This is a genomic window from Paraburkholderia sp. MPAMCS5 (genome assembly GCF_036016995.1).
In the GTDB taxonomy this organism is placed as follows: Bacteria; Pseudomonadota; Gammaproteobacteria; order Burkholderiales; family Burkholderiaceae; genus Paraburkholderia.
Genome location: NZ_JAYXBK010000007.1, coordinates 1 through 230,686, shown reverse-complemented (window position 1 = coordinate 230,686; position 230,686 = coordinate 1). Strand labels below are relative to the sequence as shown.

General features: G+C 61.9%; 200 protein-coding genes, 1 tRNA gene and 3 riboswitches (1 of these 204 cut by a window edge). Of the genes, 81 read left to right on the top strand and 120 right to left on the bottom strand.

Annotated elements, in window-relative coordinates; genetic code table 11:
• The 9 genes in view from flgJ to flgB are tightly spaced (at most 42 nt apart) and all read right to left on the bottom strand, a layout consistent with a single transcriptional unit that may run on beyond the window.
• Positions 1 to 653, bottom strand: the 5' portion of a protein-coding gene (gene flgJ, locus VOM14_RS18300) for a flagellar assembly peptidoglycan hydrolase FlgJ (protein WP_327630143.1). It extends 358 nt beyond the left edge of the window; the window shows 653 of its 1,011 coding nt (coding positions 1-653); its start codon is at positions 651 to 653; its stop codon lies off the left edge, out of view.
• A 12-nt stretch (positions 654 to 665) separates the two neighbouring features.
• Positions 666 to 1,847: a flagellar basal body P-ring protein FlgI gene (locus VOM14_RS18295; RefSeq protein WP_327630142.1), complete on the bottom strand. Its 1,182-nt coding sequence runs from the start codon at positions 1,845 to 1,847 to the stop codon at positions 666 to 668.
• A gap of 2 nt (positions 1,848 to 1,849) precedes the next feature.
• Positions 1,850 to 2,548 (bottom strand): flagellar basal body L-ring protein FlgH, encoded by a 699-nt coding sequence (gene flgH, locus VOM14_RS18290; protein WP_327630141.1) that lies wholly within the window; start codon positions 2,546 to 2,548, stop codon positions 1,850 to 1,852.
• 36 nt (positions 2,549 to 2,584) lie between these two features.
• On the bottom strand, positions 2,585 to 3,373 hold the full coding sequence (gene flgG / locus VOM14_RS18285; protein ID WP_327630140.1) for a flagellar basal-body rod protein FlgG: 789 nt from the start codon (positions 3,371 to 3,373) through the stop codon (positions 2,585 to 2,587).
• Between the two features lie 29 nt (positions 3,374 to 3,402).
• Positions 3,403 to 4,161: a flagellar basal-body rod protein FlgF gene (flgF, locus tag VOM14_RS18280; RefSeq protein WP_327630139.1), complete on the bottom strand. Its 759-nt coding sequence runs from the start codon at positions 4,159 to 4,161 to the stop codon at positions 3,403 to 3,405.
• A gap of 20 nt (positions 4,162 to 4,181) precedes the next feature.
• Entirely contained in the window at positions 4,182 to 5,690 is a 1,509-nt protein-coding gene (locus tag VOM14_RS18275) for a flagellar hook-basal body complex protein (protein ID WP_327630138.1), read from the bottom strand.
• A gap of 42 nt (positions 5,691 to 5,732) precedes the next feature.
• Positions 5,733 to 6,464 carry a flagellar hook assembly protein FlgD gene (locus tag VOM14_RS18270; RefSeq protein ID WP_327630137.1) on the bottom strand — a complete coding sequence of 244 codons (732 nt, stop codon included), beginning with the start codon at positions 6,462 to 6,464 and terminating at the stop codon, positions 5,733 to 5,735.
• A gap of 10 nt (positions 6,465 to 6,474) precedes the next feature.
• Positions 6,475 to 6,900, bottom strand: coding sequence for a flagellar basal body rod protein FlgC (gene flgC / locus VOM14_RS18265; RefSeq protein ID WP_327630136.1), 426 nt, complete (start codon positions 6,898 to 6,900; stop codon positions 6,475 to 6,477).
• Positions 6,901 to 6,924: 24 nt separating this feature from the next.
• A complete protein-coding gene (gene flgB, locus VOM14_RS18260; RefSeq protein ID WP_327630135.1) occupies positions 6,925 to 7,419 on the bottom strand; it encodes a flagellar basal body rod protein FlgB in 495 nt (164 codons plus the stop codon).
• 216 nt (positions 7,420 to 7,635) lie between these two features.
• On the opposite strand from flgB, the gene flgA reads away from it, so the two are divergent.
• The 5 genes from flgA to VOM14_RS18235 all read left to right on the top strand — a co-directional run bounded on the left by flgA (position 7,636) and on the right by VOM14_RS18235 (position 11,123).
• A complete protein-coding gene (gene flgA / locus VOM14_RS18255) occupies positions 7,636 to 9,147 on the top strand; it encodes a flagellar basal body P-ring formation chaperone FlgA (protein ID WP_327630134.1) in 1,512 nt (503 codons plus the stop codon).
• Positions 9,148 to 9,300: 153 nt separating this feature from the next.
• Complete coding sequence (gene flgM, locus VOM14_RS18250) at positions 9,301 to 9,654, top strand: flagellar biosynthesis anti-sigma factor FlgM (RefSeq protein ID WP_327630133.1); 354 nt, start codon at positions 9,301 to 9,303, stop codon at positions 9,652 to 9,654.
• A gap of 94 nt (positions 9,655 to 9,748) precedes the next feature.
• Positions 9,749 to 10,195 (top strand): flagella synthesis protein FlgN, encoded by a 447-nt coding sequence (locus VOM14_RS18245; protein ID WP_327630132.1) that lies wholly within the window; start codon positions 9,749 to 9,751, stop codon positions 10,193 to 10,195.
• A 338-nt stretch (positions 10,196 to 10,533) separates the two neighbouring features.
• A complete protein-coding gene (locus VOM14_RS18240; protein WP_327630131.1) occupies positions 10,534 to 10,716 on the top strand; it encodes a type II toxin-antitoxin system HicA family toxin in 183 nt (60 codons plus the stop codon).
• Complete coding sequence (locus tag VOM14_RS18235; RefSeq protein ID WP_327630130.1) at positions 10,713 to 11,123, top strand: type II toxin-antitoxin system HicB family antitoxin; 411 nt, start codon at positions 10,713 to 10,715, stop codon at positions 11,121 to 11,123. The genes VOM14_RS18240 and VOM14_RS18235 overlap by 4 nt, the downstream gene beginning before the upstream one ends.
• Positions 11,124 to 11,198: 75 nt before the next feature.
• On the opposite strand, the gene VOM14_RS18230 is transcribed toward VOM14_RS18235, so the two are convergent.
• The 20 genes from VOM14_RS18230 to flhD form a co-directional block, all read right to left on the bottom strand.
• Positions 11,199 to 11,933, bottom strand: a complete 735-nt coding sequence (locus VOM14_RS18230) for an RNA polymerase sigma factor FliA (protein ID WP_327630129.1) — start codon at positions 11,931 to 11,933, stop codon at positions 11,199 to 11,201.
• A 28-nt stretch (positions 11,934 to 11,961) separates the two neighbouring features.
• Positions 11,962 to 12,831, bottom strand: a complete 870-nt coding sequence (locus VOM14_RS18225; RefSeq protein WP_327630128.1) for a nucleotide-binding protein — start codon at positions 12,829 to 12,831, stop codon at positions 11,962 to 11,964.
• Positions 12,824 to 14,803 carry a flagellar biosynthesis protein FlhF gene (gene flhF, locus VOM14_RS18220; protein ID WP_327630127.1) on the bottom strand — a complete coding sequence of 660 codons (1,980 nt, stop codon included), beginning with the start codon at positions 14,801 to 14,803 and terminating at the stop codon, positions 12,824 to 12,826. Before flhF ends, VOM14_RS18225 begins: the two co-directional genes overlap by 8 nt.
• A gap of 327 nt (positions 14,804 to 15,130) precedes the next feature.
• Positions 15,131 to 17,233, bottom strand: coding sequence for a flagellar biosynthesis protein FlhA (flhA, locus tag VOM14_RS18215; protein ID WP_327630126.1), 2,103 nt, complete (start codon positions 17,231 to 17,233; stop codon positions 15,131 to 15,133).
• Complete coding sequence (gene flhB, locus VOM14_RS18210; RefSeq protein WP_327630125.1) at positions 17,230 to 18,435, bottom strand: flagellar biosynthesis protein FlhB; 1,206 nt, start codon at positions 18,433 to 18,435, stop codon at positions 17,230 to 17,232. The genes flhA and flhB overlap by 4 nt, the downstream gene beginning before the upstream one ends.
• A gap of 226 nt (positions 18,436 to 18,661) precedes the next feature.
• Complete coding sequence (locus tag VOM14_RS18205) at positions 18,662 to 19,981, bottom strand: DUF3443 domain-containing protein (protein ID WP_327630124.1); 1,320 nt, start codon at positions 19,979 to 19,981, stop codon at positions 18,662 to 18,664.
• A gap of 15 nt (positions 19,982 to 19,996) precedes the next feature.
• The gene (locus VOM14_RS18200; protein ID WP_327630123.1) at positions 19,997 to 20,533 is read right to left on the bottom strand and encodes a DUF2844 domain-containing protein; all 537 of its coding nucleotides are present in this window, start codon (positions 20,531 to 20,533) and stop codon (positions 19,997 to 19,999) included.
• Positions 20,534 to 20,798: 265 nt separating this feature from the next.
• On the bottom strand, positions 20,799 to 21,509 hold the full coding sequence (gene cheZ, locus VOM14_RS18195; RefSeq protein ID WP_327630122.1) for a protein phosphatase CheZ: 711 nt from the start codon (positions 21,507 to 21,509) through the stop codon (positions 20,799 to 20,801).
• A 1-nt stretch (position 21,510) separates the two neighbouring features.
• The gene (cheY, locus tag VOM14_RS18190; RefSeq protein ID WP_327630121.1) at positions 21,511 to 21,906 is read right to left on the bottom strand and encodes a chemotaxis response regulator CheY; all 396 of its coding nucleotides are present in this window, start codon (positions 21,904 to 21,906) and stop codon (positions 21,511 to 21,513) included.
• A 59-nt stretch (positions 21,907 to 21,965) separates the two neighbouring features.
• Positions 21,966 to 23,057 (bottom strand): protein-glutamate methylesterase/protein-glutamine glutaminase, encoded by a 1,092-nt coding sequence (locus VOM14_RS18185; RefSeq protein WP_327630120.1) that lies wholly within the window; start codon positions 23,055 to 23,057, stop codon positions 21,966 to 21,968.
• A 5-nt stretch (positions 23,058 to 23,062) separates the two neighbouring features.
• On the bottom strand, positions 23,063 to 23,878 hold the full coding sequence (gene cheD, locus VOM14_RS18180) for a chemoreceptor glutamine deamidase CheD (protein ID WP_327630119.1): 816 nt from the start codon (positions 23,876 to 23,878) through the stop codon (positions 23,063 to 23,065).
• Positions 23,875 to 24,840 (bottom strand): CheR family methyltransferase, encoded by a 966-nt coding sequence (locus VOM14_RS18175; RefSeq protein ID WP_327630118.1) that lies wholly within the window; start codon positions 24,838 to 24,840, stop codon positions 23,875 to 23,877. Before VOM14_RS18175 ends, cheD begins: the two co-directional genes overlap by 4 nt.
• A 201-nt stretch (positions 24,841 to 25,041) precedes the next feature.
• Positions 25,042 to 26,889, bottom strand: a complete 1,848-nt coding sequence (locus VOM14_RS18170; protein WP_327630117.1) for a methyl-accepting chemotaxis protein — start codon at positions 26,887 to 26,889, stop codon at positions 25,042 to 25,044.
• 42 nt (positions 26,890 to 26,931) lie between these two features.
• Entirely contained in the window at positions 26,932 to 27,462 is a 531-nt protein-coding gene (locus VOM14_RS18165; RefSeq protein ID WP_327630116.1) for a chemotaxis protein CheW, read from the bottom strand.
• A gap of 63 nt (positions 27,463 to 27,525) precedes the next feature.
• On the bottom strand, positions 27,526 to 29,823 hold the full coding sequence (gene cheA / locus VOM14_RS18160) for a chemotaxis protein CheA (RefSeq protein WP_327630115.1): 2,298 nt from the start codon (positions 29,821 to 29,823) through the stop codon (positions 27,526 to 27,528).
• Between the two features lie 87 nt (positions 29,824 to 29,910).
• The gene (locus tag VOM14_RS18155; RefSeq protein ID WP_327630114.1) at positions 29,911 to 30,288 is read right to left on the bottom strand and encodes a response regulator; all 378 of its coding nucleotides are present in this window, start codon (positions 30,286 to 30,288) and stop codon (positions 29,911 to 29,913) included.
• 84 nt (positions 30,289 to 30,372) lie between these two features.
• Entirely contained in the window at positions 30,373 to 31,380 is a 1,008-nt protein-coding gene (gene motB / locus VOM14_RS18150; RefSeq protein ID WP_327630113.1) for a flagellar motor protein MotB, read from the bottom strand.
• 19 nt (positions 31,381 to 31,399) lie between these two features.
• Positions 31,400 to 32,260 carry a flagellar motor stator protein MotA gene (motA, locus tag VOM14_RS18145; RefSeq protein ID WP_327630112.1) on the bottom strand — a complete coding sequence of 287 codons (861 nt, stop codon included), beginning with the start codon at positions 32,258 to 32,260 and terminating at the stop codon, positions 31,400 to 31,402.
• 237 nt (positions 32,261 to 32,497) lie between these two features.
• A complete protein-coding gene (gene flhC / locus VOM14_RS18140) occupies positions 32,498 to 33,049 on the bottom strand; it encodes a flagellar transcriptional regulator FlhC (protein WP_327630111.1) in 552 nt (183 codons plus the stop codon).
• 48 nt (positions 33,050 to 33,097) lie between these two features.
• Positions 33,098 to 33,418: a flagellar transcriptional regulator FlhD gene (flhD, locus tag VOM14_RS18135; protein ID WP_327630110.1), complete on the bottom strand. Its 321-nt coding sequence runs from the start codon at positions 33,416 to 33,418 to the stop codon at positions 33,098 to 33,100.
• Between the two features lie 698 nt (positions 33,419 to 34,116).
• Between flhD and VOM14_RS18130 the strand changes: the two genes are divergently transcribed.
• The gene (locus VOM14_RS18130) at positions 34,117 to 35,181 is read left to right on the top strand and encodes a glycosyltransferase family 4 protein (protein WP_327630109.1); all 1,065 of its coding nucleotides are present in this window, start codon (positions 34,117 to 34,119) and stop codon (positions 35,179 to 35,181) included.
• A 305-nt stretch (positions 35,182 to 35,486) separates the two neighbouring features.
• Here VOM14_RS18130 and VOM14_RS18125 read toward each other — a convergent pair whose 3' ends face one another.
• Entirely contained in the window at positions 35,487 to 35,789 is a 303-nt protein-coding gene (locus VOM14_RS18125; RefSeq protein WP_327630108.1) for an H-NS histone family protein, read from the bottom strand.
• 296 nt (positions 35,790 to 36,085) lie between these two features.
• Here VOM14_RS18125 and aqpZ point away from each other — a divergent pair, with 296 nt between their 5' ends.
• The gene (aqpZ, locus tag VOM14_RS18120) at positions 36,086 to 36,826 is read left to right on the top strand and encodes an aquaporin Z (RefSeq protein ID WP_327630107.1); all 741 of its coding nucleotides are present in this window, start codon (positions 36,086 to 36,088) and stop codon (positions 36,824 to 36,826) included.
• 391 nt (positions 36,827 to 37,217) lie between these two features.
• Positions 37,218 to 37,529 carry a PXPV repeat protein gene (locus tag VOM14_RS18115; protein WP_327630106.1) on the top strand — a complete coding sequence of 104 codons (312 nt, stop codon included), beginning with the start codon at positions 37,218 to 37,220 and terminating at the stop codon, positions 37,527 to 37,529.
• Positions 37,530 to 37,630: 101 nt separating this feature from the next.
• Here VOM14_RS18115 and VOM14_RS18110 read toward each other — a convergent pair whose 3' ends face one another.
• Together VOM14_RS18110 and VOM14_RS18105 are read right to left on the bottom strand one after the other, a co-directional pair.
• Entirely contained in the window at positions 37,631 to 38,452 is an 822-nt protein-coding gene (locus tag VOM14_RS18110; RefSeq protein ID WP_327630105.1) for a Cof-type HAD-IIB family hydrolase, read from the bottom strand.
• Positions 38,453 to 38,577: 125 nt separating this feature from the next.
• The gene (locus tag VOM14_RS18105) at positions 38,578 to 39,468 is read right to left on the bottom strand and encodes a BadF/BadG/BcrA/BcrD ATPase family protein (RefSeq protein ID WP_327630104.1); all 891 of its coding nucleotides are present in this window, start codon (positions 39,466 to 39,468) and stop codon (positions 38,578 to 38,580) included.
• Positions 39,469 to 39,604: 136 nt separating this feature from the next.
• Between VOM14_RS18105 and VOM14_RS18100 the strand changes: the two genes are divergently transcribed.
• Both VOM14_RS18100 and VOM14_RS18095 read left to right on the top strand, forming a co-directional pair.
• Positions 39,605 to 40,201 carry a DNA-3-methyladenine glycosylase I gene (locus VOM14_RS18100; RefSeq protein WP_327630103.1) on the top strand — a complete coding sequence of 199 codons (597 nt, stop codon included), beginning with the start codon at positions 39,605 to 39,607 and terminating at the stop codon, positions 40,199 to 40,201.
• Between the two features lie 314 nt (positions 40,202 to 40,515).
• Positions 40,516 to 40,941, top strand: a complete 426-nt coding sequence (locus tag VOM14_RS18095; RefSeq protein ID WP_327630102.1) for a hypothetical protein — start codon at positions 40,516 to 40,518, stop codon at positions 40,939 to 40,941.
• A gap of 106 nt (positions 40,942 to 41,047) precedes the next feature.
• Here the strand turns inward: VOM14_RS18095 and rpsU are convergent, their stop codons facing one another.
• Both rpsU and VOM14_RS18085 read right to left on the bottom strand, forming a co-directional pair.
• Positions 41,048 to 41,260, bottom strand: a complete 213-nt coding sequence (rpsU, locus tag VOM14_RS18090; protein WP_006050883.1) for a 30S ribosomal protein S21 — start codon at positions 41,258 to 41,260, stop codon at positions 41,048 to 41,050.
• Positions 41,261 to 41,621: 361 nt separating this feature from the next.
• Positions 41,622 to 42,563, bottom strand: a complete 942-nt coding sequence (locus VOM14_RS18085) for an aldo/keto reductase (protein ID WP_327630101.1) — start codon at positions 42,561 to 42,563, stop codon at positions 41,622 to 41,624.
• A gap of 266 nt (positions 42,564 to 42,829) precedes the next feature.
• On the opposite strand from VOM14_RS18085, the gene VOM14_RS18080 reads away from it, so the two are divergent.
• From VOM14_RS18080 to VOM14_RS18060, 5 genes are all read left to right on the top strand, one after another.
• Positions 42,830 to 44,002 carry a flagellin gene (locus VOM14_RS18080; protein WP_327630100.1) on the top strand — a complete coding sequence of 391 codons (1,173 nt, stop codon included), beginning with the start codon at positions 42,830 to 42,832 and terminating at the stop codon, positions 44,000 to 44,002.
• A gap of 137 nt (positions 44,003 to 44,139) precedes the next feature.
• Positions 44,140 to 45,663 (top strand): flagellar filament capping protein FliD, encoded by a 1,524-nt coding sequence (fliD, locus tag VOM14_RS18075; protein ID WP_327630098.1) that lies wholly within the window; start codon positions 44,140 to 44,142, stop codon positions 45,661 to 45,663.
• Positions 45,664 to 45,681: 18 nt separating this feature from the next.
• A complete protein-coding gene (locus VOM14_RS18070) occupies positions 45,682 to 45,981 on the top strand; it encodes a flagellar protein FliT (protein ID WP_327630097.1) in 300 nt (99 codons plus the stop codon).
• A 306-nt stretch (positions 45,982 to 46,287) separates the two neighbouring features.
• Positions 46,288 to 48,684 (top strand): tetratricopeptide repeat protein, encoded by a 2,397-nt coding sequence (locus tag VOM14_RS18065; protein ID WP_327630096.1) that lies wholly within the window; start codon positions 46,288 to 46,290, stop codon positions 48,682 to 48,684.
• A 42-nt stretch (positions 48,685 to 48,726) separates the two neighbouring features.
• On the top strand, positions 48,727 to 49,872 hold the full coding sequence (locus VOM14_RS18060) for a DegT/DnrJ/EryC1/StrS family aminotransferase (protein ID WP_327630095.1): 1,146 nt from the start codon (positions 48,727 to 48,729) through the stop codon (positions 49,870 to 49,872).
• 98 nt (positions 49,873 to 49,970) lie between these two features.
• On the opposite strand, the gene VOM14_RS18055 is transcribed toward VOM14_RS18060, so the two are convergent.
• From VOM14_RS18055 to VOM14_RS18025, 7 genes are all read right to left on the bottom strand, one after another.
• Positions 49,971 to 50,708 (bottom strand): acetyltransferase, encoded by a 738-nt coding sequence (locus VOM14_RS18055; RefSeq protein WP_327630094.1) that lies wholly within the window; start codon positions 50,706 to 50,708, stop codon positions 49,971 to 49,973.
• Between the two features lie 216 nt (positions 50,709 to 50,924).
• Complete coding sequence (locus tag VOM14_RS18050; RefSeq protein ID WP_327630093.1) at positions 50,925 to 51,587, bottom strand: acetyltransferase; 663 nt, start codon at positions 51,585 to 51,587, stop codon at positions 50,925 to 50,927.
• A gap of 295 nt (positions 51,588 to 51,882) precedes the next feature.
• Positions 51,883 to 52,893 (bottom strand): sodium:calcium antiporter, encoded by a 1,011-nt coding sequence (locus VOM14_RS18045; RefSeq protein WP_327630092.1) that lies wholly within the window; start codon positions 52,891 to 52,893, stop codon positions 51,883 to 51,885.
• 74 nt (positions 52,894 to 52,967) lie between these two features.
• A riboswitch (yybP-ykoY riboswitch) is annotated at positions 52,968 to 53,151 on the bottom strand.
• A 178-nt stretch (positions 53,152 to 53,329) separates the two neighbouring features.
• Positions 53,330 to 54,430, bottom strand: a complete 1,101-nt coding sequence (locus VOM14_RS18040; protein WP_442955559.1) for a porin — start codon at positions 54,428 to 54,430, stop codon at positions 53,330 to 53,332.
• 136 nt (positions 54,431 to 54,566) lie between these two features.
• Positions 54,567 to 55,682 carry a branched-chain amino acid ABC transporter substrate-binding protein gene (locus tag VOM14_RS18035; RefSeq protein ID WP_327630090.1) on the bottom strand — a complete coding sequence of 372 codons (1,116 nt, stop codon included), beginning with the start codon at positions 55,680 to 55,682 and terminating at the stop codon, positions 54,567 to 54,569.
• A gap of 281 nt (positions 55,683 to 55,963) precedes the next feature.
• Entirely contained in the window at positions 55,964 to 57,061 is a 1,098-nt protein-coding gene (gene hisC, locus VOM14_RS18030; RefSeq protein WP_327630089.1) for a histidinol-phosphate transaminase, read from the bottom strand.
• 379 nt (positions 57,062 to 57,440) lie between these two features.
• Positions 57,441 to 58,367: a LysR family transcriptional regulator gene (locus tag VOM14_RS18025; RefSeq protein ID WP_327630088.1), complete on the bottom strand. Its 927-nt coding sequence runs from the start codon at positions 58,365 to 58,367 to the stop codon at positions 57,441 to 57,443.
• Between the two features lie 29 nt (positions 58,368 to 58,396).
• Here VOM14_RS18025 and VOM14_RS18020 point away from each other — a divergent pair, with 29 nt between their 5' ends.
• From VOM14_RS18020 to VOM14_RS18010, 3 genes are all read left to right on the top strand, one after another.
• The gene (locus VOM14_RS18020; protein ID WP_327630087.1) at positions 58,397 to 59,485 is read left to right on the top strand and encodes an aromatic ring-hydroxylating dioxygenase subunit alpha; all 1,089 of its coding nucleotides are present in this window, start codon (positions 58,397 to 58,399) and stop codon (positions 59,483 to 59,485) included.
• Positions 59,482 to 60,465: a PDR/VanB family oxidoreductase gene (locus tag VOM14_RS18015; protein WP_327630086.1), complete on the top strand. Its 984-nt coding sequence runs from the start codon at positions 59,482 to 59,484 to the stop codon at positions 60,463 to 60,465. Before VOM14_RS18020 ends, VOM14_RS18015 begins: the two co-directional genes overlap by 4 nt.
• A 274-nt stretch (positions 60,466 to 60,739) precedes the next feature.
• Complete coding sequence (locus tag VOM14_RS18010) at positions 60,740 to 61,879, top strand: tyrosine-type recombinase/integrase (RefSeq protein WP_327630085.1); 1,140 nt, start codon at positions 60,740 to 60,742, stop codon at positions 61,877 to 61,879.
• A 111-nt stretch (positions 61,880 to 61,990) separates the two neighbouring features.
• Here the strand turns inward: VOM14_RS18010 and VOM14_RS18005 are convergent, their stop codons facing one another.
• Together VOM14_RS18005 and VOM14_RS31440 are read right to left on the bottom strand one after the other, a co-directional pair.
• Positions 61,991 to 64,117 carry a helix-turn-helix transcriptional regulator gene (locus VOM14_RS18005; protein WP_327630084.1) on the bottom strand — a complete coding sequence of 709 codons (2,127 nt, stop codon included), beginning with the start codon at positions 64,115 to 64,117 and terminating at the stop codon, positions 61,991 to 61,993.
• Between the two features lie 39 nt (positions 64,118 to 64,156).
• Positions 64,157 to 64,339 carry a hypothetical protein gene (locus tag VOM14_RS31440; RefSeq protein WP_442955558.1) on the bottom strand — a complete coding sequence of 61 codons (183 nt, stop codon included), beginning with the start codon at positions 64,337 to 64,339 and terminating at the stop codon, positions 64,157 to 64,159.
• 364 nt (positions 64,340 to 64,703) lie between these two features.
• Between VOM14_RS31440 and VOM14_RS17995 the strand changes: the two genes are divergently transcribed.
• The 3 genes from VOM14_RS17995 to VOM14_RS17985 all read left to right on the top strand — a co-directional run bounded on the left by VOM14_RS17995 (position 64,704) and on the right by VOM14_RS17985 (position 68,854).
• On the top strand, positions 64,704 to 65,033 hold the full coding sequence (locus tag VOM14_RS17995) for a transcriptional regulator (RefSeq protein WP_327630083.1): 330 nt from the start codon (positions 64,704 to 64,706) through the stop codon (positions 65,031 to 65,033).
• Positions 65,034 to 65,173: 140 nt separating this feature from the next.
• Positions 65,174 to 66,178, top strand: a complete 1,005-nt coding sequence (locus tag VOM14_RS17990) for an AAA family ATPase (protein WP_327630082.1) — start codon at positions 65,174 to 65,176, stop codon at positions 66,176 to 66,178.
• 3 nt (positions 66,179 to 66,181) lie between these two features.
• Positions 66,182 to 68,854 (top strand): S8 family peptidase, encoded by a 2,673-nt coding sequence (locus tag VOM14_RS17985; RefSeq protein WP_327630081.1) that lies wholly within the window; start codon positions 66,182 to 66,184, stop codon positions 68,852 to 68,854.
• 46 nt (positions 68,855 to 68,900) lie between these two features.
• Here VOM14_RS17985 and VOM14_RS17980 read toward each other — a convergent pair whose 3' ends face one another.
• The 3 genes from VOM14_RS17980 to VOM14_RS17970 all read right to left on the bottom strand — a co-directional run bounded on the left by VOM14_RS17980 (position 68,901) and on the right by VOM14_RS17970 (position 72,127).
• A complete protein-coding gene (locus tag VOM14_RS17980; protein WP_327630080.1) occupies positions 68,901 to 69,824 on the bottom strand; it encodes a hypothetical protein in 924 nt (307 codons plus the stop codon).
• Between the two features lie 82 nt (positions 69,825 to 69,906).
• Positions 69,907 to 71,025 carry an SMEK domain-containing protein gene (locus tag VOM14_RS17975; RefSeq protein WP_327630079.1) on the bottom strand — a complete coding sequence of 373 codons (1,119 nt, stop codon included), beginning with the start codon at positions 71,023 to 71,025 and terminating at the stop codon, positions 69,907 to 69,909.
• Positions 70,955 to 72,127, bottom strand: coding sequence for a hypothetical protein (locus VOM14_RS17970; protein ID WP_327630078.1), 1,173 nt, complete (start codon positions 72,125 to 72,127; stop codon positions 70,955 to 70,957). The genes VOM14_RS17975 and VOM14_RS17970 overlap by 71 nt, the downstream gene beginning before the upstream one ends.
• 683 nt (positions 72,128 to 72,810) lie before the next feature.
• On the opposite strand from VOM14_RS17970, the gene VOM14_RS17965 reads away from it, so the two are divergent.
• The 6 genes from VOM14_RS17965 (at position 72,811) to VOM14_RS17940 (ending at position 77,659) form a co-directional block, all read left to right on the top strand.
• The gene (locus tag VOM14_RS17965; RefSeq protein ID WP_327630077.1) at positions 72,811 to 73,779 is read left to right on the top strand and encodes a DUF932 domain-containing protein; all 969 of its coding nucleotides are present in this window, start codon (positions 72,811 to 72,813) and stop codon (positions 73,777 to 73,779) included.
• Positions 73,780 to 73,850: 71 nt separating this feature from the next.
• Positions 73,851 to 74,846: a YqaJ viral recombinase family nuclease gene (locus VOM14_RS17960; protein WP_327630076.1), complete on the top strand. Its 996-nt coding sequence runs from the start codon at positions 73,851 to 73,853 to the stop codon at positions 74,844 to 74,846.
• Between the two features lie 42 nt (positions 74,847 to 74,888).
• The gene (locus tag VOM14_RS17955) at positions 74,889 to 75,818 is read left to right on the top strand and encodes a recombination directionality factor (protein ID WP_327630075.1); all 930 of its coding nucleotides are present in this window, start codon (positions 74,889 to 74,891) and stop codon (positions 75,816 to 75,818) included.
• Entirely contained in the window at positions 75,815 to 76,891 is a 1,077-nt protein-coding gene (locus VOM14_RS17950) for a hypothetical protein (protein WP_327630074.1), read from the top strand. The genes VOM14_RS17955 and VOM14_RS17950 overlap by 4 nt, the downstream gene beginning before the upstream one ends.
• Before the next feature lie 97 nt (positions 76,892 to 76,988).
• Entirely contained in the window at positions 76,989 to 77,372 is a 384-nt protein-coding gene (locus tag VOM14_RS17945; RefSeq protein ID WP_327630073.1) for a hypothetical protein, read from the top strand.
• Positions 77,369 to 77,659 (top strand): hypothetical protein, encoded by a 291-nt coding sequence (locus VOM14_RS17940; RefSeq protein WP_327630072.1) that lies wholly within the window; start codon positions 77,369 to 77,371, stop codon positions 77,657 to 77,659. Before VOM14_RS17945 ends, VOM14_RS17940 begins: the two co-directional genes overlap by 4 nt.
• A 6-nt stretch (positions 77,660 to 77,665) precedes the next feature.
• On the opposite strand, the gene VOM14_RS17935 is transcribed toward VOM14_RS17940, so the two are convergent.
• Positions 77,666 to 78,013, bottom strand: a complete 348-nt coding sequence (locus tag VOM14_RS17935) for a helix-turn-helix domain-containing protein (RefSeq protein WP_327630071.1) — start codon at positions 78,011 to 78,013, stop codon at positions 77,666 to 77,668.
• A gap of 143 nt (positions 78,014 to 78,156) precedes the next feature.
• Between VOM14_RS17935 and VOM14_RS17930 the strand changes: the two genes are divergently transcribed.
• The 3 genes from VOM14_RS17930 to VOM14_RS17920 all read left to right on the top strand — a co-directional run bounded on the left by VOM14_RS17930 (position 78,157) and on the right by VOM14_RS17920 (position 81,561).
• Positions 78,157 to 79,479, top strand: coding sequence for a hypothetical protein (locus tag VOM14_RS17930; protein ID WP_327630070.1), 1,323 nt, complete (start codon positions 78,157 to 78,159; stop codon positions 79,477 to 79,479).
• Between the two features lie 260 nt (positions 79,480 to 79,739).
• Entirely contained in the window at positions 79,740 to 80,012 is a 273-nt protein-coding gene (locus tag VOM14_RS17925) for a hypothetical protein (RefSeq protein ID WP_327630069.1), read from the top strand.
• A gap of 283 nt (positions 80,013 to 80,295) precedes the next feature.
• Positions 80,296 to 81,561 carry a hypothetical protein gene (locus VOM14_RS17920; RefSeq protein ID WP_327630068.1) on the top strand — a complete coding sequence of 422 codons (1,266 nt, stop codon included), beginning with the start codon at positions 80,296 to 80,298 and terminating at the stop codon, positions 81,559 to 81,561.
• A 342-nt stretch (positions 81,562 to 81,903) separates the two neighbouring features.
• Here the strand turns inward: VOM14_RS17920 and VOM14_RS17915 are convergent, their stop codons facing one another.
• The 4 genes from VOM14_RS17915 to VOM14_RS17900 all read right to left on the bottom strand — a co-directional run bounded on the left by VOM14_RS17915 (position 81,904) and on the right by VOM14_RS17900 (position 85,646).
• Complete coding sequence (locus tag VOM14_RS17915) at positions 81,904 to 82,251, bottom strand: hypothetical protein (RefSeq protein WP_327630067.1); 348 nt, start codon at positions 82,249 to 82,251, stop codon at positions 81,904 to 81,906.
• A 195-nt stretch (positions 82,252 to 82,446) separates the two neighbouring features.
• Positions 82,447 to 83,706, bottom strand: a complete 1,260-nt coding sequence (locus VOM14_RS17910) for a hypothetical protein (protein ID WP_327630066.1) — start codon at positions 83,704 to 83,706, stop codon at positions 82,447 to 82,449.
• A 192-nt stretch (positions 83,707 to 83,898) separates the two neighbouring features.
• Complete coding sequence (locus tag VOM14_RS17905; protein ID WP_327630065.1) at positions 83,899 to 85,329, bottom strand: DUF3987 domain-containing protein; 1,431 nt, start codon at positions 85,327 to 85,329, stop codon at positions 83,899 to 83,901.
• Positions 85,329 to 85,646, bottom strand: a complete 318-nt coding sequence (locus VOM14_RS17900; RefSeq protein WP_327630064.1) for a helix-turn-helix transcriptional regulator — start codon at positions 85,644 to 85,646, stop codon at positions 85,329 to 85,331. Before VOM14_RS17900 ends, VOM14_RS17905 begins: the two co-directional genes overlap by 1 nt.
• 755 nt (positions 85,647 to 86,401) lie before the next feature.
• Between VOM14_RS17900 and dcm the strand changes: the two genes are divergently transcribed.
• The 4 genes from dcm (at position 86,402) to VOM14_RS17880 (ending at position 93,592) form a co-directional block, all read left to right on the top strand.
• Positions 86,402 to 87,787 (top strand): DNA (cytosine-5-)-methyltransferase, encoded by a 1,386-nt coding sequence (gene dcm / locus VOM14_RS17895; RefSeq protein ID WP_327630063.1) that lies wholly within the window; start codon positions 86,402 to 86,404, stop codon positions 87,785 to 87,787.
• Positions 87,784 to 89,718, top strand: a complete 1,935-nt coding sequence (locus VOM14_RS17890) for a DUF262 domain-containing protein (RefSeq protein WP_327630062.1) — start codon at positions 87,784 to 87,786, stop codon at positions 89,716 to 89,718. Before dcm ends, VOM14_RS17890 begins: the two co-directional genes overlap by 4 nt.
• 170 nt (positions 89,719 to 89,888) lie before the next feature.
• Positions 89,889 to 92,534 (top strand): Z1 domain-containing protein, encoded by a 2,646-nt coding sequence (locus VOM14_RS17885; RefSeq protein WP_327630060.1) that lies wholly within the window; start codon positions 89,889 to 89,891, stop codon positions 92,532 to 92,534.
• Positions 92,531 to 93,592 carry a PD-(D/E)XK motif protein gene (locus VOM14_RS17880; RefSeq protein ID WP_327630059.1) on the top strand — a complete coding sequence of 354 codons (1,062 nt, stop codon included), beginning with the start codon at positions 92,531 to 92,533 and terminating at the stop codon, positions 93,590 to 93,592. Before VOM14_RS17885 ends, VOM14_RS17880 begins: the two co-directional genes overlap by 4 nt.
• 511 nt (positions 93,593 to 94,103) lie before the next feature.
• Here the strand turns inward: VOM14_RS17880 and VOM14_RS17875 are convergent.
• Positions 94,104 to 94,179, bottom strand: a tRNA-Arg gene (locus VOM14_RS17875).
• A gap of 284 nt (positions 94,180 to 94,463) precedes the next feature.
• Between VOM14_RS17875 and VOM14_RS17870 the strand changes: the two genes are divergently transcribed.
• A complete protein-coding gene (locus VOM14_RS17870) occupies positions 94,464 to 95,387 on the top strand; it encodes a c-type cytochrome (RefSeq protein WP_327630058.1) in 924 nt (307 codons plus the stop codon).
• Positions 95,388 to 95,567: 180 nt separating this feature from the next.
• Here VOM14_RS17870 and VOM14_RS17865 read toward each other — a convergent pair whose 3' ends face one another.
• Positions 95,568 to 97,658, bottom strand: coding sequence for a UvrD-helicase domain-containing protein (locus tag VOM14_RS17865; RefSeq protein ID WP_327630057.1), 2,091 nt, complete (start codon positions 97,656 to 97,658; stop codon positions 95,568 to 95,570).
• A 388-nt stretch (positions 97,659 to 98,046) separates the two neighbouring features.
• On the opposite strand from VOM14_RS17865, the gene VOM14_RS17860 reads away from it, so the two are divergent.
• From VOM14_RS17860 to VOM14_RS17825, 8 genes are all read left to right on the top strand, one after another.
• On the top strand, positions 98,047 to 99,096 hold the full coding sequence (locus tag VOM14_RS17860) for an oxidoreductase (protein ID WP_327630056.1): 1,050 nt from the start codon (positions 98,047 to 98,049) through the stop codon (positions 99,094 to 99,096).
• A gap of 192 nt (positions 99,097 to 99,288) precedes the next feature.
• Positions 99,289 to 99,633, top strand: a complete 345-nt coding sequence (locus VOM14_RS17855; RefSeq protein WP_327630055.1) for a hypothetical protein — start codon at positions 99,289 to 99,291, stop codon at positions 99,631 to 99,633.
• Positions 99,634 to 99,784: 151 nt separating this feature from the next.
• Positions 99,785 to 99,885: riboswitch (glycine riboswitch) on the top strand.
• 33 nt (positions 99,886 to 99,918) lie between these two features.
• A riboswitch (glycine riboswitch) is annotated at positions 99,919 to 100,072 on the top strand.
• Positions 100,073 to 100,152: 80 nt separating this feature from the next.
• Positions 100,153 to 101,271: a glycine cleavage system aminomethyltransferase GcvT gene (gcvT, locus tag VOM14_RS17850; protein WP_327630054.1), complete on the top strand. Its 1,119-nt coding sequence runs from the start codon at positions 100,153 to 100,155 to the stop codon at positions 101,269 to 101,271.
• A 71-nt stretch (positions 101,272 to 101,342) separates the two neighbouring features.
• Positions 101,343 to 101,723, top strand: a complete 381-nt coding sequence (gene gcvH / locus VOM14_RS17845) for a glycine cleavage system protein GcvH (RefSeq protein WP_327630053.1) — start codon at positions 101,343 to 101,345, stop codon at positions 101,721 to 101,723.
• Between the two features lie 70 nt (positions 101,724 to 101,793).
• The gene (gene gcvP, locus VOM14_RS17840; protein WP_327630052.1) at positions 101,794 to 104,730 is read left to right on the top strand and encodes an aminomethyl-transferring glycine dehydrogenase; all 2,937 of its coding nucleotides are present in this window, start codon (positions 101,794 to 101,796) and stop codon (positions 104,728 to 104,730) included.
• 114 nt (positions 104,731 to 104,844) lie between these two features.
• Complete coding sequence (locus VOM14_RS17835) at positions 104,845 to 105,975, top strand: alginate lyase family protein (RefSeq protein WP_327630051.1); 1,131 nt, start codon at positions 104,845 to 104,847, stop codon at positions 105,973 to 105,975.
• Positions 105,976 to 106,003: 28 nt separating this feature from the next.
• Complete coding sequence (locus VOM14_RS17830; protein WP_327630050.1) at positions 106,004 to 107,392, top strand: L-serine ammonia-lyase; 1,389 nt, start codon at positions 106,004 to 106,006, stop codon at positions 107,390 to 107,392.
• A 229-nt stretch (positions 107,393 to 107,621) separates the two neighbouring features.
• Positions 107,622 to 109,340 (top strand): thiamine pyrophosphate-binding protein, encoded by a 1,719-nt coding sequence (locus VOM14_RS17825; protein WP_327630049.1) that lies wholly within the window; start codon positions 107,622 to 107,624, stop codon positions 109,338 to 109,340.
• Positions 109,341 to 109,438: 98 nt separating this feature from the next.
• Here the strand turns inward: VOM14_RS17825 and VOM14_RS17820 are convergent, their stop codons facing one another.
• The 5 genes from VOM14_RS17820 to hemE all read right to left on the bottom strand — a co-directional run bounded on the left by VOM14_RS17820 (position 109,439) and on the right by hemE (position 119,303).
• Positions 109,439 to 110,587 (bottom strand): branched-chain amino acid ABC transporter substrate-binding protein, encoded by a 1,149-nt coding sequence (locus tag VOM14_RS17820; protein WP_327630048.1) that lies wholly within the window; start codon positions 110,585 to 110,587, stop codon positions 109,439 to 109,441.
• Positions 110,588 to 110,753: 166 nt separating this feature from the next.
• Positions 110,754 to 114,683, bottom strand: coding sequence for a trifunctional transcriptional regulator/proline dehydrogenase/L-glutamate gamma-semialdehyde dehydrogenase (gene putA, locus VOM14_RS17815; RefSeq protein WP_327630047.1), 3,930 nt, complete (start codon positions 114,681 to 114,683; stop codon positions 110,754 to 110,756).
• Between the two features lie 39 nt (positions 114,684 to 114,722).
• Positions 114,723 to 115,208, bottom strand: coding sequence for a hypothetical protein (locus tag VOM14_RS17810; RefSeq protein ID WP_327630310.1), 486 nt, complete (start codon positions 115,206 to 115,208; stop codon positions 114,723 to 114,725).
• A 272-nt stretch (positions 115,209 to 115,480) separates the two neighbouring features.
• Complete coding sequence (locus tag VOM14_RS17805; RefSeq protein ID WP_327630046.1) at positions 115,481 to 117,727, bottom strand: primosomal protein N'; 2,247 nt, start codon at positions 117,725 to 117,727, stop codon at positions 115,481 to 115,483.
• A 475-nt stretch (positions 117,728 to 118,202) separates the two neighbouring features.
• Entirely contained in the window at positions 118,203 to 119,303 is a 1,101-nt protein-coding gene (gene hemE / locus VOM14_RS17800; protein ID WP_327630045.1) for a uroporphyrinogen decarboxylase, read from the bottom strand.
• A 206-nt stretch (positions 119,304 to 119,509) separates the two neighbouring features.
• Here hemE and VOM14_RS17795 point away from each other — a divergent pair, with 206 nt between their 5' ends.
• Entirely contained in the window at positions 119,510 to 120,313 is an 804-nt protein-coding gene (locus VOM14_RS17795) for a transporter substrate-binding domain-containing protein (RefSeq protein WP_327630044.1), read from the top strand.
• Positions 120,314 to 121,207: 894 nt separating this feature from the next.
• Here the strand turns inward: VOM14_RS17795 and VOM14_RS17790 are convergent.
• The 26 genes from VOM14_RS17790 to VOM14_RS17665 form a co-directional block, all read right to left on the bottom strand.
• The gene (locus VOM14_RS17790) at positions 121,208 to 122,938 is read right to left on the bottom strand and encodes an AMP-binding protein (protein ID WP_327630043.1); all 1,731 of its coding nucleotides are present in this window, start codon (positions 122,936 to 122,938) and stop codon (positions 121,208 to 121,210) included.
• Between the two features lie 232 nt (positions 122,939 to 123,170).
• Complete coding sequence (locus tag VOM14_RS17785) at positions 123,171 to 123,596, bottom strand: F0F1 ATP synthase subunit epsilon (RefSeq protein WP_327630042.1); 426 nt, start codon at positions 123,594 to 123,596, stop codon at positions 123,171 to 123,173.
• 159 nt (positions 123,597 to 123,755) lie between these two features.
• Complete coding sequence (atpD, locus tag VOM14_RS17780) at positions 123,756 to 125,150, bottom strand: F0F1 ATP synthase subunit beta (RefSeq protein ID WP_327630041.1); 1,395 nt, start codon at positions 125,148 to 125,150, stop codon at positions 123,756 to 123,758.
• 116 nt (positions 125,151 to 125,266) lie between these two features.
• Positions 125,267 to 126,151: a F0F1 ATP synthase subunit gamma gene (gene atpG / locus VOM14_RS17775; RefSeq protein WP_327630040.1), complete on the bottom strand. Its 885-nt coding sequence runs from the start codon at positions 126,149 to 126,151 to the stop codon at positions 125,267 to 125,269.
• 140 nt (positions 126,152 to 126,291) lie between these two features.
• Positions 126,292 to 127,833, bottom strand: coding sequence for a F0F1 ATP synthase subunit alpha (atpA, locus tag VOM14_RS17770; RefSeq protein WP_327630039.1), 1,542 nt, complete (start codon positions 127,831 to 127,833; stop codon positions 126,292 to 126,294).
• A 58-nt stretch (positions 127,834 to 127,891) separates the two neighbouring features.
• Positions 127,892 to 128,431: a F0F1 ATP synthase subunit delta gene (locus VOM14_RS17765; protein ID WP_327630038.1), complete on the bottom strand. Its 540-nt coding sequence runs from the start codon at positions 128,429 to 128,431 to the stop codon at positions 127,892 to 127,894.
• Positions 128,432 to 128,433: 2 nt separating this feature from the next.
• Positions 128,434 to 128,904: a F0F1 ATP synthase subunit B gene (locus VOM14_RS17760; RefSeq protein ID WP_106284870.1), complete on the bottom strand. Its 471-nt coding sequence runs from the start codon at positions 128,902 to 128,904 to the stop codon at positions 128,434 to 128,436.
• Between the two features lie 135 nt (positions 128,905 to 129,039).
• Positions 129,040 to 129,309, bottom strand: coding sequence for a F0F1 ATP synthase subunit C (atpE, locus tag VOM14_RS17755; RefSeq protein ID WP_007180033.1), 270 nt, complete (start codon positions 129,307 to 129,309; stop codon positions 129,040 to 129,042).
• Between the two features lie 82 nt (positions 129,310 to 129,391).
• Complete coding sequence (atpB, locus tag VOM14_RS17750; protein WP_327630036.1) at positions 129,392 to 130,243, bottom strand: F0F1 ATP synthase subunit A; 852 nt, start codon at positions 130,241 to 130,243, stop codon at positions 129,392 to 129,394.
• A gap of 159 nt (positions 130,244 to 130,402) precedes the next feature.
• Complete coding sequence (locus VOM14_RS17745; RefSeq protein WP_327630035.1) at positions 130,403 to 130,945, bottom strand: ATP synthase subunit I; 543 nt, start codon at positions 130,943 to 130,945, stop codon at positions 130,403 to 130,405.
• A 495-nt stretch (positions 130,946 to 131,440) separates the two neighbouring features.
• Positions 131,441 to 132,328 carry a ParB/RepB/Spo0J family partition protein gene (locus VOM14_RS17740; protein WP_327630034.1) on the bottom strand — a complete coding sequence of 296 codons (888 nt, stop codon included), beginning with the start codon at positions 132,326 to 132,328 and terminating at the stop codon, positions 131,441 to 131,443.
• Positions 132,329 to 132,346: 18 nt separating this feature from the next.
• Positions 132,347 to 133,138: a ParA family protein gene (locus VOM14_RS17735; RefSeq protein ID WP_327630033.1), complete on the bottom strand. Its 792-nt coding sequence runs from the start codon at positions 133,136 to 133,138 to the stop codon at positions 132,347 to 132,349.
• A gap of 77 nt (positions 133,139 to 133,215) precedes the next feature.
• Positions 133,216 to 133,899 carry a 16S rRNA (guanine(527)-N(7))-methyltransferase RsmG gene (rsmG, locus tag VOM14_RS17730; protein ID WP_327630032.1) on the bottom strand — a complete coding sequence of 228 codons (684 nt, stop codon included), beginning with the start codon at positions 133,897 to 133,899 and terminating at the stop codon, positions 133,216 to 133,218.
• Complete coding sequence (gene mnmG, locus VOM14_RS17725) at positions 133,896 to 135,854, bottom strand: tRNA uridine-5-carboxymethylaminomethyl(34) synthesis enzyme MnmG (RefSeq protein WP_327630030.1); 1,959 nt, start codon at positions 135,852 to 135,854, stop codon at positions 133,896 to 133,898. The genes rsmG and mnmG overlap by 4 nt, the downstream gene beginning before the upstream one ends.
• A 164-nt stretch (positions 135,855 to 136,018) precedes the next feature.
• Positions 136,019 to 136,771, bottom strand: coding sequence for an ABC transporter ATP-binding protein (locus VOM14_RS17720; protein ID WP_327630029.1), 753 nt, complete (start codon positions 136,769 to 136,771; stop codon positions 136,019 to 136,021).
• Between the two features lie 11 nt (positions 136,772 to 136,782).
• Positions 136,783 to 138,567: a branched-chain amino acid ABC transporter ATP-binding protein/permease gene (locus tag VOM14_RS17715; protein WP_327630028.1), complete on the bottom strand. Its 1,785-nt coding sequence runs from the start codon at positions 138,565 to 138,567 to the stop codon at positions 136,783 to 136,785.
• 4 nt (positions 138,568 to 138,571) lie between these two features.
• Positions 138,572 to 139,627: a branched-chain amino acid ABC transporter permease gene (locus tag VOM14_RS17710; protein ID WP_327630027.1), complete on the bottom strand. Its 1,056-nt coding sequence runs from the start codon at positions 139,625 to 139,627 to the stop codon at positions 138,572 to 138,574.
• A gap of 202 nt (positions 139,628 to 139,829) precedes the next feature.
• Positions 139,830 to 141,026, bottom strand: coding sequence for an ABC transporter substrate-binding protein (locus VOM14_RS17705; protein ID WP_442955557.1), 1,197 nt, complete (start codon positions 141,024 to 141,026; stop codon positions 139,830 to 139,832).
• A gap of 365 nt (positions 141,027 to 141,391) precedes the next feature.
• Positions 141,392 to 142,558: an ABC transporter substrate-binding protein gene (locus VOM14_RS17700; protein WP_327630026.1), complete on the bottom strand. Its 1,167-nt coding sequence runs from the start codon at positions 142,556 to 142,558 to the stop codon at positions 141,392 to 141,394.
• A 529-nt stretch (positions 142,559 to 143,087) separates the two neighbouring features.
• Positions 143,088 to 144,059 carry a branched-chain amino acid ABC transporter permease gene (locus tag VOM14_RS17695; RefSeq protein ID WP_327630302.1) on the bottom strand — a complete coding sequence of 324 codons (972 nt, stop codon included), beginning with the start codon at positions 144,057 to 144,059 and terminating at the stop codon, positions 143,088 to 143,090.
• Positions 144,059 to 144,943 (bottom strand): branched-chain amino acid ABC transporter permease, encoded by an 885-nt coding sequence (locus tag VOM14_RS17690; protein WP_327630025.1) that lies wholly within the window; start codon positions 144,941 to 144,943, stop codon positions 144,059 to 144,061. Before VOM14_RS17690 ends, VOM14_RS17695 begins: the two co-directional genes overlap by 1 nt.
• 165 nt (positions 144,944 to 145,108) lie before the next feature.
• Positions 145,109 to 146,323: an ABC transporter substrate-binding protein gene (locus tag VOM14_RS17685; protein WP_327630022.1), complete on the bottom strand. Its 1,215-nt coding sequence runs from the start codon at positions 146,321 to 146,323 to the stop codon at positions 145,109 to 145,111.
• Positions 146,324 to 146,377: 54 nt separating this feature from the next.
• A complete protein-coding gene (locus VOM14_RS17680) occupies positions 146,378 to 147,136 on the bottom strand; it encodes an ABC transporter ATP-binding protein (protein WP_327630021.1) in 759 nt (252 codons plus the stop codon).
• Complete coding sequence (locus tag VOM14_RS17675) at positions 147,133 to 147,912, bottom strand: ABC transporter ATP-binding protein (RefSeq protein ID WP_327630020.1); 780 nt, start codon at positions 147,910 to 147,912, stop codon at positions 147,133 to 147,135. Before VOM14_RS17675 ends, VOM14_RS17680 begins: the two co-directional genes overlap by 4 nt.
• A 295-nt stretch (positions 147,913 to 148,207) precedes the next feature.
• Positions 148,208 to 149,920 carry a GMC family oxidoreductase gene (locus VOM14_RS17670; protein WP_327630019.1) on the bottom strand — a complete coding sequence of 571 codons (1,713 nt, stop codon included), beginning with the start codon at positions 149,918 to 149,920 and terminating at the stop codon, positions 148,208 to 148,210.
• Between the two features lie 99 nt (positions 149,921 to 150,019).
• Positions 150,020 to 151,564 carry a CoA-acylating methylmalonate-semialdehyde dehydrogenase gene (locus tag VOM14_RS17665; protein WP_327630018.1) on the bottom strand — a complete coding sequence of 515 codons (1,545 nt, stop codon included), beginning with the start codon at positions 151,562 to 151,564 and terminating at the stop codon, positions 150,020 to 150,022.
• Between the two features lie 161 nt (positions 151,565 to 151,725).
• Between VOM14_RS17665 and VOM14_RS17660 the strand changes: the two genes are divergently transcribed.
• Together VOM14_RS17660 and VOM14_RS17655 are read left to right on the top strand one after the other, a co-directional pair.
• Positions 151,726 to 152,625: a LysR family transcriptional regulator gene (locus VOM14_RS17660; protein WP_327630017.1), complete on the top strand. Its 900-nt coding sequence runs from the start codon at positions 151,726 to 151,728 to the stop codon at positions 152,623 to 152,625.
• Between the two features lie 215 nt (positions 152,626 to 152,840).
• On the top strand, positions 152,841 to 153,377 hold the full coding sequence (locus VOM14_RS17655) for a class IV adenylate cyclase (RefSeq protein ID WP_327630016.1): 537 nt from the start codon (positions 152,841 to 152,843) through the stop codon (positions 153,375 to 153,377).
• Positions 153,378 to 153,406: 29 nt separating this feature from the next.
• Here VOM14_RS17655 and VOM14_RS17650 read toward each other — a convergent pair whose 3' ends face one another.
• Complete coding sequence (locus VOM14_RS17650; protein ID WP_310813480.1) at positions 153,407 to 153,898, bottom strand: Lrp/AsnC family transcriptional regulator; 492 nt, start codon at positions 153,896 to 153,898, stop codon at positions 153,407 to 153,409.
• 146 nt (positions 153,899 to 154,044) lie between these two features.
• On the opposite strand from VOM14_RS17650, the gene phhA reads away from it, so the two are divergent.
• Together phhA and VOM14_RS17640 are read left to right on the top strand one after the other, a co-directional pair.
• The gene (gene phhA / locus VOM14_RS17645) at positions 154,045 to 154,935 is read left to right on the top strand and encodes a phenylalanine 4-monooxygenase (RefSeq protein ID WP_327630015.1); all 891 of its coding nucleotides are present in this window, start codon (positions 154,045 to 154,047) and stop codon (positions 154,933 to 154,935) included.
• A gap of 89 nt (positions 154,936 to 155,024) precedes the next feature.
• Entirely contained in the window at positions 155,025 to 155,339 is a 315-nt protein-coding gene (locus tag VOM14_RS17640; RefSeq protein WP_327630301.1) for a 4a-hydroxytetrahydrobiopterin dehydratase, read from the top strand.
• A 56-nt stretch (positions 155,340 to 155,395) separates the two neighbouring features.
• On the opposite strand, the gene VOM14_RS17635 is transcribed toward VOM14_RS17640, so the two are convergent.
• Positions 155,396 to 155,620, bottom strand: a complete 225-nt coding sequence (locus tag VOM14_RS17635; protein ID WP_327630014.1) for a DUF3717 domain-containing protein — start codon at positions 155,618 to 155,620, stop codon at positions 155,396 to 155,398.
• Between the two features lie 156 nt (positions 155,621 to 155,776).
• On the opposite strand from VOM14_RS17635, the gene VOM14_RS17630 reads away from it, so the two are divergent.
• Both VOM14_RS17630 and VOM14_RS17625 read left to right on the top strand, forming a co-directional pair.
• On the top strand, positions 155,777 to 156,463 hold the full coding sequence (locus VOM14_RS17630; RefSeq protein ID WP_013590077.1) for a response regulator: 687 nt from the start codon (positions 155,777 to 155,779) through the stop codon (positions 156,461 to 156,463).
• 132 nt (positions 156,464 to 156,595) lie between these two features.
• Positions 156,596 to 158,098 carry an ATP-binding protein gene (locus VOM14_RS17625; RefSeq protein WP_327630013.1) on the top strand — a complete coding sequence of 501 codons (1,503 nt, stop codon included), beginning with the start codon at positions 156,596 to 156,598 and terminating at the stop codon, positions 158,096 to 158,098.
• A gap of 63 nt (positions 158,099 to 158,161) precedes the next feature.
• Here VOM14_RS17625 and VOM14_RS17620 read toward each other — a convergent pair whose 3' ends face one another.
• The 7 genes from VOM14_RS17620 to mnmC all read right to left on the bottom strand — a co-directional run bounded on the left by VOM14_RS17620 (position 158,162) and on the right by mnmC (position 167,456).
• Positions 158,162 to 158,692, bottom strand: a complete 531-nt coding sequence (locus tag VOM14_RS17620; RefSeq protein ID WP_327630012.1) for an SET domain-containing protein — start codon at positions 158,690 to 158,692, stop codon at positions 158,162 to 158,164.
• A 220-nt stretch (positions 158,693 to 158,912) separates the two neighbouring features.
• Positions 158,913 to 160,025, bottom strand: a complete 1,113-nt coding sequence (locus VOM14_RS17615) for an NADH:flavin oxidoreductase/NADH oxidase (protein ID WP_327630011.1) — start codon at positions 160,023 to 160,025, stop codon at positions 158,913 to 158,915.
• A 114-nt stretch (positions 160,026 to 160,139) separates the two neighbouring features.
• Positions 160,140 to 160,853 (bottom strand): glutamine amidotransferase, encoded by a 714-nt coding sequence (locus VOM14_RS17610; protein ID WP_327630010.1) that lies wholly within the window; start codon positions 160,851 to 160,853, stop codon positions 160,140 to 160,142.
• Between the two features lie 122 nt (positions 160,854 to 160,975).
• Positions 160,976 to 161,614 (bottom strand): MarR family winged helix-turn-helix transcriptional regulator, encoded by a 639-nt coding sequence (locus tag VOM14_RS17605; RefSeq protein ID WP_327630009.1) that lies wholly within the window; start codon positions 161,612 to 161,614, stop codon positions 160,976 to 160,978.
• A gap of 541 nt (positions 161,615 to 162,155) precedes the next feature.
• Positions 162,156 to 163,271, bottom strand: coding sequence for a YbdK family carboxylate-amine ligase (locus VOM14_RS17600; RefSeq protein ID WP_327630008.1), 1,116 nt, complete (start codon positions 163,269 to 163,271; stop codon positions 162,156 to 162,158).
• A 99-nt stretch (positions 163,272 to 163,370) separates the two neighbouring features.
• The gene (locus VOM14_RS17595) at positions 163,371 to 164,576 is read right to left on the bottom strand and encodes a cation:proton antiporter (protein ID WP_327630007.1); all 1,206 of its coding nucleotides are present in this window, start codon (positions 164,574 to 164,576) and stop codon (positions 163,371 to 163,373) included.
• Positions 164,577 to 165,476: 900 nt separating this feature from the next.
• Positions 165,477 to 167,456, bottom strand: coding sequence for a bifunctional tRNA (5-methylaminomethyl-2-thiouridine)(34)-methyltransferase MnmD/FAD-dependent 5-carboxymethylaminomethyl-2-thiouridine(34) oxidoreductase MnmC (gene mnmC / locus VOM14_RS17590; protein WP_327630006.1), 1,980 nt, complete (start codon positions 167,454 to 167,456; stop codon positions 165,477 to 165,479).
• A gap of 412 nt (positions 167,457 to 167,868) precedes the next feature.
• Here mnmC and VOM14_RS17585 point away from each other — a divergent pair, with 412 nt between their 5' ends.
• The gene (locus VOM14_RS17585) at positions 167,869 to 168,147 is read left to right on the top strand and encodes an HU family DNA-binding protein (RefSeq protein ID WP_006050811.1); all 279 of its coding nucleotides are present in this window, start codon (positions 167,869 to 167,871) and stop codon (positions 168,145 to 168,147) included.
• A gap of 75 nt (positions 168,148 to 168,222) precedes the next feature.
• Here the strand turns inward: VOM14_RS17585 and VOM14_RS17580 are convergent, their stop codons facing one another.
• Complete coding sequence (locus tag VOM14_RS17580; protein WP_327630005.1) at positions 168,223 to 169,428, bottom strand: GTP-binding protein; 1,206 nt, start codon at positions 169,426 to 169,428, stop codon at positions 168,223 to 168,225.
• Positions 169,429 to 169,588: 160 nt separating this feature from the next.
• Positions 169,589 to 170,035 (bottom strand): lytic transglycosylase domain-containing protein, encoded by a 447-nt coding sequence (locus VOM14_RS17575; protein WP_327630004.1) that lies wholly within the window; start codon positions 170,033 to 170,035, stop codon positions 169,589 to 169,591.
• A 518-nt stretch (positions 170,036 to 170,553) separates the two neighbouring features.
• Between VOM14_RS17575 and gspD the strand changes: the two genes are divergently transcribed.
• Genes gspD through gspF form a run of 3 tightly spaced genes read left to right on the top strand, consistent with a single transcriptional unit; the run spans position 170,554 to position 175,698 of the window.
• Positions 170,554 to 172,920, top strand: a complete 2,367-nt coding sequence (gene gspD / locus VOM14_RS17570; RefSeq protein ID WP_327630003.1) for a type II secretion system secretin GspD — start codon at positions 170,554 to 170,556, stop codon at positions 172,918 to 172,920.
• The gene (gspE, locus tag VOM14_RS17565; protein WP_327630002.1) at positions 172,917 to 174,476 is read left to right on the top strand and encodes a type II secretion system ATPase GspE; all 1,560 of its coding nucleotides are present in this window, start codon (positions 172,917 to 172,919) and stop codon (positions 174,474 to 174,476) included. The genes gspD and gspE overlap by 4 nt, the downstream gene beginning before the upstream one ends.
• A 4-nt stretch (positions 174,477 to 174,480) precedes the next feature.
• Positions 174,481 to 175,698 carry a type II secretion system inner membrane protein GspF gene (gspF, locus tag VOM14_RS17560; protein ID WP_327630001.1) on the top strand — a complete coding sequence of 406 codons (1,218 nt, stop codon included), beginning with the start codon at positions 174,481 to 174,483 and terminating at the stop codon, positions 175,696 to 175,698.
• Between the two features lie 75 nt (positions 175,699 to 175,773).
• Here the strand turns inward: gspF and VOM14_RS17555 are convergent, their stop codons facing one another.
• The gene (locus VOM14_RS17555; RefSeq protein ID WP_327630000.1) at positions 175,774 to 176,187 is read right to left on the bottom strand and encodes a type II secretion system protein N; all 414 of its coding nucleotides are present in this window, start codon (positions 176,185 to 176,187) and stop codon (positions 175,774 to 175,776) included.
• A gap of 158 nt (positions 176,188 to 176,345) precedes the next feature.
• Between VOM14_RS17555 and gspG the strand changes: the two genes are divergently transcribed.
• From gspG to VOM14_RS17515, 8 genes are read left to right on the top strand one after another with little or no spacing between them, the layout of a single operon-like run.
• Positions 176,346 to 176,810 (top strand): type II secretion system major pseudopilin GspG, encoded by a 465-nt coding sequence (gene gspG / locus VOM14_RS17550; RefSeq protein ID WP_327629999.1) that lies wholly within the window; start codon positions 176,346 to 176,348, stop codon positions 176,808 to 176,810.
• A 23-nt stretch (positions 176,811 to 176,833) separates the two neighbouring features.
• Complete coding sequence (locus VOM14_RS17545) at positions 176,834 to 177,340, top strand: GspH/FimT family pseudopilin (RefSeq protein ID WP_327630300.1); 507 nt, start codon at positions 176,834 to 176,836, stop codon at positions 177,338 to 177,340.
• A 1-nt stretch (position 177,341) separates the two neighbouring features.
• Positions 177,342 to 177,767, top strand: a complete 426-nt coding sequence (gene gspI / locus VOM14_RS17540) for a type II secretion system minor pseudopilin GspI (RefSeq protein WP_327629998.1) — start codon at positions 177,342 to 177,344, stop codon at positions 177,765 to 177,767.
• Positions 177,745 to 178,422: a PulJ/GspJ family protein gene (locus VOM14_RS17535; protein WP_327629997.1), complete on the top strand. Its 678-nt coding sequence runs from the start codon at positions 177,745 to 177,747 to the stop codon at positions 178,420 to 178,422. The genes gspI and VOM14_RS17535 overlap by 23 nt, the downstream gene beginning before the upstream one ends.
• A 1-nt stretch (position 178,423) precedes the next feature.
• On the top strand, positions 178,424 to 179,527 hold the full coding sequence (gene gspK, locus VOM14_RS17530) for a type II secretion system minor pseudopilin GspK (protein ID WP_327629996.1): 1,104 nt from the start codon (positions 178,424 to 178,426) through the stop codon (positions 179,525 to 179,527).
• 28 nt (positions 179,528 to 179,555) lie between these two features.
• A complete protein-coding gene (gene gspL, locus VOM14_RS17525; protein ID WP_327629995.1) occupies positions 179,556 to 180,977 on the top strand; it encodes a type II secretion system protein GspL in 1,422 nt (473 codons plus the stop codon).
• The gene (locus VOM14_RS17520; protein WP_327629994.1) at positions 180,974 to 181,477 is read left to right on the top strand and encodes a type II secretion system protein M; all 504 of its coding nucleotides are present in this window, start codon (positions 180,974 to 180,976) and stop codon (positions 181,475 to 181,477) included. The genes gspL and VOM14_RS17520 overlap by 4 nt, the downstream gene beginning before the upstream one ends.
• Positions 181,478 to 181,499: 22 nt before the next feature.
• A complete protein-coding gene (locus VOM14_RS17515) occupies positions 181,500 to 182,279 on the top strand; it encodes a type II secretion system protein N (RefSeq protein WP_327629993.1) in 780 nt (259 codons plus the stop codon).
• 112 nt (positions 182,280 to 182,391) lie between these two features.
• Here the strand turns inward: VOM14_RS17515 and VOM14_RS17510 are convergent, their stop codons facing one another.
• Positions 182,392 to 184,017, bottom strand: coding sequence for an efflux transporter outer membrane subunit (locus VOM14_RS17510; protein WP_327629992.1), 1,626 nt, complete (start codon positions 184,015 to 184,017; stop codon positions 182,392 to 182,394).
• Positions 184,018 to 184,227: 210 nt separating this feature from the next.
• Entirely contained in the window at positions 184,228 to 184,596 is a 369-nt protein-coding gene (locus VOM14_RS17505; protein WP_327629991.1) for a hypothetical protein, read from the bottom strand.
• 263 nt (positions 184,597 to 184,859) lie between these two features.
• Between VOM14_RS17505 and VOM14_RS17500 the strand changes: the two genes are divergently transcribed.
• Together VOM14_RS17500 and VOM14_RS17495 are read left to right on the top strand one after the other, a co-directional pair.
• Entirely contained in the window at positions 184,860 to 185,378 is a 519-nt protein-coding gene (locus VOM14_RS17500; RefSeq protein WP_327629990.1) for a MarR family winged helix-turn-helix transcriptional regulator, read from the top strand.
• A 170-nt stretch (positions 185,379 to 185,548) separates the two neighbouring features.
• Entirely contained in the window at positions 185,549 to 187,132 is a 1,584-nt protein-coding gene (locus tag VOM14_RS17495; RefSeq protein ID WP_327629988.1) for a DHA2 family efflux MFS transporter permease subunit, read from the top strand.
• Positions 187,133 to 187,167: 35 nt separating this feature from the next.
• On the opposite strand, the gene VOM14_RS17490 is transcribed toward VOM14_RS17495, so the two are convergent.
• The 4 genes from VOM14_RS17490 to ada form a co-directional block, all read right to left on the bottom strand.
• On the bottom strand, positions 187,168 to 187,635 hold the full coding sequence (locus VOM14_RS17490) for a hypothetical protein (protein WP_327630299.1): 468 nt from the start codon (positions 187,633 to 187,635) through the stop codon (positions 187,168 to 187,170).
• A gap of 219 nt (positions 187,636 to 187,854) precedes the next feature.
• On the bottom strand, positions 187,855 to 189,471 hold the full coding sequence (gene gshA, locus VOM14_RS17485; protein WP_327629987.1) for a glutamate--cysteine ligase: 1,617 nt from the start codon (positions 189,469 to 189,471) through the stop codon (positions 187,855 to 187,857).
• Between the two features lie 244 nt (positions 189,472 to 189,715).
• On the bottom strand, positions 189,716 to 190,633 hold the full coding sequence (locus VOM14_RS17480) for a DNA-3-methyladenine glycosylase family protein (protein WP_327629986.1): 918 nt from the start codon (positions 190,631 to 190,633) through the stop codon (positions 189,716 to 189,718).
• Positions 190,630 to 191,787: a bifunctional DNA-binding transcriptional regulator/O6-methylguanine-DNA methyltransferase Ada gene (gene ada / locus VOM14_RS17475; RefSeq protein WP_327629985.1), complete on the bottom strand. Its 1,158-nt coding sequence runs from the start codon at positions 191,785 to 191,787 to the stop codon at positions 190,630 to 190,632. The genes VOM14_RS17480 and ada overlap by 4 nt, the downstream gene beginning before the upstream one ends.
• 424 nt (positions 191,788 to 192,211) lie before the next feature.
• Here ada and VOM14_RS17470 point away from each other — a divergent pair, with 424 nt between their 5' ends.
• A complete protein-coding gene (locus VOM14_RS17470; RefSeq protein ID WP_327629984.1) occupies positions 192,212 to 192,637 on the top strand; it encodes a VOC family protein in 426 nt (141 codons plus the stop codon).
• 24 nt (positions 192,638 to 192,661) lie between these two features.
• Here the strand turns inward: VOM14_RS17470 and VOM14_RS17465 are convergent, their stop codons facing one another.
• A complete protein-coding gene (locus VOM14_RS17465; RefSeq protein WP_327629983.1) occupies positions 192,662 to 193,216 on the bottom strand; it encodes a YaeQ family protein in 555 nt (184 codons plus the stop codon).
• Between the two features lie 143 nt (positions 193,217 to 193,359).
• Positions 193,360 to 194,337: a LysR family transcriptional regulator gene (locus tag VOM14_RS17460; RefSeq protein ID WP_327629982.1), complete on the bottom strand. Its 978-nt coding sequence runs from the start codon at positions 194,335 to 194,337 to the stop codon at positions 193,360 to 193,362.
• A gap of 148 nt (positions 194,338 to 194,485) precedes the next feature.
• Here VOM14_RS17460 and VOM14_RS17455 point away from each other — a divergent pair, with 148 nt between their 5' ends.
• The 5 genes from VOM14_RS17455 to VOM14_RS17435 all read left to right on the top strand — a co-directional run bounded on the left by VOM14_RS17455 (position 194,486) and on the right by VOM14_RS17435 (position 201,626).
• A complete protein-coding gene (locus VOM14_RS17455) occupies positions 194,486 to 195,934 on the top strand; it encodes an aldehyde dehydrogenase family protein (RefSeq protein ID WP_327629981.1) in 1,449 nt (482 codons plus the stop codon).
• A gap of 132 nt (positions 195,935 to 196,066) precedes the next feature.
• Positions 196,067 to 197,071, top strand: coding sequence for an arabinose ABC transporter substrate-binding protein (locus tag VOM14_RS17450; RefSeq protein ID WP_327629980.1), 1,005 nt, complete (start codon positions 196,067 to 196,069; stop codon positions 197,069 to 197,071).
• 80 nt (positions 197,072 to 197,151) lie between these two features.
• Positions 197,152 to 198,735 carry an L-arabinose ABC transporter ATP-binding protein AraG gene (gene araG / locus VOM14_RS17445; RefSeq protein ID WP_327629979.1) on the top strand — a complete coding sequence of 528 codons (1,584 nt, stop codon included), beginning with the start codon at positions 197,152 to 197,154 and terminating at the stop codon, positions 198,733 to 198,735.
• Positions 198,736 to 198,842: 107 nt separating this feature from the next.
• Positions 198,843 to 199,847 (top strand): L-arabinose ABC transporter permease AraH, encoded by a 1,005-nt coding sequence (gene araH, locus VOM14_RS17440; RefSeq protein ID WP_327629978.1) that lies wholly within the window; start codon positions 198,843 to 198,845, stop codon positions 199,845 to 199,847.
• A 45-nt stretch (positions 199,848 to 199,892) separates the two neighbouring features.
• Positions 199,893 to 201,626: an IlvD/Edd family dehydratase gene (locus VOM14_RS17435; RefSeq protein WP_327629977.1), complete on the top strand. Its 1,734-nt coding sequence runs from the start codon at positions 199,893 to 199,895 to the stop codon at positions 201,624 to 201,626.
• A 244-nt stretch (positions 201,627 to 201,870) separates the two neighbouring features.
• Here the strand turns inward: VOM14_RS17435 and sap1 are convergent, their stop codons facing one another.
• Positions 201,871 to 202,209 (bottom strand): surface attachment protein Sap1, encoded by a 339-nt coding sequence (gene sap1 / locus VOM14_RS17430; protein WP_327629976.1) that lies wholly within the window; start codon positions 202,207 to 202,209, stop codon positions 201,871 to 201,873.
• A gap of 500 nt (positions 202,210 to 202,709) precedes the next feature.
• Here sap1 and VOM14_RS17425 point away from each other — a divergent pair, with 500 nt between their 5' ends.
• Positions 202,710 to 202,889: a hypothetical protein gene (locus tag VOM14_RS17425; RefSeq protein WP_327629975.1), complete on the top strand. Its 180-nt coding sequence runs from the start codon at positions 202,710 to 202,712 to the stop codon at positions 202,887 to 202,889.
• Positions 202,890 to 202,917: 28 nt separating this feature from the next.
• Here VOM14_RS17425 and VOM14_RS17420 read toward each other — a convergent pair whose 3' ends face one another.
• Together VOM14_RS17420 and VOM14_RS17415 are read right to left on the bottom strand one after the other, a co-directional pair.
• Positions 202,918 to 203,343, bottom strand: coding sequence for an HIT family protein (locus VOM14_RS17420; protein WP_327629974.1), 426 nt, complete (start codon positions 203,341 to 203,343; stop codon positions 202,918 to 202,920).
• A 100-nt stretch (positions 203,344 to 203,443) separates the two neighbouring features.
• Positions 203,444 to 203,971 carry an Lrp/AsnC family transcriptional regulator gene (locus VOM14_RS17415; RefSeq protein WP_327629973.1) on the bottom strand — a complete coding sequence of 176 codons (528 nt, stop codon included), beginning with the start codon at positions 203,969 to 203,971 and terminating at the stop codon, positions 203,444 to 203,446.
• Positions 203,972 to 204,123: 152 nt separating this feature from the next.
• On the opposite strand from VOM14_RS17415, the gene mdeB reads away from it, so the two are divergent.
• Positions 204,124 to 206,874, top strand: coding sequence for an alpha-ketoglutarate dehydrogenase (mdeB, locus tag VOM14_RS17410; protein ID WP_327629972.1), 2,751 nt, complete (start codon positions 204,124 to 204,126; stop codon positions 206,872 to 206,874).
• Between the two features lie 124 nt (positions 206,875 to 206,998).
• The gene (locus VOM14_RS17405; protein WP_327629971.1) at positions 206,999 to 207,322 is read left to right on the top strand and encodes an ecotin precursor; all 324 of its coding nucleotides are present in this window, start codon (positions 206,999 to 207,001) and stop codon (positions 207,320 to 207,322) included.
• A 99-nt stretch (positions 207,323 to 207,421) separates the two neighbouring features.
• Here the strand turns inward: VOM14_RS17405 and VOM14_RS17400 are convergent, their stop codons facing one another.
• The 3 genes from VOM14_RS17400 to mnmE all read right to left on the bottom strand — a co-directional run bounded on the left by VOM14_RS17400 (position 207,422) and on the right by mnmE (position 210,586).
• A complete protein-coding gene (locus VOM14_RS17400; protein WP_327629970.1) occupies positions 207,422 to 207,583 on the bottom strand; it encodes a hypothetical protein in 162 nt (53 codons plus the stop codon).
• A gap of 222 nt (positions 207,584 to 207,805) precedes the next feature.
• Positions 207,806 to 209,017: a tyrosine-type recombinase/integrase gene (locus VOM14_RS17395; protein WP_327629969.1), complete on the bottom strand. Its 1,212-nt coding sequence runs from the start codon at positions 209,015 to 209,017 to the stop codon at positions 207,806 to 207,808.
• 174 nt (positions 209,018 to 209,191) lie between these two features.
• On the bottom strand, positions 209,192 to 210,586 hold the full coding sequence (gene mnmE, locus VOM14_RS17390) for a tRNA uridine-5-carboxymethylaminomethyl(34) synthesis GTPase MnmE (protein ID WP_327629968.1): 1,395 nt from the start codon (positions 210,584 to 210,586) through the stop codon (positions 209,192 to 209,194).
• Between the two features lie 372 nt (positions 210,587 to 210,958).
• On the opposite strand from mnmE, the gene VOM14_RS17385 reads away from it, so the two are divergent.
• The gene (locus tag VOM14_RS17385; protein WP_327629967.1) at positions 210,959 to 211,366 is read left to right on the top strand and encodes an XRE family transcriptional regulator; all 408 of its coding nucleotides are present in this window, start codon (positions 210,959 to 210,961) and stop codon (positions 211,364 to 211,366) included.
• 140 nt (positions 211,367 to 211,506) lie between these two features.
• Here the strand turns inward: VOM14_RS17385 and yidC are convergent, their stop codons facing one another.
• The 4 genes from yidC to rpmH all read right to left on the bottom strand — a co-directional run bounded on the left by yidC (position 211,507) and on the right by rpmH (position 214,203).
• Complete coding sequence (yidC, locus tag VOM14_RS17380) at positions 211,507 to 213,165, bottom strand: membrane protein insertase YidC (protein WP_327629966.1); 1,659 nt, start codon at positions 213,163 to 213,165, stop codon at positions 211,507 to 211,509.
• A gap of 30 nt (positions 213,166 to 213,195) precedes the next feature.
• The gene (gene yidD / locus VOM14_RS17375; RefSeq protein WP_327629965.1) at positions 213,196 to 213,426 is read right to left on the bottom strand and encodes a membrane protein insertion efficiency factor YidD; all 231 of its coding nucleotides are present in this window, start codon (positions 213,424 to 213,426) and stop codon (positions 213,196 to 213,198) included.
• A 115-nt stretch (positions 213,427 to 213,541) separates the two neighbouring features.
• Positions 213,542 to 214,054, bottom strand: coding sequence for a ribonuclease P protein component (locus VOM14_RS17370; protein WP_442955556.1), 513 nt, complete (start codon positions 214,052 to 214,054; stop codon positions 213,542 to 213,544).
• Positions 214,055 to 214,068: 14 nt separating this feature from the next.
• On the bottom strand, positions 214,069 to 214,203 hold the full coding sequence (gene rpmH, locus VOM14_RS17365) for a 50S ribosomal protein L34 (protein WP_004198824.1): 135 nt from the start codon (positions 214,201 to 214,203) through the stop codon (positions 214,069 to 214,071).
• A gap of 383 nt (positions 214,204 to 214,586) precedes the next feature.
• Between rpmH and dnaA the strand changes: the two genes are divergently transcribed.
• From dnaA to VOM14_RS17335, 6 genes are all read left to right on the top strand, one after another.
• Positions 214,587 to 216,176 carry a chromosomal replication initiator protein DnaA gene (dnaA, locus tag VOM14_RS17360; RefSeq protein WP_327629963.1) on the top strand — a complete coding sequence of 530 codons (1,590 nt, stop codon included), beginning with the start codon at positions 214,587 to 214,589 and terminating at the stop codon, positions 216,174 to 216,176.
• Between the two features lie 216 nt (positions 216,177 to 216,392).
• Entirely contained in the window at positions 216,393 to 217,496 is a 1,104-nt protein-coding gene (gene dnaN, locus VOM14_RS17355; RefSeq protein ID WP_102634371.1) for a DNA polymerase III subunit beta, read from the top strand.
• A 113-nt stretch (positions 217,497 to 217,609) separates the two neighbouring features.
• Entirely contained in the window at positions 217,610 to 220,081 is a 2,472-nt protein-coding gene (gene gyrB / locus VOM14_RS17350) for a DNA topoisomerase (ATP-hydrolyzing) subunit B (RefSeq protein ID WP_327629962.1), read from the top strand.
• Positions 220,082 to 220,486: 405 nt separating this feature from the next.
• The gene (gene pycTIR, locus VOM14_RS17345; protein ID WP_327629961.1) at positions 220,487 to 221,398 is read left to right on the top strand and encodes a Pycsar phage resistance system effector protein PycTIR; all 912 of its coding nucleotides are present in this window, start codon (positions 220,487 to 220,489) and stop codon (positions 221,396 to 221,398) included.
• A 4-nt stretch (positions 221,399 to 221,402) separates the two neighbouring features.
• The gene (locus VOM14_RS17340) at positions 221,403 to 222,095 is read left to right on the top strand and encodes an adenylate/guanylate cyclase domain-containing protein (protein WP_327629960.1); all 693 of its coding nucleotides are present in this window, start codon (positions 221,403 to 221,405) and stop codon (positions 222,093 to 222,095) included.
• A gap of 109 nt (positions 222,096 to 222,204) precedes the next feature.
• Positions 222,205 to 223,002, top strand: a complete 798-nt coding sequence (locus VOM14_RS17335; protein WP_327629959.1) for an HNH endonuclease — start codon at positions 222,205 to 222,207, stop codon at positions 223,000 to 223,002.
• Positions 223,003 to 223,030: 28 nt separating this feature from the next.
• On the opposite strand, the gene VOM14_RS17330 is transcribed toward VOM14_RS17335, so the two are convergent.
• From VOM14_RS17330 to VOM14_RS17315, 4 genes are read right to left on the bottom strand one after another with little or no spacing between them, the layout of a single operon-like run.
• On the bottom strand, positions 223,031 to 223,597 hold the full coding sequence (locus VOM14_RS17330; RefSeq protein ID WP_327629958.1) for a hypothetical protein: 567 nt from the start codon (positions 223,595 to 223,597) through the stop codon (positions 223,031 to 223,033).
• Positions 223,594 to 224,772, bottom strand: coding sequence for a hypothetical protein (locus tag VOM14_RS17325; protein WP_327629957.1), 1,179 nt, complete (start codon positions 224,770 to 224,772; stop codon positions 223,594 to 223,596). Before VOM14_RS17325 ends, VOM14_RS17330 begins: the two co-directional genes overlap by 4 nt.
• 5 nt (positions 224,773 to 224,777) lie before the next feature.
• Positions 224,778 to 225,134, bottom strand: a complete 357-nt coding sequence (locus VOM14_RS17320) for an ASCH domain-containing protein (protein ID WP_327629956.1) — start codon at positions 225,132 to 225,134, stop codon at positions 224,778 to 224,780.
• The gene (locus VOM14_RS17315) at positions 225,118 to 226,185 is read right to left on the bottom strand and encodes an N-acetyltransferase (RefSeq protein ID WP_327629955.1); all 1,068 of its coding nucleotides are present in this window, start codon (positions 226,183 to 226,185) and stop codon (positions 225,118 to 225,120) included. Before VOM14_RS17315 ends, VOM14_RS17320 begins: the two co-directional genes overlap by 17 nt.
• Positions 226,186 to 226,731: 546 nt before the next feature.
• Between VOM14_RS17315 and VOM14_RS17310 the strand changes: the two genes are divergently transcribed.
• Positions 226,732 to 227,154 carry a helix-turn-helix domain-containing protein gene (locus VOM14_RS17310; RefSeq protein WP_327629954.1) on the top strand — a complete coding sequence of 141 codons (423 nt, stop codon included), beginning with the start codon at positions 226,732 to 226,734 and terminating at the stop codon, positions 227,152 to 227,154.
• Positions 227,155 to 227,918: 764 nt separating this feature from the next.
• Here the strand turns inward: VOM14_RS17310 and VOM14_RS17305 are convergent.
• Entirely contained in the window at positions 227,919 to 229,505 is a 1,587-nt protein-coding gene (locus VOM14_RS17305; RefSeq protein ID WP_327629953.1) for an RNA-directed DNA polymerase, read from the bottom strand.
• Between the two features lie 645 nt (positions 229,506 to 230,150).
• The gene (locus VOM14_RS17300) at positions 230,151 to 230,519 is read right to left on the bottom strand and encodes a hypothetical protein (protein ID WP_327629952.1); all 369 of its coding nucleotides are present in this window, start codon (positions 230,517 to 230,519) and stop codon (positions 230,151 to 230,153) included.
• Positions 230,520 to 230,686: the final 167 nt, after the last annotated feature.

Sequence of the window (230,686 nt, the reverse complement as noted above, 5' to 3'; positions counted from 1 at the left end):
GCCTGGCCGATGATGAAGCGCGCCGGAATGCCTGTCGCGGCGCTCGCGGCCTGCGCGGGCGCGGCAAGCTTGTCGACGAACGCATCGACCTTCGGCGAACTGCCGTCGCCCTTCAACGGCGGCGTGAGCGCGCTGTTGGCCGAGTAGCCCTTGCCCATCGACAACTGTCCGTTGGCTTGCGCATTGCCGTAGGCGCGCGCGAGCGCGTTGAGCGCCGCAGTCTGGCCTTCGTCGCCGCTACCACCGCCGAGCGCGTTGCTCATGCCCGCGAGACCGCCGGCGCCGCGCGCGCCATTCGCGCCATTCGCGCCGCTCACCTGCATGCCCTGGTTGCGCATCAACTGTTTGAGCATTGCGTCGGCCACGCCGATTCCCTTCTGCGACATCTGCTGCGACAGCTGCTGATCCATCATCGACGTGAAGGTGGCGCTGTCATGCGAATCGAACGGGCCGTCCTGCGGCGTCGCATCGCGCATGCTCTTGAGCATCATCTGCGTGAAGACCGCGTCGAACTGCTGAGCGGCCATCTTCATGCCCGCTTGCGGCGACGCCTTGGCCTGCGCGCCCAGTTTCGCGAAACCCTGCACGTCGAGCGCAAAGCGCTGTGTAAGATCGTTCGCCGATGTGGCTGAACTGGTCGTATCCGAATTCATCTGCTGTCGTCCTTAGATGATTTCCAGGTCGGCGCGCAGAGCGCCCGCCGCCTTCATCGCCTGCAGGATCGACATGAGATCCGCGGGCGTCGCCCCCAATGCGTTGAGCGCCTTCACCACTTCGGCGAGGTTCGCTCCGGCGGTCACCATCTTGAGTGCGCCGTTGTCCTGCTTCATCTGAATCTGCGACTGCTTCGCCACGACCGTCTGGCCGTTCGAGAAGGCGCCCGGCTGGCTCACGACCGGCTGCGTGTTGATCACCACCGACAGATTGCCGTGCGCGACCGCGCAGTTTTGCAGCGTGACCATCTGGTTCATCACGATCGAACCGGTGCGCGCGTTCAGGATCACCTTCGCGGCCGCTTGCGCCGGCTTCACGTCGAGGTTCTGCAACTGCGCCATGAAGGCCACTTGTTGCTGCGGATCGCTCGGCGCGCGCAACTGGATCGTGCGGCCGTCGAGCGCGGTGGCCGTGCCGCCGCCAAACGCGTTGTTCACCGCCGCCACCACGCGCTGCGTCGTGTCGTAGTCCATCTCGTTGAGGTCGAGCTGCATGGTGCCCGCTTGCGACACCGACGTCGGCACCGCGCGTTCGACGATCGCGCCGCCGGAAATGCGCCCCGTCGCGAGCGTGTTCACCTGCACCTTGCTGCCGTTGGCGCTCGCGCCGGCGCCGCCGACCGCGAGGTTGCCCTGGCCGAGCGCGTACACCTGGCCGTCGGCGCCCTTCAGCGGCGTGAGCAGCAGCGTGCCGCCGCGCAGGCTCTTCGCGTTGCCGAGCGACGACACCGTGATGTCGATCTGTTCGCCCGGACGCGCGAACGGCGGCAGCACCGCCGTCACCATCACCGCGGCGACGTTCTTCAACTGGATGTTCGACAGCGACGATTGCGAGTTGCTCGAACCGGCCGCCTGGTTGTTGATCGAGATGCCGAGGTTCGCCAGCATGTTGGCGAGCGTCTGCGTGGTGAACGGCGTCTGCGTGGTCTGGTCGCCCGTGCCGTCGAGACCGACGACGAGGCCGTAGCCGATCAGCGGATTGTCGCGCACGCCCTGGATCTGCACGAGGTCCTTCAGACGCTCCGCGTGAGCGGGCGTCGCCACCGGCAGCGCCGCGCAGGCCAGCGCGACGAAGGCGAGCGCCCGGCCGATCCGGCCGGCTTGCGCGAGGAAGCGGAATGAAACAGTACCCATGATCACCACGGCGACACGTTGAGGAAGAAGCGTTGCAGCCAGCCCATGTTCTCCGCTTCGTCGACATAGCCCTTCGCGGAATATTCGATTTTCGCGTCGGCCACCTGCGTGGAGTACACCGCGTTGAGGTTCGAAATGGTGTTCGGATTGACGACACCCGAGAAGCGCACGAATTCGTTGCCCTGGTTGATCAGCATCTGCTTTTCGCCGCTGACCATCAGGTTGCCGTTCGGCAGCACGCCGGTCACCGTCACGGTGATGGTGCCGCTGAACGTGTTCGACGCATTCGCGCCGCCCGTCGCCGCAAACTTGTTGGCGCCGGACGAGCTCAGGTTCGCCTTGCTGAACAGGCCGCCGAGAAAGCCCGCGGTCGGCACGTCGAAGCTCGTGGTGCCGCTGCGGTTCACGCCCGAACCCGAGGACTTCGTCGCGTTGACGTTTTCCTGGATCACGATCGTCAGAATGTCGCCGACATTGCGCGGCCGCTGATCTTCGAACAACGGCCGGCCCGCGTAACCCGGGTTGTAGATCGAGCCGGGCGCCTGCGCTTGCGGCGGCATCGGCGGCATCGCCGTCATCGGCTGCTGCGTGATCGGCTGCTTCGGCACGAGGCCGCAACCGCCGAGCGCGGCGAGCAGCGTGAGCTGCACGAGCGCGACCGCCGTGCGTGAGTGAACCGGATTACGAGTGAAGTACGACATTCTGATTACCGCCTGTCAATTCCCGTGACTTCAGCCTTAAACCTGCATCTGGCTGAGCGTCTGCAGCATCTGGTCGGACGTCGTCACGGCCTTGCTGTTGATTTCATAAGCGCGTTGCGTCTGGATCATGTTCACCAGTTCCTGCACCACGTTCACGTTCGATGCTTCCACATAGCCCTGATTCAGCGTGCCCGCGCCGTTCAGGCCAGGCTGCGCGACGTTCGGCGCGCCCGACGATGCCGTCTCCGCGAACAGGTTTTCGCCCTTCGCGTCGAGGCCGGCCGGGTTGATGAAGGTGGCGATCTGCATCGAGCCGAGCTGCTGGCTGTTGGTCGAACCGGCAACGGTGATCGACACGACGCCGTCGCTGCCGATGGTCAGCGAGGTCGCGTTGCTCGGCACCGTGATGGCCGGGATCACCTGATAGCCGCTCGACGTGACGAGCTGGCCTTGCGCGTTGGTCTGAAACGATCCGTCGCGCGTGTAGGCGGTCGTGCCGTCGGGCATCTGCACCTGGAAGAAGCCCTGGCCGTTAATGGCGACGTCTTTCGAGTTGCCGGTCTGCTGCAGGTTGCCCTGGGTGTACAGGCGCTCGGTGGCGACCTGCTGGACACCCGTGCCGAGCTGGATGCCGGACGGCAATTCGGTGTTCTGCGTCGAGTTCGCGCCCGGCTGACGGACGGTCTGGTACAGCAGATCCTCGAACACCGCGCGCGAGCCCTTGAAGCCATTGGTGCTGACGTTCGCGAGGTTGTTCGAGATCACGTCCATCTGCGCCTGCTGCGCATTCATGCCGGTGGCGGCGATGTAGAGTGAGCGATTCATCAATCTTCTCCGAGGCCCGTCGGGGCCCGTTAGCTAAAACTGAGCAACTGGTTGGCGGACTGATCGTTCTTGTCCGCGCTTTCCAGAAGCTTGGTCTGCATCTGGAACTGGCGCGCGTTGGTGATCATCGAGACCATCGCGCTAACCGGATTCACGTTGCTGCCTTCAAGCGATGCCGGCGCCACCGTCACGGCGGGGTCGGCATCGGCGGGATTGCCGTCGGCGGTGCGAAAAAGGCCGTCGTCGCCACGCGTGAGCGTTTGCGGATCGGGGTTGACCAGCTTCAGCTGATCGACCGTCACCACGGCGGTCGGCGGATCGCCCGGCGTGAGCGCCGACACGGTGCCGTCCTTGCCGATGGTGATCTGCGCGCCCGGCGGCACGGAAACCGGGCCGCCGTTGCCGAGCACCACCTGATTCGTGGCGTTCACCAGCTGGCCGTTCTGGTCGATGTGCAGATTGCCGGCGCGCGTGTAGGCCTCGCCGCCGTCCGCGGTTTGCACCGAGAGCCAGCCCGGACCTTCGATGGCGACATCGAGTGGATTACCCGTCTGCTGGATCGGGCCGGGCGTGTAGTCCGCACCCGGCGTCGACGACAGCACGAAGGTGCGCGTCGTGTCGTCGTTGACGGAACTGCCGTCGCCGAACGACATCGGCACGGCGCGGAAAGTCGCGAGCTGCGCGCGAAAGCCGGTGGTCGACGCGTTCGCCAGATTGTTCGCAACGATGGCCTGCTGTTCGAGCGCTTGCGTGCTGCCCGACATCGCGGTGTAGATCAGCCGATCCATGATGGGTGCGTCCTGCTCGCTTACAGGTTGATGAGCGTCTGGTCGACGGTCTGCTGGGTCTTGATCGTCTGCGCGTTCGCCTGATAGTTGCGCTGCGCGGTGATCAGATTCACCAGCTCGCTCGTCAGATCGACGTTCGAGTTCTCGACCGCGCCGCCTTGCAGCACGCCGTGATTGGTCGAGCCCGGCGCCGAAATCTGCGCGACGCCCGAAGCGGAGGTCTGCTGGAATTCGTTGTTGCCGAGGTTCACGAGACCGTTCTGGTTCGAGAAGTTGGCGAGCACGATCTGGCCGAGCGCCGCCGTTTGCTGGTTCGAATAGTTGCCGGTCAGCGTGCCGTCGGCGCCGATCGTGAAGCTCGTCAGCGTGCCGGCCGCATAGCCGTCGGGCTGCAGCGAGTTCACGCCGTCCTTGCCGCCGTACTGCGTGGTGCCGGAAATGTTCAGCGTCAGGTTCTGCGGCGTCGACGAACCGTCGGTGGTCGGCACCGAAAAGTTGAAGACGTACGGCGTGGCCGTCGCCGTGCCCGCGGCGTTGGTCGTGCCGAGCAGCGTGCCCGACGAATTGAAGTTCGCATGACCGACGAGCGTCGCCGCGCCCGTGGACACGCCCGCGTAGACGTCCCACGTGCCGGCGGACGACTTGGCGAAATACATGTTGACCGTCTGCGAGCCGCCGAGCGAGTCGTACACGGTCGTGCTGGTCGAGTAGTTGTACGTCGACGAGCTGTTCTGGTTGAACGCCACCGGCGTCGGCGCAATCGCGTAGCTGTCGCCGGTCGCCGGCACGCCGTTGAACGTGACCGTCTGGCCGTTGCCGAGCGAGATCGCCGAGCCTGCCGTGTAGGTGCCCGTGGTCGATGTGCCGAGCGTCGTGTCGGTCACCGTGTAGGCGGTCGCGCTGGTGAACTTGACGGTGTAGTTATCGTTGTTCGTGCCCGACGCGGTGTTCGTGATGGTCGCGCCCGGCGTGGTCAGCGTGCCCGTGTTGGTGCCGGCCGCGGTCACCGTCGGCGTGCCGAGCATCAGCGGGTCCTGCGCGTTCAGGTTCAGGCCGGCGGAGATGTTGGTGGTCGCCTTCGGCGCGATGTTCGCGGTCGGCACGCTGAGCGGTACGGTCTGCGCGGTGTTGATGATGCCCGAGCTGTTGGCCGCATAGCCCATCAGTTGCAGGCCTTCCGCGTTCGTGATGTTGCCGTTCTTGTCGAGCTGGAACACGCCGTTGCGCGAGTAGACGAGCGAGCCGTTGTTCGACAGCTGGAAGAAGCCGTTGCCGTTGATCGCGACGTCGAGCGCCTGGTTCGTGCTGGTGATCGTGCCTTGCGAAAACTGCTGCTGCACTTCGGCGAGCTTCGTGCCGATGCCGACCTGGTTGCCGACAGCCGTCGCCACCGAATTCGCGTACATGTCGGCGAATTGCGCCGCGCCGCTCTTGAAGCCAACGGTATTCGCGTTGGCGATGTTGTTGCCGATCACGTCGAGATCGCTCGACGATGCCGACAAACCACTCAAACCTTGTTGGTAACCCATGACGGTCTCCGTATCTGGAAGTCGTAACTGACTGAATCTGTATCAGAGGATCGCGGCGACGCTCGACAGCGCGACCGTCGAACCGTTCGACAGCACGAGACCCGGCGTGCCGCTCGCCTGCGTGACGACGCTCTGCACGGTCGAGCCCGCGAGCGTGGTGGCCGTGGCCTGCTGACCGTTGATCGTGCCGACCGCGCTGATGGTGTAAGTGCCGTCGGGGAGCGTGTTGCCGGCCGAATCGGTCGGCGTCCAGCCCACTGGAATCGTGCCCGCTGACTGCTTGCCGAGGTCGATCGTGTTGACGATCTGGCCGCCCGAATTCTTCACGACGACTTGCAGGTCGTTCACCGAGTTGGCGAGCTGCACGCCGAACGAGCTGGCCTTGCCGCTCGCCACCGAGACGGAGTTGCCCGGCGCGAGCACGGTCGAGCCGATCAGCAGCGCGGCTTGCGACTGCTGGCCTGCCGACATTTGCGTCGCGAGCGAACTCAACGTCGTGTTCAACTGGCTGATGCCCGACACGGTGTTGATCTGGGCGAGCTGCGAGGTCATCTGCGAGCTGTCCATCGGATTGGTGGGGTCCTGGTTCTTCAACTGCGCGACGAGCAGGCTCAGGAAGGTGTTCTGCAGATCGGTCGCCGACGTGCCGGACGTGCCGCTCGTCGAGCTTGTCGAGCTCGTCGAACTGGAGGCGCTCTTCGTGCCGTTCATCGTATCGAGCAACGATTGCGACACAGTCGTGCCGTTGCTGCCGATGGTGGTGCTGGTGGTCAAGGGGCTCTCCTCAGGTTCCGATCGTCAGCGTTTTCAGCATCAGGGTCTTGGCGGTGTTCAGGGTTTCCACGTTGGCCTGGTACGAACGCGACGCTGAAATCATGTTCACCATTTCCTGCACCGGATCGACGTTGGGCAGCGTGACGTAACCGTCCGGATTGGCCGCCGGGTTGCCGGGGTCATAGGCGGTTTTCATCGGCGTCGGGTCGTCTACCACGCCGGTGACCTGCACGCCGCCGACCTGCTGGCCGGAGCCCGTGCGCGCACCGCCGATCGGCGCGACCGCGAACACGACCTGCTTGGCCTTGTACGGCTGGCCGTCCGGGCCGGTCGTGCTGTCCGCGTTGGCGAGGTTCGACGCCGTCACGTTGAGCCGTTGCGACTGCGCGGACATCGCGGAGCCTGCAACACCAAAAATATTCATCAAAGAAGGCATGTTTTCTGATTTCTAGATTCGCTCTTACGAGCCGGACTGGATCGCCGACAGCATCGTTTTGATCTGGCTCGACAAGACCGTCATGCCCGATTCGTAATGCAACGTGTTGTCCGCGAACTGCACGCGTTCCGTATCGATGTCCACCGTGTTGCCGTCGAGCGCGGGCTGCGTCGGCACGCGGTATTGCAGGTTGCCGTAGTCGTCGGGCGAGCCGCCCGACGCGCTCAACGTCGACTTGCCGGACATGTGGCCAGGCGCCGTCGACGCCATCGACATGCCGCTTGTCACGCCGGCCGGCTGCTCCATCGCGAGCGTGGAAGTGTTCGACGCCGTGTTGCCGCCCGCGCCGCCGCCCTTTTTCAGCGCGCCCGCGAGCGACGACGCGAAATCGACGTCGCGCGCCTTGTAGCCAGGCGTATCGGCATTGGCGATATTCGACGACAGCAGCTCCTGGCGGTAAGCGCGCACATCGAGCGCTTCACGGCCAAAGGCGAATTCGGCATCGAGTTTGTCCAGCATATGAATCTCCGGAGAACGGTCCCGAGGCTTCCCGTGCGCCTCGCATGAGGACTGCATCAGACGAGAAGGCCTTTTTGCATGAGGTGCATCTTAGGGGCCGAACGCAAGCGGCAATCGGACGAATAACCGGGAAAGGGGGCTTCTATTCAACGTTTGCGCGAAGGGGTCTCTCAATAGAATGCAAGGCGTACCGAATGCATTCGATGGAGAACCCCGATGGACCAGCCCACTTTCGAGCCGACGCAGCGCGCAAACAGCGCGGCGGCGCATCGCGTGGGTGCGGCTGTCCTGCGCGTGGCGGCTCGGCTCGTGGCGCGCGCGCCGGTTCTGTGCGCCGCGCTGGGCGCATCCGCCGTCATGCTGTTCGCCCACACCGCGCACGCGGAAGAAGCCGGCGGTCCCATCGTGATTGCCGGCCCGAACGAAAACAATCCGGCCGCGCTCGCCGATCTCGCCCAACATATGCAGGCCGCGCCCGTGCCGCGGGCAGGTTCGGCCGCGACGCTCGCCGCCGCCACCGCGCAATCGCTCGCGCGTGAGCCGGCCGCGCGCGACGCCGATGCCTTCACGCGCGCCGCCAATGCCGGCGGCTCGATCGTCATTGCGGGCGCGGGCGAACCGCCTGCCGCGCCGCACATGATCCGCACGAATTTCAAGCCGGACGCGAATGGTGTCATCACCATTCCGGCGCCGGGACGCGCGAATTCCGGCGCGGCCAACACCATGAATGCCGCCGACGGCCTCGCCCGCGTCAATACGATGCCCGCTTCGCGCCAGGTCGTGCCGGTCGTCGTGACGCCCGCGCCGCAAGCCGGCAATGTGCGCCAGAATGCGGGCGCGCAGCCGGTCGCCGCCAACACGCCGATGAGCGTCATGAGCCGCGCGGCAGCAGGCGCATCGGCCGCGAGCGAATTCGACAGCCTCGCCTCTCGCGGCGAACCGCCGCAATTGGGCGCGAACGGCAAGCCGGTCGCGACGCGCGCCAACACGTCTTACGCGACGCCCGCGTCCATCGCGCGGATGCCGGGGGCGCGGCCCGTCGCGCCCGCCGTCGCGCAACAGGATTTGCGCGCGGCCGCGCCGGCCCAGCCCGCGCTGGTGCCCGGCCAGCAAGACCCGGAAGCGATTCGCGCCGCCGCGCTCGCGTTCTTGCAACAGCAATCGACGGGATTGCCGGGCAAAGTCGAGATCACGGTTGCGCCCGCGTTTCCGCGCGGCCTCGCGGCTTGCACGATGCTTGAGCCGTTCATGCCGAGCGGCGCGCGCCTGTGGGGCCGCGTGACCGTCGGCGTGCGCTGCGCGGGTCAGCGTCCGTGGACCATTTATCTGCAAGCGCGCATCTCGCTGCACGCCACTTACTATCTGGCCGGCCGCGCAATGGCGCCGGGCGAAGTGCTCACCGCCGCCGATCTCGTCGCGCGCGACGGCGATCTGACCGGCTTGCCGCAAGCCATCGTCACGGACCCGTCGCAGGCGGTCGGCTCCACCACGCTGACGCGCGTCGCGGCGGGCATGCCGCTGCGACGCGATATGCTGAAGAGCGCGTCGGCGGTCTCGATTGGACAAACGGTGCGCGTGGTCGCAGCCGGTGAAGGCTTTGCGATTTCGTCGGAAGGCAGCGCGATGAACAACGCGTCGCCAGGCCAGCAGGTTCGCGTGAAGACCGCGAACGGCCAGATCATCTCGGGCATCGTCAAGGATGGCTCGACGGTGGAGATTCAACTGTGAACCGGGCCGGCGTCCACGCCGCGCGGGTTACCGATGCGCCGCCCGTTTCAGGGCCGGATCGTCTTGATGGACAAGGGAAAGGCTTCAACGATTGCGCTAAAGTTTTGATCAACGCTTGCCGTTATCAGAATCAAATCGTTCAGGAAGCCAATCGTGAAAGTCGATTCCCAAACCAATTCGAATCTGCCGACGTTGAAAGACAGCCTCTCCCGCGCTCAGCAAAGCGATGCGGCGAGCGCGACCACCGGCGCGCAGACCGCGAGCACCGCCTCGCAACCCACTTCCAGCGGCTCGGGCGACGCCAGCGTCAGCCTGTCGGGGCTGTCGCAGCATCTGCGCAGCCTCGCGGCGTCCGGCTCGGCCGACATCGACACGGCACATGTCGAATCGATCAAGCAGGCCATCAAGAATGGCACGCTGCAGATCGATTCCGGCAAGATCGCCGACGGCGTGCTGAGCACCGCGCGCGATCTGTTGCAAAGCAAAACCTCGTCGACCGGCAATTAATCGACGCATCGAAGTACGGTGACTGGCCGGGCGGCATTCGACAAACCCGGCTCGCGGCAGACGCGCGAGCCGTCGTGTTCAGCGAGTTGTTGACATGAAAGACGCCCTGCTTGCCACCCTCATCGAAGAATATTCCGCCGTCGAGGCATTCGCCTCGATTCTCACGCTCGAGACCAAGGCATTGACCGCCTTGTCGCCGGTCGAGCTGCTGCCGTCGGTTATCGAGAAGAAAACCGAACTGATCGGCGAACTCGCGCAGCTCGAAACCCGCCGCGACGAACTGCTCGCCGGCATGGGTTTTCCGGGCGGCTGGACCGGCATGGAACTCGCCGCCGGCACGGACGAGCGGCTCGCCGGCCAATGGTCGCTGCTGCAAAAAGCCGCCGAACGCGCGCGGCGCGTCAATTCGAGTAACGGCGAATTGATCCGCGTGCGCATGGATTACAACCAGCGCGCGCTGACGGCGTTGCAGGTGGCCGTACCGCAAAAAGCTGGCTTCTACGGGCCGGACGGACGCATTCCGGCGCGCGCCGCCGTGTGAAGTTGTCGATGCCCGGCTCGCGTGCGACCGCGTGAGGCCGGCTGAACAAACAAGGTCGCCGAAGCATTGAACAAAGGGTTCGTCATGTTTGACGAGCCCTTTTTGTTTTTCCGGTTTCCGCGCTCGTCCAGCGCTCGCCAATCCCCGCCCTGCCCCGTCCAGCTTGCGTTAGCCATTCGGCCAGGTGGCGCAAATCCACCGTGCGCGATCAAATCTCCACTTTCCCCAACGAGATTTTCCACTGTCGAAGCCCGCGTTCAACGCGGCGCCGCGTGAGGGCAGCGGGACTTCACTCTAGCGAGGTTGTGTAATCGTGTGTATGATTCGAGGAGTGCAGAATGAACAGTGCCGAAGTCGTCAAACCGATTCACGCGGATGGCTGGCGGCTCATCCGGACAACGGGCAGCCATCATCATTTCCGGCACGCATTCAAAGCCGGGCTCGTGACCACCCTCCATCCCAAAAGGGATCTCCCGCCCGGCACGTTGAACAGCATCTTGAAACAGGCAGGGTTGAAATGAAAAACTTGATCTTCCCGATCGCAATCGAGCCGGGCGACGCGCAGCACGCGTTCGGCGTCGTCGTGCCGGACATTCCGGGTTGCCATTCGGCGGGAGATACGCTGGAAGAGGCTTACGCGAACGCGAAAGAAGCCATCGAGTCGCATCTGGACACGCTGCTCGACGAAGGCTTGCCGATTCCCGAAAGGCGGACGCTCGACGAGCATCGGCGTAATCCTGACTACGCGGGTTTCACGTGGGGAGTCGTCACTACTCGGAACATTCCCGCGCTGAAGAAGGCGGTGCGCATCAACATCTCGTTGCCCGAGGCGCTGGTGCAGGAAATCGACCAATATGCGCAGGCGCGCGGCATGTCGCGCTCTGCTTTTCTCGCGCTCGCGGCGGAGCATGAAATGGCGGGAGCATGACGCGAGGCGCGGGCATCGCCGTCGCTTCGCAGCTCAGGCGCGCGGCTTCGCGCGGGCTCGCGCAAGGTCAGCCGCTCAGGTCGTCTCCGCATTGGCCCAAGCCATTTCGCGCAAGCGCGTGCGCAAACGCGCGACCGCCTGGCTGTGCAACTGGCACACGCGCGACTCGCTGACTTCCATCACCGCGCCGATTTCGCGCAGGTTCATGCCGCGCTCGTAGTACAGCGACATGAGCAGCTTCTCGCGTTCGGGCAAGCGGTCGATCGCCTCGACCAGCGCCGAGCGCAGGCTGTCGTCGAGCAGCGCCGAGAGCGGGTCCGAATTATCCACGCAATAGCGGTCCAGAAACGGCTCGTCGTCAGCGGAACGGTCGAAGTCTTCGTAGTAGATCAACTGGCTGCCATGCAGGTCTTGCAGCATCGACTGATATTCGTCGAGCGGCATTTGCAGGTGCTCGGCAATCTCCGTTTCGCTCGCCGAGCGGCCCAGGTTCTGCTCCACCTTGTGCACCGCCGTTTCGACTTCTCGCGAAGTGCGTCGCAAGCTGCGCGGCAACCAGTCGTTGCTGCGCAATTCGTCGAGCATCGCGCCGCGAATCCGCTGGCTCGCGTAAGTCTCGAACTGTGCGCCCTGATCTTCCTTGTAGCGGCTCGCGGCATCCAGCAAGCCAATCATGCCGGCCTGAATCAGATCATCGAGATCGACGCTGGCCGGCATTTTGGCAACGAGCTGCAAGCCGAGTCGACGCACGAGCGGTGCGTACTTCGTCAAAACGTCGGCTTGGGAAATCTTTCCCTGAGCGTTGTACATCGTGCTCCCCTTGTCCTTGTGCCGCCCCTCAGGCGTGCTGCGCGGACGGTTGGTCGGCGTGTTGCGCCGCTGTAACTGTCGCAGGCGCCATCCAGGGCGCTTGCGACGACATCGCTGGCCGCATCGGCCAGTACTGCAATTCGGCTGCGAGGTGCCGGAAGTCGCGCGCCGCCGGAGTCGACGGAAATGCGTCGACGACACAACGCGACAACTCTTCGGCTCGCGCCATCCGCGCATCGGCGGCAATGCAACCGGCGTCTTCCAGCGCCACCGCGAGGTAGCGTCCGGCCACACCGGCCAGGTTGGCAAAAGTGGTGTGCGCGTCTTCCACGCTCTGCACGTGATTCACCAGCACGCGAAACTGCGCGAGCGCGTGTGCGTAATGCAGACGCTTCATGCAGGCATAGGCGTCGGTGATCGGCTGCGCGGCCATGCGCGTGACGATCATCACGTCGTGCGCCTGCGTCGCGAGCGCGGACAGATGGCCTTGCTGATCCAGTTGCGCGTCGATCAGCACGATGTCGGCCGAGCCGTGCAGCACCACGCCGAACTGCGCCGCGCTGTAGCCTTCGCGATGCGCGCGCGAGGCCGCCAGCACCGAGAAGCCAAGCGGATGGCGCGCCGCGGCGTCGTCGAGCGTCATCTCGCCGCGCATCACGGCGGCAAAGTTGCCCGCGGCGCGCACGCTGCCGAGCATCGCGCTCACCGACTTCGGGCCGAGACACTCGTCGATCACGAGCACGTCCTTGCCTTGCTGCGCGAGCGCGGCGGCGAGGTTCGTCACGGTCGTCGTGCAGCCGGCGCCCGCTGAGCCGCCCGTCACCGCAATCACCCGCGAGCCGCTGCGCGCGAGGAGGCGCCGCAGTCCTTCTGCCTGATCGGAGATGAGCTTATCCAAAGCGGACCTCGTGCAATTCAGCGGTCGAACGAGCGGACAACGCGGAGAGCAGGCCGGGCACGTCGTCGTCGTGCGGCACGAACGGCGAGTGATCGCGCGGAATGCAGAACGCGCTCTTCAGCAGGAAACGTTTGGTCGCGACATACAGGTTTTCCGGCACCTTCTGACCGGTCGATACGTAGTGCACCGGCAACTTGTAGCGGATCACCGTGTCGAGCACGCCGCCCAGATTGGTGGCTTCGTCGAGCTTGGTCAGGATGCAGCCGGCGAGCGGCTGTTGATCCGGCGCGCGCTGATACGCCTGCACGACTTCGTTGAGCGTGTCGCCATGGCTGGTTGCGTTGAGCAGCAGCAGGCGCTGCACCGGCTGACCGGCGCGGCACAGCATCGCGATCTGTTCCTGCACGAGGCGGTCGCGCTGGCTCATGCCGATCGTGTCGATCAGCACAATGTGTTTGTTGCGCAATTCGGAGAGCGCGAGTTGCAGGTCGGCGCTGTCTTTCACCGCGTGAACCGACACGCCGAGAATCTTGCCGAAGATGCGCAGTTGTTCGTGGCCGCCGATCCGGTAGCTGTCGGTGGTGAGCAGCGCGACCTTGCTGGCGCCGAAACGCATCACGCAGCGCGCGGCGAGCTTCGCGGTGGTCGTCGTCTTGCCGACGCCCGTCGGGCCCATCAGCGCGAAGACGCCGCCGCGCTCCATCAGCGCGTCTTCGTCTTCCATGACCGGCAGGTTCGAGGCGAGCACCGAGCGCACCCAGTCCATGCCGTCGTCCATGTTGTCGAGGTCGTCGGGCAGGTTATCGACCATCATCTGCACGAGCTGCGCCGAAAAGCCGGCCGCGAACAGATGCTTGGTGAGCGCGCCGCGCGTCGGATTGCGGCGCTGGCGATCGCCCCACATGAGGCCGGCGAACTGCTCTTCCATCATGCCGCGCAGCGACGACAGCTCGCTCATCACGGTTTCGTTGACGACCTGCTCCATGCGCGCCTTGATCGCTTCGGCGACGGCAGCGGGTGTGCGCGGGTCGTCGGTGGCGGCGGGCAGCGGCGCGCTCTTTTGAGCGGCGCGGCGGGCGGCGACCTGCGCGGCTTCGCGAGCCCAGTCGGGCGTGTTCTCCGATTGCGGCGCGAAGTTCTTGCCGCCCTCGACGGCCGCGCCGAGGCCTTTGGCCATCGCGGCAGACGGCGTCATCGGCAGAGCACGCGCGCTGTATTCGCCCTGCGGCTCCTGCTCGGCGGCGATGCGTCGCGCATGGTCGATCAGCCAGGGATTCGACTCGGCCATCGTGCGCGGCGCGTCGATGCCGGCAGCCGGCGCAGCGGAGGCGGACGGCACGCCGGCGGCCTTCAGCAGGTCGGCGCGAATGTCTTCGCTCAATCGCGAGGCCGCGGCGCGCGCGCTCGGCTGGCCGACGCGGATCGGTTGCGATTGCGGCGCCTGCTCGTGGCTCGCGGCAGCGGACGCCGTGGCCGCCGATGCGGTCTTGCGCGTATCGGTGGAAGCCGTGGAAGCGGCTGCGGGCTTTGCCGTTGCATTCATGGCCGCGCTGGCCGCGACACGCGCAGCCGGCTGATCGTCGTGAGCGCCTGACTGCGCGGAATCGGCGAAGCTGCCCGCCGTCTCGGTCCCGGCTTCGGGGCTCGCGCCGAACACCGACGAGAACACGTCCGGCATGCCGCTCGCATACGGATTGGCCTGCATCGGCTGCGCGGCGGACATGGCGCGCGGTGCCATCGGCGCGGGCTGCGCGGCCCCCGCGTGAGTCGATGCCGATTGGGCTGCGTTCGCGCTGGCGCGCGGCACTTTCGGCGTGATCGCCGCAAGCTCGCTGTCGGCCAGAGCGACGATCTCGACACTGCCGTCGTCCATCGTCCGATTGGAGAGCACGACCGCGTCGGCGCCCAACGCCTCGCGCACGAGACGCAGCGCGTCGCGGCTATTGGCACCGATAAATTTACGAATGTTCAAGCTGGACCCCCGATGAGGTAAACGGACTGACGGACCGGCAACACACCGCTTCCCATTGAGATCATTATTGCGAAACCCGTCGACCGACGATCGGTGGATAAAGGCTGTTAAACGTGGGTAATTCGAACGATGGACGCGCGCGGCGATTCACGCGCGCGGCGGTTTGAAACGGCGCCTGGCCGCGCGACGCCCGCCAACCCCGCGATTCCCCGAACGAAGCATGGACTCACACCGATGCCCGCGGCGCGCAAAGTCAGGCGCGGAAATGAAAACCGGCGCTCGCGTGAATCGCGGCGCCGGTATGAAGGTCGGAGAGGAAGCGGGCGCCTAGGCGCGCGCGCCGATCAGATTCACGACCTTGATGTTGCGCGTGTCGGGCACTTCGGCATATGAGAGCACCTTCAGCTGCGGCAGGCTGCGGCGCAGGAAGCGCGCGAGCATCGGCCGCAGCGCATGCTGGACGAGCAGCACCGGCGCGAGCCCCAGATTCTGCTGACGCGTCATCGCCTTCTGCGTTTCGGTCATCAGCGTATGCGCGAGGCCCGGTTCGAGGCCTGGATTGGAACCGGTAGAAAGTGCCTGCGAGAGCACGCGTTCGAGATTCGAGTCGAGGCCCATCACCTGCATGTCGCCCGTGCCGGGGAACCACTGCTGCGTAATCGCGCGGCCCAGCGCGAGACGCACGGCTGCCGTGAGATCGTGCGCGTCGGTGATCTTCGGCGTGTGTTCGGACAGCGCTTCGAGAATCGTGCGCAGATCGCGGATCGGCACGCCTTCCTCCAGCAGGTTTTGCAGCACTTTTTGCAGCGTGGTGAGCGGCAGCGTCTTCGGCACCAGATCGTCGACGAGCGACGGCGTGTCCTTCTGCATCCGTTCCAGCAGCGCCTGCACTTCGCGGCGGCCGAGCAGCTCCGAGGCATGCGTGACCACGAGGTGATTCAGGTGCGTCGCGACCACCGTGCTCGAATCGACCACCGTGTAGCCGTACACCTGCGCCTGCTCGCGCAAATTGGTATCGATCCAGATGGCCGGCAGACCGAATGCCGGGTCTTGCGTCGGCGTGCCCGGCAACGCGGCGGACACCTGGCCCGGATTGATCGCGAGCCATTGCCCCGGAAACGCCTCGCCGACGCCCACTTCCACGCCCTTGAGCGCGATGCGATAGCCATTCGGCCGCAATTCCAGGTTGTCGCGGATATGAATAACCGGCGGCAAGAAGCCGATTTCCTGCGCGAACTTCTTGCGGATGCTCTTGATCCGCTTGAGCAGCTCGCCGTCCGAATTCTTGTCGACGAGCGGAATCAGCCGGTAGCCGACTTCGAGACCGAGCGTGTCGATCATCGTCACGTCATCCCAGCTTGCTTCGGTGTTCTCGACCGGCGTGATCGCGGTCGGCGCGACATCGACGAGCGCGTTGGTGTTCTTGCGTTCCTCGGCGCGCTTTTTCATCGTGCGGCCGAGCTGGATCAGACCGCCGCCCAGCACCAGAAACGCGAAGTGCGGCATGCCCGGGATCAAGCCCATCAGCACGAGAATGCAGCCGGTGATCATCAGCACGCGCGGGTTCGTGAAAAGCTGGCCCGTGAGCTGGGTGCCGATGTCTTCATTGGTCGCGACGCGCGACACGATCACGCCGGCCGCCGTCGAAATCACGAGCGACGGAATCTGCGCGACGAGGCCGTCGCCGATGGTCAGCAGCGTGTAGTTCTTGCCGGCGGCCGCGAAGCTCATGTCGTGCTGGACAATACCGACAATCAGCCCGCCGATGATGTTGATCACCATGATCAGCAGGCCGGCAATCGCGTCGCCGCGCACGAACTTGCTCGCGCCGTCCATGGAACCGTAGAACTCGGCTTCCTGCGAGACTTCCGAGCGGCGCTTTCTCGCCTGCTCTTCGTTGATGAGGCCGGCGTTCAGATCGGCGTCGATCGCCATCTGCTTGCCGGGCATCGCGTCGAGCGTGAAGCGCGCGGACACTTCCGCGATCCGCCCCGCGCCCTTGGTGATCACCATGAAGTTGATGACCATCAAGATGATAAAGACGACGATACCGACCGCGAAGTTGCCGCCCACGAGGAAGTGGCCGAACGACTCGATCACCTGGCCGGCCGCGTCAGGGCCGGTGTGGCCTTCGAGCAGCACGACCCGCGTGGACGCCACGTTCAGCGACAGGCGCAGCAAGGTCGAGAACAGCAGCACGCTCGGAAAGGCGGCAAAGTCGAGCGGCTTCATCGTGTACATGCTGACGAGCAGCACCATCACGGAAAGCGCGATGTTGAAGGTGAACAGCAGATCCAGCAGGAACGGCGGCAACGGCAGAATCATCATGCCGAGGATCATGCAGATCAGCACCGGCCCGGCGAGGGCGCGCAAATTGGCGGTGCTGAAGGCATCCGGCCGTCGAGCGAGGAAACCGGCGCGAGCGTTCATGCGGAGGCTCCGTCATCGTTAGCGGGGTTAAGCGTGTCGGCGGCTTCCTGATCGGCTTCTTCATCCGATACACCGCCCTTGTCGAGTTCCGCGGGCACGTCGAATTCGGTCGGTGCGACCGGTGCGACGCCGCCTTCGGTTTTGAAGCGCCGCAACTGGTACACCCACGCGAGCACTTCGGCGACCGCGCCATACAGCGGGCCGGGAATCTCGCGGTTCAGTTCGACGTTGTGATACAGCGCACGCGCGAGCGGCGGCGCTTCCAGCAGAGGCACATTGTTTTCGGCGGCGAGTTCGCGAATCCGCGCGGCCACGAGGTTCACGCCCTTCGCGACCACCTTCGGCGCGCGCATCTCGCCGTCCGTGTATTGCAGCGCGACCGCGAAGTGCGTCGGGTTCGTGACCACGACGTCGGCCTTCGGCACCTGCGTCATCATGCGGCGGCGGGCAATCGCGCGCTGCTGCTGGCGAATGCGGCCCTTCACATGCGGATCGCCTTCGCTTTCGCGATGCTCGCGCTTCACTTCTTCCTTGCTCATGCGCAGTTTCTTGTGGAACTGCCAGAGCTGATACGGCACATCCAGCGCGGCCACCACGAACATGCCCGCGACCGTCATGCCGCAGCACACGGCGATCAGATGCACGGCGTTGGCCAGCGCCAGATTGAGCGGCTGCGTGGCCAGCGCCAGTATTTCCTCGCGCCGGTTCCAGATCGCCGTGCCGCCGATAATGCCCACCACCAGCGTCTTCGCGAGCGACATGACGAGCTGGACGGGTCCGTTGATCGAGAAAATCTTGCCGAGGCCGGCGATCGGATTCAAACGGTCGAACTTGGGTTCGAGCCCTTTCGCCGAGAGTTGCCAGCCGCCCAGCGCCATCGGCGCGAGCAGCGCGGCTGCGCCGGTGAAGGCGAGAATCGGCAGCAGCGCGTAGAGACCTTCGAGGCTGGCCGCGCCCGCGCCGATCATCATGCGATGCGTTTCGAATGCGCTCGCGTGATCGAAGGTGAAGGCCGCGCGCAGCATGCCCTGCAAATGCGCGCCGATGCTGCCGGACATCCCCCATACGCCGAAGAAGCCGGCCGCGAGCAACGCGAACGTCGATAGCTCCCGCGAACGCACGATCTGCCCTTCCTCGCGCGCTTTCTGCAAGCGCCGGGGAGTGGCTGATTCGGTTTTTTCGAGGTCGCTTTCCTCTGCCACAAAGCTCTCCAATCGGCCGAGGCACCGTGCCTCTTTCCAGTGAGAGCGATTATTCCCGCTCGGCGCAAGCACCGATCGGCGGATAAAGCAGGGGAAACGGGGGCTTTTCGAGGGATGGGTGGACGCGGCGCAAGCCTGCGCGGCCGCCAGTTAAAACGCCCGCGCGGAGCCGCGCGGGCGTTGTGCTGCTGTCAGGCTGTCTTATCGGGCCGGACGGCTACCCGGCTTAGAACGCGACATACGGCGCCTGGCCGCCGCTCGCGCTCAGATCGTAGCCGTAATAGACGTGACGGCCATAGAAGAACGGCAAGCCGAGGTCGAAGGCGCTCAAGCCGCCGACCTGCCCCGCCAGGTCGTTGAACGCGTAGCTCGTGCCGTTGCCGAACAGCGTCGACGCGCTGACGATGCCCACACCGACCGCCGCCTGCACATTGTTATTGCCGACCAGCGTCACCGTGCGGGTCTGCGCGGTGGACGGGCAGTAAAAGCCCCGGAAGTTGCCGTTGCTGTCGCACAGCGTGATCGAGCTGTCGTTGAAGAAATAGCCGTTCGAGCCCGAGTCGAGAAACGCTGTCAACTTGCTGCCGTTGAACGAGCTGTTGGCCATGTTGCCGTAGCCGTCGGTCGTGAAGCTCTGCGCGGCCGTCAGCGCGTTGTTCGACTGCGTGCCGACGCCGAACACGAGCGTGCCGGTGGCCGACGCCGCGCCGGAGTTCGATATGGGCGGCAATTGCACGATCACGCCGTTGTTGTCGGCCGTGAAGTTCGCGACCGGATTGGCAACCTGCTTCGTGGCCGCGACCGCGGTACGGGCGCACGATCCGCCGTTCGCACACCCGAAGTAGTTGCTGTAGGTCGGTGCCAGCGTTGGGTCCGAGCAGTTCCGGCCGCAGTCGTTGAGCGCGGTCCCGATGCCGATAATGCCGTTCGCGCCGAGATCGCTGACCGTGCTTTCCTGCGAGCCGTTGCTGCAACCCGGCGACGGCACCGGAGTTCCGGTCATATCGCCAATGATCTGCACCGGAACGCCCGACGCCGACGTCGTTTCCCCGCCGACCTTGACGATCGCGTTGCGCACGCTGCCCCACGTGAAGCCATCGGCGAAACCGGCGCATTCAGCGAGGTTCGCGCCGGTCGTCGTGGTGTTTTGCGTCAATGCGGCTTGCATCGACGAATTGAGCGCCGAATTGACGATGCGCAGCCCGAACGAGCCGGTATCCACCTGAACGTTGTCGATGGTCTGACACGTCGAGGGACTGTTGGGCGCGCACACGGTCACGCTGATCGCGGGGATGTTGATCACGCCTGTCGCGCCGTGGGCGACCGTGATCGCCACGGTGTTCGCGGCCGTCGCGGCGATCGGCTGCTGCGTCGGGCTGGACGGCAACGAGCCGCTGATCTGACCGTTCGAACCGCCGCCGCTCGAACCACTGCTGCTGGAACCGCTGTCGCCACCGCCGCCGCCGCCGCACGCGGCGAGCGCCGATACCAGTGCGACAGTCACCACAACCTGCATCCAGTCCTTGAGTTTCATTGCAATAGGCATTGTTCGTCCTCGCCGTTACTGGATGTCGGAGCTGCTGACGCCGGCGGGCAGCGCGGGCGGCAGCCATGCGCGGCCGCTGAACGCGCCCATATGGCCGCCGGATTGCACGGCGAGTGTGCTCTGATCCACCGCAACCGGTCCGCGTCCGCCGCCGCGCGCCGCGCGCGCCGCCTTCACGCCCGCCACATATTGCGGGAAATAATTGCCGAGCAGATCGTTCAGATCCGGCATTTGCGGACCGCTCCAGGCGATGCCGAACACGGTGCCGTCGGCGGCGAGATACTCGCGCACCACGGTGCCGTTGCCGAGCGTGGTCTGGCGCACGGTATAAGACGCGGAAGCCGAAGCGGAAGAAGCCGCGCCCGACGCCGAACGCACGACGGCGCTCGAAGCGTTACTGGCGGGCTGCATGACATGGGACGAAACCGACGCATCCGATGGAGGCGTCATTGGGGCGCCGCCGAGCGCCGCATGAGCGGGCTGCAGGGCAAACAACGAACACGACAAAGCAAGCGCCGTCAGAAAACCGGCGCGGCGTATATGACTCCGCATAACGAAACTCCTCCCTGGCTGCTAGCTCGGCGCACACATCGTGCGAGCCGGCTGCACGTATAGGCCAATCATAGGGCACGGATGGGCTGCGTACTGAGGCAAACCGCACCATGCAGCCCGTCGGCGACAGCGTTTTTTCGACGCGCCGCCGTTCCTTGGCCTTGTAGTATGCCTGCGGTTTGCGTCCATAAACAGAGCACAGGCTCGGGAGCAGTAATTGCTACGCACGCCGAATCGGCCTCGCGCCCCACGAGGCGCGGGCCATTTAGAAGCCGAGGCTTGCCAGCAGATCGTCGACTTGCGACTGGTCCTGCATCACGTCCGCCTTGCCTTCCGGATTGACCTGCGGGCCGTTCAGCAGATGTTCGGGGCTGCCGGTCGACGACACTTCCGCCGCCAGCGCCGCCGCGTTCGCCGCGAACTGCTCGCGCCGTTCGAGCGCGATGTTCTCGACGAGCACGCCGAGCAACTGCTGCTCGATCAGGTACACGACGTCGGTGATTTTCTTGATCACCTGGCCCGTCAGATCCTGGAAATCCTGCGCGAGCATGATCTCCATGAGCTGCGAGTTGGTCGCGGTGGTCGCCGTGGGCACGCCGCGCAGAAATTCGCGCGTGTCGCCCATCAACGTGCGCACTTCCGCGCGTTCGATGGGCGCCGCATACCACTGCTCCCAACGCGCATCGAGTTCGCCGGCGTCTTTTTGCAACTGCTCCTGAATCGGCTTCGCGATGTCGATCGAGGACAGCACGCGCTCGGCGGCCTGCTCGGTCATGTTCGCGATGTACTTCAGCCGGTCGCGTGCATCGGGCACGGCTTCGGCCGCGCGCTCGACGTGCTTGTCGAGCCCGAGTTCGCGCATCGAATCACGCAGCGTACGTGTCAGTTGTCCAATGCGGGCGAGAATGCGGTCTGACGCGAAGTCGCCGTTCTCGTTGACCGCGTCGGCGAGAGGCGCTTGGGTCGGCAGGTTCACATCAGCTCCCGGTCTTGGCCATCTTCTCGAGAATCTTGTTGAGCTTCTCGTCCAGCGTCGCAGCCGTGAACGGCTTCACGACGTAACCGCTCGCGCCCGCCTGAGCCGCCGCGATAATGTTTTCCTTCTTCGACTCGGCCGTCACCATCAGCACCGGCAGATGCTTGAGGTTGGCGTCGGCGCGAATCTCCTTGAGCATGGCGAGACCGTCGAGGTTCGGCATGTTCCAGTCGGAGATCACGAAGTCGTAGGCGCCGCCGCGCAGACGCGTGAGACCGGCCTGGCCGTCTTCCGCTTCGTCGACGTTGCCGTAGCCCAGTTCTTTGAGGAGGTTGCGGACGATTCGTCGCATCGTCGGAAAGTCGTCCACCACCAGAAACTTCATTGCCTTATCCATTTGATTCCCTTTACTTGATTCACGGTGCGGCGCATGACCGCCTTAATACGAACGGCGCATCAAACCCGCTGCACGCGATCGCCCATCGACGCAAGACGCGCCATGACGCGCCGGCTCATGTCCGGCAGCGACGCGATTTCGTCGGCCGCGCCAAGCGCAATGGCTTCGCGCGGCATGCCGAACACGATACAGCTCGCCTCGTCCTGCGCAAGGGTGTAAGCCCCTGCCTTTTTCATATCCAGCAAACCTGCGGCGCCGTCGCGCCCCATTCCGGTCAGAATCACGCCGACCGCATTCTTGCCCGCGTGCTGCGCGGCGGAGCGGAACAACACATCCACCGACGGACGATGCCGGTTCACCGGCGGATCGTCCGACAGATGCGCGATGTAGTTCGCGCCGCTGCGCGCGAGCAACAGATGCGCGTGGCCGGGCGCGATGTACGCATGTCCCGGCAGCACACGTTCGCCGTGCTCTGCCTCTTTAACGGTAATCCGGCACAAACCATTGAGGCGTTGCGCAAAAGATTTTGTGAAACCGGGCGGCATGTGCTGTGCGATCAGCACGGCCGGCGCATCCGGCGGCAGCGGCACGAGCACTTCGCGGATGGCTTCCGTGCCGCCCGTCGACGCCCCGACGATAATCAGCTTCTCGGTACTGACGAGCGGATTGTTGAAGAGCGGCGCGGCGCTGGCCAGCGCGTGTCCGGTCGCAGCAGCGTGCGCATGCTGCGCGGGCGCGGCCTGGCGCACGCGCGCGCGGGCCGCCGCGCGAATCTTGTCGGCGAGCTTTTCCGCGTAGTCGAGCATGCCGTCGCGAATGCCGACCTTCGGCTTCGTCACGAAATCGACTGCGCCCAGTTCCAGCGCGCGCAGCGTGATTTCATTGCCGCGCTCGGTCAGCGAAGACACCATCACGACCGGCATCGGCCGCAGGCGCATCAGCTTTTCGAGGAAGTCGAGGCCGTCCATGCGCGGCATTTCGACGTCGAGCGTCAACACGTCCGGGTTGTGCTGCTTGATCAGCTCGCGCGCGACCAGCGGGTCGGGCGCCGTCGCGACGACGGTCATGTCCGGCTGGCCATTGATGATCTCCGTCATCAGGCTGCGGATCAGCGCCGAATCGTCGACGCACAATACTTTTATCTTTTGCACGGCGCTCACGCCTCCTCTGTCGTTCTGGCGTTGTTTGAGTGACTCGGACGCGCGGCCGAGCCGAACAGTTCGATGCGCGGTCTCGTTGCGCCCACACCGTTCGCCGCCGCTGCCGCTGCCGCTGCTTTACCCGCCGATGTCCCCGCTGCCGCGCCGGTCGAGCCGAACAGCTCGATCTTCGGCTTGGCGGCGGCGGGCGCTGCAAACAGTTCGACGCGCTTTCTCGCGGCGGCGAGACGCTCGGCGCGCGCTTCGGCGCTCTGACGCACGAGCGCCTGTTCGCGCTCCGCCACGCCGGGGTCCTGCTGCAAGCGCAGCTTTTTCACCATCACCTGGCCGGTGCGCGGCATGAATGCCACCTTGCGCGGATGCGAGCCCTGCAAATCCTCGGCGACGATGCGAATCTTTTCGAGCGCGAGATAGCGGCGCACGAATTCGGAATTGCGATCGCCGATATTGATGGTCGTCATGCCCGCAAGCACCGCGCCGCCGCCGAACACCTTCGCTTCGAAGCGCTCGCGCCGGCCGCCCGCCTTGATCAACTCGTTGATCAGCACTTCCATTGCGTACGCGCCATAGCGCATCGAATCGGAGGCGGGCTGGCCGACCTCGGCGCCGTCGTCGGGCAACATGAAGTGATTCATGCCGCCGATGCCGGCCGTGCGGTCCTGAATGCAAGCCGCGACGCACGAGCCGAGCACGGTGACGAGCACCATATCCTCGTGCGTGGTGTAGAACTCGTTCGGCAACAGCTTCACGCCGGGGCGCTGGAAGTGGTTGTCGTAGTAGAGATTGGTGGCGATCGGCAAGGTGCTGCTCATACCGTCACCCCGCTGGCCACGGCGCTCATCGCCGTGCCGCCCGCCGCACTAGCCGCCGCCCGCGTCGGCGTGCGCGCGCCGACGGCATCGCGCGTCAGTTCGTAGACGGTCTGGCCGCGCAGCTTGAACGCCTGCGTCACATACGTGAAGTTTTCGGAGTGGCCGGCAAACAGCAGGCCGCCCGACTTCATCAGCGGTTCGAAGCGCGAGAGCACTTGCGCTTGCGTCGGCTTGTCGAAATAGATCATTACGTTGCGGCAGAAGATCGCGTCGAACTGCGTGCGCAACTGGTAATCGCGGTCGGTGAGATTCAACTGCTCGAAGCGGACCATGGCGCGCACTTGCGGACGCACCTTGACGAGGCCCGCATGCGCGCCCGTGCCCTTCAGGAAAAAGCGCTTGAGCCGCTCGGGCGACAGGTGCTTCACCTGGTCGAACTGATACATGCCGGCTTCGGCCTTGGCGAGCACTTGCGTGTCGATGTCGGTGGCGAGCACCGTGGCCTGCCGCGCGCCGGTTTCGCCGAGCGCCTCGATCAGCGTCATCGCGATCGAATACGGCTCTTCACCGGTCGATGCCGCCGAGCACCACACGGAAACGGGCTGCGCGCGGCGCGGCGCGAAATCGGCGAGGATCGGAAAGTGATGCGCCTCGCGGAAGAACGCGGTCAGGTTCGTGGTGAGCGCATTGGTGAATGCCTCCCACTCGGCCGGGTCGTTTTCCGCTTCGAGCAGATCCAGGTAATGCCTGAACGAGTCGAGGCCGCGCGCGCGCAGCCGGCGCGCGAGACGGCTATACGCCATGTCGCGCTTGTGATCGGAAAGCGAAATGCCGGCGCTGCGGTGAATCAGTTCGCGAATGCGTGTGAAATCCGTGGACGTGAATTCGAAATCACGTCCCTGTTCGCCGGATCTGACCGGTTCTGCCCGGTCGGTGCGTTGCTGTGCGCGCGTTGCCATCATGAAAGTTCCTGCCTGCGATACGAGCCATCACGCTCGCCCGGCGGAATCTCCGACGAGCAGCGGATTGTTTTCGCGGGGTCGCGCCCGCCCGCTAGTTCCATCACCATGCGGCCGGCCCGCGGCACGCCGGTTAGGCGTGCTTCGATGATTCGCGCCACAGGGCGCGAGATACCGAATGACCGCATGTTGTTCCGTCATTGCCTAGAAGGTTTCCCAGTCGGCATCCGAGCCCGCCGAGGCGACGCTTGCCGCAGCCGGACGTGCGGCGAATTCCGGTGTCGCGCGAGACACCTTCGGCTTGAGCGCCGGTTCGACGCGCGCCGCGGACGCTTCGTGGTGAGCCGAAGCCGGCGCGGTGCTGCTGGCCGTCGGTGCGCTTGCCGATGCCGGCTGCGCCGCGCGCGGCGCGGATTTCGCCGCCGGCTTGCTGGTGGCCGCGCCTGCGCGCGGCTTCAGCTGCGGCAAGGCTGTCGCGCTGGCAGCGCGAGCCGGGCTGCCGCCGACCTTCCAGCCGCTCATCACGGCTTGCAACTGGCGCGTCTGCTCTTCGAGCGAGGCCGCCGCTGCCGCCGCCTGTTCGACGAGCGCCGCATTCTGCTGCGTGACTTCGTCCATCTGGACGACTGCGCGATTGACCTGCTCGATGCCGCCCGACTGCTCCTCGGACGCCGCGCTGATCTCGCCCATGATGTCGGTCACGCGGCGCACGGCCTGCACGATCTCGTCCATCGTCGTGCCCGCGCGTCCGACCAGCGTCGAACCGCTTTGCACCTTGTCGGCCGAGTCGCCGATCAGTTCCTTGATTTCCTTCGCGGCACTCGCGCTGCGTTGCGCGAGGCTGCGCACTTCGCCGGCCACGACCGCGAAGCCGCGGCCCTGTTCGCCGGCGCGCGCCGCTTCGACGGCCGCGTTCAGCGCAAGAATATTGGTCTGAAACGCAATGCCTTCGATCACGCCGATGATGTCCACCACCTTGCTCGAACTGCTGGCGATGTCCTGCATCGTCGTGACGACCTGGCTCACCACCTCGCCGCCGCGCGTCGCGATGTCGGACGCGTTGACGGCCAACTGGCTCGCCTGGCGCGCGTTCTCGGCGTTCTGCCGCACGGTGCCCGTCAGTTGCTCCATGCTCGATGTGGTTTCCTGCAACGAGGCGGCCTGCTGTTCGGTGCGCTGCGACAGATCGGTGTTGCCCATCGCGATTTCGCGCGCGCCGGTGTCGATCGATTCGGTGCTGCTGCGAACCGCCGTGACGATCTTCGACATGCTGTCCTGCATCTGCTTGATGCCGGCGAACAGGCGGCCGATTTCATTGCCGCTTCTCAGCTCGATCTTCTCCGACAGATCGCCCAGGGCGATCCGCTCGAAGCATTCGGTGGCGTCCGTGAGCGGCTGCACGATCAGGCCTCGCAGCGCGAAGCGCATGCCGACCACGAGCAGCAGCGAGAGCGCAGAGAACGCGACCATCAGCGTCTTCATCAGCGAAATGTTCGACTGCGAGCTTTCCTGCTGGTCCGCCGCCTGTTGCTGCAAGCTCTTGACCACTGCCGACGCCGCGTTGTCGTAGGAGACGAACATCGGGCTGATCTTCGTGTCCGCGACCGCGTGATACGCGGTGAGATCGTTCGCGCGCAACGCGGCGAATTCGGGTTCCATGCCGTCGCGCACAAGTGTCGTGCGGCGCGCGAGCAGTTCGTCGAGACGCGCCTGATCGACGCCGTTCTTCGGCGCGTCGAGAAAGGCCTGCCAGTTCTTGTTGCTGAAGCCGTAAAGCTCCACCGCGCGATCCAGCACCTTCTTCGCCGTTTCCGTGTCGCCGGCGGCGCTCAGCGCGTTGAAGCGATCGAGGGATACGCGCGAGCGCAGCAGGTACGCCGACGCTTCGTCGAGCGAGTGAATCGCCACCAGATCGCCGCGTGCGATCCGGTCGAGCGACTGGCTTGCGCTGCCCAGCGCCGTCAGCCCAAGCACGCCGACCACCATGGTCAGCGCGACGAGAATGATCCCCACGAGCGTGAGCGATGTGCGAATCGACCACCTGCTTAGCATCTCATTGCTCCCTGTCGCAAACTTCTTTGAACGCCGCAGCCCTTAAACGCCGAGTGCTTCGATGAGCGCCATTTCGCGGCTCGTCATCAGCTTTTCGATATCCATCAGAATCAGCATGCGGCCGTCGACGGTGCCGAGGCCCGTCAGATACTCGGTCGTCAGCGTCGCGCCGAACTCGGGCGCGGGCATGATCTGATCGACGGCGAGCGTCAGCACGTCCGACACGCCGTCCACCACCATGCCGACCACGCGATGCGCGACGTTCAGGATGATCACGACGGTCTGGTGGTCGTACTCTACGCGGCCCAGATGAAACTTGATGCGCATATCGACGATCGGCACGATGATGCCGCGCAGATTGATGACGCCCTTGATGAACTCGGGCGCATTCGCGATGCGCGTCACGTTGTCGTAGCCGCGGATTTCCTGCACCTTGAGAATGTCGATGCCGTATTCTTCGGCGCCGAGCGTGAAGACGAGGAATTCCTGACCGCCTGCGTCGGCCTGCTGCGCGTCGCGGCGGCCATTCGTCGCGTTCGCGACGCTCGAATTGATGGATTGAACTTCTGCCACGTTAGCCCCCAAACGGTTGGGATAAGTTGAGTTGAGTAAGTGTTACGGCGAATGTGATGGACTTCATGCGAGGCTCATCGCGCCATGCGCGTGACGCGACTCGCGATTCAGCGCCGCCACGTCCACGATCAGCGCGACGCGGCCGTCGCCGAGAATGGTCGCGGCGGAAATGCCGCGCACCTTGCGGTAGTTCGTTTCGAGATTCTTCACGACGACCTGTTGCTGTCCCACCAGTTCGTCGATCAGCATCGCAAAGCGGCGCCCTTCGGTTTGCATGATGGTGACGATGCCTTGCGTCGGCTCCTGCTTGGCGTCGTCGACGTTGAACACTTCGTGCAACGCGACAAGCGGCAGGTATTCACCGCGCACGCGCACCACGCGCTCGCCGTTGGCGACCGTGTAGATGTCCTCGGCTTGCGGCTGGAGCGACTCCATCACGAAGTTCAGCGGCAGAATGAAGATCTCGTTGCCGACCTTCACCGACATGCCGTCGAGAATCGCCAGCGTCAACGGCAAGACGATTCGCGTGGTGCTGCCCTTGCCGGCGTGCGACGTGATTTCCACGTGACCGCCCATCGACTGGATGTTGCGTTTCACCACATCCATGCCGACGCCGCGGCCCGACACGTCCGTGACCTGCTCCGCCGTCGAGAAACCCGGCAGGAAGATGAGGTTCCAGACTTCTTCGTCGGTCATGCTTTCGCTGACCTGCATGCCCTGCTTCGCGGCCTTCGCGAGAATCTTGTCGCGGCGCAGGCCGGCGCCGTCGTCGCTCACTTCAATGACGATGTTGCCGCCGTGATGCGCCGCCGACAGCACGAGCTGGCCGGTTGCGTCCTTGCCCGCCGCGCGCCGCGCTTCCACGGTTTCGATACCGTGGTCAAGACTGTTGCGCACGAGGTGGGTCAACGGATCGATGATGCGCTCGATAAGGCTCTTGTCGAGTTCGGTCGCCTGACCGAAGGTGACGAGTTCCACTTCCTTGCCGAGTTTCGCCGCGAGATCGCGCACGAGACGCGGGAAGCGGCTGAAAACGTAATCCATCGGCATCATGCGGATGGACATCACGGCTTCCTGCAAATCGCGCGCGTTGCGCTCGAGTTGCGCCATGCCGTTGAACAGGCGATCGTGCAGCGCGGGGTCGAATGTGCTGGTGGTTTCGGCAAGCATGGCCTGCGTGATCACCAGTTCGCCGACGAGGTTGATCAGCTGATCGACCTTTTCGACGCCGACGCGAATCGAGCTGCCTTCCGCGCCGCCTGCCGCCGCTGCCGGACGCGCGGCCTTGCGGTCCTGCTCGGCGGCAGCGCCGGCGGATGCCGGAGCCGCTGCCGGAGCGCTGGCCGCCGCGGGTTGCGGGGCAGCCGTGGCGTGGGCGGGCGCGGCCGCCTGCTCGGCCGGAGCCTGCGCGGCGGGCTGCTGCGCGGACGCGGCAGCCGCTGCGGAATGGGTGGCGGCTGACGCCGCCGGTACTGCTTGCGCCGGGGACGAGGGCTCAGCGTCGGGCGTTCCAGGTTCGCCTTGCTGAGCACCGTCCGCCGGCGCGGTTCCGCGGCCGATCGAGATCTGACTTTCGTCGATCACGAAACAGCACACGGCAATGATGTCGTCGGACGTGACATCGGTCTGAAGCCACAGCGTGAGATCGCCGCCGCTCTTGACCCGCCCGACGATGGAGCCCAGGTTGCCCAGCTCTTCGGCAAGCAGTTCCTGGTCCTTCTCATCAACGCCCCGTAGCGTAATTTTCAGATGCGGACCGGCGTCGTCTGCCTCGCCGGTTCCTTCGGCTTGACCGGTCTGCGCCGGTTCGCCGTCATTCCATTCGCCCGCCGCCTGCACCGCCTGTTCGATGACGTGCTCCGGCGGGCCGCCGTCTTCCGTTGCTTCCACACTTGCCCATTCCTCGACGGGCGCGGCCGCCGCGACCGGCGCTTCAGCCGGGGCCGGCACGGCCGGCGTGACAACGCCGCGGCTTTCCGCGTGCAACTGTTCGAGCTTCGCGCAGATCGCCTTCGCAACGGCGCCGTCGGGCTCGGCGCTCGCGCGGTAATCGGCGAGCTGGCCCGACAACACGTCCTTGGTTTCGAGGAACGTGTCGATCATGTCCTTGCGCAGCACGAGTTCGTTATTGCGCGCGCGGTCGAGCAGCGATTCGAGGATGTGGGTCGTCTCCGTCAACGCGGTAAAGCCGAACGTCGCCGCGCCGCCCTTGATCGAATGCGCCGCGCGGAAAATTGCCGCGAGGTCTTCGGGGTCCGGGTGCGCGATGTCCAGATTGAGCAGCAACTGCTCCATCTGCGCGAGCAGTTCGTCCGCTTCGTCGAAGAACGTCTGATAGAACTGAGTGATGTCGAGTGTCATGCCTGGGTCACCGCGAGAGTTCCTGTCTAGGCTTGGGCTACCGTGCCGCAGCGTCGAGAGCTTCTTTAACTTGTCAAAGGTTGATGCTTACGCGTGATCTGGCTCGGCCAGCGCCGCCACCAGTTCGGTCAGCATGTCGGGGTCGAGCGGCTTTTCGATCCAGCCGGTCGCGCCTGCTTCGCGCGCCGCGGCTTTGAACGGCTCGCCGGATTCCGTCGTCAGGACGAGGATGGGCGTCGCCGTGTAAGCCGGATTGCCGCGCAGTTCGGCGATCAGATCGAGGCCGGTCTTGCCCGGCATGTGCTGATCGGTCAGCACGAGGTCGAACCGCACGGCGAGCGCGTTTTCGAGCCCTTCCGTGCCGTCCGCCGCGAGCGTCACTTCATAGCCGGCCGCCGTCAGCGTCGCGGAAAGAATCTGCCGCATCGATGCCGAATCGTCGATTGCCAGGATGTGCCTGATCATGAAAACCTCGCTGCGCTTACGCTGTGCGCCGCCTGGCTGTCCGCGCCGCCGGGCGCTGGACACGGCCCGGCGGCCGTCTTCCTGTTACTGAGCCGCCGGCGTTGCCGCCGGCACCTTGGGCGCGACCGTCACGGGCTGCGCCAGTTTTTGCAGCAGCGGCTTCGAGCCGGCTGCGTCGTCCGACAAGGTCGTCGTGGTCGAGTCGTCATGATTGAGCGCCTCCTCCGACTTCCTGTTCAGAACGATGATGCTGATGCGGCGGTTTTCCGGGTCCATCGGGTCCGCCTTGTTCAGGTTCTGCGTCGACGCGAGGCCGAGCACGCGCATCACCTTCGCTTCATCCATGCCGCCGGCGACCAGTTCGCGACGCGATGCGTTGGCGCGGTCCGCGGACAGTTCCCAGTTGCTGTAGCCCTTCTCGCCGCCCGCGTATTGCACGGCGTCGGTGTGTCCCTGCACGATGATCCGGTTCGGCACGTCGTTCAGCGTGTGGCCGATCTCGCGCAGAATGTCGCGCATGTACGGCTCTACGTCGTCTTTCGCGGTCGCGAACATCGGCCGCTTTTGCGAGTCGACGATCTCGATGCGCAAACCCGTCAACGTCGAGTCGATGCGGATCTGCTGCTTGAACTGGCGCAGCACCGGATTCGCCTCGATCGCGGCCATCAGCTTCACCTGCAGATCGTGCAGGCGCATCTGCTCGCGGCGCTCCAGTTCGCCTTGCATCTGCTTCATCGAGTCTTCGCTGCTATGCGAGACCGTGCGCTCGGCGCGGTTGTTGGTGCCGTCCGTGGCGCGCGTCACGCCCTGCGCGTCCGTCGAAATATCGCGGCCGCCGCCCTTCAGAATGCTCGAATCCTCGGCGCTGCGCTCGCCGCCCCACAGCGTGATCTTCAACGGCTGGTTGAAGTAATCGGCGATGCCCTTCAACTGCACCGTCGATGCCGAACTCAGCAGCCACATCAGCAGGAAGAACGCCATCATCGCGGTCATGAAGTCCGCATACGCGAGCTTCCAGGCGCCGCCGTGGTGGCCGGCCTTTTTCGGCGCGGCGCGCTTGACGACAATGGCGCGGTCTTTGTCCTTGCTCATGGATTCGGTTCCGGCGTCCTTACTTGGCCTTCACGCGGCGCACGTGCTCTTCCAGTTCGGCGAACGACGGACGTTCGGTCGAAAAGAGCACCTTGCGGCCGAACTCGACGGCGATCGCCGGCGCATAGCCGTTCAGGCTCGCGAGAATCGTCACCTTGATGCACTGAAACATCTTGGTCGACTCGGTCACACGCTGTTCGGCGACGCTCGCGAGCGGCCCGATCAGCCCATACGAAAGCAGAATGCCGAGGAAGGTGCCGACCAGCGCCTGGGCGATCATTTCGCCGAGCACGGCCGGCGGCTTGTCGGCGGAAGCCATGGTGTGCACCACGCCCATCACCGCGGCCACGATACCGAACGCCGGCATCGCGTCGCCGACCTTGTTCAGCGCGTGCGCGGGCGCTTCGCCTTCCTGGTGATGCGTCTCGATCTCCTCGTCCATCAGGCTTTCGATTTCGAACGCATTCATGTTGCCGCCCACCATCAGCCGCAGGTAGTCGGTCAGAAACTCGATGATGTGATGGTCGGCGAGAATCTTCGGGTACTGCGTGAAGATCGGGCTTTTCGACGGGTCGTCGATGTCGGCTTCCAGCGTCAGCGTGCCTTCCTTGCGCGCCTTGGCGAGCAGGACGTAGAGGAGCGCCATCAGCTCCATGTAGACGTCCTTGTTGTACTTCGCGCCCTTGAACAGGGTCGGAATGACGCGCACCGTGGCCTTGATCGTCTTCATCCCGTTACCGAGGATGAACGCGCCGACGCCGGCGCCGACGATCATCAGCACTTCAACGGGCTGCAACAGCGCGCCGAGATGACCGCCTTCCAGCGCGTAACCGCCGAAAACGGACAACAGCGTCACGAGTGATCCCACGAAAATCAGCACTGCCGAGCCCTCACAAAGAAGCGACGGTGACCGTCGTTAAACTGGTTTACGGCAACGCATCAGAAAACTTTGACGGAAAAGCAGCCTGTCGCGCCGGTGTAAACCAGAGGCGAGGCAGCGGCTCAGGCACGACGTGACGCCGCGATGGACCGGGCGGGAATGCCCGCCGGACGGGGAATGGGAGGCAAGGACGCGCGCGGCGGCGAGCTGCACGCGGTTCGCGCCGCGGCCCGGACGTTACGCGGCGAGGCGCTCGCGGGCGCGGGCGTCGGCGACTTTCTTTGTCTTACCGGCGCGCGACGGCGGCTGGCACAGACCGCAGACGAAACCCTGCTGTGGGTCGTGTGCATGGGCGACGAAACGCCCGCGACAGCGGCAGCACGGGGTGACTTGCAGCATCCCCGAGTCGAAAAAGCGCACGAGGGTCCATGCGCGCGTGAGGCTCAGCACGGGTTCGTCGTCGTGCAACTGGACGTGTTCCAGATAGAGCCGGTAGCTCTTCACAATCGACTGGATCGTCGCACAGCCGCCGTGGTCGGCCATGAAACGATAGATGTTGTAGAACAGCGAAGAGTGAAAGTTCGGCTGCCAGGTCATGAACCAGTCGGTCGAAAACGGCAGCATGCCCTTGGGCGGCGACACCCCTTTCAGTTCCTTGTATAGCTTGATGAGCCGGTCGCGCGACAGGCTGGTTTCCGCTTCAAGCAGTTGCAGACGCGCGCCGAGTTCGATCAGTTCGATGGCAAGGGTGATCTCCTTGACTTCGAGCACTACGCTTTTATAGGCCATCCGCTTACTTTCTCGTCCTGATTGCTGTGCTCGAATCGCGGCTTGCCATCAGCCGAGTTGCTCGACCGGCTGGCTCGCCATCAGGATCGCGGAATGCGCCCGGGCGACGGCGCTGGACTTGCCCTTGTCCGCAAGCGCGGACAGCACGGCGTGATCGTCGAAACGGAAACGGCACAGGACCTGATTGGACGCCGCCAGCTTCACGGTCTGCGCCAACGACAGGTTGGCGAGCACATCGGCTAACTGGTCCGAAATCCCCATGCGAAACATGCCCATCGGCTTGTCTTCGCGCAGCAGGCGCTGCGCGAGCAGAAGATAGGACAGGTTGACTTCTCTGATCTCATTGAGCATGTCGCTGGTCGCGCTCATGATTCCCCCGGGGTATATCCTGGCTGGTCAGGCCGTTGCGAAAACGTTTGCTCGAACGCGCGCGCTTAAACCGCGCGAATCGGCTCGTCTCTGGTCTTGCGAGCATTGTCGCGAAAGGGTGGGAGAAACAAAATCGGACAGACACCCAGCTTGTTTGACGGATTAATCCGTCATTCGTGTAGGAATTTCTCCTACATGACTGTGAAGTGCTGAGGTTTTGGAGTGAATCGCCCGGCGCAATGAAATGGCTCGCTATGCGCCGTGCATAGAGGATCTCGAAGAAGCCGGGCTGGCGGTGAGTGCTGGCCGGAAGGGATTTGCACCGTGTAAGGGTGAGCAGAATTATAAAGGATTTTCACCACCGCGTAATATTTGGAGTGCAGGCGCGGGCACGCGACTTGCTATCGGAAAGCGCGGTATTTTCTGGTGTACCTGCATAGGATGGGACGATGCCACCCTGTCAGAAGACTACGGGACAGACCCCTGTAACGTCCCATGTTTCCCGCTGTAACAACATTAAGCGTTTGAAAAATAACTCGAATTGGCGCGGCTGATCCCGATAATGACGCTAAGGGATTACCCGACGCAATTTCGGAGCACCCCCGGGCGGCGGCTTACCGCGCCCAACCGTCCGTCAGGCATTCGCTCCTCGCTCTCTCCGAGCGCCGCAGTGCGAAGCCGTTGAATAGGAGAAACGCATGCGAATCGCACAAATCGCGCCGTTGTATGAAGCAGTCCCGCCGAAACTTTATGGTGGCACCGAACGTGTCGTGTCCTATCTGACCGAGGCATTGGTCGATGAAGGCCACGACGTCACGCTGTTCGCAAGCGGCGACTCGGTGACTTCCGCGAAGCTCGATGCGTGCTGGCCTCGTGCGCTGCGCCTCGATCCGACGATTCGGGACGCGCTGGCTCCGCACATCCTGATGATGGAAAAGGTGCGCCGCGTCGCACACGAGTTCGACGTGCTGCATTTCCATCTCGACTACATGCCGTTTCCGCTGTTTTCGACCATGGACACGCCGTTCGTGACCACGCTGCACGGCCGCCTCGATTTGCCGGAATTGCAGCCGGTGTTCGACACGTTCGCGGACGCGCCGGTCATCTCCATTTCGGATTCGCAGCGCGTGCCGCTGCCGCAGGCGAACTTCCTGAACACGATCTATCACGGTCTGCCGGAACAATTGCTCACGCCGCAGGCGCACAAGAAGCCGGAGTACCTGGCGTTCCTCGGCCGGATCTGTCCTGAAAAGCGCGTCGATACAGCCATCAAGATCGCTGCTCAAAGCGGTTTGCCGCTGAAGATCGCCGCCAAGGTGGACAAGGTCGACCAGGACTACTTCAAGCGCGAGATCGAACCGTTGCTCTCGATGGCGCACGTGGAATTCGTCGGCGAGATCAACGAGGCGCAGAAGCCGGAGTTTCTGTCGGGCGCAAAAGCGCTGCTGTTCCCGATCGACTGGTCCGAGCCGTTCGGCCTCGTGATGATCGAGTCGATGGCATGCGGCACGCCCGTCATCGCGTTCAATCGCGGTTCGGTGCCGGAAGTGATCGACCATGGCGTGACGGGCTACATCGTCGAGGACGTGCAAGGCGCGGTGGCCGCGCTGCAACGTCTGGACGAGCTGTCGCGCACGGAAATCCGCGCGCAGTTCGAGCGCCGCTTCAGTTCGAAGACGATGGCGCGCAACTATGTGGATGCGTACTCGGCGCTGATCGAAGCAACGCGCCGGCCGATTCTGCGGCAGGTCGCAGTGGGTTGAGTCCGGTGAAGGTGGTAAATGAGTGCGCGCGAGTGAAAAGAATGCATGCCCAGGCGTCAGCCGCGCTCATTACCGTAAGCACTTTCCACATGACGCCAGCGAACGCAGGCATTCCTCTCATGTGAATCGTTTGCGCGCGCACTAACTCCTCCGGGTTATTGTGCTTCGCTTATAGAAAAGCCGCCCTGCAAAGGCGGCTTTTTTAATGGCGGCATAGATGTGCTTCTTTGTCCGATCAGGACACACCAGTAACCCGGAACTCGCAATAAACCTTCAATCTGCTTTCGCGTTACTCGCGAAACGGATCAGTTCGCGCCAATCAAAAAGCGTTCGCGGTTCTTGCCGACGATCCACTTCGGCGGTTTGCCCCGGCCGCTCCATGTATTGCCGCTTTTCGGGTCCTGGTATTTCGCCGGCAGCGGCGCCTTCTTGGGCGGGCGTCCGCGCTTGGCCGCGACCGCGAAACCGAGGTCTTGCGCGGTAAGTCCGTATTCACCGATTTTTTGGCGGATATCGGCGATCACATTGTCGATTTCCGTGCGGCGTGCTTCTTCTGCTTGTGCCTGCAATTTGGCGATCTGTGCCTTGAGGTCTGCATATTGAGACATTCCGGTTTTCCCCTTTTTGAATTCATTCCGCCTCGCAGACTATCCGCAATTATAAAAATTCGCAATGGATACCATTACTGATTTAGGAGGGTATCTTCTGATAATTATTAAAGACCGCTGAATTGCAAAACCGCTTTATCCCGGAATAAAAAAGTAAAATCGGCTTGACGTTGACAATTCTTGACACCTGATTCGGCACTCTTTCCCTAGAATTGGATGCTCAAAGACACGCGCACGCGCCAGCAGCGCTCATGTTCCGTGCTTCCCGAGCATCAACTATTTTAGGATTACCAATCATGCAGTTGTCAAAGCGCCTTGCTGCCGAGTTGTTCGGCACCTTCTGGCTTGTGCTCGGGGGCTGCGGCAGCGCGGTTCTCGCCGCGAACTTCGCCGGCCCGGTGCACGGTCTCGGCATCGGCTTCGTCGGCGTCTCCTTGGCTTTCGGCCTGACCGTCCTCACCATGGCGTATGCGATCGGCCACATTTCCGGCTGCCATCTGAATCCGGCCGTCAGCGTCGGTCTCACCGTGGCCGGTCGTTTCCCGGCTCGCGACCTGCTGCCGTACATCGTCGCGCAGGTCATCGGCGCGGTGCTGGGCGCGGCGGTGCTGGCGCTGATCGCCTCGGGCAAGCCCGGCTTCGAGCTGGTGGCGAGCGGCTTCGCGAGCAACGGTTATGGCGAGCGCTCGCCGGGCCATTATTCGCTCGCCGCGGCATTCGTCTGCGAGGCGGTCATGACGGGCTTCTTCCTCTTCGTGATTCTCGGCGCCACCGACAAGCGCGTGCCGGCCGGATTCGCGCCGATCGCCATTGGCCTGTGTCTCACGCTGATTCACCTCGTCTCCATTCCCGTCACGAACACTTCGGTCAACCCGGCGCGTTCAACCGGCCCGGCGCTGTTCGTCGGCGGCGCTGCGGTGGATCAGTTGTGGCTCTTCTGGATCGCGCCGATCATCGGCGCCGTGGTTGCCGGCGTGCTGTATCCGGTCATCGCGGAAAGCCGCGGCGGCAACGCGCAGAAACTGGCGCTCGACTAATCGCACTCATTGGCCGGATCAAAAGCGGGCGCTACGGCGCCCGTTTTGTTTTGGCGCGCCGTACCGCGAAGTGACGGAGCGGCTTGATTAATCCCGTTATACAGATGTAAGCCGGGATTACGCTCGGCGCTGCTGAAATGCAGGGCCACTTTTCGTCGAGGCGGCCCACCCATCTCCTGCGCGGCCACACTCCCCACTGCGACAAGGCTTTCCGCGAATCCGCTCCAGGTGGCCGAGCCGCCGGAAACCCGCGCGCGCCTTCTCCCACGCTGCGACGATCCTTGCAGTCCGTAACATCTGGTCGCAGTCCTCGCCCGGCGGAATGCGTAGATTGAACCTGTGCGACAAACCTACGTCGCCTCACAGCAAAAAATCTTGCATGGAGAACAACATGAAACGCATCGTCACTCAATTGCTGGTTGCCGCTGGTCTCGCAGCAGGCGCATGCGGTGTCGCGCAAGCGCATACGGACCTGAACATCGGAGTGTCGCTCGGCGCGCCAGTCTATACACGCCCCGCGCCGGTCTACGCCGCGCCGCAGCCGGTGTACTACGACAATGGCGGCTGGGGCCATCGCTATGATCGCGGGGACTACTATCGCGGCGACCACCGTTACGAGCGCGGCTGGGATCGCAACGACCGCCATTGGGGCCACGACGACCGTGGCGATCACGGCGACCGCCGCGGCGGATGGCGCGACTAATCGCCCGCTCGACGGTAGCGCCTCCGCTAAAGATTGCTAAAGCCACGCGGACCGGCGCGCCTCTGCGAACGCAGAGGCGCGCCGGTTTCATTCAGGGCTTGTCAGGCCATCAGCTCGTCGTCGATTGAAAAGAGCTTGCGCAAGTGATGCGCGACGCCCGCTTCGAAGTTGTTACCAATGCGCGGCACATTCGGCAGACGCGTGATCAGATCGGGGTTGGCGTTGTTCATCATGAACGGATGGCCGGCCGTTTCGAGCAGATCGATATCGTTCATGTTGTCGCCGAAAGCCACGCAGTGCGCGGCGTCCACGCCGACGCGCTCGAGCACGATCTGCAACGCACGGCCTTTCGACACATTCGCCGTCATCACTTCCAGGCAGTCCGGCAACGAATAGGTGACGTAAAGCGCGTCGCCGAATTCGCAGGCGAGATTGGCGGCCACGTGCGCGAGATCGGCCGGATCGCCGATATAGAGAACCTTCGCAATGTCGACGCCGTCGTGCTCCAGCAGTTGCGCAACCTCATACGTGAAGCCGGAATCCTGATGGAATTTGAGCAACTCCGGCGCGTCGCGGTCGATCAACCACGCCTGGTCGGCGAACAGATTGACGATCACGCGGCCGTGCGCGCCGACAATTTCCGGCTGCACGAGGCGCCGCACGGCGGCCGGCGGCAGATCGTCGGCATGGATCACCGTGTTGTCCGGCGCATGGATGCGCGCGCCGTTCGACGTAATGAGATACGGCTGGATGCCGAGAATGTCGCGGATGCCAGCGACGTCGCAAAAATGGCGCCCCGTTGCGATCACGAACTGCACGCCGTCGCTTTCGAGCTTGCGCACGGTGGCAATCGTGAACGGATCGACCTGATGGTCGGCATTGAGCAGCGTGCCGTCGAGGTCCGTGGCGATGACTTTATACATAATAAGCAAGCGGGCAGCGTCGAAGGCCGTATTTTACCGTCGATGCCGGAATCGGCCGCGCGGCCCCGGTCCGACGTGCCGCGCCGCGGAATTGCCGTGGCGCTTGCGGCTCGACCCACATTCGCTCAAGCCTCGCCCGCAAGCCGCGCGGCTTCACGTCGGGCCAGTTGCAAGCCGCCCTGCGCCGAGCCGGCCAAAGGTTCATGCAAACGCTCCTGATACGCCGACGGCACGTACTCGCGCAACGGCGCGCCGAGCCCGCCGCACAATGCAACGGGCAAGCTCGCCGAAGGATCGAGCGCGGCGATCATCTTGCCGATTTCAATGCCCGCGTCGCCGAGCAGCCGCGCCGCGAACGGATGCGCGCGGTGCGCCACGACGATCCGCGCGAGGCTCGCGTACGCGGTCTGATTGGCCTCGCAAAGCCATACGACGAGCGAATCGCGGTCGTGTGCACCGACGTGCAGGAGAAGCGCCTGCGCGAAGTCGTCGTTCGGGCCGCGTCCGTCGAGCGCTTGCTGCGCATACCCAATTGCTCGTACGCCGAGCCATGCGCCGCTCGCCTCATCGCCCGACGGAAAACCATAGCCGCCGACGGTGCGCACTCCGACGCCGTCCGGTTCAAGCGCCGCGGCGATGCTGCCTGTGCCGAGCGCGACGATCACGCCGGGCGCGCCGCCGTGGGCGCCGAGCAGTGTCGTATGGGCGTCGCTTTCCACGGCGAGCCCGGCGAGCGCGGGCGCCTGCGCGAGAAACGCCGCGAGCCAGTCGCGGTTGTTCACGCCCGCGAGACCGCAGCCGAGCACGCAGCGCGACCCGTCGAACGCGACGCCGGTCTGTGCGAACGCGTCTGCGCAAGCCGCTTCGATCGCCTGCCACGCGCGTTCCACGCCCAGCCCGAGACCCGACGGCCCGCTCGTCGCCTGCGCGAGTTCACGCCCTTGGGCGTCACCGAGCGCGACGCGCGTGCCGGTGCCGCCGCCGTCGACGCCGATAAGAAATAGGTCTTTGTTCATCGAATGGAATGCGGTTCGTGGGAAATGTGCATAGCCTGGCAGGTCCATTTCCATCCGGCAATTGGCCGAACGGCTAGCTTGCGGCGGTCGCGGGTTCCGCTATGCTGGCGGGCGACATGGCAAGGGGGAGTGCAAATTGACACAGAGATGCAACTGGGCGTCGAGCGAAGCGCTCGCACGTTACCACGACACCGAATGGGGCGTGCCGTCGCGCGACGACCAGCATCTGTTCGAGATGCTGGTGCTCGAAGGCGCGCAAGCCGGCTTGTCGTGGTCGACGATTCTGAACAAGCGAGCCGGCTACCGGCGAGGATTTGCCGGTTTCGATATCGACAAGGTCGCGCGCTTCACGCCGAAGCACGTCGACGCGCTCGTGGTGGACGAGAGCATCGTGCGCCATCGGGGCAAGATCGAAGCTGCCATCGCCAATGCGCGCGCGGTGCAGCAGATTCAGGCGGAGCACGGGTCGTTCGCCAACTTCATCTGGTCTTTCGTTGAGAACACACCCATCCAGAACGAATGGGCGTCGTATCAGCAGGCGCCGGCGTCGACGGAAATTTCAGATGCATTGAGCAAAGCGCTGAAGGGTTACGGCTGCAAGTTCGTCGGCTCGACCATTTGCTATGCATTCATGCAGGCGGTCGGCATGGTCAACGACCACGAGAGGACTTGCATGTGTCGCGCGCAGTGCGCCGCACTGGGCAAGAAAGGGCGAAATCGCAAACCCGGTTGAACTGGCGCGCCGCAAGGATCTCCGGTGCGCGAATGGCGCGCGCGCCGGTCGAAAGCGGCTATCCGGTAAAGCCCTGCTGCGCTTATCGCCGATGCCGGCCGTTATACGGTTATGAGCGCCGCCACATTTGCCGACGCACGCCCGCACGTCTGACGCCAAAGAGCACTTGGCGGCGAGTGGCGAACGGTGGCCGAATCGCGGAATTAGAGCCTTTTCGCCGTGCTAGTCCAGGCTTCCTCAATGAACGCGAGCCGGATACTGCGGATCAGGCGCTCAACAACGAGTAACGACTGTCCGGCATTGCGAGATCAACTATGAAAGCCCTCACCTTCCTCACCCATCAAGACATTTTCGACCAGGCTGTCAGCCACCTTTTCGGCCAGAAGCGCGCCGCCCTGCTGCCGCGCGGAGGCGGCGCCTATCGTGGCTATTGTGGCGGCTGTCCCGTCGGCAACTTCATCAAGCCGCGCGACTACATGACCGCAATGGAAGGGGTGCCGGTGCGCTATGTCGGCAAAACGACGGGCGCGGTGCCCGCTTATATGGATGTCGGCGTGGCCGCGCTGAGAAAGGCGCTCCTGCGCTCGCGCATCAATGTGTACGATCAGGCGACTGTCGATCTGCTTAGCTGCCTGCAAAACGTGCACGACGTGTTCGGCACGTGGGAGTGGAACGAGCGCCTTAACTCCATCGCTCGCCAGTTCGGGCTCTCGGCGCAGATCCTGAAGAACGCGGCCTAGCGCTCCCCCACTCGACCGAAACCCCAAAAAACAAAACGGCGATGTGGCTTCTTTCGAAGCTCACACCGCCGTTCTGACCGTGCTTGATAGTGCTGAAAAAACGTGCTTAGTGCAGCTTCTTCGGCAGCATCTGGCTGCGCAGGCGCTTGTGCAGGCGCTTCACAGCAGCAGCCTTCTTACGCTTACGTGCCGTGGTCGGCTTTTCGTACGATTGGCGCTCACGCAGTTCAGCGATCAGGCCGTTCTTTTCGATTGCGCGACGAAAGCGGCGAATCGCCACTTCGAACGGCTCGTTTTCCTTCAGAAGAATCGTCGTCATGTAATTCCTAACTCAATCACTTGATTTGGGTTGATTGCGTGGCGGGATACCGCTCACGCGCCGGCCCTCCGGTCGTTTCGATTCATGGCCAGTAACAGGCAAACGCGGGCAGAACCCGGCCAAACCACGAATGAAACGAGAGGCAAAGCGGCCACGGAGGCCGGAAAAGAGAGGTGCGGAGCTTACCGCGGAACGCGGACAGACGTGATACGAAGCCGCGCCTGCTGCCGTTTCGCCAACCTTTCACCAACAAAATACCGTTGACGAAACAGGCAAAGATCTCAATTCACTCCCGATCATATCAGGAAACTCTCCATCCTACCAGGGGTTTAGGGATTACGCCAGGCCGTGCCCTTCCCATTCAAGCGCTCGCGTCGTCCAGTTCGCGGATGTCCGCGGTCGTCAGCGTGAGTTGAACGGCGGCTGCAAGACTTCCGAGCTGCTCGAGCGACGTCGCGCTGGCAATCGGCGCCGTCACGCTCGGCCGCGCGATGAGCCATGCCAGCGCGACGCTGGCCGGCGTGCTGGCATGCCGCGCCGCCACGCGATCGAGCGCGCCGAGAATTCGCAAGCCGCGCGCGTTCAGATACTTCTCGACCCGGCTACCCCGCGCCTTATTGGCCAGATCCTCCTTCGAGCGGTATTTGCCCGAGAGAAATCCGCTCGCCAGGCTCCAATACACGACCACACCGAGTTGCTGCGCGAGCGCGACCGGCTCGATGTCGGCCTCATATTCGGCGCGGTCGTAAAGGTTGTACTCCGGCTGGAGCAGTTGATATTCAGGCAAGCCATGCTGCCGCGAGACGGCGAGCGCCTCCTCGACACGCGCGCCGCTGTAGTTCGACGCGCCGATCACCCGCACCTTGCCGGCCTCGATCAGCCGCTGGTACGCGCCCAGCGTCTCGGCGAGCGGCGTTTCGATGTCGTCGTCGTGGGAAAAGTAGATGTCGATGTAATCGGTTTGCAAGCGCCGCAGCGAGTCTTCGACCGCCGCCTGGATGTTCGCGGCCGACAGCCCCTTGCGCTGCGGATGCTTCGACACCTTCGTGGCGAGCACAATGCGCTCGCGCTTGCCGCTCTGCCTGAACCACTTGCCGATGATGGCTTCCGATTCGCCGCCCTGGTTCCCCGGCGCCCAGGCGGAATAGACGTCGGCGGTATCGATGAAGTCGAGCCCGGCGTCGACGAAGGCATCCAGAATCGAAAATGAAGTGGCTTCGTCAATGGTCCAACCAAATACATTGCCACCGAACATAAGCGGCGCGACTTGTAATTCGGAGCGTCCAATGCGGCGCTTTTGCATGATTTCTCCCGGCTTTTGCTCAAGAGAAAAGAGAATACGCCGCCTTTTCAATTCCCGCAGCGCACCTGCCAAGCAAGGCTGAAAGCCGCTCTGGGCGCGCGTTTCCACGGCCCGCCAGGCGAACCGGCGGAGTGCGACGACACAAAGTCCCTCAAGTTTTTTTTAGGTGGGCCGTCAACCTTCACTGAGGCGGCCAGCAATGAACGAGTGCTTCCGCCGATGCCAACGTGGCGTATTGGGCTCAGGCTTATTTAGGAGAATTTTCCATGCTCGGAATCAATAGCAATATCAACTCGCTGGTTGCACAGCAGAACCTCAGCGGCTCGCAAAGCGCCCTGTCGCAAGCCATCACCCGCCTGTCGTCGGGCAAGCGCATCAACAGCGCGGCTGACGATGCAGCAGGTCTCGCCATCTCGACGCGTATGCAAACCCAGATCAACGGTCTGGGCCAAGGCGTGTCGAACGCGAACGACGGCGTGTCGCTGATCCAGACGGCGTCGAGCGCACTGTCCTCGCTGACTTCCAGCCTGCAACGTATCCGTACGCTGGCAGTGCAAGCTTCGACCGGCACGATGTCGTCGTCGGACCAGGCCGCGCTGCAGAAGGAAGTTGCGCAGCAAATCCAGGAAGTGAACCGTATCGCTTCGCAAACGACGTACAACGGCACGAACATTCTGGACGGCTCGGCAGGTATCGTCGGCTTCCAGGTTGGCGCGAACGTCGGCCAGACGATCAACCTCGACCTCTCGAAGAGCATGTCGGCATCGAGCCTGGGTAGCGGTTCCCTGGCAACCGGCCAACTGGCTGGCACGATCAGCGGCCTGAACATTGACAAGGCAACCGGCGCAGCAGCAACGACGACGCCGAGCGCGAACATCATTACGTCGATCAACGTGTTGTCGGACGGCCACGGCGGCTTCAGCTTCACCGACCAGAACGGCTCGTCGATCACCTCGACGGTCGCTGGCACGATCTTCTCGGCAGGCTCGGGGACGACCGCCACGACGGGCGCGCCTGTCACGACCCTGACGATGTCGACGGCTGCATACGACACGACGAACGCAGCACTGACGACGTCGATCAAGAACGCAACGGCGCAGATCGGCGCAGTCAACGCATCGACCACCACTGTTTCGAGCCTCGACATCAGCACGGTGTCGGGCGCGAACGTGGCAATGGTCGCAGTCGACAACGCACTGACCGCCGTGAGCAACCTGCAGGCAAGTCTCGGTGCTGCACAGAACCGCTTCAGCGCGATCGCAACGTCGCAGCAAGCCGAAGCAACCGACCTGTCGTCGGCACAATCGCAGATCAACGACGCGAACTTCGCGCAGGAAACTGCTAACCTCTCGAAGGCTCAAGTGCTGCAACAAGCCGGTATCTCGGTTCTGGCGCAAGCAAACTCGCAGCCGCAGCAAGTTCTGAAGCTCCTCCAGTAATTGCTTTAGAAGTCTGACCGGACCTCGCGCGTCACAGCGCGTGGTCCGGTTTTCGGCTATTCGATGGAAGGTTCGCCTTCCATCCTGCATTTCTGTTACGCCCATTACGCATCACCACGGACGCACGGAGCAATCCCATGTCAACGATTACGAGTTCATCGGCAGCGAGTGCAGCCTCGGCCACTGTCGCAGCCGACAACGCAGCATTGCAACAGGCCATGCAGTCGGTCATCAGCGGCGCGACCGGCAATTCGTCGATGGATGTGAACTCGCTCGTCACGGCGCTCGTGAATTCGAAAACGGCTGGCCAGGTTGCCGCACTGGCGGCCCAGCAAAGCAGCGACAACACCCAGATTTCCGCATACGGCACGCTCTCGGCCGCGCTCGGCGCGCTGGAGTCGGGTCTCACCTCACTGTCGAACGGCGCGCTCCAGTCCACCTTCACCGCCACCATGAGCGGCACGGGCATGACCGCCACGGCGGCCACGGGCGCGGTTGCCGGCAGCTATAGCGTCGCCGTCTCGCAGGTCGCGACGTCGCAGGCGCTTTCGTCGTCGGCGTTCACGGCGAGCCAGGCGTTGGGCAGCGGAACGCTCGCCATTTCGCTCGGCAGCACGTCGTTCAATGTTGCGATCAGCAGCAGCAACAACACCGTGGCCGGCATCGCCGCCGCGATCAACAGCGCGTCCGGCAATCCGGGCGTGACCGCGACGGTCGTCAACGGCAGCGACGGCGCTCACCTCGTGCTCGCCTCCGCTTCGAGCGGCGCGGCCAATACGATCAGCGTCGCGGTCAACAATCTTTCCGGCGATAACGGTCTGTCGAGCCTCGGCGTGACGTCCACCGCCAGCACGACGGGCGGCCAGTCGACCATCACGTCGGCGAATAGCACCAACGCGTGGAAGCAAAGCACGGTCGCTCAGGACGCGGAATTCAGCATCAACGGCATCGCGGCCTCCAGCTCGACGAACACGGTCACGAGCGCGATCTCGGGCGTGTCGTTGAACCTGACCGCGGCTGCGGTCACGAGCCCGGCGACCACGCAAACGCTGACCATCGCCGCCGACACCACGACGCAGGCCAGCACGATCAACAACTTCGTGTCGCTCTACAACACGGTCGTCACGACCATGGGCACGCTCGCGCAGTACACCTCGGGAGCGACGTCGCAAGGCCCGTTGCTCGGCGACTCCACGCTCAACACGATCAAGAACTCGCTCGCGTCGATCGTCGCGAGCGGTGTGAAAAACGGCAGCAGCTCGACGAGCCTCGGCACGATCGGCATCTCGCTGCAAGCCGACGGCACGCTGCAGGTGGACAGCACGACGCTCACCAACGCGTTGAAAACCAATTCGGCGACCGTCGCCTCGCTCTTCAATTCGACCAACGGTATCGGCGCGCAGTTGAGCACGAGCATCACGAATTTCACGCAGACGGGCGGCATGATCGGCGTGCGGACCACCGCGCTCAATGCCGACCTGACCAGCCTGACGTCACAGCAGACAAACCTGAACACGTACATCGCGCAATTGACGAGCCAATACTCGGCGCAGTTCACCGCACTCAACACGCTGATGGCGACGACGACCAACAACTCGCAGTACCTGACGCAGCTTTTCGGCGGCACGAACAGCGCCGGCGCGCTCGCGACCAACAAGTAAGAGCACGGAGAATCGCACGTGGAGCAATCTGTCCTGATCGAGAAAGTGCTGACGCTGACCAGCGAAATCGAGCACGCGGCGGCGCTCGCCGACTGGCCCGAAGCCGCGCGTCTTGCCGAAATCCGTTCGCCGCTGATCATGTCGCTCCGCGCAGAGGAGGTGCAGGGTTCGCTCGACGCGATCCGCACGCTCGTGGCGCGCAACGCCGCGATCATGGCCGAAGCGCAAACCACGCAGGTCGAACTGCAGGCCGAATTCACGGCCGCGATGCGCAGCGTGAACGTCGCCAATCAATATCAGAAGGCTGCGCTGCTTTAAGCGGCGCGAACTTCCGGCCTGTCTAACCAACAATAACCGCGCACTGAAGTCGAAGTGCGAATGCTTGATCCTCGCCCGCTCCATGCGGGCGTTTCTTTTTGCGCGTGCGCGCAACCTGCCGCTTGCCCGCAACCTGCTTGAGGCAGCCTAGGCGTCCTTCCAGCGCGCTTTCCATGGACGCTCCCCGAGCAGCGCGGACAGCGCGTGTAATCAGGTGAATTAGTGGCCATTTTGCCGTCACTTCCACCCTTCAGCCCGCGAATTCCGACTTGATAATCCAACGTACAGCTTCCTCGTGCGAGCATCATGTCCATTCAATTTGACCTCTCGGCCTCCCAGCCTCTTTCCCCTGAACAGCAGCGCGCTCAGGACATCGCTCTCGTCATGCAGAGCGCCATCGAGCAATATCACGCGGGCGAGATCGACGACGCGGCGGCGCTGTTCGGCGCGATTATCGACGCCGTGCCGGATCACGCCGACGCAAACTACAACCTCGGCGTCATCAAGGTGCAGACGGAGCGTGCCGCCGAAGCAGTGCCGCACTTCGAGGTTGCGCTCGGCGTCAAGCCGGCCAATGGGCAATATTGGGTGGCCTATATCAACGCCCTGTTCGAGAGCGACCAGGTGGCGGCAGGCTGGGTCGCCGTCGAAATGGCGCAGCAACAGGGCGTCACCGGTCCCGCGCTGAATGGCCTGATCACGCAGTTGTCCAATCCGGACCGCAAGCTGGGCACGACGCCCAACACCGCTTCGAACGAGGTCACCTTCGTCGTCGGCAAATCTGCCGAAGCACAAGAGCCGCAGCCGGCGACTCAGGAAGACCGACCCGAAACGGCTGCGGTGCCGCTGAAAACGACCAGGCATCGTCTGGCCGACAAGGGCGAAATCAACAAGCACAACGCGTTGGTGCACAAAGGCCAGATTGGGGAATCGGTGACACTGGCGCGCAAGCTGGTGGCCCGTTATCCGCAAGACAGCGAATGCTGGCGCGCGCTTGCGCTTTCGTTGCAAAAGAACGGCCAGTTCAGCGAAGTCATTCCTGCTGCGCGCACGGCCGTCGAACTCGACCCGAACGATGTCATCTCCCGTCTCTTGCTGTCAGACACGCTGCGCCACACCGGCGCATTGGCGGAGGCGGAAGTCCAGGCGCGCGAACTGGTCAAGATCGTTCCCCAACACGCGGAAGCGCACCGGGTTCTCGGCGTCACGCTGATCGCGCTCGGCAAGCGCGCGGAAGCCGTCGCGTCATGTCAGCGCGCGGCTGATCTCGCGCCGCGAGCAGCCGCAGTGCATGCCGCGCTAGGCACGCTGTATCTCGGCATCGGCGCAATGGATCTCGCAGAGAAGGCGTTGCGCCTTTCGCTGGAGTTCGATCCGACCAACAGCAACACTCGCGGCAACCTCCTCTTCTGCCTGACGCACAGCAGCACGATCGACAAGGCAATGCTCTACAAGGAGCACTGCGTGTTCGGCGAAGTCCACAACGTGCCCGCTGCCAAGAACCGGCGCTATAACCACAAACGCCATCCGGATCGCAAGCTGCGCATCGGGTTTGTCTCTGGCGACTTCTGCAATCACGCAGTGGCCTATTATTTCATGCCCATTGCGCAGATCCTCAGCCGAGACCCGAATCTGCAGTTGCATCTCTATTACACGTTCGGGCATGAAGACCATATGACGGCGCAACTGCGCTCGTATGCGCACGCCTGGCACGTGGTAACCGACATGAGCGACACCGCGCTTGTCAAGAAGATCCGTGACGACAGCATCGATATCGTGGTCGATCTCTCCGGACATACGGCGCATTCGCGAATCGTTGCGCTGGCGCAGAAGCCCGCGCCTGTGCAGGCGTCGTGGATCGGCTATCCCGCTACCACTGGGTTGACCGCATTCGATTACTACCTCTCGGATCGCTTCATCACGCCTCTTGAACAATTCGAAGATCAGTTCGTCGAAAAGTTGGCCCTGCTGCCCGCGATTGCTCCGTATATGCCGCCTCCGAACTGTCCGCCCGTGAATGCGCTGCCCGCGCTTCACAAAGGCTACGTTACCTACGGAAGCTTCAACCGGCTCAACAAGCTGAGTCAGGAAGTTATTGCACTCTGGAGCGTCATTCTCCGCGCGGAGCCTAGCTCACGCATGGTGATCGGGGCAATTTCGAGTCCGCTGGATGAGCCTACCTATCTGGAATGGTTCGCGGCCGAAGGCATCACCGCAAACCGACTCACGTTTTGTCCTCGCGGGTCGTTGCCTGTCTACATGCAGCAGCACCACCAAGTCGATCTCTGTCTGGACACCTTCCCGTACACAGGCTCAACCACCACGCTCAACGCGCTATGGATGGGAGTCCCGACGATCACGATGCCCGGCACATCGATGCCGAGCCGGGGGGGCGCCTGCTGGCTCGAACACGTTCAACTCGAACAATTCATTGCGCGGGACAAGGAAGAATTCGTCCGCAAGAGTATTGAGTTGACTCGCGATCTGGATGCGCTCAATGAACTTCGCATCGGGATGCGCGAGCGCTGCCTGAACTCAGTTCCTTTTCAGCCAGAAAAAGTAGCAAGCGGCCTCTCGATTGCACTACGCACCATGTGGAAGCGTTGGTGCGCAGGAGAAACGCCGACGGCCTTCGAGGCGACATTGCCAACTGACTGGTCCCCGTCGCCCGCTGCGCTTGTGGCAGACGCAGCAGTGATCTGATCGTCCACAGCGTACAGTCCTTAACTAGCGAAGACTCAAATCATGAACGCAAGCCTCCCCGCTGCAGCAGTCTCGGCGTTGACAGAGGAAACCATCTTTGTCACGCAGCCTTATCTGTCGCCGCTTGACGACTTTATTCCGTACCTTCGCGAGATATGGGACAGCAAGGTGCTGACCAACGGCGGGCCGTTCCACCAACGGCTCGAGGCGGCGCTCGAAGAGTACCTCGGCGTGGACCACCTCGCCCTTTTCTCGAACGGCACGTTGGGTCTCGTTACTGCATTGCAAGCGCTGCGCATCACGGGCGAAGTGATCACGACGCCCTATTCCTTCGTGGCAACCGCGCACTCGCTGCTCTGGAACGGCATCAAGCCCGTTTTCGTCGACGTCGATCCACACACGCTCAATATGGATCCGCGGAAGATTGAGGCCGCCATCACGCCGCAGACTACGGCAATTCTACCGGTGCATTGCTACGGCTATCCTTGCGAGACCGACGCAATCCAGAAGATCGCCGACAACTACAACCTGAAGATCATCTACGACGCTGCTCACGCATTTGGCGTACGCACCAACGGCGGCAGCATTCTTCGCCATGGTGATCTCTCCGTTCTCAGCTTTCACGCAACGAAGGTCTTCAACACATTCGAGGGTGGCGCAATCATTTGCCCCGATGCAAAGACCAAACAGCGGGTCAACCACCTGAAGAACTTCGGTTTTGTCGACGAAACGACAGTCGTCGCGCCTGGCATCAACGGCAAGATGAGCGAAGTCAATGCCGCGTTCGGGCTTCTGCAGCTTAAGAATATCGACGAAGCATTGGCTCGTCGGCGTGAAATTGCGGCTCAGTACTGTGCACTGCTTTCCGGCGTGTCAGGAATTCGTTGCCTGCCGCCCTGCGACAGCCCCATTGCGAATCGCGCTTACTTTCCGATTCTCGTAGAAGACGATTTTCCGTGCACTCGCGACGCGTTGTTCGAGAGGTTCCGTCAGCACAACATCATCGTGCGCCGCTATTTCTATCCGCTGATCTCAGACTTCTCGATGTATCGCGGCCTTGTCAGCGCCCATCCTTCCAACCTGCCGGTCGCAACCGACGCGGCGAGGAAAGTGCTGTGTCTCCCGATTTACCCGGGTCTTTCCACGGGGAACGTAGAACGGATCGTGGACATCATCAAGGCGTATTAGAAACAGCACGCTTCCTTGCGAACCCCAAAAGCGAAAGAGCACTTAACTCATGAGATGCGTTAGGTGCTCTTTGCATCGGAGAAGAAGTCGGCTAGTGATCAGGATATCTGCGAGGAAAACTTGCGCGCATTTGCGAGTTCAGCCGCTTTCTCCCGCTGAAGCTCCGCGAGTACTTCGAGCGCACGTCCTTCGTCCACAGTGAGATCGACCAGAAAAGCATCGTTGTTCTTCTTGATCCACTGGAGTGACATGTCCCACCACGCCAACTCCAGCAAGCGCTCCCGCACTCTCTCCGAAAAGCGAAAGCGCACCAGCCTCGCCGGCGAGCCGGCATAAATACCGTACGGTTCACTTCGGAAATTCGGCGGTATCAGCGAGCGAGCGCCAATGACGCATCCACTTTCGATAACGCTGCCACCAAGAAACAAAGCCTCATCGCCAATCCATACATCATTGTGAATAACGGTATCCGCGTATTGCGGCATAACTACGTTGGTAAGGCCATTGCCGTAGATGCTAAACATGGTCGTCGATATGGTCTTCATTTCATGCTGGGCGTTCAGAATGAATTTGAGCCCCATACCACCGGCGACGTTCTTTCCAATGACCAGTTTCTGCGCATTGCCGTCGTACCTGGCGACCGAGCCCACGCCTAAAATTGTGCACCGTCCGATGTGAAATGTTCCCTCTGTGGCCTCTTCGTCCAGCCAATTCTTGAAGAAGTTGTTAGGGATAGTCGAGCAAGCCCCGTCCCGGTAGCCAATGACAATGAAATGCTTCGAGAGAGGATGAGTCGGCACAACGCCGACGCTGTCGTCGGACGTAACAACGTTCATATAGGTCCAATGTACATTCAGGTTATTGCACGATGATCTTATTCGTGTCGCTGAGTTCGGATTTCCCCGGCGTGCCTCGAGCGTCATTGGCAGGCAAGGACAAATGGCATTTGCAACTCACGCCGAGCTCAAAATATTGTCTAATGCAACTTCTTGGTAATGGCCGGACAAAGACTGTGGGCAAGTCGTAGATAGGATCGAATGTGCTGCCTGCATTCACAGGTAACATGCCCCGGGAATCCTATCGCGCACCTTTTTGGCGGGGCTCCCATAGGCGACCGAATATGGCTCGATGTCCTTCAAAACGATAGCTCCCGCGCCAATTACGCTGTGCTCGCCAATAGTTATGCCGTGGCGAAGAATGGCGCCGATGCTTATGGCGGCATATCCGCCAATCCGGCAGTTTCCACCGGTTATAGCTCCGGGTGCCAAACTCGAAAACTCGTCCATCACAGAGTCATGATCCAATGACGAGTTCGTGTTCAAAATACAGAACGGACCCACCCGACAGTCAGGATTGACTACCGCTCCGGCCATCAATACGGTACCCAATCCGACCGTTGTGCCGCGGCCAATAGTCGCCCGCGGATGAACGGCATTCACGAACGGCAGTTGTGGACAATACTCTCTGACCTTCGTTGCAAGTTTCGACCGGACCAGGTTGTCGCCGATCGCAATGATCGCCCCTTTCAGATCGCATTCAGCCTCGAGACGCGAGAGATCGACTTCCGAGCCTAGCACTTGATAATCCAACGTCCGCTCACCTACGTTGCGGTATGCGTCAATTAGCCCGGCAATTCTGTACTTCCCTTCCTGCTCGACAATATCGATAACGACTTTTGCATGGCCACGCGATCCGACTATGACAATGTTGTCCATACCGCCTCCTCGGACTTGCTCGACTAGTTCCCTGCCGCTTCATACATCGACAGCGCGTACGAATACAGCGTCGCGCGACAGCGTACTCGCCGGCATCGCCTTTGGAGCCGCCTGTCGCAACATATTGCGAATTATGCCGTCGCTCCCCATCGCGCGATTCCGAGAGTTGGTACGGGAAAAACCTCTAAATCGATGCATTGCGGGGAGTGGGCGCCCAGCGCGCGGGCTGAGATCGCTGGGACTCGCGATTCGCCTGACGGCCTGGTGTGAACGACAGGACACCTGACGTGAGCACCTACCGGCTCAGCGTGACCGCCAGATAAGCGGCGTAAAGCGCGCCGCAGAAAAGCAGCGCCCACACCGGCACGCCGCGTTCGCGCGCATTGATCCGCAGCCAGGCGGCCGCGAGCAGCGTGATGACGATGCCCGTTACGACCTCGATACGCGGCGTCCAAGGCGTCAGCAGAATGCCGATAGCCGGCAGCAGCGTGCCTTGAAACACCATCGCGCCCGTGATGTTGCCGAACGCGAGCGTGTCCTTGCCGCGGCGAATCCACAGGATGCTGTTGACCTTTTCCGGCAGTTCGGTGGCGATCGGAATGATTAGCAACGACAGCAGCAGTGGCGACACGCCGAGCACCTGCGACACACCCCGCACGCCATGAATGAAGCCTTCGGCGCCCCACACCAGCAAGGCAACCGCGATCACGAGCTGGAGCGCGATGGTCGCGAGATGAGTGGGCACGCCGAGCCGCGAAAGCAGCATCTTGCCGGGCGCTTCGGTGCCGTGGCCGGCGCCGACGAGATCGCTCGACGCGCGGAAGGTCATCACGACATAGGTGACATACACGCCGACGAGGCCGAGGCTGAACAGCGCGCGCACGATTCGCTGCTCGTGCGGCACGTACATGGCGGCTGCCGCCAGCACGAATGCGCACAGGAAGTAGTTGAGGTCTCGCGTGAAGCCCGAGCGCTCCGGCGCGACGTGGCCGCCGACGCCGCGCGAACGAAGCACGGCGAGCGTCATCAGAAACGTGGACAGCGTGGAGAGCATCAACGGCGCGCCGAGGATGGCGCCCACGCCGATCTCCTCGTTGACGCCGCGATCCGCCGTTCCGCCGACAATCGCGAGCAGCGGCACGAGCGTCTCCGGCAATGCGGTGCCGACCGCCGCGAAAAGCGAGCCGGTCACACCTTCGGAAATCTTGAGACGCTCGCCGAGATGTTCGAGCGCATTGGTGAAGAGTTCGGCCGACACGAGAATGACGACCAGCATGATGGCCAGTTCGAGGAGGAGACCGGTCATGCGTGGCTCCCGGCATGGACGGGAAGCGCGCGGCGCAAGGGAATTCGAGGTAAGGGACAATGTGGTTTCACAGCGGCTCCGCGGTCGGACGTAAGACGAACCATGACGCACCGCGACCCGTCCGACCAGAACGAAGCAGTGCGCCAATGGTCTCGCCAAACCGAACGGCCGAACGCGCCATGGCCCGCAAGCCAAGTATGTTGACGCGCTCTCCTTCAAGCGATGCGTGAAGGCAGGCTACTCCCCAGTGACCGGAGGATTCTAGCGGGAGTGCGCCCTTGCAACAAGCTTGCATCGATGAAAGGCGAGGAACAGGCGCGAAACAGACTGCTGTCTTCTCGCATGGCAGGACTGCATGATGCCCGCACCCTGCTACCGCCTCCGACGTGGTCAGCAAGGGTGCGTTCGAATCAATGTTCAGCCTGAATCGGGCCCATCAAAAGATGTTCCGGAAACCCACTGCCACGCCAGTCTGGTTGTTACGGCCCGGGAAGTCGGCGGCTGCGGCCCCTGTTCCATGGATGTAATCGACCGTTCCGTACACCTCCGTGCGTTTGGAAAGCGAGTATTCCGCGAGCAGTGCAGCCGAGTATCGAGTGCCACGGCCCGAGGTGAGGCCGTCACTATTGAGCGCATTTCGCGAGCGATCGTAGTAGCCAGCCGCCGTGAGCAACAGCGGCGATGTGACTTGCCAGGTCGCCCCGGCGTAGAAGCCATCGTCGATTCGGTTTGTCTTCGGCTTCGGCGTCCAGGTCGACGCCGGCGAGCCCGCAGCGCCCATGTAAAGATCCACGATGCCGGTGTTGTCCTGCGAATGCAGCCAGCCCGCGTATGTCTTGACCGAATTGAACGAATAGACTGCGCTCACATTGACCACGCGGAACTTGTTGTTGGCGCTATCGCTGTTCTGTTGATAACCGACGTCGATCGAAAGGCCATTCACGGCATACGACGCAGTCAGGCCATACATGCTGCTCGCGCCGAGGCTGCCCGGCACACCGCCTACACCGTACATTGCCTCGACGTTCAGACCGCCAAATTGCCCGTTATATTTGATTGCATTGTTCGAACGCAGACCATAGCCAAGTGCACCGGGAAGCCAGCCATCCTGATCGTAGTTGCCAACCGTGAGCGGGTCATACACGCTGCCGAGCTGGTCGAAAAGCGGCGTGTTCTGGCGACCCGCCGTCACCGTGCCATAGCGGTTGCTCGAAAGACCGACATAGGCCAGTCGATTGAAAAGAGTATTGGCGCTCGCCAACTGACCGTTCCAGACGTTAAACCCATTTTCGAGGCGGAAAACCGTTTGAAGTCCCGCGCCGAGATCTTCACTTCCCTTGAGGCCCCATCGGCTTCCTGTGACAGGACCTATGCCCATCGCCAACTGGCTGTCGTTTTTTGAGTCCGCATTCGTCAGGTAGCGCAGACTGGTATCCACGATTCCATACAGCGTGACGGAGCTTTGTGCGTGAACAGACGGCACCGCGCCAGCCAACATCGTGCCGGCGAGTGCGCTCATGATTGTGGTCCTTTTCATTGCGATTCCTCTTGTCGTTTAGGATTCTCTCTTGCCTGCGGTATCGACGCGCGAGCTTCGCTGCGGTCAGCGTCATGCTCGCCGTCGGAGTCGTGCACTGACGATGAGTCGAGGCCGATCACGGTCCTCACTCGCGCTACATGCTCATCGACTCAAGCAATGTCTTTTTTCCCGAGATGTATCGGTAGAGTGAAATCACGCCGTGCTTCAGATCACCCTTCGAGTCAAAGACCGTCTCCCCCGTGACACCGTGATAGTCCGTTGCGGGCATGGCTGCCAGGATCTTTTCGGAAGCCGTGGAATTCGCACGCTTCATGGCATCGACAATAATGTGGACGGCGTCGTAAGTCTCCGGCGAATAGACCAGCGGCGGATGGCCGAATCGCTTTGCGTACTTCGCCGCGAAGGCGGCGCCCTCAGGCAACCCTTCCAACGCTGCGCCCGCTTCGGAGCACACCACGTTATCGGCGGCATCACCCGCGAGACTCGGCAACGCCGGCGAGCACACGCCGTCGCCGCCAAGAAACTTCGCCTTCACGCCGAGTTGGCGCGCCTGCTTGGCGAACGGCCCGCCCGTGGCGTCCATGCCGCCGTACATGATGGCGTCCGGACTCTCGCCCTTGATCTTCGTCGCGATCGCACGAAAATCGACAGCATGATCATTGGTTGCGTCGTGAGACAGGATCTTGATGCCAAGCGCAGCCGCCCGTTTTTTGAATTCCGCCGCCAGGCCCTGTCCGTACGCAGTCGAGTCGTCAACGATGGCGACTGATTTCACCTGCAGTTTCTTTGCCGCATAATCGGCGAGGGCGGGCCCTTGTTGAGCGTCCGTCGCGACCAATCGGTAGGTTGTTTTAAAGCCCTGCAACGTATATGCGGGATTGGTCGCGGATGGCGAAATCTGGACGATTCCGGCGTCGCTGTACAGCTTCGACGCCGGAATCGTCGTGCCCGAATTCAGGTGTCCAACGACCGCAACGACATTGTCATCGACCAGCTTCTGCGCGACCTGAGTCGCAGTCCTCGGGTCGCCCGCGTCGTCCTGAGAGTCGAGCGCCACCTTGATCTTCTTTCCCCCGATTGTCAGACCTGTCGCGTTGATTTCCTCGATCGCCAGGAGCGCGCCATTTTCGTTGTCCTTGCCGAGATGCGCGATGCCTCCGGTGAGCGGTGCAACGTGGCCAATGTGCACCAGGTCGTCCGCATACGCCGCGCTCCATAACGACAAGGAGCAAATGGCGAGCATCTTCATCTTTGCGCTTGTTTTGCGAATGTCATGCATACCGTCTCCGTTTAGTAGAACTTTCTATTTATATAAGCAAAGACCCCTATTTCATGGACTTCGCATGAACTGCCCACTACGCGCCGCTGCGGCACACATTCACGTCCCGGATCATTCACCCGTTGTAATGACGCGCCATCGGCCGCAGCGACAATCGCAAACGCGAAGGGTGCTGGCGCGGCGAGTGAAAGGACATTCAGTTTCGGCTGCCCGACATCTTCGCGATGAAACGGGCAATTGATAAATTGCGATCACGCCTCGTCAAGCGCGCGTTCGAGTGTCTCAAGAAGAAGCGCGTTCTGATCGGGTAGTCCCACCGAGATGCGCAACCACTCGCCAAGTCCATAACCATCCATTGGCCTCACGATGATTCCATGGCGCAGCAAGTAGGCGTTGACGCGCGAGCTATAGGCGCCAAAGCGGGCAAGAATGAAATTGCCGCAGGAGTCGACGCAGGGAATGGCGAGCTTTCGAAATCCCGTGAAGAGTTGCTCCAGTCCTTGCTTGTTGAGCCGGAAGGTTTGCTCCCGAAAATCCTGATCTTCAAGCGCTCCGATCGCCGCGGCTTGCGCCACATTGCTCACGTTGAACGCAGGGCGAATCCGGTTCAGGAAATCAGCCACCTCCGGCGCACTGATCGAATATCCAACGCGTAGACCAGCTAAACCGTAGGCCTTTGAAAACGTGCGCGTCACGATAAGGTTCCGATATCGCTTAACCCACGCCACGCTGTCGTACTGTTTGTCGTCGGGAAGGTATTCGTTGTATGCCTCATCGAGAACGATAAGGACATCGCTACGCATGCCGGCAATGAACGCCTCGAGCTTCTCCGGCGAAAGATAGGTTCCAGTGGGATTGTTCGGATTGGCCACGAAGACGACCGCAGTATCGTCCCGGACCGCCCGGCTCATCGCGTCGAGATCATGCGCGAAATCCCTTGCGTCCACAACGATGCTGTCAGCGCCAGTGCGAAGCGTTGCTTGCGCGTAGACGGAAAACGCGTACTGCGCAAACACTGCGGACCTGCCCACCGTCAAAAATGCGCTCGCAATGAGTTCCAGGAGTTCGTTCGATCCCGCGCCGAGAGTAATCCATGCTTGGGGAACATCCAATTTCCGGCTGAGCGAAGCCTTCAAGTCGAATCCGTTCGCATCCGGATAGAGCGCTGACATTTCCACGGCCTTCAAGGCATTGAGCCGAGCCTTGGGCGACATCCCCAAAGGATTTTCATTGGATGCCAACTTCACTATCTTCGACGAATCCAGCCCGAACTCGCGGGCCAATTCGTCAATCGGCTTGCCGGCCTGATACGGACGCGCCTTGAGTATCTGCGGTACGACATGAACCATACTTTCCTCGCCTGATGCAAAGTTGCAGCAATGCCATCACGCGTAATTGCGCGCGGACACCGGTTCTTCTGTGATCGTCGGCGGCTGGCATAGAGTCGAACGCTATGCTTGCGACTCGACGAATCGAAGTCGCGACAGCGGTCTATAACCGTGCTCAACGCTGCGGCTCGTCAAAGGTGGCAAAGCTCAGAACAATAAGAGATCTTTGCCATGCCAACGAAGGCAAAGAGGCGGTTTGAAAAGAACTTTCTGGCGCGAACCGCCTCGCTGCTTAGGGGCGCATTTGATCTATACAAAAACTGTTTGGCAACGCGGCTCCGATCATAGACATCATGAGCTTGTTTCATTCTTCGGTCGGACCGCACGTGTGAAGCCACGCTCAGGGCACGTCGGGATAGCGGCCCATTAAATTAAACAACGTCTCGCGCAGCCAGCGATGTCCTGGGTCTTTGTGCCATCTCGGGTGCCAGACAGACTGAAGACCATAAGAATCGATCGGTTCGGGCATATCTAGCTGTCTGACCTTTGCGGCCTGAGTGATGCCCTCGCTCAGGCGCGTGGGAACGGTTGCAAGAAACTCGGTGTCCTGGATGAGCCATGGAACGGAGAGAAATCCGCTGACCGTCAGAAAGACCTTCCGTTTGATCCCGCGCGGCACAAGCGCCTTTTCCTGAAGGTTGAAATCCAGGCCCGACTTCACGACGATGTGCTGCTCACGCGCATAGTCCTTCCATGTCAGATGCGATCTGATACGCGGATGCTGCGTCGACGCCAGCACGACATAGCCATGCTGGAACATGGTCTGGCTGTAGAAGTGGCCGTGCGCCTGCGGCAGATTGCCGAGTGCAAGCTCCGCCTCTCCGTGCTCCAGCGCATTCAGCATTGCCTCGTTGTTATGCATCCTCTGAACGCGCAGCGTGCAGTTCGGCGCATGTGCGCGGAAATGACGTATCAGCGGCGGAAGGAACACGACCTCGGCCATGTCTCCCATCGCCAGCGAGAACTCCCGTTGCGCGGCTCGCGCGTCGAACGTCGATATCGCGAGAACCTGGTCGCTCAACGTTTCCATAATTCGATGCACGGGCTCGAACAATTGCTGGGCACGAATGGTGGCCACCATTCCGGTGCCCGAACGCACGAACAGCTCGTCGTCGAAAAGTTCTCGGAGCTTGCGCAGGCCATGACTGACGGCCGATTGCGTCAGCCCGAGCTGCTCGGCGGCATTGCTGACGTTCTTCTCGATGTAGACAGAATGAAAGACGCGCAGCAGGTTCATGTCCATCGAAGGAAAATGAACTTTATTCATAGTATCCATTCGGAAAATGATCTTGTTGAATGTTCGGGCGCGTTGTCCAATGTTGTCAAGCTCAACAATGGAGACGAAACGTGTTCGTGCGGAACTGCTGGTATGTCGCGGGATGGGATACGGATGTCACTTCCGAAGGATTCTTTAGTAGAACGATCATTAACGTACCGCTTGTGTTTTGGCGCGACGCCGGCGGAAAGGTTATCGCGCTGGAGGACCGTTGCTGCCATCGGGGCGCGAAACTCTCCATGGGACGCAAGGAGAATGGTGGAGACTGCGTTCGATGCATGTATCACGGCCTGGTGTTCGACCGGACCGGGCAATGCATCAGCGCGCCGGCACAGGACAGACTGCCGCCTCAGGCAAAAGTGAAGAGCTTTGCGATCGTCGAATCTCATCGATGGATCTGGATCTGGATGGGCGACCCCGCCGACGCGGACGAGTCGCTGATTCCCGACACTCGCTGGCTCGATCATCCGGAATGGCGTTCGCAAGACGGCTATCTTCACTACGACGTCAACTATTTGCTGATCGCGGATAACCTGCTCGACTTTTCTCATTTGCCGTTCCTGCACCCGACAACAGTGGGAGGTTCGACCGACTATGCTTCCGTGTTGCCCAAGGTCGAGCGCGGCGAACGAGGCGTTCGCCTGACGAAATGGGTGAAAAACACGCAGCCGCCCGCGTATTCGGAAAAGTATGCGAACTACCCGAAAGGCGCGCTGGTGGATCGCTGGATGCACTACGACTTTCTTGCGCCGGGCGTTCTGCTAATGGATTCCGGAATGATGCTCGCAAATACGGGCGGAAATGACGAGCATCGGGAAAATGCTCTCGCGTTTCGCGGTTGTCAGGCGTTGACGCCGGAGACGGAGACGTCGACGCACTACTTCTTCGGACACCCGCACAATTTTCTGATCGATCGCCCCGAAGTCACGGCGGAAATTCACGCGGGCATCGTGCAGGCGTTCGAGGAGGATCGCCAGATGATCACGTCCCAACAGCAAAATATCGAATTGGACCCGTCGTTCAAAATGGTGCCGCTCGGTGTGGACGCCGCGCTTTCGCAGTTTCGATGGGTCATCGATCAGCTCATTCGCAAGGAGCAGCAATCATGAAGGCGAATACCTTGACGCTTATCGTGACCGGCTATCGCGCAGAGGCAATCGATGTCGCATCTTTCGAATTGCAGGCCCCGGATGGCAAGCCGCTGCCCGAGTTTGCTCCGGGGGCTCACCTTGAAATCACGTTGCCTGAATACGATGGCGCCCCGAGTAATCTGATTCGTCACTATTCGTTGTGTAACGACTCGTCGGAAGCCAATCGGTATGTCATTGCGGTCGGACGTGCCTTGAACAGTCGCGGCGGCTCGCTTGCCATGCATGAGCGGGTTCGCGTCGGCTCGATACTGCGGGTGCGCTCACCGCGCAACAATTTTCCGCTGATCGAGGACGCCGGACATTACCGGTTCATCGCAGGCGGAATTGGCATTACGCCAATTCTGTCGATGATCCATTGGTGCCGCGCGCACGGAAAGAGCTGGTCTTTGCTGTACTGCGCCCGTAGCCGGGCACGGGCCGCATTCTATGAGACCGTCGCCGGATTCGGCGACTCAGTGCGGTTTCATTTCGACGACGAGGCGGGCGGCGTGCCCGCGGACCTGACCCGCGAATTCGCCGATGAGGGTGCGTCGGAACATGTGTACTGCTGCGGCCCGGATGGTCTGATGCGCGCCGTACAGGAAGCCTCGGCAGGTCGCGCCGCGGAATCTGTTCATTTTGAATGGTTCTCGGCCAGGCAACTTTCGAGCGCCCAGCCGGAGTCCCAGGAAACCGCGTTTGATATCGAACTGCAATCGACCGGGAAGCGATTTCGCGTCGAACCTGGAACGAGCATTCTGGAGACGCTCGAACAACACGGTGTCAGCGTCCCGTTTGCATGCCGCGAGGGACTTTGTCGAACATGTGAAACGCCGCTATGTGGCGGCGAGGCCGATCATCGCGATTACGTATTGTCGGAAGAAGAGCGGCGTGCGCAATCAATGGTGATGATCTGCGTTTCTCGTGCACTGAGCGGCACGCTGATACTCGGCGTCTAGGGCGGAGCATCTGCCTAGCGCAGATTGTGACAAACGGCCGGAGTTTCCGTACGAGCAGAAATTGGAAGGGAATCGCTGGAAGGCTTGTCAGATATGGCGCGCCCGGCTGGGATCGAACCAGCAACCCCTGCCTTCGGAGGGCGGGAATATGCGTCCACGACGATCCGCGCACATCCACATAACCACCCAATATATTGATTTTATTGAAAAATAAGAACATTGCCGTCCAGCGAGATCCAGCCTAAAATTTCCGTACCATTTCCGTACGAAAATCATGGCTACCTCTATCGTCAGCAAGACCGCACGCGACAAGCTGCCCCCGCGCCGGGAACCCTACTTTGCTCGGGTTCAATCCGGTCTCTACGTCGGGTTCCGTAAACTCGCCGAGGGCGATGGGACCTGGATTGCCCGCAGACGCAACGAGGCGGGCAAGCAAGAATACAAGGCGCTCAGCACCCTCCCAAGCTTCGATGACGCGGTGAAAGCTACCCTCGAATGGGCGAAGGCAGCAGACGCCGGGGTGTCCACCAAGACCACGATGATCAAGGATGCCTGCGAGCACTACGTCAAGCATCTCGGACTGCACAAAGGCGCCTCCAGCAAATCGGACGCTGAGGGCCGTTTCAAACGGCTGGTCTACGACAACAAGATAGGCCGCATTGATCTGTCAAAGCTGCGTACGTCGCACGTGAAGGACTGGCTCGCCGAGCAGATTAGTGAAATCGAAGAATCTGCCGAGGACGAAGACGACCTCCGGCGTGCGAAGGACTCGGCAAATCGCAACCTTGCGTCGCTGAAAGCAGCCCTGAATCTCGCGCTACATGATCGCCTCGTTGCGACCGACGCGGGCTGGAAAACGGTCACGAAGTTCAAGGATGTCGGGCGTCGTAGGCAGTCGTTCCTTCCAGCAGATCAGCGAAGCGCACTAATTGAAGCGTGTGCCGAAGACATCCGGCAACTAGTAAAAGCGATGCTGTTCACCGCAGCTCGTCCTGGCGAACTCGCACGCGCTTGCATTAAACATTTCGATCCGCTTCAAGGCACACTTGTTCTAGACGGGAAGACTGGGCATCGTATCGTTTCCCTGTCGTCGGCGGCGATCCGATTCATGGAGGAGCAAACCAAGAGCAAGATCGCCAACTCCCCCATCTTCTCTACCGAATACGGCCAGCCTTGGAACAAGGACTCGTGGAAGAAGCCGTTCAAAGACGCCGTCAAAGCAGCCCAGCTTCCCGCGTCGGTTGTGATGTATTCGCTTCGCCACACGGCAATCAGCGAAATGATCGCGAGCGGCATCGACAGCTTTGAGGTAGCCAGGATGGCCGGGACGTCGACGGAGATGATCGACAAGCATTACGGGCATTTGCGGCACGACAGAATGAGAACAAAGCTCGATGCGATAGCAATCATCTAGAGCGATGGCGTCCGGCAGGACGCCATCGTTGGTGCAGACGCTAAACGAGCAACCGGTGCTAGCTCGAGCCTTTTCTGGCCCTTCCCGGCAGCCCTTCCGTACCACGCCTTCTTAGTTGTCGACGCGATTTGCCGTGCTGCCGGCAGCCTGGAGAAGGGGTTCGATGACGCTCGTCTCCCATGCACGGGCAACGCGACGCTCAAGCTCGTCTCGCAGTTCAACGTTCTCGTCAAACCATTCCTCAAGCTTGCCCGCGACGCCTTCGCGATAATTGCCTGCGCTAGTGCCGTAGTCTGCCTCACAACTGTCCCAAAGAGCTGCTGCACGAGACAGCGGCCCGCGATACACCGCCTTTGCATGGTGGCGTGCAGCATTGACGAAGTCGGCTTCCCACTTCGCGATATTCGCCGCAATTTGCGCAAGGAAGCCGTGAGCACTCGCAAGCTCCGGATTACCCTGGTCGGACTCGATGATTGCGAGCAGTCCTGCGACCGTGCTGGACGAGCGGACCTTCGCTTCGGCCGCCGCACCGTCCCCCAAGTACTGGAAAACGTCGAAGTTCCAGAATTCACCCGCCCGGCGAGTTGCCGCCCATACCGTACGCGGATGAAGCGTCTTGACTGCCGTAAGCAAGCGTTTATGGGCCGGCCGACGGGCGCCTTTGAGCTGTTGGCTTCGCTCCGCAAACCGCATCAGATTCCCACTTACCGTGTTCATCGCCGCAAGAGCTTGCGCTTGTTCGCGATTCGACAACATCTCATCGACAGCGCGGATCGTGGCCTCGGCGGCGTCGGCTTGCGCCTTTCGGATGGCGCCTACTTTGTCAAGGATGAACGCCGTGAGGTCGGCCGGATCATCGGCGCTGGCGTCGAAGGCGGATGCGTCGATGCCTCGCAATCCAATTTTCTGAAGGGCGTCTTCTATGTGGCCAAGCTTTATGTCGTAGCCTTCTTCAACGTCTTGGGCCCCCTCGCCAGAATCGTGGCGCATCGAGAGGGCATCTCCCCCACGAGCCAAGGCTACGACGGCAACACGGGTCAACAGCAGCGGGTCAGCGTCTGTCTCATTGACGTATGTAAGCAACTCTTGGATGCTTGGATCGGGAGCGCTTCCCCACTTCGAGCAAAGCAAGGTAACAGCTCGGTCATCTTTGAGATGGGCAACGATGTCAGGCCTGACGGCGCTTCCGTCGACGCCCCTCGTATCTACGACCTGTATCGAGAGGCGCGTGTTAGGTACCAACTCGAAGGGCACCGTAACAGTAATATTTGCGGGCAAAGAGAAGTCGTCGTTGCGGCCGTTGTTGATGGCCGTGAACGTTGAGCGCAGCCACTGCCGCCCCTCTTTCGGATCGATGCCGTCGAATTCGGTGACGCGCTTCGTGCGCCGCCACAGACAAAGGCGCGCTGCAAACTCAGCCGCGAACTCCTCGTGAGCGCTAAATCTCTGCGCCAGGTCCGCAGCGGGATCGGATGGCGCTGGCCCTTTACGTGGCCGCGATGGACGCGGCAGACCCGCCATGTTGCGCAACGCTCGCTCCACTTCTTCGGCAGGTTTGAACTCTGCGGAATTCTGGGTACTTTCTCCACCTAGCTTTTCGCGAACGCTCCGGCAGATTTCACCAACGAGTTTGTAGACTTCTTCATCGCTTACTGGCTCCACGATGAGCGCAAACTTTTCCCCGGCTCGGACGCGCACGTCGCAGAGCGTCGTCCGCCCGCCCCCGGTGTCTAGCAACATTCCCTTCAGGTCAGCGGACGTTTCTTCATCGAGAACGAGCCCGGATTGACGGCATCCGGCTGTCGTCTTACCAACACCGATTTCTCCGACGTAGACGATGTCGTGATCGAGCCGCATCAGATAGCGTGCATTTTCCTCAAGCCGCTTTCGAAGCAGTTCAGCCTGGCCCGCCAGCACGGCAGGCAGGCCATCATCCGCCAAAAAGCTCTGCACGCGTACCAGCGCACGTTCAATTTCTACCAGCGTTTTCAAGTCGGGGTGCTTAAGCGAGGGGCGAGCCATATGCGACCACTCAACGCGGAGCAACTCGCGGACGTGTCGTGCCTGCGGCGTATCGATTGCGTCAAGGAACGCGGCGACGTCGCCGTCGTCTGCTTCGCCGGCCTCGAGACGCGACACGCGGGTCTGATTGGCGCTCATGCGCTCAGCCAGCTCGCGCTGCGTTAAGCCTGACTCCGCTCGCACTTCGGCCAAAACGGCTCCAATTTCCGTATTCATGCCACCCCCGATTTTGATTCAACCTTGAATAGAATATATTCAAACAGAAGAAGAATCAAATTTTCTTGAGCTGTTTGTCATCGCGGAGAAGATGGACATCGCCCAGAGCGGTGCGCTCGACAGCACCGCTCCGCTTTTGAACACGAATGTCGCGACGGAAGGCGGGTTGCGCCGGTTCAGCGTACCAACGACCAGATTGACGCTTGGTGGGTCGAACTGCATAAGACACCGATCGTTACAGGCATCAAGCCCGTTATCGCGGAGCACATCAAACGTCTGCGGCAAGCGATGAGGCTTCCACCGGTCGCGTCCACGCCCGGTACGGGTTACGAAAAGCGCGCCGGGCCATTAACACCGGCATTGTCGAAAAAAGCGCCGCATTGCAAGTAATCTGCAAGTTGTCAAAGCAGTACCTGCAGAGAGGTCAATGTGCCGCTGACGCCTCACATTGTCACGATTACGGAAAAGCTTGCTATGTAGAGCTCACCTACATCGCGCCCGGCGTGCTCGGTGGTAACATAAGTGGTACTAGAAAGGTGACGCCCGAAGACGAATGGTTAGGAGGTGCTAACCGGAGAGGGGACTCATGGCGCTGACGCGCAATTTCAGAGAGACAATCCTGGCAAGGGTTCAGACCGATATCAAGTTTCGTGACGAGTTGCTGAAGGACGGGGTTGAAAGCATGTTGTCTGGCGACGTGGACGTCGGCAAAGCGCTCCTGCGCGACTACATCAAGGCGACGATTGGGTTTGAGCGACTCGGCGCCGAAACTAGGTCGTCCCCGAAGAGTTTGATCCGCATGTTCGGACCGAGTGGCAACCCTCAGGCGCGCAACCTGTTCGCCATCGTCGCCCATCTGCAAAGGCAGGCCCAAGTCACACTTCATGTTACCGCGCAGCGAAACGGAAGCGGCTGAGCCTGGAATGATATGCAGATCACATGCTGTCAAAAGCAGATCCGCGTCATCGCATCACAAGACACTGGATTCACAACGGAAACCTTTCTATCGACGTAGCATCTACGTCGCATAGGGCAGTCAGATTAAGGCGATTTCGCATGAACGCTGATATATTAAAGAGGGTGGTGCGGGCGATCGCGGATGGTTCGCATGGTGATCTCGATCGCCTTGCCAGCAAGATCGTGGAGGCCGAGCGCAGGAGCGGACATGTTCGACTCGCGGCCCAACTCGAAGCCATTCTGAAACAGCCGAAGCCAAAGCGGCCCGCCGCGCCGCCAGCGGTAACCGATGTTGATCGGACCCTGAAGGAACTTCCTCTGAGCCGCCGGCACGGCGAGACGTTGGCTACGCTCATCCCGCACGATGAGCTTGAGCACCACATGGTGTTGCCCGACGGTGTTGAGCAGCGCTTCGCGCGTATCGAGGCGGAGTACGCCGCTCGCGATCGTTTGCGGATCTTTGGGTTGAAGCCGCGCAAGACTGTGCTGCTCTATGGACCGCCCGGCTGCGGCAAGTCGCTGGGCGCAAAGCGACTGGCGTGGAACACCGGCCTACCGCTGATGAAGGTGCGGTTCGACGTGCTGATATCCTCATTCTTTGGCGAGTCAGCCCAGAATCTGCGCTCGATCTTCAGCAGCGCTCGAGAGAAGGCTTGCGTGTTGCTGCTCGATGAGTGCGACTTCATAGCCCGGTCGCGCACGGCTTCGAAGGACATCGGCGAGGTCTCCCGGATCGTCAACGCTCTGCTTCAACTGATGGAGGAGTACGACGCGCCGGGCTTGCTCGTGGCGACAACCAATTTGGAGTCCGCCCTCGACCCTGCCTTGTTCCGACGCTTTGACGACGTGTTTTCAATCCCGCTGCCTGGCCCGGCCGAGATTGAGAAGCTGCTGCGCCTGACACTCTCAACGATCCGGTTCGAACAACCGCAGTGGGGCGAGTTGGCTGCCAAACTGAGCGGATCCTCGGCAGCGATGGTCGTGAAGGCTGCGCAGGACGCAGCGAAGGCTGCTGTACTCGCAGGTGGCAAGGTCTTGACGCATGCGATGCTGATTCAGGCAATCGAAGAGCTGCAGCGGCACGACGCGGCCAAGCGGGCTTGACGCATGTCTGAACCGCACAATTTCGAGCATCTGCCACTCCTGCTGCGTTTCGAGGGCCGGGCACGGCTGCGAGGAGGGGGGAAATCCAGCCCACAGACGGTTGCAAACCGCAACGCCCGACAGGCCCATAGCGCCACGCTACGGGGCGCCGCTCAAGCACACTCCGCCATGTGGAAACAGCAGCAAGCCCAACGCCAAAGCGAGGCGCTGCCAGTCATCTCGAGCGGAATTCCGATTTTGCTAAAGGTCGATCCGGGTCTTGACCTCGATGTGCTGCGTGAGCGGTTCGACTTCGAGATCGTGGCCGAGCAGGAAGAAGGCTACGTTATCGTTGCCTCCGAAGACATCGACGCTGCACTGTTCCTCGCAATGCTTGACGGCTTCTCGGTCAGTGTCCGCGGTTCTGCCACGATCGCCAGCGTTCACCAGTTATTCGACGATCCAAACCAAGTCGACCGGCTGAACCGCATCTTATCGGATCGATTGTTCACCGAATGGGGTGCCATTGCCGACGATCAGACGTTCATCATCGATGTTGGCGTCGCCTGCGCTGGTCCGCAAGACATCCCGTCGAAGCCGAACCGCGGTCAGCGGGATACTGACGCCTCGTGGGCAGCGAAGGAACTCGCTTGGTCGCAAGCGCGTAACTCCGCTTACGACGAGTGGGAGATGCTGAAGATCGAGCGCGAGAATGAAATCGAGACCTTCCGCGCTTTCTATCAGGGAGAGATTCTCCACAACATCGATGGTTCAGCCTTCGATGCGGGCGTGTTGCCCGACAGCTTTACGGTTCGGCTGCGGATTTCAGGGAAGGGGCTTAAGGACTTCGTCTTGAACTATCCGTACATCTTCGAGGTGGTGGAACCAGAGGACATCGCTCTGCCACAAGCGATCGCGGGGCCCGCGGGTCAAGCTGGGCAACCCGTTACGCCCGTGCCGCCAAACGCTGCAGCGCCGGCGGTATGTGTGATCGATAGCGGCATTCAAGAAGGACACGTCCTGCTGCAGCCGGCAATCGATCAAGCCGTGTCGCACTGCTTCCTACCTGGTACGCCCGCCACCGCTGTGAGCGACGAGGTTGCCCCCGGCGGGCACGGAACGAGGGTGGCTGGAGCCGTGCTCTACGGCGAGAACGTGCCGGAAGCGGGTGAGCCAGAGCTGCCGTTCTGGATTCAGAACGCTCGCGTCCTCAATGCGCAGAACCTAATGCCGGTCGAACTTTTCCCACCCGAGGTGATACGCCAAGCCGTCGAGCGCTTCAACGACGGGCCCCGGCAAACGCGGATTTTCAACCATTCCATCAATGCTCGCGGCTATAGCCGCACGCGGTACATGTCCTCTTGGGCAGCAGAAATCGACCAGCTTTGTAACGAACGGGATGTGTTAATCGTGCAAAGTGCCGGGAACTTGCCGCTCGAGGGCGATGCTCCTTTTGTCGGCATCCGTGAGCACCTCGGAGCCGGACGGGACTACCCGGCCTACCTCTCCGAGAATTCGTGCCGCATTGCTAATCCGGGCCAAAGTCTCCAGGCCCTAACGGTCGGCTCGATCGCCTACGACGCAGCCGAAGCCGGAGCGTGGCGGACGTTCGCTACTCGACCGAATGGCCCTTCTGCTTTCTCGCGCACGGGCCCTGGCATCTGGAACGTGATCAAGCCCGAGGTCGTAGCGTATGGCGGCGACGCCGTCCGAACGCAGAACGATCCTCCCGACATCCAGGGTGGAGGGCGCATTCCTCAGGCTTGTCCTGAACTGGTCCGGTCAACGCTGCATGCGCCGGGGCCGGCATTCGACAGAGATGAGGCCGGTACTTCCTATGCAGCACCGAAAGTCGCGCGAATCGCCGCGCGCGTGCAACAAGTGCTGCCCGACGAAACCGCACTACTCTATCGCGCTCTCGTAGTGCAATCAGCGCAGTGGCCCGCATGGGCTGAGGCCATCCTCACGCGATTGCGCAATCCGCCCGAGAATCTGTCACCAGCTGAAAGACAAGCGTTGCTGAACTCCGCGTCGCATGCGCTGCGATGTATGGGATACGGTATCCCCGATGAGCAACGTGCGACGGCGAATACAGACCATCGCACAACCCTCATTACCAGCGGCGAAACCGAAATTAAAGCGGCAGGGTGCCACATCTACCAAGTGCCGATCCCTCCCCAACTGCGCCAGCAAGCAGATGATTTCGAAATCCGGATCGATATCACGCTGTCATACGTCGCCCAGCCACGCCGCACCCGTCGAAATCTGCGTCGCTATCTGTCCACTTGGGTGGATTGGAAGACTAGCAATCTCGGCGAGGGCTTGAACGATTTCCGCGTGCGGGCGCTAAAAGACACGGCTAATGGTGACGATCCATTGCCCGGGTCGGCGTTGCCCTGGATGTTGCACGAAAAGCCACAATGGGGGGTCATCCGCGACTACAAGCGCAATAGCGGGACTGTACAGAAGGACTGGGCCATCGTTCGATCCAACACGCTTCCCGATCACTTTTGCATCGCCGTTGTCGGCCATCAGGGTTGGAGCCGTGACCCGGACTCGGTCGCGCGCTATTCTCTGGCCGTGACCTTCGAGATTCTCGGTGGTGAGATTGCAATTTACGAGCCACTACGCGCGGCAATTGTCGAGCTCCAAGCACATACCGAGGGCGTTGAGGTGGAGGTCGAAGTCGAAGAGTAGCGTAGCTACTACCCATCAAACAGGGGGCGGCAGCAAATATTCTCCCTCAGGGGCTGCCGCCGACATCAATCGTCATCGTGATAGCAGCAGCGATGGGTGCCGAACGTCGGTACAGCAAGTCCGACAATCTCTCATCGATCGTTGAATCGAAGCGTCGGCCTTGTCTACAACGCAACACTTCGTCGGCAATGAAATTCTCGATGCGCCACCCCTGTGCGGACGCTGCATCATTGGAGGCAAGCTGCGAAGTCGTAAGCCCGTCAAAAGTAGGCGCACGTCCCGCGTCCAACGAGGCCAGCGTCGCATGGACGATTCTCGAAGTCTGCACCCGCATGCCTATTTCGTTCGGGGCTCCAGGTTGGCTACCATCGGAAGCCGGGTAGTCGGCGTCATATGGAATAGCCAAGGGATTATAGAAGCCGTAGTAAACGGGGATACCACGCGATTCTTCGTATCGGTCAATGCGCTGAACCTGCTCATGTCCAGCTGTCATCGCCGCATAGGTGCATTGGCCGTCAAATCTGAAGCGACGTTGCCGTGTCATGGGCACCTGCGGGTCGGTTCGATCGACCAGCCTGCCGATGCCGATCCGATAGTCGAACGGGTCGATCGGGGCTACTGGAATCTCCTTGGAATACAGGCGCTTTGTCTGGAGCAGCGCCACCTTCCGGGCTATCAGATGCCCCGCGCGGCGCAGGATGACGAAGAAGGCGATGTCCGCGATCTCCCAACGGTCGAACATATGTCGCCCGCCCAGCCAGTGCGACTCCAGAGACACGCCGACTTGTTCACGGGCAAAAAAGGCAGGCGGGGTCGACGACAATTCCATGACCAGAATGTGGTCCAGCGACTCTTCGTGCATTGACGGATGCACGGACATCGTTCGTGTCACCTTGTCGTTTGCTGCTGCGAAGATGCGGCGCACGTAGTCGATGACGACCTCAGGAATCTCTGCAAATGGGTCGATCATGGCGTCCCTTCTCCCGGATCAGCTTCTCATACAGCTTCAGTTCAATTGGTGTCTCGACTAGGTTTTCCCAAGCTGCCGGATACTAGTCGACATCGTACATATCCAGCGACATGGCAATGCCGTGCCTTTCGGCAATGTGCTGCGCCGATGTGACGATCGACTGCTTCCGCTTATCGATGGCCATCATCTCCTGCTGGTTCAAGCAGACGAAGCCGTTGAGGTTCGCACGGTTGACGATCGCGGTGATCCCGCCAATCTCACTTAACACATGCCGCAGAAATCCGCCGATCTCTTGATCTTCGAATTCATGGTGGGCCTTCGATTTCTGCTTGCCGTTGACGGCCCCTTTGCCGATGAGCTCCGAGATCTCTCTGAGGCCCTTCGTCATGTCGTCGACGGTGCCTTCGCAGCGCATGTAGTGTCTAACGGCATTGCGACCCACGTAGCCCAACACGATCTTGAGACACTCGATATCGCCATAAGGGTGGATCGAAGAATAGTCCACATGACGGCGGACCGAGTCGATGATCGTCTGCACCTTTTCTTCATCATCGAGGTCGACGAGCTTGTCGACGAAGAAGTCGGGGCCGACAACCTGGCAGTAGCTGGGAACGGTCGCACTTCTTGACGCTTTGCAGAAGCCGAAGATGTAGAGCGTCGCGTAGCCGTCCTTCAAGCACTTCCCGGCAGCGTCCTTCTTCTCGAAAGTTGTGATCGTTTTGTTGATCTTCCTTGCGTCCGCGACCGAGGTGACCTGCACAGCAATCCCACCATCCTTGTCGTCGTCTGCGGCGTCAATGGCCGGGAAGTTCACCCGAATCTGATTCTTGCTCTTGAGGTTCGCAATATCCACGGCTTTGAAAAACTGGATGGACATCGACTCCAGTAGCCGCGACATGTCATTGAAGCCGACGTCCTTGTCCCTCTCAATACGAAGTTGAAGAAGCGCGACATCCTGATTCAGGTTCTTAATCAGCGATTCAATCAAAATTACCTCGCTATTCCTTTTGCTTGCTAGTGTTCTTTCGAGCCGCCTGCTGACTATGCCACCTTCCGGTAGCGCCGTGAAGCCACCGGCGTAGTGGAAGCCCCGCCTGCCCCGCACCAATAGCCTGACCGGTTTCGAGGCTTCATTGGAACGCCTCGGGGAATCTCGCCCATTCAGTGATTTCCTCGGCGGAAAGCCGTCGCGCAGTTCCATCCCCGATCCACCACTCACTACCGTCGGCGAGCCGTGCGGTAAGCGCGCCATGTTGACCAAGTATCAGAGGACGCCGAATAGCATCCACGACGGCAGCGCCGTCCGGCTGTACGGTGCGAATCGCCGCTTCGGCTTCAGCGATCCATTGCTTGCGTTGCCGGAGCCCGCTTTTTACGCTTGCCTCTTCCCCGCCGTGGGCACCGTCGACGAGATCGAGGATAGAAGGGTTTTGAACTACCGCGTTGAGGACGAGCCGCGTGAGCTGCGTCGCTCCCGCCAAGTCCAGTTCTACCGTGGAGCCTGCGTGCGACAGCCTAGATCGCGCCGCGTACAACCTTCCGGTCGCAGCAGCCTGTAAAGCAGCCTCGTTTTCAGTTCCACCCAGAGACAGCACAGCACGCCTCACAAGAGCCCGTATTGAAGCCGTGTGGGACTCAAACTTCAGGTTGCGTAGAGCGCTCAACAGTCCCGCGTCACGGAATGCTTCAGCTTCGATGAGCTTCTCGTCGATCCAGGCGGTTGTGACCACGTTGCGCTTCTCATGAGCGGCCAGAGCATCGAGGATCGTCAATTTGGCCAGAAAGATAGAGCGCGGCAGAAAGTCATACTGAGAAGCGATGTACAGGTCCAGAGCGGCGAGAACCCTCTCATCGGTCACAGGAGGGCAGCTCTCAAGCGTCGTTTCCAGCACATCCTTTCCGTTCCAGCTACATGCCCCAATAGCATCGAGCCACGTCGGGGCCGGTGTCAGGTGAGCCGGGATCAGCGTTGGGAGAGAACCGTCATAGGTTGCGAGCGAAGATACATGCAACTCGTGGACAGGAATGCGGAAGTTGGCGCCCATGTTCATCGAAAGAACCGGGATCCGCGCGCGCAAGTCGGCGAGAAGACTGCGCGCGTCCAATTCGCACAAGGGATCAAACAGGAGCCATTGCTTGATCACCGTTGCGCTCGCCGAGACGAACGATACGTATGGTTCGCGATCGAGTAGCTGCGCCTTTCGCCCAAGCATGGTTACGCGCCCGTCAGGGGGCGCTTCGAGCAGCATGCCTGGCGTAGTCTCGAGCGGAACGTGCAACCAATATTGGTCGGGTACTGACATATTGTTATCCGAAAAATGCACCGATTGCCCTTTGCTTCGAACGACCGTTTTTCAGTGGGGATCGCGATGCAAGCGTGACCGAGTGAAGTCGCGAACGAAGATCCCCTCTTGGCCGGACCTAGGCGCCACGTTCACAGAAACCCAGAAAATTTCGAACATATATCACTTCGTCGAGCATCCAACCGGAATGCCTGGACAACGTCGGTTGCCCTGAACCCAGATGAGGCTGATCTATGAACCACTCCATTTGCTGTCCCCGCTGTAACTCTCCCCGTATTACCACGCGGGATTACGCCCGCAAGGCTGGTGGTGCTATCGGAGCAACTGCCGGTGCCGCCGGCTCCGCCGCCGCGGCACTTGGCGGCGCCGAAGCTGGTGCTGCCCTCGGTATGGTCGCTGGCCCGGTCGGCTCGATCTTCGGCGGTCTAGCAGGGGCACTTATAGGAGCGTTGGTTGGAGGCGCTGCCGGTTGTGCGGCAGGGTCCTCTATCGGTGAGCAGATCGACAACCATGTACTCGAAAACTACGAATGCCTGGCATGCGGCCGTGTATTCGGCCAGCAGCACACAGCGTGACACCCGACTGCTCTTTCGGTTTCCCCCCTTTCTCGCTTGATGCCTACAGCCCTTCGGGGCTGTAGGCATTTTTGCGTCCCGTTTCTCGTTACCTCTCAGGAGTATTCAATGCATCTTGTTCAATCCATGGCCTATGCGGGCGAAACCCCTTGGCACGGTCTCGGCAACCAGCTCGCCCCCAACCAGCCGCTCGAAGTCTGGGCGCAGCAGTCCGGCATGAACTGGCGCATCGAAGAAGCCGAAGTACGTTTCGTTTCCGGAATGGCGGGCTCATCCCTCGGCTCGATCCACGCGTTTCCCGAGCAGAAGGTGCTCTACCGTTCGGACACGAAGGCTCCGCTGTCCGTCGTCTCTTCCAGGTACAACGTTGTGCAACCGGCTGCGATTTTGGAATTCTATCGGGACCTTGTAGATGTGGGCGGGTTCGAACTGGAAACTGCTGGGGTCCTCAAGGACGGCAAAAAACTCTGGGCACTCGCGAAGACCGGTCAAAGCGCGACGCTCAAGGGTCGTGACCGCGTAAACGGCTATCTGCTGCTTGCGACAGCTTGTGATGGCAGTCTTGCGACGACAGCGCAGTTCACGTCGGTTCGCGTCGTATGCAACAACACGCTGGCAATCGCGCTGGGCGACAGCACCGGTGCGGTGAAGGTGCCACACCGCAGCCAGTTCGACGCGCAGGCCGTCAAGCGCCAACTCGGGATCGCGATTTCTTCCTGGGACGGTTACATGGCGCGTATCAAGGCGTTGAGTGAATGCCCGGTCAACGACACCGCCGCCGAAACCTTCCTGCGTCGTGTGCTGACCTACCCCACCACCAGCGCCAGTACGCCCGTCGCGGCAACCAACGACAGTGCGATCAAGGCCGTTCAGGAACTGTTTGCCGGTCGCGGCAAGGGTGCCGACATGGCATCCGCCGCCGGTACCGCGTGGGGCCTTCTGAATTCGGTGACGGAATTCGTCGATCACCACCGCCGCGCCCGTTCCGACGACAACCGCACCGATTCGGCCTGGTTTGGCGCAGGGGCGGCGCTCAAGCAGAAAGCTTTCGAAGAGGCCATGCGATTGGTCGCCTGAATCCATGCTCCCTTTCCCACTCATGCCTGGCCGGGCCTCCCAGCCAGGCATTTTCATTTGTGGAGGTACCGATGTCATTGCCTGAACCCATGGAGCGTCAACGCAGCCGACCGGCATTGCGGCTCGTGGAGACGAAGGACATGCCGCGCGAGGACTGGCTTGAAATCCGGAAATCCGGGATAGGAGGTTCCGATGCCGCGGCAGCCGTCGGGCTCAGTCCGTATCAGTCGCAACTTGAACTTTGGCTTGTAAAGACGGGCCGGGACGAGAACCTACCGAAACCCGATCCGGACGATACGACCGAGCCAGTATTTTGGGGCCACCTCCTCGAACCCATTGTCGCTGCGGCATACACCAAGCAGACCGGCAACCGTGTACGGCGTGTCAATGCCGTACTCCAGCATCCGACCATCCCGTTCATGCTTGCGAACGTGGATCGCGAAGTTGTCGGCTGTCGCGATGTGCAACTGCTCGAAGCAAAAACTGCAGGCGAGTATGGTTCGCGGCTCTGGCGAGATGGCGTGCCCGAATACGTAACCCTTCAGGTCCAGCATCAGCTCATGGTCACGGGCAAGCAGGCCGCCGATGTCGCTGTATTGCTGTGCGGCCAGAAGCTCGATGTACATCGCATCGAACGCGACGATGCACTGATCGCCCGGCTGGTCGAACTCGAAGCGGCGTTCTGGCGCTACGTCGAAACCGATACGCCACCGCCTGCCGATGGCTCCGACTCAGCGGATCGCGCGTTGCGCTGCCTGTATCCAGGCTCGGGTGGCACGGTCGATTTTACGGATGACCGTCGCCTGTCGTCCGCCTTCGCCGATCTAGTCGCCGTGCGAGCCCAGATTGAAACCCGCCAGACGCTTGAAGCCCAGCTCAAGCAGACCATCGTGCAAAGCATGGGAGAAGCGGACCGGGCGCAGTTCGAGACAGGTTCCGTGTCATTCAAACGCAGCAAGGACGGCTCCGGCGTCGATCTGAAGCGCCTGCTCGCCGATCACCCCGAGTTTGCTACGCAGTACGCCATCACGAAACCGGGTTCGCGCCGGTTTCTCGTATCGACCTGATCCGCTTTTCCATTCCCTCTACTTAATCTCCAGGAGCCAGACATGCTCAAGGGCCTTGCCCTAACGCCGCCAGTTTTGGGCCGCATCAGTATCGGACGCATTGTCGAGAAGAATGGCAGGCGCCTGCCCGCTGCCGACGACCAGTTCACCCTCACGACCCAAGTGCAAAATAGGGGGGAGTGGCTGTTGCATCCGCTAAATGAGGAACTGCGGAAGGCAGTTCCCGGCAAGCTCCGCGCGATTCCCGTCCGGATGTTGTTCAACGATCCCGATCTGAACCTTCGAGCCGACTATTCGTGCTTTCACCGCGAGACAGGACGCCCTGTCTGCGTTGGCAATGGCGAAACCTGCCGTCGTGCCGGTGATTCGGGTATCGAAGAATTGCCGTGCCCGTCGCCAGATGCCTGTGCGTTCGGTCAGGCCGGAGCTTGCAAGCCCTACGGTCGGCTCAATGTGCTGATTGGCGACGAAGACGAACTCGGGTCTTTCGTGTTCAGGACCACGAGCTTTAACTCGATCAGAACCCTAGCCGCGCGACTGCATTATTTCGCTGCGGTGTCTGGCAACCTGCTCGCCTGCCTGCCGCTCGAACTGAAGCTGCGCGGCAAATCCACGGCGCAAAGCTTTAGAAGCGCAATTTTCTACGCAGATCTCGGCGTGCGCACGGGTAGCAAGCTCGAAGCGGCGATCATCGAGGCGCGCGAACTGGATGCCCGTCGCAAGGCTGCCGGCTTTGACCAGCAGGCGCTCGACACCGCCGCACACGCTGGTTTCAGTAACGGGGCGTTCGAGGAAAGTATCGAGGAGAGCGCTGCTGTCGCCGAAGAGTTCTATCCAGCGGAAACCGGTGACGACAGCAGTCATGGTAGCGGTCGCGATGGCGGTCAAGGCGAGACTCCTACGACCACCCGATCCAGCCTGCAAAACCGGCTGGACCGACGCGCCGCGCTGCTCGGCGGGAAGGCTGCATGATCCGTCGCCCCGCTCTCGCCCTGGCCGTCGCCGCGACCAGCACAGCGGCCTGCATATCGGTGCTGGCCGGCTGGCAGCGCGGCGGGTGGTTAGCGGAACGGCTCGTGTGGGTGGCGACCGGGTTGGTGCTCGTCACAAGCGCACATCTGTTACCCGCCCTGCTACGGGGTACGCCCGCCCTCGTCCGTGTCATGGGTAGCGTCCTATGGGCCACGTGCCTGGTAACTGCGTGTATCGGCCATGCGGTTTTCTTCGTGTCGGCCCAGCAGCATGCGGGTGAACTGCGCGCGTCGGCGCTCTCTGGTGCGCCGCCCCCGACAGCGGCCCGCAGTCTTACGACCGTCATGGCGGAGCGCGCAACCGCGACGGCGCAACTTGTCGCCGCGAATGCGCGCCACTGTCCGGGCAACTGCCCAACGCTCGAAGCCCGTCGCACGACGCTCGCTGCCAAGGTCGATGCTCTGAATGCCGAAGCGGACGACATCCGGCGTCAGCAAGTCGCGGATGAGCGGATCACGACCCGACGCGACGCGCTACTCGCCGATCCGGTCGCATCGAGACTCGCTGCGTTACTTGGCGTGCCCGTCGCCCACATCGACCTGCTGTTCGGGTCGCTCTTCGCCACCGTCCTCGAAGGTGTCGCGTGTCTGCTGTGGGTGGTCGCACTCCGGTCGCCCTCGCTCCCAGTCGTAACGGAGCCAGAGCCGCCAGGAATCGCGACAGTCGCGGATACTGCCGACTCGACCGCGCCCGTGACAAGGGGAGTCGCGAACGTGACGAATGCGACTCCACCACCCGTCGCGCCGGTCACGGGAAGTCACGCAGATGGCACCGTTAGTCGCGAAATCTCGATAACCCGTCGCGCTGACACGGTACGCAGTGACGCTCAACGAAACGATGGGCAATCGGCATCGTTCGCATCCGATCCCGTAAGCGACAACCTGACGCAACTCGCCAGCGATGTCGCCGGGGGATTGCTGCGTCCGACCGTTGCCGACATCCGCCGTCATCTGAGTTGCTCCCAGGCGACGGCTGTCAGCCTACGTCGCGCCCTCGTCGATCGTAAAGCCTGACCCGGCGTTTTCCGCGCCGGCATTTCCTCTCATTCCAGCGAACACGCATCCGGTTCATCCGGAGGCCCGTGCGCGCCCGTTTTCTGGAGAATTACCCATGAACCAAACCACGCGGCTCAAACCGCTTTTCCGTCCAGGGCGATTGCTCATCACGCCGGTCGCGCTCACCGCTCTGCGCGCGAATGGCATTCCTGTCATCAGCGTAGTGCTCAGGCACATCGCGGGCGACTGGGGGATCGTGTCCGACGAAGACCGGCAGCAGAACGACCTGTCAATCACGGCTGGCCTGCGGCTGATTTCACTCTATCGCCTGCCGGACCAGACCCGCATTCTGGTGCTCACAGAGTGGGACCGCTCGAATACGACCATCGAAGGTTTTCAGGATGTTGCGTCCGAGAGCGGCGGACGGGAGGAACGGCCTGCGAATCGTCGCTATCCCATGTGGCCTTCCGAAAGCTACGTGCAGGAGGGCTGCGCATGAGCAACTATGCAAAAGGCCCGTGTTTTCCGATGGGACGGCCCGTCATCACCCCGGGCGCACAGGCAATACTCGATAAGGTCGGCATATCGGGAGTCGTACTGCTCGCCCGCCATATTCATGGCGACTGGGGAGATCTACCGGTCGAAGATCAGACAGCGAACGAACTGGCGCTGCTCACAGGCCGACGCCTGCTGTCGAGCTATGACGTGCCCGGCAACGGGAAGATCTGGATCATCACCGAAGCGGATCGCTCCGCCACGACGATTCTGCTGCCCGACGACTACTGACTTGCATCAACGCTTCGCGAGTCGTCCAGCCAGGCGCTCAACGATCTCGACCACCATCGTCCGGTCGTTCCCGCCGAGCTTCGCCAGAAGCTGTGCGACGTACTTCGCCTGATCGCTGCTGCGGCTGCTGACTTCTGTCAGCAGGTCGGCCGCATTGCACTCGAACAGATCGGCCAACTCCACTAGCCTCGCCACGGTCGGCATCACAAGCCCGCGCTCCATGCGCGAGACCGCCTCGTTGCCGATTCCCAGCGCCTCGGCCACCTGTTCCTGCGTGAAGCCACTTGCCACGCGATGTTTCGCGATCGCGCGGCCAATCACCACGGCGAGCTGTTCCTGATCGACTTGAGCCATGAACCCTCCATTCAACCTGAATGGTTGAGCCACGCCTCGGATAAAGTAAGGACTTTTGAAGTTGAAACTAAACTTATTAGGGTGATTGCCGTTATCTTTTCTGGCAGTCTCCAATCGTCAGCCACTTTACAAGGAACCATGCAGTGAAAAAAGAAGAAAGCAATATGAAGATCGCCAGACTCGCGTTTGCTGCGTCCATGTGCGCCGCGCTTGTCGCTTGCGGCGGAGGCGGCGGCAGCAACGCCCCTGCGGCCGCCAACACTCCCACAACTACTGCAGGCGGCACGGCGGCGATTGGCTCACCGATCGTCGGCGGGACGGTCGAACTGAAATGTGCGTCGGGCGCGACCGCGTCGGCCACGACGGGCATGGACGGTAGCTGGAGCGCCGCTCTCAAGAGCGCGGATTATCCGTGTGTGGCGCGTGTGTCGGGCGGACAGGCCAACGGCACAGCCCTGGCGTCGGCGTTGCATTCCGTTGCAGCGGCTCCTGGCACTACCAACATCACGCCGCTAACCGACATCATTGTCGGCGTGCTCGGCAAGCAGGACCCAGGCGCATGGTTCGACAGCGCGAAGAGCAGCGATCTAACCGGTACCATCACGGCCGCCAACCTGAACAGCTCCCTGGCAAAGCTGGCGACAGCACTCGAGACCCTGCCGGGCAAGCCGGCATTGCCCGACGGGTTCAACCCGCTCAATTCGCCCTTCAAGGCGGAAAAGGGCGATGCGGGCGACGGCCTGCTTGAGACTTACGGTGCGGCGCTAACGGCTTCCGGCCTGTCGCAGTCGGACGCGGCCACGAAGACGGCCAATGGCACAGCGCTGACCCAAACGGCATACTCGGCAATTGCCTACACGACGCCCGGCGTCACAACAATCCAGATGGGTTCTTCTGTCAATCTCGACGGTACGTTCGCGATTGCCATCGCCGATCCGAATCGCGGTAAATTCACGGCTAAGGCAACCATCGATGCGGGCGGTAACGTGACATCCTTTACGGATGCGGGCCAGTTCAAAGCGGTCATCAGCCTTCTCGGCAATCGTGTTGGCGAGCTATGCACGGCCAACGGTGTAGGTAGCGTCGTCGCCGGTCAACCCGGCCAGTATGTATACGTATCGAGCGATCTGACCGAGGTTACAGACCTATCGGAGCTCAACAGTGTGTTATTTGAGGAATTCGAGGACTGTATGAAGTCGGGCACCATGGCGTTCGCGAACGGTACCGCGACCTTCACGGACATCAATGGGCATCAAGACACGCCCAACGCTAACGTCGCTCAGGCGCTGACCGCAGGACTCGCCGACCCGGCCAACCATTCGGTCGAGCACGCCAAGATCTACAAGTACACGGCCAACGGCGTCACGAAGTACGCCTACATCACCGTCAACAGCACGACCGGTACCGACGATCCGCTCACGTTCGACGTGGATACGAAGTACGTGACGATCGGACTATCGCAGTAACCGTTCGTTGACTTTGCCGCGCGTCTCGGAGACGGGCGGGCATTCCCTCGGCGCAGGGGCCGGTTATACCGGCCTGCTGCGCCTTTGCTCATCGGGCGACAGGTGTCCGTTCCTCAGCCTATACGCCGGTCCTAACCTACCCATTTTTACCTATGAACGTGAAATCTATGCCCCTTGACGTCGCGCCCGCTTGGTCCGGTGTCGAATTGACGAAGCAAGACGGCAACACTACTCGTCAGGAAAGAAGCTGGAAACAGACGATGTCGGACCTGCTCGTCCATCGGGGGGACGATCACGTTCGCGCCGTGCTCAACCTCCCTGACAACGTCGCCGTCGGGCAGCTGCCGTCGTCCCTCGAATCGGCAGCCGCAACGAGGCAGGCAACGGATGCTCGTAAGGTTTCTAACAGCCAGGGCCAAGCCAGCTATGACGCGAAGCTAAAGGACTTCCACAGCGACATGGGAGACGACGCGCCGGTAACCAACGACACCATGAATGCATGGCGCAGCCAATGTGGCCTTCCTTCAGTCTGAGCCAGTCAATCTGGCTAGATTGAAGCACGATGCCGTCCGCACAGGCGCGGCATCTTTTTTTGCAGAACGCCTCACATCGTCGGTCGGTGATCAACGAGGAGCGCCGGTCGACAGCGATTGCTATCGGGTAGGTTACTTGCCGCCCTTCGCGAGGAGGTGCGTCAGGTCCGGCTGCATGCATTACAGTCCTTTTCAGTTACTTGCCAATTGTTAAACTAGCATCATAATGCGTGAGCGATCGGCCAGAACCCGAGCCATTTCCACACGAATCTACCAGAAGCCAATGTCAAAAAAAACCGAACTCGCTTGGCGTGAAATCTTCAGCGGTCTGCTCCATCTCCCCAAAGAAATTTGCACCCCCGAACTCGCTGACGATGATTTCGACGAAGACTTTCGCCCAGGGTTAATTCATGGCTTGTTCGTCAAGCGCGATCCACGACTCGTGAGTACAATCTTTGAAGCTATCTCGGCACGCCTGGGCTCGCCCGACTTCAAAGATCAAGTGGTGGCTCTCTACAGGTCCAGCCTCGAGCGCGAGGTTCGTGATCTGCGGGCGAGCATGACTCACGACGAGGAGCCCAACGCTATAAGGGTGGCGATCCTTAAAGAAAAAAACGAAAGGATCTCGAGCGCTTCATGGGACAACTTCTTGAAGTGCCGTTCGGATTTTTTTGAAGCCTACTGGCTTACTCAGCGCCCCAGCTCGGCTGGTGACAACTATTGTAGAGATAACTACCTACTGTTCAGCATTGCCGAGCTTCTTTTCAATCACTTGTCGCGCCATGATGGAAGTCGCTTCATCGTTCCGCGAGACAGCTTGCTAGCAAGCGAGTATGCCAACACCAAAATTAACCTGTTCGAATCTGATGCCCAGTTCAACAGCTACGGCCTGCTGACCGTCGTCGACGAGATGGAGTTCTCGGAAATCAAGCCACTTGAACCCTTTGATAGGCGGGTTGGCAAGCACCTGACGTTGGATGCCGATGAGTCGACCGTGCGTGAGCTTGTTGCGCTCAAGAAAATCGGCAGCATTGGCAAGCTGTCCTTCCGTCCGCGCTTCAACATAGGACTTCGTACTGGCACTTCCCTCAATCCGGCCATGGAGGCGCTCGAACGCGGCGCGCTGTTCGAACTGTCAAAGCTGAACAAGCCTGAAATCACCAAGTTGTACTCCACCAACTACGACACGCTTTGGGTGAAAGCCTCGAATCGCGATTTGACCTTTGAAGAGTTGGTCCAAGACTTCGTGATCGAAGGTGACTACATAGTCACTCAAGTCGTTCATCTGGAACATTCGAATAAAAACGGCGTCGATTTCATAAATCACATTGATCACGAGTACATCTACTACACGGTCGATGAGTATGAGGCCAGACAAACGGATCCAGATCAAAAGGGCGAGGCAAGGTCTCGCATCAAGACTTTCAAGGTTGATGACGCAAACATTCCTTTTACCCTCCCGGACGGCCGATGGTTTCTGTACACAGTGCTCGAGAGACATTTCAAGAATACGGCGCTCATTCAAGAGTATTTCCAGAAGGTGCTTTGACTTTCGCACGTAGAACTCGGCCTTTTGAAGCGTCGGCTTGACCAAGAAAGGCAAAACTGCATCATGTTGCGTCTCGAGCTTGTGCCACTGGCAAGGCTAGCAACTCTGCGTGGAAGCTCTATCGGTCGCACCAGGCGGAGCTGCCGGACAAGGAAGTCGAGTAACACAACATGCTCGGTCTGGAATGGCTTGGTTCGACGGGCGCGGCCGGTGCACGACGCCGGTCGCGCCTTGCTCCTGTGGGTTTTCGGCATGCAGGCGATCCGGTCCGTCTCAGGTCACTGTGCCTCGCCTGTGCGACGGTATTTTTTTCTTTGCCTCAAAGGCAATCTGCTGCCCTGGCTATGCTGTACCACGACGCATTGCATCTCGTACTTGCGATACCTCCGCTCCCGGCAAGTTGCCTGCCGCCGCGCCGTCGCGCGCTCGCTGTATTTCGGTGAACCACTTCTTGAACGTTACCGGTGAAATGTTCAGGTCCATGCTTTTGAGCTTCCTGATGATGGCGGCATGAGATACGCCAGCGGCGATCAATACCTGAATGGTGTCGTATAGATTACGAAAACGCTGCCTTCGAGGATCCTCTTGGCTCGCTGACAGCAGCTTGCGAAGCTCTTGAATGTCGGCTTGCAGGTCGTATTGCGCAGGAGCCTGCGACACCCTGGATGTTCGGTTCATGGTGGATTGCATTGAGTCTTCCATCTGTATTCGTACTGGTTCACGAATCGCTCTCGCTTCATTCGCGAGTTACGATTTCCGTAACAAATCAGAAAAAATCGGCCACACGGGCGGGTATCCCAAACAATCCTCCAAGTGCACGCGTACCTTGCGGATTGCTCGGGATATGGCGCGCGCGGACCGCGACATTTTTTTCTCGCTTTTATTTCAATTTTTAGAAGAATCGCGCGCTGCTGGTTCAACGCCCTTGGTGCGAGGCCGACCTCGCTTTGGTCCGGTCCGTTTCTTCATCTTGCCGTGCAGAAACATCTGCTGCTTGCCTGAATGCTTCACACGAACGAGCTGCGTGGCCTTCGCGAAGTAGCTAATTGCAGTCCACAGATACCCGCGCTTGACATGATCGTAGTGGTCAATGAGACCAACGCCGACCTTCCGGTACCCGCCCTGAGCAGCCTTCAGATTGCAGCTGAAAGCATACCCACGCCCCTCCGTGATCTCTTCCTTCCAGTATTGGGCAATCTTTAGTGAATACCCGACATGGTCTTCCAGCGCCGATCCGTTGAAGAAGAAGCATATGTGCAAGTGATGCCCAGCATCGCGTGAGTATTCGATACGACCTACATAGCCGACGAGGTGCTTGAAGATCGAGCGCTTGCCTCTCATGTTCTGTTTCAGGTGTCGCCAGTCTTCCTTCAACTCTACAAGGCTGACCCATCGCGGTTTCTCTTCGTGGTGAACGACACCGTTCATGAAGGCTTCATGCTCACGTTCAGCTCGCCCTTGCAGGGCATCACGACGCTCTATCGCTTCGGCAACATCGGCACATGCCGTCTTGCGATACTCGAATACCATGTCGACGACCATGACTCTCGCCGTCGTGTCGAATATGTACTTCTCGTATTCAACGAGGTAGTCCAGATTGTTCTTGCCATTGCTCATCCAGTCGCTGATACGCTTCTTGAGCTTGACCTGCCGCGCTTCCTCGCGCATCGTCAATACGAGGTCATTCGCCATCTCCGCATAACGAGGTTCGATACCATGCTCACCGTCATCCTCAATCCAATCGACATGGACATAGTTGCTGATCGCATGCTTACGGTATTGCTCGAACAGGAATTCCAGATCCGGTGAGTACGCGAGCGAGGGGTCATGAATGCGAACATACGCTGGCAGTCTCTTGATGTCGTCCGCCATCTTCAACACCGCTACGCTCCCATCTCTCCTCACCCTGTAGGGTAAGGCCTCGCTATTGAGGACCTTCTTCATGAAGTCGATCGCACCATGCAGATTTGCTGCATTGATCGGGACGTGATAGGACTGACCATCTGTACCTTGTACCTGATTGACGACTGTTGCAACAGTCGTCATGGTCAATCTCATGTCACCGTCATACTCCCCTGAACGATTGATTGCTGCATGATGATCCTGTCGATCATCCTCCTCATCATACGGATGATAGTCATTCATATTTAATTATCCTAATTGTTTTATAGATATGTAGAGTTACTTATTAACCCTGTTCATATACCAAAATTATTCCGACGCAATGAAGCAGAGGAATCGCCGACGGCCTATCGACAAATTCCTTGCTTTCATTGTGTTTTCAGGCTGTTTGCGGATATCCCTAAACATGCCGACTTCGCCATAGCAGAAGGAAATTCAGCGAACACCACCTCGCCCGAGAAGATGTCCTACGCTGTCGCGTCGATTCAGATGAACCATGCCGTCCCTCGCGCACACTTCCTCCTGGGCGCAGAGCTTCGCCAATGCCTTCTTGAACTGCCCTTGAGTCGCCATGCCGATATTGAAAGCCCGCTCACGCAGAACATCCTCTGGGATCTTGTCACGCACACGCAGATCACGGAACAGGAGCTCGTGCAGTCGATCTGCATCCTCATCGGTCCGCGAGAGCGCTTGTTCCTCCGAGTTGATCAGCTGGGAGAAATTTTCATAGCTCCACAGGGCAATCTCTTCCGCACACTCGACCCGTTCCGCCGTAATGGGGCCTTCTTCGCCCTCAAACTCGTGGTGCCTCGCCGCGTGGCGGATAATCTGCTCATGCAGCTTGTTGAGGCTGGCCATCTCACTCGAACTCGCTCGCTCCAACCGAATACTTCCGATACGACGATCGGCGCTCTCAAGTGCGCGGCCGGCTCGGGGCGAGAACGTCAGGATCTTTTGCCCCTCCCAGCCCACTTGTTGCAAACGTATCTGCTCGCGGAAGTAGTGTTCACAGCGCCCGAGAAACTCCTGCATTTCGGCAAGCGCGAGGACATCGGGCAGGTCCGTAGGCGCAGGCTCAACTATTGATGGATCCGCGAAATACCAAAGAAAACGGGCAAACAGACCAATTTCGAGTGCATGCCTTCCCTGGGGTGTGCGCAAAAAGGCTAGGAGTCGGTCTGGCTGAATTGGCACGACCATCGTAATCTTCGGATCGACCATCGTTATGCCCGTGCCGCGACGCGAGAAACTGATCGGGATGCCACTCCAGCTCGAGCACAGCAAACCGATCAGATCCTTCCCCAACTCAGGCAAGAAGGCACTGCCCTCATCCGGGGCGATCAAAAACGCGCGGTTCTGATCTGTCTGCTCTTTCACGGCAACAAACGTAAACCGCTCAAGGGTGCGAGGCGGTGACGGCGGGGCTTTAGGACGACTTTGTTCAAGCTCGACCAACCGACTGGCAAAGGCATCGTTAGGGGGAAGCCCCTTGCTCGCTAGCTTGCCAATTGCCCTCTGGGTGCCCGCATACTCGGCGTACCACGCCGTCATGCGGCCTCTGTGTTCCTGCCATGCAGCGAGCGTCTCCGTATCGTGCGCGGCAATGACGGCACGGCGGTGATTCATGAGCGGCTCCGCTGCCGGAGACTTTCCAACACCGGAGGCACCGCCGATTCCAATGTAGGCCGCAAGCCCGATTAGCCGACCGTTCCATTTGACCTTGGCGCATGGAGCAACAGCGTTCGCGGTATGTGTATCAATAACGCCTGCGAACATCGTAGCGAACGTAGCGGTGCGAGCCACAGCATCGACCAAAGCACGTTGCTTCTTCGATAGCGCATGTAGCGGAACAGAATTGCCGGACATCACGCGGCCTCCTGCTCGTGGTCGGTTAGATCCCGCACACGGGGGCGCGATGCGATATAGGCCAATACCTCACTGAGCCGGTAGCGTACCGACTTCCGTCCCAACCGAACGCCAATCGGGTGATCCGCATCATAGGAAGCGGATGCCCGGTTCATTTTCTCGTATGCACCGCTGCGACTATCGCCGGTAAGGTTGATCAGCTCTTTGATGTCGATAAGACGATCGCATGCTAACTCAATAGGGCTACAAATTTCTGTGCCAGCGGCACCTTCTGCTTTTCGTCGGGCAGCAGACAGCCCTGAAGATACTTGATTCACGCCCACTCCCTTCCGCCGTAGCGGAATCGTTGAACACTAGATGTTTGGAAGGTGAAATTCGCGCGGCAAAAAAACGGCGCGGTTAGGCAGAGCGGAACCCTCGATCGTTGATCGAAACAGGTTGCGCCTGAACTGGAAGTCTTTGTGTATTACCCGTGATGGGCTTATATGGAGTGTCCCTCGAGGGGGATACTCACAACGTAGGTGGGCTACGTCTTTTGGAGGGTGCGCCACTACGGGGCACCAAGTCAAACCACCGCAGGAAAGTGGAGTCATACCTACGATGGACGCTATTGGATCATCAGCGAAACGAAAAATCAATCGATTTTTGCCCAACACCGCCTGGAGATTCGGTCCCTGGAGCAGAACAGGCCACAGCGGCTTCCGCTTCCAGGCTAGGTTTTCGCCAAGACAACCGCAGGTCCAGTCGCAACCGCAAATCTTTAGTGGCCGTCACCTAGTGCAAGGCCGGTGCGGGCCTCGCGGACGGCGCCGCCATTGAGGACGTCCATCCGCCTCAAGTCGGCCAAAAGCGGTCATCTGGAAAGTTTGGCTGAGTGCCCGCTAAGGCTGAGAGCAGCCAGTCCCGTGCAGCCGCTCCATAGCCGCTGTCGGTCCTACAGCGGCTGTTCACTAAGGCGACCATCATGACCCTGCCCCGTTTCCGCGTACAGCAAGACGTGACATAATGCGCGCATTTGAACAAACCATGAGAAATCTCGCCCGATCAGACGGGGAGGGACGGGACCGAAGTGATGAAAACTAGCAGCGAGGCCTTCCGTTTCGTCGACCTCTTCGCCGGGCTGGGCGGTTTCCACGTCGCCCTTGATGAGTTGGAGGGACGCGGCGTCTTCGCGGCTGAGTGGGAGCCCACGCTGAAGGCCCTTTACAAGGTCAACTTCGGCATAGACGCTTGGGGCGACCTTAACGATCTCAGCAGCGACCAGCTCATCGCCTGTAACGTACCCGATCACCACGTCCTTACTGCGGGTTTTCCGTGTCAACCGTTCTCGAAAGCAGGAGACCAACTGGGCTTCAAGGACACCAGTCAGGGCAATCTCTTCTTCAAGGTGCACGACATCCTGCGCGTCAAGCGGCCGCGACACTTCATCTTGGAGAACGTGCCCAACATCCTCAAACACGACGGCGGTCGCACCAAGACCAAGATAATCCGCATGTTGGAGAAGCTTGGCTACTCCGTCGACGTAGAGCACTTCTCGCCCCACGAGTTCGGCATTCCACAGGTGCGAGACCGCGCCTACTTCGTAGGTTCACTCGAGGGTCTCGATCATTTCGAGTGGCCGGCGAAGCACAAGGATCCCACGGAAATCCACTGGGTACTCCGCCACGAAGCGCATTCCAGGCGCGCCATCCCGGACCAGACGCTGCGAGCCATTGACATGTGGGGCGACTTCCTGCGCCGCTCGCCGCCTGCGCTGAAGCTGCCTTCCTTCCCGATCTGGGCGATGGAATTTGGGGCAACCTATCCCTACGAGGACGAGACTCCGGCAGGGGTTTGGGTTCGCAGACCTGTGTGGGGTCTTCGCCAGATGGGCTTCAAGGGCAGCTTCGGCCAATCCCTCGAGTGCTCGCTCGACGAACAGTTTGCGAGGATACCGAGCCACGCAAACCGACCAGGCGACTTGAGTTTCCCACAGTGGAAGCGGACTTTTATCAGGCAGAACCGCGAGTTCTACCAAGCCAACCGCTCCTGGATCGACCCCTGGATCGCACAATGGAACCCACAAGGCTTCCACTCTAGCTTCCAGAAGATGGAATGGAACGCGCAAGGTGAAGACCGTGACATCGACAACTTCGTGCTACAGGTGCGTGCGTCTGGACTGCGGGTGAAGCGGCCCACGACCTCCCCAAGTCTCATCGCCTTCACGCAGACCCAAGTGCCTATCCTCGGTGCGAACCTGACCGGCGAACGTCGTTACATGACCCCAGCCGAGTGCGCTGAACTTCAGTGCCTCGGCGGCATCCAGTTGCCCGCGTCCGACCTCGACGCGTATAAAGCTTTGGGTAACGCAGTGAACGCCCGCGTCGTCAAAGCGATCGCCGAACGATTGTTGTGCGGGCTCATCCGGCCCACCTTGAACATTACCTCTGACCTCGAACCGTTGAGAGCTACTGCGTGACTGACCACATCGAACACGAAGACGACTTCGACGAGGAGGACCCGCGGGTCCTGTTGCTGGAGAGCCTCGCCGATGGGTTGGCGACTCTCTCGGAGGCTTCAGACACGCCCGACGGCGTTCCCCCAGTATCTTCAATGTTCAGCAGCGATGACGTCGACTTCGCCTCAGACGCATGGATGAACCAATTGGCTGAGATCCAAGGCTGGCTGAGCCTCAGCGAAGACCTCCCACTCACAGGCGGTGAACCCTTCCTTCAGGCGCTCATCGCTGAACTCAAACTTGAACCCACCGACCTCCTTGCTCCCGGAGACGCCTACCCGCCGCTGAGCCTTCGCGCGCTTGAACGTCTGAACGAGCGCGTAGAAGCCGCCGCTCGGCTCCAGGCTAATTTTCTTGAAGAACTTGAGGCGAAGGGCACTAGCCGTGCGACGACCACCCAGTCCTGGGCTGACGCGTGGGCCGAGATCGACGCGAGCGAGGAAGCGGTGAGCCCGGAACCAGTCACGGCAAAGGCCGCAGTCTGGCCGATCTTCCAACTCACCAAGAAGGCGCCAAACCTAACGCCGTCGTACCAACGAGGTGACGTTTGGGGCAATGGCGACCGGCAGTCCCTGATGGAGTCCATCCTCCGGGGCGTCCCCCTGCCGTCCATCATACTGTTGAGAACCGGATCTTCCACCCCGCATGAGGTCGTCGACGGCAAGCAGCGGCTCACGGCCATCCTCCGGTTCGTGGGAAAGCACCCCGTTGCCAAGCAGAAGGTTGCTGAGGTCACCGCCCGGCACAGTGGAAAAAAGTTCAACGAACAAGGACGCCTCGACGATAGCGGTCGCAGGAACTTGACGGATCTGTTCAATGACGACTACCCGGCCTTCCGCCGTGCGTGGAAAGCGTTGGAGGGTTACGCACTCAATTCCGCACAGGAGAACGACTACTACTTCCCGTTCAAGCTGCGCACGACTGGAGACGGCGGACTTGTTGGTTCCAACCTTGAGCCTCTCCGTGGCAAGTATTACACGCAGATCAAAGCCCGGGAGATCAACGTCGCTGGTCAGCAACTCACCGTCGATGCTTTGTTCGAGGACGTCGTGGAATACACCATTCCCGTCATCGAGTACACACAGGCGAGCCAAGCCCAGATTCATGAGGTCTTTCGCCTCTACAACAAGCAGGGCGTGCACCTGAACGCGGAAGAGATCCGTAACGCGGTCTACCACGAGGTAGAACTCACCCGCGCGACTCTTGCCGCCGCCGGCGACGCCGACCCGAACACTGATGCCGCCAAAATTGCTGAATCGCTGGCCGGTATCCCCGATCTTGGCCGCCTCGGTGAGGCGTTGAAGAACTACGGTTTTGGGGACACACGCTACAAGCGCACCAAGGTTCTCGCTTGGGTCATCTCGGTCCTTGTGCATGACACCGCTGGCAAAGACCTAGCATCGACTAGTCGCAACATCGACCAGTTGCTGATCGCAATTCAGAAGAGCAAGTCACACCCGCTAGCCCATTCCTCGACGTTGACCAAGCTGTTCTCGCTGCTGCGAAACGCTGTCGAGCTCCACTCATCGCACGATGAGTTGTGGTCCGATCAATTCAAGGATGGCGGCAAGGGTGCCAAGTGGCAGGAACTCCAACTCGTAGGTTCCCTCATGGGCATTACAATGGCCTTAGCGGCCTCGCCAGACGACATCGAGGACCGCATCGAGGCTAATGGCGATGCTATCCGAACGGCGAGCGCAGAATCCAAGGACTGGGAACGCCCCAACAAAACGCAGACCAAAACCCAGTGGGACTACATAGCCAGGATCAGCAAAAGTCTACTCGAACTATTGCACATCGACCCTGATCAAGCGGCTGAGGCCGTACGTCGGCAGTTCGGGTCCTCCGGGTACGCGTCGCTGCAACGCATGCTCATCAAACCGAAGGGTTGAGAGCGGTGCCAGGAAGCTCCCCCCTCGTCGAGCACGTCTACTTCAATCCACCCGCTCCCCAGGAGGCGGACTCGTGGTGGGCCCGCTACAAGGCTCAGCTCACCGGCTTGACCGACACAGCGCGTCACTCAGTTGAAGCAGACTCCCGCTACATTCTCCAGCGCGGAATCTTGGCAGCCGACACCGCGAAAACCGAAGAGTGGTCATCCCGCCGATCGCGCACGGGACTCGTCATGGGTTCGGTCCAGTCCGGCAAGACCGCTTCCATGCTGGGTGTCTCAGCCTTGGCCATCGACAACGGCCTCGACATCATCGTCGTACTCGCCGGGACCCGTCTCTCCTTGTGGCGCCAGACCTATGAGAGGCTGGTGCAGCAGTTGGACTCGGGAGAGGAGAACGCACAGAAGATTAAGCGCCGCCTGCTGTGCCCACCGCCTGGCATTGCACTATCAGAGCAGACGCACCCACTGTCAGCCACCTACCGGCTGCCGCCGGCTCAGGTTCGACAACGGTTGAGTCAGGGCAGGCCACTGATCATCGTGGCGATGAAGCAGACTGACCATCTGCATGCCTTGGCAGCAAGCCTCCGCGCCAATGTCTTTAGCGCAGTCAAGGAGCTTGATCGCACCGTCCACATGCTCGTGCTTGACGACGAGGCCGACGATGGCTCGATTCTCGATGCCATCGTTGAGTCCTCGCAGGACCCCATTTACGGCAGATTGAAGCAGATCCCGCGTGCGATCGCCAACCTCTGGGATCCGCCCCAGGGTTCGCCTGAAAATCTGTTCTCGACCTACATCGCCTACACGGCGACACCTCAGGCCAATCTCCTTCAGGAGGACCACAACCCCCTGGCGCCGCGAGACTTCCTGATCTCTCTTCGCACGCCGCTCGACATCGGCCAGCCAGTAGACACAACCGACCCTGGCAATCTCAACGCCCCTCGCTCATCGACCTACCCCGAGGCGGCGGGGATCCGTTCCTACTACACCGGCGGTGAGGTCTTCTACCGCCGCGCGGAGGCAGCCAAACTGTGCGTGCTCACCACCAACTCCGTACAGCAGGACCTCGCCGACGCCGTCCGAGCCTTCTTGGTGGCGGGCGCTATTCGCCTGCACCGCTCTGGCAGACTGGGCCCAGCGTCCGCGATCACACAGCAGTTCGACACAAAGGACGAAGCCCTTGACAGCGCGGCTTCGCCGCACTCGATGCTGTATCACCCTTCTGCGGCAATCCAGGACCACTTCCGGGGTGCTGAGGACGTCCTGATCTGGGCGGGAATTCAGGATCGAGCGACGGCTCGAGATATGCTCGACGCGGGAGATGCCAGGCTTCCCCACGCGTTGGTGGACCAACTGCAGGCGGACCCCGCCCCATGGGCGCAATGGCTCGAAAAGTATCGAGCCTCCGCCAGAGCAATCGAGGACGAGTTCGACGTCCTGCCACTGACGGTTTTTCCGGACTGGCATACCGTCGAAACCCTACTAATTAGGGAAGTGATCCCTGGAACTAGGATCGCCGTGGTCAACAGCGACCCCAACGCTGACGATCGCCCTGCCTACGCACCGAGCCAGGACCCAGACACCGGCAAATGGAGCGCCGCCCGCGACCTCTGCACTATCTTCGTCTCAGGGAATGTCATGGCCCGGGGACTGACGCTGGAAGGGATGACCACGGCGTTGTTCCAGCGTTCATCGGCCAACCCGCTGGCCGACACCCAGATGCAGATGCAGCGCTGGTTCGGCTACCGCGGGTCATATATTGAGTTGTGCCGCATCTTCGCCTCCAGCGACCAACTCTCCCTCTTCCGTGCGTATCACGATGTCGACGAAGCGGTTCGCACTGCCATCACCGAGCGCATGGTGAGCGGCGCGCCTGAACCCACCGTTCTGCAGGGGCTCAATTTCGAGGCCACCGGCAAGATCGCGGGCGTGGGCAACCATCCCCTATCACCAGGGGCTCGCCCCTTCGTTACAGTCATTAATGACAGCCGGCTGGCGGATCCCAATGCAGACATCGTGGCTGGACTCTTCATCCGGCCATCCAGCGACCTCACTGTCGCCAATGTGCTGCGGGGCCGAATCCTAGACGTTCCACTCGAACTTACCGAGGCCGCCGGACTCTTGGATCGCCTCACTTTCGCCGACTATCGGCCCGGGAGCGAGGGGTTCCACGCGGACTTCTGGAACGGTATCGAAGCCCGAGCAAACGCAGTTGCCCCACTGCCGGATTCACCTTTCTATCGCCCGCCGGTGAGGGGTAGGGGAGACCAGACTCGGCGTGCCTGCCCCTATGCCATCGCCGCCTACCTTCGACTCTGGTCGGCCAGTCTCACTCGCCCGATCACGGGCCTTTTTGTCACCGGCCACCCCGGCGATCTATGGTCCTACGCCGACCTAAGGCGCAAGAACGCTGAGCGACCACGGTTCTGGATCGGCATTCGTTACGGAGATGGTGCCACCGTGTCCAAGGGTCCGCTGGCACTGCTCCCATTTAAAATACGCGCCACCACAAAGAGGGTGATCGGAGGCGAACTCAAGACGACTTGGGGTGCGAGCGACCCCAACGCCGGCCCGAGCCAGTATCGCGGCGACGTCTACTTCGACTACTACCACCGTTACGCTGACGTGCCGTCGAGCAACAACACGGGGTGGCGACCCAGCGGCTCCGACGGTCAAATCCTCTTCTACGTAAATCAACATCCGGACGACCAGCACCCCACGGTCGCAGTTGGAGTCTGCCTCCCTGCGGGAGGTCCGGAGCAGTTCTCAGCCACCCGTGCTGGGATGACCATCGTTACGAGGGGACTCCCATGATCAGCTACGAGGCAGTTCTAAACCAGATCAACGTCGTTCCGGCGGGCACCACCGGAGATGACCGAGCCATTACCTGGTTGACCGATGCGATGGTGGTTGGGATCGCTCGGAATAGTCGCGGTCACTTGGAACTGTTCCTTGCAGGCGACGAGTTGAGGCCCCGGACCGGCACAGTGAAGTCTGCGATGCACTACCACTCCTGGCACCGTGACACCCTGCCTCCGCTGAACGCAAACCGCATTTGCTTGCCCGCGCTGGGGCATTTCGACCAGGTCGGTGCATTCATCGCCGCTGAACTGCTGCGCGAGAAAGCTGACGCCGATCTGGAGCGCGCCTTTGCCGTCACCGAGCCGCTGATCGAACTCGCCATTAAGCGCCTAGAGATCTCCGAGAACGCCATCCTCGGACTCGTTGGGGAACTGCTCCTTCTCGAAGCTCTATGCCGCCGCGCGGCCGATCCCCAGGTCGGACCAGTCGTCCAGGCTTGGGATGGCTGGCGCCGCTCTGCAAGGGACTTCACATGGGAGGGTACAGGCGTAGAGATAAAGACCACTACTCGCGCCACCTCAAGTCACGCCATCCATGGCGTCCACCAAATCGAGCCCACCCCTACCAGTGATGACGCCCCCGGTGAAGCGCGCCTGCTCCTCGTAAGCATCGGTCTGCGCCAGGCAGATCCCAATGCGCCTGCTTTGTCGATCCCTTCCTTGGTGGAGAGTATTGTTGAGCGACTCACCGCCACCGGGGCTAGCGGCTTGGTTGACGAGTTCCTCACGCGCGTGTCCTCGTACGGCTCAGAGTCGGGCATCGGATACGAGCATGCCACGATGGTCAACGAGGGACCGTTTACGGCTCCGTTTACCGTGACCTTCGTCCGTGGGTACGACATGGCAGACCCGGCCGTCGAGGTCCTGCGGCGCGATGACGTCATCACCCACCAGCATGTGGATGCCCAGTCGGTCACCTTCCGCGTGGAACTTCCCGCAACGATCCGCTTGGGCAACCCCGTCGCAGGTGCCGGACGCGTCGCGGAGGCGATCCTGGGCCTATACAGTTAGGGACCCTCTGCACAACGCGCTGAAAGGTATCCCAGTGCCCGGTCATGTATCCCAGAGCCCGTTCAGAGCGTGGGGCAATCAGTCGAAAGGACTCGGCTGGCTCTTCGCGACGAGTTGCTTTGCCCTCGCCCGTAATTTGGTTGCGATAGACTGCTCCCGCTACAAAACGGTCATCCAAATTTCCCTGCCTAACTTCCGGTTTGGGTCGGAAAGAGCCGACCGCCGCATGCCATTTTCCAACGCTGGACGCCGTCAGACCAGATCGCTCAGAGCTGCGAAAAAAGGGGAGATTGTCTACGAGCAGCCGCCTTGGCTACGTAACATCGGGCGTCGGCAGTTTAGAGCCGGGAGAATCTCGGCAGGATAAAACGGAGCAGCTTTAGAGAACAGGAGCAAGGCCGAGGGCCTCGACTGACGCGCTTTGGTGCATGGCGCATTTCCGTATGATTTCCGTACGAACTTGCCCGGCGCTAACGGCGCGACGCCAACCCCTTGATTTTTATCATTTTCTTGGTGCGCCCGGCTGGGATCGAACCAGCAACCCCTGCCTTCGGAGGGCAGTACTCTATCCATTGAGCTACGGGCGCTTTAACGCGAGAGCGCGGCAACCAGAGCGGAGGCGGCGCCAAAGCGAGACCGCAAGGATACCCGGTTTCCGTCATACCGTCCACCGGACGGCCTCCGCGGCCATTTCCCGCGCTTACCAGCCGCTTTCGTCCACTTCGCGCGATGCGGGTAAACGCCTGCTGAACACCTCGCCGCGCCTCTCGCCGCCGTCGAAAGCTTGCGTCTATAATCGTCCGTGGCTGATCAAGAAGAAGAAGTTGCCGTCGCGCTGTACCGCTCACACACCCACGGAGACGAGACAAGCATGAGCGAAGCACCACACGGAGCCCCGATCAAAACCCCAGGACAGCTCATCGCCGCAGTCATCGCCGGGTTTGCTGTGCCGATCGTCATCATCGTCCTGCTGGCCTACTACGTCGACAATTCGACGCGCACCGGCGCCGGCACCGACAGTCTCTCCGTAGCCGAGGTCACGGCTCGCATCAAACCCTTCGCCCAAGTCGAGATTCGCGACGCCAACGCGCCGCGCGTCTACAAGACCGGCGAGGAAGTCTACAAGGCTGTCTGCTCGGCCTGTCACGCATCGGGTGCAGCAGGCGCGCCCAAATTCACCAACACAGCCGACTGGGCGCCGCGCATCTCGCAAGGCTTCGACACGCTCCTGCACACGGCACTCACCGGCAAAGGCGCGATGCCGCCGCGCGGCGGCACCAGCCCCGACGACTACAGCGACTTCGAAATCGCCCGCGCCGTCACCTACATGGCGAACAACTCCGGCGCGAGCTTCCCTGAGCCCGCGCAGCCCGCGGCAGGCGCGGCGGCGGCGTCGGGTGCAGCGGCGGCGTCCGGCGCGGCAGCGGCCTCGGCAACGCCAGCCGCCGGCGCTTCGGATGCAGGCGCGGCCCAGGCCGCCGCCGCGATGGCTGCCATGGCCAGCGTGCCGCAAAGCGCCGCGCCCGCATCCGGCGCCGCGCAAAGCGCGGACGCATCGCAGGCGGGCAAGGCCTTGTATCAGCAGGTCTGTCAGGCGTGTCACGCGGCCGGCGTGCTCAACGCGCCCAAGTTCGGCGACAAGGACGCGTGGGCGCCGCGTCTGAAAGATTCCATGGACACGGTCTATAACTACGCGCTGCACGGCAAGGGCGCGATGCCGCCCAAAGGCGGCTCGAACGCCTCGGACGCGGACGTGAAGGCCGCCGTCGATTACATGGTGAGCGCCGCGAAGTAACGCGCTCGCAAGCGCCGGCAAAAGCTTCGCGGCCATAGCCGCATCACGAAAATCCCTGCACCGCGGCCCCGCGGGCAGGGATTTTTTCATGCGCGATGACCACGCCGGCGACCGGTCGCGAGCGAAACGGTGAGCACCGGCGGTCGTCGGGGTCTTGCGCAGACGCCCATCGCGCCAGCTTCAAGGCTTCTGCAACAACGCCTTCAAACTCGCAAGACGGTCCTTTGGCGACATCGGCGCTTCTTCGGGCGTGGGCGGCGGCGCATCGTCGAGCAGCATTTCGGGGATGAACCGCGACGCCTCGCACACCACCGTCTCCCGTGCGCGCTTGCGCTTCTTGCACCAGTTCAGATGCAGGCTGCGCTGCGCGCGCGTGATCGCCACATACATCAGGCGGCGCTCTTCCTCGATGCGCGCGTCGTCGATCGGTTCGTCGTCGGCGCCGCCGCGATGCGGCATGATCCCTTCTTCGACGCCCACCAGAAACACGTGCGGATATTCCAGTCCCTTCGACGCATGCACGGTCGAAAGACGCACCGCGTCGGGATCTTCTTCGCGGCCTTCGAGCATCGACATCAGCGCGACGGTCTGGATCAGGCCGAGCAGATTCTTCCCGGTGTCGGCGAGACCGTCGGCGGTGTCGTAGCCGGTTGCCTCGCTGCTGGCCGCGCCTTCCGGCTCAGCCTTCGTGCCCTTGCGCTTTAACCACTCGATGAACTCCAGCACGTTCTGCCATTTCGCTTGCGCCTGACGTTCGTCGAAGGCGTCGTACAGATACGCTTCGTAATGGATCGCATCCATCAGCTCGTCGAGCAGCGTGCCGGCCGCATCTTTCTCCGCGCGGTCGGTGAGGCGCTGCATGAAGTCGCAGAACACGCGCATGGGCTCGATCTGGCGCGGCGACAAACGCGCCTCGATGCCGCCCATGTACACCGCTTCGAACAGCGACACCTTCGCCTGGCCCGCGAACGAGCCGAGCGCTTCGAGCGTCGTATTGCCGACGCCACGGCGCGGCGTCGTGATCGCGCGGATAAACGCCGGGTCGTCGTTCGCGTTGGCGATCAGACGCAGATACGCGCAAATATCCTTGATTTCGGCTTTGTCGAAAAACGACTGGCCGCCCGACAACACATACGGAATCCGCTCGCGCCGCAGCACCTGTTCGAAGATGCGCGCCTGGAAGTTGCCGCGATACAGGATCGCGTAATCGCGGAAATTCGCGCGCCGCTCGAACTTGTGCGCGGACAGACGAAACACGACCGATTCGGCTTCGTGCTCTTCGTCGTTGCAAGGCGTGACGGTGATCGAGTCGCCCATGCCGTGCTCGGACCACAGCTTCTTTTCGAAGAGCTTCGGGTTGTTGGCGATCACGTTGTTCGCCGCCGTGAGAATGCGCACCGTGGACCGATAGTTCTGCTCGAGCTTGATCACGTGCAGCTTCTTGAAATCCTTGCCGAGCTGCGCGAGGTTTTCGAGCGTCGCGCCGCGCCAGCCGTAAATGGCCTGATCGTCGTCGCCGACCGCCGTGAAGGCCGCGCGCGGACCGGCCAGTTGCTTCAGCAATTCATACTGGCAGGCGTTGGTGTCCTGATACTCGTCGATCAGCAAATAGCGCAGCTTGTTTTGCCAGCGGTCGCGCACTTGCTCGTTCTTCGCGAAGAGTTCGGCGGGCAGGCGAATGAGGTCGTCGAAATCGACCGCCTGGTACGCGTGCAGCGTCGCCACATAGTTGCGATAGACGATCGCCGCCTGATGCTCGTCTTCGTTCGCGGCAATCGCCATCGCCTCTTCGGGCATGATGAGACCGTTTTTCCACAGCGAAATGATCGACTGGATCTTGCGGATGAAACCCTTGTCGGTCGAGCCGACCTGCTCCTGGATCATGCCGAAGCAATCGTCGGAATCCATGATCGAGAACTGCGGCTTGAGGCCGACGTGTTCCGCTTCCTGCCGCAAGATCTGCACGCCAAGTGAGTGGAACGTGCAGACCGTCAACTGATTGACGGGCACTTTGCGGCCTTCCTTGCCGGGCGTGGTCAGCGTCTTGCCTTCGAGCAGCTTGCCCACGCGCTCGCGCATTTCCGCCGCGGCCTTGTTCGTGAACGTGACGGCGGCGATGTGGCGCGGCTCGAAGCCCTTGGCCTCGATCAGATGCGCGATTTTCTGCGTGATCACGCGCGTCTTGCCGCTCCCGGCGCCGGCGAGCACGAGACACGGACCGTCAAGATAACGGACCGCTTCATTTTGAGCGGGATTCAGGCCTGCGGACATCGTCTGGATGGGTCGTGCTGTTGAAAAGCGGCTTCGGAAAGCGGCGGTCGAAAAGCGCCGTTGAAACGCGACGGCGAAGGCGCCGCGACGCGATTCGCGCCGGCCGCGAACCCGGCGGCTGGCCGGGCGCGCTGCCGCGCTGCGAATCCGGCCCGGCGGGCTCCGGTTCGCGCGAGAGGAGCGATGTTAACACGGATGAAATCGGCGGATCGTTTCGCGCGGCGAATCTCGCGTGAGACTGCCGAGCGCGAAACCGCCACGCGTCGCCCGGCGAAAATCGCCGCGCGCGGCCCGCCCGCGGCTCCTGGACGAGACGTGCCACAATGACGAAGTTGCGCGCCGCCGCCGAGGTGGCAAAGCGGCGCGCCGTTTTTGCAGGAAGACACGCATGTCCGCATCGCTGAAGATTGGATTGATGGGTTACGGGTTCGCCGGCGCAACGTTCCATGCGCCGGTCATCGAGCACTGCGGACGCGCGAGCGTCGCGGCCATCGCGACCGGCAAGCCCGACCTCGCGCTCGCCGACTATCCGCACGCGAAGGCCGTGGCCGACCTCGACGCGCTCCTCGCACTCGACGAAATCGACTGCGTGGTGATCGCCACCCCGAACGACACGCATTTCGACCTGGCGCGCCGTACGCTGGAAGCGGGCAAGCACGTCGTGGTCGACAAGCCGGTGACGCTCAGCGCCGCCGACGCCCACACGCTCGCCAACATCGCCCTCGCGCGGCACAAGCTGTTCGTGCCGTTCCACAACCGCCGCTGGGACGGCGACTTCATGACCGTGCGCGATCTGCTCGCGAGCGGCGAACTGGGGCGCATCACGCAATACGAATCGCATTTCGACCGGTTCCGGCCGGAAGTGCGTCAGCGCTGGCGCGAGGAAGCGTCGCGCGGCGGCGGCCTGCTGTTCGATCTCGGGCCGCATCTGATCGACCAGGCGCTCGCGCTGTTCGGCGCGCCGCAGACGGTGTCGGCGACCGTGCGCGCGCATCGCGACGAGGCGAGCGCGCCGGACTACGTGCATATCCAGTTGGGCTACGGCGGATTCGAAGTGGTGCTGCACGCGAGCGCGCTGACGGCGATCGTCGCGCCGAGGTTCGCCATCCACGGCACACGCGGCAGTTATGTGAAGTACGGGCTCGACACGCAGGAAGATCAATTGAAGGCCGGTCTGCGTCCGGGCGACGAAGGCTTCGCCGCCGGCAATGCCGCGGGCGTGCTGCGCGTGCTGGAAGGCGGCCAGGAAGTGGAGCGCGAATTGCCGACTCGCAATGGCGACTACGCGAGCTTCTACATCGCCCTCGCCGATGCCATTCAGCAAGGGGCGAAGTTCCCGGTGAGTCCGCAAGACGCAGTCGACGTGATGACGATCATCGAGCTAGCCGCCCGCAGCTCGGACGAAGGCAGGCGCCTGCCGTTCGAGCGGCTTCGCTGAGCAGCCTCGCCGAGCGGCTGCACTGAGCGGCTTTGCCGGCGCAAGGCGACGCACTGCGCGCCGGCAAAACTGACAAACAGGAAAGCAACATAACGTTACAAATCCGTCGGCCTGCCAGGTCAGCGTTCACGAGCCGTGATCCGTTGCTACGCCTGTAGCACCACACAACGACAATGACCTCACGGAGAGTCCATGCCACATATCATCCGCGCGCTCACCGCATGCGCCTTGCTCAGCTCGCTCGCCGCCTGTGTGACGGCGCCGCCGCCCGCGCCGCGCCCCAATCCGCAGCAGATCGCCGACAGGCGCCTGCATCAGGTCGACGGCCGCATCGACAATCTCGGGCGCCGCATCGACAATCGCGTGAATCAGGGCTATTACGCGCCTCCGCAAGGCGGTGAACTGCATCATCGGCTGGAGGTGGTCCGGCGCGAGGCGCACGACATGGCCGCGCAACACGGCGGCGGTTTGTCGGCCGACGAACAGCGCGTGCTGAACGAGGAACTCGACAGCACCGCCCACGCGATCGGCGAGTAAGCGCGGGCAACGGCGAATGACCGCGACCGAAGGCGACTGAAGCCGACCAAGGGCAACTGAGGGCAACTCGGGGGCAACTGAGGCCAACTACGCACGAGTCCGGACGACCCTGCCCTTTAATTGACAAGCCTTCGGGCCTCGCGTACATTCGCCGCACGCGTCGGGAGAGCGCGCTGGCCGCTGGATTTTGCAGGCCGCGCCGCCGAAGGGGCACACCCACAAACTCTCAGGCAAAAGGACCGACCGCGTCGAAAAACCGGCGTCAATGCAACATCAAGACGCCGTTTTTCGCACTCTGGAGAGAGGCAGTAGCCGGTTGCATCGTCAACGCATGCAGACCTTGGCAGGCTGCCCACCGAAGGGGCGCGCGTTTCGCCGTGACGGAGCAACATCGCCACGGCAGCGCAATCTCTCAGGTATCGAGGACAGAGGGGCCATGCAGCACCACGCTCGCAGCCACACGGCAGCGAGGCGCGGCGCCGCATGGCCTTTTTTGTTACGCGAGACGCCCGAGGCCCCATGACCGAACTCAAACACACTCCGCTCAACGCCACGCATCGCGCGCTCAATGCCCGCATGGTCGACTTCGGCGGCTGGGATATGCCCGTCAACTACGGCTCGCAAATCGACGAACATCGCGCCGTGCGCACCGACGCCGGTATGTTCGACGTGTCCCACATGTGCGTCGTCGATTTCACCGGCGAACGCGTGCGCGCCTTCTTCGAATACGCGCTGGCGAATAACGTCGGCAAGCTGCAAACGCCCGGCCGCGCGCTGTACTCGTGCCTGCTGAATCCCAATGGCGGCGTGATCGACGACCTGATCGTCTATTACTTCGGCGAAGATCACTTCCGCGTGGTCGTGAACGCGGGCACCGCCGACAAAGACATCGCGTGGTTCAAGCAACTGAACGAAGGCGGCTTCGGCCTGACCATCACGCCGCGCCGCGATTTCGCGATCGTCGCGGTGCAAGGTCCGAACGCCCGCGAGAAAGTCTGGCAAACCGTGCCCGCCACCCGCGCCGCCACCGAAGCGCTCAAGCCGTTCAATGCGGCGCGCGTCGAAGGCACGCCGTTCGGTGAATTGACCGTGGCCCGCACCGGCTATACCGGCGAAGACGGCTTCGAGATCATCGTGCCGGCGGATCACGTCACGGCATTGTGGAACGCGCTGCAGGCGCAAGGCGTGCGCCCCGCCGGTCTCGGCGCGCGCGACACGCTGCGTCTCGAAGCCGGCATGAATCTGTACGGCCAGGACATGGACGACACCATCTCGCCGCTCGACGCCGGCCTCGCCTGGACTGTCGATCTCGAATCGCCGCGCGAATTCGTGGGCAAGAGCCAGTTGGAAGTGGACGGCTCGCGCGCGGCGTTCGTCGGTCTCATCTTGCTGAAGGAAAACGGCAAGGCGGCCGGCGTGCTGCGCGCCCATCAGAAAGTCCTCACGCCGCACGGCGAAGGCGAAATCACCAGCGGCACTTTTTCCCCGACGATGCAGGAATCGATCGCCTTCGCGCGCGTGCCGAAGGGCGTGCAACCGGGCGACACTGTTCACGTTCAGATTCGTGACAAATCCGTCCCTGCAAGCGTGGTAAAACTGCCGTTCGTGCGCAACGGCAAAGTGCTCGCGGCGGGCTGAGCCCCCGCAAGCAACTCGCGCGCGCGTCCATTTTTAACTCGATACCGAATCACACCGCATAGGAGCATCCGATGAGCATCCCGGCCGATCTGAAATACACCGAATCGCACGAATGGGTCCGCACCGAGGCAGACGGCACGCTGACGGTCGGCATTACCGACCACGCGCAGGAAGCGCTCGGCGACATCGTCTTCTTCGAAGTCCAGGAACTGGGCAAGACCGTCACCGCCGGCGACACCGTCGCCGTGATCGAATCGGTGAAAGCCGCTTCGGATATTTACGCGCCGGTCTCGGGCGAAGTGATCGAAGCGAATCCGGCCGTGTCCGATTCGCCGGAGTCGGTCAACAGCGCGCCGTACGACAACTGGCTCTTCAAGATCAAGCCGACCGCCGATGCAGCGCTCGACCGCCTGATCGACGCCGATGCCTACACGAAATCGATCGGCGCCTGATTCACCTCTCGTCTAACCGTCAGGTGCGGCGCGCCCTTCGCATAAGGATCGCCGCACTGCCAGGAACACCATGAAGCTCGAACACCCGGATCGTCTGATGAACCGCACTCCTCTCTCGCTCGCCGCGCTCGAAGTGCACGACGCCTTCGCTGAACGGCACATCGGCCCGGACTCGGCCGACCAGCACGCCATGCTCGAAGCCCTCGGCTTCGCGTCGCGCGCCGCACTGATCGACGCCGTGATTCCGAAGACGATCCGCCGCACCGAGCCGCTGCCGCTCGGCCCGTTCGCCCAGCCGAAGAGCGAGGCCGAAGCGCTCGCCGCGTTGCGCGAACTCGCGGACAAGAATCAGGTGTTCCGCTCGTACATCGGACAGGGCTATTACAACGCCCATACGCCGACGGTGATTCTGCGTAACGTGCTGGAAAATCCGGCGTGGTACACCGCGTACACGCCGTATCAGCCGGAAATCTCGCAAGGCCGTCTGGAAGCGCTGCTCAATTTCCAGCAGATGATTGTCGACCTGACCGGTCTCGCGATCTCGAACGCGTCACTGCTCGACGAAGCCACTGCGGCGGCTGAAGCCATGACGCTGCTGCAACGCGTGGGCAAGCCGAAGTCGAACGTGTTCTTCGTCGCCGACGACGTGTTGCCGCAAACCATCGAAGTGATCAAAACGCGCGCCACGCCGGTCGGCATCGAAGTGAAAGTCGGCCCAGCCGCCGAAGCCGCGAACGCGAATGCATTCGGCGTGCTGCTGCAATATCCGGGCGTGAACGGCGACGTGCGCGACTACCGCGCGCTGACCGAAGCCATCCACGCCGCGGGCGGCCACGTGGTGGTCGCCGCCGACCTGCTCGCGCTCACAATGCTCACGCCGCCCGGCGAATGGGGCGCGGACGTGGCCGTCGGCAATACGCAGCGCTTTGGCGTGCCGGTCGGCTTCGGCGGCCCGCATGCCGCGTATCTCGCGGTGCGCGACGAATTCAAGCGCCAGATGCCGGGGCGCCTCGTCGGCGTGACCGTCGACGCGCAAGGCAATCCCGCGCTGCGTCTCGCGCTGCAAACGCGCGAGCAACACATTCGCCGCGAAAAGGCGACCTCGAACGTATGTACCGCGCAAGCGCTGCTCGCGATCATGGCCAGCATGTACGCCGTGTATCACGGCCCGCGCGGGCTGAAAACCATCGCGCTGCGCGTGAACCGCATCGCCTCGCTGCTCGCCGCCGGCGCGAAGCAATTGGGCTACACGCTCGTCAATGACACGTTCTTCGACACCCTCACGTTCGACACCGGCGCGCGCACGCAAGCGCTGCTCGACGCGGCCACCGCGAAGCGCATCAACCTGCGCCGCGTGAGCGCCACGCAAGTGGGCGTATCGATCGACGAAACCACCACGCGCCACGATCTCGCCGATCTGCTCGCCGTGTTCGCGCAAGCCGCCTTCACGGGCGACGTGCCGCAAGTCGACGCGCTCGACGAACAGCTCGCCGCATCGAACACGGCCTCGGTGCCCGCCTCGCTGGAGCGCACGAGCGAGTACCTCACGCACCACGTGTTCAACCGTCATCATTCGGAAACGGAAATGCTGCGCTACTTGCGCAGCCTGTCGGACAAGGACCTCGCGCTCGACCGCTCGATGATCCCGCTCGGCTCGTGCACGATGAAGCTGAACGCGACCTCGGAAATGCTGCCGGTCACGTGGCCGGAATTCGGTCAGATCCATCCGTTCGCGCCGGCTGAGCAAACCGTCGGCTACCGCGAAATGATCGATCAGCTCGAAGCGATGCTGGTCGCCGCAACCGGTTATGCCGCCGTTTCGCTGCAACCGAACGCGGGCTCGCAAGGCGAATACGCGGGCCTGCTGATCATCCACGCTTATCACGCGTCGCGCGGCGAAGCGCATCGCAATGTCTGCCTGATTCCGGCTTCGGCGCACGGCACGAACCCGGCGTCGGCGCAAATGGCCGGCATGCAGGTCGTGGTGGTGGCGTGCGACGCGCAAGGCAACGTCGATATCGAAGATCTGAAGAAAAAAGCCGCGCAGCACGCTGACAAACTCGCGGCGATCATGATCACGTATCCGTCCACGCACGGCGTGTTCGAGCAGAACGTGCGCGAAATCTGCGAGATCGTGCATGCGCACGGCGGCCAGGTTTATGTGGACGGCGCGAACATGAACGCGATGGTCGGCCTGACCGCGCCGGGCCAGTTCGGCGGCGACGTTTCGCACCTGAACCTGCACAAGACGTTCTGCATTCCGCATGGCGGCGGCGGACCGGGTGTCGGTCCGGTCGCGGTCGGCGCGCATCTCGCGCAATTCCTGCCGAACCAGATTTCGTCGGGCTATGAACGCGCGCCGAGTGGCATTGGCGCGGTGTCGGGCGCACCGTACGGCTCGGCGTCGATCCTGCCGATTTCGTGGATGTACATCGCGATGATGGGCGCGAAGAACCTCACCGCCGCAACCGAAACCGCGATCCTCAATGCGAACTACGTCGCGAACAAACTCGCGCCGCATTATCCGGTGCTGTACTCCGGCCCCGGCGGACTCGTCGCGCACGAGTGCATTCTCGATCTGCGTCCGCTCAAGGAAACGAGCGGCATCACGGTCGACGACGTCGCGAAACGCCTCGCCGACTACGGCTTCCACGCGCCGACCATGAGCTTCCCGGTGCCGGGCACGCTGATGGTCGAGCCGACCGAATCGGAATCGAAGGAAGAACTCGACCGCTTCATCGAGGCGATGATCGCGATCCGCGAGGAAATCCGCGCGGTGGAAGAAGGCCGCTCGGACCGCGAAGACAATCCGCTGAAGCACGCGCCGCACACGGCCGCAGTCGTGATCGCCGACGAGTGGAAGCATGCGTACGCGCGCGAAACGGCGGCGTATCCGCTGCCCACGTTGATCGCGAAGAAGTATTGGCCGCCGGTCGGCCGCGCGGACAACGTGTACGGCGATCGCAACCTGTTCTGCTCGTGCGTGCCGGTCGCCGATTACGAATAGAACCTGCCGTTTGCGCATCGCCCGCGCGTGGTAAGCGGGCGGTGCGCGGTTCTGTCGCTTGAGGCCGCAAACGGCTAACATCACACACCGAATCAGCCCAACGAGGAGTTTCGCATGGTGCGAAAGGTGCGATTGATGCAAAGCCCGGCCGAGGCGACGCGAAACCAGACCTGGCGGCAGGCGTGCGCGTTACTGGTCGCCGGCGCCGCCATGCTGCTGCCGCTGCGGCAAGCGTACGCCGCGATGAATTTTTGCGCGGCGCCCGCGTGGCAAACCAGCGAGCGCACGAACGCCGATCCGGGTGTGAAGTCTTTGGTGAGCAATGTGCTGGCGCATCTGAACGACCCGCCGCATGCGCAAGCCAAACTGCATACCGAGGGCACGCTGCCGCACGAGGGCATTTACGACCAGAGTGTCGAAGCGGAAAAAGATCTCGATTTGCTGCGCGACGCCGCGCTCGCCTGGCGCGCCACGAGCGACGACCGCTATCTGAAGCTCGTGGACCGCCTGCTGTATGCGTGGGTCACGACCTATCAACCGAGCTTCAATCCCATCGACGAAACGCATTTTGAAGGGCTGATTCTCGCGTATGACATGACCGCGAGCGCGTTGCCCGTGAAAACGCGCAACGCGTCCATGGCGTTTCTCACGAAGCTCGCGAACGGCTATATCGCGCAGATCGACCAGCAGCCGCGTCCATTGAAAGGCACGTACCGGAACAATTGGCAAAGCCATCGGATCAAACTGATAGCCATGGCCGCCTTCACGCTCGACAACCGCAAGATGATCAACGCGGCGCAGCGTCTTTTTGTCGAGCACGTCGGCGACAACATCGAGCCGGATGGCTCGACCGTGGATTTCAGCGAACGTGACGCGCTGCACTATGTCACGTACGACTTGCAGCCGCTCGTCACGGCCGCGCTCGCCGCGCGCCGCCACAACCGCAACTGGCTACCGGAAAAGGGCGTGAACGGCGCATCGCTGCAAGCCGCGCTCAACTGGCTCGCGCCGTATGCGGCCGGCAGCAGGACGCACGAGGAATTCGTGCATTCGAGCGTCGCATTCGACGCGAAACGTCGCGAAGCCGGCTTGCCCGGCTACACGGGTCAGTGGGACCCGAAAAACGCGGCGGAACTGTTTCATCTGGCGGCGCGCCTCGACGGGCGCTATACGCCGATCGCGCGGCAACTCGCATCCACACCGCCCGCGTGGCTGGCCGTGTGTTTGCCGATGCCGGCGCGATAAACCAACTATTCATCAGCAGGAGCAGTCAATGGCAGTCAGCGTGTTCGATCTCTTCAAAATCGGCATTGGTCCGTCCAGTTCGCATACGGTCGGGCCGATGCGCGCGGCGCTGATGTTCGTTCAAGGGCTCGAACGCGACGGGCTGCTGGCGAACACGGCGTCGGTAAAGGTCGATCTGTACGGCTCGCTCGGCGCGACGGGCAAGGGCCACGGCACGGACCGCGGCGTGATGCTCGGCCTGATGGGCGACGCGCCCGACACCGTGAATCCCGACACGATCGCAGAGCGGCTCGAAGCGGTGCGCGCGACGCGCAAGCTCGCGCTGCTCGGCACGCATGACGTGCCGTTCGTGCAGAAGGAGCACATTTCGTTTTACCGCCAGGCGCTGCCGGAACATCCGAACGGCCTCAAGCTGCGTGCTTTCGATGCGCAAGGCGAGACGTTGCGCGAGTCGACGTATCTGTCGGTGGGCGGCGGTTTCGTGGTGACCGCGGGCGCGCCGAACACCAAGGTGCTCGGCGCTGTCGATCAACTGCCGTATCCGTTCCGCACGGGCAACGAGTTGCTGGCGCTGTGCGCATCCACAGGGAAAAGCATCGCGCAATTGATGTGGGAAAACGAGCGTGCCTGGCACACGGAAGAGGAAACGCGCGCCGGCCTGCTGAAAATCTGGGACGTGATGCAGTCGTGCGTGGCGCGCGGCTGCGGCATCAACAACCCGGATGCGGACGGCCATTTGCCCGGCCCGTTCCAGGTCAAGCGCCGCGCGCCGCAGTTGTATCGCGCGCTGTCGGGCAATCCTGAACTTGCGCTGCGCGATCCGCTTTCCATGGTCGACTGGATCAATCTCTACGCCATTGCCGTCAACGAGGAAAACGCCGCCGGCGGCCGTGTCGTCACCGCGCCGACCAACGGCGCGGCCGGCATCATCCCGGCTGTGCTGCATTACTACACGCGCTTCATGCCCGGCGCCAACGAGCAAGGCGTGATCGACTTCCTGATGACCGCTGCCGCGATCGGCATTCTGTACAAGCTGAATGCGTCGATCTCGGGCGCGGAAGTGGGATGTCAGGGCGAGGTGGGCGTCGCGTGCTCGATGGCCGCGGGCGCGCTCGCGGCGGTCATGGGCGGCACGCCGAAGCAGGTCGAGAACGCGGCGGAAATCGGCATGGAGCACAACCTCGGGCTCACGTGCGATCCGGTCGGCGGGATGGTGCAGATCCCGTGCATCGAGCGCAATGCGATGGCGTCGGTGAAAGCCGTCAACGCGGCGCGCATGGCGTTGCGCGGCGACGGCAGCCACTATGTATCGCTCGATTCGGTCATCAAGACCATGCGCGAAACCGGCGCGGACATGAAGACGAAGTACAAGGAGACGTCGCGCGGCGGGCTGGCGGTGAATATCGTCGAGTGCTGATGGCGGTCTGTTTGGCGGCGCACGGAACGCGGGCTCAGGCCCGCGTTTTTTTTTGGCACATTCGCGAGGCCGCGCATTGCGCTGCGCCGTGACAGTGAGCGCGCTGTCGGCGTAAGCTGTCGAAGCGCCGCATCGGCTGCATGTCCAGCCGATGCGGCCATGTGACTGTACTCACGCATCCTCAAGCAACCTCACGCACACTCATGCACTGCCAGGAGACCTCATCGCAATGTCGCTGCCGAATGCTGCTGTTTCCGATACTTCCGCCACGCAAACCACTGGCGCGCGCCTTGTTGTCGATGCCTTGCTGACGCATGGCGTCGAGCGCGTTTTCTGCGTGCCCGGCGAGAGCTTTCTCGCGGTGCTCGATTCATTGCACGATGAAACCGCGCGCATCCAGACCATTGTCTGCCGCCACGAAGCAGCGGCCGCGAATATGGCGGAAGCAGTCGGCAAACTGACCGGCCGTCCTGGCGTCGCGATCGTGACGCGGGGACCGGGCGCAACGCATGCGTCGATCGGCGTGCACACCGCGTTTCAGGACTCCACGCCGATGATCCTGCTGATCGGCCAATGCGCGCGCGAGCATCTCGAACGCGAGGCTTTTCAGGAGATCGACTACCGGCGCATGTTTGGTCAGATGGCGAAGTGGGTCGCGCAAATCGACGATCCGAAGCGCATTCCCGAATTTCTGAGTCATGCGTTTCACACGGCGACTTCCGGGCGGCCCGGACCGGTGGTGTTGTCCCTGCCCGAAGACGTGTTGAGCGATGCGTGCGACGCCGTGCCGGGCGCGCCCGCTTATCAGCGCGTGGCGGCGTCGCCGTCGGCGGCGCAAATGGAGAAGCTGCGTGAGCTGCTCGAAGGCGCGCAACGGCCCATGGTGATCGCGGGCGGCAGCGGCTGGACCACCGCGGCGTGCGCGGACTTGCAGCGCTTCGTCGAAAACTGGCAATTGCCGGTCGGCCTCGCGTTCCGCTTCCAGGACACGCTCGATAACGAGCATGCGAACTATGCCGGCGACGTCGGCCTCGGCATCAATCCGGCGCTCGCGCAGCGTATCCGCGACGCCGACGTGCTGCTTGCACTCGGCCCGCGCCTTGGTGAAGCCACGACCAACGGCTACACGCTGCTCGACATCCCGAAGACGAAGCAGACGCTGGTTCATGTGCATCAGGGCGCGGAAGAGTTGGGGCGCGTGTATGCCGCCGATCTGCCGATCGTCTCCGGCATGCCCGAACTCGCGGCGGCGCTCGCCGCACTGAAGCCTTCATCGAAGAAACTGGCGTGGGCGGGCGCAGCGGAAGAAGCGCATCGCGCCTATCTCGAATGGCGCAAACCCCGTCCCATTCCCGGCGATGTGCAAATGGGCGAAGTGATCCAGCAGTTACGCGCGCATCTTCCCGACGACGCCATTCTCACGAACGGCGCCGGCAATTACGCGACGTGGCTGCATCGGCATTTTTCGTATCGGCACTATCGCTCGCAGCTTGCACCGACGAGCGGCGCGATGGGCTACGGCGTGCCGGCGGCGATCGCGGCGAAGTCGATGTACCCGCAGCGCGCGGTGGTAGCGCTCGCCGGTGACGGCTGTTTCATGATGGCCGCGCAAGAACTCGCGACGGCGATGCAGTACGACCTGCATGTGCTTTTCATCGTCGTGAACAACAGTCATTTCGGCACGATCCGCATGCATCAGGAACGGCATTATCCGAACCGCGTGCACGGCACCGGACTCACGAATCCGGACTTCGCGGCGTTCGCGCGATCGTTCGGCGCGCATGGCGAAACCGTCGAGCGGACCGAAGATTTTTTGCCCGCGCTGCGGCGTTCGCTGGAGGCAAAACGCGCGGCGGTAATCGAGATCCGCATGCCGCAGGAGGCGAGTACGCCGGGCTTGACGCTCGAACAGATTCGCGAACAGGGGAGAAAGTTGCGAGGCGAGTAGACGGCTGACTTCAACCCGAACTCCGCGACTGCGCCCATAAAAAACCCCGCCGAAGCGGGGTTTTTTGACGACGTCAAAGCAAGCGGCAAAAAACCAGCTTACTTGCCGCCCACGCTTTGCAGCGTCGTCCACTTACCGTCGACAACCTTGTACAGCGTGATGCCGCCGTTCTTCAGGTCGCCCTTCGCGTCGTACGCGAGGTTCGACGACGTCACAGCCGGCATCGACGTCTTCGCGAGCACCGGCAGATACTTCGCCGGATCGGTCGAGTTTGCCTTCTTCATGGCGGCGAACATGGCCATTGCGCCGTCATACGCGTACGGCGAGTACGTTTGCACGTCTTCGTTGAAACGCTTCTTGTACTTCGCGACGTAGTCCTTGCCGCCCGGCATTTCTTCCAGCGGCAGGCCGGCGAGCGATGCCACCGTGCCGTTCGCCGCGTCGCCCGCGATCTGGATGAACGTCGGCGTGTGAACCATTTCGCCGCCCATCAGCGGCGCCTTGATGCCGAGCGCCTTCATCTGCTTGACCATCGGCGCTGCTTGCGAGTCCGCGCCGCCGTAGTAGATCAGATCCGGGTTGACCGACTTCACCTTGGTCAGGATCGACTTGAAGTCCACAGCCTTATCGTTCGTGTATTCACGATCGACGATCGTACCGCCCGCCGCCTTCGCCGCTTTTTCGAACTGATCGGCCAAGCCCTGGCCGTACGCCGTGCGGTCGTCGACGATCACGATCTTCTTCACGCCCAGGCTCTTGACCGCGAACGCGCCGGCGACCGAACCTTGCTGCGTGTCGGACGTCATCATGCGGAACGTGGTCTTGAAGCCTTGTTGCGTGTATTCAGGCGCCGTCGCCATGGCGATTTCCGGAATGCCCGCGTTCGCGTAGATGCGCGAAGCCGGAATCGTGGTGCCCGAGTTGAAGTGGCCGAGCATGCCCTTGATGCCGTCGTCCACCAGCTTCTGCGCGACGGTCGTGCCGGTGCGCGGGTCAGCCTGGTCGTCGGCCGAATCGAGCACGAAGCGAACCTGCTTGCCGCCGATCACCGGCTTCGAGGCGTTCATGTCTTCGACAGCCAGCGTGATGCCGTTCTGGAAGTCCTTGCCGTAGTGCGCCTGCGCGCCCGTCATCGGACCGGCAAAGCCGACTTTCACGTCTTCCGTGGATTGAGCGTTGGCCGTCCCCGCCACCGACATTGCCGCCACCAGTGCTGCGCCGGCCAGCTGTTTCATCTTGTGTTGCATATCTTCTCCTTGGTACCAGGTGTGGATGGAGCGGTTTCGGGATCGCCGTACCGCTTCCGTTTTAATGACCGCCCCCAATCCTGGCGCTTCGCGCCAGGCCCTCCGAAGAGGGCAAGAAAACTTGGGGGCGGCCCAGCGTTTCTTGCGTGGGATCGGTGAGGTTCGCTCAGCCGATCGTCATCAAATTCGCATTGCCGCCTGCAGCCGCTGTATTCACGCTGACCGAGCGCTCCGTGAGGAGACGTTCGAGCGCGTAGTCTTCGTCGCCGCTTTCCAGCGCACGCGACGCAACGCCTTGCACCGACACGATCGGCCCTGGGCGCTTCGCCACTTCCTTCACGAGCGTCAGCAGTTCGTCGCTATCGCCTTCGAACAGCACGGCGTCGAAAGGCGCGTCGGCGTTCTTGCGCACGCTCGCATAAGACTTCAGCGAAGCGGGCAATTGCGCCACCAGTTGTTCACCCGCGGCGCCCTCGAACATCGCCCGATTTCCCGTAGCCAGCGCCGCGGCAAACTGCACGCGCGCGCCGCTTGCGGTCGATGCAATGCACAGCACCGTGCCGCGCGCGCCCAGCGTGTATGTGTTGCGCTCGCCTGTCGGCCCCGACAGCACCGCGGTCGCGCCCGCCGGCATGTGCGACAGATAACCGTCGCAGCGCGCGGCCAGCTGCGGCTCGCGCTCGGCGATCAGCCAGTCGCGCAGCGCCGTCAACGCGGCGGACGGATTGTCGCGCTTTTCCACGCCTTGCGGAACATCCGCGACGAGCGACTGCGCGAGCGACTTCGGCAAACCCGCCGGGCGCGTCGAGAGCAAACGTTGCAGATACAACGCGCCACCCGCCTTCGGACCCGTGCCCGACAACCCTTCGCCGCCGAACGGCTGCACGCCGACCACCGCGCCGATCACGTTGCGGTTCACGTAGATGTTGCCCACGTGCGCGCGGCTGATCACATGCGCGATGGTTTCGTCGATCCGTGTGTGAATGCCGAGCGTCAGACCGTAACCCGTCGTGCGGATCTGTTCGAGCAGCGTGTCGAGCTGGCTGCGGCGATAACGCACCACGTGCAGCACCGGGCCGAACACTTCGCGCGTCAATTCGTCGATGCTGTCGAGTTCGATCAGCGTCGGCGGCACGAACGTGCCTTGCGCGCAGTTTTCCGGCGTCGTCAGCTGCTCGACCTTGCGGCCTTTCTCGCGCATCGCGGCCACGTGCGCGTCGATGCCGCGCTTCGCTTCGACGTCGATCACCGGACCGACGTCGGTCGACAGCCGGTCGGGATTGCCCACGGTCAATTCGCGCATCGCGCCCGTCAGCATTTCGAGCGTGCGGTCCGCGACATCGTCCTGAAGACAAAGAACGCGCAGCGCCGAACACCGTTGACCGGCCGAATCGAATGACGACTGCAACACGTCCGCCACCACCTGCTCCGCGAGCGCCGACGAGTCGACGATCATCGCGTTCTGGCCGCCCGTTTCGGCGATCAGCGGAATCGGCTTGCCTTCCGGATCGAGACGGCTGGACAGCGTCTTGTTGATGAGGCGCGCGACTTCCGTCGAGCCCGTGAACATCACGGCGCGCGTGCGCGCATCGGAGACCAGCGCGGCGCCGACCGTTTCGCCGTCGCCCGGCAGCAGTTGCACCGCGCCGGCCGGCACGCCGGCTTCGCGCAGAATGCGCACGGCTTGCGCGGCGATCAGCGGCGTTTGCTCAGCCGGCTTCGCGAGCACGGTGTTGCCGGCGGCAAGCGCGGCGGCCACCTGGCCCATGAAAATGGCAAGCGGGAAATTCCACGGGCTGATACACACAACCGGTCCGAGCGGACGATGCGTGTCGTTCGAAAACTCGCTGCGAATCTGCGTGGAGTAGTAGCGCAGGAAGTCGATGGCTTCGCGGATTTCCGACACGGCGTTCGCAAGCGACTTGCCCGCTTCCCGCACGACGAGACCCATCAGCGTGTGCATTTGCGCTTCGAGCAGATCGGCGGCGCGCGCGAGGCAATCGGCGCGTGCTTCGACGGGCGTCGCCTGCCAGATCGGCGCGGTGGCGACCGCGTGCGCCAGCGCCGCGCTCACATGTTCCGCGCTCGCTTCGACGACCGTGCCGACCAGATCGCGATGATCGGCCGGATTGCGCACGTCGCGTGGATTGCCCGGCGCGATCTGATCGTCGGCCAGCATCGGCGCAGCGCGCCACGGATGATTCGCGCTCGCGAGCAGCGCCGACGACAGCGACGCGAGACGATGCTCGTTCGACAGATCGAAGCCCATCGAGTTGAAACGCTCCGCGCCGTACAGATTGCGCGGCAGCGGAATCTTCGCGTGCGGCGCGCCGAGCGGCGCGATCTTCGAGGCTTCTTCGACTGGATCGGCGATCAGTTCCTGGATGGCGACGCTTTCATCGGCGATGCGATTCACGAACGACGTGTTCGCGCCGTTCTCCAGCAGACGCCGCACGAGATACGCGAGTAGTGTTTCATGCGTGCCGACGGGCGCATATACGCGGCACGGACGGTTCAGCTTGTCGCGGCCCGTCACTTCCTCGTACAGCGGCTCGCCCATGCCGTGCAGGCACTGGAACTCGTACTGGCCCGGATAGTAGTTGTTGCCCGCGAGGTGATAGATCGCGGAGAGCGTGTGCGCGTTGTGCGTGGCGAACTGCGGATAGACCGCGTCCGGCGCGCCGAGCAGCTTCTTCGCGCACGCGAGATACGACACGTCCGTGTAGATCTTGCGCGTGTAGACCGGATAGCCTTCGAGGCCGTCCACTTGCGCGCGCTTGATTTCGGTGTCCCAGTACGCGCCCTTCACGAGACGCACCATGATGCGGTGACGGCTGCGGCGCGCGAGATCGACGATGTATTCGATCACGAACGGGCAGCGCTTCTGGTACGCCTGCACCACGAAGCCGATGCCGTTCCAGCCTTGCAGTTCGGGATCGAAGCACAGCGCTTCGAGCAGATCGAGCGACAGCTCCAGACGGTCGGCTTCTTCGGCGTCGATGTTCAGGCCGATGTCATAGCGGCGCGCGAGGATCGCGAGCGAGCGCACGCGCGGCAGCAGTTCGCTCATTGTGCGTTCCTGCTGCGAACGCGAGTAACGCGGATGCAGCGCCGAGAGCTTGATCGAAATGCCCGGGCCTTCGTAAATGCCACGGCCGCCGGCGGCCTTGCCGATCGCGTGGATCGCCTGTTCGTACGATGCGTAGTAGCGCTGCGCGTCGGCTTCGGTCGTGGCCGCTTCGCCGAGCATGTCGTACGAGTAGCGGAAACCGCGCGCTTCGTATTTGCGGCTGTTCGCCAGCGCTTCGGAAATATTCTCGCCAGTGACGAACTGCTCGCCCATCAGGCGCATCGCCATGTCCACGCCCTTGCGGATGAGCGGCTCGCCGCCGCGGCCGATCAAACGTGTGAGCGCCGACGAAAGGTTCGTTTCGCTGTTCGTCGTGACGAGCTTGCCGGTGATCATCAAGCCCCAGGTCGCGGCGTTGACAAACAGCGACGGCGCCTGGCCGACGTGCGATTTCCAGTCGCCCTTGCTGATCTTGTCGCGGATCAGCGCGTCGCGTGTCGCCCGGTCGGGAATGCGCAGCAGGGCTTCGGCGAGACACATCAGCGCGACGCCTTCCTGGCTCGACAGCGAGAATTCGTGGATCAACCCTTCGACGCCGCCGCCACGGCTCTTGCCGCGCAGCGTTTCGACGAGCTTGCCGGCGAGCGCCTGCACGTCGCCCGCGAGCCGCGCCGGGACGCGCGCCTGACCGAGCAGGAACGGCAGGCATTCCGGCTCGGGCCGGCGATAGGCGGCCGTGATCGCCGCGCGCAGCACCGATTGCGGTTGCACGTTTTGCGCGAAGTCGAGGAACGGATGCGCCGCGCCGTCCTCGTCCTGTTCAACGGTCGCGCCGTCGGCCATATCGGCTGAGCCTGCCGCGCCCGACAATTCAGGCGGCAGTTGGCCCTGCTCGATCTTTTCGAGGTACGCAAAAATCGCCTGCTTGATCAGCCAGTGCGGAGTGCGTTCGAGGCGGGTAGCGGCATCTTTCAGCCGGGAACGCAGGAGGTCGTCGACCTTGACGCCAAGAGTGGTGCTAGCCATGTTTCCTTCTCGGATACCAGACGAAATGCTGACGAAAGACTAAAAGTTGGCGAATCGTACGCCTCCCAATAAAAAGGTGCAACCAAAGTTGAAACTTGGTTGCACCTCGATGAATCCCTTGCGGGACGGGCGTTTGCGCCGGTCTGCGTCACGCGCGCCGATGGCGCTCAGGATCGGTATTTTCCCTGGCGTGATTCTTTTGCGCCGAGCCCTTATCAAACGCGACGGCGCGCCGTTATAGAAGACATGGTGCGCGCGGCGTCGTGGCGCGAATAAAACAGCACGGGGTGGGACATCGAAATGGAAAAGTGGCTGGTTGTGTTGGGCATCTGGGCAATGTGCGCAACCTGCGCGGTGCTGTTCATCCGCGGCGCGACGGGCGGAGCGGCCAAACGCGCGTCCACCGAAGAACGCGCACGCGCCAAACCGCCCGCATCGGCTGGCGACGCCCCCACGCATTGAACGATCGAGCGCAGTTCGCGCGGCGGCATCGAGCGCAATGAAGTGAACCGTGAGACTCATCATGCATTGTTCCACCGACCACCGATTCTCCGCGCGCTATCGGCAACTTGCGACATGCTGCGCGCACGTTTCGTCGCGGGCATCGGCGGTGTTGGGGACTCGCTCCGCGACGCGCGTCGCGGCTTCTGCCGCAAGCTATTCCAATCTGGTGCGAGCGCGAGCGCGGACCGCGCGCGGCCGGTGCCGCTATTGACGGACTGGGGCTGGTGTCGGCCTGGTGTCGGCCTGATGTCGGCCAAGTCCGCCGCGCGAGTGCAAAGCGGCTTGGGCGCGGCTCAAATGTCGAGCGGATCGACTTCGAGATTCCAGCGCAAGACGCCCTTCAAATTGCGCAGCAAGGGCTGCCATGCACGCAATGTGGCTTGCAGCGCGGCACGCGATGCGCTTTCGATCAGCAGTTGCGCGCGGTGCACATGCATCACCTTGACGATGGTGAGCGGCACGGCGTCATAGACGGTCACGCGCCCGGCGGCGGCAATCCCCGTCAGTTCGGCGGCGGCCTGTTGCAGGAAAGCCAGCGCGGCTTCGAGCGTGCGCCCCTCGGCGCGCAACAGCGCCTGATAGACGAACGGCGGCAGATGCGCGTCGCGCCGTTCAGCCAGCGTCGAATTAGCAAAGCCGACGTAATCATGACGCCCAAGCGCGTGATAAAGCGCATGACGCGGATAGCGCGTCTGCACCAGCACCTCGCCCGGCAAACCGCCACGACCGGCACGACCGCTCACCTGCATCAATTGCGCGAAAAGGCGCTCGCTCGCGCGAAAGTCGTGGGAAAACAGCGCAGTATCGGCATTCAGCACGCCGACCAGCGATACGCGCTGAAAGTCGTGCCCCTTTGCGATCATCTGTGTGCCGACCAGAATGTCGATCTCGCCCGCGTGCACGTCGGAAAAAAGCGCCTGAGCGCTGCCTTTGCGGCGCGTGCTGTCAGCGTCGATCCGTAACACCCGCGCGCCCGGCACGGCGTTCGCGAGCGTCTCTTCCACGCGCTGCGTGCCGCGGCCCATTGGCGCGATGTCCACATTGCCGCATTCCGGGCACGAGCGCGGAATGCGCGACTCCCATCCGCAGTGATGACAGCGCAGCGCCCGCTCGGGCTTGTGCAGCACGACGTAGGCGCTGCAACGCGGACAGCCTGAGACCCAGCCGCAGGCGTCGCAGGCGAGCTGCGGCGCGTAGCCCCTTCGGTTCAGGAACACGAGGCTCTGCTCGCCGCGCTCCAGCCGCGTCTTCAGCGCGGCGATCAACGGGCCGGACAAACCTTCCACCGAGGCCCGTCCGCGGCGCCGCTCGTCTTCGAGATCGATCAGGCGGACGGTGGGCAGCACGGCGTCGGCCACCGCGCGGCGCGACAGCGTGAGCCGCTTGTAGCGCCCCTGATCGGCCTGCCACCAGCTTTCCAGCGACGGCGTGGCGGAACCGAGCACGACGGCCACGCCGAGTTGCTTCGCGCGGTAGATGGCGAGATCGCGCGCCGAGTAGCGCAGACCTTCCTGCTGCTTGTACGCGGGATCGTGCTCCTCATCGACCACGATAATGGCCAGCCGCGGCAGCGACGCGAGCACCGCGAGGCGCGTGCCCAATACGATGCGCGCCCGCGCCGTGTGCGCGGCGAACCAGTTGCGGGCGCGCTCGCCTTCCGCGAGACCGCTGTGCAGCGTGACGATGGCGGTGTCCGCGAGGGCCGCGAAGCGCGCGCGGAAAGCCGCCTCGAACTGCGGCGTCAGGTTGATTTCAGGCACCAGCACGAGCGCTTGCGCGTCGGGGTTCGCGGCGAGAATCTCGGCGAGCGCGCGCAAATACACTTCCGTTTTGCCGCTGCCGGTCACGCCGTGCAGCAGGAATGGCGCGAAGCCGCGCGCGTCGCGGATCGCCTCGACGGCGACGGCCTGCTCGTCGGTGAGTGTAGGCAGCGTCTGCGGCAGCGTTTCCGTGGACGCCGTGGGCGGCAGCAGAGCGGCGGCATCGACGACTTCAAGCTGAACCCAGCCGTCGGCCTCCCATGTGGCGAGCGTCGCGATGGCTTTCGGGTGAAGCGCGCGAGCGTCGGCGGCGGTGAGGAACTCCGTGGCGGCGAGCGCCTGCGCGAGGTTTCGCAGCGCGGTGGCGCGCGCCGGCAACGCTTCGGGCAACGTCGCTCGGCCTTCAGGCGTCAGTCTGTAGCGCTCTTCGGGCGCGAGCAGGCGCGTCCAGCGGGAGGCATCGCGCAGCGCCTGAGGCAGCGCCGGCAACGCCACTTCGCCGAGGCCGCGCTGGTAGTAATCGGCGGCGAAAGTCGCGAGCGCCAGCCATTCGGCCGACAGCGGCGGACATGCGCCACAAAAGCTGTCGACGGTGCGCAGCCGATCGGCGGGAACGTCACTGTGAGCCGTCACTTCGCACACCAGCCCCACCACGTGACGCTTGCCGAATGGCACGCTCACCAGCATGCCGGGAACGGCCGGCTCCGACGCGCCCCAGCGGTAATCGAACAGAGTCGGCAGCGGATGATCCAGCGCGACGCGGACAAACATTTCGCTCATGCGGCGGCGAAGAGATTCGTGCGGACCATGCGCGGCATAGTGGCGCACCGAACAGTCGGCTGCGTGCGGCCATGAGCCGCGTCGTCGAAGTTAAAGTAAAACTTCAATTTCGCCGTTAAGTTTTGGATCCGGCTGAACAATTGATCGCGCCCCGGCTTGCCTGTGGATAACTTTGTTGAGAACTTCGCTCCGACGGCCCGCAAACCGCGTGGCTGCGGCCTTCTGTGGGGTTCCGCACATTTCTCGAAAATGCCGTGAAACCCTTGCCAGACAAGGCTTGGATCAAAGACGGAGGTCCTGTGCAAGGGTCGGGACACGACTAAAGCTTCTACCGCGCCGCAGCGTGATGAATGTGTATAAGTCAAGACTTGACAACCGCAAGACCGCCGCCCAGCGGCCCATTCAGTACAAGATTTCCCTTAGGGGGAGAGCCCACCACGCTGCGCCGCAACATGAAACGGTAAAAAGTACAGTGTCACGAAGGAATGTGGGCGCCGCTACGAATGGCGCGGCTGTGTCGATGCACTTCGTCGACGAGTTCGGCGACGTTTTCCGGCGGCGTGAACTGCGAAATTCCGTGCCCGAGGTTGAAAACGTGGCCCGGATGGTTGCCGAAACTGTCGAGCACGGCTCGCGCTTCCATGCGGATCGACGCCGGCGGCGCGAACAGCACAGACGGATCGATATTGCCTTGCAAAGCCACCTTGCCGCCGACGCGCTCGCGCGCTTTGTGCAGATTGACCGTCCAGTCCAGACCGACCGCGTCCACGCCAATTTCGGCGATTTCGTCGAGCCAGAGTCCGCCGCCCTTGGTGAACGTGATAACCGGCACTTTTTCACCGTCGTGCTCGCGCTTCAACTGGCTCACGACCTGCTGAATGTAGTGCAGCGAGAAACGCTGGTAGGCACCGTCCGCGAGCGCACCGCCCCACGTGTCGAAAATCATCACGGCCTGCGCGCCGGCGTCGATCTGCGCGTTCAGATAAGCCGCCACGGAACTGGCGTTGATCTCCAGAATGCGATGCATGAGATCCGGCCGCGCGTAGAGCATGGACTTGACGGTCCGGAAGTCCGCCGAGCCGCCGCCTTCGACCATGTAGCACGCCAACGTCCACGGGCTGCCCGAAAAGCCGATAAGCGGCACGCGCTGATGGCCCTGCGCGTCGGTCAACGCCTGACGGATTTCGCGCACGGCGTCGGTCACGTAGCGCAGCGTGGCGTCGATGTCGGGCACGGCCAGGCGCGCGACGTCGTCTTCCGTGCGCACCGGGCGCGCAAATGTCGGCCCCTCGCCCGCGACGAACTCCAGCCCCAGGCCCATTGCGTCCGGCACCGTCAGAATGTCGGAAAACAGAATGGCGGCGTCGAGCGGATAGCGCTCGAGTGGTTGCAGCGTGACTTCCGTGGCGAACGCGGGATTTTTCGCCAGCCCAAGGAAGCTGCCGGCGCGTGCGCGCGTGGCGTTGTATTCGGGCAGGTAGCGGCCCGCCTGCCGCATCAGCCAGACAGGCGTGTAGTCGGTCGGCTGGCGCAGCAGCGCGCGCAGGAAAGTGTCGTTCAGGAGTTTATGGGCCACGTTGCAAGCGACTGAAGGCAAAGGGGCATTTTACCGGACCACGCCCACCACATCTCGCTTGATGCGGGCAATAAGTCTGGCGCGGCGCTCGTCGACATTTTCCCCGACGGGAGCAGCGGCGCAACCTGGCCGAACGGCCAATGTTCAACCGCGAATTGCCGGGCTATCATCCGACAGCCTTACAACAACACAATGAAGGAGACTCAATGAAAAAGGCAGCACTCGCACTGCTCGGCGCTCTGGTGGGCGTTCTCATGCACACCGGTTCGGTACAGGCCGAGACCGCGGGCGCGACTGCGGCCCCGGCCGCTCCGCGACTCGACGAAATTCTGGCTCGCGGCACGCTGCGCGCCTGCACGACGGGCGACTACAAGCCTTACTCGTACTACAAGGGCGACGGCCAGTTCGAAGGGATCGACATCGACATGACGGAGTCGCTGGCGAAATCGCTCGGCGTCAAGACGGAGTACGTCAAGACGTCGTGGTCGAACCTGATGAATGACTTCGTGGCCAAATGCGACATCGGCGTGGGCGGTGTGTCGCCGACGCTGGATCGGCAGAAGCGCGCGTTTTTCACGCAGGCGTATATGGTGGACGGCAAGACGCCGATTGTCCGTTGCGACGACGTGAACAAGTACCAGACTGTCGCGCAGATCGATCAGCCGGCGACCCGCGTGATCGTCAATCCAGGCGGCACCAACGAACGTTTCGCGAAGCAGTTTTTTTCGCACGCGAACCTCACCGTCTATCCGGATAACGTGACGATCTTCAAGCAGATTCTCTCTGGCAAGGCGGATGTGATGGTCACGGATGCGTCCGAAACGCTGCTCCAGCAGAAGCTCAACCCGGGTCTGTGCTCGGTGCATCCGGACAAGCCGTTCCAATACGGCGAAAAGGCGTGGCTGCTGCCACGAGGCGATGTGGCGTTCCAGCAATACGTCGATCAGTGGCTGCATCTGGCGCGCGCAACCGGGGAATATCAGGCCGTGTCGGACAAATGGTTGAAGTGACGCACGAGGCTTTCGGTCGCCGTTTTTCGGGCTCGCCTGACAACGCGGCGGTCCGAAACCTGACGGCGTCTGGTTTGTCAGTTCAATCGTGTAACGCTGCCTCGATACGCGGGGCGCGAGTAACAATCACGCGGGCGTGCGGGCTTTGCTGAACCGGCCCTTTGCCGCTCGTGCTTTATGCACTGTTTCACGCACCATTTTGTTGCGGCGCACCGCGATCCGCCAGTGATCGTCTGAAAATTGAGTTGTGAATGCGAACTGATTGTAACCGCAGCGATTTTTTATCGAAAAGATGAGGATGCAACCATTTCATGCGGAATCAACTGAATGGTTTATGCGGCGCTATGCTTCTCGAATATCGTTAAACGAGCGTATTAATTTGCCGTCGAATCACAGGTAAAAACTACGTTTCGAACAGTCGAAAATTCGCAATAAATCCCGCAGCGCCTTATCTGGCGGGCGTTACAACCTGAAACACTTTGTTACGGCCTTCTTGAGTTAATTCGCCCACAATGCCCTCAACGGTTTCAACACGGATGTGGCTGGGTGCGTGGTGTGAGCGGATACGATGCACTTGCCGGTCGGCTCATGCCGAAGCCCTGTGAAGGGGCATCCCTGCTGGGGCCGTAGTCGACGCTGGGTCGTCGTCTCAGTCGGTTCCTACTTTGGTCTCCTCGCGCTAACCCCGTAGCGTGTGGTTTTTAGCGGGCTCCAGGCCCGCTTTTTTTCGTCTGCCCAAACGTTTGCTGTCAGCGCATTGGCGACTATTGTTCGCTTTTGGCCGCCATTTGACCTTCGCTTTTAAGTCACACTTTTGAGTCGCAGCGCGAATGTACGCAAAAACGCCGCCCGAAAGCGGCGTTCAACTCAGCGGCTCAGGTGTCACGCCCCGAATCAAGCCGTCTTACCTTCCTGCAATTTAAGCTCGCTGATCATGCGCTCCCGCATGACGAACTTCTGCACTTTGCCGGTAACGGTCATGGGAAGCTCGTCGACGAAGCGAATGTACTTCGGCACCTTATAGTGCGCGATCTGGCCATGACAAAACTGCTGGATCTCTTCGGCAGTCGCCTGTTCGCCTGAGCGCAGCACGACCCACGCGCACACTTCTTCGCCGTATTTCGCGTCGGGAATGCCGAACACCTGCACGCTCTGAATTTTCGGGTGACGAAAGAGATATTCCTCAATTTCGCGCGGGTAGATGTTTTCGCCGCCGCGAATCAGCATGTCCTTCAGGCGGCCGACAATGTTGCAATAGCCTTGGGCGTCGAGCGTGGCCAGGTCGCCGGTGTGCATCCAGCCATCGACGATACTTTCGCGCGTTTTCGCCTCGTCGCCCCAATAGCCTTGCATGACCGAATAGCCGCGCGTGCAAAGTTCGCCGGTTTCGCCGACCGGCACGATGTTGCCGAGCGGATCGACGATCTTCACCTCCAGATGCGGCTGGATGCGGCCAACCGTGGTGGTGCGCTTGTCGAGTGGATCGGTGGTCGAACTCTGAAACGACACCGGGCTCGTCTCAGTCATGCCGTACGCAATGGTGATCTCGTTGAGATGCATTCGGGAGACGACCTTTTTCATCGTCTCAATCGGGCATGGCGAGCCGGCCATGATGCCGGTGCGCAGACGCGAGAGGTCATACGTGGCGAAGTCCGGATGATCCAGCTCCGCGATGAACATGGTAGGCACACCATGCAGCGCCGTGCACTGCTCTTCCGCGACGGCCGCGAGCGTCGCGGCCGGGTCGAAGGCCTCGCCCGGAAACACCATGTTCGCCCCGACGGAGACGCAGGCCAGCACCGCGAGCACCATCCCGAAGCAGTGATACAGCGGAACGGGAATGCACAGGCCGTCCTGCTCGCTCAGATTCATCGCGATCGCTATGTAGCGCGCGTTGTTGACCACGTTGCTATGCGTGAGGGTCGCGCCCTTAGGATTGCCGGTCGTGCCGCTCGTGAACTGGATGTTGATCGCCTCATGGCACGAAAGGGTCGCGCCGACCTGATCGAGCCTGGCGATGTCGAGCGCGGCGCGGCCCTGCTCGATCACCTCGGAGAAGCTCAGCATGCCCGGCGTTTCCGTGTCGCACATGCGAATGACGTAGCGCAGTTCGGGCAACCTCGCCGCGTGCAGTTGTCCGGGCGCCTGCGTGGCGAGTTCGGGCGCGAGCTGCTGGAGCATTTCCAGGTACATCGACGACTTGAAGCGCTCCGCCGCAACGATCGCCTTGCAGCCGACCTTATTCAGCGCGTATTCGAGTTCGGCGAGCCGATACGCTGGATTGATGTTGACGAGCACCGCGCCGATGCGCGCCGTCGCGAACTGGGTCAGCAACCATTCGACCCGATTCGGCGACCAGATGCCGACGCGATCGCCCTTCGTAATGCCAAGCGCCAGAAAGCCGGCAGCGAGCACATCCACTTCGTCGGCGAACTCCTTCCATGTCCACCGAATTCGCTGCTCGCGGAACACCACGGCTGGCCGGTCGGGAAAGCGCTCGGCGGTGGCGCGCAGAAACTCGCCGATCGTCGCCTCACTCAACGGAATCTCGGTCGATCCGCGAACATACGACAGCCCGTCTTTCGGTTCGATGATTGCGCCTTCGCCTGACACTTGCGTTGCCATGGTGCTGTCTCCGTGAGCGAATTGCCCTATTGAAATGAATTTGAAATCGATTGTGCCACCGGCCTGTGTCCGTCCGGCATCAAGTCTTACCCGCAGCGCGTCGACTTGCACGGCTACTCGCCCGTTGGATCATGGGCTGCGGACACACAATTTCCGTGACCTTTCCGTAAACGTCAAGTGAAGGTCAAAAAAAAGCAGCCACGCGGGCTGCTTTCTCTCTGATACGTGTTGCTTAGCTTTGACCGCGCAGCTTGCGCAGACGCTGGATCGCAGCGAGCTGAGCCGTCGCGTACGCCAGTTCCGCCTGCGCGGTGGCGTATTCGAGGTTCGAGCCCGTGTTCTGCAGCGCTTCTTCCGCACGCTTGCGCGCCTCTTCGGCCTTGGCTTCGTCGAGATCCTTGCCGCGGATTGCGGTGTCGGCGAGAACCGTCACAGCGCCCGGCTGGATTTCGAGAATGCCGCCGGCGACGAACACAAACTCTTCCTCGCCGTTTTCAGCTTCAATGCGCACCGCACCCGGACGAATCCGCGTGATGAGCGGCGTGTGGCCCGGCAGAATGCCGAGTTCACCTGCTTCGCCCGGCAGCGCGACGAACTTCGCCTGGCCCGAGAAGATCTGCTCTTCCGCGCTGACGACGTCTACTTTAATGGTTGCCATAAGTGTCGACTCCTGTCGACGAGAACCGGCGCTTTAACGCTGACTCTCGTCCCATGCAAGGCTGGGTTGAGCGTAGTGAGGGAGCCGGTTTTACGCACGGATGCTGTAGCAGCATCCGTTGAGCGCGGACGCCGGCGCCCGCTTCGTTACACCCGACCTTTACTGGATCTTCTTGGCCTTTTCGAAGGCTTCGTCGATCGTGCCGACCATGTAGAACGCCTGTTCCGGCAGGTGGTCGCACTCGCCTTCAACGATCATCTTGAAGCCACGGATCGTTTCCTTCAGCGGAACGTACTTGCCCGGCGAGCCCGTGAACACTTCAGCGACGTGGAACGGCTGCGACAGGAAACGCTGGATCTTACGAGCGCGCGCCACGGCGAGCTTGTCTTCCGGCGCCAGTTCGTCCATGCCCAGAATCGCAATAATGTCGCGCAGTTCCTTGTAGCGCTGCAGCGTTTGCTGCACGCCGCGCGTGATCGAGTAGTGCTCTTCGCCGATCACGTTCGGGTCGATCTGACGCGAGGTCGAATCGAGCGGGTCAACTGCCGGGTAGATACCCAGCGAAGCGATGTCACGCGACAACACGACCGTTGCGTCCAGGTGGCCGAAAGTCGTAGCCGGCGACGGGTCGGTCAAGTCGTCCGCAGGGACGTACACGGCCTGAACCGACGTGATCGAGCCGGTCTTGGTCGACGTAATACGCTCTTGCAGCTTGCCCATTTCTTCAGCCAGCGTCGGCTGATAGCCCACTGCCGACGGCATACGGCCGAGCAGTGCCGACACTTCGGTACCGGCCAGCGTGAAACGGTAGATGTTGTCGACGAAGAACAGCACGTCGAGGCCTTCGTCACGGAAGTGCTCAGCCATCGTCAGGCCGGTCAGCGCGACGCGCAGACGGTTGCCCGGCGGCTCGTTCATCTGGCCGTAGACCAGCGCGACCTTGTCCAGAACGTTCGAGTCCTTCATTTCGTGATAGAAGTCGTTCCCTTCGCGGGTACGCTCGCCAACACCGGCGAACACGGAGTAACCACCGTGTTCCTTAGCGATGTTGTTGATCAGTTCCATCATGTTCACGGTCTTGCCCACGCCGGCGCCACCGAACAGACCCACCTTGCCGCCCTTTGCGAACGGGCAGATCAGGTCGATAACCTTGATGCCGGTTTCGAGCAGCTCGGTCGACGGCGACAGTTCGTCGAACGCCGGAGCCTTCTGGTGAATGCCGCGAACCACGTCCGAGTTGATCGGACCGGCTTCGTCGATCGGACGACCCAGCACGTCCATGATACGGCCCAGCGTCGGCTTGCCGACCGGCACGCTGATGGGCTTGCCGGTGTTCTTCACGACCGTGCCACGACGCAGGCCGTCCGATGCACCCAGACAGATGGTACGGACGACGCCGTCGCCCAGCTGTTGCTGGACTTCGAGGGTCAGTTCCGAACCTTCGAGAATGAGCGCGTCGTAAACCTTCGGCATGTCCGAACGCGGAAATTCCACGTCGATCACCGCGCCGATGCACTGTACGATCTTGCCTTCTACCAAAGCAGTAGTACTCATCGCTTTTCCTTTAGATACTCAATTCTTCACTCGCGCAAAGGCGCTGTTTCGATGGGCGTCGCCTGGACGGGTGCGCCACGAGGGCGCACACGAGGCGGCGTGCCTGACCATCAAGGTCAGACTGCCGCCGCGCCACCGACGATTTCCGACAGTTCTTTCGTGATCGCGGCCTGACGGCTCTTGTTGTACACAAGTTGCAGTTCGTTGATGACCGTCTTCGCGTTGTCCGAAGCGGCCTTCATTGCGACCATACGGGCCGATTGCTCCGATGCCATGTTTTCCGCAACGGCCTGGTACACCAGCGCTTCGACATAACGCACGAGCAGTTCGTCCACCACGGCTTGCGCATCCGGCTCGTAGATGTAATCCCACTGCGTGCTCGGCACCGTGCCGTCTTCTTCCTTGCGCTCGAACTGATCTGCCGCCAACGGCAGCAGTTGCTCGATTACCGGCTCCTGCTTCATCGTATTGACGAAGCGCGTGTACGCGAGATACACCGCCGAAACCTTGCCTTCCGAGTACAGGTCGAGCTGCACCTTCACCGCGCCGATCAGCTTTTCCAGATGTGGCGTGTCGCCCAGATGCACGACATTCGACACCACCTTGGCGCGCAAACGGTTCAGGAAACCCAGACCCTTGGTGCCGATCGCAGTTGCTTCGATCGTCTTGCCCTGGCCTTCCAGTTCCTTGAACTTCTGCAGCGACGCACGCAGCACGTTGGTATTCATGCCGCCGCACAGACCTTTGTCGGTCGTGACGAGGATGATGCCCGCCGTCTTCGCGCCTTCGTTCGCCACCATGAACGGGTGACGATACTCGGGGTTCGCACGGCTCATGTGTGCAGCGATGTCGCGGACCTTGTCGGCATACGGGCGAGCAGCGCGCATGCGCTCCTGAGCGCGGCGCATCTTCGATGCGGCCACCATCTCCATCGCTTTCGTGATCTTTCGCGTGTTTTGCACGCTCTTGATCTTGCCGCGAATTTCCTTCATTCCAGCCATTGCTTGCTCCTTGTCGGCCCGAGTGAGCGGTTCTGTGCTGAACTCGGGTCCCATGCAAAGCGATCAAAGCAGCGCGGGAGCATTCACATGCGGCCCGCGCCGCTTCAAGGTCCTTTTAGGCCTTGCGGATCACTCGCAGATCAATAAGCGCCGGACTTCTTGAAGTCTTTGACGGCCGTGTGCAGCAGGCCTTCGTCGTCCTTCGAGAGTTCCTTGTTGTCTTCGATGCGCTTGACCAGGTCAGCGTGGCTCGACTTCAGATATTCGCGCAGACCCTTTTCGAACGAAAGAACTTGCGGCACTTCCAGATCGTCGAGGTAGCCGTTGTTCGCGGCGAACAGCGAAATAGCCAGTTCCCACACTTGCAGCGGCTGGTATTGCGGCTGCTTCAGCAGTTCCGTCACGCGGCGGCCGCGCTCGAGCTGCTTGCGGGTCGCTTCGTCGAGGTCCGATGCGAACTGCGCGAACGCTGCCAGTTCACGGTACTGTGCGAGGTCGGTACGGATGCCGCCCGACAGCTTCTTCACGACCTTGGTCTGAGCCGCACCACCGACGCGCGACACCGACACGCCTGCGTTAATTGCCGGGCGGATACCTGCGTTGAAGAGGTCGGTTTCCAGGAAGATCTGGCCGTCGGTAATCGAGATCACGTTCGTCGGAACGAACGCCGTCACGTCGCCGGCTTGCGTTTCAATGACCGGCAGTGCCGTCAGCGAACCGCTCTTGCCCTTCACTTCGCCGTTGGTGAACTTCTCGACGTAATCTTCCGAGACGCGCGCAGCACGCTCGAGCAGACGCGAGTGCAGATAGAACACGTCGCCCGGATAAGCTTCACGGCCCGGCGGACGGCGCAGCAGCAGCGAGATCTGGCGATATGCCCAAGCCTGCTTGGTCAAGTCGTCATAAACGATCAGCGCGTCCTGACCGCGGTCGCGGAAGTATTCGCCCATCGTGCAGCCGGCGTACGGCGCGAGGTATTGCATCGCGGCCGATTCCGAAGCCGAAGCGGCCACGACGATCGTGTATTCCAGCGCGCCGGTTTCTTCCAGCTTGCGGACCACGTTCATGATCGACGAAGCCTTCTGGCCGATCGCAACGTAGATACAGAAGAGGTTCTTGCCCTTCTGGTTGATGATCGCGTCGACTGCGACGGCGGTCTTGCCGCACTGGCGGTCGCCAATGATCAGCTCACGCTGGCCACGGCCAACCGGCACCATCGCGTCGATCGACTTCAGACCGGTCTGGACCGGTTCCGAAACCGACTTACGCCAGATCACGCCCGGAGCGATCTTTTCGATTGCGTCGGTCTTCTTTGCGTTGATCGGGCCTTTGCCGTCGATCGGGTTGCCCAGCGCGTCGACCACGCGGCCGAGCAGCTCCGGACCAACCGGCACCTCCAGAATACGGCCCGTCGTCTTGACGATGTCGCCTTCCGAAATGTGCTCGTACTCACCCAGAATCACGGCGCCGACCGAGTCGCGCTCGAGGTTCAGTGCGAGGCCGAACGTGTTGCCCGGGAATTCGAGCATTTCGCCCTGCATCACTTCCGACAAACCGTGAATACGCACGATACCGTCGGTCACGGAGATCACGGTGCCCTGGTTGCGAACGTCTGCGCTCGCTTCAAGGCCCTGGATCCGGCTCTTGATCAGCTCGCTGATCTCAGAGGGATTGAGTTGCATTATTCGCTCCTGATAGTCAATTCTGTTGCGTGCCAGCCGCTTCAGCGCCGTGGGCGCTTCAGGCCGTCAGAGCCGTCTGCATGCTGGCAAGCCGCGCGCGGACCGAGGTATCGAGCACTTCGTCGCCCACCGTCACGCGTACGCCGCCAATCAACGACGAGTCGATCTCGACCGTCGGCTTCAGCTTGCGTTTGAACTTGCGTTCGAGACTTGCGACGAGGTCGTTCAACTGCGCGCCTTCGAGCGGGAATGCGCTGACGATCAGCACATCGGCCGCCCCTTCGCGGGCGTTCTTCAACTCTTCGAACTGCGCGGCGATTTCCGGCAGCAATTGCAGGCGATGGTTGTCCACCAGCATTTGCACCAGATTCTTCGCTTGCGCGTTGTCCTTGAGCGGCGACTTGACCGCAGCCAGCAGCAGTTCGCTGACCTGGGCACGGCTCACTTTCGGGCTCGAGGCGATCGACAGCACTTCGGGCAGACGCGCAACCTGTGCCAGCTCCTGCACGAGCGTGGACCAGGCGGCGATGTCACCAGCTTCGGCCACGCCAAACAGCGCTTCTGCGTACGGACGGGCGATGGTTGCAAGTTCGGCCATGATCAGAGCTCGGCTTTCAGTTGATTCAGCAGGTCAGCGTGAGCTGCCTGGTCGACTTCGCGCTTCAGGATCTGTTCAGCGCCTTTCACAGCCAGTGCGGCGACTTCACCGCGCAGCGTTTCACGCGCCTTCACGACTTGCTGGTCCGCGTCGGCCTTCGCTTGCGCGATGATGCGAGCGGCTTCAGCTTGTGCTTGAGCCTTGATTTCGTCAGCGACTGCCACAGCGCGCTTTTCCGCGTCAGCGATACGTTGCTGACCGTCGTTGCGTGCCTGGGCGAGTTCCTGGTCGACGCGCTTGTGAGCGGCTTCGAGTTCGGCCTTGCCCTTTTCGGCAGCCGACAAACCGTCGGCGATCTTCTTCGAGCGCTCGTCGAGGGCGTTGATCAGCGGCGGCCACACGAACTTCATCGTGAACCACGCGAGGATCAGGAACACGACCATTTGCGCAAACAGGGTTGCGTTGAGATTCACGGTGTTTCCTTAAACGTTGCTAGTTCGGAAAGTGAAACGGCAAGGCGCTCATCGATTTTTTGCTCGATCAGCGCCCCAGTGCCCGTTCCGCCCTGCGCCTTCAGTTATAGCTCAGGCGCAAACTTCCGAGGAACCTCAGCCTGCCAGCTTCGACAGCAGCGGGTTCGCGAACGCGAACAGCATTGCCACACCAACGCCAATCAGAAACGCTGCATCGATCAGACCAGCCAGCAGGAACATCTTGGTTTGCAGCGGGTTCATCAATTCCGGCTGACGAGCACATGCTTCGATGTACTTGCCGCCCATCAGGCCGATACCGATACAGGCGCCGATTGCACCCAGGCCGATGATGATGCCGATACCGATGGCGGTCAGACCCTGGATGTTGGCGATGAAAGCTTGCATGATCACTCCTTTGTGAAAAGTCTTTTAGAACTGATTGGAACTGGGATTTAAAAAACTACGATTCTTTTTACGGCAGCGCAGGTTAGTGCGTGTCGTGTGCCTGGCCGATGTAAACCAGCGTCAGCATCATGAAAATGAACGCCTGCAGCAGAACGATCAGGATGTGGAAGATTGCCCACACGCTGCCGGCGATCACGTGGCCGATGAAGCCAAGCACCGTCGTGTCCGCGCCGAAGCTCCAGATGCTGCCGAGCAGGGCAATCAGCAGGAACAACAGTTCGCCCGCGTACATGTTGCCGAACAGCCGCATGCCGAGCGAGACCGTCTTCGCGACGAACTCGATGATGTTCAGTGCAAGGTTCGGGATCCACAGCAAAGGATGCGCGCCGAACGGTGCCGACAGCAGTTCGTGCACGAAGCCGCCAGCGCCCTTGATTTTGAAGTTGTAGTAAATCATCAGCGCGAACACACCGAGGGCGATGCCGAGCGTGCCGTTCAGGTCGGCGGTCGGCACGATACGATGGTGCGGGATGGCTTCCGACAGACCCAGCCAGCCGATCACGTGGCCGGGCAAGTCGACGGGGATAAAGTCGAGCGAGTTCATCAGCGCGACCCAGACGAACACGGTCAGGGCGAGCGGCGCAATGAAAGTGCGCGTGCCGTGGATCATCGACTTCGATTGATCTTCGACCATTTCGACCAGCATTTCGATGGCGCACTGGAAACGGCCCGGCACGCCGGGCGTTGCCTTACGGGCAGCGAGATGCAGGATGAAAATGGTGATCACGCCGCAGACGATCGACCAGAAAAGGGTGTCCAGATTCCACACGTGGATGTCGAAAATCGACGTCTGGTGCGCGGTGGAAAAGTTCTGCAAGTGGTGCGCGATGTACTCGGACGGATCCATTGCGCGCGTGCCTTCGCTAGCTGCCATATCGTTAAAGCCACCCAAATTGTCGAAAATCGTCTTAGGCCGTGCCCGCCGCAATGCTTTATTGCGGGAACGCGCCGGGTGCGGACTCTGTCATATCCGCACGCTCTCACCGGCGCCTCGCGCCGGCTTTAAATCTTGTGGCATTACCTTGTTGCTGCCTCAGCGCCAGGCCAAGGCGATCCAGTACGTCTTGAGCGCAATGAGGTAGGTCACGAGCAGCGGCACCCAGCGTACGTCGTGATACCAGAAGGCGATGGCTACAAACATCGCGATCGTCGTCCCCATCTTGAGCGCTTCGCCGATCATCCAGCTCATCACTGTTTCGGCACCGCTCAGCGTTCTCAATCGTGCCGCGAACAATGCGCCCGGCACCCAGCAAATCGCGCCTCCCAGGAACGCGGACAGCGCAGCGGCGCCCGGCGGCTTATAGAACAGCCACCACACCAGCGTTGCACCCAGGGACAAAACCATTTGCGCCGCCACGACCTTGAAAGGCGTAACGCGCGATGGACGACTCACGTCCGGACCAAACAGCTTTTCGGCCTCGGACCGCGTGAGCGGAACGATATTGTTATCTTGCTCCACGTCCCACGAATCTTCGCGCGTGACTGGCTGAGCGGTCGAGGCATCCGAAACGGTGCGCTCATCGCGGTGTTCGTCGCGCCCATTTTTCGGCGCTTGATTCGACGCTTTGACCGCCATCGCAGTGTTCCGAAAGTCTCGTTCCGATCAGCGAGCTTTCGCTGCGCTTTCGGGGTTGCCGTGCAATTAAATCCGGGCGATTGTAAGCGATAGTTGCAGGCAATTCAAGACTTTAGGCCGTTCAATAAACACTGCGAAATGACGCTTCGCGATGTGGAAAAGCCCTCATGGCAAAGGGCAGCACGTCAAATGTAAGGCTGTCGGGCAGAGGCAAAACATGTGCGCAATTTGGCAAGTTTTCCTTTCGCGGATGAGCGCGAAAAACGTTTCGGCGGACGTCTCGAAAATGCAACAAACGACTATTGGTGATTTACTTCAGCGCGACGAGATGTTTCTTTTCTTGAGAACCTGGCGAAGAAGAGTGCCCTGCCCTTCTCTCGCTTCGTGGGCGTTTCACGAGCACGGGTATTATTTAGGACTCCCGGACAGTTTGAGCGGCGCACCAGGTACTTTACCTGCCGCCGCTCGCGTGCTGAATCTCGAGCGATTCAAATTTCAAGCAGTGGCATTCCCACGCAACCGCAACAGAATGCCCTCAAGCGCATCAAGATCGCCGAAATCGACCAACACCTGGCCGCGGCCGCGTCGGCCGAGCTTGATCTTCACCGTCGCGGCGAGCAGATCGGATAACTCTTCTTCCAGGCGCCGAGTGTCGCGGCCACCGTCCGGATTGGCGCGCGCCTTGACCGCCGGCGCCGCCTTGGTGGTCGCCGTCACCAGCTTTTCAGTTTCGCGCACGGACATGCGCTTGTTAACAACCTGGTTGGCCAGCGTGATCTGCGTCGCGGCATCGACCGCGAGCAATGCGCGGGCGTGACCCATGTCGAGATCGCCGGCGAGCAGCATCGTCTGAACCGGCGAGGCAAGGTTGAGGAGACGCAGCAGATTCGATACCGCACTGCGCGAGCGGCCGACCGATTCCGCCGCCTGTTCATGCGTGAAATTGAACTCGTCGAGCAAACGCTGGATGCCTTGCGCTTCTTCCAGCGGATTCAGATCCTCGCGCTGAATGTTCTCGATCAACGCCATGGCTGCCGCAGCCTGGTCGGGGACATCCTTGACCAGCACCGGCACCTCTTCCAGGCCCGCGAGACGAGCCGCGCGGAAACGCCGCTCGCCCGCGATAATTTCGTATTTGTCCGCTGATATCGGTCGCACGAGGATCGGTTGCATCAATCCCTGCGCACGAATGCTGGCCGCCAACTCCTGCAATGCGCCTTCGTCCATGCGGGTGCGCGGCTGATACTTGCCCGCCTGCATCTTGTTGAGCGACAGCACGTTCGGTGCGCCCTCGATGGTCACCGCCTCGGTGATGTCGGCACTGCCGCCGAGCAACGCTTCCAGGCCGCGGCCCAAACCCTTTTTTCTTGCTACTGCGTTCATCGTGCTTCCTCGATCCGCTTAGGATGCTAGGGGCGCGTCATTCAGTGCGCGCACCCGCTCAATCATTTCCGCGCCGAACTGCACATAGGCCTGCGCGCCGCGCGACGCCTTGTCGAACACCACGCCCGGCAAACCATAACTCGGCGCCTCGGCGAGACGCACATTACGCGGAATCACCGCGTCGAACACCTTATCGCCGAAATGCTCTTTCAATTGATCCGAAACCTGCTGTTGCAATGTGATGCGCGGGTCGAACATGACGCGCAACAGGCCGATCACCTTCAGGTCGCGATTCAGGTTGGCATGCACCTGCTTGATCGTGTTGACGAGGTCGGACAGCCCCTCGAGCGCGAAGTACTCGCACTGCATCGGAATCACGACGCCATGCGCGGCGCACAGTCCGTTGAGCGTCAGCAGCGATAAGGCAGGCGGACAGTCGATCAGCACGAAGTCATAGGCGCTTTCGACCGCGGCAAGCGCGACCTTCAACTGACGTTCTCGGTTCTGCACGCTGACCAGTTCGACTTCGGCTCCAGCCAGTTCGCGGTTGGCGGGCAGCACGTCATAGTCGACGGCTTCAGGGCGCATCCGCGCGTCCGCGACAGAGACTCCATCCACCAGCACTTCGTAAACGGTATTGGCGCATGCCGCCTTGTCGATGCCGCTACCCATCGTGGCGTTGCCCTGCGGGTCCAGGTCGATGAGAAGGACTCGTTGTCCCTGCGCTGCCAAGCTCGCCGCCAGATTGACTGTCGTCGTCGTCTTGCCGACGCCGCCTTTCTGGTTCGCAACGCAGAAGATTTTTGCCATCGTTGGAATGTCCTATTGCTGCTAGAAGAAGTGGTTACGGGATCAGTTTGAAATCGTGGCGTGCGCGAGCCGCGACGTCACTTGGCTTCATCCACCAGGACCGTGATCAGATGGCGCTCGGCGTCGAGGAACGGCACGTTTAGCCGAACGATCTTTTCCACGTGGGCGCCTGCTGGCAAGCGCTCGATTTCGCCGTCCGGACGTACACCCTTCATCGCCAGGATCGCGCCATGCTGCGCAACGAGATGACGGGCCAGTGTAACGAAATCGGCGAGTTCTGCGAATGCTCGCGAGACGATTACGTCGAACTTTGCCGGAACTTCGGCGCCCGGCTGCAGTGTCTCGACTCTACCCGTCACCACCGACAGGTTGACTAACCCAAGTTCGGCCTTCGCCTGAGCCTGGAAAGCGGTTTTCTTGTGAACAATATCGTTCACCGTGACGCTCCAGTCAGGCCGAACAATTGCCAATACGATACCGGGCAATCCGCCCCCTGAGCCAACGTCGAGCACGGAGCGCGGGTTGCGCTGCGCCAATCCGTGCACGATCGAGAGCGAGTCGAGGATATGCTGAATCAGCATCTGCTGCGGATCGCGGATCGCCGTCAGGTTGTAGACGGCGTTCCACTTTGCCAGTAGCGCCACATAGTCCAGCAGCTTGCCCAACTGCGCGTCGCTCAATTCGAGGCCGAGTTGACGCACGCCGTCTGCCAGTAGTGGGGCCAACGCTTCCCGTTCGCTGCCCTTCTGCCTCGACGTCATTGCGCCACCGGCTTGCTGTCAGAGCCCGATTCGCCGGATTTCCCCGTGCGGCGCCCCAACCCACGCTTGAGATGAACCATCAGCAACGAAATGGCAGCGGGCGTGATCCCCGAGATGCGCGATGCCTGGCCAATGGTTTCCGGGCGGAATTGCGTGAGCTTCTGACGCGCCTCGAACGATAGCCCCCGGACTTCCGCATAGTCGAGCGCCTCTGGTAGCCGCGTGTTTTCCTGCGCCCCATTGCGTTCGATTTCGCCCGCTTGGCGGTCGATGTAACCCTGATATTTAATGCCGATCTCAATCTGCTCCTTGATCTGAGCCAGCAACACTTCGTCTTCTGCGAGGATTTCGGGCGCGGCGCAACCACCTTCTCGCAGCGCGCAGACTCCGTCATATGTCACACCCGGCCGGCGCAGCAGATCCGCGAGGCTGTATTCGTGATCAATGGGCTTGCCCAATAACGCGGTTGCTTCATCCCCAGATAGGGTCTTGGGATTGACCCAAGTGGTCCGTAGCCGCTCTGTTTCACGTGAAACAACATCGCGCTTGCGGCTGAATGCGTCCCAGCGAATGTCATCCACCACGCCGATCTCGCGACCCATTTCAGTAAGCCGCATATCCGCGTTGTCTTCGCGCAGACTCAAACGATATTCCGCTCGGCTCGTGAACATTCGATAGGGCTCGGACACTCCGCGCGTCACCAGATCGTCGACGAGCACGCCGAGGTACGCCTGATCGCGACGCGGGCACCACGCTTCTTTGCCTTGGACAAACAGACCTGCGTTGATGCCGGCCAACAGGCCCTGAGCCGCGGCTTCCTCATAGCCGGTTGTGCCGTTGATCTGACCTGCGAAGAACAAACCACTAATAACCTTGGTTTCCAGCGATGCCTTCAATCCACGCGGATCGAAATAGTCATATTCGATCGCATAGCCCGGCCGCAGAATGTGCGCGTGCTCGAGGCCGCGCATCGACCGCACGAGTTCGAGCTGCACATCGAACGGCAGGCTCGTGGAGATCCCGTTCGGGTAGAACTCGTTCGTGGTCAGCCCTTCAGGTTCCAGAAAGATCTGATGCGATTCTTTCGACGCAAAGCGATGAATCTTGTCCTCGATGGACGGGCAATATCGCGGCCCCACCCCTTCTATCACGCCTGTGTACATCGGCGAACGATCAAGCCCGCCGCGGATGATGTCGTGCGTCCGCTCATTCGTGTGCGTCACCCAGCACGGCATTTGTCGAGGATGCTGCTCAGCGCGCCCAAGAAACGAAAACACGGGAACTGGATCAAGATCGCCCGGCTGCTCTTCGAGCTGAGAAAAATCGATGGTGCGGCCATCAATGCGCGGCGGCGTTCCGGTTTTGAGACGCCCTTGAGGCAGCTTCAATTCCTTCAGGCGTGCCGACAGCGACACCGCAGCCGGATCACCGGCGCGGCCGCCCGTGTAGTTTTTCAGGCCGACGTGAATCTTGCCGTCAAGAAAAGTCCCCGCCGTCAGAACAACCGCGCGCGAACGGAAGCGAATTCCCACCTGCGTAATAGCGCCGACGACGCGATCGCCTTCCACCATCAGATCGTCAACCGCTTGCTGGAAAAGCCACAAGTTCGGTTGGTTTTCCAGCCGATAGCGGACCGCCTGCTTATACAGCAGACGGTCGGCCTGCGCGCGCGTCGCACGCACGGCCGGGCCCTTCGACGAATTCAGGATGCGGAACTGGATGCCGCCCTCGTCCGTCGCCGCCGCCATGGCGCCACCGAGGGCATCGACTTCCTTGACGAGATGGCCCTTGCCAATACCGCCAATCGAGGGATTGCAGCTCATCTGGCCGAGCGTTTCGATGTTGTGAGTCAGCAGGAGCGTCTTGTTGCCCATGCGTGCCGACGCCAAAGCGGCCTCGGTGCCGGCATGACCGCCGCCGACGACGATTACGTCAAATTCTGTGGGAAAAAGCATCGCGGATCTCACGCCGCATCGCCGCGTGAGCCTTCAAAGAAAAATGTATGGGCGAATTATAGCGGGTTCGGTTTTGGCACGAATTCGGCCGAATGGCCTAAGGAATAAAAAAGCGGCGTGTTTCACGTGAAACACGCCGCTTCAACCTCTCATCAACCAGGCAATCAGGCGACCTTCTTCGCCAAGCCGAGATATGTCTCGATCACCCTAGGATTCTGCGCAAGGTCCGCTGCGGCGCCTTCCAGCGCCAGTTCGCCCGTCTCCAGCACGTAACCATAGTCAGAAATCTGCAGCGCGGCCCGCGCGTTCTGCTCGATCAGAAGCGTCGCCACTCCCGTCTGACGTAGCGCGCTAATGATATGGAAAATCTCCTTCACGATAAGCGGCGCCAAGCCCAAGCTCGGCTCATCCAGCATCAACAAATCAGGCTTGCCCATCAGCGCCCGCCCCACTGCAAGCATTTGGCGCTCGCCGCCTGACAACGTCCCCGCTGCCTGCTTCCGACGTTCCTTCAGGCGCGGAAACAGCTCGAACACCGGCTCAATCTGATCGAGAAAGTTGCGTTCGCCCGCGCGCTTGCGACGATAGGCACCGAGAACAAGGTTGTCCTCGACCGTCATAGACGCAAACAGCTCCCGCTTTTCGGGCACCAGACACATTCCGAGCGCGACCCGTTTCTCAACCGCGACGGCGCTGACGTCTTCGCCTTGATAGACCACCGCGCCCTTCGCGTGACCGGTTGTCGGCAAAGCGCCCATGATCGCGTTCAGCAACGTGGATTTGCCCGCACCGTTCGGACCGATTACCGACACAATCTGTCCGGCCCGCACCTTGATCGCCGCGCCATGCAGCGCCTCGACTTTGCCGTATCGGACCGACAACCCGCTCACGTCCAGAATTGGCGCCGCAGCATTCATGATGCTCTCCATTACTCCACCCCACCCAGATAGGCTTCGAGCACCGCCGGGTCCTGCTGCACTTCTTGCGGCAGGCCTTCCGCGATGCGCGTGCCAAACTCCATCACGACCAGCCGGTCGGTCAGATTCATCACGAAATCCATGTCGTGTTCGACGAGCAGCACACTCATGCCTTCCGCCTTCAATCGACGCAGCAAGTCGGCCAGTTGCAGCTTCTCCTGATACCGCAGACCGGCCGCCGGCTCGTCCAGCAGCAGCAACGTCGGGTCGCAACACAGCGCCCGGGCGATTTCGAGAATCCGCTGCTGACCCAATGCGAGACTTCCCGCTTCGTCGTACATGTGCTGCTCAAGGCCTACCCGGCGGATTTGACGCGCAGCCTCAGCCATCAGGCGTGCTTCTTCGACGCTGTTCAGGCGCACGATGCTTCGCCACACGCCGGCGTGTCCGCGCAGATGCGCGCCAATCGCGACGTTTTCCAGCACAGTCATGCCGGGCAGCAGCTTCACATGCTGGAAGGTGCGGCCAATGCCGCGCTTGACGATTTCACGTGAGCTCAGCGAATCGATGCGTTCGCCGCGGAACGTGATTTCGCCGCTGGTGGCTTGCAACACGCCGGTCACCAGGTTGAACGTGGTCGATTTGCCGGCGCCATTCGGGCCGATCAAGCCGATAATCTGCCCCGCCTTCACCTCGAAGCTCACGTCGTTCACCGCGACGAGTCCGCCAAACTGCTTGCGCGCCTTGTTCACCGTCAGCAGGTTCTCGCCGGCCGTCGGCTTGCTGCGCTGCGGCAATGCGTCGGCGTGGTCGGCCAGATGCGCGCGCGGGCCGCGTGGGAAAAAGCGCGCGACGAACGGCCACACGCCCTGTCGCGCGTATTGCAGCAACAGCACCATGAGAATGCCGAACACGATCACTTCAAAGTTGCCGTTCTCGCCGAGCAGCTTGGGCAGCAGCGTCTGGAGGTAGTCCTGCAACACAGTCAGGATCGCTGCGCCCAGCACAGCACCCCACACGTGCGAGACGCCGCCCACTACCGCCATGAAGAGAAACTCGATGCCGTGGTTCAAGCCGAACGGCGTCGGGTTCACCGCGCGCTGCAAATGCGCGTATAGAAAGCCGGACACCGAAGCCAGCACGGCCGCGTAGACGAAAATGACGACGCGCATCCATGCCGTATTCACGCCCATCGCTTCCGCCATCAAGCCGCCGCCGCGCAGCGCGCGAATCGCCCGGCCCGGCCGGCTGTTCAGCAGATTTTGAACGGACACCACGGCGCCGAGCACGACCAGCCAGATCAGGTAATAGATATGGCGCCCCGATTCGAGGTCGATGCCGAAAACATTCAGCACCGGAATTCCGTTGATGCCGTCGTACTTGCCGAGCATTTCCAGGTTGCCGAACAGATAGAACAGCGCGAGCCCCCATGCGATCGTACCGAGCGGCAGAAAGTGGCCGGACAGACGCATGGTCACGAGGCCGAGTATCAGCGCGATCAACGCCGTGACCAAGACGCCTGCAATCAGCGCAAGCCAGGGCGACACGCCGTAGCGGGTCGTCAGGAACGCAGTGGCGTACGCGCCAATGCCGACGAACGCCGCCTGCCCGAAGCTCGTCATCCCGCCGATACCGGTCAGAAGCACAAGCCCGATCGCGACGATCGCATACAGGCCGATGTAGTTGAGCAGCGTCACCCAGTACTCGGGCACGTGAATCGGATGCGGCAGCACCGGCAGTGCGAACAACACCACGAGGAACAGCCAGAAGAACTTGTTTTTTATGATCCGTTTCATCGCGTCACTCCTCTTCCTCTTCGGCGTGCGGACTGGCGAGACTTCGCCAGAGCAGCACCGGGATGATTAGCGTGAACACGATCACTTCCTTGTAGGCGCTCGCCCAGAACGACGAATACGACTCCAGCAGGCCGACCAGAATCGAGCCCGCCGCAGCCAGCGGATAGCTGACGAGCCCGCCAATAATCGCCCCCACAAAGCCCTTCAGGCCGATCAGGAAGCCCGAGTCGTAGTAGATAGTGGTCAGCGGCGCGACGAGCACGCCGCACAGCGCGCCAAGCCCCGCTGCGAGCGTAAAGGCGAGGCGCCCCGCTTGCGTCGTGCCGATGCCGACGAGCCGCGCGCCGAGCCGGTTCACCGACGTCGCGCGCAACGCCTTGCCCGAAATCGAGCGGTCGAAATACAGATACAGCGCGCCGATCAGCACGACTGCCGTGCCGACCACCCACAGGCTTTGTCCCGAGATCGACAAGCTGCCGAGATTGAAGGTCGCGTCGGAAAACGCCGTGGTGCGCGAGCCCTCCGCGCCGAACATCACGAGGCCGAGGCCGACCATCGCGAAGTGCACTGCCACCGCGACGATCAGCAGCAGCAGCGTGGTCGCCTCGGCGATCGGCTCATACGCGAGCCGATACACGAACGGCCCCATCGGAATCACGATCAGCAGCGTCAAGGCGATTTGCGCGATCATCGGCAGCGGCTGCATGAAAACGCCTTGCGTGAGCGCATACACCGCTACCGGAAACAGCAGATACTTGCCGACCAGCACAGCCAGCATGCGCGCAGCATGCCGCCGCCGCTCCGCATGCCTCACGAACCCTGCTACTTCGACGACGAAGCACGCCGCGCCCATTGCCATCAACAGCCAGCACGTGGCCGGAAACTTCTGGGTCTGGAGCGCGGCCAGCGTGAGCGCGCCATACGAAACGAATTCGCCCTGCGGAATAAAAATCACCCGTGTGACGGAAAACACCAGCACCAGCGCGAGCGCGAGCAACGCGTAGATCGCGCCCGTGGTGATGCCGTCCTGCGCGAGGATCGCCGCAATTGATAGATCCATACTTCCTCGTCCTGAAGCGTCGAAATCGAAACCGGAAAGAGTCAGGACGGCACAACCCGCACGCCGTCCATCGACCTGAAATGCCTGAAAAGACGACCGCCGCGCCGAAGCACGGCGCGGCGGTCGGTGCCATTCTCATCGAACCGAATGGCAATGCGGCGTCATGCGCCGCAGGTCGCGAGAGGCGCGTACCGTTTTTGTATTAGTCGTTCTGCAGCTTCCACTTGCCGTCGACAACCTCCACGATCACGCGTGCGCGCTTGTCGAGGCCGTTGTGGTCGCTCGTGGTGATATTCATGATGCCGTGCGAAACCGGCAGATCCTTGATGTTTTCGAGCGCGCTGCGCAGCGCCACACGGAATGCCTCGGTGCCCGGTTGCGCGCTCTTCAGCGCTTCGGGAATCGCGCGCTGGAGCATCTGGCCCGCGTCCCATGCGTGACCGCCGAACGTCGCCACCGAACCCACGCCATAGGCCTTCTCGTATGCCGCCTTATAAGCCAGCGACGACTTCTTCACCGGATTCGAGTCCGGCAATTGATCGGCGACGAGAATCGGACCGGCCGGCAAGATCTCGCCTTCGCAGTCCTTGCCGCACACGCGCAGGAAGTCGTTATTCGCGACGCCGTGCGTCTGATAGATCTTGCCCTTGTAGCCGCGCTCCTTGAGCGTCTTGGCCGGCAGCGCCGACGGCGTGCCCGAGCCCGCGATCAGCACCGCGTCGGGATTCGCGCCCATGGTCTTCAACACCTGGCCGGTCACCGAAGCGTCGGTGCGGTTAAAGCGCTCGTTGGACACGACCTTCAGCTTGTGCGCGGCAGCGGCAGCCGAGAACACGTTGTTCCAGCTGTCGCCGTAGGCGTCCGCGAAGCCGATGAAACCGACCGTCTTCACGCCGTGATGCTCCATGTACTCGGCGATCGCGTCGGCCATCAAGCTGTCGTTCTGCGGCGGTTTGAAGGCCCATGCGCGCTTCGCATCCATCGGCGAAATGATCGCCGCCGATGCCGCCAGCGAGATCACCGGCGTCTTCCCCTCAGCCGCGGGATCGAGCATGGCTAGCGAATTCGGCGTGACGGTCGAGCCGATAATCGCGTCGACGTGATCTTCATCGATCAGCTTGCGCGTGTTCTGCACGGCCTTGCCTGTGTCGGAGGCATCGTCGAGGATGATGTACTGCACCGTCTTGCCGCCAATCTCTTTCGGCAACAGCGCGATGGTGTTCTTTTCAGGAATCCCGAGCGATGCAGCCGGCCCCGTGGTAGACAGCGTCACGCCGATTTTCACCTGCGCGAACACTGCACCCGCGCCGCACATCAACGCCATCGCGATGCCGGTGCGTACCCATTGCTTTGTCTTTGTCTTTGTCTTTGTCTTTGTCTTTGTCTTTGTCTTTGTCATTACAAGTCTCCAAACGCTTGAAGCGCGTATCTGTAATCCGACTCATCGGCCGGGTGTCTGAATCTAGTTATAGGGTCCGGGCGTGCCAAGCATGGTTTTCCCTGCTCGACACGCATGCCTTCGCCACTTGATTTCGCTCCCTGCTGCTGCGATTCCTGCGGACGTGCTGACGAATCAGCATCGTCAAACCACTAACATGTTAGTAGTATTGCGTTGTGCATCGCGGACGGTCAATAGACGGCAACCCAAATGCGGGTTTGTCCCGAAGCCGCCAAACCACACTCTTCCTGCGACGCGGGCAATAAAAAAGACGCGTCAACTGCACGCGTCTTTTTGTATGAGATCCCCTATCGCTTCGCCCTTGCTCAGTCGCCGGACAGCTTCCACTTGCCGCCGACGATCTCCACCATTACGCGCGCTCGCTGATCAAGGCCGGCGTGATCGTTCGCGCTCATGTTGAAGATGCCATGCGATCCTGGCAGATTCTGGGTTCCTTCGAGCGCCGCACGCAACGCCGCGCGAAACGCCGGCGTACCCGGCTGTCCCTTCTTCAGCGCGAGCGGAATCGCGCGTTGCAGCAGCAAGCCCGCGTCCCATGCGTGACCGCCGAACGTGGACACCGAGCCCGCGCCGTAGGCCGCTTCATAGGCGCGCTTATAGGCGAGCGCGCTCTTCTTCACGGGATTGGAATCGGGCAGTTGCTCCGCGACCAGCAACGGGCCAGCCGGCAGATATGTGCCCTCGCAATCCTTGCCGCACACGCGCAGGAAGTCGTTGTTCGCGACGCCGTGCGTCTGATAGTACATGCCCTTGTAGCCCCGCTCCTTGAGCGTTTTCTGCGGCAGCGCGGCCGGCGTGCCCGCGCCGGCGATCAACACCGCATCCGGCTTTTGCGACATGATCTTCAGCACCTGGCCGGTGACCGACGCGTCGTTACGCGCGAAGCGTTCGTTCGCGACGACCTTGATTTTCGCGAGATCCGCGGCCTTGCTGAATTCCTTGAACCAGCCCTCGCCATATCCGTCGGAGAAGCCGATGAACGCCACGGTCTTCACGCCATGATTGGACATGTGCTGGGCGATGGCCGTGGCCATCAGAATGTCGTTCTGCGGCGTCTTGAAGACCCACGCGCGTTTTGCGTCCATCGGCTCGACGATGCTTGCGGCAGCGGCGAGCGAGATCACGGGCGTGGTGTTTTCCACGGCGACATCCATGAGCGCGAGCGAATTCGGCACGACCGTGGAGCCGATCAGCGCGTCAACGTGGTCTTCGCTCGTGAGCTTGCGCGCGTTTTTGACGGCCTGGGTGGAATCCGTGGCGTCGTCGAGCACGATGTAATCGATTTTCTGGCCGGCCACTTCCTTGGGCAGCAGCGCGATCGTGTTCTTTTCCGGAATACCGAGCGAGGCCGCCGGACCCGTTGCCGACACGGTGACGCCGATTTTCACGTCCGCGAACGCATGGCTGCTCCATGCTGCGGATACTCCGGTGGCGACCAATGCCGCGCTGATCCAACGCAATGCCGACTTCATCCCGCTCCTCTATGCCCCGTTAAAACAAATTCAATTAAATTCGTGATTTAAATGCCGACTCAACGGTCAGTGAATAAAGAGTGTAGCGGACGCGAGCGGCACGCTGCAAGCATTTTGCAGGCTTTCAGCGCGGGAAATAAGAGCATGACTGGCGGCATAAAAATGCGCCGAAGTTGAAAAGGAATTAAATGGCGCTTTGATTGCCGTCTTTTGAAAAGCGCAAATAAAAAGCGCTGTTGGATATCAATCCAACAGCGCTTTCGTGTGGGCACTTAGTGCCTCATGTCTCCTCGTTCTCCACCTGCAAATTCGTGGTGCATCAGAACTGCATGAAGGTTAAACGAGCACCCCCACCGCTACAACTAGCACTTACCCTAGTGGTGCAGTGCGGCACCGAATTGGGGCAGGGTCAGCCGCGTTTGGCGTCGCCCGCGTAAATAAGGGCTCAAACTGCATCGCCCGTTCATACTGCAAAGCAGCGTAAATACTTCGGATGGCGAATTAAAACGTGAGGCGAGATGCATCGCCGTCACGCGCGCAGCGGTCGCACGCGCGCGACGATCTCGCCCACAATGCCGCGCCGGAAAGCCAGCACGCACGCGATAAAGATCACGCCGGTGACGATCGTCACCGACTCGCCCAGCGAGCGGAACCAGTCGATGCCTGTCGTCGACGCCAGCGCGCCACCAATATCGCCGAGCCGATCTTCAAGCGCGACGATCAGCGTGGCGCCGAGCAAAGGACCGAACAGCGTGCCCATGCCGCCCACGAGCGTCATCAATATCACGAGGCCGGACATGGTCCAATACGCGTCGCTCAATGTTTCGAAGCCCTGCACGACGACCTTCAGCGAACCCGCGAGGCCCGCGAGCCCCGCCGACAGAACGAACGCAAGCAGCTTGAAGCGATCGGTATCGTAGCCAAGCGACACGGCGCGCGGCTCGTTCTCCTTGATCGCGACCAGCACTTGCCCGAACGGCGAATGCACGATCCGCACGATCAACAGGAAAGCCAGCACCATGATCGCCAGCACGACAAAGTACAACGCGACATCCGACGAAAGATCGAGCGCACCGAAGAGCTTGCCGCGCGGCACGCCTTGCAGGCCGTCCTCGCCATGCGTGAACGGCGCTTGCAGAAACACGAAGTAGACCATCTGCGCGAGCGCGAGCGTCACCATCGCGAAGTAGATGCCTTGGCGGCGAATCGCGAAAATGCCGACCACGAAGCCGAGCAAGGTCGCCGATACCGTGCCCGCGAGCACGCCCAATTCGGGCGAGAGGCCGAGCGTCTGCATCGCGTAGCCGGTGATATAGCCGGCCGAGGCGAGAAACATGGCATGCCCGAACGAGAGCAGCCCCGTGTAGCCGATCAACAAATTGAAGGCCGCGGCGAAGAGCGCGAAGCACATCACCTTCATCACGAAGAGCGGATAGATGCCGAGCAAAGGCACCGCGAGGAGCCCGAGCAGCAGCAAACCGTAGAGCACTTTTCTCTGCATCATTTTTCCTTGCCGAAGAGACCCGCCGGACGCACCAGCAACACGAGCGCCATGATCACGAACACGACGGTCGCCGACGCCTCCGGATAGAACACGCGCGTCAGCCCTTCGATCACGCCGAGCAGCAAGCCGGTGAGAATCGAGCCCATGATCGAGCCCATTCCGCCGATCACCACGACGGCAAACACGGTGATGATCATCGGCTGCCCCATCAACGGTGAGACCTGGATGACGGGCGCGGCCAGCACCCCGGCGAACGCGGCGAGCGCCACGCCGAAGCCGTAGGTGAGCGTGATCATCAGCGGCACGTTTACGCCGAACGCTTCCACGAGCTTCGGGTTCTCGGTTCCCGCGCGAAGATAGGCGCCGAGGCGCGTCTTCTCGATCACGAACCACGTGGCGAAGCAGACAATCAGCGATGCCACCACGACCCATGCGCGATAGTTCGGCAGGAACATGAAGCCGAGGTTGGTTGCGCCCGACAACGCGGACGGCACGTCGTATGGCTGGCCGGACGAACCATAAATGGAGCGGAACACGCCTTCCACGACGAGCGTCAGCCCGAACGTGAGCAGCAGTCCATATAGATGATCGAGTTTGTAGAGCCAACGCAACATGGTGCGTTCGATGGCGACACCAAACAGACCGACGATCAGCGGCGCGAGAAACAGCATCGCCCAGTACGGCACGCCGAAATAGGAGAAGCCCATCCAGGCGAGCATCGCCCCGAGCATGAACAGCGCGCCGTGCGCGAAGTTGATCACGTTCAGCAAGCCGAAGATCACCGCAAGACCCAGACTCAGGATTGCGTAGAACGAGCCGTTCACGAGCCCGAGCAGCAACTGGCTCAGCATCGCGGGAAGCGGAATGCCAAAGATGTCCATTGAAGCCTTAACCCATTGCCAAGGTGAGAGCCGCTTGACATGGCCCGGGCCGGCACGCGAAATTCACTCACGACGCCGGCCGCGTACGGCCTATGAAACGGTCTAAAACACGCACGGCTGTCCGCCCGCGCGCGGACAGCCAGCCGTCAGACGTTCAGCCCGCGCTTATTTCCACAGCGCGCAGCGCGATTCCGCCTTGGTCGTGAACGCCTGTTCGCCGGGAATCGTCGCGGTGATCTTGTAGTAGTCCCACGGCTCTTTCGATTCCGCCGGCGTCTTCACCTGCATCAGGTACATGTCGTGGATCATGCTGCCGTCCTGACGGATGTAGCCCTTCGCGTAGAAGTCGTCGATCTTGGTCTTCTTCAGTTGCGCCATCACCTTGTCGGCATCCGTCGAGCCGACTGCCTGCACCGCCTTCAGATAATTCATGGTCGCCGAATAGTCGGCGGCCTGAAGGCTCGACGGCATCTTGCGCATCTTGTCGAAGTAACGCTGCGACCACTTGCGCGTGTTCGCGTCCTTGTTCCAGTACCAGCTGTCCGTCAGCACCAGGCCTTGCGTCGTTTCGAGACCGAGGCTATGCACGTCGTCGATGAACATCAGCAACGCGGCGAGCTTCATCGTCTTGGTAATGCCGAATTCCTTCGCGGCCTTGATCGCGTTGATCGTGTCGCCGCCGGCATTCGCGAGACCGAGCACTTGCGCCTTCGACGATTGCGCCTGCAACAGGAACGACGAAAAGTCCGATGCCGACAGCGGATGACGCACTGCGCCCAGCACCTGGCCGCCGCTCGCCTTCACCACGTCCGACGTGTTCTTTTCAAGCGCCTTGCCGAACGCGTAGTCAGCGGTCAGGAAGTACCACGTCTTGCCGCCCTGCTTCACCACCGCCGAGCCGGTGCCCTTGGCGAGCGCCGTGGTGTCGTACGCATAGTGGATCGTGTAGGGCGTGCATTGCTCGTTGGTCAGCGTGTCGGCGCCCGCGCCGATGCTGATGTACACCTTGTGCTTTTCACCCGCGACGGTGTTCATCGACAGACCGGTTGCGGAGTTCGTGCCGCCGATCAACAGGTCGAGGCCATCGCGATCCATCCATTCGCGAGCACGCGACGCCGCGATGTCCGCCTTGTTCTGGTGATCCGCGTACAGCACGGTGATCGGCTTGCCGTTGACCTTGCCGCCGAAATCGGCGACGGCCATGCGGATCGCTTCGAGGCCGCCCTGGCCGTCGATATCCGCGTAGAGCCCCGACATGTCGGTGATGAAACCGATCTTCACTGAATCGTCAGCCGCTTGCGCGCTTCCCATCGAGATGGCGGCGCCGGCGGCGACCGCGAAACAAACTGAGGCAAGCCGCGCGAGTGGGTTCTTTTTCATTCGTGTCTCCTGGTTCTTCGCTTGTGGTTATCAGAGGCAGTCGGGCGTCATGCTCTATACGCCCAGTAGATCGTGCAGGACCGGCATCTTGCTTTCGAGTTCACTTGCCCCGAAGTGCTCGACGATCGTACCGTGCTCCATCACATAGAAGCGATCGGCAAGTGGCGCGGCAAAGCGGAAATTCTGTTCGACCATGACGATCGTGTAGCCGCGCGCCTTTAGCGTCACGATCATGCGCGCGAGTGCCTGCACGATGACCGGTGCAAGCCCTTCCGAGATCTCGTCGAGCAGCAGCAGGCTCGCGCCCGTGCGCAGAATGCGCGCGACCGCGAGCATCTGCTGTTCGCCGCCCGAGAGCCGCGTGCCCTGGCTCATGCGGCGTTCCTGCAAGTTCGGGAACATCGAATAGATTTCTTCGAGCGACATCATGTGCGCCTTGTCGCCGACGGGCGGCGGCAACAGCAGGTTTTCCTCGCACGAGAGGCTCGAAAAAATACCGCGTTCTTCCGGGCAATAACCAATGCCGCGATGCGCGATGCGATGCGTGGCCAGGTTGATCGTTTCGCGTCCGCCGATGCGGATCGACCCCGTGCGCCGACCGGTGAGACCCATGATCGCGCGCAACGTCGTGGTGCGCCCCGCACCATTGCGGCCGAGCAGCGTGACGACCTCGCCGCGGTTCACGGTGAGATCGACGCCGTGCAGAATGTGGGATTCTCCGTACCAGGCCTGCAATCCCGCGATCTCCAACGCGGGAGCACTCGCGTCCGTGCCGCTCACTTCGACGCTTTCGCGCTCGGCGATTGTATTCATGCGTGGGCTCCGGCGAGCGCCGCGTCGGCGCTGCCCATGTAGGCTTGCATCACGAGCGGATTCTTCGACACTTCGGCATAGCTGCCCTCGGCGAGCACTTCGCCACGTTGCAGCACGGTGATGGTGTCGGAGATGCCGGCGATCACATTCATGTTGTGCTCGACCATCAGAATCGTGCGGCCGCTCGATACTTTTTTGATCAGCGCCGTGACGCGATCGACGTCTTCGTGGCCCATGCCTTGGGTCGGTTCGTCGAGCAGCATCAGCTCGGGTTCCATCGCGAGCGTGGTGGCGATTTCGAGCGCGCGTTTGCGGCCATACGAAAGTTCGACGGTCAGCACATCGGCGAAATCGGTGAGGCCGACTTGCGTGAGCAGATCCATGGCGCGGTCGTCGAGCTTGCGCAGCGAGCGCTCGCTTTTCCAGAAATGAAATGCGGTGCCGAGCGAGCGCTGCAAACCGACGCGCACATTCTGCAATGCCGTCAGATGCGGAAACACAGCGGAAATCTGGAACGAACGGATGATGCCGCGCCGCGCGATCTGCGCAGGCCGCTCACTCGTGATGTCGACGCCGTTAAAGACGATCTGACCCGCGGAGGGTTCGAGAAACTTGGTGAGCAGGTTAAAGCACGTGGTCTTGCCCGCGCCATTCGGGCCGATCAGCGCATGGATAGAGCCGCGGCGCACGCGCAGGTTCACGCCGTTCACGGCGATGAAGCCTTTGAACTCGCGAGTGAGGCCGCGCGTTTCGAGAATCGTATCGCCGAGAATCATGTTCCCTTCCATACGGAGTAAGGCGAAGCACTACGATCTGTCGCGCGAAACTCTGCGCGACTTGTCTGGACGGCGGCACCCCGTGCACGCTCGTTGGCGTGGTGCACCAATCCAAAGGAAAGCCTCGGCGCAGCACGCAGCATGGCTGTCATTGTCGCGCCAATGATGCACCGCATTCATCGGGATTTGCACTTAGTGGGCGATGCGTTCTGCCCATCGGCGTCTCTTATCGGAGACAACCTGATGACGCGGCACGCCGTTTGCGCAGGCACGCCGCGTCATATGCACACGCGTGTCACGCAGTGGACATCGTTCGTATCGTGCTGCTTTGTGCAGCCACGCTGCCCGCCACGCGCGCGCGACGATCCTCGCGAATCATGTCGCTCGCGCGCTCGGCGATCATCAGCGTGGGCGAGTTCGTATTGCCCGATGTGATGGTGGGCATGACGGATGCGTCGACCACGCGCAGCCCGTCAACACCGATAACCCGTAGGCGGTTATCGACCACCGCGCCCGGATCGTCGGGGGTGCCCATGCGACATGTGCCGACCGGATGAAAGATCGTCGTGCCGACGAGACCTGCCGCACGCTGCAGTTCTTCCTCGTTCTGATACTCGATACCCGGCAAGATTTCCCGCGGCTGATAGCGCGCGAGCGCGGGAGCGGCTGCAATGCGGCGCGTGAGACGCAATGCGCTCGCGGCGACGTGCCGGTCGTAATCCGTGGAGAGATAGTTGGGCGCGATGAGCGGCGGCGCCGAAGCATCCGCCGATTCGATGTGGATGCTGCCGCGCGAAGTGGGCCGCAACTGACACACCGACGCCGTGAAAGCATTGAAACGATGCAGCGGTTCACCGAAGCGATCCAGCGAAAGCGGCTGCACGTGATACTCGAGATCGGGGCGCGTGAGCGAGCGATCGTCGGGGTCCGACTTCGCGAACGCGCCGAGTTGCGAAGGCGACATCGACATCGGGCCGCTTTGAAAGAGCGCGTACTGCACGCCGATCATCAGCTTGCCCCACCAATGCGCGGACGCAGTGTTGAGCGTGCGAACGCCGTCCACTCGATACGCCATGCGCAACTGCAAATGATCCTGAAGATTTTCGCCGACGCCGCGCAGATCGTTGACCACGGCGATACCGAGATTTTGCAGGCGCGCACCATTGCCGATGCCGGACAGTTCGAGCAATTGCGGCGAGTTCACCGCGCCCGAACTCAGGATCACTTCGCAGCGCGCCCGCGCGACGTAGTCCACGTTGTCGCCGCGATATTCGACGCCGGTGCAGCGACGTCCTTCGAAGACGACGCGCTGCGTGTGCGCGCCGGTGATGATGGTGAGATTCGGGCGCTTCATCGCGGGGCGCAGGAATGCTTTGGAAGCGTTCCAGCGAATGCCGCGCTTCTGATTGACGTCGAAGTAGCCGACGCCCGTGTTATCGCCGCGATTGAAGTCGTCGGTGGCGGGAATGCCGGTCTCTTGCGCGGCCTTTGAAAACTCTTCGAGAATCTTCCATTTGAGGCGTTGCTTCTCGACCCGCCACGGACCGCCCGCGCCATGCGATTCACTTGCGCCTGCGTAATGATCTTCGCTGCGCCTGAAAATGGGCAGCACCGCGTTCCATGACCACGATGAGTCGCTCGTGACGCGCGCCCATTCGTCGTAATCCTCGCGCTGCCCGCGCATGTAGATCATGCCGTTGATCGACGAGCTGCCGCCCAACACGCGTCCGCGTGGATACGAAAGCGCGCGGCCGTTCAAGCCGGGTTCCGACTGCGTTTTGTAGAGCCAGTCCGTGCGTGGATTGCCGATGCAGTAGAGATAGCCGACTGGCACATGAATCCAGTGATAGTCGTCCTTGCCGCCGGCTTCGAGCAGCAGGACGTGGATGTCCGGATCTTCGGTCAGGCGATTAGCGAGCACGCAGCCCGCCGTGCCGGCGCCGACAATGATGTAGTCGAATTCGCCTTCGAGACGCCGCCCTGAAGATGCGGCTTGCGCGTGGCTCATCGTTCAGTCTCCTAATCATTTTTTTTGGCCGATGCAAAGCCGGTTTTATCGACGCCTTCGGCGCGTCACGATGACGCCGCCGAAGGCCGGCATCTGCAACTACTTCGCGACCGGCATAGTGAACTCGGCGCCCTTCGAAATACTGTCGGGCCAGCGCTGCATGATGCTCTTGTAGCGCGTGTAGAAGCGCACGCCTTCTTCGCCATACGCGTGATGATCGCCAAATAACGATCTCTTCCATCCGCCGAACGAATGCCACGCCATCGGCACGGGAATCGGCACGTTGATGCCGACCATGCCGATCTGGATCTGCCGCGAGAATGCGCGCGCGATACCGCCATCCGAGGTGAACAACGACACGCCGTTGGCAAACTCGTTCGCGTTGATCAGTTCCACCGCGGACGCGAAATCCGGCACGCGCACCACGCACAACACCGGCCCGAAAATTTCCTCGCGATAGATCTTCATCTCGGTCGATACGTCGTCGAACAACGTGCCGCCGAGAAAGAAGCCCTTCTCGTGGCCCGCGACCTGATGACCGCGCCCATCGACGACGAGCTTCGCGCCGGACGCGACGCCGGCCTCGATATAGCCCACCACCTTCTCGCGATGCGCGGCCGTCACCAACGGTCCCATTTCGGCGACTGATTCCATGCCGTTCAGAATCTTCAGGCTTTTCACGCGAGGCGTGAGCCGCTCGATCAGTTCGTCGGCGATATGGCCCACTGCAACCGCAACCGAAATCGCCATGCAGCGCTCGCCGGCCGAGCCGTACGCGGCGCCGATCAAGGCGTCCACGGCCTGATCGAGATCGGCGTCCGGCATCACGACCAGATGGTTCTTCGCACCGCCCAACGCCTGCACGCGCTTGCCGTGCTTCGCGCCTTCGGTGTGGATGTACTCGGCGATCGGCGTCGAGCCGACAAAGGACACGGCGCTCACATCGGGATGCACGAGCAGCGCGTCGACCGCGACCTTGTCGCCGTGCACGACGTTGAACACGCCGTCGGGCAAGCCGGCTTCCTTCAGCAATTCCGCGAGACGGTTCGATGCCGACGGGTCGCGCTCCGAGGGCTTCAGCACGAAGGTGTTGCCGCACGCAATCGCGACCGGGAACATCCAGCACGGCACCATCATCGGGAAATTGAATGGCGTGATGCCCGCGACCACGCCGAGCGGCTGCCGCAGATTCCAGTTGTCGATGCCGCCGCCGATCTGATCGGTGAAGTCGGTCTTCAACAGGTTCGGAATGCCGCATGCGAACTCGACCACTTCGATGCCGCGCATTACCTCGCCCTTGGCATCCGAGAACACCTTACCGTGTTCGCGCGTGATCAGTTCCGCGAGTTCGTCGTGATGGCGGTCGAGCAGTTCCTTGAATTTGAACAGCACGCGCGCCCGCTTGATCGGCGCGGTTTCGCTCCACGCGGGAAACGCGGCATTGGCGGCCGCGACCGCGGCATCCACTTCGGCGACGCTCGCCAGCGGCACGCGCGCGCTCACGTCACCGAGCGCGGGATTGAAGACGTCGCCCGAGCGGCCACTCGTTCCCTCGACCGCACGGCCGTTGATGAAATGCGTCAGCGTCCGGACACCCGCGCCCGCGCGAACTGCATTGTCCTGGTCCTGATATGTCTCGCTCATGTCCTGTCCTCAGGTGAGGTTGGTGTGAAATCTTCCGCCACCGCGCCCGCGGCCATGCGGCCCGTGCAATGGCGTGTCGAAACGCCAGCGTACGGCGCAACACCGGCTGAAATCCAATGAGTAATGCTCAACTGCGGTATAAGCCGCGTTAATATCAGCGGATGGACCTGACTCTGCTACGTGCCTTCGTCACTGTTGCACGCGAGGGCAACCTCACGCGCGCGGCGGTGCAACTGCATCTGACCCAACCGGCGGTGAGTCTGCAAATCAAGCATTTGCAGGAGACGCTGGGCGTGACGCTGTTCACGCGGACGTCGCACGGACTCTCGCTCACGCGCGACGGCCAGGCGCTGCTGCCGCACGCCGAACGCGCGCTGGGCGCGGCAAGCGACGTGCAGCGGGCGGCGCAATCGCTGCGTCACGAGGTGCGCGGACGCCTGCGCATCGGCACCATTCTCGATCCCGAGTTTCTGCGGCTCGGCGGCTTTCTCAAGCAACTGGTGGAAACGTGGCCGCACATTGAAACGGCTTTGCGCCACGGCATGTCGGGCTGGGTGCTCGACCAGGTTCGCGCGGGCGAGCTGGATGTCGGCTACTACATCGGCGTGCCCTCCGACGACGACCCGCGTGAAGCGCCCGCCTTCCATACACTGACGCTCACGCACTTCCAGTACCGCGTGCTGGCGCCGGCGGGCTGGAAAGATCGCGTGAAGGGCGCGCGCGACTGGCGCTCGCTCGCCGCGTTTCCGTGGATCTGGACGCCGCCCGCTTCCGCGCACAATCGCCTGCTGTCGCGCTGCTTCGGCGAGGCGGGCGTGAAGCCGGTCAAGGTCGCGGAAGTCGATCAGGAGCCGTCGATGCTCGATCTCGTCAAATCGGGCGTGGGCCTCACGCTCGCGCGCGACGCCATTGCAATTGCCGAAGCCCACGCGCATGCGTTGACGATCGTCGAAGGCATTACGGTGCCGACGCAACTTAGCTTTATCGCGCTTGCCGAACGCAAGGACGAGCCGGCGATTGCCGCCGCGCTGAAGCTGATCGAGCAGCAATGGACGACGTGAACGTCGCGCGGCCGCGATATGAGCCGCTCTCATGACAGATCATGACAGCCGGGCCGACTGAAACCGCACGGTCACGCAGTTTTTGTTAGATTGGCGGTTTGCGCCGGCGCGCCCTTCCTCGCCGCTTTCCATTCCACTGACTCTGTCCTTCCCGGCAGCTTCGTTCCGATCCACCGGAAGCCGCCGCCCCCTCCATTCTTCGAAAGGAGCCTGACATGGCACGCAACATCGAAATCAAAGCCCGCGCGCAGCATTTCGAGCAACTGCGCGAACGCGCGGCGCAGCTCGCGCCGGATGCGCCGCTGATTTTTCGTCAACAGGACTTTTTCTACGACGTGCCGCGCGGGCGCCTGAAACTGCGCCAGTTCGACGACGGCACGCCCGCCGAACTGATCTTCTATCAACGCGACGACCGCGACGGACCGAAAGCGTCGTACTACACGCGCAGCCCCGTGACGAATCCCGAAGCCATGCACGCGCTGCTCGCCACCGCGCTGACCACGCGCGGCATCGTGACCAAGGAACGGCATGTGTATCTGGCCGGACGCACGCGGATTCATCTGGATCGCGTCGACGGCCTCGGCGATTTCGTCGAGCTGGAAGTAGTGCTCGCGCAAGACGACAAGGAAGAAGACGGCCATGCCGAAGCCCACGCCATGTTCGCGCGCCTCGGCGTGGCGGAAGCGGATCTGGTGGCCGTGGCCTATGTCGATCTGCTGAGCCCCGACAGCGAGCCCAAGCAAGCCGCATAACGCTGTGCGCCCTGGCCGCCGGGCGTCCTTCAGGCGGCGGCCGTGCCTGGCGACAGATGGCCGAGCGGCAACGGCCCGTTGCGTTTGAACGTGGTGAGCACGATGTTCGAGCGCACGCTATCGACGCCCGGCACGCGCATCAGCTTCTTCATCACGAAGGTGGAGAGGTAATTCAGATCGGGCGCGACGATGCGCAGCAAATAGTCGGCGTCGCCCACCACCGCATGACATTCGAGCACTTCCGGCAGCACGTCGATCTGCTGCTGGAACTGCTCGATGATCGAATCGCCGTGGTGCTTGAGCTTCAGGCTCGTAAAAGCCGTCACGCCCAGCCCGAGCTTTTCGGGCCGCAACACGACGCGATAGCCGTCCACCACGCCCACCTGTTCGAGCCGCTGCAATCGCCGTCCGATCTGCGACGGCGACAGCGGCACCTGCTCGGCCAGTTGCTGATGCGTGGCGCGCCCGAAGCGCTGAAGCACGTCGAGCAAGGCGAGGTCGAAGTGGTCAAGTTCTAGCATGAATATAATCCGCATGAAATGGCAGTGTCATGCACGATTATTGCATGTCAACGCTGTTTAACGCCATCTTTGCGCTCATCCCGCACGACTGAAGCTCTACACTTGCACGGTAAATTTCATTAGCCTTGACCGCAGAGCGCAAGTCCATGTCCATCGCCAACACCGCCAAACTCAAGGAGCAGTTCGACGCCGGCCTCGAAACCCGCGCCGATTTCACCATCGAGCAGCCGACCGGGCGCTATGCCGCCGTCGATCACGCCGTGTGGCAGCAGCTCTACACGCGGCAAACCGCGCTGCTCAAAGGCCGCGTGTGCGACGAGTTTCTGGCGGGCGTCGAATGCATCGGCATGCCGACGGACCGCGTGCCGTCCTTCGACGAAATCAACGCGAAGCTCACGCCCGCGACCGGCTGGCAAATTGTCGCGGTGCCCGGCCTCGTGCCCGATCAGGTGTTCTTCGAGCATTTGGCCAACCGCCGCTTTCCGGTGACATGGTGGATGCGCCGCCCGGATCAGCTCGAGTATCTGCAGGAACCCGATTGCTTCCACGATCTGTTCGGCCATGTGCCGCTGCTGATCAATCCCGTATTTGCCGACTACATGCACGCTTATGGCCGCGCCGCGCTCGCCGCGCACAACGCGGGCGCGTTGCCGCTCCTCGCGCGGCTCTATTGGTACACCGTCGAATTCGGCTTGATCCGCGACGCCGCGAGTCCCAACGGCGTGAAGCTCTATGGCGCGGGCATCGTGTCGAGCAAAGGCGAAACGCTGTACAGCCAGCAAAGCGCGGCGCCGAACCGGCTCGGCTTTGATCTCGAACGCGTGATGCGCACGCGCTATCGCATCGACACGTTCCAGAAAACCTACTTTGTGATCGATAACTTCACGCAACTTTTCCGCGTCGCGCAGACGGATTTCGCGCCGCTGCTCGCGCGTCTCGCCGACGCACCGGCGTTCGCGGCCGGCGACGTGCTCGAACGCGACCGCATCATCACGCGCGGCACGCAGGAAGGCTGGCTCGCCGACGGCGATATCTGACCGGACGCAACCGCGCCGCGACGGCCGGACGTCAGCGAGTTCGCGGCATCCGTGAAAAAATAGGACAGCGCTCGCGTGTCGGCGCGCGCATTGAACACGAGGTATGCACCATGATTCAGAAATTGAGTTCCGAAGACCGCACCGCGGAGCTGGCCAGCTTGCATGGCTGGCAGCCCGTGGCGGGCCGCGACGCGATCCAGCGGCAAATCGAATTCGCCGACTTCAACGAGGCGTTCGGCTTCATGACGCGCGTGGCGATCAAAGCGCAGGAAATGGATCACCACCCGGAATGGTTCAACGTGTACAGCAAGGTGGACATCACGCTCTCCACACACGAAGCGGATGGCGTGACGAAGCGCGACATTGAACTGGCGCGGTTTATCGACAGCATCGCCGCGCGGTAAAGCATTCGTCGTACTGAAAGGGCTTTGCAGGCCGCGCCGGAGTCAAACCTTCAGTTCTACAGGCTATTTTTAAGGCGCTCGTAAGAATCCCACGCTTGCCTCGCAATCGCGTCCAAACGATCCGGCGAGAGCGTGTTCTGACGCTGTACAATCAGGAGCGCATACGGCTTGGAGAGCGCGCTTGCCTCCTTGCACAGAACGAGTTCGTCTCCGCTCGAAGGTGAGCGGGCGCGCCAGAAGTTGATCGCGGCTTCCAGTTCCTGAATGCTTATTTCGGACATGGCTTCGATCACCCAATGGCCGCCAGCAGACTAATCGACAGCTGCTTCGTGGCCGGTTAGCCCATTCGGCACCGCCGCCCCATGTGGTCTGTGTAGCAGGCGCCCCGGCGAACCGCTTGCCCAAACGCCTAAACCCATTGTACTTGAGCGAAATCCATGCGACTCCTTCTGATCGAAGATGACCGCCCCATCGCACGCGGCATCCAAAGCAGTCTCGAACAAGCCGGCTTCACCGTCGACATGGTCCACGACGGCATCTTTGCCGAACAGGCCCTCACGCAAAACCGCCACGAACTGGTGATTCTCGACCTCGGCTTGCCGGGCATCGACGGCATGACGCTGCTCTCGCGCTTCCGCCAAAGCAACCGCCACACGCCGGTGATCATCCTCACCGCGCGCGACGAACTGAACGACCGCGTGCAAGGCCTGAATTCCGGCGCCGACGACTACATGCTGAAGCCGTTCGAGCCGACCGAACTCGAAGCGCGGATTCGCGCCGTGATGCGCCGCAGCGGCCCTCATGGCGACATGCCGCGTCCGGAAGTGTCGCTCGGCGGTGTGCGTCTGTCTGGCGTGGATCGCCGCATTTTCAACGACGACAAGCCGCTCGAACTGTCGCCGCGCGAATTCGCCGTGCTCGAAATGCTGCTGCTGCGCCATGGCCGCGTGGTCAGCAAGGCGCAACTGCAAGACCATCTGACGCATTTCGGCGGCGACCTCGGCGACACCGCGATCGAAGTCTATGTGCACCGCGTGCGCAAGAAACTCGAAAACTGCCGCGTCGAAATCGTCACGGTGCGCGGATTTGGTTACCTGTTGCAGGAAATTCGCCAGGCCGCATAATCGCCCTGAGGGCCGCAACTCGCTTGCGGCCTGACGGCGCCGGGCCGGCGCAGCGCACTTCGTGCGCGATTCGCCGGCACCCGGCGAAATTTCACGGCGCCTCGCGCCTGCCATTTTCCCGCGCGTTCGATCATGCCCCAGCCGGCCGCCAATAGTCTGCGCCGCACGCTGCTGCGGCGCCTCGCTGCTCCCCTTTCGCTGCTCGCGCTGATGAGCGGCCTGATCGCCTACTGGCTCGCGTGGCAATACACGCAGCATGTGGTCGACCGTTCGTTGGCCGATCTCGCCACCGCCATTTCCAAGCAGATTCAGATTGCCGGTCCCGAAGCGCCGATTACCGTGCCGCCGCTCGCGCAGGCCATGTTCTCGGACCCGGTCGAGCATCTCGTGTACCGCATCAGCAATGGCGAGACTGAAATCGCCGGCGATAAAACGCTGCCGCTGCAAGGCACCAGCGTTCGGCGCATGCATTACGCGTACGTGTTCGAAACCCAGCACGACGGCGTGACGGTGAGAGTCGCGCAAGTCCGCGTCGATCAACCGGTTGGCAACCCGGTTGTCGTGGAAGTCGGGCAGCCGGTGCACCACCGTTTTCGCATCGCCGCCGAGTTTCTCGTGGCGATCATGATGCCGCTCCTGTTGCTGCTTCTGGCGGGCTGGGTGATCGTCTGGCGAGTGGTCAACCAGCAGCTCAATCCGTTGACCGATCTCGCGGACTCGCTGAACCGGCAAACGCATACGTCGCTCGAACCGGTCGACGAAACCTTTGTGCCCGTCGAAATCCGGCCGCTGACCGGCGCCGTGAACGCGCTGCTCGGTCGCCTGAAAACCGCACTGGACGGCCAGCGCAAATTTATCGCCGACGCCGCGCATCAGTTGCGCACGCCGCTCACGGCCGTCAAGCTGCACGCCGAACAGGCGGCGGTGGCCCGCGATCCGCAGCAGACGCTCGCCGCGGTACGCGAGCTGCGCGCGGCTGCCGACCGCGCGGTGCGTCTGTCGAATCAGTTGCTGTCGCTCGCGCGCGCGGAGCCGGCTGAGCAGGCCGCGCGCTTCGTGAATGTGGACATGGCGGCGCTCGCGTTCGATACCGGCGCGGAATGGGTGCCGCGCGCGTTGACGTCGCACGTCGATCTGGGTTTTCAGCGGCTCGACGATCCGGCCAACGATCAACCATTGGTCGCGCGCGGCAATCCCGTGCTGCTGCACGAAGTGATCGCGAATCTGCTGGATAACGCGCTGAAGTATGTGCCGCCGTCGCGCTTCGACGGCGGACGCATCACCGTGACCGTGTCGCAAACCGAGATCGACGGTGTCCGCATGGCCGAGATCGTGGTGGAAGACAACGGCGCGGGCGTGCCGCTCGCACAGCAAGCCGATCTGTTCAAGCGCTTTTTCCGCGGCGACGGCCAAAGCGATAACGGCGTGGACGGCGGCGCCGGTCTCGGTCTCGCGATTGTCCACGACATCATGGCGCTGCATAACGGCAGCGTGCATTACGGAGACGCGCCGGACGGCGGAGCGCGTTTCATCGTGCGAATTCCGCTCGTCCGTCCTGCCGTTGAAACCGGCGCCGGCGACGAAGCGCATCGGCATGAAAAAAAACCGGCGCACTCGGCGCCGGTGGATTTGTAGCATTCGCGGTTTTCGCCGGGCCGCTCGCGCGTCGTTCATATGACGTGCGACGCGGCCCGCGCGTTACTTCTTTTTCTCTTTTTTCGCCGCTTTGCTGGATTTCGCGGATTTAGCCGCCTTCGCCGATTTGCTCTCGCCCTTCTCTTTGCCTGTCGGCGCCAGCATCGTGCCGCGGCACTTGCGCGCGCCGCAGCGGCATTCATATTCCTGCTTGAGCTTCCTGGTCTGACGCGCGTCGATCACCAGGCCGTAATCGTAAAAAATCTCTTCACCTTCGGCGATGTCGCGCAGCGCATGCACATACACGTGACCGTCGATCTCTTCGGCTTCGCAGTTCGGCGCGCACGAGTGGTTGATCCAGCGCGCGCTGTTGCCGTCCACCTTGCCGTCGATCACCTTGCCGCTATCGAGCGCGAAGTAGAACGTGTGATTCGGTTCGTCAGGATTATGCGGATGACGGCGCAATGCTTCTTTCCAGGAAATGCGCTCGCCCTTGTATTCGATTAGCCGCTCGCCGGCCGCAATCGGTTCGAGCGCAAACACGCCTTTGCCGTGCACACCTGAACGACGCACGGCGATCCTGCGTGAACTCATTGAATGAATCCTTGTGAAGAACTGGGGATGAAGTCCGGCAGCCGTCGGAAACGCCCGCGTCTGACGCGCTGATTTTTTCTGGCGCTGATAGCAAACGCGGCGCCCTGCGAGCGCCGCGTCGACCTGCGACGCTCATGCGCCACAACCGGCATCCTACACGCTCACGACGGCTTCGTTCAACCGCCAAAAACGCGTGGATGCACGGCGCGCATCGACCGCTTCATCTTTGTCCAAACGAAATCTCGCCGAACAACGCTTTCTGATCGCGCGGCTGCGAACGCCAGTATTGCGGCGGCGCGTCGACTGTCGCGCCGAGTTGCGCGGCGGCGTGCCACGGCCAGCGCGGGTTGTACAGCAACGCGCGCGCCAGTGCGATCAGATCGGCGTCGCCCTGTTCGATGAGTTGCTCGGCGTGAACCGGATCGGTGATGAGTCCGACGCCGATGGTCGTGAGCCCGGTCGCTTTTTTGACAGCCTTGGCGAAGGGCATCTGATAGCCCGGTTCGAGCGGAATCTTTTGCAATGGCGACACGCCGCCCGACGATACGTCGATCCAGTCGCAGCCGCGCTTTTGCAACTCGTGCGAGAACGCGATGGTGTCGTCGAGCGACCAGCCGCCTTCCACCCAGTCGGTCGCGGAAACGCGCACGCCGACCGGTTTGTCGGCGGGAAACGAAGCGCGCACGATGTCGAAGATTTCCAGCGGAAAGCGCATGCGGTTTTCGAGCGAACCGCCGTAGTCGTCATCGCGCTGATTGGCGACGGGCGACAGAAACTGATGCAGCAAATAGCCGTGCGCCGCGTGGATTTCCAAGGCATCGATACCGAGGCGCGCAGCGCGGTGGGCGGACGCCGCGAAGGCTTCGCGAATGCGGTTCAGGCCGGGTGCGTCGAGCGCCAGCGGCGGCTCTTCGCCTGCCTTGTGCGGCAACGCCGACGGCGCATGCGGCAACCAGCCGCCTTGCGAGACGGGAATCAGCTGGCCGCCTTCCCAAGGCGCATGGCTCGACGCCTTGCGGCCCGCATGCGCTAACTGCATCGTTACGTTGATGGGCGAATGCTTGCGGATCGCGGCGAGCACCGGCACGAGCGCGGCTTCGGTGACGTCGTCCCACAAGCCGAGATCGCCGGGCGTGATGCGACCGTCCGGCTCGACAGCGGTTGCTTCGATGAACAACATGCCGGCACCGGACAACGCGAGGCTGCCGAGATGGATCATGTGCCACGCGGTGGCCTCGCCGCGGTCGGCGGAATATTGGCACATCGGCGACACGACGATGCGATTGGGAACAGTCACGCTACGCAGCGTGAGTGGAGAAAATAGTGCGCTCATGGACCACCGCCCAGTAAAAACCCAAGAGCGAACGAGCATAGCACCGCGGTTATTTTGCTGCAGACAATGGCTTGTCGACCTTGGGCTAGAGCGCTGTACGCGAGATGCTTGCGCTTAAGGCTTGCGCTCGACCTGATCGAGCCAGTCGCCGAACATGCGGCACGCGGCGGCTTCCAGAGCCGGACCGAATTGCGCGGTCTCGGCACGTAACCGACGCGCGTCGATGCCGTGAACGGCAAGCTCGCCGGCATTGCCGATCAGCCACGGCTCGAAGCGGTCGGTGCGAATTTCGGGGTGACATTGCAGCGCGAGCACGTGATCGCCCCACGCGAAAGCCTGGTTTTCACACACGGCCGTGGATGCAAGCCGCGTGGCGTTGGCCGGCAAATCGAAGGTGTCGCCATGCCAATGCAGCATGGAAGTGTGAGCGCCGTCGAGATGACGCAGCGGCGAAGCGCGGCCCGCGTCGGTCAGCGTAAGCGGAGTCCAGCCAAGCTCGGTATGACCCGCGGGATAAACCCGGGCGCCGAGCGCACGCGCGATCAGTTGCGCGCCGAGACAGATGCCAAGCGTAGGAAGACCCGCCTCGATGCGCTTTTCGATCATCGAGAGCAGCGGCACGAGCGTGGGATACAGCGCGTCGTCGGTGGCGCTGATGGGACCGCCCAGCACCACCATCAACGACGGCGTCACAGGATTCGGCGCCTCGATGCGCGCGAAGCCGACGTCGAGATAACGGACCGGGCGTCCGCGTTCGCCGAGCACGCGCTCGAGACTGCCCAAATCCTCGAAGTGCACGTGGCGAATGGCCAGAACTTCCTGATTCATCAGCCTGTCACCTTCACGTTGACTGGAAAGCTGCCGCAGCGCGGCGCGAAACGGATGACGGGCGGCGAAGGCGCCCGCCCGGCGCCGGTTTGCAGTGTAGCGGATTGCCCGAAGCGATCGCCTTATTGGGCGAAGATCTTCCAGGTTTTCTTCTGGGTGGCGAGGTCCGCCGTCTCATGCACCGAGCAATCCAGACGCAGATCCGTGTCCGCCATGTTCATGTCGAGCAGCGCGCAGTGATGCGGCGTCTTCTTCGGATTCTTGCTCGGCTCGAAGTGCGTGCAGCTCAGGCACATACGATGTGCCGGAATCTGGCCTTGCGCTTCCAGCTGATGAACGGTCTTGAGCAGCGTGCGATAAAACATGGCTTGCTCGTCGTCGCGCAAGGTGCCGACTGCCTTCGCCAGGAAGTCCGGCCATTGCGCGGCGCGCTTCGCAGCCGTGCGGCCACGGGCGGTCAGGCGGACGGCAAGCGCGCGGCCGTCGTCGAGCGCGCGGCGCTTTTCGACGAGACCCTTGGTTTCGAGCGTGCTGACAGCGTCGCTGGTGGTGGCGGCGGTCAGGGCCGTTTCACGCGCGATTTCGCCGAGCCGCATCGGGCCCTTACGCTGCATCAACAAAACCAGGATTTCGCCCTGCGTGGGCGTGAGGCCCGCGCCTTCCGCCCATTCCCAAGCCTGGCTTCGCATTGCCGTGCTCAGTCGCAAGAGGCTGTGGGTGACTCGCCCGGTTGCCTGTTCTCCGTATACGCCTTCGCTCATAATCTTCGATTGGTTTATTTACAGCTCTTGTGCGGTGCCGGCCGACTGCTCGCCGGGAACGCCCGTAGCCTGTGTGGGGTAGCCCCGCCCAAAACAGGACGAGACGGTTTCGACTATCTCAAAAATTCACCGCCCTGCAAGCCGAAGCGGTTAAGACGACATTCTATGCGAGAGCGGCGAATCGTACAGCTAACTTATCCAACGCAAGCTGTGGATAACCGTGGGACAACATAGCGAACGACCTGTGTGCCGATTCTTGATAAGCGTCAGCACCCCCGTCGCCAGTCCTTAAGTTGTCCTCGTTTACCGCCGCCGATGCACCGGCTGACGGCCTACTTATGCATCTCCCAGCGCCTTGACTTTGTAGGGGATTATTCGGTTGTCCACAGCCGGCGGCTATGCTTGTTATCTACTACTACGTATGTATACGTAAATATTGGAAAAATCTTAAGGGCCCCGAACTGGAATTTTTTTACGACGAAAAAAAACCCGCGTGTTGCGGGTTTTATTACGGTTCGACACAAAGCGGGCTCTGCGCCCGCTAGGCTCGCCATCTCAGGCACTGTTGCCGGACCGCCTCGTGCAAGGACTTTTCCTTTTCGACGACGCCCCGTAGCCACGTCGCATCGTTGATCTGGCCGCGCGCGATCGCGCCGACCTCGGCGAGCGCATGGCTCGAACCCAACGCATCGCCGTGCGGCGCGATTCGATCGAGCGTTTCGAGGATGTCCTCGGAAATTGTTTTGCGCTCGCCCGTCTGCGGATTGATGCAAGTGCCCGCCATCCCGAAGCGGCATGCCTCGAAGCGGTTGAACGTGTAGACGAGGTAATCGTCTTCGTGCGGCGTGATCGGCTTGTCGAGCAGCAGATGGCGCGCGAGCGTCTGGATGTAGCAGGCGATCGCCGCAGCGCGGTCCACGGAAAGCGGCGTGTCCATCACGCGCACTTCGATCGTGCCGAAACCCGGCTTGGGCCGGATGTCCCAGTAAAAATCTTTCATGCTGTTGACCACGCCCGTGTGGACCATCTTCGAGAAATATTCCTCGAAACTGTCCCAGGTCAGCACGAACGGCGCGCGGCCCGACAGCGGAAACGCGAACACGGAATTCAGGCGTGCCGAATGAAAACCCGTGTCCACGCCTTGCACGAACGGCGACGAAGCCGACAGCGCAATGAAGTGCGGAATGAAGCGCGACATGGAATGCAGCAGGAATAGCGCGCTGTCCGCATCCGGGCAGCCGATGTGCACGTGCTGGCCGAACACCGTGAACTGCTTCGCGAGATAGCCGTACAACTCAGAAAGGTACTGAAAGCGCGGCGTATCCACGATCTGCCGCTCGCTCCATTGCTGGAACGCGTGCGTGCCGCCGCCGCACAGCCCGACATTCAGATGATCGGCCGCGGCAACGAGCGTGTCGCGAATCTTGCGCAGATCGGCGAGCGCCTGTTCATGCGACGTGCAGATGCCGGTCGACAGCTCGATCATGCTTTCGGTGATTTCCGGCGTGATATTGCCGGGAATTTTCTGATCCTTGACGAGGCGCAGCAGATCCGAGCCGGCTTTGGTCAGATCATAATCGTGTGTATTGACGATCTGCATCTCGAGTTCGACGCCGAAAGTAAACGGCTTCGAATCGATGAAGGGTTCGAGTGACATGGCGTCCCCTGAGTGAGATCGGCCGGGCAGTTGTCGGATGCCCGGCCGTTTTTGAAGCGAATGAATCCGGATAAAACGCGCGGTTGGACCTGACCGCGCTTACTCTTCGCGGCGTTCGGCGACCAGCGCGAGGCTGCGATAAACGAGCCACGGACCGAGAATCTGGAGCACGACAATCGCGCACATGACGATTGCCCGAAGTTGTGGATCGAAATTCGGGTAAAGGTTGTAGGTATCGTCGACCAGCAGGTAAGCCAGCGCCGACATCGGCGACAGCGACAAACCGAGCGCAATGCCCTGCTTCCAGTTCAGTCCGCTCGGCTTCGCGAACGCAAGCACGCCGACCAGCTTCGCAACGAGCCGCGCAACGATCAGGCCCAGCGCCGCGACGCCGCCAAGCGCAATGTCCTTCCATTCGAACGGCGTGAGCGTCAGCACGAACAGAATCACGGTCAGCAGCCAGCCAGCCGTGCCGAAATGCCGCGGCCACAACTGCGGCCGCGCTTCCAGATTCTTCACGATGATGCCGGCGGCAAGCAGCGCGAGAATCGTCGACAGCTTGAACAGGTGCGCGAGCGCGATCGCCAGCAGCACGAGGCCGAACAGCGCGACGAACGAATGCTCGTCCTGCATGTTCAACCGGCGATAAAAGAACGTGCACGTGCGCGCGAGCAGATACGCCAGCACGAACGAGCCGACCAGCAGATAAAGCGGCTGGAGAATCGTCGCAAAAACGTTGCCGTACGCTTCCTGGTGCAGCCAGCTCGACACGAGCTTTTCGATCACCACCGCATACATGCTGTTGAGCGCGGTCAAGGTCAAAAGACGCTGCGTGACCTGCCCTTCTGCGCGCAGTTCGGTCTTGAGCTGAATCACCATGGCCGGCGACGTCGCCATGGCAATCGCGGCGAGCACCGTTGCGACCATCAGCGGCACCTTCAGAAACAGCAGGACCGGCAACACCAACGCGAAAGTCAGCGTGGCTTCGGCGACGCTCGACATGACGAGCCACGGATTACGGCGAATCCAGCGCAAGTCGAGCCGGCTGCCGAGCTCGAACAGCAGCAAACCGAGCGCGACATCGAGCAAAGGCCGGGCGGCCTTGGCCGATTCGGCGTCGATCACGCCCGAACCGGCCGCGCCGGCTATCAGACCGATCACCGCGTAACCGGAAATACGCGGCAAACGCCACGCGCGATAGCAGAGTTCGCCGCACAAACCCGCGGCCAGCAATGCAAGACCAGCCCAAAAGATGGCGTCGGGAGCGAGCGGCCAGGCTGGAAAAAATGAAAACGCCGAGTTCATCGTTATGGGTTCTCCTTTGCAGCAACGGCAGATGACACGAACCAGCGTCAACCGGCGCGAACACCGGCGAGCGGGTGGGCGCACGAGCGCTCACTGTCGCGATCGCTTCGCGTGACCCGCGTTGCGAGTTTTCAACGATCGGATGATTCGAACGCGCCAAGGTCGCAAGGAGCCCGACGCATTCCAGGGTGCAGCCGTAGCGACCAGCACGGCACGGTGAAAGAACGCTGTCGACGTCGAATCAGATTCTGATTGAACGACACCGTTCCGTTGCAGCGGGTGCCGTTAGAGGCGAGGCACCACGCGGAAAAGAACGGCGATTGTGCCATAGCTTGTTCAGCTTCAACCGAAAAGACACGAACATGCCGGTAAAACGGTAAAAACGTGCTTTATCTTCGCGAGCTGTGGAAAAACCGACCGTTTTATTGGCGGGTCGGAGCCTCATTCAGGACGTTTGCGCCGTGCTCGCCTGCAGAGTGTGCACCTGTTCGCTGGGCTTTTCAGGACGAAGCATCGTCAAGGTCAGCATGCGCGTTTTGCGACGTGCGTGTTGGCGACATTCGTTTGCGACGTCGTTCGAGATGTGAGGCAACGCACAGTCCAGCTACGGCCCTGGTTGTTTACGCGCTTACTGTATGTATACGTAGTAGCAGTTAACAAGCTGCCTCGGTTTCTGTGGATAACCGTTGTTTACCGAAGCGAATCAGCGCTTTGCAAACTTCATAACCGGATGCACAGCGTGTGCGGCGAGCGTGCGTAGCAGAGGGTAACTTTTTAAGGATTTCGACGGCGTCCGAGTTACCCCGTTTACGTCCACAACGGTTCCACACGAGTTGCGCGCGTAAACAGAGCGGTTATCCACAATTCGCGGTGGATAACCCGGCGCGCAGGCGGCGGCGGTTAACCGGCGACGCTTCCTTGCCGCAACGCCCGCAGCAGAAAGCGCGCGGGGTCGATGTCTTCGGCCAGATCGCGTTCCAGCGGCCAAGGCTCGCCTTCTATCTGCGAAGCGATCAACTCCGCGCCGAGCGCTGCCCACACCAGACCGCGCGAGCCATAGGCGAAGGCGCCGTACAAACCTTCGACGCGCGGCAAATCGAGCGGCCAAGCGCCGCGCAGGCGTTGGGCTTCGCGCGTGGCGAGGGCTTCGTCGGCGAGATTGCCGATCATCGGCAAGCGGTCGCTAGTCACGCAGCGAAACGCGACGCGGCCAGCAAACGTCGACGGATCGACGTGACTCGCAACCTGCGCGAAGCCGGGCAGCATCTGCGCCACGCGTTCGAGATTTTCCAGATGACCCGCACGACGAAGCGCCGTCCCGGTGTCGTCGAGTTCATAGGTCGCGCCCGTCAGCGTCACGCCGTCGGGCAGCCGTATCGCATAGCCTTCGCCGATCACGGGCACGTCGAGCGAGGGCGCGGCGCCCGGCGGCAGCAGCGTGAGCTGGCCGCGGATGCTGCGAGTCGGCGTATGCAGCAAGCCGGCGATGCGCGCGGCATCGTGAGCGCTCGCGACGATCACGACCGGCGCGCGCGCCACTTCGTCGCCCGCCGTATCGAACACGCGCCACTGATCGCCCGAACGCTCGATTCGCGCGACCTGCACGCCGAAACGCCGGTCGAGCTTGTCGCCCGCCGCGGCGCACTGCGCGGCGCACAGCGTCGACGGATCGATCCAGCCGCCGTGCGGAAACAACCAGCCGCCGCGCGCGAGCGGCGTGCCGGCGAGCTGGCGAGCGTCGTCGGCGGAAACGGGTGTGACGAACTCCGGCGGATAGCCCAACGCAGCGATGGCTTCGCGCATTGCGCGGGCTTCGTCGTCGTGTTCGGCGATTTGCAGGAGGCCCGGCCTGCCGCGCAACGGCGCGTGGCCTTGCCGTTCGAGCGCGGCCCAGCGCCTCAGCGCATACAGAAAGCCGGCGCGCGTGACGCGCGAGGCGACGCTGTCATCGCGAGAAATCATGGGATGGAACACGCCGGCCGGATTGCCGGACGCCTCCTGTGCAACCGACGCGTGCCGTTCCAGCGACGTGATCCGCCAGCCGCGCGCGGCGAGCCGCTCGATGACCGCGCATCCCGCGAGTCCGGCACCGATCACGACCGCATGCCGCTCGTGGGCCGCGAACGGTCCGAGCGGCGCGGGCGGCTCATGACGGCGCACGCGCCAGCGCGGCGCGAAGTGGCCGACGAGCATCGCGCGCTTCCAGCCGAAACCTTCCACCTTGCGATACTCGAAGCCGCATTGGGTCAGCGCGCGCTTGATCTCGCCGGCGCTGCTGTAGGTCGCGAAGGTCGCGCCCTCGCCGGCCAGCCGCGCGAGCGACTTGAAGATCGCGGGCGTCCACAGTTCGGGGTTTTTGGCCGGCGCAAAGCCGTCCAGATAGAACGCGTCGGCGCGCAATCTCAAGGCCGGCAAGCTCTGCAACGCGTCGCCGAAAACCAGCGTGAGCACCACGCGCCCTTCGTCGAATTCCAGCCGATGCGTGCCCGGCACGAGCATCGGCCATTCGCTCGCGAGCGCTTCGCCGAGCGCCGCGATAGCCGGATCGACAAGCGACGCCGCGTAGGCCCGGCGCAAATCGGCGAGTGTGAACGGATGCTTCTCCGTCGAGACGAAATGCAGCCGCTCGCACCGCGCGGGATCGGCGCGCCACGCGGCCCAGGTCATCAGGAAGTTGATGCCCATGCCGAAGCCCGTTTCGAGCACGGTGAAAATGCGCCGCCCCTGCCAGCGTTCGGGCAGCGCGTTGCCGTGCAGAAACACGTAGTTGGCCTGTTCCAGAGCGCCGACGGCGCTGTGATAGATGTCGTCGTAGACGGGCGAAAAAGGCGTGCCGTTGTCTCGGAATGCGAGGACGGCTGGGATCAGCGGATCGGTCATGCGCGACGGGAAAATGACGCTAAAGATGCGGAAAGGACATTGCCGCCAACGCGCGCGGCTCGCCGAAGGGCGTGAAAGACGCGCCGAGCGTTGGCAAAAACCAACGTCAAAGCCCCGTCAGTGCTGGGTTTCAGGCCTGGCGACGTGGCCGGATCAGCAAAAAGTGCCGTTTCCTTGCCGTATAGGTTCCAAAACTGCGTAATTCTTCGAAACCCTTGTCCTGATTGGGTTTGCGCTGCGCTATCATAGCAAGCGCCGCGAGAGGAGCGGCAGCACGGCCGCTAGGCGCATTTGCCCGGCGCTCAGGTCCGGAGGGGCTCCGGAGCCGTCGCTGCTCGACGGCGCGGTGCGCGCACGTATAATCGGCGCGTTCGCGCTGTTCGTGTCAACCTAAACTCAGAAAGGAACCTTAATGAACAAACAGGAACTGATCGACGCCGTCGCAGGACAGACGGGCGCCAGCAAGGCTCAAACCGGTGAAACGCTGGACACGTTGCTTGAAGTGATCAAGAAGTCTGTGTCGAAGGGTGACGCGGTCCAGTTGATCGGCTTCGGTAGCTTCGGTTCGGGCAAGCGCGCAGCACGTACGGGTCGTAACCCCAAGACGGGCGAAACCATCAAGATTCCGGCCGCAAAGACCGTCAAGTTCACGGCAGGCAAGGCGTTCAAAGACGCAGTCAACAAGCGCTAAGCAGACTACTGCCTGGCAGTTGACACCCGCCAACGGCGGGTTTTTTTTCGTCCGCGTTTTTAGCGAACAAGCCGCTCAATCGTGATCGTGGTCATGCCCGTGATGATGGTGGCCATGGTCGTGATCGTGATCGTGATCGTCTTCGTCGAAGTCCCATGCGGGGAACGGATCGGCAAGGTGCTGCCAGCCTTGTGGTCCCAATGCATATTCGTCGTCCGTGAGCAGACACGCGTCGAACCTCGCGGACCACAGCGCCGGGTCGATGCCCACGCCGATCAATACCAGTTCCTGACGACGGTCGCCGATGCTCATATCGTCCGGCGCGCCATACCAGTCGGCGGCGATTTCGGCGGCCAGTTCGTCGTCGGCGTCGGGCCATTCGCTGCGATCCTGCGCCGCCCACCACATGCCCGCCGGGCCATGCCGGCAAGCCCCGCCCGCCTGCGAGAGCGAACCGGCTATATCGTGACGCGTGGCAAGCCAGAAAAAGCCCTTGCTGCGCAAAACGCCCTTCCACTCCTCATGCAACAGCGCCCACAGACGTTCCGGATGAAACGGTCGACGCGCGCGGTAAATGAAGTGGCCGATGCCGAACTCGTCTGCTTCACTGCGATGGCCGCGGCTGTCCGGATGCTCATGTGCAGCGTCGTGATTCAGGGCCGCGAGCCAGCCCGGCGCGCTCGACGCCTCGTCGAAATCGAAACGGCCCGTGTTGATCACCTGTTCGAGCGGCACTTCGCCGAAGCGGCTCACCACTTGCGCTGCGCGCGGGTTGAGCCGCGCGAGAATGCGTTGCAGACGCGTGAGTTCCTCGGCGCTGACGAGATCGGCTTTATTCACCACCAGCACGTCGCAGAATTCGACCTGCTCGATCAGCAACTCGACCAGCGTGCGGTCGTCTTCGTCGCTCGCGGCGATGCCGCGTTCGGCGAGCGCGTCCGCGCAGCCGTAGTCACGCAAAAAACGGGACGCGTCGATCACGGTCGCCATCGTATCGAGCCGCGCGACGGCGGATAGCGGTGCAGCTTCATCGTCGTCGAATGCGAAAGCTTCGGCGATCTGCAGCGGTTCGGCGACGCCCGCCGACTCGACCACGATCGCGTCGAAGCGCTGTTCGGCGGCAAGCCGTTTGATCTCGGCCAGCAAGTCGTTGCCGGAGGCGTTGGCGATCGCGCCCACGCGCAAGCTGCCGCGATTCGCAACGATGTGATTCAGGAGCGTGGTCTTGCCGGCGCCCAGAAAACCGGAGAGCACGGTGACGGGCAATAGCGGCTGGTTCATCGCAGTACGGAAAACGAGAGGGATTGGAAGGCGTGCCCGGCTTCACGCCGCATGGTTGCGCGAGCGTGGCGCTGTCTGCAAGCTCTGGACAGTCGAGCGCGGGCGGCAGCACGAAGCCGCATTGTGCATCAAAACAGAAGACAGCCGGGCGATGCGCCGCTCAGTGCGCTGCCGGCATCAGATTCCACTTGCGCAGAATCGCGGCGATCTGCTGCGCGTACTTGTCGCGCAACGCGGGCGTCTCGGAGTGATAGGCGCCGACCGCTTGCCACGTGTTGCCGTATTTGTTCATCTGCCGGCGCAGGTGCCATGCGGCGATGTACACGTTCTTGCACGGCTCCATCAGCGTGCCTTGCGAGATGCCGTATTGAGCGAGCGTGGGCAAATGGATGGAGTTGATCTGCATCACGCCGAAGTCGGTCGAACCGTTGGCGTTCTTGTGTTGGGCGTCGGGCCGGTTATGCGATTCCTGCCACGCGATCGCGCGCAGAATCAGCGGGTTGACCTTCTGATATTTCGCTGCTTCGTCAAAGCAATCGGCGCGCGCCGACCCGGCTGCCGCCAATACGGTAATTCCTGCCAGAAAAGTGACGAAGGTTCGTTTCATCGGTCAGAACGACTAATCAAACCGCAAGGGTAAGGTTTCGTAAGAACTCGCGTCGGCCATTCTTCAGCCGATTAGTGCCGGGAAGCTCGCGCCGGTGGGGATATTGTCGGAACATCGGGGAAAACCCGCGTCCGCAACAACTCACCGAGGGCTCGAACCGCTCGTATGATACCGGCAGGCCGATACCCGTCAAGTTGGCTAACAGACATAAGCTCGCGAAAACACTCAGTTTTCACGCTGCTTTCTGATCGCCTCGCATTCGCTTTCAATGCGTGCCAATCGGACGGGAATCCAGGGGGAATCTCTCTGAGCCTTTCCTTTTGTGACAAATCGGACATGAAAAACTGTTACTGTTCATTTTTTTCGGACATCGGACGGCCAGCATTTGCGGGCGGCTTTCGCCCACCTGGCTCACCGGCAGACCGACCGGGCGGCGGACTGCTCCCTTGTTCGGATTGCAAGACCGTCGGCGGCTCGTGCTGCCGGCATCGACACTACATTCCATGAGAAGAAATCGTATGGCTTTGCGTCGCGTCGCAACGGCGTTGCTGATGGCTGGATTGATTGCCGCGCAGACGGCACAGGCACAGGTGACACTCAACTTCGTCAATGCCGATATCGACCAGGTGGCCAAGGCGATCGGCGCGGCGACCGGCAAGACAATCATCGTCGATCCGCGCGTGAAGGGGCAGTTGAATCTGGTGTCGGAAAACGCAGTGCCCGAGGATCAGGCGCTCAAGACGTTGCAATCCGCGCTGCGCATGCAGGGCTTCGCGCTCGTCCAGGACCACGGCGTACTGAAGGTCGTGCCCGAAGCCGACGCGAAATTGCAGGGTGTGCCGACCTACGTCGGCAATGCGCCGACCGCGCGCGGCGATCAGGTCGTGACGCAGGTCTTCGTGCTGAAGAACGAATCGGCGAACAATCTGTTGCCGGTGCTGCGTCCGCTGATCTCGCCGAACAATACCGTCGCCGCCTACCCGGCCAACAATACGATCGTCGTCACCGATTACGCGGACAACGTGCGGCGCATCGCGCAAATTATCGCGGGTGTGGATACGGCGGCGGGTCAGTCGGTGTCGGTCGTGCAACTGAAGAACGCGAACGCGCTCGACATCGCCACGCAACTGAACAAGATGCTGGACCCCGGCGCCATCGGCAGTACCGACGCCACGCTGAAAGTGTCGATTACCGCGGACCCGCGCACCAACTCGCTGCTGATCCGCGCGTCGAACGCCGCGCGTCTCGCCGCCGCGAAGACGCTCGCGCGCGAACTCGACGCACCGACCAGCATGCCGGGCAACATGCACGTCGTGCCGCTGCGCAACGCCGAAGCGACCAAGCTCGCGAAGACCTTGCGCGGCATGCTCGGCAAAGGCGGCGAAAACGGCTCGACGGGCGGCTCGAACGAAGCGAATTCGTTCAACCAGAATGGCGGCGCCGCCGGCGGCAACAGTTCGACGGGCACCTCGGGTACGCCGCCGCTACCCTCGGGCGGACTCAACGCCAGCTCCATGTCGTCGCCGATGGGCGGCTCCGGCGCGGGCGGATATGGCTCGAACAACGCCGCTCAATCCGGCGGCCTGCTGGGCGGCGACAAGGACAAGAACGACGAGAATCAGCCGGGCGGCATGATTCAGGCGGACGCCGCGACCAACTCGCTGATCATCACCGCGTCCGAGCCCGTGTACCGCAATCTGCGCGCGGTCATCGACCAGCTCGACGCGCGTCGCGCGCAGGTTTATATCGAGGCGCTGATTGTCGAGCTGAATTCGAACACGAGCGGCAATCTCGGCATTCAGTGGCAGGTCGCGAATAATTCGCTGTTCGCGGGCACCAACCTCGCAACCGGTTCGAGCAACAGCATCATCAACCTGACGGCGGCAGCCGCGGCGGCCGGCACGACCGGCGGTCTCGCCACGGCGCTCGGCACGCAAGCTCTTCAGCAAGGTCTCAACGTCGGCTGGATTCACAACATTTTCGGCGTGCAGGGACTCGGGGCGCTGCTTCAGGCGCTGTCGCAAACGGCCGACGCCAACGTGCTGTCCACGCCTAACCTCATCACGCTCGACAACGAGGAAGCGAAGATCGTCGTCGGCACGAACATTCCGATTCAGACGGGTTCGTATTCGAACCTGACGAGCGGCGCGACGAGCGCGGCGTTCAACACCTACGATCGCGTCGACGTCGGTCTCACGCTGCACGTCAAACCGCAGATCACCGACGGCGGCATTCTCAAGCTGCAGCTTTACACCGAAGACTCGGCCATCGTGAACGGCACGACCAACGCGACGACCAACCCGGCCGGCCCGCAGTTCACGAAGCGTTCGATCCAGTCCACGGTGCTCGCGGACAACGGCGAGATCATCGTCCTCGGCGGCCTCATGCAGGACAACTACCAGGTCAGCAACAGCAAGGTGCCGCTGCTTGGCGACATCCCGTGGATCGGGCAGTTGTTCCGTTCGGAGCAGAAGAACCGCAACAAGACTAACCTGATGGTGTTCCTGCGCCCGGTGATCATCAACGATCGCGATACCGCGCAGGCTGTCACGTCGAATCGCTACGACTATATTCAAGGCGTGCAGGGCGCGTACCGCTCGAACAACAACATCATGCGCGACAAGGACGACCCGGTCGTTCCGCCGATGCCGGCCGGTCCGAGCCAGGGCGCCGCGCCGGAGTTGAACCTGTTCGACCTCGACAAGATGCGCCGCCAGCAGATGCAGCCGCAGCAGATGCAGCAGATGCAACCGCAACCGCAACCGCAGTCTCAACCGCAACCTGTCACGCCGCAGTCCAACGCGGCGCCCGCCGTGAACGGCGCCGTGCAAAGCAATCCCGTGCCGGTCGCGCCGTCTACCGCATCGCCAGGAGTTCAGCCGTGAACACGCCGTCCATGCCGCCGTCAGCTTCAACGTCGCCGGCATCGGCGCGGGCCGCTGGGACTGCGCCGGCTGGCATGACCGGGCACGCGGAGCATGCCGAGCGCGCGGCGCCGTCGGCGATCGCCGCGCGGCTCGTGCCGTACGGCTTCGCGCGCAGCGGCCAGATTCTGGTCGCGCACCAGCACGTCGACAGCCTCGAAGTGTGGATCAGCGAGCGCACCAGTGAGGCCGCGCTCGCGGAAGTCGCGCGCAATTTCGGCGCGGTGTCGGTGGTGCGTCTGCCCGCCGACGAGCTTGCGCAGGCGATCAATCAGGCGTACGCGCGCCAGGATGGCAGCGCGGCGCAAGTGGTCGGCGAAGTGGAAGGCGAAGTGGATCTGTCGCGTCTGATGCAGGACATTCCCGAGGTGGAAGACCTGCTGGAATCAGAAGACGACGCGCCGATCATCCGCATGATCAACGCGCTGCTCACGCAAGCAGCGCGCGAACAGGCGTCGGATATTCACATCGAGCCGTTCGAGAATGCGTCGGTGGTGCGCTTTCGTGTTGACGGCACGTTGCGCGACGTCGTGCGTCCGAAAAAAGCGCTGCATGGCGCGCTGATTTCGCGCATCAAGATCATGGCGCAGCTCGACATCGCGGAGAAGCGTTTGCCGCAAGACGGCCGCATCACGCTGCGCGTGGGCGGGCGCCCCGTCGACGTGCGCGTGTCGACGCTGCCGACCGGCCACGGCGAGCGCGCGGTGCTGCGTCTGCTGGAAAAAGACGCGACGCGCCTGAATCTCGAAGCGCTCGGCATGGGCCCGGACACGCTCGGCAAGTTCGACAAACTGATCGGCAGGCCGCACGGCATCGTGCTGGTGACGGGCCCGACCGGTTCGGGCAAGACGACCACGCTGTACGCGTCGATGTCGCGGCTCGAAACGGCGACCACGAACATCATGACGGTGGAAGATCCGATTGAATACGACCTGTCGGGCATCGGCCAGACGCAGGTCAACGAGCGGATCGGCATGACCTTCGCGCGGGCGCTGCGCTCCATTTTGCGGCAGGACCCGGACATCATCATGATCGGGGAAATCCGCGACCTCGAAACCGCGCAGATCGCGGTGCAGGCTTCGCTCACCGGCCACCTCGTGCTCGCCACGCTGCATACGAACGACGCCGCCTCGGCCGTCACGCGTTTGACCGACATGGGCGTGGAGCCGTATCTGCTCGCGTCGTCGCTGCTCGGCGTGCTGGCGCAGCGACTCGTGCGCAGATTATGTCCGGTGTGCCGCGAACAGCGCGTCGAAGCGGACGGGCGCGTGCAGTGGCATCCGGTCGGTTGCGACAAGTGCGGCCAGTCCGGCTACGCGGGCCGGCGCGGTGTGTACGAACTGCTGCTCATCGACGACGAAATCCGTACGCTGATTCACCGTAACGCGTCGGACGCGGACATTCTCGCCGCGGGCCGCGCGCAAGGCATGCACACCTTGCGCGAGGACGCCGAGCGCTGGCTCGCATCGGGGCTGACGTCGCTCGAAGAAGTGATTCGCGTGACGGGCGGAGCGTAAGCGCATGCCGGCATTTCGTTTTGAAGCGATCGACGCGGCGGGCAAGGCGCAAAAAGGCGTACTCGATGCCGACAGCGCACGCGGCGCGCGCACCAGTTTGCGTTCGCAAGGACTGACGCCGCTTGTCGTCGAACCGGCGGCCACGCGCACGCGCGGCGAACGCAATCAGCGGCTGTCTTTGGGGCGGCGTCTGTCGCAACGCGAGCAGGCCATTCTCACGCGTCAGCTCGCGAGCCTGCTGATTGCCGGCCTGCCGCTCGACGAAGCGCTGGCCGTGCTGACCGAGCAATCGGAGCGCGACTACATTCGCGAACTGATGGCGGCGATCCGCGCGGAAGTGCTCGGCGGTCATTCGCTCGCGAACGCGCTGACGCAGCATCCGAAGGACTTCCCCGAGATTTATCGCGCGCTGGTTGCGGCCGGCGAGCATACCGGCAAGCTCGGCCTCGTGCTGTCGCGTCTCGCCGACTACATCGAGCAACGCAACGCGCTCAAGCAGAAAATCGTGCTCGCGTTCACCTACCCGACCATCGTGACGATCATTGCGTTCGGCATCGTCACGTTTCTGTTGAGCTATGTGGTGCCGCAGGTCGTCAACGTATTCGCGAGCACGAAGCAGCAACTGCCCTTCCTCACCATCATGATGATGGCGCTCTCCGGTTTCGTACGGAACTGGTGGTGGGCCGTGCTGATCGCGCTCGCCGTGCTCGTGTACATCGTGCGCTCCACACTGAAACAAGCCGGCCCGCGCCTCGCCTTCGACCGGTGGCTGCTCACCGCCCCGCTGCTCGGCAAGCTCGTGCGCGGCTATAACACCGTGCGTTTCGCGAGCACGCTCGGCATTCTGACGGCGGCGGGCGTGCCGATTCTGCGCGCGCTTCAAGCCGCGGCCGAAACGCTCAGCAACATGGCGATGCGCGGCAACATCGACGATGCAATCGTGCGCGTGCGCGAAGGCACGTCACTGTCGCGCGCGCTCGGCAATACGAAGACGTTTCCGCCGGTGCTGGTTCACCTGATCCGCTCGGGCGAAGCAACCGGCGACGTCACGACGATGCTCGACCGAGCGGCCGACGGCGAAGCGCGCGAACTCGAGCGCCGCACGATGTTCCTGACGAGTCTGCTGGAGCCGCTGCTGATTCTGGCGATGGGTGGCGTGGTGCTGGTGATCGTGCTGGCGGTGATGCTGCCGATCATCGAGTTGAACAACCTGGTGCAGTGAATGCTGCGCGTGAAGTGGTGCGGGTCGAAGCGAAGCAGCGCGCGCTTCGCTTCGTTTGAATGTTAGCGAACGTTTTTAGCGAACGTAGATTGTCGGGCCCGCCGCGTTGGCCGGCAGAAATACTTCGGAATGCACGCCATGGCGGTCGATCACAATCGAGCGGGCGCGGACTTCGGAGAGTTTGGCGCCTTGCATCAGCGTGCCGCCGAGCGACACGGCGTGCGGCGGTTCGCCACCCACGCTGACGATGGCCGCCGCGCCCTGACTCAACGCGAGGATGCCGAACAGATGCACGTCCTGGTTGGCGCTGCGCGTGAGTTGTCCGCCGAACAGAGTGGCGGCCTGGTCGGTCGAAACCTGCGCGTGCGCGGCGGCTGCGGGCGACGGCGCATGCGACATGGCGGCGAGCGTGATGACCCAGTAGGTCAGCGTCGCGCAGAACACGGCGAAGAGCGCGAGCGACAGAAGGCGGATTTGGATGGCGTTCATGCGCATCATTGTACGGACTATTGTGAAAATTGCGTTGGGTTGAAACCCTTCAACGGCATGACATTAAAATGACCGGCCGGGCGCGTTCAATGGCACCAGAAGTGCTGGACGCGCATCCCGCCCAGTCGAAAATTTCACCTGAAATGAGGTAGCAAGCTATGCAACTGTCGACCACTCGCCGCACTGAAATCGCGGGTTTGCGCAGCCGTCGTCAACGCGGCTTCACGCTGATCGAAATCATGGTTGTGATCGCGATTCTCGGCATCCTGGCCGCGTTGATCGTGCCGAAAATCATGAGCCGTCCCGACGAAGCGCGGCGCGTGGCCGCGAAGCAGGACATCGGCACCATGATGCAGGCGCTCAAGCTTTATCGTTTGGACAACGGCCGTTATCCGACTCAGGAGCAAGGCCTGCGCGCGCTGATCGAAAAGCCGGCAACCGATCCCGTGCCGAATAACTGGAAGGACGGCGGCTACCTCGAACGCCTGCCGAACGATCCGTGGGGCAATGCCTATAACTACCTGAATCCGGGCGTGCACGGCGAGATCGACGTGTTCAGCTACGGCGCGGACGGCAAGGCGGGCGGCGAAGGCAATGACGCCGATGTGGGCTCGTGGCAGTAGGCGGTAAAACTGCGCATGCAAGCCTGAACCCGTCGCCGCGCGCGGCGGGCGCGGCTCGTCGCGTGCGTGGCCGGCGTCGTGCGGCGGGTTTCACGCTGCTGGAAATGTTGGTGGTGCTGGTGATTGCAGGCTTGCTGGTGTCCTTGACCGCCTTGACCATGACGCGCAATCCGCGCACCGATCTGAACGAAGAAGCGCAGCGTCTCGCGCTGCTGTTCGAATCCGCCGGCGACGAAGCCCAGGTGCGCGCGCGTCCGATCGCGTGGCAACCCATCGAAGGCGGCTTTCGTTTCGACATGCACACGGAAGACGGCTGGCGTCCGCTGCTGCGCGACGACCTGCTCAAGCAGCGCGCCTGGGAAGGCGGCGTGAACGGCGTGACGATCGACTATCCCGGCTCGAATTCGGAAGCGAGCCGCGTGGTGTTCGGCACCGAGGCGATCGACGTGCCCGTGCGCATCACGCTCTTTTCCGCCGCGGGGCGCGCGACGATCGTCGGCACCGGCAATGGCCGCTACGAGGTGCACTGACATGCGTCGTCGCAGGAGCATGGCGGCTGGCAAAGCCGGAAATCGCCGGCCGCGCGCGCAGCGCGGTTTCACGATGATCGAGGTGCTGGTCGCGCTCACGATCATCGCGGTGGCGTTGGCCGCGTCGTTGCGCGCGGTCGGCAGTCTCGCGAGCGGCGAGGCGGATCTTCACCGGCGGCTGCTGGCGGGCTGGAGCGCCGACAACACGCTCGCGCAATTGCGTCTGACGCACGCGTGGCCCAACGTGGGCTCGACAAGTTTCGATTGTTCGCAAGGCAATTTGCAGTTGCTCTGCACCGAGCATGTGACGGCGACGCCGAACCCGGTGTTTCGTCGAGTGGAAGTGATGGTGACGATGCCCGGCGGTTCCGGCAATCTCGCCCAGATGGTCACGGTGGTCGCGAATGAAACGAACCGTTCGCTCTGAGCGCCGCCGCCGCACGGGCGCGCACGGCTTCACGCTGATCGAGCTGCTGGTCGCGATTGCGATCATGGCGGTGATCGCGGTGCTGTCGTGGCGCGGGCTCGACCAGATCATCCGCGGCAGGCAGACCATCACGAACGCCATGGAAGACGAGCGCGTCTTCGCGCAGTTGTTCGACCAGATGCGTATCGACGTCCGCCAGGCCGCATCGGATGACGAATCGGGCCAGGCCGCCGTGTCGCTGTGGGGCGGCGCATTGCAGGTCGTGCGTCAGATCAGGTTGCCCGGCTCCGCACCGCGTTTGCAGGTGGTGCGCTATCGCGTAGCGGAAGGGCGCGTGATTCGCTATGCGTCGCCGCCGCTCGCCAATGTCGGCGAACTGCGCTCGGCGCTGCGCGGCGGCGAAGGCGAAGGGTGGACCGCGTTGCCGTTGATGGGCGGCGTCGGCGCGATTTCCGCGCGCCTCTATGTGCCGCGAGTCGGCTGGACCTCGCAGATGAAAGACGTGGAGAGCGCGATCGCCGAGGCGACCAATAATCTGAAGGTGCCGCAGCTCGGCAACGCGCCGCTGCCGCGCTCCGTGACCGGACTCGAAGTGAGCGTCGGCGCGAAGTCGCTGGCGCGGCCGATCAAGCGGATTTTTCTCGTCGGAGAATGAAATGAGATTCTCCCAGGTTTTTGCACGACGTCGGGTCAGGCGTAGCGGCGAGCGCGGCGCGGCGATCATCAGCGCGTTGCTGGTAGTCGCGCTGTCGGCGATTCTCGTTTCCGGCATGCTGTGGCGCCAGCAGGTGCAGATTCGCCGGATCGAGAACCAGCGCCTGCTCGCCCAGGCGCAATGGGTCGCGCGCGGCGCGCTGGACTGGACGCGTCTGATTCTTCGCTCGGAAGGCGATACGTCGGCGGGTATCACGTATCTCGGCGGCGTCTGGGGCGTGCCGATCGCCAAGACGCGTCTGTCGGACTTCCTCGGCCAGATCGGCGAAGTGCGGGCCGAACAGGGCGCGGCGACCTATCTGTCGGGATCGATTGAAGACGCGCAGGCCAAATTCAACTTGCGCAATCTGGTGACGAGTCCGGCGCCCGGCGTCATGCAACTGAACACGGAGCAGATTGGCGCGTATCAGCGCCTGCTGGTGTCGCTCGGCGTGAACAGCCAGCTCGCGAAGAACACCGCCGTGCAGATGCGCGACAGCCTCGCGCAATCGGCCACGCGTTTTCAAACGGTCACGTCGACCACCACCACGACGTCGACGCAGCCTGTGCAGGGCGGCGCGACGGGTGGCGGCTTCACCGACAAACCCGGCATCGAGGACGACGAAGGCAGCGTCGAGCACAGGCCGTTGCAAATGACCAGCGTGGATTCGCTGCTCGACATTCCCGGCTATACGCCGGAGATGGTCGACCGCTTGCGCCCGTTTGTCACGGTGTTGCCGACGGTGTCGGCGGTCAACATGAACACCGCTTCCGCCGAAGTGATCGCGGCGGTCGTGCCGGGCATGAGTGTGTCGACCGCGCAGGCGTTCGTCGCGCGCCGGCAGACGGTGTTTTTCCACAACGTCGGCGACGTGCAGCTCGCGTTGCGCGGCGCGGGCGTGCAGTCGGTGTCGATCGATCCGAATGAACTCGACGTCAACACGCACTACTTCCTCGTGCATGGCCGCGTGCAGCACGAGCGGGCGGAAGTGGATCGCACGACGCTCGTCTATCGCGATGCTTTGACTCACACTACGCGTATCGTGCGGGTACAAGACCAACTATGAACAACGCCTTTCCCAGAGAGAGTGGCCTTTGAGCACGCTGATCGTCTTATTGCCGCCGCGTGATCCGGCGGTGCCGTCGCAGGAATGGCAACTGCCGGACTTGCCGTTCGTGCTGCTCGACAAGTCGGGACGCACCCAGCGCGCCGGCCGCTCGGCGCTCGCGCTGTTGCCGCGCGCCTCGACCACGGTGCTGATGGTCGCCGCGCGCGACCTGCTGATGATGCCCGCCGCGCTGCCGCCGCTGCGCGGGCCGAAGCTGCGCCAGGCGCTGCCGAATATCGTCGAGGATCAACTGATCCAGGACCCGCAAACCTGCCATATCGCCGTCGATCCGCAGCCGGCGCCGGGCGGGCGGCAGGTGCTCGCGATCATCGACCGCGGCTGGTTCCGCTTCATCTGCGAAGGATTCGCGGCGGCCGGTCACCGCAGCCTGCGCGCCGTGCCGGTCACGCGCTGCCTGCCTCAAGCGTCGCGGTCGGCGGCGCCCGTCGAAGTCGCCGAAACCGTGAGCGCGCGCGAACCGGCGCTGGCGGCCGCGGGCGTGTCGTCGGTGCGGGAGGCCGCGTCGGCGGATAGCGCGCCGACGGTCTCGTCCGATGCGGCGTCTGACGTCGCGCCGATGGTCGCCGCCGTGCTCGGCGCCGTGGTGCAGACCGCGCCCGCGATGCTGCTCGAAGGCGCCATCGAAAGCGGCATCCCGCGCGTCGAACTGGCGATTGCGCGCGGCGCACAGGGCGAAGGCCTGGCGGTGCCCGCGAACGGAGTGAACGCGACGCTCGGCGCGCTCGCCGGCGCGGCGCCGGTTTCGCTGTATATGCTGACCGAAGTCCCCGGCAACGAACCGAGCCTGGCCGCGAGCAGTCCGGCGCGGCTCGCGGCGCATGTGCACGGTGCAAGTCCGCTGCCTTTCGAGCAGCTCGCGCGGCGCGCGCTGACTTGCCGCTTCGACCTCTGCCAGTTCGAATTCGCGTCGCAGCCATGGCGGCTCGACCGAGCGACGCTGCGCCGCTTGCGACTGCCGGTGCTGCTGGCGCTCGGCGCGCTGGTGGTGGCGGTCATCGGTGCGAATGTGCAGTGGCTGATGCTGTCGCGCCAGCGCGAGGCGATCAACACGCAGATGACCGAACTGCTGCTGAATGCGTTCCCCAAGACCACGGTCGTGCTGGATGCGCCGGATCAGATGGCGCGTCAATTGCAGCAGTTGCGCGTGGCCGCGGGCGAGCTTTCGCCGGATGACTTCCTGTCGCTCGCCGATGGTCTCGCGCGATCGCTGCCGCCCGTGCCGGTGAACGGTATTGCCGGGCTCGATTATCACGACCGGCGGCTCGACGTGACCTTCAAGCCCGAAGTCAAGCTCGATCCCGATTTCGCCAAACGCCTCGCGCGCAACGGACTCACGGGCGCGATCGACAGCAATACCGGCAAGTGGACCATCAGGAACGGACAATGAAAGCTGAACTCGCTCAAACCTGGGCAGGCTTCTGGGACCAGCGGACCGACCGCGAAAAGGCGTTGCTGACGTGGGGCGGCGCGGCGCTTGCGGTGGTGATCGCGTGGTCGGTGCTGTGGGCGCCGGCGCAGGAAGGGCGCGCGCGTCTGCAAGTTTCGCTGCCCACCTTGCAGCGGCAACTCGCGCAAATGACCGCGCAGGCCAACGAGGCTCGTCAACTGTCGGGCGCGGCTCAGGGTGTCGCGCCGACCGGCGGCGCGCTGAAGGATGCGCTTTCCGCGTCGCTCAGCGACCATGGGCTCGCGGCCACGCAGGTTCAGGTGATCGGCAACGCGGTGCAGGTGCAGATGAAGAATGCTTCGTTTCCCGCGTGGACAGCCTGGGTCGACGACGTGCGCCGTCAGTTCAAGGTGCAGGTCGCGGAGGCGCACGTGACCGCGCTCAAGGACGATGGCCAGGTGGATCTCACCGCGTCCTTGCAGCCGTCCACGGTGAAATGACCGCGCCTTCACGGGATTTCGCATGACTTACTGGATGCGGCGCGTGCGCGCCGCGCTGCCCTGGTTCTTCGTCGCGCTGTTTTCCTGCGCGGCCGTGATGCTCGCGATGTTGCCCGCCGCGTGGATCACGCCGCAATTTGCGCGGCAAAGCGGCGGCCACGTGAATCTCGTCGATCCGGCCGGATCGCTGTGGCACGGCTCCGCCACGCTGATGCTCGCGGCCGGCTCCGACATGAGCGCCGCGACCCTGTTGCCGGGACGGATCGAATGGCACACGGCGTTCTGGCCGCTCTTCACGGGCCGTGTGCGCATGATCATGCGGCATAGCGAGGCAATGCCGGACCCGATCACCATCGACGCGACGCCGCGCAGCGCCAACGTCACGCCCGGCACGATTGCCGTGCCGGCTTCGCTGCTGAGCGGGCTCGGCGCGCCTTTCAACACGCTCGATCTGCAAGGTGAAGTGCGGCTGTCGTGGTCCGACTGGCGCAGTTTCAATCGCGAAGCATTCGGTCAGTTGACGCTGGCGCTGAACGACGTCAGTTCGCGCGTTTCGCTGGTGAAGCCGCTCGGCTCGTATCGGCTCGTGTTTCAGGCCGAGGGCGTGTCGTCCACGCTGGATTTGCGGACCGTCAAGGGCCCGCTGAAGCTAAGCGGCCACGGCGTGGTCTCGACGGCATCGACGTCGTTTCGTGGCACGGCCAGTGCCGCGCCCGAGGCGCATGACAATCTCGCGGGGCTGTTGAATCTGCTGGGACGGCCAAGCGGACCCGACACGGTGACGTTGTCGTTCGCGCATTGAGTCTGGTGACAAAAAAAGAGGCATGACCGGGTTGGTGTCCGGTCATGCCTTTATTGTTTCTGACGGTGATGAGCGTGTTGGCGAGTTGTCTGGCGCGTGGTTGCCTTGTTGCTTAGTTGCTCTGCGCCTGTTTCTGGGCTTGGGCTTGGGCTTGGGCTTGGGCCTGCGCGGGTGTCTGCGCCTGCAACGGCGCGTTCGCGGCGCTCCGGGCAACCGGCGCCGCCGATGACGCCGCCAACGGCGCGGGCGCGGCCACGTCGCCAGTTTCGCGGTTCATCTGCTCGACGTCCCAGCCGCCGCCCAGCGCCTTCACGAGTCCGACCGACGACACCATCCGCTGCCCCGCGATATTTTGCAGCTTCTGCTCAGCCGTGAAGGCCGTGGTCTGCGCCGTCAGCACGTTCACGTAGCCGACCGTGCCTGCCTTGTACTCGTTCGTCACGATGGCGAGCGCCTGACGCGCCGACTCCACCGCCTGCTGCTGCACCACGATTTCCTGTTCGAGGATGCGCTGCGACGCGAGGTTGTCTTCGACGTCCTGGAACGCGGCGAGCACCGTTTGACGGTAGGTCGCGACATCCTGGTCGTAGGCGGCGCGCGCGGCTTCGGTTTTCGCGCGGCGCAGCCCGGCGTCGAACAAAGTTGCCGCCAGTTGCGGGCCGAGCGTCCAGAAGCGCGACGGCGCGGTGAGCAGTTGCGAGAGTACCGAGCTTTCGAAGCCGCCTGTCGCCGACAAGGTCAGCGACGGAAAGAACGCGGCAATCGCCACGCCGATCTGCTCATTCGCCGCCGCGGCCTTGCGTTCCGCCGATGCGATATCCGGCCGCCGCTCCAGCAGCGCCGATGGCATTTGCGCGGGCACGGCGGGCGGCGTTGCGGCGAGCGGCATCGGCGGAATGGCGAAGGTCGATGCGGGTTCGCCCACGAGCACGGCGATGGCGTGCTCGTCCTGAGCGCGTTGAACACCGTTTTCGATCGCGGAGGCCTGCGCCGATTGCAACTGCGTTTGCGCCTGGATCACGTCCGAGCGCGCGGCGACGCCTGCGGCGTACTGGTTCTGCGTGAGTTGCAGCGAGCGCTGATAGGCGGCGACGGTTTCGTCGAGCAGCTTCTGGCTGGAATCGAGCGCGCGCAGCGAGAAATAGGTTTGCGCAAGCGTGGCTTGCGCGGACAGCCGTGCATTGGCGAGATCGGCGGCGGCGCTTTGCTGGCCGGCTTTCTGCGCGTTCACCGAGCGCCCGACCGAGCCCCACAGATCGGGCTCCCAGCTCGCATCGAGCTGAAGATTGAAACTGTTGCTGACGCCCGAACGCGTCGTGCCGCTAGTCGACACTTTGCTCGACGACGAACCGTTGCCCGAGCGCGTTGCGCCCGCCGACAAGCCGACCGTCGGGAAATACGCGGCCCGCGCTTCGCCCACCAGCGCGCGCGCTTGCCGATAGGCGGCGGCATATTGGGCGATGGTCTGATTCGCGGCGTTCAGCTTGTCTTCGAGCGCATTCAGCTGAGGGTCCTGATAGATGGTCCACCATGCGCCGCGGTCCTGCCGATCGGCCGGCTGCGCGACTTTCCAGCCGGGCGCGGCTTCCTTGTAAGAGGCGGGAATCTCGGCGGCGGGGCGCTGGTAGTCGGGGCCGACCGCGCAAGCGGCGACGAGCCCCGCGACGCACAGCGCAACCGGGAGGGTCATGGCGCGCGGCGCAAAGCGCCCCACGGACGAGATTCGATCAGACTGCATGCATTGGTTCCTTCTGGACGCCGCAAAGCCGCCTGTGACGGCGCCGCCAGCCGATAGGGTTTGCTGGAATGTTAGCGTATGAGCCCGCGTGTCGCGAGAAACTGAAAGGGTAATGCGGGGAGCGATGAAGGTGTGTTACTGACGGTGTCGCGAAGGTTACGCGCTGTTACCGGCGGCCGGGCGGCCCGGTGCCCCGGCAAAGCGGCCAACTCAGGCCCGCGACTCACCGCGCGATTCCGTCGATGTCGTCTTGCGTGCCAGCTTGCCGGCCGCCGCGCGGCACGGCGCGCCGCCGCGAGACTGACAGGCCCCGGCAGCGCCGCGCGCAATGGCTGTCGCTGCGTTGTCCGCCAAAGCGGGCGCCGCCGCGATTTCCCTGGAAGCCGCCTTCTCGCTCTTGCGCCCGCGCCGATGTTCCACCCACGCCAATACCGCCACACCCACCGACCCGCCCGGCAACACGAACAGCACCGCAAACAGCGCGAGTTTCCACCAGCGATGCGGGCCCTGGAAGCTGTGCAGAGCGGAATCGGTCAGGGAGCGGCTCAAGCCGCCAAGGGTATTTTTCAGGTACGGCATGGGAGGGACATCCTTGGGTCACGACGCCATGGCGGCGGACGAAAAAAGCGGTCAGAACATAGTCTCGGGTGGCGCAGATCGCGTAACTCGTTGCTTAACATAATATTGACTATGCAAGTAAATTTCAAGATACTGTGCGCGGAGCGCGACCCTGCTGTTGTTTTTCGGCGGTCCGCACGACCAGAATCGGCAATTGATCTGTCTGCCCAGGCAGCTAGATAAGCAGCTAAAATTCGCTTGCTTGCGATGTCCCCGGATACGAGATGACTGACGGCCTCTACAACGCGCATGAGATTCGGCTCGATACGAGTCTCGGCTATTACCTGTCGAAGGCGCGCAATGTGCTCGTCGAGCGCACGGACCGCGCGGTCAAGCCACTTGGCCTGACCGCGCAGCAAATCGGCGTGGTTCTGATGCTGGCCGCGGGGCACGCGAACACGCCGTTCGAGCTGTCGCGGGTGATGTCTTACGACAGCGGTTCCATGACGCGTCTGCTGGATCGCCTTGAAAAGAAAGGCTTTGTGCTGCGTTCGCGCAGCGACGCCGACCGCCGGATGGTGAAGCTGGAGTTGACGCCGCAAGGCCACGACGCGGCGCGTCAGTTGCCGGGCATCGGCGCCGCCGTGCTGAACGAGCAGTTGCGCGGCTTCTCTGCCGCCGACCTCGCGACGCTGATCGGTTTGCTCGGCCGCTTCATCGCCAACGGTATCGATGCCGGGTCCAACGCCGGCTGCGGTCTCGGCGCTCACGGCGAATCATCGGACGAAACGCACGAAGACTGATCGCCGGAAAACGGCGAGCTATACCGAAAAGCAACCCGAGGGAGCGCCTTTCGAGGTGCGATTGTCCGTAAATATCTGTCTGGGCAGAGTGTGATGGAGCATGGATATGCGCCATCCATGGGACGCAATAAACCTGGCACGACAATCTTTACGCGCTGAGGAGAAAACATATGGATGCTACGGCTTCCCACGACGAACCAGCCGCTCAACCCGTCGCGCCGCAGGCCGCCGAACCGGCGCCGCTCAAAGGCGGCGCGCTCGCCTTGCTTACCGTCGGCCTTGCGCTCGGCACCTTCATGGAAGTGCTCGACACGTCGATTGCGAACGTCGCCGTGCCGACCATCTCCGGCAGTCTCGGCGTCGCGACCAGCCAGGGCACGTGGGTGATCTCTTCGTATTCGGTGGCATCGGCCATTGCTGTGCCGCTCACCGGCTGGCTCGCGCGGCGCGTCGGCGAAGTCCGGCTCTTTACGCTGTCCGTGCTGCTTTTTACGCTGGCCTCGGCGCTGTGCGGCTTCGCGCACAACTTCGAGTCGCTGATCCTGTTCCGTCTCCTGCAGGGGCTGGTGTCCGGGCCGATGGTGCCGCTCTCTCAGACCATTCTCATGCGCTCGTACCCGCCTGAGAAACGCGGCCTCGCGCTCGGTTTATGGGCGATGACCGTCATTTGCGCGCCGATCTTCGGGCCCGTGATGGGCGGCTACATCACCGACAACTACACGTGGCCGTGGATTTTCTACATCAATGTGCCAATCGGGCTGTTCTCGGCAATCTGCGCGTTCCTGCTGCTGCGCGGACGCGAAACCAAAACGACGCAGCAGCGTATCGACGCCGTCGGTCTCACGCTGCTCGTGATCGGCGTGGCCTGCTTGCAGATGGTGCTCGACCTCGGCAAGGACCGCGACTGGTTCAACTCGACGTTCATCGTGACGCTCGCGGTGATCGCGGTTGTCTCGATTGCATTCATGCTGGTGTGGGAGATGACCGAGAAAGAGCCGGTTGTAGATCTTTCGCTGTTCAAGGACCGAAATTTCGCGCTCGGTGTGCTGATTATCTCGTTTGGCTTTATGGCTTTCTTCGGTTCGGTGGTGATTTTTCCGTTGTGGCTACAAACCGTGATGGGCTACACCGCCGGCCTCGCCGGTCTGGCGACCGCGCCGGTCGGCTTGCTCGCGCTTTTCCTCTCGCCATTGATCGGCAAGAACATGCACCGGCTGAACCTGCGCGTGGTGGCGAGTTTCGCGTTCATCGTGTTCGCGTTCGTGTCGTTCTGGAACTCGACCTTCACGCTCGACGTGCCGTTCAATCACGTGATCTGGCCGCGTCTCGTGCAAGGCATCGGCGTGGCCTGCTTCTTCGTGCCGATGACCACCATCACGCTATCGAGCGTGCCCGACGAGCGGCTGGCAAGCGCCTCGGGTCTGTCGAATTTCTTCCGGACCTTGTCGGGCGCGATTGGAACGGCGATCAGCACGACGTATTGGGAGAACGACACGATCCGCCATCACGCGATGCTGGCCGACAACGTCAACGTATACGCCGCGAACACGAACGCCTACACCAATCTGCTTTCCGGCGTGGGCCTTTCCGGCGACGGCATTACCGCGCAACTCAACCAGGTGGTGACTTCGCAGGCTTATATGCTCGCCACCAACGACTTCTTCCGCATTTCGTGCGCGGCGTTTCTCGTGCTCGCCGTGCTGGTGTGGATCACGAAACCGCGCAAAGGCGTCGGACCGTCGATGGGACATTGAGCGGCGCGCAACGCCCCATTCACTGGCTCGCTGCTTCACTCATTTGACGCGGGCATCGACTGTCCTTGTTGCGCGTCGGGATGCATGGCGGTTGGTGCACCGGTTTTCTGTGCGCCGGCCGCCGCGCCCCGCACAAATTCCTTGAAGCTCGCACCTGCTTCCCACGGATTCGGCTTGCAGCCCAGCGACGCGTCGCAGTGTGCGGCGAAGCCGATCGTCGCCGTGCCGTCGGGGTTCCACGTGCGCGTGATCTGATAGGCCAGCGCGCGCTTGCCGCCATCCGGCCCGGCGGTCTGGATCAGCTCGTCGTTCGCGGATTCGATTTTGTATGTCGAGTTGTTCGTCACCCAAGTTTGCGCGCGTTGCCACCAGAGGTCGCATTCGGCTTTGCTCGAACACGTCAGCGGTGTGGTGGCGATCTGCATGACGTCGGGATCGACCTGCCCTCGCGTGGAACATGCCGCTGCGGTAACGCATAGTACGGCCAACAGACTTTTCTTCATCACGTCGAGCCTCCCTCTTGCGAGCGTGTCGTATCAGTTTGGACCATGACGTGCCGAGGGTGTTTCATCTGCATCGGCTAAACGTGGAGCCCACGCACAATTTGCCGATGCGGCCGATGCCCGCTGCATGGCGGCGTAGCCGTTACCTGCGCAGCGGCGCGCAACAAAAAGCGGCCACATGGGCCGCTTTCCTTTCTGCGAACGCGTGAGCCGTTGCGCCTACACGCTAAAACGGTTCAACGTGTACGCACGGTAAGCGGCGACGAAGGCATCGAATGAGCCGATTTCCTCGCGTTCGAGCTTCGCCTGTTCGTCGAGCGATTGCGCGGCGAGATCCGCAAACTGCCGCGCCTCGTCCGCCGGAAGCGGATGCGCGCGGAAATACGCGGCGTGCGCCTCGCTTTGCTCCAGACCGAATTGCAGGAAGCTTTGCTGCTTGTCGCGCAGCACTTGCAGCACGCGTGAGGACGGCGTCAACGAGACATCGGCCAGCTTCGCGCGCTGAACCGCCGCCGATCGCGCGTGCGCGTCGCCACCGTGCAATGCGTCGAGCGCGGCCGCCGCGGCTTCGATCTTGACGAACAGCTCGTCGGCCCATTCGGTCATGGCGAGCGCGTGGCCGTCGCGTGTCAGTTCGAGACCGGGCTTGCGCCCTTCGGTCGTCACGCGCGCGAAGTTCTGGTTGGCTTCGGCATAAGCGGGCGGCGGCAGCGGCGCGCTGTCGTCGAGCGCGCAGACCAGCAAATACGCGTCGAGAAAGCGCGACGTCTCAAGCGAAATGCCCATGGGCTCGAACGGGTCGATGTCCATGCAACGCACTTCGACGTATTGCACGCCGCGCGCGGCGAGCGCATGCAGCGGACGCTCACCGGGATACGTGACGCGCTTCGGGCGGATCGTCGAGTAAAACTCGTTTTCGATCTGCAGCACATTCGTGTTGATCTGCACCCACTCGCCGTCGCGCTGCGTGCCGATCGCCTCATATGCGGGATACGGCTGACTGACGGCCTTCGCGAGTGCGTCGAGATAGCCGGGCAGCGTGTCGTAGTCCGCGTGCAGCGCGGCTTGTCCGGTCGTGTTCGAGTAGCCGAGATCGCTCATACGCAGACTCGTCGCGTAGGGACGGTACAACGTGTCGGCGTCGAAAGTCTCGAGCGTATGTTTGCGCCCGCGCAGGAAGCGGCGGTCGAGCGCCGGCGACGCGCCGAACAGGTACATCAGCAGCCAGTTGGTGCGGCGGAAGTTGCGGATCAGCGCGAGATAGCGGTCGGACTGGAAATCGACGGCGTTCGCCGCGGATTGCTGATCGGCATGCAGGAGCCGCCACACTTCTTCGTTCAGCGAATAGTTGTAGTGGATGCCCGCGATGCACTGCATGGTGCGGCCATAGCGCAGCGCAAGGCCGATCCGGTACACGTACTTGAGCTTGCCGATATTCGACGTGCCGTAGTTCGCGATCGGAATGCCTTCGTCCGTGTCGGGCAGCAGGCCGGGCATCGAGTTGTTCCACAGGATTTCGTCGCCGAGTTTCGTGTAGACAAAACGATGCAGCGTGTCGAGCTTGTCGAGCGTGACGGCGACGTCTTCTTCAGCCGGCGTGATCAGTTCGAGCAGCGCTTCGGAATAGTCGGTGGTGAGCGACGGATGCGTGAGCGCCGAACCGAGCGCGCGCGGATGCGGCGTCAAGGCGAGCTGGCCGTCGCGCGTCACGCGCAGGCTTTCCCTTTCGATGCCGCGCAGGCCGCGAATCAGCGCGTCGCGCTGCGGGCCCGAACTCAGCACGGACAGGCGGTGCAAGAACGCGTCGGTCGTGCGGGATGATGTGGTGTTTGGCATTGATGCGAGTCGGGCGTTGTCGGCCGGCATGCGCCTTCGCCGCTCGCGGGCGAGCATGGCGCTGACGACAACGTTCGGCAAATTTTTCAGTAGCGGGCACTTTAACATCTCGCCACGGGGCCTGCTTGAGGCCGCTTCGGCGGGCTGTGCCGGCCCGCTTGCCCGTCTGTTTCGACGACGAAAACGCGGTTGTGACCAGAAGATTCCGGCGGGATTTTTCGTGGATTCTGAAGTGCGCGCGAACTCAACCGCCGCGCGCCGCGCCCGCCCGATCCGCCACCTCATTCCACAGATGCATCGCGGCGTAAGCGCGCCAAGGCCGCCACGCGTCGGTTCGCGTGCGTTGCTGCGCGGGCCGCGCGAGCGACGGATCGCGCGCGCAGATCGACTGCATCAGCACGAGATCCCACGCAGGCCACGCGTCGGCATCGCGCCACGCGCGCATCGCGACATATTCGACAGTCCACGGGCCGATGCCGGGCAAAGCGAGCAACGCGGCGCGCAGGCTCGTGGCGTCGGCGGCGGCGCTGTCGAGCGGCACGTCGCCCGTCGCGACAGCCCGCGCAAAACCCTGCAACGCCGCCACGCGCTTGCCCGGCATGCCGATCTGCGCGAGATCGATGCTCGCGAGCGCCTCCGGCGTCGGAAAACGCCACGCCGTGTTCTCATGCGGATGCCCGTCGATCCGCTCGCCCCCGCGCTGCACGAGGCGCCCGATGATCGTGGTCGCGGCCTTCACGCTGACCTGCTGGCCGACGATCGCGCGCACCACCAGTTCGAAGCCCGACCACGCGCCGGGTACGCGCAAGCCTGGCGCGGCGTCGATCAGCGGCGCGAGCCACGGGTCACAGGCGAGATCGGCGCCGATCTTCTTCGGATCGGCGTGCAGATCGAACATTTTTGCAATCGGCGCGGCGAGCGCGTCGGCGTGACGGCTCACCGGGCCTTCTATGCTCGCGACAAGACACCGCTTGCGTGGATGCTGGCGCACGCTGAGCGTGCCGCTGTCGCCCGTCCATTCGATCGCGCGACGATACGCGCCCTCTTCCACGGTCTCGACGCCTGGTGTCGCGCGTCCGCTGAAAAAGCGCAGCAGACGCGGCCAGTCGAATGGCGGTTTATAAGGCAATTCCAGGGTTGCGACGTCGTCAAGCGTGCTCACGCGGCGTGGTCCAGTTTGGTGGCCGCAGGCGTGCGGCCGGGTTCATCGGATGAAATGGCGCGGGCGTGTTGCGCCTCGTTATCGAGCAGCGCGGCCTTGCGCGGCAAACCCCAGCGATATCCGGCCAGCGCCCCGCCTTTTTGCACGACGCGATGGCACGGAATGGCCAGCGCGACCGGATTCGTCGCGCAGGCGCTCGCCACCGCGCGCACGGCACGCGGCGCGCCGACCGCTTCGGCGATGTCCGTGTAGCTGCGCGTCTCGCCGTACGGAATGCGCCGCAGCGCGTCCCACACGCGTTGCCGGAAGGCCGTCGCGGCGATGTCGAGCGGCAGATCGAAGTCCTGGCGCGTGCCACGCAGATACGCGTCGATCTGCGCGATGAACGGCGCGAGCCGCTGCGGATCTTCGAGCAGATCCGCATTGGCGAATTCACCGCGCAGTTCGTCGACGAGATACGCGGCGTCGTCGCCGAAACCGAGCTTGCAGATGCCTTTGTCCGTGGTGGCCACGAGCACAAAGCCGAGCGACGTCGGCGCGCTCGCGTAGCGCACCGTGAGCCCTGCGCCCTTGCGGCGATACGCGGACGGCGCCATGCCCAATTCCGCCGATGCGCTGTCGTACATCCGCGAAGGCGAATTGAAGCCGGCGTCGAGCGTGGCGCGCGTGACGTCCGCGCCGCGCTTGAGCGCGTCGCGCAAGGCGGCACCGCGCTGCGCGGCCTGGTACTGACGCGGTGACACGCCCACCACGCGCTTGAACAGGCGCTGAAGATGGAATGGGCTGACATGCACGGCGTCGCTGAGTTGCGCGAGCGTGAGACGCTGTTGCGGATCGGCGTCGAGCGCGGCGCAAGCACGGTTCACGATGTCGAGTTCGCGCGGCAAGCCGCCCGGCTGACAGCGCTTGCAATCGCGGAAGCCCGCGGCACGCGCGGCGTCGGCGCTGGTGAAAAAAGCCACGTTCTCGCGACGCGGCTGCCGCGAAGCACACGACGGGCGGCAGAACACACCTGTCGTCTTCACGCCGTAGAAAAATTCGCCGTCGGCCTGCGGATCGCGGCGCGTGACAGCTTCCCAGCGCTCGTCGTCGGAATGCCAAGCGGCGGATTCACCGAGCGTGCCGATTTCCGTGGAGTGGAGGTTGCGGTTCATGATGATGGTCCCGGATAGAAGCTGTCGATGCTCCCTAATTTAAGCCGCATGCGTACACAGTACGCTCCGGTTCTTGCTGTGTCATTGCGGGTCTCCGCAGGTCAGCGGCCCGCTGGACGCCCCGCCCACTGCCCGTTTTGCCTCACGATGCGACAATTTCGCACGATATCGGGTTTTCCCTTAAAAAGTTATTGCGTCGCACCAGACGGGTGTGTATATTAGTACTTGTCTCCTCCATGTCTCCTCCTGATATGGATTCAGCCCGCTCCACATAGAGCGGGCTTTTTTTCGTCTGTACATTCTGCATCCGACCCCTGTTGCTCCTCATCGGACGATTTCGTCGCGCTCCCAAGCTCCGCTTTCTTCTATCTTCTAAACTGGCTGTTCAACCGTTTCGCAAGCCGGACACTTGGAGCCGTTCCATATGAAGATTCATATCCGCGAGATCGATCACGTGGTGATTCGGGCGTCGAACGTCGAAACCATGGCGCGCTTTTATTGCGATGTGCTTGGTTGCAGTTTGGAGAAAGAGCAGCGCGAACTGGGTCTCACGCAATTGCGTGCGGGGCGCTCGCTGATCGACCTGTTGCAGGTCGGCGCGAAGCTCGATCACGCCGAAAACGGCGTGCCCGGCGCGGGACGGAACATGGATCACGTGTGTCTGCGCGTCGAACCTTTCGACGCCGAGGGGCTCAAGGCGCATCTCACGGAACACGGCGCGCGGCTCGGCGAGCAGGCGCTGCGCTATGGCGCGGACGGCTATGGGCCGTCGCTGTATCTGTTCGACCCGGAAGGCAATATGGTCGAACTCAAAGGGCCGCCGGAAGCGGCGCGCGTGACGTCGATCTGAACGTCGTTGCGCGGGCGGCGAACTTCAGGCGCCCGCAGGCTCCTTGAGCACCGTCCACTCGATTTTCACGGCATCGGCGTCGGCGCTGCCGAGCCAGGCTTCGCCGTCCTGCACGGTGCATTGCAGCCGCATCGTGCGTTCGGCGAGCGAGCCGAGGTCCGCCGCGACGCTCTCGCCGAGCGACCACACCGTCACATTGCGCATGCGCTCGACCTTATTACGCACGCCCTGCCACCAGATGTCCGAAGCGCGGCCACCGTAGGCGATCACGATCACGTCGTTCGAGCGCCCGCTTGCCTTCGCGATGCGCCGCTCGTCGGGCTGCCCGACTTCGATCCACGTTTCGATCGCGCCGGTCAGATCCTTTTGCCAGAGGTCCGGCTCGTCGACATCCGACAAACCTTTGCAGAATTCGAGCCGTTCCTGCGCGAACAGCGCGAAGGCGGCGACGCGGACCATCATCCGTTCGTCGGTTTCCGACGGATGACGCGCGATGGTGAGCGAATGATCGGCGTAATAGTGCCGGTCCATGTTGGCAATCTGCAGTTCTGCCTTGTAAATCGTCGATTTGAGAGCCATGCCGTTGTTAAACCAGACGCTCGCCCCTGCGGAGCGAACGGAAAATGAGTCGTCGACAGCGCGCTGCCGTCTACCGTGTTTGTTGTACATTTTGCGTCCCTCCCGCGCCGTTTACCGGCCATCTCATAGACGGGAAGAAGCATTTATCGAGCCATGATCGGCTCCGAAGGCGCGCCGTAGACCTCGCCCGCCGCCTCTCGTAGCGCGTCGAGCACCACCGAGGCCGCCGGAGAAAGCAGATGCGACTGGCGCGTGATGATACCGAATGTATCCATTCTGCACGGTAAATCGATCGGCATACGCTTTAACACACCGTACTGTTGGTACTGCCGCGCCACTTCGTCGGGTAAAACCGCCAACATGTCGCTCTGAAGCAGCAGGCTCGAAATGGCCAGAAAATTGTTGGTATTGACCACGTTTTGCGGCGGATTCAAGCCGATTTGCGAAAACATCAGATCGAAACGATGCCGCAAAACGCTGCCCGGCGGATGCAAAACCCAGCTTGCGTTGACGATCCCGCGAAGCGTCAAACCTGTCTCATTTTCGAGAGGATGTCCAGGACGCGCGACCACGCAGAGCGGCTCGTCGGCGAGCGGTTCATAACGCACGTCTTCCTTGAACTGGTTCTGCCGTTCGAGCACGCGGCCGATCATGATGTCGAGTTCGCCCTCGGCGAGCCGCGGCAGCATCACATCGGAGGTTTCGACTTCGGCCCAGATCTGCAGCTGCGGATAGCGCTCCTTCACGTTGGCGACCGCGCGCGGCACCATCGTCGCGGCCGCCGCCGCAATCACGCCGATGCGCACCTGCCCCGCGAGGCCGGCGCGCAGCGCCGAGATTTCGTCGTGCGCGTGGCTCAGATTGGACAGCACCATGCGCGCGTGACGGATCATCACTTCGCCGTAGAGCGTCGCATGCATGCCGTGCGGCGTGCGGTCGAAGAGGCTCACGCCCAGCATGTCCTCCAGCTCCTTCAACAGACGCGAAGCCGCCGGCTGCGTCATGCCGAGCACGTCGGCGGCGCGCCGCACGTTGCCCTCTTCCTCCATGGCCGCGAGCAGCAGCAACTGCCGCGTCTTGAGCCGCGCCCGCACGAACCAGTTCGAGTAGCTACGCGTCATGGCTTCTGTCTCCCCGCTTGTTGCGCCGAATGGCTTCAATCATGCCATACCGGAATTGTTATCGGGATAGCCGAAAAAGGGATTGGAAAGTTATTGGGCCGGCTCATACCATTCGTGGACTTTCAGCCTCTCATGTCGCCCTTCGTCGATGAACCGAGATCCGCTCATCCCGCTCGTTGCGAGTCCGCTGCGCCATTACATCAATGGCGGCTGGCAGACGGGCGCGACCACGGGCGTCTCGCTGAATCCGTCGGATCTGGACGACCCCGTCGGCGAATATGTTCGCGCCGACGTCCGGCAAACCGATAGCGCGATCGAAGCGGCGAACGCCGCCTTTGACGAGTGGTCGGCGAGTTCCGCGCAGCGCCGCGCGGACGCGCTCGACGCGATCGGCAGCGAAATACTCGCGCGCCGCTACGAGCTTGGCCGTCTGCTCGCGCGGGAGGTCGGCAAGACCTTGCACGAAGCGCTGGCCGAAGCCACGCGCGCCGGCCAGACTTTCAAACTGCTCGCCGCCGACGCCCAGCGCGCATATGCCGAGCCGGTCGCGTCGGCGCGCGCGGGCGTCGAAATCGACATGACACGCGAGCCGCTCGGTGTGGTCGGCATCATCACGCCGTGGAGCGCGCCGCTCGCCATCGCCGCGGCCAGAATCGGGGCGGCGCTGGCGCACGGCAACTGCGTCGTGTTCAAGCCGGCTGAATCGACTCCGGCTTGCGCCGCGGCGCTGGCATCCATCGTGAGCCGCGCGGGTTTGCCCGCAGGCGTTTTCAATCTGATGATGGGCAGCGGCCGGCAGGTCGGCGCGCGCATCGTCGCGCATCCGCTTGTCGCGGCCATCAGCTTCAGCGGCTCGGCGGAAACGGGCACGCGCGTGTTGCAGGCCGCCGCGGCCCGCCAGGCGCGCGTGCAACTGGAGATGGGCGGCAAGAATCCGTTCGTAGTGCTGGCGGATGCCGATCTGGACAGCGCCGTCGATGCCGCCTTGACCGGCGCCTACGGCTCGACCGGACAACGCAGCACGGCGGCGGCGCGGCTCGTGGTCGAACGCGCAGTGTTCGAGCCGTTCGTCGACGCGTTGCAGGCGAGACTCGCCAAGCTCACCGTCGATCACGCGCTGAAGCACGGCACGGACATGGGCCCGGTCGCCAACGCCGCGCAGCTCGAACGCAATCTCGACTACGTGCGCATCGGCGAGCAGGAAGGCGCGCAATTGCTCCACGGCGGACGACGGCTCGAACGCGCGACGCGCGGCTACTTCTTCGAGCCGGCGCTGTTCATGGGCGAATCCGAGCATCGCATTGCGCGCGAAGAAATCTTCGGTCCGCTCGCGGTCGTGCTGCGCGCCGACGACTACGACCACGCGCTGCATCTCGCGAACGACTCCGCGTACGGGTTGTGCGCGGGCATCTGCACACGCTCGCTCGCCCGCGCGCGGCACTTCCGCCGCCACGTGCATAGCGGCCTCGTCACGATCAATCTGCCGACCACGGCAGTCGAGCACCACGCGCCGGGCGGCGGGCGCAAGTCCTCCGCGTATGGCTCGGCCGACGCCGCTTTCTGGACCGCCGTGAAAACGGCTTACGTCGCGAGCTGATGGTGACGACACCTCTTCACGCGGCCGCCTGTTCGACAGCCAACCTGTTCTTACGACCCGGGTAGCGCCGCCGTATCGCCATGCTGCACATAAACGAAATCAATGCAGCTTTTTCAACCTCAGGAGACAGACATGACCAACAAGCTTCGCCGATTGACGCTCACCGCGATGGCCGCCGCCGCGCTCGCCGCGCCGTTCGCCATGCAACTTTCCGCGCACGCGGATCAGCCGCTCAAAGTCGGCTTTCTCGTGAAGATGCCGGAGCAGGCGTGGTTCATCAACGAACAGAAAGCCGCGACCGCGCTCGGTCAGAAGGACGGCTTTTCGGTGGTGAATATCGGCACGCCGGACGGCGAAAAAGTGCTGTCCGCCATCGACAACCTCGGCGCGCAAGGCGCGAAGGGCTTCGTGATCTGCGCGCCCGACGTGCGTCTCGGACCGGCGATTCAGGCGCGCGCGAAGCGCTACAACATGAAGTTCGTCACCGTCGACGATCAACTGGTCGACTCCAGCGGCAAGCCGCTGCCTAACGTGCCGCATCTGGGCATGTCCGCGTTCAAGATCGGCAATCAGGTCGGCACGGCGATCTCCGAGGAAATGAAACGGCGCGGCTGGAAGCCGGAAGAAGTCGGCGCGCTGCGCATTACGAACTACGAATTGCCGACGGCCAAGCTGCGCACCGATGGCGCGACGCAAACGCTGCTCGCCGGCGGCTTCAAGAAGGAAAACATTTTCGACGCCCCGCAAAAGACGACCGATGACGAAGGCGGCTTCAACGCATCGTCGCCGGTGCTGGCGCAGCATCCGAATATCAAGAAGTGGGTGATCTTCGCGCTCAACGAAGAAAGCGTGCTGGGCGGGGTGCGCGCCACCGAGCAGTTGCACATTCCGGCAGCGGATGTGATCGGCGTCGGCATCAACGGTGCGGGCGAGGCGTTTGCCGAGTTTCAGAAAAAAGAGCCGACGGGCTTCTACGGCACGATCGCCGTCAGCTCGACGATGCACGGCCGCGACAGCACGGAAAACCTCGTCGAATGGATCAAGGAAGGCAAGCAGCCGCCCGCCGACACGCAAACCACCGGCAAGCTGATGGTGCGCAGCAACTGGCAGGACGTGCGTAAAGAACTTGGCATTTAAGCGCGCTCGAGCTTGTACGCGGCGGCCCGCGCCGATCGAAGCGCGGCCCGCCCAGCTTGTCCACCCTTGAGGCTCTTTTGATGACGTCTTCACACACTGCGTCTTCTTCGCGCGCAATCGGCGAGGCGGGCGGCCGGGTGCAAGCGCCCTCGCCTGCGCTTGTTTCCAGCGAGTCTTCCCGCGCGTCGTATCTGCAACTCGACGGCATCACCGTGCGCTTTCCCGGCGTGCTCGCGCTCGACCAGGTGTCGCTCGAAGTGCGGCGCGGCGAAGTGCACGGCCTGATGGGCGAAAACGGCGCGGGCAAGTCCACGCTGCTCAAGGTGCTGTCCGGCGTGAATCAGCCGGCGGCGGGCACCTTGTCGCTCGATGGCGTCGAGCAGCAGTTCGCCACGACCAAGGCGGCGATTGCAGCGGGCGTGGCGATCATCTATCAGGAATTGCATCTGGTGCCGGAACTGACGGTCGCGGAAAACCTGATGCTCGGCGCGCTGCCGAATCGTTTCGGCGTGCTCGACGAAAAGGCCTTGGTCGCGCGCGCGGTGCGCGAACTCGAACGGCTCGGCGAAAAGATCGACCCGTCGCAACAGGTGAAGAATCTGTCGATCGGTCAGCGGCAGATGATCGAGATCGGCAAGGCGCTGATGCGCGACGCGCGCGTGATTGCTTTCGACGAACCGACCAGTTCGCTGTCGTCGCGCGAAACCACGCAACTGTTCCGGATCATTCGCGCGTTGAGAGCCGAGGGCCGCGCGATTATCTACGTGACGCATCGCATGGATGAAGTCTATGAACTGTGCGATCGCGTGACCGTGTTTCGCGACGGCCGCCGCATCGACACATTCGATGCCGGCGCGGGTCTCGATCGCGATCGGCTGATCAGCTGCATGGTGGGCCGCTCGATCGCCGACGTGTACGGCTATCGCACGCGCGAACTCGGCGAGGTGCAACTCGACATCAAGGAACTGATGGGTCTCGGGCTGCGCGAGCCGGCCTCGTTCACGGCGCGCAAAGGCGAGATAGTCGGCTTTTTCGGGCTCGTCGGCGCGGGGCGCTCGGAGTTGATGAAGCTGATCTACGGCGCGGTGAAACCCACCGCCGGCGAGATCGCGCTCAAAGGCAAGCCGGTGCGCTTCGCCACGCCGCGCGACGCCGTGCGCGCGGGCGTCGCGCTCTGTCCGGAAGATCGCAAGCAGGAAGGCATCGTGTCGATCGCTTCGGTTTCGGACAATCTGAACATCAGTTGCCGCCGGCATTTCAGCCGCTTCAACGTGCTCAACCGACGCAAGGAAGCGCAAACCGCCAAAGAGTTCATCGGCAAGCTCTCGATCAAGACGCGCAATGGCGAGACGCCGATCGGCACGCTCTCGGGCGGCAATCAGCAGAAGGTGATTCTGTCGCGCTGGCTCGCGGAAGACATCGACGTGTTTCTGATGGACGAGCCCACGCGCGGCATCGACGTCGGCGCGCGCAGCGAAATTTACGGGCTGCTGTATGGGCTCGCCGAGGCGGGACGCACGGTGATCGTCGTGTCGAGCGATCTCGCCGAAGTGATCGGCGTGACGGATCGCGTGATCGTGATGAAGGAAGGCCGCCTCGTGGGCGACCTGCCGAAAGCGCAGGCCACGCCGGATGCGCTCATCAAGCTCGCGCTGCCCCGCTGACGCCGCACGCCAACCGAACCGACCTGACGCCGAACCGCCCCGACCATACGAAGGCCACTGAATCGCGCCGTCGAATCGAAGAACGGCATTGAAACGGAACACACATCATGCATACACCTTCAACCGACTCCTCCACGCCAGCCGTCGCCTCCGCGGGTTTGAGCGCGCGCGCCGCGCGCACCTGGGATCTGATCAACAAGTCCGGCATCGTGATGGTGTTCATCATCCTGTTCGCCGCGCTGTCGTTCACCGTGCCCGACTTTCTCAGCTCGCGAAACATTCAGGGCCTGCTGCTTTCCGTCACGCTGATCGGGTCGATCTCCGTCACGATGATGTTCGTGCTCGCACTCGGCGAAGTGGATCTTTCGGTGGCGTCGATTGTGGCGTTCGCGGGCGTCGTGGCCTCCACGCTGATCACCGCGACTCATAGCGTGCTGCTCGGCGTCGCCGCCGGCGTGCTCGCGGGCGGCGCGGTCGGACTGGTGAACGGCGTGCTGGTCGCGCGCTACAAGATCAACTCGCTGATCGTCACGCTCGCGATGATGGAAGTCGTGCGCGGCCTTGCGTACATCACGTCGAACGGCGATGCGGTGATGATCTCGGAAGAGCGCTTCTTCGATCTCGGCGGCGGCTCGTTCCTCGGCATTTCGTATCCGATCTGGAGCAACATCGTCGGCTTCGTGCTGTTCGGTTTTCTGCTGAAGAAAACGGTGTTCGGCAAGAACGTGCTGGCCGTCGGCGGCAATAGCGAGGCCGCCTTGCTGGCCGGTTTGCCGGTCACGCGCATCAAGATCACGGTGTTCGTGCTGCAAGGTCTCGTGACCGGTTTTGCAGGCGTGATGCTTGCGTCGCGGATGAGTTTGGGCGATCCGAAAACGTCGGTCGGTCTCGAACTCGGCGTGATTTCCGCGTGCGTGCTCGGCGGCGTGTCGTTGACGGGCGGCGTCGCGACGATTTCCGGCGTGCTGGTGGGCGTCCTGATCATGGGTTCCGTGCAGGACGCGATGAGCCTGATGAACGTGCCGACCTTTTATCAATACCTGATTCGCGGCGGGATTCTGCTGCTCGCGGTGCTGTTCGACCAGTTCCGCCGCAGCAAGCGCGTGCACTGAACCCGCCGATCGCGCGCTCTTACATGTTTGCCAACAGGAGATTTCATGGCTGATTCCAACCAGACTAAAAAGCCGCTACGCAGCCAGGCGTGGTTCGGCCTCAAGGACCGCGACGGTTTTCTGCACCGCTCGTGGATGAAAAACCAGGGCATTCCGCACGACGAATTCGACGGACGTCCCGTGATCGGCATCTGCAATACGTGGTCGGAACTCACGCCGTGCAACGCGCACTTCCGCGAACTCGCCGAATACGTGAAAAAAGGCGTGCATGAGGCCGGCGGCCTGCCGCTCGAATTTCCGGTGATGTCGCTCGGCGAAACCAATTTGCGGCCCACGGCCATGCTGTTTCGCAACCTCGCTTCGATGGACGTCGAGGAATCGATTCGCGGCAATCCGATGGACGGCGTGATTCTGCTCGTCGGCTGCGATAAGACCACGCCCGCGCTGCTGATGGGCGCGGCGTCGTGCAATCTGCCGTCGCTCGCGGTGTCGGGCGGGCCGATGCTCAACGGCCGGTTCCGCGGCAAACACATCGGCTCGGGCACGGGCGTTTGGCAAATGTCCGAGGAAGTGCGCGCCGGTTCGATGACGCAGGAGGAATTCACCGAAGCCGAGTCGTGCATGAACCGCTCGCGCGGCCATTGCATGACGATGGGCACGGCGTCGACGATGGCCTCGATGGTCGAATCGCTCGGCATGGGCCTGCCGCACAACGCGGCGATTCCCGCCGTGGATGCGCGCCGACAGGTGCTCGCGCATCTGGCCGGACGGCGCATCGTCGACATGGTTCGCGAGGATCTGACGATGGACAAGATTCTCACGCGCCAGGCGTTCGAAAACGCGATCCGCACGAACGCGGCGATTGGCGGCTCGACCAATGCGGTCGTGCATCTGATCGCGCTCGCGAAGCGTATCGGCGTGGAGCTTTCGCTGGAAGACTGGGAGCTTGGCTCGGACGTGCCGTGTCTCGTGAACCTGCAGCCGTCGGGCGAATACCTGATGGAAGATTTTTACTACGCAGGCGGCTTGCCGGCGGTGCTGAAGCAACTCGGCGAGCAAGGTCTGCTGCATCGCGAGGCGCTGACCGTCAACGGTAAAACGATCTGGGACAACGTGCGCAACGCGCCGAATCACGACGAGAAAGTCATCACCACGTTCGCCGAGCCGTTCAAGCCGAAGGCGGGCATCGCGGTGCTCAAGGGCAATCTCGCGCCGAACGGCGCGGTGATCAAGCCGTCGGCGGCGACCGCGCAGTTGTTGAAGCATCGCGGACGCGCGGTCGTGTTCGAGAACATCGAGGAACTGCACGCGAAGATCGACGACGAGTCGCTCGACATCGACGAAAACTGCATCATGGTGCTCAAGGGCGCCGGGCCGAAGGGTTATCCGGGCTTCGCGGAAGTGGGCAATATGCCGCTGCCGAAAAAGGTGCTGCAAAAAGGCATCACGGACATGGTGCGCATTTCCGATGGACGCATGAGCGGCACGGCGTACGGCGCGGTGGTGCTGCACGTGTCGCCGGAAGCGGCCGCGGGCGGCCCGCTCGCGTTCGTGCAGACGGGCGACATGATCGAACTCGACGTCGAGGCGCGGCGCCTGCACCTCGACGTCACCGACGACGAACTCGCGCGACGGCGCGCCGCATGGCAGGCGCCCGAGTCGCCGAAGCGCGGCTACTACAAGCTTTACGTCGAACACGTGCTGCAAGCCGATCAGGGCGCGGATCTCGATTTCCTGGTCGGATCGAGCGGCGCGCCCGTGCCGCGCGATTCGCACTGAACGGCGAGCCGCCGCGCCGGCGGCTCGAACGGTTGTTCCCTGCGCTTTGCGAGAAGGCGTACTGCCGATGCGGATCGACATCACCGCATCGGCTTTTTTATTTGCGGGCCGCGCCAATGCGCTTTACGTCCGCCAATAAAAAAATCGGCGCGACATTCACAATGTCCAACCGACTTCTTTAATCGCAACTTCACCCTCTCCGGCGTTTAAAAGCCGGAGATTGCGCACTTAGCGTTTTACGATGTTATTGCTTGATGAACCGATCATTCGCCCAAAGGCCCTGCGTGTCGCTATTCGCCGCATTCACAAACTCGATGTCGTGGCCGACCACGCGCACCACGCGGAAGCTCGAATTTTCTGGCGTCGAAACGCATTGGTATCCGGAGAAGAATTCCTGCATTTTTTGCTGTTCACCCGCTTGCGCGTGCACGTCGGCGGCGTCGAGTTTGTCTTTCGACAGACAGCCATACGCGTTGGCCTTGAACTGAATGGTCTGCTGCGGTTTGATCAAGGCGTCTTGTGCCTGAACGCTTGCGGCAGCCAAACTTGCAATGGCGAAAACAAGGGCGATTCGAGTTTTCATTTTGATCCTCCGGTGCGGGCCAATTGCTCAGGTTAGCTATGTATTTAACTTCAACGTCTAACCCGCAACTTGCACTTTAGGAGAACGCGCAGGAACAACAAGCACAACTTGTGTGCGGTCGCAACAGCGGCGAATTGTCGCAGTGTGCGCCGCACCTGCCTAAACGTTAGGCAGCACGCGAAACATCTGGATTTCGAAGGGATCACTAAAAGACCGGCCGCACGCGGCTCATTAGCCCGTAACGGTTTGCGAGGCATATCCGCGTAAACGCCATACTCAATTTAAGCGATTTAATACAACGTATATCGAGCTTGGTGCATCGCACACAAAGTCATTTCGGCAGTTGAAACAAAGCCATGAAATAACGGTGCAGATGCAGAAGATAAAGAATGCCAGACAGCGCCTGTCGCGATGCGGCGGGGCGATTCACCCGATAGCCGCGAGCCGGGTACGTGCGGTGCTCTACAATTCAAATCAAGCTCGTGCGAACGGAGGCCATCGTGATGGAGAACCTGATATTGGGCGTGTTTCTCGTCCTTCCTCTGCTGATCGTCGCGTTCCTTTTCTCCGACGAATTGTGGCAGGAACACCGGCATCTGCACGACATGCATCCGCTGCACGCGAAGCCGCGGCGCATGGACTGGCGCCATCCGCTGCGCCGTTCGCGGCATCGGTTGTAACGCGCGGCTTGACTGCCTTCGCCGCGCCTCAGTCCGCTCGCCAATACGCGCGAATGCGTTTGGCGAGCGCCTCCAGCGTGTCCGCATCGGCGACGTCGCGGGCGTGCATGCGCAGCGGCTGGCCTTCCCAGCGCGGAATGACGTGAAAGTGCACGTGCGGTACCGTCTGCCCGGCAGCCGCGCCATTGAATTGACCGATGAACACGCCGTCCGGACGCAACGCCCCGCGCACTGCAACGGCGAGCTTCTGCGTCATGCGCATGCACGCAATGGTCGCCGCATCCGACAAATCGAAAATCTCCGCGACCGCTTCTTTCGGCACCACCAGCAAGTGGCCGTCGGCCTGCGGCATCAGATCCATGAAGGCGAGCGCCGCGTCGGTTTCCGCCACTTTGATGCAGGGTAATTCGCCGCGCAGAATCTTCGCGAAGGGATTGTTGTTGTCGTAGCTCATCGTGCTTTGCTCCTGATTGCAGGCTGGTCAGGGATGGAAAGGCCGCTTTGGCGGCTATTGTCCCGCAGATCTGTTACAGCGCGGCGTGCCTGAGCACGCGTCAGTGCCAGTCGGTCGCGACATCGTCCGGGTCGGTCAGCGTCAGTCCCGACGACGGCAACGGCAGCGCCGTCTTGTAGCGCACCTGCTTGAGCGCGAAGCTCGAACGGATATTGGAAATGCCCGGAATCTTTGTCAGATGATCGACGATGAAGCGCTCCAGCGTCTGCATGTCCGGCATCACGACGCGCAGCAGATAGTCGGCGTCGCCTGTCATCAGATAGCACTCCATCACCTCGGGTCGCTCCGAAATGGCCTGCTCGAAGCGCAGCAGCGCGTCTTCCACCTGTTTTTCCAGACTCACCTGAATGAACACGTTGATGCGCAACCCAAGCGGCTCCGGGTTCAGCAGCGTGACCTGCTGCTTGAAGAGACCGAGTTTTTCGAGCGCGCGCACGCGGTTGAAGCACGGCGTGGGCGACAGATTCACCGAGCGCGCCAGATCGGCGTTGGTGATGCGCGCGTTCTGCTGCAACTGGCTCAGAATGCCGATGTCGATGCGGTCGAGCCGTCTGGTCGGGGTGGTCATAGTCGAAATATTCCGTGGGCGAAGCAAAATCCGGAATAAATAGCCTATCTCAGTGTGAGATCGCAAGCAAATGAGACGCTCATTTTGTGGACTCGCAAGTACCATTGACTCACTCGATCTTGAACCGAACGCCTCGATGCGGGAGTGGTGCCATGACGGATTTGTCCAGCGGTAACGAGCAGGTGCGGTCTCTGGGTGCCGGGCGCGCCGAACCGGCAGACGCCGATCCGCAGGAGACCGCCGAGTGGCTGGAGGCGCTCGACGCGGTCGTCGAACACGTGGGCCGCGAGCGCGCGCAATTTCTGTTCGACAAGCTCGCGAGCCACGCGCTGTCGCTCGGCGTCGAATCGGCGCGCACCAACGTCACGCCATATCGCAACACGATTGCGTTCGCGGATCAGCCGCGCTATCCGGGCAATCTCGAAATCGAAGAGCGGCTTGCCGCGGCGCTGCGCTGGAACGCGCTCGCGATGGTCGTGCGCGCGAACCGGGCGTACGGCGAACTCGGCGGACATATCGCGAGCTACGCGTCGGCGGCGGATCTGTTCGAGGTCGGCTTCAACCATTTCTTCCGCGCGTCGGCGCCGGGCACGCAAGCGGGCGAGGGCACGGGCGATCTCGTGTATTTCCAGCCGCATTCTTCGCCTGGCGTGTATGCGCGGGCCTATCTCGAAGGCTTCCTGTCCGAAGAGAATCTGGAGCATTACCGGCGCGAAATCGGCGGTCCTGGCCTGTGCTCGTATCCGCATCCCTGGCTGATGCCGGACTTCTGGCAGTTTCCGACCGGCTCGATGGGCATCGGTCCGATCAACGCGATTTATCAAGCGCGCTTCATGCGTTACCTCGCGAATCGCGGCCTCGCGCAAACGGCCGGCCGCAAGGTGTGGGGCTTTTTCGGCGACGGCGAAATGGACGAGCCCGAATCGACCGGCGCGCTTTCGCTCGCCGCGCGCGAAAGGCTCGACAATCTCGTGTTCGTAATCAACTGCAATTTGCAGCGGCTCGACGGTCCGGTGCGCAGCAATGGCCGGATCATCGACGAACTGGAGGCGCATTTCGTCGGCGCCGGCTGGAACGTGATCAAGGTGATCTGGGGCTCGGACTGGGACGCGCTGTTTTCGCGCGACCGCAGCGGCGCGTTACTGCGGGCGTTCGCGCACACCGTCGACGGCCAGTTCCAGACTTTCTCGGCGAATGACGGCGCTTACAACCGCGAACGCTTCTTCGGCCAGAACCCGGAGCTGGCCGCGCTCGCCGCGCAATTGAGCGACGAGGACATCGACCGCCTGCGCCGCGGCGGTCACGACGTGCGCAAACTGCACGCCGCTTACGCGAAAGCGCTCGCGCATCGCGGCCAGCCGACCGTGATTCTCGCGAAGACGATGAAGGGCTTCGGCATGGGCACCGCCGGGCAGGGCCGCATGACCACGCATCAACAGAAGAAGCTCGATTTCGACGACCTCAAGGCGTTTCGCGACCGCTTCCGCCTGCCGCTCACGGACGCCGACGTCGAACAGCTGAAGTTCTACAAACCCGCGGAAGAGAGCCCGGAAATGCATTACCTGCATGCGCGCCGGGCCGCTCTCGGAGGCTATCTGCCCAGAAGGCGGAGAGTTGCATCGGAAGGGCTGATCGTCCCGCCGATGTCCTCCTGGAGCCAGTTCGCGCTGGATTCCAACGGCCGCGAGATGTCCACGACGATGGCGCTCGTGCGCATGCTGACCGCGCTGCTGAAGGACGCCCAGGTCGGCCCGCGCGTGGTGCCGATCGTCGCCGACGAGGCGCGCACCTTCGGCATGGCGAACATGTTCCGCCAGGTCGGCATCTATTCGCCGCTCGGCCAGTTGTACGAGCCCGAAGACCTCGGCTCGATGCTGTATTACCGCGAGGACACGCAAGGCCAGATTCTGGAGGAGGGCATTTCGGAGGCGGGCGCGGTGTCGTCGTGGATCGCGGCGGCCACGTCGTACAGCGTCCACGATCTGCCGATGCTGCCGTTCTACATCTACTACTCGATGTTCGGTTTTCAGCGTATTGGCGATCTGATCTGGGCGGCGGCGGACCAGCGCGCTCGCGGCTTCCTGATCGGCGCGACCTCCGGCAAGACGACGCTCGGCGGCGAGGGCTTGCAGCATCAGGACGGCACGAGCCACCTGGCGGCATCGACGATCCCGAATTGCCGCGCCTACGATCCCGCGTTCGCATATGAACTCGCGGCGATCGTCGACGAAGGAATGCGCGAGATGGTCGAAGCGCAGCGCGATGTCTTCTACTACGTCACGGTGATGAACGAGAACTACGCGCAGCCTTCCGTGCGCGGCGGCGAGCTCGCGGGCATGCGCGAGGGCATTCTGAAGGGCATTTATTCGCTGACGCCAAATGCCGAAGAAGCGGCGCGCGCGCAGATTCAACTGCTCGGCGCCGGCGCGATTCTCGGTGAAGTGATCGCCGCGCAGCGTCTGCTCAAAGACGACTGGCAGATCGAGGCGGCGGTGTGGAGCGTGACGAGCTTCACCGAATTGCAGCGCGACGGTATGGCGGCCGAGCGGCGCGCGCGCCACGGCGGGCGTTCGGAGGCCGCTTCGGAGGCGCCGTACGTCACGCGGGCGCTCGCGGCATCGCAAGGTCCGGTCGTCGCGGCCACGGATTACGTTCGCGCCGTGCCGGAGCTGATTCGCGCCTATGTGCCGCGCCGCTACGTGACGCTCGGCACCGACGGCTTCGGCCGCAGCGACACCCGTCAGGCGTTGCGCGAATTCTTCGAGGTGGACCGCAAGGCGATCGCGATGGCGGCGTTGAAAGCGCTGGCGGACGAGGGCGCCGTCGACGCGCGCGTGCTCGGCGACGCGCGTCGAAAGTATTACGGCGACGCGCCGCTCAGCGCCGCCCCGTGGCAATGCTGAAGCGCGCTTGCACGCGCGGTCTTCTGCGGACGTTACATAGGTAATGCGTCGTTACCACTTGCAGCATCTATTTCCGCGCGCATGCCCGACAATTCGTTCCATGCCTCAACGGCGGGAGCGAAACATGAAAAAGATTGCAGTGGCGTTAACGATGGTGGGCAGCTTGGGCGTCGCCGGACAAGCGTCGGCTCATGGTCATGACGGCGGCGACGTGGTCGGCGCGCTGATCGGCGGCGCGGTGTTGGGCGCGGTGGTGACATCGGTATTGAATCCCGCGCCGGTGGTGGCCTACCAGCAGCCCATGTACGCCCAGCCGGCCTATCAGCCCGCGCCCGTTTATGACGGCCCGCCGCCAGGATATTGCTACGACCGATACGAGCGCGCGTATGTGCCGTGCGGAGCGCCGCCGCAGCAATACGGCTATCCGGAGCCCGCGCCGAGATGGTAAGACGCGCAGGCGCGCCGAGGCGGCGCGCTGTCGCTACAGACAAAAAGGCCGTCGCAGTGAACGCGACGGCCTTTTCATTTGGGCGCCGCTAAGTGCTGATCAGTGCTTGTGATGCAGCCACTCGGCGTAATGCGTATCGAGCCAGCGCTCGAGCTTTTGTGGTCCCGCCTTGTGGTGGTAGCGGGACGCCGCCCAGATTGCCGCGCCGACCAGCACCATCACGGTCGGCCCGAGCAGGTAGGCCATCAACGACTCGGACATGGCAGCCTCCATGCAAAAGGTTGCGTCGTTGCTCCAGTGTAGGCGATGGACTGCAGGAAAAAAGCGCCGCGTGACGCAGCGGCGCGGTCGGGCGGCCAAGGTTTGGAGGTGCTGTTTAGTAACCTCTTATGCTAGGTTATTTATCGTTATGAAGCAGTGACTTGCTGCGTACCTGCTTGTCGTTGTGTACCAATAAATCCATGCATAGCTTCGCCGCTGAACTCACCTTTCGCTGCCGGCGCGCTTGCGCGCCGCGTCAAGCTGGGCTTCGACGAAGTCCGCCCAGCGCTGCGAGATTCGGCGCTGTTCGGCATCACCGTTCGCAAGCGCTTTCTCGGATCTGTTTTGGCGCGTTCGCACTGAAGTTTTGTCCCGTTGTGCAGAATCCGCGATCTCGCGCAGATGCGTCGATGCCGTTCGGCGGAAGTCGTGCAGCACGAAATGCTCGACTTCCAGGCCGAGCGCCTTGACCGCCTGGTTCAAGGTGCTTTTCGCAATCGGCCGGTCGTCGCCGCGCACGCTCGGGAACACGAACGTCCGGCTGGCCCGCGTGCGGTGCAGCTCGCGCAGCATCGTCACGGCCTGCTGCGACAGGAAGACGAGCTGATCCGCGTCCTTCTTCACGCGCGCGGCCGGAATGCACCACGACGCGTTGTCGAGGTTGAACTCGTCCCATGTCGATTCGACGAGATCGGATTTGCGCACCATCGTCAGCACCAGCAGATGCAGCGCGAGCTTAAGGGGCCGGCGAATGCTCGATGCTTCGATCGCATGCAGCACCGCGCCGATCTCGTCGCCGGAAAGCACGCGCGTGCGGCTCTCGAACGTGGCGAGGGAGCGCGCCGGCACGACTTCGGCGGGATTGCTGGGCGCGAGTTGCCGCGCGATCAGATACTCATAAAGGCGCTTGATGACGTTGCGCGTATGCAGCGCCATTTTCGGCGAGCCGCGGCTTTTGATTCGCTCGCAGACGGCGAGCACGTCTTCTGCGGTCACCGCCTTGATCGCCATGCCGCCGATGGCGGGCAACACGTCCTTGTCGAGCGCGCGCCGGGTTGTGCGGCGGTACTCGTCCGACTTGCCGGCCATTTCGCTCGCCATATAAAGCTCGGCGGCTTCGCGCAAAACGTCGGCCTTCGCTTCCGCGCCACGGTCGCGCCGCGCGGTGGCGACCGGCGAAACGCCTTGCGCGACCATGTCCGCGTATTTCTGCGCCTTGGCACGCGCGACCCGCAGCGAAATCATCCGGTAGTCGCCAATGGTTGCGAGCGGCTGGCGTTTGCCGTTTAGCGAGTAGCGGAAGCGCCAGATCTTGGTGCCGGTCGTCATGACTTCGATGACGAGGCCGTTACCATCGGCGACGCAGTAACGGGCCGCGCGCGGTTCAAGCGCGCGGATCCGGGATTCGGTGAGGGGAACGGCTAGGCGGGGCATGCTGGAGAGTGCAGGTACGGGGACAGCGCGAGTTTAAACGGTCTCGCCATTGTGTACCAACAAATTGCAGCGATTTAGGTCTGCCTGAACTGATCTGGCGGCTCGCTGCATGATCGCCATATTCCGACGAATGATCCAACCACTGGCTTTTTTCGGTAGCTCACGACTGCCGCGTCACTTGCCAATACAAAACCTGCTAAAAATCACTCCGAGCAGATCGTCCGAACTGAACTCGCCCGTGATCGAATTGAGCTGATCCTGCGCGAGCCGCAGTTCTTCGGCGAAAAGATCCAGCGCCTGCGAGTTCTGATCAGCGTGAGCGGCGGCCGTCGCGAGATGCTCCTGTGCTGTGCGCAATGCAATCAGATGACGCTCGCGCGCCAGGTAGACGCTCTCCGCGCCCGCTTGCCAGCCGGCGATGCGCAGCAGCTCGTCGCGCAAGAGGCTCACGCCGTCGCCCTGTTTCGCCGAGAGCCGCACTTCGCTGAGATCGAGGTCCGCGTCGAGCGCATTGGTTTCGGGCGGAAGACCGACCAGGTCCGTCTTGTTCAGCACGCGCACGACCGGCACGCCCGCGGGGAAGCGTTTCGCGATGGTCTCGTCTTCCGCGGTCATGCCGGTGCGCGCATCCAGCAGATGCAGCACCACGTCCGCGCGCTCGATCTCGCTCCACGTGCGAGCAATGCCGATCTTCTCGACTTCGTCTTCGGTGTCGCGCAAGCCGGCGGTGTCGATCACATGCAGCGGAATCCCTTCGATCTGGATGGTCTGCGCGACCTTGTCGCGCGTCGTGCCGGCAATCGGCGTGACGATGGCAAGCTCCGCGCCCGCGAGTGCATTCAACAGCGACGATTTGCCGACGTTCGGCTGTCCCGCCAGCACGACCGACAAACCCTCGCGTAGCAGCGCGCCCTGCCGCGCCTCGCTCAGCACGTGCGCAAGACGCTCGCGAATGCGGGCGAGCTTGCCGCGTGCATCGGCGGCTTCGAGAAAGTCGATCTCCTCTTCGGGGAAATCGAGCGTCGCTTCGACCAGCATGCGCAGCGTGATCACGTCCTCCACCAATGCGTGGATGTCGCGCGAAAACGCGCCGTCGAGCGAACGGCCCGCCGAGCGCGCGGCCGCCTCGGTGCTCGCCTCGATCAGATCGGCGACGGCTTCGGCTTGCGCCAGGTCCAGCTTGTCGTTGAGGAACGCGCGGCGCGTGAATTCGCCCGGCTCGGCGAGGCGCAGACCGAACGCGCGGCCGGCATCGATGCAGCGTTGCAACACCAGTTGCAGCACGACCGGACCGCCATGTCCTTGCAGTTCGAGCACGTGTTCGCCGGTATAGGAATGCGGCGCGGGAAAGTACAGCGCGATGCCGCGATCGAGCGCGTTGCCGCTGTCGTCGAGGAAGGGCACGTAGCTCGCGTGGCGCGGGGCGAGCGCCTGGCCGGCGAGCGCCTGCATCAGCGGTTGCGTGGCAGCCTCGCCCGCGCGTCCAAACGAAATTCGCACGACCCCGATGCCTCCGCGGCCGGACGCGGTGGCAATGGCGACGATCGGATCTGAATCGGTGGTCAACATGAAAGAGGCGGCAAAAAACGGGAGAGAAGGGCAGGGCGGCGCGGACGTCTTAGCGGCGCCGGGCATTGTAACGCGGGGCCACGCGCGAGCCGGCCACCGACGCTCGTCGTGGGCGTTGCACGCGCTTTGGCGTCGCGATTAAGATTGATCTTAAACAAGCTAGGATTGTTACCGCGCGTCTAGGACAAACTGAGACCTCAGAAGAGGGATGGATCGTCGGAAGCCCCACCACATAGAGAAAATTCGCAAAAATTGACATCCCGCCAAAGAGCATGTTCCCAGCGGCGTGCGAGCTAAAACTATCTCAAATAAGCAAAACATGAGCTTGATTGGTTGTCAACGGGGAGGACGCTGAATTGCACAATCTGGCCCATGCCGACCCTCAAAGAAAAAGCCGCCTTCTCCAAGAGACTGAAGGAAAGTCTGGAGCCGTTGAAAATTCGCGGCGGGACCAAACTCGCCGAACAGTTCAATCTTCGCTATCGCGGCGATCGTCCGGTTACGCCGCAAACCGCGCACAAGTGGCTCACGGGCACGACAATCCCCAAGCCCGACAAGTTGCGCACGCTGGCTGAGTGGTTGAACGTCAAGGAGCATTGGCTCCACTATGGACCTTCGCCCGGCACGAGCGCCAGACCCATGGCGCGCGGCGAGAAATATCCGCCTTCGCAGGAAACCATCGAGCTTGCTTCGAAGATTGCGTCGCTGACGCCGAAAGATCGCTTTCTCGTCGAAGAGATGATCGGGCGCTTCTACGGCGAGGACGCTGAAGAAGAATAACGCCAGCTTCGGCAAGCAAACCGAGTTCATAAAAAAGCCGCCCGGTTCATTGCACCGGGCGGCTTTTTTTGCGGCTGAAGCCGAAGCTGAAGCGCCGTTTGTGTGGCGCGCTTAGCGCGCCACTTGCGCCTTCACCAACATCAGGCCGGCTTCGTCTTCGATTGACCCATCATGCGCGTGATGTAGTACTGCTGTGCGATCGACAGCACGTTGTTCACCACGTAGTACAGCACCAGACCGGCCGGGAAGAAGAAGAACATGACCGAGAATGCGATCGGCATGAACATCATCATCTTGGCCTGAACCGGGTCCGGCGGAGTCGGGTTGAGCCTCGTCTGCAGGAACATCGAGACGGCCATCAGCACCGGCAGGATGAAGAACGGGTCTTGTTGCGACAGATCGTGAATCCAGAGAATCCACGGCGCGCCGCGCATTTCCACCGACGACAGCAGCACCCAGTACAGCGAAATGAACACCGGAATCTGGATCACGACCGGCAGACAGCCGCCGAACGGATTCACCTTCTCGGTCTTGTAAAGCTCCATGAGCGCGGAATTCATCTTTTGCGGATCGCCCTTGAAGCGTTCGCGCAGCGCCTGCATGCGCGGCGTGATCGCCTTCATGCGCGCCATCGACTTGTAGCTCGCGGCCGACAGCGGGAAGAACACCGCCTTGATCAGCAGCGTGAGCAGCACGATCGACCAGCCCCAGTTGCCGACATAGCTGTGAATCTTTTCGAGCAACCAGAAGAGCGGCTTCGCGATGATCGTCACCCAGCCGTAGTCCTTCACCAGTTCCAGACCCGGCGCGATGCCTTCGAGCATGCGCTCTTCTTCCGGGCCGGCGAAAAGACGCGCGGACACGTCGACCGTCTGGCCCGGCGCCAGCGTCGCGACTGCCTGCTTCACGCCGACGCGATACAGCGCCGGATCGATCTTCTCGACATAGATGTCGCGCTTCGCACCTTGCTGCGGAATCCAGGCCGACGCGAAGTAATGCTGCACCATCGCAATCCAGCCGTTATCCGCCTGTTTGGCGAAATCTTCCTTGTTCTTGTCGATGTCGCCGAACGTCATCTTCTGGAAGTGATGCTGGTCGGTGTAGACCGCCGGCCCAATGAACGTGTGCGAGAAGCGCGGAGTTTCCACCGGCTGGTCGTCGCGCACCAGTTCCATGTAAACCGACGGGCTCACCGGCGTGCTGCCGACGTTCTGGATCTTCGTATCGACGCCGATCACATAGCTGCCGCGCGTGAACGTGTAGGTCTTGATGACCTTCACGCCGCCCTTCTCAGGTGACTCGAAGCTGAGCTGGAACGACTTGGCGTCGCCCGTCAGATCGTGCGGCTGATTCGGCAGCGGCGTGTAGATGTCGTTGTGATTCGGGAAATCGCCGCCGAGCAAGCCTGTGCGCGCCAGATACGTGTGATTGGCGGTGCGGTCGAACAGCGTGATGACCAGATCCGGCTGCTTGCCGTCGCCTTGCTTGACGAGCGACAGCTTCGACAGCGTGCCGCCGCGAGTGTCGATCTCGCCGCTATAGACGTCGGTGCTGAACTTGATCAGTTGCGATTGGGCGGCCGCCGGCGTGTTGGCCGGTGCTGCTGCGTTGGTGGCCGGCAAATCGGCGGGCTGGGTTCCCGGCGTCGTGGTTCCCGGTGCGGCGCTACCGACGGTTTTAGTCGGCGTGGCGCTCGGGAAAAACATCGACGGGCGTCCGTGGTCGCGTTGCCAGTTGTCGAACAGCATGACCGCTGACATGAAAAAGATGACCCATAGGACGGTGCGTTTGATATCCATGCGTTGTCTCAGTGTCGATGGAACGGCGCGTCAGCGCTTTTCAGAAGTGGGAGGCGGGACAAGATCGATGCCGCCCGCGGAAAACGGGTGGCAGCGGCAAATACGCCTGGCGGCGAGATAAGTCCCGCGCGCGGCGCCATGATACTGGATTGCTTCGCGCGCGTAATCAGAGCAGGAAGGGTAAAAACGGCACCGGCTGCCGAGCATGGGGCTCACGGCGAGCTTGTAAAAGCGCAATAAAGCGATGAGTACCGTTTGCATGGCTGGTGCGGCCGGACGGCGCCGCGCAACGTGGAGTACCGGACGACGCCCGCCGGCCGGGGCTGCCGGCGATGCACCGGCGGCCTGAACGGGAAAGCGGGCGGTCACTTGAGCGTCATTCCGTTGCAGGCGCTTCCGCGGGCGGCGCCTGACGACGGGCAATTTCGCGCGCTGCCTTGTCGAGCAGCGCCTCGATTTCACTGCGGCACAGCGACTTCAACGGCGGCGACGAGGCGCTCGGCAAAGCTTTCCTGTCAAAGCGCGTGTGCAAACGCAGCAGCACATCCCAACCGCCGAATTCCGCGCGCCGCAGCCGGAAGGCTTCACGCGCGATTCGACGTACCAGATTACGCGTGGCCGCGCGCGGCGCATACTTCTTGCCGATCACGAGACCGAGGCGAGCGTCATTGCCGGTGGGCCGCCCGTACACGACGAAGTGCGCAGTGCGGCGCCATGGGCGCAAACGAAAAACGGATGAAAATTCATCCGTTTTCAGTAGCCTTGCGGCTTTTGGGAAGGCGGCTTGCGCTCGCAACGGTACGGAGCCCTGCTGCGGCGCCTCTGCCGGTCCCGCTTCGCCGCGGGCGTCACCTGGCACAGTCTGGCCTGGCACAGACAGAGCGCGCAATCCGCTCGCCTGCCTTAGATCGCGAGGCGCTTGCGGCCCTTCGCGCGACGTGCGTTGATGACCTTGCGGCCGCCAGCGGTCTTCATGCGAACGCGGAAGCCGTGGGTGCGCTTGCGACGGGTAACGGAAGGTTGGTAAGTACGTTTCATGTTGCTCTCACTTGATCGAAAAAAAACCGCGCGATCATCGCTGAAAGCGCAATGGCCGGAGGTTCGCTGAATTGGTTTTCGCGGAACCCGCTATTTAAACCGGTTTTTCGTTGACCGTCAATACTTTAGCCGATGCCGCCGGCGCGTGCGATCCGCTTCGCGGGATGATCCGTCCCTGTGGATAACTCACTTTCGCCTTCGATTTGGCGTTAGAATCTCGCCTTACTTCCCAAAAATGATGCACGCCGCTCCGGCTCGCTTGCCCCGCAAACCCTTGTGGCACAGGCGCCTGGGGCTGTTACGCCTGGCTGCTTCGGGCCTTGTTGCGTGCGCGCGACGGGGGCAGCGGCGAACGCCGTGCACACCATAACGACAGCACCTTGATGAACGAATTCTGGCAACACTGTTCCGCATTGCTGGAGCGTGAACTCACGCCCCAGCAGTATGTGACGTGGATCAAACCGTTGGCCCCGGTCGCCTTCGACGCCGCTGCGAACACGCTCAGCATTGCCGCGCCGAACCGCTTCAAGCTCGACTGGGTCAAGAGCCAGTTCTCCGGCCGCATCGCCGATATGGCCCGCGATTTCTGGAATGCGCCGGTCGACGTGCAATTCGTCCTGGACCCGAAAGCCGGCATGCGCGCGCCCGCGGCGACTCCGGCTCCGGCGCGCGCGGGTTCGTCGTCTGCGGCTGTCGGCGGCAATTCGGGCGGCGGCGCGGCGGTGGACGCCGCCGTTGGCGCGGTGCAGGCGGCGCACGCCGCGCGCGCGAATCCGTCGAACGCGGCGCTCGGAGCGCAAAACGCCAGCGCCCGCACGGCGGCGGCCGAAGACGCAGCCGACCTCGATTTGCCGAGCCTCGACGCGAACGAGGCCGCGGCGGCGCGCCGCTCATGGCGTCCGGGCCAGGGCGCGGGCGCGAACGGCAGCGGCGACAACGACTCGATGTACGAGCGCTCCAAGCTGAACCCGGTGCTGACTTTCGACAACTTCGTGACGGGTAAGGCGAACCAGCTCGCACGCGCTGCCGCGATCCAGGTCGCGGACAATCCCGGCATCTCGTACAACCCGCTCTTTCTGTATGGCGGCGTGGGTCTCGGCAAGACTCACCTGATCCACGCAATCGGCAACCAGTTGCTGATGGACAAGGCCGGCGCGCGGATTCGCTACATCCACGCGGAACAGTACGTGTCCGACGTGGTGAAGGCCTATCAGCGCAAGGCGTTCGACGACTTCAAGCGCTACTACCACTCGCTCGATCTGCTGCTGATCGACGATATTCAGTTCTTTTCCGGCAAGTCGCGTACGCAGGAGGAATTCTTCTACGCGTTCGAGGCGCTGGTCGCGAACAAGGCGCAGGTGATCATCACCAGCGACACCTATCCGAAGGAAATTTCGGGTATCGACGACCGCCTGATCTCGCGCTTCGACTCCGGTCTGACGGTCGCGATCGAGCCGCCCGAGCTGGAAATGCGCGTCGCGATCCTGATGCGCAAGGCGCAGTCGGAGTTCGTGAGCCTGAATGAAGACGTCGCGTTTTTCGTCGCCAAGCATTTGCGCTCCAACGTGCGCGAGCTGGAAGGCGCGCTGCGCAAGATCCTCGCGTACTCGAAGTTTCATGGCCGCGAAATCACCATCGAACTGACGAAAGAAGCGCTGAAAGATCTGCTGACGGTGCAGAACCGGCAGATTTCGGTGGAAAACATCCAGAAGACCGTGGCTGATTTCTACAGCATCAAGGTCGCGGACATGTATTCGAAGAAACGTCCGGCGAACATCGCGCGGCCGCGGCAGATCGCGATGTATCTGGCCAAGGAACTCACGCAGAAAAGCCTGCCGGAAATCGGCGAGCTGTTCGGCGGGCGCGACCACACCACGGTGCTGCACGCGGTGCGCAAGATTGCCGACGAGCGCAGCAAGGACGCGCAACTGAACCACGAATTGCACGTGCTGGAGCAGACGCTGAAAGGCTGAGCGGCGCGGACGGGAAAATCGACCTGTTTATTTTCAAACTCGCCCCCATTTTAGTGAGGCGGTTCCGTTTTCAGGCACAATACAGGTTTAACCGCCCGGCGGCCGCGGGCGGATTTCACGCCGTGACGGGCGCTGCGTGGCGCCGGCGGGGAGCTGCGGCTGCGTGCCGGAAATGCTGTCCAGGCGCGCAGGCCGTTATATCAACGAAGGAACTCTATGCAACTGGTCAAGACCGAACGCGATAACCTCCTCAGGCCGCTGCAAACCGTGAGCGGCATCGTCGAACGCCGCCATACGTTGCCGATCCTCGCCAATTTGCTGATTACCAAGAACGGCCCGGACGTGTCGTTCCTGTCGACCGACCTCGAGTTGCAGATCACCACGCGCGCCGATTTCGGCGTGGGCGGCGATTCGGTGGCGACCACGGTGGCAGCGAGAAAGCTCCTCGACATTCTGCGCGCCATGCCCGACGGCCAGGTCACGCTTACGCTGAACGACAAGCGTCTGACGGTGCAATCCGGCAAGAGCCGTTTCGCGCTGCAAACGCTCGCCGCCGACGAATTCCCGACGGTCGCGCAAGCTAAAGACTACGGCGCGAGCCTCGTGGTTCCCCAAAAGACGTTCCGCCAGTTGCTCGGCATGGTCCATTTTTCGATGGCCCAGCAGGACATCCGCTACTACCTGAACGGCATGCTGCTGGTCGTAGACGGCGACCAGCTGATGGCAGTCGCAACAGACGGTCACCGTCTGGCATTTTCGTCGATGAAAATCGAGGGCTCGTTTGCGCGCCAGGAAGTCATCATTCCGCGCAAGACGATCCTGGAACTGCAACGTCTTCTGGAAGATATCGACGACACGCTGAAGATCGACATCGCGCAAACGCAGGTGAAGTTCACCTTCGGTCAGGTCGAACTGGTGTCCAAGCTGGTGGAAGGCAAGTTCCCCGACTTCCAGCGCGTGATTCCGAAGTCGCACAAGAATCAGTTCGTGATTGGCCGTGAAGAACTGCAGCGTTCGCTGCAACGCGCCGCGATTCTGACGTCGGACAAGTTCAAGGGCGTGCGCTGCATCATCGAGCCGGGCCAGTTGAAGATCATGTCCACCAACGCCGATCAGGAAGAGGCGCAGGAAGAACTGGAAATCGCGTACGACGGCGACAGCGTCGATATCGGGTTCAACGTCACGTATCTGCTCGACGTGCTCGCGAACCTGAAGGTCGACATGCTGCAAGTGAGCCTCGGCGACGCCAGTTCCAGCGCGCTGATCACGATTCCCGAGAACGACGAATTCAAATACGTGGTGATGCCGATGCGCATCTGACGCGTCCAATACCAGGAACACACCAAGGGGCGCAGCGCCCCTTTGGCGTTTTTATGGCGTTTTGAAAAGTCCCGAGCAGCAACCCAGCAGTAATGCAGAACCGGAAAAAATCCATGACTGAAACGAACAATACGCAACCCGACAACAGCTACGGCGCTTCGTCCATTCAGATCCTTGAAGGTCTGGAGGCGGTGCGCAAGCGGCCGGGGATGTACATCGGGGATACATCGGATGGCACCGGTTTGCATCACCTCGTGTTCGAAGTGCTCGACAACTCGATCGACGAAGCGTTGGCCGGGTACTGCAACGACATCCAGGTGATCATTCACGCGGACAACTCCATCTCGATCACCGACAACGGCCGCGGCGTGCCGACCGGCCTGAAGATGGACGACAAGCACGAGCCGAAGCGCAGCGCCGCCGAAATCGTGATGACCGAGCTGCATGCCGGCGGCAAGTTCGACCAGAACAGCTACAAGGTGTCGGGCGGCCTGCACGGCGTGGGCGTGTCGTGCGTGAACGCGCTGTCGGCGTGGCTGCGCCTCACGGTGCGCCGCGACGGCAAGAAGCACTTCATGGAATTTCACCGTGGCGTGCCGCAGAACCGCGTGATCGAAGAAATCGACGGCGTGGCGGTGTCGCCTATTCCGGTGGTGGGCGAGACCGAAAATCGCGGCACCGAAGTGCATTTCATGGCCGACGAAACGATCTTCGGCAATGTCGAATACCACTACGACATTCTGGCCAAGCGGATTCGCGAACTGTCGTTCCTGAATAACGGCGTGCGCATCCGGTTGTGCGACCAGCGCTCGGGCAAGGAAGACGATTTCGCGTTTGTCGGCGGCGTGAAGGGTTTTGTCGAGTACATCAACAAGACCAAGAGCGTGCTGCACCCGACCATTTTCCACGTGAGCGGCGAGAAAGACGGCGTGGGCGTGGAAGTGGCCATGCAGTGGAACGACAGCTACAACGAAAACGTGCTGTGCTTCACGAACAACATTCCGCAGCGCGACGGCGGCACCCACCTGACCGGCTTGCGCGCGGCCATGACGCGCGTGTTGAACAAGTACATTGCCGATCACGAAGTCGCCAAGAAGGCGAAGGTCGAGACGTCCGGCGACGACATGCGCGAAGGGCTGTCGTGCGTGCTGTCGGTGAAGGTGCCCGAACCGAAGTTCAGCGCGCAGACGAAGGACAAGCTGGTGTCGTCGGAAGTGCGCGCGCCGGTGGAAGACGTGGTCGCCAAGGCGCTCGAAGAGTTCCTGCTGGAAACGCCGAACGACGCGAAGATTATTTGCAGCAAGATCGTCGATGCCGCGCGCGCGCGCGACGCGGCTCGCAAGGCGCGTGAAATGACGCGTCGCAAGGGCGTGCTGGACGGCGTCGGTCTGCCTGGAAAACTCGCGGACTGCCAGGAGAAAGATCCGGCGAAGTCGGAGATTTATATCGTCGAGGGCGACTCGGCAGGCGGGTCGGCAAAGCAGGGCCGCGACCGGAAGTTCCAGGCGATCTTGCCGCTGCGCGGCAAGGTGCTCAACGTGGAGAAAGCGCGCTACGACAAGCTGCTTTCTTCGGAGCAGATCGTGACGCTGATTACGGCGCTTGGCTGCGGCATCGGCAAGGAAGACTACAACCTCGACAAGCTGCGCTATCACCGCATCATCATCATGACCGATGCTGACGTGGACGGCGCGCACATTCGCACGCTGCTGCTGACGTTCTTCTATCGGCAGATGCCGGAGATGATCGAGCGCGGATATATCTACATCGCGCAGCCGCCGCTGTACAAGATCAAGGCGGGTAAGGACGAGCGGTATCTGAAGGATGAAACCGAGGTTAATGCTCACATTCTGAAGCTCGCGCTGCAGGGATCGGAGTTGTTGCCTTCCGAGAATGCCACTGCGATTACCGGCGATGCGTTGGGTGAACTGGCTCGCGCTTACTTGCTCGCGCAAGCGGTGGTCAATCGGTTGAGCCGGTTGTATGACGCCGGCGCGCTCGAGGCTGTGATGGATGGCGTGACGATCGATCTCTCCAGCGAGGCGGCGGCTGAGGCATCGGCTCAGGCATTGCAAGCAAAGCTGCGCGATGATGCCTTGAAGCCCGAAGTGACTGTGACCACGATGTACGACCCGGTGCGCGAACTGCGCTCGCTGAAGGTTGCCCGGACGCATCACGGGAATCAGAAAATCTCCGTGCTCGACGAAGAATTTCAGCTCACGGCTGATTTCCAGCAGTTGGTGAATACGGCCAATACGTTCAAGGGTTTGATCCAGGCGGGTGCTGTGATTAAACGTGGTGAGCGCAGTATGGCTGTGACCGACTTCAAGTCGGCGATGAAGTGGTTGTTGGCCGACGCCGAACGCAACGTTTCCAAGCAACGCTATAAGGGGCTCGGCGAGATGAATCCCGAGCAGCTTTGGGAAACGACGATGGACCCGGCGGTGCGTCGCTTGCTTCGGGTGCAGATCGAGGATGCTATTGCGGCTGATGGCATCTTTACTACGCTGATGGGTGATGACGTGGAGCCGCGTCGCGCGTTTATTGAATCGAATGCGTTGAGGGCTGGGAATATTGATGTTTGAGGCTGTCGTATGCCATCGAAAGTGAAAACTGTGCCAGCTAACTGAAAAATTGCTGCCACAGATAGTGGAAAGATCCGACAGGATCGGATCATGGAAACGCCCGGCTTTGTCCGGGCGTTTTTTTTGACAGATGGCAATGTTCCGTAGCGGTACCGAATTGGTGCGACTCGGTTATGTTTCGCGAGACTGCAGAAAACGGAATGTTGAGACAGCGAAGTCAGGAAGGTAGTAAGTCACGGTATTAACCGTGGAGCTTTGTTCGCAGCACAGGAGCGGAGCACGGCCGACCCACATGACACTGGCTCCCGACACGCGACCCTATTCGAGCCCAATTTCGTCAAATAATCAGTGATAGTCTCTCGTCGCCGTCTCGCATGACACGACGATGAGGACGAGGAGAGAAAAATGATCGAGAGATTTTCGGGGGAGGCTGGAAAACGGCTGCGTACGGAGGCTTTCCTTAATCAGAAGCTCGTCGGCGGCGACAATGCGCTGGCGACGGAGCTGGCCGATATGGCAGAACTGATTGAGGTCAAGGCCGGCCAGTCCATCATTGAGCAGGACGCCACCGACAACGACCTGTATTTCATCATCGCCGGCACGTTCGATATCACAGTGAACGCAACCCGTGTACAGCAGCGCGGGCCAGGCGATTCAGTTGGGGAAATGGCGGCCGTCGAACCAATCCAGCGACGCTCCGCAACGGTGAGTGCGACCGGGGACGCACTTGTCGCCAAGATCACCGAAGCGCAGCTTTCGGATCTTGGATCGCGTTACCCGGATATGTGGCGGCGTATGGCGAAAGCGTTATCGAAGCGGCTGATGGAACGAAACCTCCTCGTCGGTGCTAAGCGCGAAAAAATCAGGGTTTTCGTGATTTCGAGCGCGGAGGCCATCCCGGTTGCGCGGCTGCTGCAGGATCAATTCGCCCGCGATCCGTTTCTGACCGTGCCGTGGAACCAAGGCGTTTTCAAGATTGCCTCGTACACGCTCGATGACATTGAAAAAGAGTTGGACCAGTGCGATTTCGCGGTGGCAATCGCACACGGTGATGACAGCACCACCAGCCGGGGCACGGAATGGCCGGCCCCCCGCGACAACGTCATCTTCGAGCTCGGCCTGTTTATGGGCAGACTGGGCCGGAAACGAGCCATTTTGATGGAGCCGCGCGGGGAGGGCGTAAAGCTGCCGAGCGACATGGCAGGGATCACCACCATCCCCTATGTCTACGATCCCAAAGCCGATACCGAAGCGAAGTTCGGTCCCGCCTGCAACGCCCTTCGCAATCACATTCTTAGCTTCGGCGCGATCGCATAAAAACATGACGCTACAAGCAGACCTCGAAGCAGAAATTAGCAAAATCGTTCGTTCAACGTGGACGACTCGAAACGGCAACGTGGTTCCGAGCGACAATTCCGTGACTCTCGGCAACGACGGCGTCGAGATCGAGGCCACCGTACTATATGCGGATTTGGCTGATTCAACCGATATGGTGAACTACTACACGCCACAGTTTGCAGCGGAGGTCTATAAGACCTTCCTGCATTGCTGCGCGAAAATAATCCGGTCCGAAGGAGGCGAAATCACCGCCTATGACGGTGACCGCATCATGGCGGTCTACATCGGCGATTCAAAGAACACCAACGCGGTTCGGACCTCGATGAAAATCGCTTGGGCCGCGCGCAACATCGTCCAAAGTGCCTTTAACGGCTTCTACACAAAGACGGCATTCGAGCTAAAACATGTCTGCGGCATCGATACGAGCAAGCTGTTTGTTGCTAAGACCGGCGTGCGGGGGGCGAATGATCTGGTCTGGGTCGGCCGTGCCGCCAACTATGCCGCCAAGCTGTCGGCCATGCCGTCCAGCCATTCCAAGTACATCACTGAGGCCATTTACAGCAACATGAACGATTCCATGAAGTTCAGCAACGGGACAAACATGTGGGAGGCTTGCGGCGATCTGAAGGGCACGAATATCTATCGCTCCACCTGGTGGTGGCAAACGTTGGGGTAATGCGACATGAGCTGACTAGTCAGCGCAGGGCGGTTCAGTTTCAATAGTGCACGGCTGTACGGTACTCCACCAACGCCTTTGTCGTTTCTTACATCAAGTGAGGGATTCCATGCGTTGCATTTTTTGCAAGGCAGATTCTTCTGATTCCCAGAGCGTAGAACACATCATTCCCGAAAGCCTGTGGAATACGGAACAAATTCTTCCAAGACGCGTGGTTTGCGACAAGTGTAACAATTACTTCGCGCGAAACGTGGAGAAACCTCTTCTGGACTCGCCAGCGCTTACGCATTTGCGGTTCCACGAAGCTGTACCCAACAAGCGCGGACGAATTCCGGAAATTGATGGCCTAATTCTGCCGGGGCACGTAGTTCGCATGCGCCGTCATGTAGAAGGGCCATTCGTCGCATCCGTTGCCCTTCCTCCGCAGGCCTTTGACGAAATCTTGAGTGGGAAAAGCAGCACATTGGTGCTGCCGGCCGAGACAGAACCTCCCGCGGCCCAAATCGTGTCTCGATTTCTGGCGAAAGTCGCAATAGAAGCACTAGCGCAGCGGCTCCTGAATTTTCCAGGCGGTCTGGACTATGTGATCGATGAGGTTTGTTTCGATCCAATCAGGAAATTAGCACGGGTTGGACAACCAAAGGCGTGGCCGCACCATTCGCGAAGAATTTACGACATCAACCACCGCTGGAACGATGAACGCGGCGATAACGTTCAAGTGGTGCATGAATACGATTTTCTTTACACGGAGCTAGGCGAGTTGTATTTCGTATTAGCGTTATACGGACTGGAACTCGCCATCAACATTGGAGGCCCCGATGTTGATGGATACCGCGCATGGCTAGCGAAAAGTGATGGTGCGAGCCCTTTGTATTCGGGCAAAAACGCTCCGCCGTCCGGCGAGTGAGGCACGGATGCCATTGTCGATACTCGTTCTACAGAGTGTGTATGGGACGGTGGCCGCTATGAATCGACAATGGCGCGCAATCGTCTGAATTTGCTTGGAAATCGCGGTACGTGCTTGCAGGCTCCAGAAGCCCGTTATATGAATATTCGTCTACATTCGGAAGATACCGTTCTTGGTACACCGCTTCTTGTGCGAAGCCGAAATATCTGAAAAGACGTTCAAACCTCGGCGCTGCTAATGCGGATACCGATAGCAGCGGCTGCTCCGTCTCGAGCAAGTGGAACGCCGTTTGAAAGAGACGCACCCCCAGTCCCTTGCTTTCGAAGTTCCGGCGGACGCGAAGCGTGCACAGCTTCTTTTCAATGGCCGTATGTTTCACGATTAGAAGTCCGACCGTACCAGCGTCAAGTCTCCGCTCGAGCAGCAACGTCCGCTCTCCCTGGCGTATCCCTGGGATGACCTTTGTCGCAAACCAGTTATCGAAATGCGGGTAATTCAGCCGCAAGAATTCGACATCTTCGGATGCGAGCCTCAGGACTTCGTCCAGTAGCCAAGGACTCTGTTCGAGGGAAGCCTTCGTAAGCAGATAGTTCATCCACCCCCCCTTTTCTTTGCCGGCTCCTTGATGCCGCTAGCAGTTGCCCGTGAGCCCGCTATGCGAACGGACGTCTGCGTCTCATCCACACCCGTCGTTACCGCATGCTCGTTACCGTGTGCTGTCAGCAAACCGCACACGTCCTTGACGCCGTCCCAGAGCATGTTTCCCATCGCGCCGACGATCAACGCGACCGCCATAAACTTCCCGATTCCGAACTCCACAATTTTAAATCTTGCGAGAGTTCCGAATTCCTCAACGGGCTCGGATCCTGCCGCCTTCCAATGATAACCCAAGCTACTTTGCACACGCTTGAGGCTGGTTTCGCGGGACAGCTTTGTACCGAATATTAGATACTGTGCCCAAAAATCTTCGTCCTCAAGAGACCGGGAAGCCTTAAACAGCTTGTCCTGAAAGACGATGTCCTTATCACGTGACCGCATCAGAAAAAGGTGTACCTTTGAGAATTCGAGAAAGCGTCCGATCTGGCTTTCAAGACGCGGAGGTGCGCCGCGCCTGACGTTCAGGCGGAAATCGATGTCTTCCGTTCTTTGCCAGGAGGGTTGCCACCAATCGTTTGTTCGCTCGCCGGCACCAACGCAGTAATACTGTTTCTTAAACTCGAGTAATCTGAAGCGGACATACACACGTTCGATTTCTCGCCCCGCCGACTGCGCCACGGCATTTGCCCGTGCCACCAGCTCTGATACGGAAATTGATAGCGCTTCATGTCCCGCATGCCGGGTTTCCGTGATCGCCCCATTGATGCTGACCACGGCGAAACTCCTGCCCACGTTAGTGGGGTCGTAGACCACCGAGTCTGAACCCTGTGACCCGACGTGTACGATCGCCCAGCTTTCGTTGAAGATCGCGGGAATCGCCTGGACGTATGCCAGAGTTGGGGACAGGTCAACGATTGATGCGGCAGGAAGCTTCTGCGGAAAAACTAGCTCGATGGAGTCCGCTGGTTCACCCAGATCCAGCATCAGGCCGATATCCAGAAAGGAATCTGGATTTTTTGAACGCCGGTCCGGGTCACGCTCCCAAATATTCAGGTGAAGCTCAGGCAATGTGGAAGCGGACTGACTATGTGCTGCTACCGGACTGGACGGCGGCTGGCCGCCGCGCGCAAAACAAAGCAGGCCGTAGGTAGAAGGTGTGTTACTGGTTGCCATTGGCTTCAGATGTAGCAGAATGACTGCGGCGGAATGTTGGACTGCAGATACTTGGACAGGGGTTGAGGTCGGGCGAAGCGAATCGGCTCAGAAACCTTGATCGCGAAACCTTTCACCCGGTCTTTGAAATACGCGTCGAACATCTCCTTTGTGACACCCGCCCGAGCCTCGGTCTTAGTCCAAAGTTTGCTAGGCGTATCTTGGTAAATTCCGTCAATCTTGAAGTGACCTATGACCCGCGAAACGGGAGACGTCGCGTAGACAACAACCTGGCTCACTTCCTCTTTGAAAATTACCCGTCGGAACTCAAACCCTTTCTCGCCGGCGAAGATTGCGTTTGCATATTCAGGATGAATAGACAAGAGAACTCGCTTTTTCATAGTCACCGGAAAGCTGGAGGATTTGTTTAAGTTGCGGTGTTGAAATCTGGAAGAAGCCCCAGTAAATACTGGGATTGATCCCGACCTGTTCAACCAGCGCCTTGCGATTCGGGCGTCGGTGAAACGCAAGATTGTATGTGAACCGGATGACCCAAGGGTAACGTCTGCTCTGATAGAAGCTGCGCAGCTCTGATTCGGAGAAGATGCTGTACGGGGCGCAGTAGGCTAAGAACCGTTCGACGGTGGCAAAGTTATTGACATTCGTCAACTCTTCGACGACGCACAGCGAAGTAGCGACCGAGGTGTAGTACGCGGGCCCACCATCCGCAGTCCTATAAATCAGCAAAGTGTCACCTCGCGTTAGCTGCTCGATGCCACCCATCGCCGCCAAGTAAATCTTATGGATGCTGTTCGTGTGAGAAATGTCCTGCAGAATTGAAGAGCTTTCGGTTCTCAACAGGGAATCAGGAAGCAGTCGGGAATGCCATTGCGGGTACAGCGACAGGACGAAATGGCGACCCGCACCCACAGGTATGCGCGGATAGTCCAGCACCACATCGTTGAACACACGATCAAGGCGACGCTCAAGAACCAGTTCCCGTCCGTTGCCCGTCTGTTTGATCGCCTGCTGCACAAACCCGTAGCGATAAAACAGCTCGACGAGTGCCGTGTGTTTCGCGAAGATCGTCACATAAAGGGCGTCGACGCCTTCATGAACAGCAACATCGAACGCCCTCTTGATGAACCGCTCTCCGAGCCGTGTACCGTGCGGATTAACTTTAAATGTGCCGATCTTTAACCTGCGCGAGGATGGCAGCGGTGGATTGCTATCGAGAACCGGCCCGTCTTCGGGCTTGAGATACAAGAAACCGTCGAGTAGCCCCGCCGCGTTCCGGAAGGTATAGGCCTGATGTCCACCCTTTTTCAGAAACCAATCACCAAATTCACCGTAATCGGATTTCAAAGAGTTGAAAAAGGGATCGCTAAGCGAAATGTTTTTGAATTTTTCAAATCCAAGAAGCATATCTTGCATGTCGCGTCCTAGGGCGGTAGTTTTTCTGATTATGTTCGCGATCGACGCAGCGTCAGACGGACGAGATATCCACGGTGACCCCGAACATCTGTTATCTATCTGCCATCCAAGTGGGCGAAACGGCTCGATCGGGACGGCGTATCTTCGTGTTTGAGATTCTAGTACACATACAGCGATCGTTGAGACTCGCAACCGCACCGAGGTACGCCTGCAGCCGGTACACCTTGTGATTCGTCATCGGAGCATTGTCTTGTCGAATGGCCCCTGTCGGATTGAGAGATCTCGTTCGTCAAGGCAGATCCCGTTACGATCGAAAAATCTTGCGGTGGTTTAACCACAATCCACCACTGAGTCAGTCCGTGAATCCGTAACCGCCGGACGAACTAACTCCCTGAACTCAGGCCCATTTTTCACTTTTGGTGGCAACCAAAAACAGTATTTTGGCAAAAACTCGTTTTTTATCAGCCACTTAGCGCGAATATGGGTCTTGACATCTGCGGCGTGCAATTCATACTCTCAAAGCTGGTTAACCTAGCATGAGAAGCCATGAGCCCGTTCGCCCACTACCTCCATGAGTTGAGGTTGAAACACGTTATCCGCCAGACTGAACTAGCGGAAATGCTGGGCTATGAGCAGAGCTATATCTCAGCGCTGGAGATCGGGACAAAGGGGCCACCAACGCCAGAGTTCCTGGCCAAGCTCGCGCGAGCATTCGAAATGGACGACGCAGAGCGACGGGAATTGGAGCAGATCGCTGAGGCTTCGCAGCGCAAGCTTGCGCTCGATACCGAGAGTCCCCAAGGGCTGTATTGGATGCTTTATGAGCTGCGGCAGCAAGTCGACAAGCTGCATCCGGCACAGGTTCAGATGATCCGCGACATTCTCAAGCTCAAGGGCTCGCTCATGCATCCTGAACCCGAGCCGTTGCGTCGAATCAAGCGCCGCCGTAGAGAGGAGGCCACCATGTAAAACGGGACAAACCTTGCGGCCTGTCCCGTGGGGGTAGGCATCTGACGACACCTACGGTTGGTCGCCTTCAGTATCGTCACCTGCCCCCACGGCGTCAAGTCCGTTTCCCTCGGCTGTGATCTAGCCCGGCGGTTTTATCACCCGGCGTGGGCGTACTTACGCCTGAACACAGAGATATTCATCGATTTGTACGCCGCCTCTGCTGCTGGCCGAGGCAAGGCGGGGGAGGGCTCATGCCTGAATTCCATTGGAGCGGCACTTGGCGCGGGCGGCGGCCCGCCAGTGACCCGCATACCCGAGCACGCAGGGTCATTAGCCCATCGGGCGGAATCATGCGCGGCAAGTTTCCCAGCCGCAAGAATGGCAGGATGGTGCACCACGAGGGTCTATTGGAGCTCGATGCCATCTACTTATTCGAGGCATCACCTCGGATTGCAAGTTACCGGGAACAGCCTCGGACGATTCTATTTCCTGATGGTCCCCGGTTGCGCAGGTATACGCCGGATTTCGAGCTGACTCTTTCCAGTGGTGGGCTCGTGCTCGTCGAGGTGAAGCCACTCGCGCAACGCTCTCGTCGATTGCACAACGATTACAATTAACGGCCATGAACTGGCGCTCGGCTCAGGTTGACGAATGTCCCATCACGAGTCGATAAAGAACGTTCGTCATGCGGGTAGTGCTCCCCTTCGCTTATTCGAGGCGAATCGTCCACTAGCAGCCCATCGCGTAAGCTCTGAAAGAGTTGCACATCTTTCCCACAAGGACTAGGCGTAACCGGATCCGCTGCGAAGGGCGAGCTTGAGCGCCACAAATTTTAAATCACGAGGTGAATAAGTCTTTATTTTGCTTTCGTCATAAAACGACACCCCAGCGGAACCGAGATATCCGAAACCGTCGGCCGATTTCACGTATTCTTTCGATGCAAGTGGCGGCAGCCACTTTTTTATACGAGCCTCATACGCAAGCAGCCAGTTTTCACCATATAGTTCGCTTGCCGACATTTTATTTTTCCAGTCCTCAATATTGGCTGAAACTGGAAGGAGTTTGTTTTTTCGTGCCTGTAAGGCGAGCAATGCGATAACTGGGTTATTAAACTTGCAAACAATTCTTGAGGCGCGTGGTGATATTTTAATTCCAAACAAAAGATGCGCCCACAAGACCCAAGCGACCTCGCTTGTATGCCCTCTTGGCGCATGAGTTGATATCAAATCAATTAATAGCTCTTCGAGCGACGGAAAGTTAATGCCGTAGCCATTATTTTTGTAAACCAAAAGCAAGTCCAAGACTGTCGGCAACACTGCTGGCTCGGCCATCGCCCATTGAAAAAGGAGTTCCTGATACAGTTTCCAGCTTGTCGCTGCAATCTGTGTTCCGCTTGTTTTTGTGACTGCATAGCGGATTACAGACTCTTGTGGAAATTGCTTCCACATTTCGATACTCAAATTAAAAAAATCGAAAAGATCCGTTCTCTGTCGGGCAGCCGAATTATGGCTAGCAATGTCGAAAACTCGGAGCTGTCGCAGCCATGAACTCTCCAAGGGAGCTGGCAGCTCTTCAATCTTGGTCTTAACCTCGTTCGCGTTTAGCTCGAAACGTCCAAGGATTTCCTGAAAATTAGAAAGAGCGGAGTCTGCTTCAGTCGAGGTCCGAAAACAAAATTCATAATCGTCCAGATATCTGAAATATCGGTTTCCAACGTGCTTCTTGATGAGTGCATCCATGCTGGATAATAGCAACTCCGCCACCAAAAAAGATGTGTCAGGTCCTATCGGAATGCCTTTAGTCTGCTTCGATTGCGAGTTTTGTATTAGGCGATCGAATTGATTTGCCAGCAAATCATGATATCCCGTATTCGCCTGCGCCTTCTCCTTTGTATGCATGGCCCATGCAATTGAGTGTGTATAGATCGAAGGATAAAATGATTTTATATCTACCGATAAGCTATACCGCATGCCAGAACGAATGGTTGATCGCTCGGATGCTATATCCTTAAAACTCCGACTCCACTCAAAAGCCCTCCCGGACAAAAACGGCAGCCCCCTTTTGGGCCTGCTTAAGGCTTGAGTCGACTTTTTGTAATGACGGTCAAGAGTCGACCATTTGGAGTCCATTAGGCTCGCCAGTTGATAAAAATTAATCAGATTGGGGATCGCGAGAACGCGCCTCAAGGATCCAGCTCTGGCAAGATTATATGTCGTGGGTCGCGAAACATAATTTGGAGTCTTGTCTTTCGGCACCAGATATGGGGTGCCCGTCGGCGGGGGGGAAGTCAGGAATTTTGCGTATTCGGTGCTCTGAAATGGTGGGGGTAGCTCTGCAGGAAAATAGCCGTTGCTCAGCAAGTGACGCATAGATTTGTTCTCTCTTTAACTCCGCAAGACACGAACAATTCACGTATTCGCAGTGGTCTTCTCGGCGCAATCCGTTCGTGTATCTCGGTAATGGAGTGCATGATATCCGAGTATCCTTGCTAGGCCGCTTAGATTTCGGTAGCGGACACGTCGATCCAAACTTCGGTGGCCGCTAAGGGTCGTTGGTCAGTTACAACATGTCGACAAAACGCTCTATATGCAAATCGCATGAGACAGTAGTCGGCGAGAACCGTGGTTGATTGGCTCGGTTGCTATGCGTCGCGCAGACGGACTACGGCCCGCTCCGGACGCCGGCATGCTGGTCAAAGACGATCCTCCCTCTCTTTGAGCGACTCCGGATCTTGACCTTTCCAACAGCGTCAACGAATCGAGTTGGGATTGGAATCCCACATGCTTTGGATCAATCAAACATGTTTCGGCTCGTCCGTCGAGTAGGTCTAGCCTACTTACACGACGCCGCCGGTGGAGCATCGGGCCGCGTGGGTCTCTGAAATCAATGGGCCGCAACGGAGAGTCCCGTCAAAGGGGGATCCATGGCCTGCGTTCGGAATTTTTCATATTCTGTGGCACGAACAGCGGTTCTTTTCACTTATCCTGTCACCGTCTGTCCGAGGCGTGTCATCGTTAGTGAAAAAGTCGAGCAAATTCAATGGCTCTCTTTTCACTTTCTGTGGCACCCGACAGAGGCATGTTGTAGATAGCTGCATAACCTGAGAAAAAAGGCCCATAAGTTTCGCAACTTATGGGCCTTTTTCTTAACAGCCAAGACGTCCAGGTCATTCCATTGATCCCAATAGCTTCGCCCACTCCCCAAAGCCCCCAACTTATCCACACCCGCCTCTGAACAACCGCTGTAAAACCACGCTGACACCTTGTGAGCGAAACCTTGATAAATGCCTCACCTGAAGAGACACCCCAAAAGTTCTCCCTGGCTCCGAGTTTCTGTTCACGTTTACCGCGCAGACTTATCGATTCCGCAACCTGTTGATCCATAAACAAGGTTCGTACTTATCCACAAGCGAGCGCCATGCTTGTTAAGGAAGATCTGCAAAAGTCCTGACATTACGTTGCTGCCGAGCTATCCTGGAAACAGAGCGGATTTGGTGAGGGGCAACATGATGACGCAGCTTGGTCTTGGTCTGGATTTGTCGACGAAGCGG

Bases quoted from the DNA above. Each gene is read 5' to 3' on its own strand.
- flgC (WP_327630136.1), bottom strand. From the start codon at position 6,900: ATGCCTTCTTTGATGAATATTTTTGGTGTTGCAGGCTCCGCGATGTCC.
- VOM14_RS17420 (WP_327629974.1), bottom strand. From the start codon at position 203,343: ATGAGCTACGACAACAACAATCCCTTCGCGAAGATTCTGCGCGGCGAA.
- gspF (WP_327630001.1), top strand. From the start codon at position 174,481: ATGCCGGCATTTCGTTTTGAAGCGATCGACGCGGCGGGCAAGGCGCAA.
- VOM14_RS17990 (WP_327630082.1), top strand. From the start codon at position 65,174: ATGAACGCTGATATATTAAAGAGGGTGGTGCGGGCGATCGCGGATGGT.
- VOM14_RS18105 (WP_327630104.1), bottom strand. From the start codon at position 39,468: ATGAACAAAGACCTATTTCTTATCGGCGTCGACGGCGGCGGCACCGGC.
- pycTIR (WP_327629961.1), top strand. From the start codon at position 220,487: ATGATCGAGAGATTTTCGGGGGAGGCTGGAAAACGGCTGCGTACGGAG.
- VOM14_RS17325 (WP_327629957.1), bottom strand. From the start codon at position 224,772: ATGGCAACCAGTAACACACCTTCTACCTACGGCCTGCTTTGTTTTGCG.
- VOM14_RS17600 (WP_327630008.1), bottom strand. From the start codon at position 163,271: ATGTCACTCGAACCCTTCATCGATTCGAAGCCGTTTACTTTCGGCGTC.
- VOM14_RS17340 (WP_327629960.1), top strand. From the start codon at position 221,403: ATGACGCTACAAGCAGACCTCGAAGCAGAAATTAGCAAAATCGTTCGT.
- VOM14_RS17450 (WP_327629980.1), top strand. From the start codon at position 196,067: ATGACCAACAAGCTTCGCCGATTGACGCTCACCGCGATGGCCGCCGCC.
- fliD (WP_327630098.1), top strand. From the start codon at position 44,140: ATGTCAACGATTACGAGTTCATCGGCAGCGAGTGCAGCCTCGGCCACT.
- VOM14_RS17665 (WP_327630018.1), bottom strand. From the start codon at position 151,564: ATGAGCGAGACATATCAGGACCAGGACAATGCAGTTCGCGCGGGCGCG.
- VOM14_RS18040 (WP_442955559.1), bottom strand. From the start codon at position 54,430: ATGAAAAGGACCACAATCATGAGCGCACTCGCCGGCACGATGTTGGCT.
- VOM14_RS17980 (WP_327630080.1), bottom strand. From the start codon at position 69,824: ATGATCGACCCATTTGCAGAGATTCCTGAGGTCGTCATCGACTACGTG.
- rsmG (WP_327630032.1), bottom strand. From the start codon at position 133,899: ATGACGTCGAGGCAGAAGGGCAGCGAACGGGAAGCGTTGGCCCCACTA.
- VOM14_RS18015 (WP_327630086.1), top strand. From the start codon at position 59,482: ATGAAGGCGAATACCTTGACGCTTATCGTGACCGGCTATCGCGCAGAG.
- VOM14_RS18240 (WP_327630131.1), top strand. From the start codon at position 10,534: ATGAACAGTGCCGAAGTCGTCAAACCGATTCACGCGGATGGCTGGCGG.
- VOM14_RS17950 (WP_327630074.1), top strand. From the start codon at position 75,815: ATGATCCGTCGCCCCGCTCTCGCCCTGGCCGTCGCCGCGACCAGCACA.
- VOM14_RS17310 (WP_327629954.1), top strand. From the start codon at position 226,732: ATGAGCCCGTTCGCCCACTACCTCCATGAGTTGAGGTTGAAACACGTT.
- VOM14_RS17660 (WP_327630017.1), top strand. From the start codon at position 151,726: ATGGACCTGACTCTGCTACGTGCCTTCGTCACTGTTGCACGCGAGGGC.
- VOM14_RS17940 (WP_327630072.1), top strand. From the start codon at position 77,369: ATGAGCAACTATGCAAAAGGCCCGTGTTTTCCGATGGGACGGCCCGTC.
- VOM14_RS17795 (WP_327630044.1), top strand. From the start codon at position 119,510: ATGAAAAAGGCAGCACTCGCACTGCTCGGCGCTCTGGTGGGCGTTCTC.
- VOM14_RS17785 (WP_327630042.1), bottom strand. From the start codon at position 123,596: ATGGCAACCATTAAAGTAGACGTCGTCAGCGCGGAAGAGCAGATCTTC.
- VOM14_RS17510 (WP_327629992.1), bottom strand. From the start codon at position 184,017: ATGCAGTCTGATCGAATCTCGTCCGTGGGGCGCTTTGCGCCGCGCGCC.
- VOM14_RS17745 (WP_327630035.1), bottom strand. From the start codon at position 130,945: ATGGCGGTCAAAGCGTCGAATCAAGCGCCGAAAAATGGGCGCGACGAA.
- VOM14_RS17765 (WP_327630038.1), bottom strand. From the start codon at position 128,431: ATGGCCGAACTTGCAACCATCGCCCGTCCGTACGCAGAAGCGCTGTTT.
- VOM14_RS17710 (WP_327630027.1), bottom strand. From the start codon at position 139,627: ATGGATCTATCAATTGCGGCGATCCTCGCGCAGGACGGCATCACCACG.
- VOM14_RS17830 (WP_327630050.1), top strand. From the start codon at position 106,004: ATGGCAGTCAGCGTGTTCGATCTCTTCAAAATCGGCATTGGTCCGTCC.
- VOM14_RS18065 (WP_327630096.1), top strand. From the start codon at position 46,288: ATGTCCATTCAATTTGACCTCTCGGCCTCCCAGCCTCTTTCCCCTGAA.
- VOM14_RS17670 (WP_327630019.1), bottom strand. From the start codon at position 149,920: ATGAGCCACGCGCAAGCCGCATCTTCAGGGCGGCGTCTCGAAGGCGAA.
- VOM14_RS17580 (WP_327630005.1), bottom strand. From the start codon at position 169,428: ATGAACCAGCCGCTATTGCCCGTCACCGTGCTCTCCGGTTTTCTGGGC.
- VOM14_RS17585 (WP_006050811.1), top strand. From the start codon at position 167,869: ATGAACAAACAGGAACTGATCGACGCCGTCGCAGGACAGACGGGCGCC.
- VOM14_RS18125 (WP_327630108.1), bottom strand. From the start codon at position 35,789: ATGTCTCAATATGCAGACCTCAAGGCACAGATCGCCAAATTGCAGGCA.
- VOM14_RS18005 (WP_327630084.1), bottom strand. From the start codon at position 64,117: ATGAATACGGAAATTGGAGCCGTTTTGGCCGAAGTGCGAGCGGAGTCA.
- VOM14_RS17905 (WP_327630065.1), bottom strand. From the start codon at position 85,329: ATGTCCGGCAATTCTGTTCCGCTACATGCGCTATCGAAGAAGCAACGT.
- VOM14_RS18130 (WP_327630109.1), top strand. From the start codon at position 34,117: ATGCGAATCGCACAAATCGCGCCGTTGTATGAAGCAGTCCCGCCGAAA.
- ada (WP_327629985.1), bottom strand. From the start codon at position 191,787: ATGAACCGCAACCTCCACTCCACGGAAATCGGCACGCTCGGTGAATCC.
- VOM14_RS17970 (WP_327630078.1), bottom strand. From the start codon at position 72,127: ATGTCAGTACCCGACCAATATTGGTTGCACGTTCCGCTCGAGACTACG.
- VOM14_RS18110 (WP_327630105.1), bottom strand. From the start codon at position 38,452: ATGTATAAAGTCATCGCCACGGACCTCGACGGCACGCTGCTCAATGCC.
- aqpZ (WP_327630107.1), top strand. From the start codon at position 36,086: ATGCAGTTGTCAAAGCGCCTTGCTGCCGAGTTGTTCGGCACCTTCTGG.
- VOM14_RS17680 (WP_327630021.1), bottom strand. From the start codon at position 147,136: ATGAATACAATCGCCGAGCGCGAAAGCGTCGAAGTGAGCGGCACGGAC.
- VOM14_RS17470 (WP_327629984.1), top strand. From the start codon at position 192,212: ATGAAGATTCATATCCGCGAGATCGATCACGTGGTGATTCGGGCGTCG.
- VOM14_RS17490 (WP_327630299.1), bottom strand. From the start codon at position 187,635: ATGAAGAAAAGTCTGTTGGCCGTACTATGCGTTACCGCAGCGGCATGT.
- VOM14_RS17910 (WP_327630066.1), bottom strand. From the start codon at position 83,706: ATGAATGACTATCATCCGTATGATGAGGAGGATGATCGACAGGATCAT.
- VOM14_RS17855 (WP_327630055.1), top strand. From the start codon at position 99,289: ATGCCACATATCATCCGCGCGCTCACCGCATGCGCCTTGCTCAGCTCG.
- gspD (WP_327630003.1), top strand. From the start codon at position 170,554: ATGGCTTTGCGTCGCGTCGCAACGGCGTTGCTGATGGCTGGATTGATT.
- VOM14_RS17675 (WP_327630020.1), bottom strand. From the start codon at position 147,912: ATGATTCTCGGCGATACGATTCTCGAAACGCGCGGCCTCACTCGCGAG.
- VOM14_RS17505 (WP_327629991.1), bottom strand. From the start codon at position 184,596: ATGCCGTACCTGAAAAATACCCTTGGCGGCTTGAGCCGCTCCCTGACC.
- mnmC (WP_327630006.1), bottom strand. From the start codon at position 167,456: ATGACCGATCCGCTGATCCCAGCCGTCCTCGCATTCCGAGACAACGGC.
- VOM14_RS17685 (WP_327630022.1), bottom strand. From the start codon at position 146,323: ATGAAAAAGAACCCACTCGCGCGGCTTGCCTCAGTTTGTTTCGCGGTC.
- yidD (WP_327629965.1), bottom strand. From the start codon at position 213,426: ATGCAAACGGTACTCATCGCTTTATTGCGCTTTTACAAGCTCGCCGTG.
- VOM14_RS17515 (WP_327629993.1), top strand. From the start codon at position 181,500: ATGACTTACTGGATGCGGCGCGTGCGCGCCGCGCTGCCCTGGTTCTTC.
- VOM14_RS17805 (WP_327630046.1), bottom strand. From the start codon at position 117,727: ATGAGCGAAATGTTTGTCCGCGTCGCGCTGGATCATCCGCTGCCGACT.
- flhA (WP_327630126.1), bottom strand. From the start codon at position 17,233: ATGAACGCTCGCGCCGGTTTCCTCGCTCGACGGCCGGATGCCTTCAGC.
- VOM14_RS17615 (WP_327630011.1), bottom strand. From the start codon at position 160,025: ATGAGCGCACTATTTTCTCCACTCACGCTGCGTAGCGTGACTGTTCCC.
- VOM14_RS18050 (WP_327630093.1), bottom strand. From the start codon at position 51,587: ATGGACAACATTGTCATAGTCGGATCGCGTGGCCATGCAAAAGTCGTT.
- VOM14_RS17810 (WP_327630310.1), bottom strand. From the start codon at position 115,208: ATGATGAGTCTCACGGTTCACTTCATTGCGCTCGATGCCGCCGCGCGA.
- cheD (WP_327630119.1), bottom strand. From the start codon at position 23,878: ATGAGCAGCACCTTGCCGATCGCCACCAATCTCTACTACGACAACCAC.
- cheA (WP_327630115.1), bottom strand. From the start codon at position 29,823: ATGACACTCGACATCACTCAGTTCTATCAGACGTTCTTCGACGAAGCG.
- VOM14_RS18045 (WP_327630092.1), bottom strand. From the start codon at position 52,893: ATGACCGGTCTCCTCCTCGAACTGGCCATCATGCTGGTCGTCATTCTC.
- VOM14_RS17330 (WP_327629958.1), bottom strand. From the start codon at position 223,597: ATGAACTATCTGCTTACGAAGGCTTCCCTCGAACAGAGTCCTTGGCTA.
- VOM14_RS18115 (WP_327630106.1), top strand. From the start codon at position 37,218: ATGAAACGCATCGTCACTCAATTGCTGGTTGCCGCTGGTCTCGCAGCA.
- VOM14_RS17315 (WP_327629955.1), bottom strand. From the start codon at position 226,185: ATGCAAGATATGCTTCTTGGATTTGAAAAATTCAAAAACATTTCGCTT.
- VOM14_RS17495 (WP_327629988.1), top strand. From the start codon at position 185,549: ATGGATGCTACGGCTTCCCACGACGAACCAGCCGCTCAACCCGTCGCG.
- VOM14_RS17715 (WP_327630028.1), bottom strand. From the start codon at position 138,567: ATGAAACGGATCATAAAAAACAAGTTCTTCTGGCTGTTCCTCGTGGTG.
- VOM14_RS18230 (WP_327630129.1), bottom strand. From the start codon at position 11,933: ATGTACAACGCTCAGGGAAAGATTTCCCAAGCCGACGTTTTGACGAAG.
- VOM14_RS17955 (WP_327630075.1), top strand. From the start codon at position 74,889: ATGCTCAAGGGCCTTGCCCTAACGCCGCCAGTTTTGGGCCGCATCAGT.
- atpA (WP_327630039.1), bottom strand. From the start codon at position 127,833: ATGCAACTCAATCCCTCTGAGATCAGCGAGCTGATCAAGAGCCGGATC.
- VOM14_RS17575 (WP_327630004.1), bottom strand. From the start codon at position 170,035: ATGAAACGAACCTTCGTCACTTTTCTGGCAGGAATTACCGTATTGGCG.
- mnmE (WP_327629968.1), bottom strand. From the start codon at position 210,586: ATGTTGACCACCGATTCAGATCCGATCGTCGCCATTGCCACCGCGTCC.
- gspG (WP_327629999.1), top strand. From the start codon at position 176,346: ATGCAACTGTCGACCACTCGCCGCACTGAAATCGCGGGTTTGCGCAGC.
- rpmH (WP_004198824.1), bottom strand. From the start codon at position 214,203: ATGAAACGTACTTACCAACCTTCCGTTACCCGTCGCAAGCGCACCCAC.
- VOM14_RS17925 (WP_327630069.1), top strand. From the start codon at position 79,740: ATGTCGGACCTGCTCGTCCATCGGGGGGACGATCACGTTCGCGCCGTG.
- VOM14_RS18080 (WP_327630100.1), top strand. From the start codon at position 42,830: ATGCTCGGAATCAATAGCAATATCAACTCGCTGGTTGCACAGCAGAAC.
- VOM14_RS17975 (WP_327630079.1), bottom strand. From the start codon at position 71,025: ATGGAACTGCGCGACGGCTTTCCGCCGAGGAAATCACTGAATGGGCGA.
- phhA (WP_327630015.1), top strand. From the start codon at position 154,045: ATGTCCATCGCCAACACCGCCAAACTCAAGGAGCAGTTCGACGCCGGC.
- VOM14_RS17400 (WP_327629970.1), bottom strand. From the start codon at position 207,583: ATGTCCGAGTCGTTGATGGCCTACCTGCTCGGGCCGACCGTGATGGTG.
- VOM14_RS17790 (WP_327630043.1), bottom strand. From the start codon at position 122,938: ATGGCAACGCAAGTGTCAGGCGAAGGCGCAATCATCGAACCGAAAGAC.
- atpB (WP_327630036.1), bottom strand. From the start codon at position 130,243: ATGGCAGCTAGCGAAGGCACGCGCGCAATGGATCCGTCCGAGTACATC.
- VOM14_RS17460 (WP_327629982.1), bottom strand. From the start codon at position 194,337: ATGACGCGTAGCTACTCGAACTGGTTCGTGCGGGCGCGGCTCAAGACG.
- gcvP (WP_327630052.1), top strand. From the start codon at position 101,794: ATGAAGCTCGAACACCCGGATCGTCTGATGAACCGCACTCCTCTCTCG.
- gspK (WP_327629996.1), top strand. From the start codon at position 178,424: ATGAGATTCTCCCAGGTTTTTGCACGACGTCGGGTCAGGCGTAGCGGC.
- mnmG (WP_327630030.1), bottom strand. From the start codon at position 135,854: ATGCTTTTTCCCACAGAATTTGACGTAATCGTCGTCGGCGGCGGTCAT.
- VOM14_RS17965 (WP_327630077.1), top strand. From the start codon at position 72,811: ATGCATCTTGTTCAATCCATGGCCTATGCGGGCGAAACCCCTTGGCAC.
- VOM14_RS17625 (WP_327630013.1), top strand. From the start codon at position 156,596: ATGCCCCAGCCGGCCGCCAATAGTCTGCGCCGCACGCTGCTGCGGCGC.
- VOM14_RS17700 (WP_327630026.1), bottom strand. From the start codon at position 142,558: ATGAAGTCGGCATTGCGTTGGATCAGCGCGGCATTGGTCGCCACCGGA.
- gcvT (WP_327630054.1), top strand. From the start codon at position 100,153: ATGACCGAACTCAAACACACTCCGCTCAACGCCACGCATCGCGCGCTC.
- VOM14_RS17610 (WP_327630010.1), bottom strand. From the start codon at position 160,853: ATGAATCAGGAAGTTCTGGCCATTCGCCACGTGCACTTCGAGGATTTG.
- putA (WP_327630047.1), bottom strand. From the start codon at position 114,683: ATGGCTAGCACCACTCTTGGCGTCAAGGTCGACGACCTCCTGCGTTCC.
- dnaA (WP_327629963.1), top strand. From the start codon at position 214,587: ATGAACGAATTCTGGCAACACTGTTCCGCATTGCTGGAGCGTGAACTC.
- VOM14_RS18095 (WP_327630102.1), top strand. From the start codon at position 40,516: ATGAAAGCCCTCACCTTCCTCACCCATCAAGACATTTTCGACCAGGCT.
- VOM14_RS17465 (WP_327629983.1), bottom strand. From the start codon at position 193,216: ATGGCTCTCAAATCGACGATTTACAAGGCAGAACTGCAGATTGCCAAC.
- VOM14_RS18155 (WP_327630114.1), bottom strand. From the start codon at position 30,288: ATGATCAGGCACATCCTGGCAATCGACGATTCGGCATCGATGCGGCAG.
- VOM14_RS17935 (WP_327630071.1), bottom strand. From the start codon at position 78,013: ATGGCTCAAGTCGATCAGGAACAGCTCGCCGTGGTGATTGGCCGCGCG.
- dcm (WP_327630063.1), top strand. From the start codon at position 86,402: ATGAAAACTAGCAGCGAGGCCTTCCGTTTCGTCGACCTCTTCGCCGGG.
- VOM14_RS18275 (WP_327630138.1), bottom strand. From the start codon at position 5,690: ATGGGTTACCAACAAGGTTTGAGTGGTTTGTCGGCATCGTCGAGCGAT.
- VOM14_RS18170 (WP_327630117.1), bottom strand. From the start codon at position 26,889: ATGCTAAGCAGGTGGTCGATTCGCACATCGCTCACGCTCGTGGGGATC.
- VOM14_RS17820 (WP_327630048.1), bottom strand. From the start codon at position 110,587: ATGCAACACAAGATGAAACAGCTGGCCGGCGCAGCACTGGTGGCGGCA.
- VOM14_RS18200 (WP_327630123.1), bottom strand. From the start codon at position 20,533: ATGCGGAGTCATATACGCCGCGCCGGTTTTCTGACGGCGCTTGCTTTG.
- gspI (WP_327629998.1), top strand. From the start codon at position 177,342: ATGCGTCGTCGCAGGAGCATGGCGGCTGGCAAAGCCGGAAATCGCCGG.
- VOM14_RS18010 (WP_327630085.1), top strand. From the start codon at position 60,740: ATGGCTACCTCTATCGTCAGCAAGACCGCACGCGACAAGCTGCCCCCG.
- dnaN (WP_102634371.1), top strand. From the start codon at position 216,393: ATGCAACTGGTCAAGACCGAACGCGATAACCTCCTCAGGCCGCTGCAA.
- VOM14_RS17945 (WP_327630073.1), top strand. From the start codon at position 76,989: ATGAACCAAACCACGCGGCTCAAACCGCTTTTCCGTCCAGGGCGATTG.
- flgA (WP_327630134.1), top strand. From the start codon at position 7,636: ATGGACCAGCCCACTTTCGAGCCGACGCAGCGCGCAAACAGCGCGGCG.
- VOM14_RS18175 (WP_327630118.1), bottom strand. From the start codon at position 24,840: ATGATGGCAACGCGCGCACAGCAACGCACCGACCGGGCAGAACCGGTC.
- VOM14_RS17960 (WP_327630076.1), top strand. From the start codon at position 73,851: ATGTCATTGCCTGAACCCATGGAGCGTCAACGCAGCCGACCGGCATTG.
- VOM14_RS17630 (WP_013590077.1), top strand. From the start codon at position 155,777: ATGCGACTCCTTCTGATCGAAGATGACCGCCCCATCGCACGCGGCATC.
- VOM14_RS31440 (WP_442955558.1), bottom strand. From the start codon at position 64,339: ATGCAGTTCGACCCACCAAGCGTCAATCTGGTCGTTGGTACGCTGAAC.
- VOM14_RS17500 (WP_327629990.1), top strand. From the start codon at position 184,860: ATGACTGACGGCCTCTACAACGCGCATGAGATTCGGCTCGATACGAGT.
- hisC (WP_327630089.1), bottom strand. From the start codon at position 57,061: ATGGTTCATGTCGTACCGCAGATACTCAAGGCGCGTCCGTATCAGGCC.
- flgH (WP_327630141.1), bottom strand. From the start codon at position 2,548: ATGTCGTACTTCACTCGTAATCCGGTTCACTCACGCACGGCGGTCGCG.
- sap1 (WP_327629976.1), bottom strand. From the start codon at position 202,209: ATGAAAACTCGAATCGCCCTTGTTTTCGCCATTGCAAGTTTGGCTGCC.
- VOM14_RS17705 (WP_442955557.1), bottom strand. From the start codon at position 141,026: ATGACAAAGACAAAGACAAAGACAAAGACAAAGACAAAGACAAAGACA.
- gshA (WP_327629987.1), bottom strand. From the start codon at position 189,471: ATGCCAAACACCACATCATCCCGCACGACCGACGCGTTCTTGCACCGC.
- VOM14_RS17690 (WP_327630025.1), bottom strand. From the start codon at position 144,943: ATGGACATCTTTGGCATTCCGCTTCCCGCGATGCTGAGCCAGTTGCTG.
- VOM14_RS17920 (WP_327630068.1), top strand. From the start codon at position 80,296: ATGTCAAAAAAAACCGAACTCGCTTGGCGTGAAATCTTCAGCGGTCTG.
- VOM14_RS17985 (WP_327630081.1), top strand. From the start codon at position 66,182: ATGTCTGAACCGCACAATTTCGAGCATCTGCCACTCCTGCTGCGTTTC.
- VOM14_RS17880 (WP_327630059.1), top strand. From the start codon at position 92,531: ATGATCAGCTACGAGGCAGTTCTAAACCAGATCAACGTCGTTCCGGCG.
- VOM14_RS17300 (WP_327629952.1), bottom strand. From the start codon at position 230,519: ATGGATCAACAGGTTGCGGAATCGATAAGTCTGCGCGGTAAACGTGAA.
- rpsU (WP_006050883.1), bottom strand. From the start codon at position 41,260: ATGACGACGATTCTTCTGAAGGAAAACGAGCCGTTCGAAGTGGCGATT.
- VOM14_RS17835 (WP_327630051.1), top strand. From the start codon at position 104,845: ATGGTGCGAAAGGTGCGATTGATGCAAAGCCCGGCCGAGGCGACGCGA.
- VOM14_RS17870 (WP_327630058.1), top strand. From the start codon at position 94,464: ATGAGCGAAGCACCACACGGAGCCCCGATCAAAACCCCAGGACAGCTC.
- VOM14_RS17915 (WP_327630067.1), bottom strand. From the start codon at position 82,251: ATGCAATCCACCATGAACCGAACATCCAGGGTGTCGCAGGCTCCTGCG.
- VOM14_RS17305 (WP_327629953.1), bottom strand. From the start codon at position 229,505: ATGCGTCACTTGCTGAGCAACGGCTATTTTCCTGCAGAGCTACCCCCA.
- araH (WP_327629978.1), top strand. From the start codon at position 198,843: ATGCATACACCTTCAACCGACTCCTCCACGCCAGCCGTCGCCTCCGCG.
- VOM14_RS17865 (WP_327630057.1), bottom strand. From the start codon at position 97,658: ATGTCCGCAGGCCTGAATCCCGCTCAAAATGAAGCGGTCCGTTATCTT.
- gyrB (WP_327629962.1), top strand. From the start codon at position 217,610: ATGACTGAAACGAACAATACGCAACCCGACAACAGCTACGGCGCTTCG.
- VOM14_RS18085 (WP_327630101.1), bottom strand. From the start codon at position 42,563: ATGCAAAAGCGCCGCATTGGACGCTCCGAATTACAAGTCGCGCCGCTT.
- VOM14_RS17405 (WP_327629971.1), top strand. From the start codon at position 206,999: ATGAAAAAGATTGCAGTGGCGTTAACGATGGTGGGCAGCTTGGGCGTC.
- atpE (WP_007180033.1), bottom strand. From the start codon at position 129,309: ATGCAAGCTTTCATCGCCAACATCCAGGGTCTGACCGCCATCGGTATC.
- VOM14_RS17825 (WP_327630049.1), top strand. From the start codon at position 107,622: ATGTCGCTGCCGAATGCTGCTGTTTCCGATACTTCCGCCACGCAAACC.
- VOM14_RS17595 (WP_327630007.1), bottom strand. From the start codon at position 164,576: ATGAACTCGGCGTTTTCATTTTTTCCAGCCTGGCCGCTCGCTCCCGAC.
- VOM14_RS18035 (WP_327630090.1), bottom strand. From the start codon at position 55,682: ATGAAGATGCTCGCCATTTGCTCCTTGTCGTTATGGAGCGCGGCGTAT.
- gcvH (WP_327630053.1), top strand. From the start codon at position 101,343: ATGAGCATCCCGGCCGATCTGAAATACACCGAATCGCACGAATGGGTC.
- VOM14_RS17605 (WP_327630009.1), bottom strand. From the start codon at position 161,614: ATGAGCGAAGGCGTATACGGAGAACAGGCAACCGGGCGAGTCACCCAC.
- VOM14_RS17695 (WP_327630302.1), bottom strand. From the start codon at position 144,059: ATGCAGAGAAAAGTGCTCTACGGTTTGCTGCTGCTCGGGCTCCTCGCG.
- mdeB (WP_327629972.1), top strand. From the start codon at position 204,124: ATGACGGATTTGTCCAGCGGTAACGAGCAGGTGCGGTCTCTGGGTGCC.
- VOM14_RS17655 (WP_327630016.1), top strand. From the start codon at position 152,841: ATGGCACGCAACATCGAAATCAAAGCCCGCGCGCAGCATTTCGAGCAA.
- VOM14_RS18020 (WP_327630087.1), top strand. From the start codon at position 58,397: ATGTTCGGGCGCGTTGTCCAATGTTGTCAAGCTCAACAATGGAGACGA.
- VOM14_RS18205 (WP_327630124.1), bottom strand. From the start codon at position 19,981: ATGCCTATTGCAATGAAACTCAAGGACTGGATGCAGGTTGTGGTGACT.
- VOM14_RS18295 (WP_327630142.1), bottom strand. From the start codon at position 1,847: ATGGGTACTGTTTCATTCCGCTTCCTCGCGCAAGCCGGCCGGATCGGC.
- VOM14_RS18055 (WP_327630094.1), bottom strand. From the start codon at position 50,708: ATGAACGTTGTTACGTCCGACGACAGCGTCGGCGTTGTGCCGACTCAT.
- VOM14_RS17735 (WP_327630033.1), bottom strand. From the start codon at position 133,138: ATGGCAAAAATCTTCTGCGTTGCGAACCAGAAAGGCGGCGTCGGCAAG.
- VOM14_RS17435 (WP_327629977.1), top strand. From the start codon at position 199,893: ATGGCTGATTCCAACCAGACTAAAAAGCCGCTACGCAGCCAGGCGTGG.
- VOM14_RS17860 (WP_327630056.1), top strand. From the start codon at position 98,047: ATGTCCGCATCGCTGAAGATTGGATTGATGGGTTACGGGTTCGCCGGC.
- VOM14_RS17335 (WP_327629959.1), top strand. From the start codon at position 222,205: ATGCGTTGCATTTTTTGCAAGGCAGATTCTTCTGATTCCCAGAGCGTA.
- motB (WP_327630113.1), bottom strand. From the start codon at position 31,380: ATGAGCAAGGACAAAGACCGCGCCATTGTCGTCAAGCGCGCCGCGCCG.
- VOM14_RS17740 (WP_327630034.1), bottom strand. From the start codon at position 132,328: ATGAACGCAGTAGCAAGAAAAAAGGGTTTGGGCCGCGGCCTGGAAGCG.
- VOM14_RS17995 (WP_327630083.1), top strand. From the start codon at position 64,704: ATGGCGCTGACGCGCAATTTCAGAGAGACAATCCTGGCAAGGGTTCAG.
- araG (WP_327629979.1), top strand. From the start codon at position 197,152: ATGACGTCTTCACACACTGCGTCTTCTTCGCGCGCAATCGGCGAGGCG.
- VOM14_RS18235 (WP_327630130.1), top strand. From the start codon at position 10,713: ATGAAAAACTTGATCTTCCCGATCGCAATCGAGCCGGGCGACGCGCAG.
- VOM14_RS17650 (WP_310813480.1), bottom strand. From the start codon at position 153,898: ATGCTAGAACTTGACCACTTCGACCTCGCCTTGCTCGACGTGCTTCAG.
- VOM14_RS17555 (WP_327630000.1), bottom strand. From the start codon at position 176,187: ATGAACGCCATCCAAATCCGCCTTCTGTCGCTCGCGCTCTTCGCCGTG.
- flhC (WP_327630111.1), bottom strand. From the start codon at position 33,049: ATGGCCTATAAAAGCGTAGTGCTCGAAGTCAAGGAGATCACCCTTGCC.
- VOM14_RS18245 (WP_327630132.1), top strand. From the start codon at position 9,749: ATGAAAGACGCCCTGCTTGCCACCCTCATCGAAGAATATTCCGCCGTC.
- VOM14_RS18025 (WP_327630088.1), bottom strand. From the start codon at position 58,367: ATGAATAAAGTTCATTTTCCTTCGATGGACATGAACCTGCTGCGCGTC.
- VOM14_RS17720 (WP_327630029.1), bottom strand. From the start codon at position 136,771: ATGAATGCTGCGGCGCCAATTCTGGACGTGAGCGGGTTGTCGGTCCGA.
- atpG (WP_327630040.1), bottom strand. From the start codon at position 126,151: ATGGCTGGAATGAAGGAAATTCGCGGCAAGATCAAGAGCGTGCAAAAC.
- VOM14_RS18060 (WP_327630095.1), top strand. From the start codon at position 48,727: ATGAACGCAAGCCTCCCCGCTGCAGCAGTCTCGGCGTTGACAGAGGAA.
- flgF (WP_327630139.1), bottom strand. From the start codon at position 4,161: ATGGATCGGCTGATCTACACCGCGATGTCGGGCAGCACGCAAGCGCTC.
- VOM14_RS17520 (WP_327629994.1), top strand. From the start codon at position 180,974: ATGAAAGCTGAACTCGCTCAAACCTGGGCAGGCTTCTGGGACCAGCGG.
- yidC (WP_327629966.1), bottom strand. From the start codon at position 213,165: ATGGATATCAAACGCACCGTCCTATGGGTCATCTTTTTCATGTCAGCG.
- VOM14_RS17415 (WP_327629973.1), bottom strand. From the start codon at position 203,971: ATGACCACCCCGACCAGACGGCTCGACCGCATCGACATCGGCATTCTG.
- VOM14_RS17395 (WP_327629969.1), bottom strand. From the start codon at position 209,017: ATGCCCCGCCTAGCCGTTCCCCTCACCGAATCCCGGATCCGCGCGCTT.
- atpD (WP_327630041.1), bottom strand. From the start codon at position 125,150: ATGAGTACTACTGCTTTGGTAGAAGGCAAGATCGTACAGTGCATCGGC.
- flgB (WP_327630135.1), bottom strand. From the start codon at position 7,419: ATGCTGGACAAACTCGATGCCGAATTCGCCTTTGGCCGTGAAGCGCTC.
- flhD (WP_327630110.1), bottom strand. From the start codon at position 33,418: ATGAGCGCGACCAGCGACATGCTCAATGAGATCAGAGAAGTCAACCTG.
- VOM14_RS17620 (WP_327630012.1), bottom strand. From the start codon at position 158,692: ATGAGTTCACGCAGGATCGCCGTGCGTCGTTCAGGTGTGCACGGCAAA.
- flgG (WP_327630140.1), bottom strand. From the start codon at position 3,373: ATGAATCGCTCACTCTACATCGCCGCCACCGGCATGAATGCGCAGCAG.
- VOM14_RS17535 (WP_327629997.1), top strand. From the start codon at position 177,745: ATGAAACGAACCGTTCGCTCTGAGCGCCGCCGCCGCACGGGCGCGCAC.
- VOM14_RS17455 (WP_327629981.1), top strand. From the start codon at position 194,486: ATGAACCGAGATCCGCTCATCCCGCTCGTTGCGAGTCCGCTGCGCCAT.
- VOM14_RS17385 (WP_327629967.1), top strand. From the start codon at position 210,959: ATGCCGACCCTCAAAGAAAAAGCCGCCTTCTCCAAGAGACTGAAGGAA.
- cheY (WP_327630121.1), bottom strand. From the start codon at position 21,906: ATGGATAAGGCAATGAAGTTTCTGGTGGTGGACGACTTTCCGACGATG.
- VOM14_RS17635 (WP_327630014.1), bottom strand. From the start codon at position 155,620: ATGTCCGAAATAAGCATTCAGGAACTGGAAGCCGCGATCAACTTCTGG.